This window comes from Aestuariivivens sediminicola (assembly GCF_022662015.1).
GTDB lineage: Bacteria > Bacteroidota > Bacteroidia > Flavobacteriales > Flavobacteriaceae > Aestuariivivens > Aestuariivivens sediminicola.
On record NZ_JAKMCM010000003.1, the window covers coordinates 230,687 to 461,372 of the forward strand.

Consider the following 230,686-nt stretch of genomic DNA (forward strand, 5'->3'; position numbering starts at 1 on the left):
AATATCACCCAGGTAATGCATACCTAAATAGTTGGCCGATTCATAAAAAGGCATATTGAAACCTGCTATCAGGTCATCCGAATTGCTGCAACTGATCATGGCCATCCGCTTTCCTCGAAGTTTCCGGCCGGTTTCCTTGTGAACTCTCAGAAGATCCGATATTCTATCAAAGAACACCTTTAAAATACCGCTCATACTGTACCAGTATACAGGGGTGGCAAATATAATGGTATCATAATTATTGATCATATCGGTTATCAGACCAATGAAATCGTCGTCTTTATTCTTATACTCATAATCGTAATGTCCAATGGTTTTCGTCTGTAGATCAATTTTATCAAATTGATACTTCGAAACCATGTATTCCACGATCCGTCCTGTATCACCATTGCTCCTTGAACTGGCCTGGATTATCACTGTGCCTGTCATAGTTAGGTTGTTATTTACATCAAAAGAACAAAACCTATGGCTAATGTTTTGCTCTTTTACATCGAAACATTCAATGGTATGCTTAGTAAAATCAATCATAATTTATATATTTAAACAGATATACACGAACAGATGGATGAATTCAGGGTTACAAAGGCCATAACTATCAAAGACACCAATACCAAATTGGTTATCGATGATGCCAAGAAACATCTAAAGACACTCAGAAAGCAATTGGGAGATTTGCAGAACACCATGTACGCGCATGACAAGTATGCCGTATTGGTCTGTATACAAGGCATGGATACGGCCGGAAAGGATAGTCTCATACGCGAGGTGTTCAAAGATTTTAATGTTAGGGGGGTTTCGGTACACAGTTTTAAAGTGCCCACCGAGCTCGAATTAGGCCATGATTACTTGTGGCGGCATTATTTGGTGCTTCCCGAGCGTGGTAAATTTGGTATTTTTAACAGGACCCATTATGAAAATGTTTTGGTAACCAGGGTCCACCCCGAATATATCCTGGGCGAAAAGATTCCCAGCGTCAATAGACTTGAGGATATCAATGATGGGTTTTGGGACAAGCGTTTTGAGCAGATCAATAATTTTGAAAAGCACATTGCAGAAAATGGTACGATTATTTTTAAGTTTTTCTTACACCTTTCGGAAGAAGAACAAAAAAACCGTTTGTTGCGCCGTTTAAACAAGCCGAATAAGAATTGGAAGTTTTCTCCGGGCGATTTAAAAGAGCGAAAGCTTTGGGACGACTATCAGGCCTGTTACCAGGATGCGATTAACAGAACATCAAAGCCCCATGCCCCCTGGTTCATTATACCGGCAGACGATAAATCCACGGCTCGTTATTTGGTGGCCAAGGTATTATACGAGACATTAATCGGGTATACCGATATTAAGGAGCCTGAACTCGATCAGGACATAAAGGAAAACCTGGCTCTATACAAAAAACAACTTGAGCAGAACTAATTTTTTTAGGATTTCATTTGGATGAATTCCTTCGAATTAACGCTATATTTACCCGGATGTAAAGATGAGTGTTAACGACAATGTAAAGTTATTTGGATACCTATGATGTATTTTAGAACGATATGTATAAGTATTGGACTGTTATGTGCGATGGCCTCATATGCGCAAACCGATGAAGAGGTGTTTAAAAGCATTTACAAAACCACCTTAACCAATGGCAAGAGCTACGATTGGCTGAATTACCTTTCGAACCAAATTGGAAGTCGGTTGTCTGGGTCCCTTGGCGCCGAAAAAGCGGTTGCATGGACCAAGGAAGAACTCGAAAAACTTGGTTTGGACAAGGTATGGTTACAACCGGTTATGGTTCCAAAATGGGTGAGAGGGGCAAAGGAATACGCCTATATCAAGTCCTCCGAAGGTAAGACCACTACGGTTAATATTTGTGCATTGGGCGGTTCTGTTGCTACTCCGGCATTAGGTTTGAAGGCCCAGGTGGTGGAGGTCCATGATTTTGAGGAACTGGAGGCGCTTGGCAGTGCACATATTGAGGGAAAAATAGTGTTCTATAATCGTCCGATGCAACCTGATCTTATACAAACCTTTGACGCCTATGGCGGATGTGTGAATCAGCGTTATGAAGGAGCGGTTCAGGCCACAAAATACGGGGCTGTCGGGGTCATAGTGCGTTCCATGAATTTACGTTTGGACGATTTACCGCACACGGGAAGCATGACCTATAACGATTTGCCGGTGGAAAAACGCATCCCCTCAGCAGCCATTAGTACGAATGATGCCGAATTGTTGAGTGCGATGCTCAAATTGGACGATGCCCTGGAATTCTTTTTTAGGCAAAATTGCAAACAGTTTAAAGATGTCTTGTCCCATAACGTCATAGGCGAGATTACAGGGAGCCAGTATCCCAATGAATATATAGTGGTTGGAGGCCATCTGGACTCCTGGGATCTGGGAGATGGTTCTCATGATGATGGAGCCGGTGTTGTACAATCGATGGAGGTGTTGCGACTATTGAAAGCAACCGGAATTCGGCCCAAGCGAAGCATAAGGGTGGTCTTGTTTATGAATGAGGAAAACGGGTTGCGCGGCGGTAACAAGTATGCCGAAGAGGCCAAAAGAAAGGGGGAAAATCATGTCTTTGCTCTTGAAAGTGATGCGGGTGGATTCACACCCCGAGGGTTTAGTTTCGATTGTACGGAAACCACATTTCAGCAGGTATTGGGATGGCGAGATTTGTTTAAGCCTTACCTCATACATTTTTTCGAAAAAGGGGGAAGCGGAGCAGATGTTAGTCCATTAAAAACAAACACCAATGTTTTGGCTGGATTGCGTCCTGACTCTCAGCGTTATTTCGACCATCACCATGCAAGTAACGACACCTTTGATGCGGTAAACAAAAGAGAATTGGAACTGGGGGCAGCTACCATGACAGGTTTGGTTTATTTATTCGATAAGTACGGTGTAAATACCATGCCAGGCGGTCTGAAGAATTAACACATGACATGAGCCATAACCTATCTCATTTCCTTATCACCAAACGCTATGGCACATTCTATGGACCTGGCCTAAAAAACAGGTCGCTATGAAGAAAAACAACAAAAATATAACAGATGAAACAGCACTTCTTATTGATGGCAGTCCTATTAACCATGATTACAATGGTACAAACACATGAACAATTACCATATTCCAAAATTCCTGATCCCGCCGAAAGCTACACTGCCGGAACTGTAGCCTCTCGAATGGTAGATGGCCTTGGGTTCAGGTACTATTGGGCCACGGAAGGTCTGAGGCCTGAGGATTTAAATTACAGACCCAGTGCTTCGGGTCGAACAACAGATGAAACCCTCGACCATATTTTGGGACTAACAACCTTTATCGTGAATACGCTTTCACCGCCTAAAGCGGAGGCCGAAAAGAAAGAACTTTCATTTGAAGCCAAGCGAAGACAGACCTTGTTGCTTCTTAAGACTGCCTCGGACATTCTGAAGAAAACAGATAATTTAGAGCAGTTCGATAATGCTAATTTCCCATTTTGGAATCTCATCAATGGACCCATAGCTGATGCCCTATGGCATTGCGGACAGGTGGTCATGTTAAGACGTGCTTCCGGTAATCCATTCAATTCAAAGGTCAGTGTGTTTTGGGGAAAGCTGAGGGAATAAATTAAGAGTAAAAGACGTTTTTGGTCGGACACCAAAAACGCCTTATGAATAACAGATCAATCCCTTCCTAAAACATAGCCAATAATCCCACCGGCTACGGCAAATCGTATTCCAAAAGTAATGGCAGCCATTACAACACCGCCTAATTCAAGTAATTCACTTGTGGCAAAAAGTTCCAAAGTTGAACATGCACCGATAAAGGCTCCAATGAGTAGCCCGGCCTGGGCCCCCGAGGAAAAGGATTTTATCTCCGTCCATTTACTGAAAATCACAGTAAGCAGGGTGGCATATAGGACTTCCATAAGAATGATGAACGGAAGATCTAATTTTGTGAATACGGTCTCGGAGAGTTCCGTATTATGAGCATTAAAACCCAAAACGACGTAAATCAAATAACCGAGACCAAAGAGGGCAACAGTGCCTCCGATAATGGCAAGAAACTTATTTTTCATTGTAAATTAGTTTAGGAAACTTCTGCGCGGGAAGTTTGGTTAGTATTCCATAAATATACTAAAATTCAGGTCTCAGACATAGAATAAGTACATCGCCTGAGTGAATGGAACTCAAGACACTGTGCCATCCGTTTATTGAAGTCCTCTAAATCTGCTGATGGTGCAAAGGTTTGTTCTTTTCACTCAGGGGTTCCTTCAAGAATATTTTACAGATCTGGAAATGTCCGTTTCTGTATCCCGTAATAAGGAGATTGATATCATTCGGAGACCAGGTTGGGAGTATATCTTCAACATCATTGAAGGTAACCCGGGTTTTACGGGTGCCGTCATTTCGCATAATAAATATTTCGGAATGGCTCATATCTTCGACCTTGGCCGAATAGACGACTCTACCGGCTCTGACGTTCGACCAATTAGGGTATTCACTATGATCTTTAAAATAACTTAAGCGGTCGCGGTCTTTGGTAATAATGTTGTATGAGTAGATGATATGACCATCGCTCTGTGTATTCCTATCTGAAAAATAGATGATATTATCTCCACGAGGGGTGAAATGAGGATAGATGTTCATGTGCTTGTTGGAAACGACTTTTTTTAAGCGTTTGCCTTTAACGGAACACCTGTAAATGTCGTAAATCCCCGTTTTGACTTTGTAACTAAAAACCAGTTCAACACCATTGGGGGCATAACGTGCATAGGTTTTCTCACCATCCAGATTAATGGGCAGTTTACTGGTGCTATTGCTTTCGAAGGAATAGGAATAAATCTCCGAAACACCACTTCTGTCCGATTCGAAAAGCACTATATTTTTATAGGGATGCCAGGTGGGACGCCTGTCATTACTGCTACTTCTGAATACCGGTTTTTGATGTCCGCCGTTAATATCCATGGTATAGATCTGCCAGCGTCCGTCGCGATTGGTTTCAAATACGATCTTACTACCATCAAAATTGTAACTGGCATATCTGCTATCCGCATTCGAATGGGTTAATATCTCCTCCCGATAGCCCAAGGTCTCCTGGGCAACGCTGGTCCATGCCAGAGACAAAGCACATAGGATGAAAAGGAATTTTAAATGCACAGTATACGAGTTAAAGCGATATGATCTTACGAAGATAAACATATTCCTAAATATAAAAGGGAAACGTGATAATGGTACAGGATGGGCAGACCCAACTTAATGACCGGTTTTAAAATATTTAATTGCCATAAAAATGAGACTTAAGGCGGCAATGAAAATTAGGGTCCCGATCATTTCGTTCTTCGACAGATGGTAGAGGAAATAAAGAATAATACCCATAGACAACAAAGGGACCAGAAGCCCTCCGGGGATTCTGAATTCAGCGGGATGTCGTTTTTGTTTAAAGCGCAGTCGGATAACCGCTAGAGATACCAGAAAATAAATAATCAACATGGAGCCACTGGCAATCACGGCCAATTGTTTAAAACTTCCGCTCGCGGCTATTATAAAGCATAAGGCCGCATAAACAATAATTGAAATATGGGGTGTCGTGAACGAGAGATGGATCCTTGATAATTTTTTTATTGGGATCACGCGGTCCCGGGACAGGGCATAAAGCACCCGGGGGTTGTTGAGTATCGAGCCGCTCAGGTAGCCGAACATGGAGATCATAGCTCCCAGAAACAACAGCGTAAAACCGAAAGATCCAAAAATAGCCTTTGCGGTTTCGGCGAGGGGCGCTGCAGTAAAATTAGGAAGGTCTTCACCCAAAACACCTTGAGAAACACCCTGGATAAGCATGTAAATACCAACAACCGTCACAATACTAATAAAAATACCCCGAGGCACATTGCGTTTGGGATTTATGATCTCACCACCAACAATGAGTCCGGTTTCCGCTCCCTGAAAAGCAAAGAATAAAATTAGGGAGGTTTCTCCCAGGGTCTTGAGGGAGGGGTAGCTATCGAACTGTAAATTTTCAATGGAGACCCCTTTCCACCCCAGGGTTATCATTAGGAGCAGGGGTATCAGTTTGGCCACAGTGTTAAACTTTACCAACCCGATGCCTTGTTTTAACCCAATCACGTTTAAAAGCGCCAATCCACTTAAAATGACGAATAAAAAGGCCAATCGTATCCCATTGTTTTCAAATATGGGATATGTGGTGGCCAGCATATCAATTAATGCATTGGACACGGCAGCATCAGCGAATAAGGCGCTAACAATAACAAAAACGCCACCCAAAAAGCCGGCGTAATCGCCAAAGGCGGTCTCGATATAGGTGTAGGGCCCTCCTGTATTGTTCACTCTGCTGCCGGCCTCGGCAAAACAAAGCATGACCAAGGCGATGAGCAGACCACAAAACAAATAGGCAAAGATACTGGTGGCCCCCATTTTAGAGGCTATTATTGCAGGTAAGGCAAATATGCCCGCGCCTATAATAATGTTAATGATATTGGCCGATAAGCCTAAGACACCAATACGTCTTTTTAATCCTTCATCTTTCAGGGGCATAACACAGGGATATTAAAGGTAGCTCAGCCACCATTTATGTTTGTTGTTGATTTTATAAATCATGTATTTTCTACACGGAAAATAAAGCAGCGTAACAATAACAATCCATATGACATAGGTCGTAAAAAGGGAATAACCATGCGCAGCAAGTCCGGCAATAGGGTTTCCGGAAATGGACGATACCAATGCCATACCGTTCTCATTAAACAGTATAACGCCGAGTATGGCGCCTACATGAATGACAAAAACATGCAGGAAATAATAGAAAAGGGGTACGCGACCAAATACCAGAAGGATATCCCCGATGTAGTTTTTAACGTATTCCAAATAATGCAGCAACACTAAGGACGGCCCCATCGTAATTAGGAGATAGGCCCAGGAGGGCGGGTATTTCGTAACCTTAAAGAAGGATAAAATGGTCTTCGATAGGGTATCCTGTTCGGACCATGGCACCAGATCGCCATAAACATTTATGCCTCTGAGAATAAAGAATAAAATTATGGAACCAAAACCGAGGCCCAGTAACCACTTTTTTCTCAAGAATCTATCGTAGCCTCTTGTATATAAGGAACCCAGACAGTAGCCAAGCGCAATCAATCCTATCCATGGGATAACAGGGTAAGCGAAGTACACAAATGTGGCGTCTCCTACAGGGATGCCGTTGGCCTGGTGCAGCATGTACCATATGACCGATTCAATAGCATTCCCCTTCATGGTAATAGGGTCTAAAGCATTATGACCGACAACTAAAACAATACCGATCACCGCGATAAGCTTTCGTGGTAAAAATACCAGAAACGACAGGCATAACATACTTACGCCAATAGCCCATATCACCTGTAAAACGACAAAACTATAGCTCAAATCGAAGGTCCAGTTAAGACTGTTTACACCAATTTCCAATAGGATAAGCCACAACCCACGTGTAAACAAAAACCTGAACAATTTGGTTTTCGTTTTGTTGCTTCCATAGAGAAAGGCCGATGTGCCGGCCAGAAAGACAAAAACGGGTGCGCAGTAATGGGTAATAAAGCGTGTAAAAAACAGAATGGGTGTGGTGGTTTCAAGATCTGTGGGATCATGAAGCGACGCATCATAATGAAAATAGTCCCGAACATGGTCTAGGGCCATTAATACCATTACAATGCCTCTTAACAGATCTATGGACTCAATTCGTGTAGATTTAACTAATGCCATTTAGAAAAACGAAGGTTTTAGGTTAACTAACTGCCTATTTGAATTCTGGTTACACTTTGCGTCTGCAGGCATTATTTAGCCATGACATCGGCTATGCCCTTGGTATCGGCAAACTGTTGAAAGGCAATTATTTTACCATCCTTTAAGGTCCATAAATGCGCCATTTGCAGGTTAAGCGAAGCACCATTTTTTTTGTATTTCGCATGATATCTGCCCGTCATCAATACCTGATTATTGGTCATTTCATAAAATTCCATGTCCTTTAAAGTCCAGTTATCCCATTCGTTCATAATCCTGGTAAAAACACCTTCCACAACCGCATTGAATCCATTATAGGGATTGCGGTCGGCGTAAGGAAAGTTCTCCGCCTCGTTCCAAACTAACTGCTCATCCATTACCGCACCCACAGCTTCAATGTCGCCCTTGGCAAAATTTTCATATACAGTTCTAATCGTAATGACATTGCCTGGATTCAAGAGTGGATCAATACCAAGTTGCTGCATAAAAAGAAGGTTATCCATGAAATCCTGCTCCTGAGCTATCTTCCCTTCCTTCATTTTAACAAGGGTAACGCCTTCCAGGTCTACCGTCTTTCCGGTTGCCGGAATACCGAAAAAATTACCGGAATGGGTGCCTTTATAATGCCAATGCTTTACGAGGTCATCACCCTGGCCAAACACATTTTTAATGCTGAAGCTAACATCTGAAAAACCGGTAATGAAGTTGGAGTAGTAGGCTTTAAATGCTTCAATGCCTACAACATTCTCAGGACTGGAAACGAGGGTAATGTCCTCTGTGAAGTTATCCGCATTGATAAGATCCAGATTGGCATCGTTAATGATCTGATCCCAGGTTTCGCTGTACATGGAAATGTTTTTCTCAACTTTTGCATCCTGGCAAGAGCTAAAGAAAATAAAAATGGTCATAATAAAGAGTGTGCTGATTGATTTCATTTTGGTTGGTTTTAGGTGAAATTAATATTGAATACTAAATGATTTATAGGATTCCTACATTTGAGTTTTGTAACATAGGTGCGTCTTAGCGGTGGTTTTATAATAATAAAGAAGGGCATTTGAGAATATACTGTTAAGACCATAAAAGAAACATAAGGGATACAGCATATTGAGCCTTTTTTTTAAAAAATTAAATTAAGATCGCGGGAGATGGTGTACAATGTAGTGAAAAAAATGAAATATACAGGCATGCCATCAGCCATAAAATTTGATTTTAATTTGAGATCAAAAAAGAACCATGTCCGATAAGACATGGTTCTACACTATTAAGACTTAGAAAAAGGTTTATCCCATTTTACCGTTAACAAAACCAACTACTGCACCTACAATTGCCGCCATAACCACCGAAATTGCAACATCCAGGGCGGCGACCTGATAGGACGCATCAGCATGCATTGCTATATGGAAGAAATTGAATAGCAATCCCATGAACAGGCCGATGATGGCTCCAGCTTTGGCTCCGGTGCTTGCCGTAGAAATTTGGGCCCATTGGCCAAAAATATAGGCCAAAAACAAACCAAACGTCAGGCAACCCAAAAATATGAACAGCATGGCTTGAGAATTTTCTTCGGGCTGATCAAAGGAATCCTTAAAGAGTATTCCATAGAATAACCATCCTAAAAGAAAATCAACGATACCACCGGCAATACCGGCAGCTAAAAAATTTTTTGTTTTCATATGAAAAAATTTAATTAGTTAGATGCGACTAAAATTATAAAAAAAATATCAACATCCTAAATATGACGGTATTTTTTTGAGAATATGATATTTTCAAGACAAAAAATTAAAAATAATTTAAATACACAGGCGGTTAAGGACGATAGATCTCTTCAATGAGATGGTGGTATTTTTCTGCAATAACATCGCGTTTCATTTTCAGAGTTGGTGTAAGTTCTCCATGCTCCACAGACCATTCATTCGGAGTAAGTTTAAACATTTTTATTTGTTCCCATTTGCCAAATTTGGTGTTGCAGCGATCCACTTCCTTTTGCATTCTGGTACACACGATCTCCGAGTTGATAAGCCCTTCATTAGTCGTGTTAGAAACCGCATGTTCTTTTCTGGCAATCCAGTCCCTGATGAACACAAAATTAGGTTGAATTAAGGCAGCCGGCATCTTTTCACCTTCTCCGATGACCATAACCTGTTCTATAAAGCGGGATTGCTTTAATTCATTCTCCAGGAGCGTCGGGATAATGTACTTCCCTCCGGAGGTTTTGAACATTTCCTTCTTACGTCCTGTTATCTTCAGAAAGCCATCCTCATCTATTTCTCCCTTGTCACCCGTATGAAAATAGTCGCCCGAAATCACGCTTGCCGTTTTTTCAGGATCCTTATAATAGCCCAGCATCACATTAGGGCCTTTTATAAGAATTTCACCGTCTTCTGCAATCTTAACTTCAATATTTTCAATCGGCTTACCTACTGTTCCAATTTTGAAATGGTTATTGGCATACATGCCGACTGAAATTACCGGCGAGGTTTCGGTTAAGCCATAACCCTCCATTATCTGCATACCGGCAGCACAAAAAATGCGCGATAACCGGGGTTGCAAAGGTGCACTACCGGAGACCATTGTGCTCAGTTCCCCACCCAGTGCTTCACGCCATTTTTTAAATATCAGGGCATTTGCAATTTTTAGTTTGAACTCATACCACCAACCGTTTTTACCATAGGGTTCCCAACGTTCCGCCAGGCCCACGGCCCAAAGAAACAGACCTTTCTTTATACCGCCCAATTCCTGGCCCTTGGCCATTATCTTGTCGAAAACCTTTTCCAGTAACCTTGGGACCACACTCATCATATGCGGTCTTATTTCTTTGGCATTCTCGCCAATCTTATCGAGCGACTCAGCAAAATAAATAGAAGTGCCGGCATGTTGGTATACATATATGAGTACCCGTTCAAAAATGTGACATATGGGCAAAAAACTCAGAACCCGTGTTTTTCCTTGCGGGAGTGGTACTCTTGGGACACTATCGAGTACATTACTGGTGATATTCCAATGCGACAGCATCACGCCTTTGGGTTTGCCTGTGGTTCCGGAGGTGTAGATAATAGTAGCCAGATCGCTTTGTTGCACCTGTGCTTTCCGTTCTTCTACCTCGTTTTGGTTTGACCGGTCCGCACCCAATTCGAGTAATTCCGAGTAGTGCTGCTCCCCATCAATATGATCGAATGTATAGACGCCTTTTAGTTGTGTTCGGGATTTGACCTTATTAATTTTAGCAACGACCTCCTCATCCGATACAAAACAGTAAAGGGACTCACTATGATTTAAGATGTATTCATAATCTTCAGAACTTATAGTGGGGTAAATGGGAACATTCTGGGCCCCAACCTGAAGGACCCCAATATCAACAATATTCCATTCAGTTCTGTTGGTCGACGAGATAACCGCTATCTTATCATTCTTTTTAACGCCTAACCTCAAAAGTGCCCGACTCACGGCATTGGCCTTGTCGATATACTCCTGTGTCGATGTTTCAACCCATTCGCCGTTATATTTCGTTACTAACGATGCCTTTAAAGGACCATGTTCCAACTGGTAATAGGGAAATTCAAAAAGTCTTGTTATTGCCACTAATCGTTTTTTTAAGAAGCTCCACTGCAAAGTATAAAATTATGGAGGATTTTCAAACAGATCTGTTAAAAACCTCATGTGCCTATCGCCATATACTCGAGTATGGAATAAACAAATCATTATATGATTTTTATCATTAAATTACTTCTTATTTAAGGTTAATTTTACCCGTACTTTTAAAAATAAGCAATCATGGAAGTAATTGATAAGGTAAAAACAAGAGTGTATCGATTCGGTAATAAAAAGGCCGATGGCAACAGTAAAATGAAAAATCTATTAGGAGGAAAAGGCGCTAATTTGGCCGAAATGAGTTCGATAGGAATTCCTGTACCGCCGGGATTTACCATAACGACTGAGGTATGTACTGAATATAATGCTTTGGGTCAGGAGGAAGTCGTTGCATTAATTAAGGACGAGGTTGAACAAGCCATAGATAATATTGAAACCTTAATGGGGTCTACATTCGGAGACATTGACAATCCATTATTGGTTTCAGTGCGTTCCGGTGCTCGTGTATCCATGCCCGGTATGATGGATACGGTATTAAATCTAGGTCTGAATGATGAGGTTGTACTGGGTTTGGCAAAAAAAACCAACAACGAGCAGTTTGCCTGGGATTCCTATCGTCGTTTTATTCAGATGTACGGCGGTGTGGTGTTAGGTATGAAGCCGGCCTCCAAGGAAGACATCGATCCGTTTGAAGAGATCATGGAACATTTGAAGCACAAACGCGGTATTACTCTGGACACCGAATTTACGGTTCAAGATCTAAAAGATCTGGTTTACGACTTTAAGGAAGCAGTTAAAAAGCGTACAGGGCATGATTTCCCAACCGATCCCTGGGATCAGCTATGGGGTGCTATTATTGCCGTATTCAATAGCTGGAATGGTGACCGGGCCGTGTATTACAGAACCATGCACGGGTATCCTGCCGACTGGGGAACAGCCGTAAATGTACAGGCCATGGTTTATGGAAACATGGGTGATACTTCAGGTACGGGTGTTTGCTTTACCAGGGATGCCGGTACGGGAGAGAACGTATTTAATGGAGAATACCTCATTAACGCACAGGGAGAGGATGTTGTGGCCGGTGTAAGAACACCACAGCAGATTACCAAACTGGGCTCTCAACGCTGGGCGGAATTGGCTAAAATTGAGGAGGAAGACCGTGCAAAGGATTACCCTTCCCTTGAAGAACTCATGCCATCTATTTTTGAAGAGTTAAACGGCTATCAGGATATTCTTGAGAAGCATTATCGCGACATGCAGGATATGGAGTTTACCATTCAGGATGGAAAATTATGGATTTTACAAACCAGAAATGGCAAGCGCACTGGTGCAGCCATGGTGAAGATTGCAATGGATCTTCTCAAGGAGGGGATGATAAATGAAAAAGAGGCCCTGTTGCTCATCGAGCCTAACAAGTTAGACGAACTATTACACCCTATTTTCGATCCCGCAGCCTTGAAGCGAGCCCATGTTATGGCTCAGGGCTTGCCCGCATCTCCGGGAGCGGCAACAGGAAAAATTGTGTTTTTCGCCGATGAGGCCTCCAAATTTAAAAACAGTATATTGGTGCGTATCGAAACCTCACCTGAGGATCTTGAGGGTATGAACATTGCAAAAGGGATATTGACCGCCCGAGGAGGAATGACCTCCCACGCCGCCGTTGTGGCAAGAGGTATGGGAAAATGCTGTGTGTCAGGTGCAGGCGCCTTAAAGATCAATTATAAAACCAGAACGTTAACCGTAAATGGACATGAATACCACGAAGGTGACTGGATATCATTGAATGGTTCCACAGGTAATATTTTTGAAGGTAAGGTGGCTACTATGGAGCCGGAGTTGAGCGGCGAGTTTGCCGAGCTTATGGAGTTGGCCAGCGTCTATGGTAAAATGAATGTGAGAACAAATGCCGACACACCCAAGGATGCCAAAGTAGCCCGAAGTTTCGGTGCTCAGGGCATTGGTTTAACCAGGACCGAACATATGTTCTTTGAGGTAGACCGCATAAAGGCCATGCGTGAAATGATTTTAGCCGATACGGTTAAAGGACGCAAACAGGCCTTGGAAGAGTTGCTGCCTATGCAGCGCTCTGACTTTGAAGGTATCTTCGAGGCCATGCAGGGCTTACCCGTTACCATTCGTTTATTGGATCCGCCATTGCATGAATTCGTACCGCACCAGTTGACTACCCAAAAGGAACTGGCTGAAGAAATGCATATTTCATTGCAGGCGGTAAAAAATAAAGTAGCCGAACTGGAAGAATTTAATCCGATGTTGGGCCATCGTGGCTGTCGTTTGGGAAATACCTATCCTGAAATTACCGAAATGCAGACCAGGGCCATTATTGAAGCAGCTCTCAATCTCAAGGAAAAAGGGATTAACTGCAGACCCGAGATTATGATTCCATTGGTAGGTACCGTTCGTGAGTTTGAGGCTCAGGAGCACATCATTCGAACTACGGCCAATACCGTTTTTGAAGAAAGAGAGGATACCGTAGACTACTTGGTCGGCACAATGATTGAAGTGCCGCGGGCCGCATTAATGGCGGATGCCATTGCCGAAAGAGCCGAGTTCTTTTCATTTGGTACAAACGATTTAACCCAAATGACCTTTGGTTATTCACGTGACGATGCCGGTAAGTTCCTTCCCGTTTATATCGATAAAGGCATATTAAAAGTCGATCCTTTCGAAGTTTTGGATCAGGAAGGTGTCGGACAACTGGTAAAATTAGGAACCGAACGCGGTAGAAGCACCAAACCGGATTTAAAGGTTGGTATATGTGGTGAACATGGCGGTGAACCCAGTTCTGTAGAATTTTGCTACAATATTGGTATGGATTATGTGAGCTGTTCTCCATACCGGGTACCGATTGCCAGATTAGTTGCTGCTCAGGCCGCAATTAAAGCAGCTCAATGATGTCATTAATATTAGTTTTAAAAGCCCGGGCTTCAAACAGTCCCGGGCTTTTTTTATTTTATTTAACTCAACTTAAAATTTCTATTCTTTATTTTCAATCCACTTTCTGGCATTGATGAAAGCTTCATGCCATGGTGATACTGCATCGTTTCGGCCATCCGGATAGTTGGCCCAGTTCCATTGGAAGATGGAACGTTCAATATGTGGCATGGTGACCAGATGTCGACCGGTTTTATCGCACATCATGGCCGTGTTGAAGTCAGAGCCATTCGGGTTATGGGGATAGGCCTCATAGCTGTATTTGGCTACAATGTTATAGCGGTCCTCCGCATAGGGCAGGCTAAACTTACCCTCGCCATGCGATACCCAGACCCCTAATGTGGCACCCCCTAAGGTGGAGAGCATCACCGAATTGTTTTCCTTGATTTTCACCGAAGTAAAGGCACTTTCATGTTTGTGGGAATCGTTATAAGTTAACTTTCCATGTAGCTCATGGTCCGGATTAATTTCTTCCAGCTCCATAAACAACTGGCACCCATTACAGATACCAACAGAAAGGGTGTCCTCCCGGTTAAAGAAATCCTGAATGGCCTTATTGGCCTTTTCATTGTATTTAATGGCTCCGGCCCAGCCTTTCGCCGATCCGAGAACATCGGAATTGCTGAACCCACCGACAGCACCTAAGAACTGTATGTCCTCTAAGGTTTCCCGACCCGATATCAGGTCGGTCATGTGTACATCTTTAACATCAAATCCTGCCAAATACATGGCATTGGCCATTTCACGCTCGGAATTGCTTCCTTTCTCCCTTAATATGGCGGCTTTAGGCCTTATCTTCTGTCCCGATACATCCGCTAATTTACCCGTAAAATGTTGAGGAAAGCTGAATTGCAAGGGTTGATTCTTATAGTTCTTAAATCGGGCCAGGGCCAGCCCATTAGCCGTTTGTTTTTCATCTAAGAGATAGGAGGTCTTATACCAGACATCCCTTAGTTCTGCTATGGAAAGATCGAATGCATCAGTCCCGTTTACCAGTCTCAAAACCTCATTTGAACTTACCTTGCCAATTTTACAGAAGCTGATGTTAGCTTCAGCCAGGCTGTGTTCAATGGAGGTGTCTTTGGACTGAATAACGATTCCACAGTTTTCGGCAAATAACAATTTCAAGGTATCTGTTTCACCAAGATCGGAAAGATCTAATTCTGCACCCAGATTGTTTTCCGCAAAACATAACTCCAGTAAAGTGGTAATCAAGCCTCCCGAAGCCACATCATGTCCTGCAACGATCTTATCATTCAGTATGAGTTCCTGTACCGTATTGAATACCGTTTTAACATAAGTGGCATTTTTTACAGTGGGCGCTTCATTACCAATTTTATTTAAAATCTGTGCAAACGAACTGCCTCCTAGTTTAAAGTCGTCCTGAGAGATATTGATATAATACACAGGCCCTGCATCCATCTTAAAAACAGGTTCTATTACTTTGTTGATGTCCGTACAATGGGCAGCGGCAGAAATGATGACCGTTCCCGGAGCAATAACCTCATGATCCGGGTATTTTTGTTTCATGGAAAGGGAGTCCTTTCCCGTTGGGACATTGATACCTAAATCGATCGCAAATTTAGAAACCGCCTCAACGGCGTCATATAAGCGGGCATCCTCACCTTCATTTTTGCAGGGCCACATCCAGTTGGCCGAAAGAGATACATTTTTTAAACCCTCCTTCAAGGGGGCCCACATGATATTGGTTAGGGCCTCGGTAATGGAATTCCGACTCCCCGCTACAGGATCTATAAGACCTGATATGGGGGAGTGTCCAATAGATGTTGCGATCCCCTCCATACCTTTGTAATCCAAAGCCATAACGCCAACATTGTTCAAAGGCAATTGCAGTGCACCGACACATTGTTGCTTGGCCACCTTACCACCCACACAACGGTCCACCTTATTCGTTAACCAGTCTTTACAGGCTACAGCCTCCAACTGCAATACCTGTTGCAAATAATGATGAAACTTATTGACGTTATAATCCAGGCTCGCATAATTTCGATGCACCGTATTATCGGCCATAATGGTCTTTGGTGAACTGCCGAACATATCAGACAAGGCCAAATCCATAGGGGTGTTCCCTTTGGTTTTCGATTGAAAGGTGAATCGGTTGTCTCCGGTAACCTTACCTACGGTATACATGGGTGAACGCTCCCGATCGGCAATCCTGTGTAAGGTCTCCAGATGATCTTCAGAAATCACCAGACCCATCCGCTCCTGGGATTCGTTCCCTATGATTTCTTTATCCGAAAGGGTAGGATCGCCAATGGGTAAGGCGTCCAAATCAATTTTTCCTCCGGTGGCTTCAACTAATTCAGACAAACAGTTCAAATGACCACCTGCCCCGTGATCGTGAATGGAAACTATAAAGTTTTCCTCGCTCTCCACCATGCCACGCACCGCATTGGCCGCCCGTTTTTGCATTTCAGGATTTGAGCGCTGAACGGCATTTAATTCAATACCGGATTCGAATTCACCGGTATCAGCCGAGGAAACCGCGGCTCCGCCCATGCCAATACGATAATTATCACCGCCTAAAATCACAATTTTATCTCCTTTTTGAGGTAGGTCCTTAATAGCCTGCTCCTTTTTACCATAACCAATACCACCCGCAAGCATGATGACCTTATCGAAACCAAGCTGGCGCGAGGCAGTTTCAGTGATGGCCGAGGGATCATTATGCTTTTCCTCATGCTCGAAGGTTAACACGGATCCACAGATTAAAGGCTGACCAAACTTGTTACCAAAATCGGAAGCACCATTGGAAGCCTTTATCAATATATTCATTGGGGTCTGGTACAACCAGTCCCGTTCTTTAAACGCCTGTTCCCATGGTCTGTCTTCCTCTAATCTTGAGTAAGAGGTCATGTACACTGCCGTACCGGCCATGGGAATGGATCCCTTTCCACCGGCTAACCGGTCACGAATCTCACCTCCGGAGCCTGTCGCAGCACCGTTAAAAGGCTCAACTGTGGTGGGAAAGTTATGGGTTTCGGCCTTTAAGGAAATTACCGATTCAAAATCCTGGGTGCCGTAGTAATCCGGAATGTCTGCACGTTTTGGGGCGAATTGTTCAACGGTTGGACCTTGTATAAAAGCCACATTGTCCTTATAAGCTGAGACAATGGCATTAGGATGCGTTTCAGAAGTTTTCTTAATAAGCTTGAATAGTGATGTCGGTTTTTCTACACCATCAATGATAAAAGTGCCATTGAAAATTTTATGGCGGCAATGCTCACTGTTCACCTGAGAAAAGCCGAAGACTTCAGAATCGGTTAACGGTCGGCCAATGTTTTGTGAGACACCTTCTAAATAGGCTATTTCCTCATCGCTTAACGACAGGCCTTCTTTAATGTTGTAGGCAGCGATGTCTTCAATATTTAAAATGGGTTCCGGGGTGATATTGATGGTAAAGGTGTCCTGATTCAATCCATTGAATTTCTCGGAAATCATAGGATCATAATTTGAGAAATCCTCGGATACGGCATGAAATTCCTCAATTCTCAGGATGTCCTGAATACCCATATTTTGGGTAATTTCCACGGCGTTGGTACTCCAGGGTGTTATCATAGCGGCACGTGGACCAACAAAAAAATCCGCCAGGGCGGACTGTTCTATCTTAGGTTGATTGCCAAATAGCCAGGTTAATTTCGAAATCGTATCGTGTGATAATTCTTTTGTGGTTTGAACGGCAAACACTTTACTGTTTACGTTTCCAAAGAAATGAATCATTGTAGGGTTATTATGTTGTGTTTTGAAAATCCAAAATTACGTTTTTTTATGCATTTAAATGTGATTTTTTATAAAAAGGGATTGGGGTTATCAACAGGATTTTTAACAAGTTGAAGTCACAGTTCTTGTGGGCTGTCACCTATTTCAAGGGGCCATCTTTATAGTCTTGACGCTCCATTTAAAAGTATTTTCTAAAAATGGAAACCACAGATGCGCGATAGGAGGATCCGAATAGATTTAAATGGACCAATAAATAGTACAGCTGGTAGATGTCGATACGCGAAGCGGTCTGTGTATCCTTCGGATGGACCGCCTGATAGGCTTCATAAAATGACTGGCCAAATCCACCAAACAATCTGGTCATGGCCAAATCGACCTCGTGATGCCCGTAATAGGCTGCAGGATCTATAAGGTAGGGTACCCCTTCTTTGGAGATGATGTAATTCCCGCTCCACAAATCCCCGTGAAGCAAGGATGGTTTCACTGAGGGCATCAGGGATTCTAAGGTGTTGGTCAGGGTTCCTATTGAGGGACATTCCTTGAGATCCAGTAACCCCTGTTGTGTGGCCATATGTATTTGCGGCAGGAGGCGTTCATGTAGGTAAAACTGAATCCATTGCTCATGCGGGGTATTCCTTTGTGCTAAACTACCAATGTAGTTATCAAGTGCTAACCCGAAAGTATCCGCAGTGCAGTGATGCAATTTTGCCAATTGCGACCCCAAACGAGCAAAGTCTTCAGCGGATGCTGATTTACTTTCAATGTACTCTAAAAGCAGGAACGCCGCATTTTCAAAGGTACCATAATGAAGCACCTCGGGTGTTTTTATGGTCTTTGTGTTATTTATGATTTGCAGTCCATTGGCCTCCATTTCAAACATGTGTAAGGCACGGGGGCTGCTATTACATTTTAGAAAATAAGTGTTATCGGCGGTCTCAATGCGGTAGGCCTCAGAAATGTCACCTCCGGAGACGGGAAGAAGGGTTCTTATGGGTTTATCTAAAAGCTGAGACAGGTGGACTTTGAGTTGATCTTTCACAGGTTAAAAATAGGAAAGAGCATCTAATTAATAGTGATCTATTTGGATTTTCGTTCCAAGAGTGCCATATAAAATCCATCAAATCCGGTTTGGTGTGCCAAGATGTTTTTCTCTTGTATGAGTTTAAAGCCTTTACCCTGTTCTGAGGCTAAAAAGGTCTCGACCTGATCCTTATTCTCTGAGGGCAATACCGAACAGGTGGCATAGACCATTTGTCCACCGATCTTAACCATTCTGGAATATTGTTGAAAGAGGTCTTGTTGTGTGTTCCTGATGGTGTCTAAGAATTCAGGTCTCAATTTCCATTTAGCATCCGGATTTCGACGTAACACCCCAAGTCCTGAGCAGGGGGCATCAATTAAAACACGATCGGCTTTGTCATAAAGTTTTTTTATGACTTTAGTCGAATCGATGACTCGGGTTTCAACATTATGAACACCGTTGCGTTTGGCCCTGCGTTTTAATTCATTCAGTTTATTAACATAAAGGTCCAAAGCAATGATTTGACCCTTATTCTCCATCAAAGCCGCCATATGCAGTGTTTTTCCACCTGCACCTGCACAGGCATCAACAACGCGCATTCCGGGTTGCACATTTAGAAGTTCGGCTACCAGCTGCGATGAGGCATCCTGGACTTCGAACCATCCTTTTTTGAAGGTCTCTGTTGCGAATACGTTGGTGCGCTCTTTCAGTTTCAAGGCCTGCGAATAGCCTTTCAGAAATTCGGTTTCAATATCGATATCGAATAACTCCGACTGTAATTTTTCTTTGGTTGTTTTAAGCGTATTGACCCGTAATATAACGTCAGCCTGTTCATTTAATGCAGCCATTTCTTGAGTCCAAATAGCATCGCCCAATTCTGCCTGCCCCAGGTTGTCCAACCAATCTGGAATGGACTCCCTAAATTTTCTGATTTTTGACAATTCATCAAAGCGTCCTTTAATTTTTCTGGTCGGAGTATGTTCAAAATAGTTCCAATTGGGTAGTGCAATGCCTTTTAAAGTAGCCCAAACAGCAAACATACGCCACAGGTTATCCCGATCGAATGGTGTTTTGACTTCGGCTATTGCTGCGTATAACCGTTTCCACCGTACAATATCGTATGTGGTTTCTGCTACAAATGCGCGATCGCGAGCCCCCCAGCGTTTATCCCGTTTCAATAACTGTTGGATCACCTTATCGGCATACTGGTCGTCATTAAAAATCTGAGTGAGCCCATCGATAACGGCAAAGCATAAATTTCTGTGTAAACGCATGAATTTAAAATAAAGGTGCAAAGATAATCATAATGTGATTCAATTGATATTAAATTGATGCCTGAAAATAGTAAAAACAATCACGGGATAACCAAAACTCAGGAGCTCCGTATTCGCATGAGACGAAAGAATTGGATAAGGTGGTAAAAATGTCATCTCGCTTTCCTATTTTTATAAAAAAATTGTCATGCTTCGATTATTACCTTTTGTTTTTGTTTTGATTTGTTTTTCCTGCCATGTAAAATCTAAAAATTCGATTCGCAATATCAAGCATGTCGAGGTAATAAACATTTATGAAGATTCACTTTTAAGTGTTCGGGCCATTGAATTGCTTAATGATAAGAGTCTTGCTTTTGCTGGTAATCGTGGTGTTTTTGGCTTGTATCAACCAACAACAAAGGTATGGCAGACCGGCATTCAGAAACTGGATTCACTTGAGCTGCATTTTCGGTCTGTGGCACATACCAGCACTGATTTTTTTATGTTGACTATTGATACCCCTGCCGTAATATTCAAGACCGGAAATAATGGTGAACTGGATGTGGTTTATTTAGAGGAGGGTGAGGGGGTATTTTACGATGCCATGACCTTTTGGAACGATCTGGAAGGGATAGCTATAGGCGACAGCGTGGATGATTGTCTATCGATAATCATAACGCGGGACGGTGGCGCGACCTGGAACAAAATACCATGCAGTGATTTGCCGCCTGGATTGGAAAATGAGGGTGCATTTGCAGCGAGTAATACCAATATTGCCGTAAAAGGAGACAAGACATGGGTGGCCACTACAAATGGCCGCATTTATTATTCAGGGGATAAGGGCGAAACGTGGGAGGTCTTTGATACACCCATGGTGAAGGCAAAACCTACGGAAGGTATTTATTCCATCGCTTTTTATGATACGTCTCATGGCTTTGGTATTGGTGGCGATTATACCAACCCTGAGGCGAATTCCGCAAATAAAATGAAGACCTCCGATGGAGGCAGGACATGGGAACTCGTCGGAGAAAATGAAGATCCGGGTTATCGAAGCTGTGTGCAATATGTACCAGGTCGGGCAGGGACAGAGCTGGTAGCCGTTGGTTTTAAAGGTATTGATTACAGTAATGACTATGGTGCCTCATGGCAGCATTTGAGCGATGAGAGCTTTTATACCATTCGTTTTTTAAATGATAGCGTCGCTTACGCTGCAGGAGCGGGTCGTATTTCAAAGCTGACCCTTAAAAAATAAAAAAAGAGCGAAATGCGCTTTTATTAATCTTTAGGCCGTTGCTCCCTGCGCTTTCTTTTGTATTGTTCGAAGAGCTTTCTGTTAAAGTCTTCTTCAGCTACCTTTAAAATCAACAGTTTATGAGCGGGAATAATGTCCTTTAATTTTGCATACAGCAATTTATTTTCTTGATGCAGCCTTTCCTGTGCTTCGGCCAATGTGTTCAGCAGGGCCTGAGCCTCCATGTCGGTAAGGGTATTTAATTTTTCTCTTATTTCACGACGAATACCTCTCAACTCCTTATGCTTGATATGCATGGTTTTCTCTTCGTACGCATTATAAACCGGCCAAAATTCCTGGGCTTCTTTTTCTGTTAAGGCCAGTCGCTCGGTTAAAAATGAAATTTTAAGCGCCTTGATCTGTTCGCGTTTTGATTGCGCATAAGCAGTTGCAATAAAGAGAAAAACAAACAAGGCTAAAAAATACCGCTTCATAATTAATTCATGTTTTGTTCAATAAATAAGTTTTCAACATCTGAATTATCCAACAGATAGGCCTCAATAAGGTCTTCATTTAAAGAAGCATCCATAAAATCCGCTTCTTCTATATCCTCATCCAGCAATAAATCAGCTAATTCGTAGGATCCGATATTTTCCTCAATTAAATAGTTTTCAACGGTTTCGGTATCAATACGGTTCCAATTGTCTTTTTTGGGACTAAATATGGAAAATGTGACCAGCAAGGCAATCGCGGCTGCTATACCAGAGGCATAAATCAGCTGATGTTTCTTGAAAATTGAAATGATCTTTGGCGTTTCTTTTTCAAAGACACGTTCCATAATCCGGTCTTCAACACGATTAAAATAGGTGTCTGGTGTTTTAAAATCGGAATCATCCAGTAATATACGGAGTTGCGTTTCACGTGTAAGGGCATCTTCCAGATTATTAAAATAATCCTCCGGAGTTTTAAACCCTGTTTCCTTAATCGTATTTATTTTCCTTTTACCCATTCTTCAATTAAGACTCATTTTTCTATTAAAAGTTTAATTTTGAGTTAAATAGGCTTCTATTTTTTTTACCGCAATATGATAGGATGCTTTTAATGCTCCTTCGCTCGTATCCAAAATCTCCGCCATATCTTTATATTTAATGTTCTCAAAATATTTCATATTGAAAACAAGTTGTTGCTTTTCCGGGAGGGTGGCAATGGCCTGTTGTAATTTTAATTGAATTGCGTCACCTTCAAAATAGACATCGGATGTCAATTGACTGAGAAGCAAATCATTAACTGCTTCTCCTGTGATTTGCAATCGATTCGCCTTTTTATTAATGTACGTAATGGCTTCGTTCGTTGCAATGCGGTACATCCATGAAAACAATTTGCTTTCTCCTTTAAAGTTATGAATATTTTTAAACACTTTAATAAAGGTATTTTGTAACACGTCATCGGCATCATCGTGTAGTTTCACTATATGTCTAATATGCCAATACAGACGCTCTTTGTAGAGCTTGACTAGTGCCCTAAAAGCTTCTTCTTTGTGTTTACTGGATTGCAGTTGTTTTACTAACGCTACCTCGTCGGTCACTAATTTTTTCTTATTTGACTACTAAATATAGTAAAAGTTTAAATGTATGTTTTGTGATTTCATAAGTAGTTGAAAATTAGAAGCATACAACTAACTTAATCGATGAAATGCATATTATTACGATTAAATACACATTTTTCTTGCCTACTTTGATGGTTTATGCTATGTTTGTATCAGAAACCTACTTATGTTGTTAGTTGTCCCCAAATCTAGCAATGAACTAAAAAAAGGATAGATGCCCAAATCTCTATCCTTTTTTGATTTTATAATCGCTTACAAATCTTTTGTCAGCGTCCTCTAGTTTGGTTGTAATCCAATGTTATTAACGGCGTATTTGGGTTATACGATTTAGAACTAGTCGAAGCTCTGCATGTCCACCAGTTTTTTGTAAATGCCCTTTTTACTTATTAATTCATTATGTTTACCCTGCTCTGCGATTTCACCTTTGTTTAGGACGACTATCTTATCTGCATTCTGTATGGTGGAAAGTCTGTGCGCTATCACAATCGAAGTTCTGTTTTTCATCATGTTCTCCAGTGCCACCTGAACAGCGCGTTCACTTTCGGTATCCAATGCCGAGGTCGCTTCATCCAGGACCATGATTGGCGGGCTTTTTAATACAGCTCTTGCGATACTTAATCGCTGCTTTTGACCGCCGGACAAATTAATTCCGGCATCACCGATATTATAATCCAACACACCGTCAAGATCCTTAACGAATTCCCATGCATTGGCTACTTTAAGTGCTTCAATAATCTCTTCGTCAGTGGCTGAATCATTACCAAGTTTGAGATTATTCTTTATACTGTCATTAAATAAAATGGCATCCTGGGTAACAATACCGAGAAGTCCGCGAAGCGACCTGGTGGTCAGATCCCGTATATCAACACCGTCAATTAAGATTTCACCTTTATTCACATCATAAAATCGTGTAATGAGATTGGCAATGGTGGATTTACCACTTCCGGACTGACCAACAAGGGCAACAGTTTGTCCTTTGGGAATGCTTAAGGAGAAGTTTTTCAGTACGTATTCATTATCATACTTGAATGAAATGCCGTTAAATACAATTTCTTTATCAAAACTAAGTTTTTCAATGGCATCTGCTTTATCCTTTAAAGGGTTATCAGTATCAATAATTTCCTGGATACGCTCCGCAGCTGCATTACCCTGTTTAATGTTATAAAGTCCTCTGGATATGGCTTTGGCCGGGACCATAATATTGTAAGCCAGGCCCATATAGGCAATAAAGGAGGCACCATCCAGGGTTTGATCTACAAGGACTAACTGTCCGCCATACCAGAGTAAGATGGAAATGACCAGAATACCCAGAAACTCGCTTGTCGGGGAGGCCAGGTTTTGACGATTTAATAATTTATTCGAAAAATTATAGAAGCGATGAGAGGACGCCTTAAACCCGGAGGTGAACTTTTCCTCGGCGTTGAACCCTTTAATAATTCGGAGTCCCGTTAAGGTCTCCTCCAGTATAGAGAGAATCGTTCCCTGTTCACGTTGTACACGGTCTGATTTTCGCTTTAAACTTTTGCCAATTCGAGAGATGATCAATCCGGACAAAGGAATAAAAATAAAAACGAAAAGGGTGAGCTTAAAACTAATTATCAGCATCATGATAACAGTAAATATAATCATGAGCGGCTCCCTCGCGATCAATTCCAATACGGGTAACATGGAATATTGCAGTGTAAACACATCATTTGTCACCCGGGACATGATATCGCCCTTTCTCTGTTCGGAGAAATACGATAAGGGCAGGGCCATGATTTTTTCATAAACACGATTCCTTAAATCGCGAACGACCCCATTTCTTAAAAAGACCATGAAGTAATTGGCTAAATAGCCAAAAATATTTTTTAAAAGGAAGAGGGAAATAATAAGTCCAACCACTAAAAGTAAGGCTTTCTGAGGGTCGTCTTTCGCATAAATGCTGAGTTGGTAAGCCAAATAATCCTTATAAAAATCCTTGAGATTACTGATACCACTGTAGACCGGTTTGACAAGTTGAAGGGCCTCATCCTTTTTTTCAAATAAAATATCGAGCATGGGGATTAATGCCACAAAGGACAATGCTCCAAATAAAGCAAAAAACACATTAGAGATAATGTGTCCTAAGGCGAAGTATTTATAAGGTTTCGCGTACCTTAATATATTTAAAAAATGGTTCATTAAATAAGTTTCATGTCTTTTAATATGGCTTCAGCCTTGGCATCCAGATCAGCTTCGATCGCTTTAAAATGATCCAGAGCGTCCAATTCAGCATTAACACTCACATAAAATTTGATTTTTGGTTCCGTTCCACTTGGTCTCAATGCCACCTGGCTACCGTCTTCTGTATAATATATCAACACATTGGATTTCGGGATATCGATTGTACTGATTTCCCCACTGCGCATATCTTTCGAGGTTGAAGCATCGTAATCCTCTATTTTAATCACTCTTGAACCATTTATAACACTAAATGGGGTTTCACGCGCATCGATCATCATCTGTTTTATTTCCTGTGCCCCCTCGATGCCTTTCTTGGTCAATGACACTAATTTTTCTTTGTAAAAACCATGTTCCACGTAAAGCTTTAGTAATTCATTAAAGAAGGAACTGCCGCTCGATTTAGCGATAGCCGCTATTTCACAGGCCAACAATGTCGAAGTGACCGCATCTTTGTCGCGAACAAAATCGCCCACCATATAACCGAAACTCTCCTCACCACCTCCAATGAATTCTAATTCCGGATGATCTTTAATCAGTTTTGCAATCCATTTAAAGCCTGTTAAAACAATTTTACTTTGGACACCATATGCGTCGGCGAGTTTCGTTAGCATGGGTGTCGAAACTATGGTCGAGGCTATGAATTCTTTACCTTTTAATTTATCTTCGGCCTTCCATTGTTTTAAGAGAAAATCGGTCATCATTAGCATGGTTTGATTTCCATTCAGTAATTGCAGTTCGTTGTCATTATTCCTTACAGCTACGCCCAATCTATCACAATCAGGATCTGTTCCTATGACGATATCCGCCCCTACCTTGTCGGCCAATTCCAGAGCCATTTTCAAGGCTGCCGGTTCTTCGGGATTGGGTGAGGCCACCGTTGGGAAATCTCCATTTGGAACCTCCTGTTCTGTTACAATATGAACATTCTTGTACCCGGCACCTTTCAGGGTTGCAGGAACGGCAGTGATAGATGTACCGTGTAATGAAGTAAAGACTATGCTTAAGTTGTCTTTTGCTTCCCGTGTTGCACCTACAGATCCATTTTTAATCGAGGCTTTAATAAATTCATCGTCAATTCCTTCGCCAATATAATGGATAAGGTGATCTTGCGCATTGAATTTGATATCCTCATAACGGATATCATTTATCATATTGATTACAGCACTGTCATGTGGCGGAACCAGTTGACCTCCATCCTGCCAATAGACCTTATAACCGTTGTATTCCGGTGGATTGTGGGATGCTGTTAACACAATCCCACAGTGACAGTTGAGGTGCCTTACAGCAAATGAAAGTTCCGGAGTAGGTCTTAAATCTTCAAATAGAAATACTTCAATACCATTGGCAGAGAATACATCGGCCACCACTTTAGCCAAGGTTTTACTGTTGTGTCTGCAATCATAGGCGATTACTGTTTTTGGTGTTTCGCCAGGGAATTGTTGCCGTAAATAACGACTTAAACCCTGGGTACTCTTACCGAGGGTATACTTATTGATTCTATTGGTGCCAACACCCATAATACCGCGCATACCCCCTGTGCCAAATTCCAGATCCTTGTAAAAGCTTTCCTGTATGTCTTTTGGACTGTTGGCTATGCTTTCTTTAATGGTATTCTGGGTGTCTTCATCAAATACAGGGGTTAACCATGTATTTATGCGCTCGAGTATTTTAGGTTCAATGTGTATCATAATATCAATAAGTATTTACAAAATTAATTATTTGTGTGTCATTAGACTTCAATGGCGCCGTTATTTTAGGTTATCTCAAACTATTTGAACACGTTAGATAAGGTTTAATTTATCCTTAATGAGGTAACGTTTTTTATTGTCTTTTGTCCTTAAAATAATTTCACCTAAAAAGCCGGCAACAAAAAACTGTGTACCGATAATCATAGTTGAAAGTGCCAAATAGAATTGCGGTCGTTCTGTGATTAATCTCCCGCCAGGGTTTAAAAACAATTTATCAACGCCTAAATATACAGAAAAAGCAAATCCAATAGAAAACATGAGGACACCCAGAGCGCCAAACAAGTGCATTGGGCGCTTACCAAATCGGGAGAGAAACCAAATGGTTATGAGGTCTAAGAAACCATGAATGAACCGATCCATACCAAATTTGGTAACACCGTACTTTCTGGCCTGGTGGAGAACAACTTTTTCTCCTATTCTTGAGAACCCTGCATTTTTAGAAAGCACAGGTATGTAGCGGTGCATTTCACCATTGACATCTATGTTTTTTATAACATCCTTATTGTAGGCCTTCAAACCACAATTAAAATCGTGTAATTTGACTCCAGACGTTTTTCTCGCAGCCCAATTGAACAACTTTGAGGGTAAATTCTTAGTAAAAAAAGCATCATAGCGTTTTTTCTTCCATCCGGATACCAGATCGTAGCCATCGCTGACGATCATATTGTAGAGTTCAGGTATTTCGTCTGGATTATCCTGTAAATCGGCATCCATTGTAATGACAACATCGCCTTGAGCCTGTTCAAATCCGGCATGTAATGCCTGGGATTTACCATAATTTTTTAAAAAACGAATCCCCTTAATACTTGGATTTTGCTCCGATAGTTCTTTTATAACGCTCCAGGAATTATCCGTGCTACCGTCGTCGATGAATATAATTTCATAGGAAAACTTATGGGTTGTCAGGACCTTTACAATCCAATCGTTTAATTCATGTAAAGACTCGAATTCATTAAGTAGCGGTATAACTACGGATATATTCATATATAGGATTGAAATTTAACATTTCAAAACTACAAAATTTATTGAGAGTCTGGCTTGCTTTTTTTCATAATAGCAGCAACGATTAAACCAATTATCGTGAAAAAAACAAGGCTTTGAGCAATCTGAAATATTTGGGATTTAAATGAAAACAGGTCATTATTTTCCATGGCTTCAACCTGTTTAGCAATTTGGTCCGGAGGAGTATTAAATCCTTCCATCATTGCAATCGTTTTTTCGACGGCAATTTCCTTTATGGTTATGGCGGCCTCAGTATCAATGTAATTAAACAAAATAATACTTACGGCAAAACTGATTCCAATCCCCAAAGCAATCGTAATAAAATAGGAGGTAAAGGCCTCTTTAAAACTTAAGAATCCTCCAAGAATATGTTTGGATTTGGCTGTTGATACCACACCAAAACCAATAATGACAACGGGTAAGACTAATAAATTAAGCCATAAATTTACCATCAGTTCTAAATCTATGACATAGGCGATGACCGTCCACAGGGTAAGAGCCAATCCTAAATACATACCGTAATCTTTTGCTGAGGACTTAAATGATTTTTCCATTAATTCTAATTTTATGGGTTACTAGTGGTTAGTACTCAAATATACTAAATCGTTACGTTGAAAGGGGAAATAAAAAATATTAAAAACCATTGCTGATTAATAAAAAATACTTAAATTTGCAGCTCGAAAATCGAAAAGAAAAAGCATTTAGCGATGAGAAAAGGCATACACCCCGAAAATTACAGATTGGTTGCGTTTAAAGACATGTCTAATGACGACGTTTTCATAACAAAATCTACAGCAAACACAAATGAGACCATAGAGGTTGACGGTGTTGAGTATCCCCTGGTAAAAATGGAGATTTCGAGAACGTCACATCCCTATTATACCGGTAAATCGAAGCTTGTGGATACGGCTGGACGTATTGATAAGTTTAAAAATAAATATGCGAAGTTTAAAAAATAACCTGAACTAAGATATAAAAATTACAAAAAACCTTTCGATACTTTTGAAAGGTTTTTTTTATGATTACTTTTAAGGTTCTGAATTCATTAGAGAAGGATAGCGTTACCACAATTAGAAATTACCGCTTATGAATTACATACTTTTTGATGGACCTTCCCGTAACAATTTGTTACCCTTTACTTTTACCAGACCCGTGGCCGATCTAAGAGTTGGTATATTGACTATACGAGAAAAGTGGGAAATGTATTTAAAGACCACGACAACAACGGTTACCGAGGATTATTTATCCGATAAATATCCCATGGTAGAAATGGATGAGAACATTATGATCAATGCATCCTTTCTGCCTAATCTTGAACTGGTTGAAATGGTCAGGGAACTTTCTGAAAACCAGGCTATTTTTAAAGGTGAAGATATCATAGCATTTTATACAAGTAAGGCTCAGGAGGATATTGATTTCAACAGATTTGAGGCCCTGGAGTACAATGCAGACATTATAAAGATTGAGTACACCTATGATATTTTTTCAAAAAATGAGGAGGCCATCCTGGAAGATTTTGGTTTGCTCACAAAAGACAGGCACTCGTGTCCAATACCATCGAGCAATAACGTTATAGGAGCCGAACATATTTTCATTGAAGATGGGGCCAGTGTCGAATATTCAACTTTGAATGCCAGTACAGGACCCATCTATATTGGTAAGAACGCAGAACTTTTTGAAGGCACGCTTATTAGAGGGCCTTTTGCCATTTGTGAAGGTGCAGGAACAAAACTGGGCACAAAAATCTATGGAGCCACGACCATTGGGCCTTACAGTAAGGTGGGAGGTGAGGTTAAGAACATTGTCATGTTTGCAAATTCCAATAAAGGTCATGAAGGTTACCTGGGGAATTCCGTGATTGGCGAATGGTGCAATTTGGGCGCAGACACCAATAGTTCCAATTTAAAAAATAATTATGCCCAGGTCCGATTGTGGAATTATGAATCGGAGGGTTTTGTGAACACTGGCTTACAATTTTGTGGTTTAATGATGGGTGATCACAGTAAATGTGGCATAAATACCATGTTCAATACCGGGACCGTTGTTGGGGTAAGTGCCAATGTTTTTGGTTCTGGATTCCCGAGGAATTTTATTCCAAGTTTTAGCTGGGGTGGAAGCAGTGGTTTTAGCACCTACCAGACCAAAAGGGCCTTTGAAGTTGTTGAGAGGGTTTTTTCCAGACGTCAATTAGAGTTTACGGAGCAAGAAAAAAAGATATTGGAGCAGGTCTTTGAACTTACGAGACCTTACAGAAGAGCTTAATTTTTTGTGCCTCGACGATTATCCGCTCTCGGTTATCTGTAAAATGTTATATTTAACCTCGATCCAAATCTCACATTCACCATGAAACCTGTTTTTTTATTATTGCTCTTACTTGCAGTGCCCTGCTTGTCACAATCGCCAGAATATAATATCCTCAACTTGGACATGAATAGTGATCATCCGCATTTTGGTTTGATGCCTATACCATCCGGTGAGATCCTATTGACATCATATGCGCTGAACAAAAGAGGGAAGGTTGAAACGGTTGGGGGTAATCCTGTATTAACAGTATATTCAGGGAAAGCAGATAATGGGAATCAACTCCATTCGTTAGCCCCTGTGGTTATTGATCCGAACGTCAATATACCGACCATAACGAGTGCTGCGATTTCTCCTGATGGTAAACACATGATTATTACAACACTGTATACCAATAAAAACAGACCTGACGGGGAGTTTAAAGCAAGCAATTTTCATTTGGAAATAGGCGATTACAAGACCGGTTTAGGGTGGACTAATTTTAGGGTCCTGCCCTTTTGTAAACCCAGATATTCCTACGGACATCCTGCGTTTAGTCGAGATGGAAAAACCTTGTATTTTATTTCTAATTTCAGAGGGGGCAAACATTCGACCAAAGGAGGCTCAGATATTTTTAAGGTTGCCATTTTAGATAACAACACCTATAGTGAACCTGTAAATCTGGGGAGTACAATTAATTCCTACAGTCGCGAAATGTTTCCGGTTGTCGGTCATGACAACAGCTTATATTTTGCTTCAAACCGACCGGGGTATGGTGGATTTGATATCTACAAAAGTGTAATGGATGCTGATGGGAATTTTGAAAAGGCAGAAAAGTTACCTAAACCTTTGAACAGTAACAAGGATGATTTTTCCTTGATTATGAACGCAGATAATCGTTCCGGATTTCTTGTGTCAAAACGTGGCGGAGGAAAAGGGGATGATGATATTTACTATTTTAATGAGTACTAATGTCTTCAGATTCAGGTTGGTTCGAGTTTAAAAACCTTCAAGTCTCAATCAATCCTTTGTGACATATCTCAAATCCAGGAGATTTATAGGATTGTTACCTAACCCCTTAACATTTTTTCGTGTAAATCGAACAACTTCATCATAATACAGCGGAACCATAATGGCATGCGCCATGGCAATAGAATCCATTTTAGTATAAAGTAATTTACGCTTCTCGATATCGGTAATTGTGAAGGCCTTATTGTATAAGCTGTCGAATAACTGGTTTCTAAAATGAAAATAGTTAGAACCGAAAGGTGCAAAATTTTTACTGTAAAAAATAGATAAATAGTTTTCGGCATCCAGATAATCGGCAATCCAGGAGCTTCTGAAGAGATCTATTTTACCATTTGACCGTCCGCTGCGCAATGTGGCTTCGGGCATGACGTCGACATTGATTTTTAGACCCGCTTTTTGCAGTTCTCTTTGGATGAATTCACAAAAGTTTAAGTAATTGCTCGTTGTATTTAGAGTGACTTCAGGATCTCGAATACCGGTTTCCTTCTTAAACTGTTCGATAAGTTGCTTCGCTTTTTCAGGTTTGTAGGTATAACCGATGTCCTTACTATATCCGGGGAGTCCGATGGGTATAAAACCACCATTGGCAGGATTTCCAATACCGTTTCGCATATAGATCATCATTTTTTTTCTGTCGAAACCATAATTAATGGCTTTACGGATCAATTTAGAACGAATTTCAGGGACATCGGAATCTAAATAAAATCCTAGGTATTCCGTATTTAAATAGGGACCGCGAATCATATTGATCTCTTGCGCATAAACAGTCCTTAATTTTCCGTCGGCAGTCAGTAATTCATCCTTATAGGAGGCATCCAAACTGTTTAAAAAGTCAATATTTCCTTGAGCAAATTCTAAAAATTCACTCTGTTTGTCGGGTAAAAAAGTTATGGCCACGGCCTCTAAATAGGGTAATTGCTCTCCCTTTTCGTCTTTCTCAAAATAGAGTTCGTTTTTTCGAAATACCAGTTTGATGTTTTCTTCCCACCGTTTAAATTTAAACGGACCGGTACCAATGGGGTGTGATCTGAATTCATTACCGTAATACTCGACAATCTCTCTTGGGACCACCGAGCAATATTTCATTGTTAACAAGCCTATAAATGCCGGGAAGGGTTGTTTTAACTTAATTTCAAATACACTATCGTTAATGGCTTTAAAATCGTCAACTTTATTCATAACCCAACTTCCCGGAGCAGCTAAGTCTGGGTCTCGTAAGCGGTTGAGGCTGTACGTAAAATCATCTGCTTTGACGGATCGCGTTGCATCTTCTCCAAATAATTTGTGCTTGTGAAAAAATACATCCTTTCGCAGCGTGAACCTGTAATAAAGCCCATCTTCAGAAATGGTCCAGCGTTTGGCTATTGACGGAAGAATATTGAGGTTTTCATCTAATTGAACCAAGCCATTGAACAATTGGTTGCATGCCGAATTGTCCTGTAGGGTCCTTGAAAAAGCAGGATCCAAGGTATTTAGGTTGGCATACTCGTTGAACCTGAAAACCAAATGGTCTCTATTGGAATTGAGATCCCCGGTACATGAAAAAAGGAAAACGAAAACACAACTAATTGATGTATAGAACGTTGATTGTTTTAGGACATGTTTTAACATATAACTTATTAGTTGTAAATTTGCTGACTTTTAAGGGTAAATATAATTTTTATAAACTCCTGAAACAAGTTAGGGAGTAGAAAAGGTAATGAACAAGAAAGTTGCATTTTATACATTGGGTTGCAAACTCAACTTTTCTGAAACTTCTACCATTGCAAGACGTTTTACAAATGAAGGTTTTGATCGGGTGGATTTCTCCGAAAAGGCCGATATCTATGTCATAAATACCTGTTCTGTTACTGAAAATGCCGACAGACGTTTCAAGACAATTGTGAAACAGGCTCAAAAAGCAAATCCGAAGGCCTTCATTGCGGCGGTAGGGTGCTATGCCCAGTTAAAACCCGAGGAATTAGCGGATGTAAATGGTGTAGACTTGGTTCTTGGTGCCACAGAAAAGTTTAAAATAACCGATTATATTAACGACTTAAGTAAAAATGATTTTGGAGAGATTCATTCTTGCGAGATTGGAGAAGCCGATTTTTATGTCGGTTCTTATTCCTTAGGAGATCGTACACGTGCCTTTTTAAAAGTTCAGGATGGATGTGACTACAAATGTACCTATTGTACCATCCCATTGGCCAGAGGTATTTCTCGCAGTGACACCTTGAATAACGTCCTGAAGAACGCAAGGGAGATTTCGCAACAGAACATAAAAGAAATTGTTTTAACCGGTGTCAATATTGGAGATTATGGCAAAGGTGAATTCGGAAACAAGAGGCATGAGCATACCTTTTTAGATTTGGTTACCGAACTTGATAAGGTTCGAGGTATTGAACGTATACGGATATCTTCCATAGAACCCAATCTGTTACAGAATGAGACCATTGATCTGGTGTCCAGATCAAGAACATTCGTACCTCATTTTCATATTCCTTTACAGTCAGGAAGTAATGTCATACTAAGGAAAATGAAGCGGCGTTATGTAAGGGAACTGTATGCTGAACGTGTCGCCAAGATTAGAGAGGTGATGCCGCATGCGTGTATTGGAGTAGATGTTATAGTTGGCTTTCCCGGGGAAACCGATGCTCATTTTTTGGAAACATTTCATTTTTTGAATGCACTTGATATTTCATATTTGCATGTTTTTACCTATTCGGAACGCGACGCTACTGAGGCTGCTGCAATGGACGGTGTTATTCCGAAACAGGTGCGCAGTAAGCGTAGTAAGATGTTGCGAGCGCTATCAGTTAAGAAACGCAGGGCCTTTTATGAGAGTCAATTAGGCACTATTAGAACCGTTTTGTTTGAAAGCGAGAATAAGGAAGGCTTTATTTATGGATTTACGGAGAATTATATTAAGGTGAAAACACCGTGGAATCCGGAATTGGTCAACACCTTACACGACATCGAACTGACAAAAATTGATGATGACGGTGCCGTTAGATTTGAATTTCTAAATGCAGAAATCTACTCAAAATAAGGGTATTATCGTCTTTTAGGATGGTTTTCTTGAAGTTAATCGGATTTATTTGATCTAGTCCAAAGACTAAATTAGGTTTGGAGAGAAATTAGAACTCAGTTCTAAAGAACCCAAATCTATTCGTTATGAGAACCTACCTGAAATTAGTTGTTGGTATTACACTGCTCTTTTTGTTTTCTTCTTGTACCAAGGAGGATATCCATCCGGATCATAATGTACTGGGCGTTTGGGAAACCACAGTTTCCGACAATACCTATATACTGGTTTTCGGAGAAAACAATACCGGATTGCATATCGAGACCAATGTTAATGATTCTGAAGGCGCTTCAAGTGCCGTACCCTTTAATTGGATCCGAAATAATAAGGACGTCGTCACAACCGATGCCAATGCGATGCAACGCAGCTACATTATGAATGCAGACGGACAGTTAGTTTTAAATACTGCTAACCTATCTTATTTGAAAGTTTCTAACGACTACGGGCGCTATTACTAGAAGACAACATTTTAACCGAATACAAAATAAAAACTCCGAAGTTTGCTTCGGAGTTTTTTATAATTTTTCAGAAAGAATTTAAGTTTAAATCCTTACCCCGACAGGAAGCATACGCTTATACTTTCGGTTACTTCTTACGAATCTCGCAATTTCTGGACTCGTGGGGACAATGCTAAGGTTACGCCCTTCAATTTGATCGAAAACAGCCGCTAAAAATTCTTTTTTAAAACTATCATTGTTAATTTCATTGGGAATGACAAGCTTCGTTAAAAAGATTTTACGTTCTTGTAATGAGTATTCAATTTTAGCTAAATGATTATCAATTTTTAATTCGTACTGGCGTAAAAAGTCATTGTCAATTAATTCATCTACATCAACCATGGTAAGTGTTTTTATTAATTTTCTTAGGAGTAATAAATAGTGATAACTATTTGTCTAAATTTGTTTTGCAAAAGTACAAAAAAAAACCACACAATAAAAGAGAAATTAGCTTAAAAGCTTATGAGTCAAGAGTTAATACATGTGTATCTCATGCCAGGAATGGCAGCAAGTCCTGAAATTTTCGAATATATCAATTTACCAAAGGAGCAATTCAGGATGCATTATTTGGAGTGGATATTACCTCTTGAAAATGAATCTCTTCCTGCGTATGCAAAACGAATGAATACCTTTGTGAAACATAAAAATGTCGTGTTACTAGGGGTGTCGTTTGGTGGTGTTCTGGTTCAGGAGATGAGTAAGTATTTGAAGGTGAGAAAATTAATTATCGTTTCGAGTATCAAATCCATGTCCGAATTGCCGCGGCACATGATGATATTAAAAACCACAAAGGCTTATAAATTATTACCAACACAATGGGCGTCCAATATTGAGTTGTTCGCCAAATACGCCATTGGAGAAAACGTTCAGAAACGATTGGACCTCTATAAAAAATATTTATCGGTAAACGATCCAAGGTATTTAAATTGGGCCATTAGGGAAATGGTCTGCTGGGATCAAAAATCAGAAATTCCCCATATTGTTCATATTCATGGCGATAATGATGCCGTTTTTCCGATCAAATATATAAAGGATTGCATCTTGATTAAAGGCGGGACTCATGTTATGATTCTGAATAAATACCGATGGTTCAATGCGAATTTACCTCGTATTATTTTGGAGGATAGTGAATAGTGGTTCAATTATTTTTTATAATTTTAGCAAAAACTTATTAGCAATGAAGACAATACAGAAAGCTTTGGCGCTGGTGGGATTGGTAAGTTTGTGTTTCTTATTTATTCATGCCCTTCAAGATGCTCCTACAGACGAAAATTTCGAAAAGAAAGTCATTAACGATTATAATGTGTATGCCTTACAAATTCCGGACTATCTGGATTTTGCGGGAGAACCCATGCCCCTAAAGAATCCTGATATCCATGAACGTATGGATAGGGAATTGTTGGTGAATACCTATTGGCAGTCCAACGGTTTGCTCATGTTCAAACGCGCCAAAAAGTATTTTCCAACCATCGAGCCTATTTTAGAAAAATATGGAGTACCTGACGATTTTAAATACCTTGCTGTCATTGAAAGCGGGCTCACCAATGCCGTTTCTCCTGTAGGTGCGAGAGGGGTTTGGCAAATTATGAAATCGACAGGACGCGAAAACGGGTTAGAGGTCAATACAAATGTGGATGAGCGATATCATTTGGGAAAGGCCACTGAGGTAGCTTGTAAATACCTTTTAAAATCGAAAGAGCAACTTGGATCATGGACACTGGCTGCAGCCGCTTACAATGCCGGTAATGCCGGTATTTCCCGGCGTTTAAGAGAACAGGGAGTGTCCAATTATTATGATTTGTTATTGGGTGAGGAAACGGGGCGCTATCTTTTCAGAATAGTAGCTTTAAAAGAAATTTTATCCAATCCGAACAAATACGGTTTTAACTTCAGGGATAAAGATTTATACGATAATGTCCCAACCTACACAGTGGAAGTTGACACAGCGGTTACAAATTTTACTAATTTTGCCGAACAGTTTGGGATTAATTACAAGGTCTTAAAACTTCATAATCCCTGGTTGCGAGAACCTCATTTGAACAATAAAAGCAGAAAACTATACCACATTGAAATTCCCAAAGAAGGGTATTATCAATAACAGTTTGCCAGATGAGTTACTTGGACCTGCGTTTTTGAGCTCTTAAAGAACCGCTTGCTCCATAATGCTGATTTGGCATCTGGGCGCGTTTCATATTCTGTTTCATCATTTTTATTTGCTCCGTTAACATGCCCTGTTTGTCTAGTTTTTGCGCCTCTGTAAGTAATTTTTGAGCCTCCTGCTTCCTACGCTTCGAAAACGCGATGCCAGCCAGATTTAACTTTGCCATAGCCAAATCGTGTTTCATATTTAAACCTAAACTAACCGCTTTTTTAAAATATTTTTCGGCCTCGTTCATGTTGTCTTGAGACACCATAATACCATGAAGATAATTGTAATAACCCACCTGTTTTTTTACGAGTGCACTTTCAGGATTTTTTATTTTTCCGAGCCATTTTTTTGCGCCTTCAAAGTCTTGTTTACGCAACCTTAAAAATGCCAACAGGATGAATTCATTTTTAAAGTAAAGAAAAATAAATATGGAGCTTAAAAGAATATACATGATACCGTTACCAATATAGCCTTCGGTAAACTGATATATGGCATAAGCAAATATGCCAATAGCGATGATAAGTTTTATTATTTTATTGTACATGGCGTTCTGTTTGATGCAATTTCACAAAGTTACATATTGAAATTAGAAACTTAAAGCATAAGTTAGACTGCAAATAAACTAAAATTTAATCAAAACAGTAGCATATTATTTCAACAAAAAAACGCTTTACATCAAATAAACAAAGGGATTATGGTATTTGATCTGATAATAAAATAATTGAAAAATATTTTACAGAAATGATTTGCAAAGTAATAAAGGGTTCGTATATTTGCCCTCAGTTTTGGAAAAGCATCATGCGAACGACAAAACCGTAGAAATTTTAGATTTTTAAAGACATAAGATAATGAGTAAAAGAACATTTCAGCCTTCGAAAAGAAAGAGAAGAAATAAGCATGGCTTTAGAGAAAGAATGGCTTCTGCTAATGGTAGAAAAGTCTTAGCCCGTCGAAGAGCTAAGGGAAGAAAAAAATTATCTGTGTCATCTGAAACAAGACATAAGAGATAATGATTAACAATTGTTAATAATATAAAGGTGTTACTTAAGCGTAACGCCTTTTTTTATATCTAGTGATTACTATTTTTGTAGCGAATTTTTACACCATATATAACCTATTAAAATGCCAAAAAACACGAAATTAAAATCTATTCTCATTATTGGTTCGGGGCCTATCATTATTGGTCAGGCATGTGAATTTGATTATTCAGGTTCTCAAGCGCTGAGGTCGTTGAAGGAAGATGGTATCGAAACCATACTTATTAATTCTAACCCTGCAACCATCATGACTGATCCCTCTATGGCGGATCATGTTTATTTATTGCCTCTCAATACAAAATCAATTATTCAGGTTTTAAAGGAACATCCGCAAATCGATGCGGTACTGCCAACAATGGGTGGTCAAACGGCTTTGAATTTATGTATAGAGGCCGATGAAAAAGGTATATGGGAAGATTTTGGAGTGGAATTAATTGGAGTGGATATTAATGCCATTAATATAACCGAAGATCGGGAACAATTTAGGGGATTAATGGAGAAAATAGGTGTTGCCATGGCCCCTCAGGCGACGGCTACATCATTCTTACAAGGTAAGGAAATTGCCCAGGAGTTTGGATATCCCTTATGTATACGATCTTCATTTACCTTAGGGGGTGCGGGTGCTGCTATTGTTCATGATGAAAAGGACTTTGACAAATTGTTACGCAGAGGATTGGAAATCTCTCCAATTCACGAAGTGATGATCGACAAGGCCATGATGGGATGGAAGGAATACGAATTGGAGCTGCTTCGGGACAGGAATGATAATGTCGTTATCATTTGTTCGATCGAAAATATGGATCCAATGGGCATTCATACAGGTGATTCCATTACAGTAGCTCCGGCCATGACGCTGAGCGACAGGACCTATCAAAAGATGCGGGACATGGCCATTAAAATGATGCGCAGTATTGGAGATTTTGAAGGTGGATGTAATGTGCAGTTTGCTGTGAGTCCTGATGAAAAGGAAGATATCATTGCTATTGAAATCAATCCCAGGGTATCCCGTTCATCGGCCTTGGCAAGTAAGGCCACAGGATATCCCATTGCGAAAGTAGCGACTAAATTGGCCATTGGGTATACACTTGATGAATTGGATAATCAAATCACCAAGTCGACATCCGCATTGTTCGAGCCTACCTTAGACTATGTTATTGTTAAAATTCCGCGATGGAATTTTGACAAGTTTGAAGGATCCGACCGAACACTAGGGTTACAGATGAAGGCCGTAGGTGAGGTTATGGGTATTGGACGTTCATTTCAGGAAGCCCTTCATAAAGCAACGCAGTCCTTAGAAATAAAGCGAAATGGTTTGGGTGCAGATGGTAAGGGCTACAAAGACTATAATCAGATTATTGATAAACTGACCCATGCGTCATGGGATCGCGTATTTGTTATTTACGATGCCATAGCCATGGGGATCCCCTTAAGTCAAATTTATGATATCACAAAGATAGATATGTGGTATTTAAAGCAATATGAGGAACTCTTTCAACTGGAAAAGGAAATTTCGAAGTACACGATTGATACCCTGGATAAAGAACTACTATTGGAGGCCAAACAGAAAGGTTATGGTGACAGACAGATTGCCCATATGCTTGGATGTCTGGAAAGTCAGGTGTATAACAAAAGAGATGAATTAAATATTCAGCGCGTCTTTAAACTGGTCGATACCTGTGCGGCAGAATTCAGGGCTCAGACACCATATTATTATTCTACTTTTGAGAGCGATATGGAATTGGCAGATGGTACGCGCTATGCCGATAATGAGAGTAAAGTCTCGGATAAGAAAAAAATTGTCGTATTGGGTTCGGGCCCAAATAGAATAGGACAGGGAATTGAGTTCGATTATTGTTGTGTCCACGGGGTTTTGGCGGCAGCCGAATGCGGTTATGAAACCATTATGATAAATTGTAACCCGGAGACGGTATCGACAGATTTTGATACGGCAGACAAGTTATATTTCGAACCCGTTTTTTGGGAGCATATTTATGATATTATTCGACATGAAAAACCAGAAGGGGTTATCGTTCAATTAGGTGGTCAGACGGCCTTAAAGCTGGCGGAGAAACTGACGAAGTATGGTATTAAAATTATAGGCACCAGTTTTGAATCTCTGGATCTGGCGGAAGATCGGGGTAGTTTTTCCACTTTGCTGAAAGAACACAACATACCCTATCCGGAATTTGGCGTTGCGGAAAATGCAGATGAGGCGCTGGCCCTGGCAGATCAATTGAATTTTCCGATTTTGGTCAGGCCGAGTTATGTACTCGGGGGACAAGGGATGAAGATTGTAATCAATAAGGAGGAACTGGTTGAACATGTGGTTGATTTGCTCCGAAAAATACCCAATAACAAGCTGTTATTGGACCATTATCTTGATGGGGCGATAGAAGCCGAGGCAGATGCCATTTGCGATGCAGATGGAAATGTATACATCATCGGTATTATGGAACATATCGAACCTTGCGGTGTGCATTCGGGAGATTCAAATGCCACATTACCAGCGTTTAATTTAGGGGATCTCGTTATGCAACAGATTATTGATCATACCCATACCATCGCAAGGGCATTGAATACAAAAGGTCTCATAAATATCCAGTTCGCGATCAAGGATGATATTGTTTACATCATTGAGGCGAATCCAAGAGCCTCCAGAACCGTACCGTTTATAGCTAAGGCCTACAAAGAACCTTATGTCAATTATGCTACAAAAGTGATGTTGGGAGTGAATAAGGTTACGGATTTTGATTTCAATCCGCATTTGGAAGGCTATGCGATAAAACAACCGGTGTTCTCATTTAATAAATTCCCTAACGTGGATAAACGATTGGGGCCGGAGATGAAAAGTACAGGTGAGAGTATACTGTTTATAGATAGTTTAAAAGACGATCAGTTTTACGATTTATATTCCAGACGAAAAATGTATTTGAGTAAATAATTCTGTAAAACATTAATCTTAAAAAGAGCACTTATTTAAATAAGTGCTCTTTTTATTTTATTTCATGAGGCGAATGTTCAATATACCATATTTATATTACCAATACTTTTTTTGGAGTTGTAATTGCGATTCCCATTTGTTCATATGATGTATTATTAAAAATTACAATATTTAGGCTGAATTGTCAGCCATTGCGTTTTTGTGCAGAAACTTGGATAGATTTGTGATATTCAATTGAATAATCGCTCTTAGTATATTTCAAACACCTTTTTGTAATAGTTTAATGCACAAAATATAAGATTCTGATATGTACTTTGATTAACAATTAAACAATCGTTAATTTTAAGATACATTATTTCATTTTCAATTCGAAATCAAAAGAAACTTCAACGGTTTCAGCAATTTTATTTCTGACTATTTTTGGGATTTCAATATCGAAATCAGATGCTTGCGCAGTGAATTCACCTATAGTTTTTAACGTATCATTCGTTCTAGATAGGGTAACCTCAACATCTTCAATTTGCTTTGTCTTTCCATGGAAACTCAATTCTCCAGTTAATATAAACTTAGATTTCTGGTCTAATTTCGACAAGTCAAAGTCTTGAATTTTTCCTTTAAATGTTGCCTTTGGGAATTTATGCGATTCTGCATAATTTTCATTAAAATGCTCCTCCATTAAGGCATTTTTAAAACGAAATCCCTTAACTAAAACCAAGGCAGCAAACTCGCCGTTTTCAATATTAAGAATTGCGGTAACGTTATTTGCACTTGCCTTAACTTCTTCGAAAGAGGGTACCGAGGCCTCAAAACCAACCGTTCCAGTTTTTGTTAGGTATTTAGTTTGTGCCATAAGGGTGGCACTTATTAAGAATAAACAATAAGCTAAAGGTTTCATATCTGCTGTTTTTATAAAGGTAAGCAAAAGTCTTACCAAAAATTGAATTTAATTTTCCAATAAGCCATCATCTTTCCATTGCTGAACTAATTCACGCGTTGACTGTGGCATAAGTCCGGAGGGCGGCATAGGATTAGAGGTGTTATTAATGCGACTTATAATGGAATTTACCCGAGTACTTACTTCGGTAAAAGTGGTTAATGAAAAAGGGGCGCTTTGTGTTGGTGGATTACCGTGACATGCCGTACAGTTATTACTCATTATCGTCGAAATATGCATATCATAAGTAATTGGATTTGGATTGGGATCCGGATCCGGTTCCGGATCGTTTGATAGATCGTCACTGCTGCTGCTGGAGCAGGAAAAAGCCAAAAGAACGGAGGCAAACAAGAAGATAAAATTTTTAAAATTCATAGCGTTATTTATTTAAATTAATAAAATTTTCAATTCTAAAAGCGTCTACTGAGATTAAATCCGAAATAAATGTCACCCTCGCCCCAATCCCCTGATGCCTGTCCCAAATAGGTATTGGTATTCATACCTTGTGCATTGGAAAAATGCATCTGGAATACGTGGCCACCGGTTTCTAAATCGAATCCTATCGAAAAAGGATTTTTAAAAGGGGAATTGTCGGCTCTGTTCATATGCCAGCCGTAGTCCGCATTGATAGACCATCGCTTTCCTAATTTATAGCGCCCGCCGAGCCCGAGAGCAAATTGCGAATTATCCTGTTCGTCTAATAAAACAAAATTATCATGGAAGAATGTCGGGGCCAGTTCAAAGGAAAAATTCGGACTCACCTTTCTTGAAATTAAAAGTTGTGCAACATAACTCAACCTGTGTTTGAATTCCAATAGGGGTAGGTCAATCTTATCGAGTGCCGTGTTAATGAGTACTTCGTTAAAACCCACTATTGTAAATGGAAATCCATTTTCTTGTTGTCTTAAGAGTCGATACTTTAAAGAGGCCTCATAGATTTTTTGAAAAGAACTTCTGGAAACACCAATGTTTATGCCGTCTGAAATCCCATACACAAAATTCAGTCGGGTCACCGCTTCATCCAGTCCGAAAAAATTGTCAAATCCATTTTCCAAGCTTCCAAATCGATGCGACACAATGAACGTAAACTCTTTTTTGGCGACTAGCTTGGTGGATTCAAAATTCACAATCTTTAAACCCTTAAAGGCTGCAATGGTATAGCCATTACTCTCGGTATCAATATCAATTTCATTCAACAGATCGTTTTGACTAAAGAGCGATAACGGAATTAAGCATAAAATGTACTTCAAGTATTTCATATCTTATATTGGTTATAGTTTAATAAACGGTATTATGTCATAGTTTTTATCAGTGTTTATACGCAAAAAATACATGCCTTTTAACAGATTAGAGACATCTATGGCAGCATCAATAAGAGCGTAATCAACAATTTGTTTACCCAAAATGTCTGTTACTTGAATGGATTGGATATCCAACATATTCGGGTTTTTAAGACGAATATACTTGGTGGTAGGATTAGGGTATATACCAAATGAAATAATATTTGTTATTCGGGTACTAAGAGTTGTAAGGGCCTCAATATTATCAATTTGTAAAGTGGCCTCAACAGAATCACCGCGCCAAGAAGGTACAGAACTACTCAAAATTCTCATAGCAGTTACGTTTTGAAGGGTATTGTTAATACTGGTTCCTCCTGCTAGAAGTGTAAAATCTGAAGCGCTTATTGGAATAATAAATTCTTCCCAAGAATTTCCGGCCGTTATTAAAATAGCATCCGAAGTACAAATTTGACCACCATCACCATCAAATGCGATTCTTAAATTTAAATTATTGGTTATGGCTTTGGCAAAACATTTTATAGCTACAATTCCTTGGCTATTAAAATTACCGGTCCATTGTGAGGTATTGTACATCACCATTCTACTTCCAGCACCGGTACCTCCACTTGAGACATTTTGTAAATAATTATCATTTATTCCATCAGGACCTCCAGTTGAAATATTTGTTGGAGGATTGGGTGATATTGTGAAGCCACCTTCTTGCCATGATTGTACGGTTCCATTTTCGAAATCATCCACCTGATTTGCAGTAATTTGTGAAGATATTGTGGTGGATACTAGAATAAATAATGATAACAAAACTAACTTTTTCATAAGGTTTGATTGACTTTAGTTCGACATACTGCACTGGTCTAATTTGATTTCTTCTAACAAATCATCATAGCCTATAAAACGACCCTTCACCTTTATTGAATTATCTTTTTGGAGTGCCACTATATCTTCAGAAAATTGACAAAACACTTTGTTGTCCAAAATAATTGTATTCTCATTGATCGCAGTAACAATACCAGAAATTTCCATAGTTTGATTAAGGTATTTCGTTTCAGAACTTACAGGATCTATTTCAAATTGCTCTGCAAGTATTTTGGCATCTATTACAAAGGCTGGTTTTTCTTTTTCTATGTTCCTGTGGTCCTGATAAATATAATTATAACCAATGATGAAAATTATAATACCGATGATTAGAATGAAAGCAAATTTCTTCATATTAATTTTAATTTAAAAAACAGCCTCAGCTCCAACATCGCAGCCGTTCTGAGCTAGTTTCAAATTCATACTTGGGAATTTTGTATTCTAAGATAGAGATTTTTTGTTAATCTATTTTTTCTATATGGAATTTATGAGAGAGAAACAACGAGATTAATAATTTTTATGTCATTAGAGACAATGTTACTGTTCAGACCTTACGACGGTCTTTAGGGTTTACTCCGAACGCGTTTTTACGATATAACTTTTAAACCTTATACTTATAAACAAGGTGTTTTGTTTTAAATGAAAAAGTGAATGTATAAAATGGGCGAATTACAAATCGATTTTAGCATTATGTTTTTTAATTACTGCCAGATGCTCCTCAATTTTAAATTCAGATGATTTAAATTTAGTGGTTCGATGCCTGGCTTGTTCCTGTCTTGCTATGCTTCTCGAGAATCGTCTAATACTCTGTTCGTCTTCCAGTATTAAACCAGGTACAGGTGCATTTCTTCCATTGTCATCCTTTGCTACCATGGTAAAATAGGATGAATTGCAGTGTTTTGTAATTCCAGTCTGAATGTTTTCGGCTTCAACTCTAACGCCAATCACCATGGACGTGCGTCCCGTATAATTTACAGAGGCTTTTAAAGTAACGAGTTCGCCAACATCGATAGGCTCTAAAAAATCGACCCTGTTCACCGATGCGGTAACACAATAGTGTTGTGAATGACGAGATGCACAGGCAAAAGCAATCTGATCCATTAAATTTAAGATGTAGCCACCATGTATTTTGCCACTAAAATTAGAATTGGCCGGCAGCATGAGTTCCGTAATGGACACCTGAGAGTCTTTTACACTTTTAAACATGGAATTTTAGAATTTGAAATTATTAAGTACTGTTTGATTCGGAAATTTAAAAACGATGGAGTGTTTTTTATGTTGTATTCTTTAAACGGTATATGTTTGATTTTCAATCGTCTAATCCAGTAAAGGTACTTCTTAAACACAAGAGGCACCTTACTCTTCTTCATCAGCACGCTTAATAATGGCCTCAGGAAGTGATTTTTTGGCTTTGGCCCCCATTTTTTTGAGTTTTTCAATGCTCACGATTATGTTACCTCTTCCTTCAACTAATTTATTCATAGCAGCTGAATAGTTTGATTTTGCTCGGTCTATATCTTTACCAACACCCGTCAAATCCTTTACCAAACCTTCGAATTTGTCATACAAGGCACCCGCCTGACGCGCAATTTCAATCGCGTTACGCTGTTGTTTTTCATTATTCCACATAGTATCTATGGTGCGTAGTGTAGCCAAGAGCGTAGAAGGTGTAACGATGACAATATTCTTCTCGAATGCTTTATTATAAATGCTGTTGTCCTCGTTTACTACAATAGCAAAGGCAGGTTCAATGGGAATAAACATGAGTACAAAATCGGGTGATTCAATGTCGTATAAATCCTGATAGTTCTTTTCCGAAAGCTGATCCACATGTTTTCGAACCGAGTTAATATGAGCCTTTAAAAATGGTAACTTGTTGTCCTCATCGGCATTTGAAAATCGTTCGTAATCGGTCAAAGATACTTTCGAATCGATAATCATTTTTTTGTTATCCGGAAGATACAGCACCACATCCGGCATAACACGGGAACCATCAGACCGCGTAAAACTTTGTTGTACAAAATATTCTCGGTCTTTCTCCAGGCCTGATTTTTCCAGAACACGTTCGAGAACCAATTCACCCCAGTTACCCTGCATTTTGCTATCGCCTTTCAAAGCGCGTGTCAGGTTTGTAGCTTCTTTGGCCATCTGTTGATTGAGGTCTTTTAATCCCAATAACTGCTCTTTCAATGCAGAATGCATACTTATACTCTCCTTTTGCGATTCATTCACTTTTTTCTCGAAATCTTCAATTCGCTTTTGAAGAGGATTTAAAATATTCTTAATGTTTTCTTTATTCTGTTCGGTAAACTTGCTTGATTTTTCCTCCAGGATTTTACTTGCCAAAAGTTCAAAATCCTTGCGCAGTTGTTCTTGGCGTGCTTCTAATTCTTTTTCTTGTTTTAAAAATTGCTGTTTTAGATTATCGTGTTCAGTACTTTTCTTTACAAATTCAGTATTCAAGAGCTCCTTTTCATCCCTCAGGGTATCCCGTTCAATTTCTGTTTTTGTTAAGTTCTTTTTAAATTCCTCTAAAGTCAATCCCAGCTGATTTTGTCGCTCCTGTAAAGTGCTTTTTTCACTTTTACTTTTTAATTTACCATAAATTAAACCGAGGAAACCTCCAATAAAAGCAGAAACTAAAATGGTTAGAATTAAAATGAGGTTATCGTTCATTTCTTAGAGACAATTATCGTAGCTCATAAAATTACTACTTTAAAAATAAAAAAACGCCTTCAAGGCGTTTTTAAAATCATAAATTGGTGAATGTTTTCTCAGGCTGTTTTAACGATACGTTTCGAGACAAACTCATATCCGTAATACATGACTCCAGCAAAAAATAAATCACCAATCAAAGCATTTCTGAAAAAGGGAATGGCCAGCGTGTAACATTCGATAATACCACTAATGGATTTTGGATATGACAATAGCCAAACTCCAAAATTGGTAATTAAGAAAAATAAAATACTGCTTAGCAGGATGGATTTTAGATTCATTTTCCTGGTGATCATACCTATCACGCCAACTAAAACAAACCCTAAGTATACAAATATGCTAATTGTTGTTAGTCCCAAAAATAAATCCGACAAAAACATAGCCGATAAGGGGACTATAAACGCTAATTTTCTATTGCTGAAATAAACACCGGAAAAAAGGGCCATAGCTGTAATTGGGGTCACATTCGGAATGTGTGGAACCAATCTAAAAAAGGCGGCTACCACGACAAATAAAATAATAATCCACTGTGTTTTATTGCGTAACATATCCATGTTTTTTTATTTATGTTCAAAAATAATATTAATTGTTCTAACAGTAAAATAAAAATGATGATTACATTTGTACTGAAATTTGGTTCGGTAATTCATAAAGAAACTTTAAGGCTTAGGAATTATGCTTACTTAAAGATTTTTGACGTTACCGATTAAAAGGGAATTCGGTGTAAATCCGGAACTGTTCCCGCAACTGTAATTTTCATGCACATCGTATTGCGCATCTCCTTAATGGAGACCTTATTTCTTCAAGACCACTGTTACAATTGGTAATGGGAAGGTTTGATAAGTGTGTTATAAGTCAGGAGACCTGCCATTTTCAAAACAATGAAGTTAAACTTTCGGGATAAAAGTTTGCGTATGAATGCACATGCAATTCTCGAACAATTTGTCGTTTAAAATGAATAAAAGAACAACTGTTTTTGGTGTATTGTATATGTGTATATCCCTAATTGGAATTGCACAGCAGCAAGTCGACTCAACCACAGTGGAGCAACTCAGTGAAATTGTTGTTACTGATTCTCGATTTAACCTAAAAAGGGAAAATTCTGGAAAAACGGTCATTAAAATTTCAAAACAGGACATTGAAAGACATCAGGGTAAGACAGTTTCGGAATTAATTAACACCAAGTCTGGCATTGAAATTAATGGTAGTCGAAGTGTAGAAGGACAAAATTTGGGTTATTTTGTCCGAGGCGGAAACAATAGACAGGTGCTTGTACTTATTGATGGTGTGCAAGTTAACGACCCTTCCCTTGTTGCTAATGAATTCGATTTAAGGCTTATGGATTTAAATTCCGTAGAGTCTATAGAAATAATTAAAGGTGCTGCCAGTACGCTTTATGGGAATGCCGCAGCCACAGCAGTTATTAATATTACGAGTAAAAGGCCTTCGAATGAATCTATTTCGGGTCAATTTTTAACGGTTGTAGGGACCAATCAATCACAGGATAATCTAAATTATAATGTTTCCAGTTTTAGCAATAATGTAACTGTCAGCGGTACTATAAATAAATTTAATTATCTGGCCAGTTTTGGAAATCGGTTTGTTGATGGGTTATCGGCAGCGCAATCAGATACCCCGGAAATTGACCCATTTTCGAGATATCATACCAATGTCCGAATCGGGTATGACTTTAATTCAGGTTTTAGTGTTAAGGGTTTTTTAAGTTATGATGATCTTAAAACTGATATCGATGGATACCCGGCACCTTCTTATACCTTTTCAGATACCGATGATCGTTATTATGCCAAGCAAAAGAGAGTAGGACTATCCCCTCAATATGTATATGAAAAAGGGAGTTTTCACATTAATGCCGCTTTTACTGACATAGATCGGGAAACAGTTTCGGATTTCAGCTCTTACCATAAGGCTAAAAGTTATATCGTGGATGGCTATAACAAATATATCTTTAATAAGACGTTTTATACCATTGTGGGTTTGAATTATGGCCATTATAGCAGTTTGTTTTCTGAAGAGGAAAGTTTTACCAATGCAGATCCCTATTTGAACGTGGTTTATATTTCGGGCCATGGTTTAAATTTTAACATGGGGGGCAGGTTGAATAATCACAGTGAATATGGATCACATTTTGTGTATAGCGTCAATCCTTCTTATTCGGTTACTTTGAATAAGGGCTATATTAAAGCCTTTGGATCCTACGCCACCTCGTTTATCGCGCCTAATTTATCTCAACTTTATGGTTTTTTTGGAGCAAATCCCGATTTGGCCCCGGAAGAAAATGCCACTTTGGAGGGTGGATTGGAATACGATACTAAAAGGGGTTTTAAATTGAATGGGGTATATTTTAACCGAACAGAGAAGAATACGATTATTTATACAACGGGATATGAAAATGCAGATACTGAAGCAGAGGTACACGGCGTTGAAATTGAAGGTCAGTTTGATGTTTGGGAAGGAGTTGACCTCACTGCAAATTACACCTTCACCGAATTAAAAAATGGAATTCGGCTGCGTGTTCCTAAACATAAAATTAATACAGGTATTGGCTATAATTTTTCTGAGAGGACATATGTTTCCCTCCAATATCAATTCGTGGGTGATAGAGTTGATGTTGGGGACGTTAAGTTGAAATCCTTTTCTTTAGTTGATCTCTATGTTAGCCAGAGGATCATTAACAATAAAGTAAAACTCTTTGCGAATGTTACCAATTTGCTGAATGAAGACTATTTTGAAATTTTTGGATTTATGACTAGAGGAAGAAATATTAATTTCGGTTTACAAATTAACCTTTAAATCACATTGCTGAATCCTTAATAGTTTTCATATTAAAATAAGTTTTAATAGTGTTCAAATAAGAATCTATTTATCAATTCAGACGGAATTTTTTTATCTATGTACATCCCATTATCAAACCGAGGTCCATTTTTGATTTTTTTGACTAATGTTAATGGAATAGGGGCTTGAGATTTGATGTTCGAAAGTTTTCCGGTGGCATTTTCAATTTCAGACAATGCCGCCGCTAATAAGGGTTCATCAGGATCGCCTAAAACACCAAGATTCAGATAATCTTCTTCTAGAGTGATGTCCGGTGTAAGACCATTAAAATAATCGGTAAAACCGCTGCTATTTACAGATTTAAAGATGAGAGGTTGCATCGCATAGGAATGACTCGGATTAACCCCTTGCCTCGTGAAATCTTCGGAATCATAAAGTGTAGTTGAAGCTTGATATTTCCCTTCCGTATTTTCGCCTATATGAATCACATCGATATACGGGTCCAGACTATTTATAACCAATTCACTTGCTGAAGCTGAAAAATCGGTTGCCAGAATATAGACCTTATCCAGGTTGAGACTGTTCAGGCCCGCCCCATCATCATTATTGACAAATCTATTGATCAGCAATTCCGGATCTTCATTTTCAAAAGCTTGTTGAAATTCACTGTTCCATTCCTCGGTACTGAATATTTCTCCAGTAAACTGACCAGTAATCATGCTGGCCAGCAAAATTGCGGAATTTACAGAGCCCCCTGGATTATACCTTAAATCCAATACAAGATCAGTAATATTATTGGATTTAAAATTTCCGAATACTGCATTCAATTCCGAATCGAAATCGGCAGTAAATCCATTGTACATGAGATATCCTGCTTTTTTATTTCCAACATCAAAAATAGAAGTGTTGAAGATAGGGTCTTCGCACAATTCAAGCTTGTTAAGCGTAATGGTTTCATTTCTTGGATCTATTGTATCATCCGAAGTTTCTGAAGTTCCCTGATCATTATAAGTGCCAAGTGTTATGGAATAGGAGTTTGTATTGAATAAATTAAAATTGTTATCCGTTTCCGAATTGTAATAGAGCTGAACACCATTAACTTCATAAAACAAATCACCACGCTTAATACCTTTGTTTTCAGCATCACTACCCGCCAAAACCATGCGAACAATACCGAACACATTATTCGTACTATTTGGTGCCATAAAAATGCTAAATTCCATACCATTTATAATGGTACATCCCTCAAAAAAACGTTCTAAGGCAATATAATCATCAACAATCCAGCTATAGCGATCAACAGTTTGTCGCTGATATATCAGGCTTTCAAATAATTCCTCTGGTTTAGAAAAGGAATTTAAGTAATCCGCATATTCGGCATCACTGCTAAACCTGTTATTTGAAAGGGCTGAAACGTTATCCTTATAGAGATAAAATAGGTTCATCCCTTTCCAGATGAAATCATTTATTTCATTGGCGCTGATGGTGTTATCATCATTATCTTCAAAACAACTTTGGGTAATTAAAAATAAACAAAGCAGTAAAAGTGGGGCTTTCAAGCAATTTTTCATAACAATATATTTTGATACAAGTAGTCTATAAAACCCTAAATTTACTTACAATATTGTACAATAAAAATTTTTTTGTAACAAATTAGATCATCGTTCGTCGTAATTTCAAAGAGCAGTAAATAGCTTAATAACCAAACCATAACCAAAGTATGACTCAGCGAGAGTTTTTAAATATTGTAATGCCCTTCAAGGATAAAGTCTTTCGCTTAGCTAAAAGGATATTGATATCTACGGAAGAAGCTGAAGATGCTACGCAAGAGGTTATGTTGAAGTTATGGAACAACAAAGCTAAAATAGCCGAGTATAGAAATGTTGAAGCGTTTTCTATGACCATGACCAAGAATTATTGTTTTGATAAACTGAAATCGAAGCAATCTCAGAACTTGAAAATTGTTCATAGCAATTATGAAGATAAGCATACAACACTTCAAAGGCAGGTTGAATTGAACGATAGTGTGAGTTGGGTAGCAAAAATTATAGAAGAGCTCCCGGAACAACAAAAATTAATTATTCAGCTCAGGGATATTGAAGAATATGATTATGACGAAATAGCGGATATGCTCAATATGAATCAGACTGCAGTCCGTGTGAATTTATCGCGAGCCAGAAAAACAATACGAGAAAAATTAACTAATACTCATAATTATGGTATTAAATAGTATAGAAAAATTATTAGAGAAGTACGAAATGGGTGAAACATCGCTTAAAGAAGAGCAAGTGTTGAAAAACTATTTTACCAGCGACAGCGTTGCCCCGCATTTAGAAATGTATAAACCCATGTTTGCGTATTTTTTAGTAAGTCAACAGGAAGAGTTTACCAAAGCGATTCCGTTAAAATCGAAACGAATATTCGATTACAAGTGGATTTCTGTTGCAGCAGTTGCCATTCTGATGTTAGGGATTTATTTCAATAACCCTAGGGATGTTGGTACTATAAATGACCCCGAGGTTGCTTTTAACGAAGTGTCAAAATCATTAGCTATGATTTCGAACCATATGAACAAAGGAACTTCGACAGTAAGTTATCTAGATGAGGTTAATAAAGGAACTTCAACCTTAGAATATCTTACTGAGATTGAAAATACAACACGTATAATATTTAAACCGAACAAATAAAAATTTAACACAGTAACCTTAAAAACAAATAACATGAAAAATAGATTATTAATATTGATAATGGCAATGATGATTTTGCCTTTAACAGGAGTAGCACAAAATAGTGTTTTCGAAAAGTATAGCGAAAACCCTGATGTGACCTATGTGAACATTAAACCGAAAATGTTTCAAATGATAGCTAAAATAGGTATTGAAACAGATGATGCTGAAGCCAAAGCCTATATGGATATGGTAAAAAGCATTACCAGTTTCAAAACAATTGTAACAGATAATCAATCGATATCTGCTGATATTTCAAAATGGGTAAAATCACGATCCGGTGCCTTAGAAGAACTTATGGAAGTCAAGGACGATGGAAGTGAAGTGAAATTTTATGTGAAAGAAGGTAAGGATTCAGATCACGTCGAAGAACTTTTAATTTTTGTGAATGGTATAGATAAGGTGATGGACGATAAAATTGAAATTAATGGTAAAGAAAGAAAAATTGAAACCGTTGTCGTATCACTTACTGGAAATATAGATTTAAATGAAATTTCTAAGCTCACTCAAAAAATGAACATACCGGGTGGACAGCATTTAGAAAAAGATAAATAATTCATCAATCATGAAACCAGCAGTTAAACATATATTTTTAACGCTAATCGCCGCAGTTTGGATGACAAGCTGCGGCGAAGGTGTAAGCCTTCAACGCTATTTTGTAGATAACCAGGAGGCAGCTCATTTTATCTCACAAGATATTCCCTTATCCATGGTTAAGCTAGACAAGTCTAATTTTAACAACGATCAGTTGGAAGCATATGAATCTGTAAAACGATTAAATTTTTTAGGTTTTAAAGCTACTGAGACCAATATGGATTCGTATAATTTAGAGTTAACCAAAGTGAAATCTATTTTAAACAATAAGAAATACAACGACTTAATTGAATTCAATGACAAGGGGAATAAAATTATTGTGAAATATATAGGTGATGAGGATGAAGCCGACGAGGTAGTTGTTTTTGGTAATTCGAAGGATTTGGGCTTTGCTATAGTTCGTGTACTAGGAAATGATATGAGTCCTGATAAGATGGTGACGCTGGGAAGCGCATTAAAAGATAGTAACTTTGAGGCATCTCAGGTTGGGGATATTATGAGTTTCTTTCAATAATAATCTATATATCTTAAATATTAAAGCTCCTCATAGTTGCTATGAGGAGTTTTTTTGTTCATTCGGTTTGAATGTCTTTCCTAGTTAACTACAGATTTACTTTTGGTATAAATAATATTGCCTAAAATTAGCAAGTACATTACTACTAAAATAGTTATAACAATAAAATGATCTAAAACATCAAATATTCCTGAAAAGAAAATTCCTGATACTAAAATCCCACAAAGAAGTAACGATTGTTTACTATTTATTATTGACCTCAAATTCCAGTGTAATTTTGTGGTGTTATTAATTTTAATTCGTCTTTTATTTTCTTAGATACCTCTAAAGTATCAATAAAGTTAGAAATGGACTTTTGGTTTATTTTTTCATTTGTTCGTGTTAAACCTTTTAAGGCTTCATATGGATTGGGATATCCCTCACGGCGTAAGATGGTTTGTATGGCTTCAGCTACCACAGCCCAGTTATTTTCCAGATCTTCCGCAAATTTAGCCTCATTTAATAATAATTTATTTAATCCTTGCAATGTTGATTTAAAACCGATAAGGGTATGGGCAAAAGGAACACCTATATTCCTCAAAACGGTGCTATCGGTTAAATCACGCTGTAATCGAGAAACAGGTAACTTTGCAGAGAGATGTTCAAAAATGGCGTTTGCTATACCTAGATTCCCTTCGCTATTTTCAAAATCGATGGGATTTACTTTATGGGGCATGGCGCTACTGCCAACTTCACCTTTCTTAATTTTTTGTTTGAAATAATCCATCGAAACATAGGTCCAAATATCACGATCGAGATCAATGATGATAGTATTAATACGTTTTAGCGCATCAAATAAAGCAGCGATATGGTCGTAATGTTCTATCTGGGTGGTTGGAAACGAGTGTTTTAGTCCCAATTTATCGTTCACAAATGCGGTTCCAAATGCTTTCCAGTCAATTTTTGGGTAAGCAACATCATGCGCATTAAAGTTTCCTGTGGCACCTCCAAATTTAGCGGCATGAGGAATACTATTCAACAGGTTAAATTGCTCTTCCATACGTACAACAAACACCTCAATTTCTTTTCCGAGACGGGTAGGTGATGCCGGTTGCCCATGTGTTCTGGCCAACATTGAAACTTGAGACCATTCTTCAGCCAATTCCTTTAATTTACCTAGGAGATTTTTAAATTCAGGAATGTAAACGGCGTCAAGAGCCGCTCTAAGGCTTAAAGGAATAGCAGTGTTATTTATATCTTGGGAAGTTAGACCGAAATGAATGAATTCCTTGAAATCGGATAATCCTAGTGTATCGAACTTCTTTTTTAAAAAATATTCTACGGCCTTTACGTCATGATTGGTGATTTTCTCTATATCCTTTATGACCATAGCGTCACTACCGGAAAAGTTTGTATAAATTCCTCTTAAACCCTCAAGAAGTTCAGCATCAATATGCTTTAGTTGAGGCAATGGTAATTCACATAGTGCAATAAAATATTCAATTTCTACTAAAACGCGATATTTAATAAGAGCCTCTTCAGAAAAGAAGCCTGCTAATTCCTTCACTTTATTTCGATATCGTCCATCAATTGGAGAAATGGCATTTAGAACAGATAATGACATATTATGTGCTATTGTTGAAGTTGCAAAGATAGTTTTTTTGTACTGAAGATATTAGGAATTGAAAGGAAGTTTATTAACCAGGTTCTTACTTTAAATTGTATATTTAGTTTAAATTAAAACAATATGAAACTTATCAGAATTTTATTGCCATTTCTGATTTCTCAAGGTCTAATGGCCCAGTTTTATAAGAAATCAGATCCATTCGTACATACCTATTCTGTAGTGGCTATGGATTCGATAACTGGCGATATGGCCGTGGCGGTCCAGAGTCATTGGTTTAGTGTTGGCAGTGTGGTGACCTATGGGAAGGCGGGGGTTGGTGTTGTGGCAACACAGTCTTTAGTCAATCCGAGTTATGGGCCAAAGGGATTGGCCTTGATGGAACAGGGATTATCCCCGGATCAGGCCTTAAAGTCGCTTTTGGATAACGATCCTGGAGAGATGTACAGGCAGGTTGCATTTTTAAACCATGAAGGTCAAGTCGCAACTCACACGGGAAGTCTATGCATTGATGAGGCAGGGCATTTCCAAGGACCCTATTTTTCTGTTCAGGCTAACATGATGTTGAATCCTACCGTTTGGGATGCTATGGCACGGGCTTTTCAAATTACAGAAGGCGATTTGAGTACTCGGGTTATGGCAGCTTTAAAGGCTGCTGAACTTGAAAAGGGAGATATTAGAGGAAAACAATCCGCTGCTATTTTAATTGTAAAAGGAGAAGCCACGGGCCATATTTGGGAAGATGTGATTATGGACCTTCGTGTTGAAGACCATAACAATCCCTTACAAGAATTAGAACGGCTTATAAAAATGCATTCTGCTTATGATTTTATGAATAAAGGCGATCTCGCTATGGAAGAAGGGGATTCAAAAAAAGCAGAAAACTTGTATATGCAAGCTCAAAATCTTTTTCCGGGAAATATAGAAATGACCTATTGGTATGCTATTAATTTATTGAACAATAAGGATTATAATAGGGCATTTCCCATATTAAAGTCCGTTTTCCAAAAAGATAAAAACTGGAAAACATTGACCGGTAGACTGGTCAAAAGTAAGTTACTTCTCATTGGGGAGAACAAGTTAAAAGAAGTAATGGCCTTATAAGGTGGACTTAATTTTTCTCAAAATACGTTTTGCTCTGGCCTGAAATCCTGCACTTTGAGTTTGGTAATCGCGTACTAATATGTTGACAAGTTCCTTGTGGATCCAGTTACTGTCTTTTCCTAAAAGAAATAAGCTTTCCATGGCATGTACTTTGGTCGCAACTTTCTGCTCATTAATCAACCAATCAAAGCACGATTCAATAATGTATTCCTTATACCTTGGGAGTAATGCTTTTTTCAAGGGATTGGGATCATTTGAATTGTGGGCACGGGCGATTAATGCGCAAATTTTTGATATACTTCTCATGGCAGAATCAAAATGGACCTTATGAAGATTTTGGGTAAATTTTTCTAAGCATGGTATTATTGCATATACATATTTAACACAAACAAATTCTAAAACCCAGGCTGCACGACAAGATATTTTATCATCAACCCAGAACATGATGTCAATCAGTAGGGGTAAAAGAGTTAAATCGTTTAAAATTATTTCGCTATATTTTAAACGGCTTTCACGAGATGCGTTCACATTATGTAATTCTTTATACAGTTCCTCTATTCCCATGCACTAAAATCATTAATTTTATTCATCAAAAGCGATTAAAATTAAATTAAAAGAGCTAAGAATCATAAAAAATATTGGATTGATTTTATTCTTGATATTGCGAGTTGTACAATTTTTTGGAGCTGAAAAAAATCAGAAGGATTTAAGTTAAATAGAGTCTTTTTTAAATAAATCCCAACGACGAAATTTGTGTCACTTTTTTTAAAAGAATCCGAATAAGGACTGTTACGAAGGTTATACCAGATACCCATGGTATAATGAGACAGCAATAGTAAACTATCGGTTGACTGGATATATCGTAAATAGTAAGAAACAGTTTAATATGTTTGTTATGGAAGGGAATTGGAAGAAATGAAAAGTGTGTAATTTTGAGGAACTGTCAGAATTGGTCAAAATAGCCATACCAAAACGTTCATATATAAGGGCACACCTGGAGTCCATGCTCAGAGGTAAGCATATTATAAGTGTGATTAATTGGATTAAATTAGTACGCATAAAATATGCCTTGATTACAGAGTCTGAGTGTACTGTAATGCCTATTAAACCCAAGAATATATTCTAGAAACACATCAAAAATTTATGTACCCATCTCTTTTGTCTAAAAAAATTTTAATCATAGGCTCTGTATGGCCGGAACCTAAAAGTTCTGCTGCTGGTAGCAGGATGTTACAACTCATTGAAACATTTCTCTCCCTAAACTATCGGGTTATTTTTGCAAGTGCAAGCACAAAAACGACCAATTCATTTAACTTAGAGGATCTTGGTGTTACAGAGCAGGCGATAAAATTGAATCATTCCAGCTTTGATACTTTTATCAAACCGTTAAATCCCCATATCGTTATGTTTGATCGTTTCATGACTGAAGAGCAATTTGGTTGGCGCGTTGCGACATGTTGTCCGAATGCCTTACGCATATTAGATACTGAAGATCTGCATGGATTAAGAAAAGGGCGCCAGCAAGCTCATAAAGACGGCAAACCTTTTAGTTTAAAGTATTTATTTAATGACACATCAAAACGAGAAATTGCAAGTATATTAAGGAGCGACTTGAGTTTAATTATTTCGGAGACTGAAATGGAAATTTTAAAAAATCATTTCAATGTCGACGATCAATTATTATGTTATTTGCCATTTATGATGGATCGTATTTCCAATGTCGAAATAAAAAATTTACCTAAATATTCGGAGCGAGACCATTTTATATTCATAGGTAACTTTTTACACGATCCAAATTATCATGCAGCCCTTTATTTAAAAAAATACATATGGCCCTTAATAAAAAGAAAACTGCCAAAATCGGAATTACATATCTACGGTGCTTATATATCTGGGAAAGTTCAGCAATTACATAACGAAAAAGAAGGATTTAGGGTAAAAGGTTTTATTGAAGATGTCAGTCATGTAATGAAGAATACTAGGGTTGCGTTGGTGCCATTAAGCTACGGAGCGGGATTAAAAGGTAAAATTGTGGATGCTATGATCAATGGAACACCAAATATAATGACACCTATAGCGGCTGAAGGCATGTTTGGAGATATGAGACCCTGTGGTTTCATTGAAGATAGTCCCGAGCAATTCGCTCATATAGCAATTCAATTATTTGAAAGTGAAGGCATTTGGAATGATTGTCAAAGTCATGGTTTTGAGGTTATAAATAAGCGATTCTTAAAATCACATCATCAGAAAAAGTTCGCAGAATTGATAAATCAGGCCCTATTGGATATAGACATAAACAGAGAAAATAATTTTATAGGACAACTGTTGCAACATCAGACGATGCAAAGTACCAAGTACATGAGTCTGTGGATTGAAGAGAAGAATAGAAATCAAATAGACTAAAAGCATTTAATTTGTTTCAGGAAGAATTAATTACACACAATTTTGATTTGCCGGATGCTGATATCATACTGTTTGATAATGTATTTGGTATTACCGAGAGTGAAAAACTCTATAGCAGATTATATCAAACCATAAGCTGGCAACAGGATATCATTAGATTTTTTGGTAAAGTATATAATGTACCCAGGTTAACAGCGCTTTATGGTGATGCCGATAAGACCTACACTTATTCAGGTATATCAATGTATCCAAAACCATGGACTAAAGAATTATTAATCATAAAGAACAGAATAGAAGAAATCACAGGAGTTACCTTCACAACGTGTCTATTAAACCTTTATAGAACTGGAAGCGACAGTAATGACTGGCATCAGGATAATGAGAAGGAATTGGGATTAAATCCCATAATAGCTTCTGTCTCCTTTGGAGGATTGAGATTATTTAAGCTCAAACACATTAATAATTCTCAATTAAAAACTGTAGATATCCCATTAAGGTCCGGGAGCCTTTTACTGATGAAGAGGACAACCCAACATTTTTGGAAACATAAAATTCCAAAAACCACTAAAAAAGTAAACCCACGAATTAACCTGACTTTTCGCGTTATTAAAGCGACTTAATAATAATAAGGCATATGTATTGAAATGAATTGAACTATATGGATCCTTGGTATTCATTATGTTTATTTCTTGGAATATTGAAACACATTCAGGAGCATAACAAAGGAAGTTAGGGATTACCCAGTTATAAGGTTAATCGCTCTTTGAATACCCGTGGTAGCCTTTTCCGATATCACCGTTAAATAATTATGGCCACTAATATTAGGATTTGGATCAATAAAATAAATTGGTGTATTTTCAGGTATGTAATGTATTAATCCCGCTGCAGGATAGACCTTCATAGAAGTACCAATAATTATTAATATATCTGCTGTTTGGGATATTTCAATGGCATTTTTCATCATTGGGACATCCTCTCCAAACCATACGACATGTGGTCTTAATTGATAGCCATTTTTACATTTATCACCCAAAAAGAGGTCTGTTTTCCATTCGAGTATATCAGTGTCATCAAAAGTACTTCTCACTTTCAATAATTCCCCATGTAAATGAATAATATTACTGCTTCCCGCACGTTCGTGAAGGTCATCTATATTCTGTGTGATAATTGATATTCGAAAGTCCTGTTCCAGTTGAGCCAGAGTATAGTGGGCACTATTCGGTTCAACAGTAAGAAGTTGTCTTCTTCTCTGGTTGTAAAAGTCCAATACTAATTCAGGATTTGTTTTAAAACCATATGGTGAGGCCACTTGCATGACATCGTGCCCTTCCCAAAGACCATCTGCATCACGAAATGTTTTGAGGCCACTTTCAGCACTCATTCCTGCCCCTGTAAGTACAACGATATGTTTGGTCATCCTCAGGATTTCTTAGTTGTCCAATAAATCTGGTCGGCGTTCTTTTGTACGCAAGTAAGCCTGGTCCTCTCGCCATTTTTCAATTTCAGGAAAATTTCCGCTAAAAAGTACCTCTGGTACTTTCCACCCCTTGTAATCTCTTGGACGTGTATATATCGGAGGAGCTAATAAGTTGTCCTGAAAAGAATCGGTCAGTGCCGATGTCTCATTTCCCAAAACACCGGGAATTAACCTGATAACAGCGTCACACAGCACAGCTGCACCTAACTCACCACCGGACAAAACGTAATCGCCTATAGAAATTTCTCGAGTAACAAAATGATCACGAACGCGTTGATCGACACCTTTGTAATGACCACAAAGAATTATTAAATTCTCTTTAAGGGATAATTGATTTGCTATACCTTGATTTAAAGTTTCTCCATCTGGTGTCATATAAATAACCTCATCGTAGCTTCGTTCTTTTTTCAGTTTAGAAATGCATTTATCTATAGGTTCAATTAACATGACCATACCAGAACCACCTCCAAACTGATAGTCATCTATGCTTTTATAGCGGTCTGATGTATAATCTCTCAAATTGTGAAAGTAGACCTCGACTATATTGGCTTCAATGGCACGATGCAAAATAGAGTCTTGGAAAGGACTTTTTAATAGATCGGGTAATGCCGTAATAATATCTATTCTCATAAAGCAAAGATACTTTCTAGAGACTTAAAGAAAAAAATATAAAGTCCTAGATATAAAAAACGTAAGTTAGTTTTACTAAACCCCTTTTTGTTTATTTATTTCATCTTGAAGTTGCCGCCTTACTTTTTGTTCCCTTTCTAAAGCTGTTTTACGGTGTTCTTCAAATTCATCCTCAATTTCAGATAGGGCGAGTTTTGCCTTTCTTGTAATTGTATTGCTGCTTCTAAATTTGTAAATGAAGAAAATTAGTAGAGCCATCAGCCCTGCAATTATTGACCACATGAGAACATTATAACCAGTTTTACTCATCTGTAAGCCAAAAAGGGCCATACTGTTTTTTTCGGCATTTGTTTTATCTAAATCGTTTTGCGTGGTTAAAAGTCTTTCTTTTAAATTTGAGATTTCCACTGTTTGATTTTGAACTATAGCCTGGGTGTCGGATAATTCTTTATGAAACGTTTTTAGTGAATCTACTGTATGAGCTTTAAGGGTTAGAAGCATACTAAGTTTCACAGCTTCATACATTTGTCCATTCGTTCCTCTAAAATTACCTGATTTTTTCAGAACGTATTCAAATTGGTCATTTATGGTACTGCTGTCCAATGACAATTCAGTTTCTTGAACATCATTGGTATTCTGACCATACGCTAGCAGGGAGAATAAACACAGTAGTATTAAGTTGGGTAAATTTGCGATAGGTTTCATTTAAGATTGGTTTAAATTGAGATGTTAGATATTACGAATTTAAAAAATATTTTAAGATTCAACCATGAATCAATGAAAAGCCTCACTTTTTGTGAGGCTCAACTATATACGTTATAGCAGTAAAAAAGGATGTTTACTTTTTGCAATTGGCATGACCCTAAGTTTGACAATATTTTGCATACTTGTTGACTCAATAACTATAACTGTATTCCTTTCATAACGGACATACCTGAGTAAATTTAGAATTTGATTTGTGGTACTGTCTATTAGTTGATTTCTAAAAAGCACCAATTCTAAGTACTTACTTTACCATAAATAATTTACTCTGATTATATATTGGACTTAGGCTATCACAGGAATTACCAGAAAGGCTAACTCGTTTATACGCGTCTAAAAATGCATTTTTTGGAGGTTTAATAGTTTTGGTAAAAGTACTTTTTACAAATAATTTCCTAAGTTACTATTATCAGTAAAACGTGTATTTTGTTGAAAAATAAATGGTTGGTTAATACTATGGATTTTCTTGGCTTATCGAATCAATATAATGAGCGGACAAAAAAAATCCCATCAATCATTTCTATTTTGATGGGATTTTTAAATGTTAAGCTGCTATTTTATCGAAAAATCACTTCTTTATGTTCACCTCGAAGATTAATGTACTCCAATTTTTCAATGTTATCATCCAGGTTCTCACCATATTTTTGTTTTAATCTAGAGATATCTTCAAGATTCTCGATTTTCACGTCATTAATACCTGTAATAATATAACCATCAGTAATTCCTAAATTAGAATATAACCATTTGTTTTGAGAATTTTTTACCCTGACCCCATAATCAATATTTAATTTATCCTTTACGGTGTCCGGAACATCTTGCAACTCCATATTCATAAAATACACGGAAAACACATCTGGTTTGGTAAGCATAACGGTAAATTTTTTGAATTCATTATCTCGAAGTAATTCCACATTAACCATGTCATTAGGACGTTTTGTCTTGATGTAACCACTCAAGTCTTCAAATTTTGATATTTCAATATTATCCAAACGTTTTATAATATCTCCTTTTATAATCCCAGCTCTTTCTGCGCCGGAATTTCTAATAACCTCGGCCACATATACGCCTTTGGTGTAATCAATCCCAATTTCTTCTGCAGCTTCACTGCTAAATGTACCTCCTTTAATTCCTAAAACTCCGTTTTGAACATTACCATATTCCATGATGTCTTCAACAACCTTACGAGCAATATTACTTGGTACCGCAAATGAATAACCAATGTAAGAACCGGTTTGAGAGGTTATGGCAGTATTAATACCTATTAACTCACCGTTGGTATTCACTAAGGCCCCTCCGGAATTACCTGGGTTTACCGCGGCATCAGTTTGAATAAAGGACTGGGAGGATCTTCCCGTTAAATCTCTCGATTTTGCACTTATGATTCCCGCTGTTACTGTTGATGTTAAATTGAAAGGATTACCAACAGCAAGTACCCATTCACCAACTTTGGCGTTGTCAGAATCCCCAAACGTTACATAAGGTAAATCTTCATCGGCATCTATCTTTAACAAGGCAATGTCCGTTTTCGGATCTGTACCAATAATTTCTGCATCGTAGGTTTCATTATTATTCAAGGTAACAGATAATTTGTGAGCATTATTTATGACATGGTTGTTTGTGATAATATACCCATCTGCATTTATAATAACACCAGAACCGGTACCTAACTGGGCTCTTTGAGGACTTCTGCCAAAAAATAAATCTTCGAAAGTCATTTGTCCGGAGCTAATGGTTACATTTTTAACGTGGACTACTGCGTGAACAGTATTTTCGGCTGCAATTGTAAAATCCGGGGCCTCCAAAATATTGTTAATGGAACTTAAATTGGTTGTTGGAAAAAATGCTGTTGTTTCGGAAGGAGTGACCACCATTTTATTGTCGTCTTCCAAAAAGAGTTTATAGGCTCCCAAGGTCATGATACCACCTAGAGCCGAGACTAAAACAAGTGATAAAATCTTCTTCATGATAATTCTTATTTAAATTTTATTAACAACGATTAAAATTAACTATTTATTGAGCTTACAATTCTCTTTTAACGATTTTTAACGTCTAATTTAACGACTATTTAACACTCGAATAGAGTTTCAATACCTTTCAAATGGGACCCGTTTTAAAATGAAAAATTTCATGTACTTTTGTGCTTTAAAAATGCGACAAACCTTTTACAAATATCAAGGAACAGGAAACGATTTTGTGATGATTGATAATCGTCTACAAACGTTTAACAAAAAGAATACCAAATTGGTCAAGGAGCTCTGTGACAGACGATTTGGCATAGGTGCTGATGGCCTCATTCTTCTTGAAGGTCATGATACATTGGATTTTAAAATGGTCTATTACAATTCTGATGGTAATGAAAGTTCAATGTGTGGTAATGGAGGCAGGTGTATTGTTGCTTTTGCCAAACATTTAGGTGTTATTAGCGATAAAGCGGTATTTGAGGCCACTGATGGCGTGCACCATGCGGAAATCATTGATGACGGGATTGTAAAGTTGCAGATGCAAAATGTGTATGCTATTGAAAAATATCCGAATCATGTATTTCTGAACACTGGATCGCCACATCATGTGCAGTTTGAGGATAAAATAGAGGATTTTGATCTTAAAAAGACCGGATCTAGAATTCGATATGGAACTCCTTACAATGAGACCGGGAGTAATGTTAATTTTGTAAAGAAAATATCGGATTCCCTATTTCGGGTTAGAACCTATGAGCGCGGAGTAGAAGATGAAACTTTGTCATGCGGAACCGGTGTTACTGCTGTGGCAATAGCGATGAATGCCATAGGGGAGACCTCTAAAAATAAGATAACCCTGGAATCTGAAGGGGGTCCATTACAAGTCATGTTTGATGTTAAAGACGGCTCCTATGAGAACGTTTGGCTAATTGGTCCGGCAACATTTGTTTTTAAGGGTGTTATATGATTACTTTAAAAGGCGAACATATTTTTTTACGTGCTTTAGAGCCCGAGGATTTAGAACTTATTTTTAGTATTGAAAACAATGAAACATTTTGGGAAATCAGTAATACCCAAACTCCGTATTCAAGATATATTATCAAACAATATTTAGATCAGGCACATAAGGATATATTTGAGGTTAAACAGCTTCGATTGGTTATTTCAAATTACGACCGTGAGGCCATGGGGTTAATTGATATATTTGACTATGATTTTAAAAATGCCAGGGCTGGAGTTGGTATTTTGATAAAGGACGAAAAGAACAGATCTAGAGGGTATGGTAAAGAAGCCCTTAAAATACTCATGAATTATTGTTTTTCACATTTAAATCTTCATCAGTTATACTGCAATGTTTCGGAAGACAATGAGGCTAGTTTAAAATTGTTTGCGAGTCTTGGTTTTCGTAAGGTTGGTTTAAAAAGAGACTGGAATAGGACAGAAGGTTACTTTAAAAATGAATATATGTTCCAATTTATTAATAGTTAGATGTACATAAAAAAAATACTTTGGACTTTGGCCATATTGGGATTGTTTGTATCTGCAATATTCGCATATTTTGTTTATAATGCTATGTTAAGACCAAATACGGCTTTTAATAACGACAAGGCATACATTTACATACCTACCGGCGCTAACTTTGATGACGTGGCCAACCAATTGGAACCGTTGTTAAATGATTTAGGATCCTTTCATACCTTGGCAAAACAAAAAAAATATATTGATAATGTAAGACCCGGTAAATATGCTATTAAAAAGGGTATGAGCAATAATGATATTATTAATTCCATCCGGATTAACAATTTGCCGGTTAAGGTTTCATTTAACAATCAAGTCTCTCTCGAAAAATTGGCTGGAAGAATTGCCAATCAGATTGAAGCCGATAGTTTGTCTTTAATTGAGGCCATGAAGGATGCTGATTTTTTGAATAAGAATAACTTTAATGAAGCTACAGCTTTAGGAATGTACCTTCCCAATAGTTATGAATTTTTTTGGAATACGTCGGCAAATGGATTTAGAGATAGAATGTTAAAGGAATTTAATCGTTTCTGGAATGAAGACAGAACAAATAAGGCCCATGAGATAGGTTTGTCTCCAAATCAGGTTATTACTTTGGCGTCAATCGTTTATGAAGAATCTAAGCAGGCAAATGAGCAATTGCGAATTGCTGGGGTGTATATGAATAGGTTAAAAATAGGCATGCCATTGCAGGCGGATCCAACCATTAAATTTGCAGCGTATCAATTGCCAAAATATAAAAATACAATCATTAAAAGGGTCCTAAATGTGCATAAGGAAATAGAGTCGCCATACAATACATATAAAAGATTAGGGTTGCCACCCGGACTTATAACGATGCCCGATATATCTGCAATAGATGCTGTTTTAAATTTTGAAAAGCATAAATTCTTGTATTTTGTTGCCGATGCCGAGAGATTAGGATACCATAAATTCGCTAGGACCCTTTCAGAACACAATAAAAACGCCAGAGAATATCATAGATATCTTTCTTCACAAGGAATTATCAGGTAGCATATGACCAAAAAGCTAATATATGGTCTTTACCTGTTTGTTTCCCTCACATATTCTCAATCAAAGGTTAATGGTTTTTTAAAACCTTCTGACACACTTAACACTTCAAGAGTAAAGTCTTTAGTAATTACTGAAGCATCTCTTGCAGCGGTTTCTTTGATTGCATTAGATCAATTGTGGTATGCAGATTACAGACGGTCTAAATTTCATACAGTTAATGATAATAATGAATGGTTGCAAATGGATAAGATGGGACATGTTTTTGCTTCCTATCAAATAGGGAGGGTCGGCGCTGATCTTCTAAATTGGTCTGGAGTATCAAAAAAAGACCAACTAATTTATGGTGCCACATTGGGTTTTGGATTTTTAACTGCAGTAGAAATTTTTGATGGTTATTCTAAGGAATGGGGTTATTCATGGGGTGACGTTATGGCTAATGCAGCAGGTACGGGTCTATTTGTAGGTCAGGAATTACTTTGGAAGGAACAACGTATTCTTTTTAAATATTCTTATCATCAGACGAGGTACCCCTCTTTAAATCCAGATAAACTTGGTCATGGTTTATTAGAACAAATGTTAAAGGATTACAATGGGCAATCCTATTGGCTCAGTATCAATATAAATGATTTTTTTGGGGAGACTGGTTTACCTGAATGGCTAAATTTCGCCTTAGGTTACAGTGCTGATGGGATGTTAAGGGGTTCGGGAGATATTGACAGTAATTTGTTGACAAATACGGTGAGGAAGCGACAGATCTTATTCAGTTTCGATGTAAATTTGAACAAAATTAGAACGGATTCTCGTTTTTTAAGGACTGTTTTTAGTGTTTTAAACGTATTTAAAGTGCCATTTCCTGCTTTTGAAATAAGCAAAAAAGGGAGTGCATTTCATCTATTGTACATCTAAAAATGACACATAATCGAGTAATTTTGAAATTATAAAAAAAATATCTAATTTTGCACGCTCAAATTTTCAGGTGAAATTCCATTGGAAATTCACTGAAGAAATTTAGAAATTATGGTAAAGAATATTGCAAGTTATTCAGCCCTAACGCTTACAATTTCTATATTATTGTACGCATCGTTTTCAGTAAATGAAACGATAGATTTGAGTGAATATTCAACCGAAGGCCTAGAGTTAAATTACAGTGTTGGCCTTGATGAAGATATTGCAGGCAATATCGATGTATCGAAAGAGAACTCCCAAACGTTTTCCCCTTATTTAGGAAAATCATTTGTTGGATTTAAAGAGGCACTGGCCTTTAAAGAATCCAGAGGTAACTATGCGTGTGTGAATACTTTTGGTTATCTGGGTAAATACCAATTTGGTAAGGAAACCTTAAAATTAATTGGAATACATAATCCAAATAATTTTTTAAAGGATGCAAAGTTGCAGGAACGTGCTTTTATAGCAAATGCGCAACGGAATAAATGGATTTTAAGAAAAGATATCAAGAATTTTGTAGGTAAACGTATCAATGGCGTGATAGTTACAGAATCTGGAATTTTGGCAGCGGCCCATTTAGCCGGACCAGGTAGTGTTAAAAAATACCTTCGGAGTTATGGCTTAAATAATTTTGCCGATGGTTATGGTACTACGATATCGTATTATATGAAGAAATTTTCCGGTTATGATACCTCATTTCTGAAACCTGAAAGAAAAGCTAAGGCTATATAATTTAGCGAGTTAGCTTTTATGTATAATAAATATGGTAGGTCTTTTATGAAGATCTACCATATTTTTTTTCCAATAACCTACACTATGCGTCTGAATGAATTCTGTAGGTAAACTTATTTCACAGGCGATGCATAATTGGGTGCTAATAGATAAAACATTGATTAAATCCTTCAATAAATTGTTATTTCTATAAGGTGTTTCAATAAAAATCTGTGATTGGTTGGTGTCGAGGGATAATTTTTCAAGTCGTTTTAATTCTTTTTTACGGGCATCCTTATCAATGGGCAAATAACCATTAAATGCGAAATTTTGCCCGTTCATACCCGAACTCATTAATGCCATAAGTATAGAAGAAGGGCCTACCATCGGAACTACCTTAATACCTTTTTCATGTGCCAGTTTAACTATTTCCGCACCGGGATCAGCTACACCCGGACATCCAGCCTCCGAGAGTAAACCGATATTAATTCCTTTTAAGCAGGGTTCCAAAAATTCGGGAAGTTCAATTGGGTTAGTAAATTTATTTAAATGGAATATTTGAAGAGCCGATTGTTGTTTACCTGCACTAACCTTTTTTATAAATCTTCTCGCAGTTTTTTCGTTTTCGACTATGAATACATTGGTTTCTTCAATAATTTTCTTTACTGAAATGGGTAATACCTCCAATGGGGCCGTCTCCCCTAGAGTTGAGGGTATTAAATATAATTTACCGGGATTAATTTCCATTTCCGTGCTTTGAATAGATATGGAACTAAAATACTAAATTTCAATCAACTGATTGGCTATTGTAGTACAGGCTTCGTCCAGCATTTTATATACATTTTCAAAACCGAGATCTCCACCGTAATAAGGATCGGGTACACTGTAGTTTTGATTAGGGTACACCGCGTTTAGAATAAAGTTAACTTTATTCGTATCATTTTCATTTCTCGCGAGAGAAATAACATTATTATAATTGGATTCATCCATTACAAATATATAATCGAATAAATCAAAATCATGAATACCAAATTGACGTCCTCGGAGACTAGAGATATCTAAACCATATTTTTTTGCAACACGGATTGATCGATTATCCGGGCGATCTCCAACATGATAATTTGCGGTACCTGCCGAATCAACCAAAAAGTTTTCAGATGGCAGTTTTGATCGCAATATGCCTTCAGCAAGGGGTGAACGACAAATGTTACCCAGGCATACCATTAAAACTTTTGTCATTGTTCTTGTTTTTAAACAGATAATTTTTTTGTGATATCTTCAACATACTTTCTGAATTGTTTGTCGGTTGAGGATAAATTGTCAACTGTTTTACAAGCGTGTAGTACGGTAGCATGATCGCGCTTTCCAATTTGAGAACCAATGCTTGCTAAAGAAGCTTTTGTGAATTTTTTGGCAAAAAACATCGCCAATTGTCGCGCCTGTACAATATGACGTTTTCTTGTCTTGGATTGGAGCGTGTCAATATCCATTTGGAAATAATCTGATACGACCTTTTGAATATAATCTATTGAAACTTCCCTTTTGGTATTTTTTACAAACTTTTCTACAATCTGCTTAGCAAGGTCTAGGGTAATTTCTTTTTTGTTGAACGATGATTGTGCAATAAGGGAAATGATAGCGCCTTCCAATTCCCGAACATTCGTTTTTATGTTTTTGGCAACATATTCAATAATATCATCAGGCATTTCAACCCCATCACGATAGAGTTTGTTCTTTAATATGGAAACTCGAGTCTCAAAATCAGGATGCTGCAATTCAGCAGACAATCCCCATTTAAATCGAGACAGTAGTCGTTGTTCAATGTCCTGCATGTCAACAGGGGCCTTATCGCTGGTTAAAACGACTTGTTTTCCATTCTGATGTAAATGATTGAAAATATGAAAGAAAACATCTTGGGTTCCAGACTTGCCTGAAAAGAATTGTACATCGTCAATAATGAGCACATCAATGATTTGATAAAAATGAATAAAATCATTTCTGTTATTCTTCTTTACAGATTCTATATATTGCTGAGTAAATTTCTCTGCTGAAATATACAATACAGTTTTTTCAGGATACTTGTCTTTTATTTCGACACCAATGGCATGTGCCAAATGAGTTTTACCCAATCCAACCCCTCCAAAAATTAATAAAGGATTAAAAGATGTGCCTCCCGGTTTTACTGCTACTGCCAATCCCGCACTTCTAGCTAAACGGTTGGAATCGCCTTCCAAAAAATTTTCAAAGCTGTAATTCGGATTGAGCTGTGATTCAATTTTTACATTCCTGATGCCAGGGATAACAAAGGGATTTCTTAGTTCTGGACTCTTATTATTTAAAGGAATATCGACATCTTGCGACTTTACGGCTGTCCTGTTTGAACTTGGTATTTTTTCTGTGAAAGGTTGTTTGTTGCCATAGGTGTTCTCCATTTTAATAATGTATACTAATTTGGCTGAATCTCCTAGCTCCTTCGTAAGTGAAACTTTTAATATTTTAACGTAATGCTCTTCAAGCCATTCATAGAAGAATTTACTCGGCACCTGAATGCTTAAGGCATTATCTGTAAGTTTAACTGCAACAATGGGTTCAAACCATGTTTTGTAAGCTTGCGGTTGAATATTATCTTTTATAAATTCCAGACAATTATTCCATACCGATTGCGCAGTCTTACCCATTTTTTAGTATTATTTGGTTTTTAGTTAGTTAGAATTCGAATGAAAAATGGCTTTTCGAATTACCCTTTAATAGCAAGGCAAATATGTGAACAAAATTCTTAAAAAAAAAATCATTTACTATTGAATTTCTAGAATTTTTTCTGCATGTTTAAGCACTAGCCGAAGCTACAAAAAATTATTTAAATATTCCCATGAAATTCGATGAAATACAAATTAGAGTGAGATATGGTGAAACTGATCAAATGGGAGTGGTTTATCATGGTAATTATGTGCTATATCTTGAGATGGGACGTATTGAATGGCTCCGAAATTTAGGAATTTCATATAAAAAAATGGAAGAAAATGGCATTATGCTTCCTGTAATTTCTCTTAATATAAATTATAAAAAATCAGCGAGTTACGACGACCTAATTTATGTTAAAACTGAACTTAAAAAAATGCCTACTGCAAAGATCGAATTTGCCTATGAAATTACAAACGAGATAGGTGAAATTTTAAGTACAGCTTCAACGACACTTGTTTTTTTAGATAAAGTAACCAACAAACCTATTCGTGCTCCAAAATATTTGATCGAAGCTATTAAAGTCTAAATTTTTGCTATTTGAATTTTTTGTGAGGTGTTGAATAATCGAAAAACAGTTGCAGCATCCCTCTTTCTTACTGATAGTTTAATTTTGCAATCAATTTGGAGATTCTGATCCAATATTTTAAGACGATTCTCCTTTATAATTCTCATGACTCTGTTTATTTCCTCATAAGGAAAGGAAACAAGAAAGGTAATTTTTAAAGTCCTTGTAACAATTTGACATTGTTCTAATGTTAATCTGGCTGCTGTTTTATACGCTTGGGCTAAACCACCAACCCCTAATTTCACGCCGCCAAAATAGCGCACCACAACCACTAAAACATTCGTAATTCCAAAGGACTGAATTTGACCATATATTGGCAGACCAGCAGAATTATTAGGTTCTCCGTCGTCATTAGTTCTGAAAGTAGTATTTTCAATTCCAATTTGATAGGCGTAGCAAAAATGACTTGCAGTATGGTGTTCTTTTCTTATTTTCTCAAGATGTGTTTTCAAAGTTTCTTCATTCGACAATGGAAAAGCATATCCATAAAACTTACTTTTTTTTTCTTTAAAAAGAGTCATCTCAGAGGCGGTTATTATTGTTTTATACTGGTCCCTAGGGCTCATGAATTCTCGAATAAACTGGATTTTTTTTCTAACATCTGAGTGATATCTTCTGTATGAGGGTCAATGTTCCAGGTGTATAACCCTATATTCTGTGCTGTATTTATGTTATCCTTACTATCATCAATGAAGAAACATTCTGATGGATCCAGATTATTCTCAGACAAAACATATTCAAAAATATCCCGGTTTGGCTTTCTTAAGTGAATTTCATGAGATAGATAAAAGGAATCAAAACAATTTTTAAATTCATTATAAAATGGCACATGTTCTCTAATCCAATTGATATGAAGTTCGTTGGTGTTACTCAATAAAATAAGTTGATATAGATTAGACAATTTTAATCTTTTTAAAAACTCCAGTCGGTATTTTGGAAAATCCTTAAGCATAAAATTCCAAATATTCATTACCTCTATTTTGGTAAGGTTCGGAAAATAATCTAAATAAGCGGCAATGAATTCCTCGGTAGAGATTAATCCCATTTCGTATGAATGATTAATATTTACCAATGAACTGGAATACTTGTCGTAAGGGATTAGGTTCTTTGTTTTTCTTAAGGCCCCTTCTATATCCAAATCTATAAAGACATTTCCAAAATCAAATATAATGGCTTGAATCATTCTTAAAGATTTTAAGAGTGTCTGTAATTATTTTTTTTTCTGTTATTGATGTTCCGGATAATTTTGGTGCTTTAACGCCATTTTCAAAAGAAACATCACCAATGAACAATCTGGCTTCATCCCATAAATTGGCATCGATAAACATTTGTAAGCTTTTGGTTCCACCCTCTATTAGGACAGAATTGATATTATTTTCGAACAACTTGTCACAAATCGCCTGAGCAGTATCTTCTTTCAGAACTAAAGTTTTGGCACTGGTATCAAAAACTTTAAAGTTGTTAGATAAAACGTTCTTTTTGTCTAAAATAATGCGAATTGGTTGCTCTCCGGACCAATCTCTGACTGTAAGGCTTGGATTGTCCTGCAAAACTGTATTTAAACCAACTAAGATAGCGTGTTCTTCTGAACGCCACTTATGTACTAATTGTCTTGAAAATTTATTCGTTATCCAAACCGGACCTTGTCCTTTTCTTAATTTGGGTGCAACAAAGCCATCCTTAGTTTCAGCCCATTTTAAAATAATATAGGGACGTTTATTATTATAAAAGGTCAAAAATCTTTTATGATGATTTTTGCAACTTTCTTCATTGATTCCTACGACTACTTGGCACCCTGCTTCAATTAACTTTTTAACTCCTTTTCCAGATACCTTTGGGTCCTTATCCAAACAACCTATAACTACTTTAGGAATACCGTAATGGATAATCAGGTCGGTGCATGGAGGTGTTTTACCATAGTGAGAACACGGTTCCAAAGTAACATATAGGGTCGAATGTTTTAATAGATCTTTGTTAGCAATTGCATTTATGGCGTTCACTTCAGCATGGTTACCTCCGTAAGCACTCGTGAATCCTTCAGATAATATGGAATTGTCATAAACAATTACACATCCCACCATTGGATTTGGTCGGGTCGAGCCAAGACCATTTTTAGCAATTTCAATACAACGATTTATATATTTTTCATGTATATTCATCCCGGATAAAAGTCATCACAAAATTAAGGCTTTAAAATGAGTAATGACCATATCATAATTCGGAAAATTGAATCCCGAGATAATAAGGCAATTGAAGCTATAATTCGCGGATGTTTCCTTGAGTTTAATATACCACTTGAAGGCACAGCCTATGCAGATGAAGAAACCCCACGTATGTATGAATCCTATCAAAATAACAATGATATCTATTATGTTTTAGATTTCAATGGTGAAATCCTTGGTGGTGGTGGTTTAAAGCCTTTAAAAGGATTCAAAGGTAAGGTGTGTGAAATTCAGAAAATGTATTTCTCTCCTAAAATTAGAGGAAAAGGCTATGGAAGGCGACTTCTGGAGAAGTGTATTAACAAGGCAGCGGAACTTGGTTATAAAAGATGCTATTTAGAATCTGCTTCTCAACTTAAGGCCGCAATCCATATTTATGAACAATTTGGATTTAATCATCTAAAGAGTGCTTTGGGAAATACCGGACATTATGCCTGTGGTGTTTGGATGATAAAGGATTTATGATATTGAAAGAAAGTCTTAAATCATTTCATAAAGTGTTAGATGGGCTTTATGATAAAGTGGAAATCGACAGTTTTTTTTATTTGTTGGTGGCCAAATATTACAAAGTATCTCGTTTGGATTTGGCTGTGCAACCGGATTATCAAGTTAAGGAATATCAGAAACTTTTTGACGCTCTAAACTTGTTGAAAGAGGAGTATCCTATTCAATATATTCTCGGGGAGACCGAATTCTTCGGTTTGACTTTTCAAGTGAATGCCCATACGTTAATTCCAAGACCTGAGACTGAAGAATTGACAGAAATAATAATAGAGAAATTAAAAAGAAGTAAGAAACATTTGAAAATATTGGATATTGGAACGGGTAGTGGCTGTATTGCTATTTCTCTGGCAAAACATTTACCTAATTCAAAAATTTACGCTTTAGACATTTCAAAAGAGGCATTGAAATTAGCACAATCGAATGCCGAACTCAATAATGTTAAAATAACTTTAATTGAAGCTGATATTTTAAATTCCGATACTTGGGATACAGAATTTAAAAAGGAACAATTTGATGTTATCGTATCTAATCCACCATATATCCTTGAAAAAGAAAAACTGTTGATGAAAGCTAATGTTTTAGACCATGAGCCTCATTTAGCACTTTTTGTCAATAGTGAGAATCCATTTTTGTTTTATAAATCCATTTTAGAATATGCTGTGCATAATTTATCAAGTAAGGGTTTACTGTTTTTTGAAATCAATGAGTATCTTGGGAAGGAAATAATGACACTTATGCGAAAATATGATTTCACCCAAACGGAATTAAAACAAGATCTTTTTAAAAAGGATAGAATGATTATAGCATCCATGTAATGAATGAAATTAAACAGAAAATCGAAAAATTACGTCATGAACTACGTCAGCATAATTACAATTATTATGTACTCGATCAAGCAATCATAACCGATTATGAGTTTGATTTAAAATTAAAGGAACTTCAGGATCTCGAGGAAAAACATCCTGAATTTTATGACGAAAATTCGCCGACCCAAAGGGTAGGAGGTCAAATCACCAAAAATTTTGAAACGGTTACACATGAGCACCGTATGTATTCATTGGATAATTCCTATTCTAAAGATGATCTATTGGATTGGGAAAAGCGCATTAATAAAATCATTGAAGGTGAAATACAGTATACTTGCGAATTAAAATATGATGGAGCTTCAATAAGTCTGACTTATGAAGAAGGTAGATTAATTAAAGCGATTACGCGTGGAGACGGGTATCAAGGAGACAATGTTACAGCCAATGTAAAGACCATTAGGTCAGTCCCCTTAAAATTAAAAGGAGATGTTCCATTAAAGTTCGATATCCGTGGGGAAATTATTTTACCATTTGAGGGTTTTCATAAAATGAATGAAGAAAGAATTGAAATTGGTGAGGAACCCTATCGAAACCCTAGAAACACCGCATCAGGCAGTTTAAAATTGCAAGACAGTGCTGAGGTAGCTAAACGACCTTTAGAGTGTTTACTTTATAATATCGTTGGAACCAATTTAGGTATACATACGCAATATGAGTGCTTAGAAAAAGCAAAGCATTGGGGGTTTAAGGTTCCTGAAGCGGCAAAGGTATGCAGATCTATGGAAGAGGTCTTCGACTATATCCACTATTGGAATGAAGAGCGGCATAAACTTCCCTATGAAACTGATGGTGTTGTCGTCAAGGTGAATAGCTTGAGACAGCAGGATGAGTTAGGTTATACTGCAAAATCCCCTCGTTGGGCCATAGCTTATAAGTTTAAGGCTGAGCGTGTTTCAACCAGGCTAAATAGTATTACCTACCAAGTAGGTAGAACAGGTGCAATAACCCCTGTGGCTAACTTAGAACCCGTGGAATTAAGTGGAACTACTGTAAAACGAGCTTCCTTGCATAATGCCGATCAAATTGAAAAGTTAGATATTAGGGTCGGTGATGTGGTGTACGTTGAAAAGGGAGGTGAGATCATTCCAAAAGTTCTTGGAGTTGATTTCACAAAACGACTCGTTGATTCAAAGCCTACAACTTATATTTTACACTGTCCAGAATGTGGAACAGAATTAGTGAGACAGGAAGGTGAGGCACAGCATTATTGTCCCAACTACAACGGGTGCAAACCTCAAATCATTGGTCGTATACAGCATTTCATTTCGAGAAAGGCCATGGATATTGAAGGACTAGGAGGTGAGACTGTCGCACTTTTGGTTAATGAGGGGCTAATTAATAATTATTCAGATTTATATGAATTGACTGTGGAGGAAGTTATTCCCTTAGAAAGAATGGCGGAAAAGAGTGCTAATAATTTAATCGAAGGAATTGCGAATTCGAAAACCATCCCCTTCGAGCGCGTCCTCTATGCTTTAGGTATTCGATATGTTGGAGAAACTGTGGCGAAAAAATTAGCAAGGCATTTTAGAAGTTTAGATGCCTTAGCCAAGGCCTCTCAGGAAGACCTGGTTCATTTAGATGAAATTGGGGAAAAAATAGCCAGGAGCGTGGTGTTATTTTTTTCTTCTTACGAGAATAACTACATAATTGATAGATTGAGAAACTTTGGTGTCCAACTGAAAATTTCAGAAGAAGAACTAGTTGGGTTAACAGATAAATTAAAAGGAGATGTTATCGTTATATCGGGGGTGTTTGAGCACGTATCCAGAAGCGAATTAAAAAAATTAATAGAAGATAATGGAGGTAAAGTAAGTAGCTCAATATCTTCGAAAACAAGCTATATTGTTGCGGGGACAAACATGGGGCCAAGTAAAAAGGAAAAGGCCATGAAATTAAATATTCAATTATTATCTGAAATTGATTTTTTGAAAAAAATCAATTTTCTTAGTGATACCGATTAAATCTATTGAAGAAGCATCACTTTTTGTAAGTATAATAAAAAATATAAAATAAAAATTCCTACAAAAATAAATAAATATTTAAATTTAATCGATAAAAAGTAAAAATAATACGTTTAATTGCATTTTTTTTTATATGTTTGTCACATAACTTTAAACCTACGTTATGTACAAGTCGAAAGTCTTGATGAGTTTTGTGCCAATTATCTACATTTCTTTTATTGTATGTTTGCTATTTAATAAGGCGGATTTGGCATTAAAAATAAGTGCTTTACTTAGTCCAGCCATAACGGTATTATATTTTTCATTTGTTAAAAAGAGAACGATTCCGGTTTCCCTATTTTTAATATTTTTTTCTACATCGGATATAATGGTACTTTTTGCAGATTATATTTCTTATGAGCTAAATTATTTTATAGGGAATGCTTTATATGTTTGTGCCTATTTTTCCTTAATTTTCGAAATATGTAAAAGTACTTGTATCGCTCATATTCTTCAAAATCTTAAGGTACATGTGTTCGTTTTAACGGCACTGAATATTTATATTGTCTACGTGTTACAAGTTATTGTTACACCTCATTTGTCACCATTGTCAGGAGAATATATAATGGAATTAATATACAATGTTGTCATGTTAGTTTTGCTATCACTATCCTTACTTAATTTCTTTCATAGAGATGACAAAAAATCCTTATTGTTATTCATAGGTTCATTGTGTATTGTCTTTGCAGAAGTTCTTGGAGTGGCTTATTTATATGTGACAAATGAAGGGTTGTTAAATTTTATATCAACTACCTTATTTTTATTAGCCTTCTATATTTTGTTTTGGCAGTCAAAGGTCAGAGCAGAGGAGCCAAGAAAATTATTGATTGAAGAATTTTAATAACGGGATATCCTTTCTATGTAAATAAAATATTACACAAGACATTGTAAAGGAAATAACACCTGTATAGAACAACAGTCCAGCATCATTATTTATTTCTACACCCAATACGGTTAAATGTGCAATGATTGCACCGGCTAATACCCCAATACTTAATAATGCCCCAGCCCAGGCAGTTTTTCTAATTATCAGCAACACCCCTGCGATTAGCTCTATTATACCGGTTGCAATTCTACCAATGGGTTCCATACCTAGCGATTCAAAAATAAATACGCTGTCTGGATGTGCTGCAAATTTAAATCGAAGAGTTTGAATTAAAATAATCGCAACAAAAATTCTCAAAAGCAGGGGAAAGTGTCTTTTCATAATTCTGAACTATAATTTTGAGATTAGACGGACAACACGCGCCTACATTTCAAAAAAATTATAAATTAAACACGAATGGATACCCCATTTGCAGATTTATTGTTTTCAGAATCAAAATAAAAGTCTATTCTTCCCAGGTTAATCCCATAACATCCGACTTGATTTACCAATACATTCTCACCATCTTTGTTCTTAACTACAGTTGGTTTTGGGAGAAAAGTATGGGTATGTCCTCCTATGATTAAATCAATACCACTAGTGGCTTCTGCGAGACGCAAATCACTTATCTTTTTCGGATTATTTCTGTAATGGTAGCCTAGGTGCGATAAGCATACAATCAGGTCGCACTGCTCTATTGTTTTTAAAACTCTTACCATTTCTTGACTCGTTTCTACAGGATCTAGGTAAAGGGTTTCTTTGTAAAGTGAAGATTCTACAAGTCCATTTAATTCAATACCAAGTCCAAAAACACCTATTTTAATTCCATCCTTAACGAATACCTTGTATGGTTTGGTATGTGAGTCCATTATCGTATTAGTAAAATCATAATTTGCAGAAATAAACTCAAATTCTGCATGCGGAAGTTGGGCATAAAGTCCGTCAATACCATTATCGAAATCATGATTTCCGATCGTAGCGGCATCATACTGCATTTTACTCATTAATTTAAACTCCAATTCACCACCATAGTAATTGAAATATGGAGTACCTTGAAAAATATCGCCGGCATCCAATAAAAGCGTATTTGGATTCTCATTTTTAATAGATTCTATCAAACTTGCTCTTCTAGACACGCCTCCCTTGTTGGGATTTCTCCCATCTTCTGGTCCAAACGGATCGATATGACTATGGACGTCATTCGTATGAAGAATTGTTATCTTTTTCGTTTTAGACGTACTGCAGGATTGAAAACTAAGTTGCCCTAATGCCGTTGCAGCAGCACCGGCTGATGCGCGCTGTATAAAATCTCTTCGATTCATTATTTTGTATGGATTTGAGTAAACCTATCATCAATGATCGGTTTTAAAGTATCGATTTTTTTCAGGTAGTCAATTAATGCATTACGTATTTTGTAGTTTAAGTCGAACACACTGTCATTTGGTCTAAAGAATCTCATGTTATCACCGCTGTTGTACAGATAATCATTAGTTGCAACAAAATAGGTGTTATTTTTAATTATTGGTTTGCCATTTATCAGGGCTTCAACTGGTTTGAAGTCGTTATCAATTGTTAGTTTAAGGTTGGAGACAGGGTTTGCTCTTCTTGAATTACAAAGATAATCTACCATACTATCCATCTGTTGCCCTTTCAATGCAACTATTACGATTTTGTTTTCAAAAGGCATGAGTTCAAACATATTTCTAACGGTAACATCGCCTTTCGAAATAATTGAACGTATACCACCGTGGTTTAATAAAACCATATCAATATTATTACCGGTTCTGCGATTAAAAATAGGGTTTGCCTGCTTAAAGATTGCATCAGCCATGAAATTCCCTATAGCCGTATTAAGCGTTCCATCTGACTTTGAATAAGTGTCCTTGGCATAAGCAATAACACTATCTAAATCTTTTTCGAGATGAGTTCTGAAAGGTTCTATAAAAGACTCAATGTCATTTTTCTTGGGGATGGAATCATTTATTTCAATTAATTTACCTTCAATTGTTGTAAGTGTGAATGATTGTTTTTTGCAGCTTAAAAAAATTAAAAAATTTAACAAAAAAATCAAATGTGTAATCCTCATATCTAATGCAAAAATGTTGATGGTACTTTTGCTACCTTTGTCCAAAGTATAAATATAGATGATTTTAAAAGGTTTCAAGGAAAAATCTATTAAAAAGTATTTAAACAAAATATTATCTGAGCGTAAAATATATGTTGACGATAGCAAGGTTGAAAGTTTAGGAGTTATTTTGAATATTGATGAGGTTGAGGATTTTGAATTATTCAGAAATCTAGCGACTTTTTTGCGAGTGCGTCCGAATAAGTTTAAGATCATAGCCTATTCCCCTACAAAAAGTGAAAAACCTAACTTTTGGGAGGTCTGTTTCAATTCCAGGGATATTGGTTGGTATGGTTCGATTAAGAAAATAGAATTACAATCGTTTTTAGATAGGCCATTTGATGCTCTAATTAGTTATTACACCAGTGATGAAGTAGAGCTTAGGTTACTCACAGGGTTATCCAAAGCCCAATTTAAGATTGGTATTTTACAGAAAGATGAAAGGTTAAACGATCTCATAATCAAAACCAATAAGGAAGAATTTGAAGTGTTTAAAAAAGAAATTTTTAAATACTTAACCATTTTAAACAAATTAAATAATGAATAGAAAGTTTGTAGGAACTGGAGTGGCTTTAGTAACGCCATTTAATTCAGATTTGAGCATTGACCACGAAGCTCTAAAAAACATTGTGGAATTTAATATTGAAAATGGTACAGATTACCTGGTAATTTCAGGTACTACCGGAGAAAGTGTAACGATATCGCGGCAAGAAAAAAAAGATATCATTAAGACCATTTCAGATGCCAACAATGGAAGAGTACCTATGGTTTTGGGTATTGGGGGAAATAATACAGCTTCGATAATTGAAGAAATTAAAACTACGGATTTAAGTGAAATGGACGCTATTTTGTCGGTCGCACCCTATTATAGTAAGCCAACCCAGGAAGGGCTCTACCAGCATTTTAAAGCCATTTCAGAAGTATGTCCCATTGATGTTATCCTTTATAATGTTCCTGGTCGAACCTCCAAAAATATGGAACCTTCAACTACCGTGCGATTGGCAAAAGACTTCAAAAACATCATCGCAGTAAAAGAGGCTGGGAACAATGTGGCCCAGTATTTACAGCTTATAAAGGACAAACCCGAAGATTTTTTAGTTATATCTGGAGACGACGATTTGGCCCTTGGGGTTGTGTTAGCAGGAGGAGCAGGTGTTATTTCAGTTATTGGTCAGGCATTTCCGAAACCATTTTCTGATATGATTCGATTGGGTCTTCAAGGTAAAGCTAAAGAAGCTTATGCCTTACATTACAAGCTTATGGATGTCATAGGTTATATTTTTGAAGAGAATAATCCCGCAGGAATTAAAGCCGTTTTTGAAGCCTTAAGTTTATGCAGTGACAAGGTAAGATTACCTTTAGTTCCGGCATCCTTGCAATTAAAAGCAAAGATTGAACGTTTTGTTAAGGAGTTCTAATAGTGTTAAATATAACTTAATCCTTACAATTCCTATATTACAGGGATTAATTTAGCACTTAAAATATATTTTTAAAATCCATATTATTACATTAATTTTGCATCCTGTTTTTTAGTTATGAGGACTCTTGCTTACATATTATTGGTATTCATATCCTTAAGCTCTTGTAGCGAATATCAAAAGGTGTTGAAAAATGAGGATATTGCCCCTAAATTCAAAATGGGTGAAGCCTTATATGATGAAGGTAAATTTGACAAGGCTAATCGTCTTTTTGCTCAGATTGTTCCCAATTACAGAGGGAAACCTCAAGCAGAAAAATTGATGTATCTGTATTCTAATTCCTTTTACAAAATGAAGGATTTTTATGTGGCAGGGTATCAGTTTGAGCGATTTGCAACCAGCTACCCTAATAGTGAAAAAGTGGAGGAAGCCTCCTTTTTAAGTGCTAAGAGCTATTATATGCTATCACCAGTTTATACTAAGGATCAGACAGAAACCAAAGAAGCGATTGAAAAACTTCAAAATTTCATTAATTTATTTCCTGAATCTCAGTATTTGGAGGAGGCAAATAAATTGGTTAAGGAATTGGAATTTAAGCTAGAACAAAAGGCTTTCAGCATAGCCAAACAGTATAATCATATATCGGATTATCCTGCATCCATAAAATCTTTTGAAAATTTTATTTTTGAATTTCCCGGATCTTCTTTGCGTGAAGATGCTATGTTTTATAAATTGGATTCTTCATATAAACTGGCCATTAATAGTATAGAATATAAAAAAGAAGAGCGCTTGAAAGAGGCTAAAGCCAGTTCGGATGCTTTCAAAAAGTCTTTTGTAAATTCAAAATACCTCGAGGAAGTGAATAAAATGGTAGAAGAAATTGATAATCAATTAAAGTATTATACTGCGAATAGTTAATTTGAAAACAATAGAGAGTACCTAATAGAATAATTAAGAAATAAAAATAGTAAAGGCTATCAGCCAAAATTAATTAAAAGATAAAATGGATTTAAAAAAAACTAAGGCTCCGGTAAATACAATGACCTATGATAGAAATCAAATAGATGAACAAACTGGAAACATCTACGAAGCTATATCCATAATTTCTAGAAGAGCTGAGCAAATTAATACGGAAATTAAAAAGGAGCTTATTGATAAATTGGAGGAGTTTGCTACCTACAATGACAGCCTTGAAGAAATTTTTGAAAACAAAGAACAAATTGAAGTTTCTAAGTTCTATGAGAAACTTCCTAAGCCGCATGCCTTAGCTATTCAAGAATGGTTAAAAGAGAAAGTTTACTTTAGAAATACTGAGGAAGATTCTCAGGAATAGAACCATCATGTCAATATTAAGTGGCAAAAATATACTGTTAGGCATAACTGCTGGTATTGCCGCTTATAAAAGTGCTTTTTTAGTTCGGTTGTTTGTTAAGTCCGGTGCTCACGTGAAGGTAGTGATGACTCCTGCCGCCAAAGACTTTGTAACGCCTTTAACACTTTCTACCCTTTCAAAAAATACGGTCTACTCTTCGTTCATTAATGACGACGAAGGTGATGCCGTTTGGAATAATCATGTTGACCTTGGATTGTGGGCCGACCTTTTTGTCATCGCCCCCGCAACAGCTAATACCTTGTCAAAAATGGCAAATGGCGTTTGCGATAATTTGCTGCTGGCAACATATTTATCGGCCAAGTGTCCAGTTTATTTTGCTCCAGCAATGGACTTAGATATGTATAAACATCAGAGCACTTTAAAATCTTTGGAAGTATTAGAAGGATATGGAAATATTATGATTCCTGCTACACGCGGAGAATTAGCCAGTGGTTTATTTGGAGAAGGACGAATGGCAGAACCAGAGGACATAGTGGCCTTTATTGAAGATAATATTTTGAGAGACCTTCCGTTAAGAGGAAAAAAAGTACTTGTTACGGCAGGGCCAACATATGAAGCTATAGATCCTGTGAGATTTATCGGGAATTATTCCAGCGGTAAAATGGGCTTTGAAATTGCAAAAGTGGCTGCAAATTTAGGTGCCGAGGTCACACTGATTTCAGGTCCTACATTCGAAAAGGCTGAACACAGCTTAATCAAAATTATTCCTGTTGTCAGTGCCCAGGAAATGTATGATAATGTCCATAAGTTTTACGAGGACACAGACATTGCCATTCTATCTGCGGCAGTAGCAGATTTCAGACCTAAACACCCCTCCAGTAAAAAAATAAAAAAGAACGATGCTGGGTTAACCATAGAATTGGAAAAAACTAAAGATATTTTGGAATCTTTGGGCAGATTAAAAAGACATCAGTATTTGGTCGGTTTTGCCTTAGAAACTGATAATGAAATAGAAAATGCAAAACAGAAACTAAAAAGAAAGAATTTAAATTTAATTGTTTTAAATTCGTTAAATGATCAGGGAGCTGGTTTTCAAAGTGATACAAACAAAGTTACCTTTATAGATAATAAAGAACGTAAAACAGTGTTTGAATTAAAGGATAAAACAGAAGTAGCCAAAGATTTATGTAATGAAATTATAAAACAGATCCATGCGTAACATATTTTTTAGTCTCTTTTTTTATATTGGTTTTGTAGGTTTTGCCCAGGAGTTAAATTGCAACTTAGTGGTCAATGCAAGGCAAACTGGAAACGATAATCAAACGATTTTTAAAACTTTGGAAAAGCAATTGACCGAGTTTGTCAACAATACGAAATGGACCAATAGAACTGTTGCACCTCAGGAACGCATTGATTGCAGTATGATCATTACCATAACCGAGTACAGTGGAGAATCCTTTCAGGGGACGATTCAGGTGCAATCATCAAGACCTGTATTTGGCTCCTCATTTACAACGCCGGTTTATAATTTTAATGACAGGGATTTTTCATTCCGATATTTAGAATTTCAAAATTTAATATTTAACCCATCTCAGTACGAATCCAATCTTATTTCTGTTTTGACTTTCCATATTTACATAATGTTGGGATTAGATGCCGAGACCTTCGCGACCAAAGGTGGTGAAACCCTTTTTAAGCAGGCTCAAACTATTTTAAATTATTCTCAACAGGAAAATTATAAAGGTTGGAAACTTGAAGATGGCCTTCAAAGTAGATTTGCCTTAATTGATAATTTGTTATCACCGACATTTTCGGCTTACCGAGAAGTTATGTACAGATACCATCGTTTAGGATTGGACATTATGAGTGAAAACCCCAAAAAAGGAAAAGAAGAAATAGCCTCCTCGCTTAAATTATTTGATGCAATGAATAGTCGAAGACCCAATTCGTTTTTATTGCGAACCTTTTTTGATGCAAAGTCGGATGAGATCGAACAAATATTTACAGATGGCCCCAATGTAAATATTGCTAGTGTAAAGGAAACTCTGCAAAATGTCGCGCCAATGCATTCCAGCAAATGGGCTAATATTAAGTTTTAGGGTCTATTATTTATTGAATTCATTTACTATATTTATTTCCTAACAATAACGTTTTTGGCAATTTGTTAAAATCACTTTCCATAAAAAACTATGCGCTGATTGAAAATCTGCATGTCAGTTTTGATAATGGTTTATCAATAATTACCGGTGAAACCGGAGGCGGGAAATCCATTTTACTTCAAGGACTGTCTTTAATTTTGGGAAAACGAGCTGATTTCAGCAGTTTAAAAGACAATTCTATTAAATGTATTATTGAAGCGGTCTTTGATATTACTAATTACGATCTGAAATCTTTTTTTAAGGATGAAATTCTCGATTTTGATGATCAGACGATTATTAGACGTGAAATACTGCCCTCTGGTAAATCACGTGCATTCGTAAACGATTCACCTGTTCAATTAAAGAGTTTACAGCTTCTAGGGGAGCGATTAATAGACATTCATTCACAACATGAAACTTTGCAGATAGTAGATGATAATTATCAATTTAAAGTAATTGATGCTTTAGCTGGTAATGCTTCTTTGTTAAAGCGTTACAGAGAGGAATTGAATCAGTTTAGAGTAGCACGGAAAGAACTGGATAAATTAATGAAATTAAAGTCTGAGGTCATTAAGGAGCAGGATTATAATACATTTCTTTTAAATGAGCTGCTTGAGGCGAATTTGGTTGAAGATGAGTTGGTGGAACTTGAAGAAGAATACGAAACACTCAATAATGTAGAGGACATCAAGGAAAAACTGGCGACCTCTTCTCAGATTTTGAATGACGAAGAACAAGGTGTTATGTCTCGTTTATCAGAACTAAAGACTAATTTCACCAAACTCGCCAATCTGTCATCGAATTATAATGATTTGTTTGAGCGCATCCGAAGCAGCTTTATTGAATTGGATGATATTCATATAGAGATTGATCGCTTGTTAGAGCATTTAGAAGCAAATCCAGAACGTCTGGAGCAGGTAAATGTGCGTTTGGGAATATTAAATAATTTGTTATTGAAACATGGAGCAATGGATCTTAGAGAGCTCATTTCAATTCGCGATCAGCTTCTGGAAAAATGTTCAGTTACAGAAAATTTAGATGATACTATTTTAAAAAAGGAAGCCGAGTTATTAGAAAAACAAAAAACTCTCGACCATTTATCAAAGGATATCCATGAAAAAAGAAGATTAGCGATTCCAAATCTTAAACAACAATTGGAGACCATATTAAAAGATTTGGGTATGCCTAATGCAAAGTTTTCTATACAATTAAATTACACCACTAATTTGTTCTCGAATGGAAAGGATGAATTATTATTTCTATTCTCAGCTAATAAGGGCGGGAACTTTTTAGAATTGAAAAAGGCAGCATCAGGAGGGGAGTTGTCAAGAATCATGTTGGCCATAAAATGGGTTTTATCCAATTATATCAAGTTGCCAACCATTATGTTTGACGAAATCGATACAGGGGTTTCCGGTGAAATTTCTAATAAAATGGGTGAAATAATGTTAGATATGAGCAGGAGCATGCAGGTATTTACCATAACCCATTTACCGCAAATAGCGGCAAAAGGGCATTATCATTTCAAAGTATATAAAGAGGATATTAATAATATTACACAAACCAAGTTAATTAGACTTAACCATGATGAGCGGATTGTTGAAATAGCCCAGATGTTAGGAGGAATAGAAATGTCATCGTCAGCGATTGCCCATGCCAAGGAATTACTCAATTAAAAATATTAGCTATTGAAGTTTAAAGTTTATTACTTTTGCCACAATATGTTTGTTATTATTTAACAAATGCTTTATTAAAATTATTTTTTAAAAAATACTGTAATGTTCTAATGTTATCGAAGGGTTATAATACAAAGAATAATTAATGAAGTAGATCTTTGCGATAATTTTAACGTACACAAATTAATTAAATCTTAACTAATGTATAATTTATTAAAAGGAAAAAAGGGGATCATATTTGGAGCTTTGGATTCAAATTCAATTGCTTGGAAAACAGCTGAACGCGTACATGAAGAAGGGGGGCAATTTGTTCTGACAAACGCACCAGTAGCGATGCGAATGGGACAAATCAATGACTTGGCAAGTAAAACAGGTTCTAAGATTATTCCGGCTGATGCGACATCAGTCGAGGATTTACAAAATCTCATAGACCAATCAATGGAAATTTTAGGAGGAAAATTAGATTTTATTTTACACTCCATCGGTATGTCTATAAATGTTAGAAAGGGAAGACATTATACCGATCAAAATTATGATTGGACACAAAAAGGAACGGATGTTTCTGCAATTTCCTTCCACAAACTCATGCAAACTTTATACAAATCAGATGCTATGAATGAGTGGGGTAGCATTGTTGCATTAACTTATATGGCAGCTCAAAGGGTATTTCCAGATTATAATGATATGGCTGATAATAAGGCCTACTTAGAAAGTATAGCACGTAGTTTTGGTTATTTCTTTGGTCGCGATAAGAAAGTTCGAGTTAATACCATTTCACAATCTCCAACACCAACGACAGCAGGCAGTGGTGTAAAGGGATTTGACGGTTTTATTGCCTATGCAGAAAAAATGTCTCCTTTAGGCAATGCCACCGCTCTGGATTGTGCTAATTATACCGTTACATTATTTAGTGATTTAACAAAAAGGGTAACTTTACAGAACCTATACAATGATGGTGGATTTAGTAATATGGGTGTTAGTGATGCGGTCATGTCTACATTTATTGGCGAAGAATAGAAAAATTGTAAATAGTGAAATGAAATGAGATCATTTCATTATTGATTTTCAAACCAGAAATACCATTATGCCACCTTTTTAAGGTGGCTTTTTTATTTGTATTGGTTACATTTGTGTGATGCATATTAACTATTCTTTTATTATTCCTGTTTATAACCGTCCTGAGGAAATTCAGGAGCTATTGGAAAGTTTTGTTCGTTTGAAGACCGATATAAAGTTTGAAGTGGTTATAGTGGAGGATGGCTCTACCGTATCCTCAAAAGCTATAGTAGATAATTTTATGGATACGTTAGAGATTTCTTATTTCTATAAGAAGAATTCAGGTCCCGGTGACTCAAGAAACTATGGGATGAAACGGGCAAAGGGAAATTATTTTATAATTCTGGATTCGGACTGCATTTTGCCAGATAATTATCTTACAGAAGTTGATGCAGAGTTAAAAATGGAATATGTTGACTGTTTTGGGGGGCCTGATGAAGCCCTGGATTCATTTTCAAATCTGCAGAAGGCGATTAATTTTACCATGACGTCTTTTATTACAACCGGAGGTATCAGGGGAAAAAAGAAGAGTATTAAAAAGTTTCAACCCCGGAGCTTTAATATGGGTCTTTCGAAAAAAGCGTTTAAAGAATCAAATGGGTTTGGTTCCATTCATCCCGGGGAAGATCCCGATCTATCGATCAGATTATGGAATTTAGGTTATAAAACCAGGCTAATACCAAATGCTTTTGTATATCATAAGAGACGAATCTCATGGAATGGATTTTATAAACAGGTCAAAAAGTTCGGCATGGTACGACCCATATTAACACAGTGGCATCCAAATACAAGAAGTTTGACCTATTGGTTTCCTTTGGTCTTTAGTCTGGGGTTTGTGGTTTCAATATTTTTGCTTCTTTTAGGATATTATTGGTTTATTCTAGTTTATGCATTGTATTTTTTAATTGCGTTCCTTAAGGCTTTGGCATCAACGAAAAACTTTATAGTATCTATTTATTCATTAATCGCCATTGGAATTCAATTTTTCGGGTATGGTTTTGGATTTTTGAATTCAACTATTGCCCTGATACTATTAGGAAGAGACCCCCGAACACATTTTCCAGAACTTTTTTATAAATAATTATGATTAACACATTGAGAGCTAAATTTCTGGGTGCCATACAGAATAAAAAAATCAACATTTTTTTATTGTTCTTGATTTTATCTTTCATCATATTAATTTTCACCAAGCTTTCTAAGACCTATACGAATACAATAGCATTTAAAATCAAACGCGTTAATGTGCCGGAAGAAAGAGTAGTTTTGAATACTTCTGATTCGACTTTAAATATGACATTAAGTACGCATGGATTTAAATGGTTGAGCTATTATTTTAACAGACCAGAGATAATCATAGATTTTTCAAAAGATGTCATCGAAAGTAGTTCAAAATATATTTGGACCAGGAATAAGGCGCGCTTATTTAACACTAGTACATTCACAAATCAAGTTAAAATCATTGCGGTTTACCCGGATACCTTATATTTTACATTTGATGTGAATTCCATCAGAAAAATACCGGTAGAGTTAAGACAAAATATTTCGTTTAGTCCAGGATATGATAGTTTTAGTGGGTTTTTGATTAGCCCGGATTCCATTAAAGTTGTAGGGCCAGAGCATGTTATAGATACAATTAACGCAATAGAAACTGAAATGGTTTCATTAAAAGATGTCAAATCCAATATTGACATCACCGTAAAATTAGATTTGCCCAAATCATTAAAAGAGGTACGCTATACAAATTCAGATGTAAATTTGAATGCCGAGGTAGAACGGTTTACTGAAGGGAATTTAAAAATTCCAATAACTGTTATTAACACTCCGGATGATTTGAAATTAAATTATTTTCCAAAAGAGGTTACAATATCTTTTTATACCAGTTTAAATCAATTTAATTTGGTTAAACCGAATGATTTTAGAGTAATCTGTGATTATAGTAAGTTAAATAGTGAGGGCTCTTTTTTTATTCCCGAGATTGTGAAAACTTCTGAGCATGTGAAAAGTGTAAAAATTAATAATCAACGCGTTGAAATTATTATTTTAGAATGATTATTGTCGGACTAACAGGTGGAATAGGAAGTGGTAAATCTACTGTCGCAAATGCCTTTAATGCTTTGGGTATTCCTGTTTATATCGCAGATGAGGAGGCAAAAAGACTCATGAATAAATCCCAAGTCATAAAACGGCAGCTCATTGGTTTGTTTGGGGAGGAAGTTTATACAAAGGAAGGTTTAAACAGGTCTTTTATTGCCAATATTATATTTAAGAATAAATCCTTATTAAATAAAATTAATGACATAGTACACCCGGAAGTAGCCAAACATTTTAAAAAATGGGTTAAAGCTCAAAATGGGCCGTATGTTGTAAAGGAAGCAGCCATTTTGTTTGAAAATAATGGGTATAAGGCATGCGATTACGTCATTACCGTAACTGCTCCAAAAGATGTAAAAATGCAGCGCCTGTTGTCTCGAGATAAGACTTCTATCGAGAGAATTGAAGCCATAATGCAAAATCAATGGCACGATGAAGATCGAATACCTTTGTCTGATTTTGTGATTGAAAATACAGATTTGGAAAATACAAAAAAGCAAGTTTTAAATATTCATCATAAAATTCTTGAAAGAATTAGGTGACAGCCAAATTTTAACATTTTTGTTAACATTAGGTTAAATGGTAACTTTTCTAAATGTTAAAATGTTAAATTTGACTAATGAGCAGGAGAATATTTAGCCTATTGGTTCTATTAATGAGTTTGTCTCTTATAGGAATTATATTTGTTCAGGCTTACTATATTAAAGGGTCCGTAAAAAATGAAGAAAACAGGTTTAAATTTAAAGTGCAAACCGTTTTGGCCAATGTATCTAACCAAATTCAAGATGATGAATTGGCTACCTATTTTGAGAAATATCAGAATTTGATAAGTGAAAAAAAAGAGGCCGATTCTGTATCTGTATCACAATTATTCATTTATCAACAAAACAACAATACCAAACAAGCACTTATTTACAAAAGTGGTGTTTTGGAAGATAATTACAAGTTATCTTCATCGCTCTTTGACATTGGTTTAGATAGTATTAACATCCAAAGCATTTTTGGAAGTTCAAATGCTGAGATATATGAAAACATCGAATTTTCTGAGTCTAACACTAATCAGGCACCTATTTTAAGTATCATAAATAGTGGGAGTTTAAATGAGGCACAAAAATTAAGTTTTGAGAAAAATTTTAAGGCAATTTCAAAACGAACACCCATTCACAAGCGTGTTTCGAAGGAGAAAATAGCCGATTTGCTCTCAAAAAAATTAAAAGAGAATGATATAGACATAGATTACGAATTTGCCATATATAGTAACGATTTGGCAACTAAAGTACAAAGTGACAATTTTGAATTTGATAAAACTTCTGCATATAACATTCCTATGTTTTATGATGAAAATAATGTGAGTAATTATAAGCTCTATGTAAACTTTCCTGATGATAAAAAGTTTATTTTATCTTCAGTAATTGGAATGATCTTATTGTCCGTTGTATTCACATCGGTGATAATTATTGCTTATTCAAGTGCCCTATTTCAATTGGTAAAGCAACGTAAGATTTCCCAGATTAAAACGGACTTTATTAATAATATGACACATGAGTTTAAAACTCCAATTGCCACTATAAACTTAGCTTTGGATGCAATTAAGAATCCGAAAATAATCGTCGACAGGGAAAAAGTATTACGTTATCTCAACATGATCAAGGATGAAAATAAGCGTATGCATGCACAGGTTGAAAATGTACTTAGAATATCTAAACTTGAGAAAAACGAACTCAACATTAGTAAGGACAGGGTTAATTTACACGACTTAGTTGTAGATGCTATAACTCATGTCGAGCTTATAATAGAAAACAGGAAAGGTTATATCAAGACTTTTCTGGAGGCTGATGAGTCCTCGATATTAGCTAATGAGACACATTTTACCAATGTGATAGTTAATATTTTAGACAATGCGATTAAATATTCGCCTGATTCTCCGGAAATAGAGGTATACACCGAGAATGTGGGAACAAATATTTTATTAAAAATAAAAGATCATGGCAGTGGAATGAGCAAAGCTGCCGCCAAACGTGTATTTGAGAAATTTTATCGAGAACACACGGGAAATATACATAATGTTAAGGGACATGGCTTGGGTTTAGCTTATGTTAAGCGTATTGTCGAAGACCATCAAGGTCATGTTTCTGTCGAAACAGAGAAAGATAAAGGAAGTACATTTATTATTAAACTTCCTATAATAACATAATTATGGAAGAAGTAAACAAGAAAATTTTATTAGTTGAAGACGATCCCAACTTTGGTACGGTACTGAAGGATTATTTAATGATGAACGATTATGATGTGGTTCATGCCAAAAATGGTATGGAAGGATTTGAAAAATTTAAAAAGGACGATTATGACTTATGTATATTAGATGTAATGATGCCTTATAAAGATGGCTTCACCCTCGCCAAAGAAATTCGTGAAAAGAATTCTGATGTACCAATCGTATTCCTAACGGCCAAAGCAATGAAGGAAGATGTGCTTAAAGGGTATAAGGTGGGAGCCGATGATTATTTAAATAAACCATTTGATAGTGAGGTTTTATTAATGAAAATAAAAGCCATCATGCAGCGAAAAGCTACGGAGACTATTTCTGATAGCAAACAGTTTGAATTTAAGATTGGTCGATTTGATTTAAACTCAAAACTCCGTTTTCTTCGTTTCGATGGAGGTGAACCGATTAAATTGTCACCAAAGGAAAATGAACTCTTACGATTGTTGGCATTGCATGAAAATGATTTAATGCCTCGTGAATTAGCACTTACTAAAATATGGCGCGATGATAATTATTTTACATCGCGAAGTATGGACGTCTATATTGCTAAACTTCGCAAATATTTAAAACCCGATGAAAAGGTAGAAATCCTTAATATTCATGGTGAAGGATTTAGATTGGTAATTAATGATTGAGTAATACGTTATTACTAAAATTAAATCCATATTTAAAAAGGAATTCAATAGCATTTCTATAAATAACAAAACAGCAAGCTAAAGAGTTTGCTGTTTTGGTTATTGAAAGTTCTAAAAGAATAACTTCTTAATAAGCTATACTGCTACATCGTGTTCGCGCAGTGCCTCGTTTAAAGAGGTCTTTTTATTTGTACTCTCTTTCCGTATACCAATAATAAGGGCGCAGGGTACGTTATAGTTTCCAGCCGGGAAGGATTTCGTGTAGCTTCCGGGAATAACTACGGAACGAGCAGGAACACGACCCTTTAATTCAACAGGAGTGTTGCCTGTCACATCAATTATCTTTGTAGATGCCGTTAATACCACATTGGCGCCTAATACAGCCTCAGTTTCTACGCGAACCCCTTCAACTACGATACAGCGGGAGCCAATAAATGCATTATCTTCAATAATTACGGGAGCAGCCTGTAATGGTTCCAATACACCACCAAGGCCAACACCACCAGAAAGGTGTACATTCTTGCCAACTTGAGCACAGCTGCCAACGGTAGCCCAGGTATCTACCATAGTACCTTCATCTACATATGCACCAATATTCACATAACTAGGCATTAAAATAGTACCCTTGGAGATATAGGAACCATGTCTGGCTACGGCATGAGGAACCACTCGAATCCCTTTTTGGGCATAACCTTTCTTCAATGGAATTTTATCGTGAAATTCTAATGGCCCGGCTTCAATAGTTTCCATTTTCTGTATTGGAAAATATAAAACAACAGCTTTTTTCACCCATTCATTGACTTGCCAACCATCTGCCGTGGGCTCGGCAACACGTAATTCTCCCTTATCAAGTAAGTCGATAACACGTTTAATGGCACCTGTTGTCTTTACATCATGTAAAAGCGATCGGTCTTCCCAGGCCTGTTCTATAATTTGTTGTAAATCTGTCATTAGTCATTAAATTTTGACAAATATAACTTCTAAGTATTTAAAAATAGAATTTTGAACGTACTATATGGGTTTAAAAGTTGACAAAAATTTAAGGGATAAAATGGGGATTTCGCAATACTAATTCTTCGTTTTTTCCTTTGAGTGGAATTACTTTTAAGATGAAGTGCAATTTACCTGTCAGTTGGTCGGTAAATTGGTGTTATTCATCAGTTAATCGGTAGAAATCATCACATTTTCTAATAATCGAAAATACTAAATACTACAACTAATTTTTTACACTTTTGGTGAATACCCGCCCTATATTTGAATCAGAAATCAAAACCCAAATCTGATGAAAACTTTATTTATAACTTTAACTTTAGTACTTTCTTTTACGTTATCAAACGCTCAGAGTAATGTAGAGACTACAACTGAAGCAGCTCAAGAAGTTGTAACGCCTTCAACAGATAATACAGTAGAAATTGATACTACAAAATTAAATGAAGCTATTTCTAAAACCAGTGATATCAAAAATTACTTAAATATGGAGCGTAAGGTTGACAACATTAAACTGGTTTTTCCTAAAATACACAGACGTAAAATCGCATAAGCTATAATTCATATTCAAATATTAATAAGGTTAACTATTGATTAAAGACCATCTCCTAAAGATGGTCTTTTTTACTTTTATCATTATTTTTGAATTTTAAAATCCAATGGGACGCATATTAGCTTTAGATTATGGCTTAAAAAGAACCGGTATCGCGGTTACTGATGAATTGCAGATTATTGCATCCGGATTAACGACCGTTAATACCACGGACTTGATTTCTTTTTTAACGAAGTATTTGGAAAATGAGACTGTTGATTTGTTTCTGATCGGAGAGCCCAGGCAAATGAATTACACGGTTTCTCAAAGTGAAATCCATATTCTGCAATTTATAAAACAATTAACTACAGAATTTCCGAATATCCCCATTAAGCGCATTGATGAACGATTTACCTCAAAATTGGCCTTTCAGACAATGATTGACGGTGGACTAAAGAAGAATCAACGTAAAAACAAAGCACTAATAGATAAAATTAGTGCTACAATTATTTTACAAAGTTATTTGTATTCAAAAAATACGGAATAAAATTAGATAGATGTAAAATTTTGTTTAATTTTAATCGTCGAACTTTATTTACCAACCTATGAAACACTTTTACCTACTACTTATTTTTTTTGGAATTAATTTAATTTCTGGACAGGTTTGCCCCGATAAGGGATTCGCTTCTGGAAATTTAGTTTATTTTATTGATGACGACAATATGTTCAACTGTGGTGATTGGCCTATAAACATTACTGTTGATGGTATTAATTATGTACGTACACAGTGCACAACAGATTTGTTGACGTACGAAACTAGTGACACTCCAATTCCTGATAATGCGGCCTTCACTGCAGATTTTGGTGGAACCATTGGTACTTGTGACTTCGAAGCTGATGGAACTTTACCAATAGAAGAATTTATTTTAAATAAGGTACTTCAGGTTTATCCCAATCCTTTACGATATGGAAATGATATAACCTTATCCTTTGGATCACCTACTAATGCTGAGATTAGTTTGTATAACGTTACCGGCAGAAAGGCATTAGAGTTGACAATTGAAGATAGTGCAAGTAAGAATATTGACCTTTCAAGTTTATCAAACGGTGTTTACATGCTTAAAATAGCAAAAGGAGACGCCATGGTAACGAGGAAAATAGTTATCATGAAGTAATACTTTTACCCTAAAAAAAGAAACTCCTTTTAAATAAAGGAGTTTTTTTTTGCTTATTTATTTCTATCCGTTGGAAGAGTTGTATTTTTGCTTCATTAAATGTATATCAATAAAAATGATTTTACCAATTGTAGCCTATGGTGATCCTGTATTGAAGAAAAAGGCAATCGACATAACCAAAGATTACCCGAACTTAGATGTTCTTATAGCGAATATGTTCGAAACGATGTATAACGCTTATGGCGTCGGTTTGGCCGCACCTCAGATCGGCTTGCCCATTCGATTATTTTTGGTGGATACAGCTCCATTTGCAGAGGATGAGGCCTTTTCTGCGGAGGAGGCAAATGCTTTAAAGGATTTCAAACGTGTTTTTATCAATGCGAAAATAACCGACGAAGCGGGGGAGGAATGGGCCTTTAATGAAGGCTGTTTAAGTATTCCGGATATTAGGGAAGACGTCTCAAGACATCCTGCTATTACTGTGGAGTACTTTGATGAGAACTTTAATTTACATCGAGAATCATTTGATGGTTTGATAGCTCGTGTAATTCAACATGAATACGATCATATTGAAGGGATATTATTTACAGATAAGTTGTCCGGTTTCAAGAAAAGATTGTTAAAGGGTAAACTCGCCAATATTTCAAAAGGTAAAATAAAGGTGGATTATAAGATGAAGTTCCCTAATGAAAAAAAGAAAAGATAACATTTGTTTTGGATTGATAAACAAATATATTTGTGCCCTTTCAACACGAAATTATGAGTTTAGAAAAAATATTATCAATTTCTGGAAGACCTGGTTTATACAGGTTAATAACACAAACAAGGGGAGGTTTTGTGGCGGAGTCTTTAATCGACAGAAAGAGGCTTTCCGTAAGAATTCAACAAAATGTCAGTTTACTCAGTGAAATAGCCATTTATACTTTATCAGAAGAGATTCCCCTTCTGGACGTTTTTAATAAAATAAAAACTAAGGAAAATGGAGAACAGGCTAGTGTCAGGGCGAGTGATTCCCGGGATAAATTGGAGGCATATTTCTTTGATATATTACCGGATTATGATGAAGACCGGGTGTATCCCAGCGATATTAAAAAGGTTATTCAGTGGTATAATTTATTGCAAGAGCAAAATTTGCTGGATGATTTAGATGCTAAGAATAGTGATAAACCAGATTCGTCTGAAGAAGAAGAATAGTTAAATAAAGACCTCCTTTGGAGGTTTTTTTATGGGCTGATGTAAGTTAGGATAGAACCTATCGACCAAAATGCTGATTAACCCGTGCACTCCGTTCGCCATGAATTCAATTTGGTTTTTTGATGACGTCAATCTTTTTAAAGTATTGTGTCCGCATAAGTTTAAAGCTTATAAAGCCTCCCATAAATTCGATTCCTATAAAAAGAAAGATTATATCTATTTTGAGGAAGATTATGCAAATAAAGTGTATCTCATTGAAAAGGGTAAGGTAAAAATTGGATACTACAATGAAGATGGAACCGAGGTGATTAAGGCCATTTTAACTCGGGGAGATTTGTTTGGTGAAACCGCTATCTTCGGAGAATCGAGGCGAGAAGAATTTGCCCAATCCATTGACAATGCTACAAGTATTTGCCCGATAGGGGTTGACACGATGCACAACTTAATGAGAAATAATCAAACGTTTAGTTTTAAAATATATAAACTTATAGGGTTCAAGTTAAAACGTCTGGAAAGGCGCTTACAGTTATTATTGTTTAAGGATGCTAAAACAAGATTAATGGAGTTTCTCGAAGAACTTTGTGCCGATTATGGATACGATTGCGAGAAAACCGGTGATAAGGTGATACACCATCCCTATACTCAAAAAGATATAGCTTCCTTAATAGGGACATCGAGACCAACCTTAAATGTATTGCTTAATGAACTTAAGGATGAAAAAATTATTGAATTCCACAGGAAAGAAATAAGAATCCGAAAAAAGATAGCTTAATGTTACCAACCCATTGTAAATTTATAGGTATTATGTAATTTGTCACTTTAGGATTAAGTTGCTAAAAACACCTTTAATTCTTTGATTTTAAGTTAAATTTGATTCTAAACCTGTGTTATTCAACATTAGTAAATGCATTTGCCTCAGCTAAAATTAAAGGATATCTTATTTATTCTTCTGTTAGTCGTTCTGATAGTTCCTCAAACACGACAACCCGTTCAAATTTTTTTAAATAAAGGGATAGCCATTTTCAGTCCATCAGTTTTAAATCTTGAAGATCAATATAGATTAACAACTTATAATTGGGATCTCATAGATAAAGAGGGTCATGTTCTGAATTTTAAAGAATTTAAGGGCAAGGTGGTATTGGTTAATTTCTGGGCCACCTGGTGCCCTCCGTGTATTGCCGAGATGCCGAATCTTCAGAGGTTATATGATGATTATCACAGCAGAGTTGAATTTCTTTTTGTCACGAATGACGAGTTCAGTACCATAAATCAATTTTTACAGAAAAATGGCTATAGTTTTCCAGTTTACAGATCCCTTTCCAATGATAGGGATATGTTTAATGTAAAAAGTATTCCGAGAACATTCCTAATAGATAAAACAGGAGGAATTATTATTGATAAATCAGGAGCTTCCAATTGGAACAGTCAAAAAGTTAGACAAATAATTGATGATTTAATTTCTGGTAATGCCGGATGATTTTGAAATACCAATAATCTTTTGTTAGTTTACCTGAATTAATATCAAGAACTCGTATTTTGAAAATTGTAGTATTGGATGGTTATACTTTGAATCCGGGAGATTTGTCGTGGGAAGGTCTCAAGGAATTTGGAGAGGTCATTATTTATGATAGAACGGCCTATAATACGGAGGCAATTCTTAAAAATATTGATGATGCCACATGTGTTTTTACCAATAAGACACCATTGGAAAAGGCTGTTCTTAGAAAAGTAAAACATGTAAAATACATTGGTGTCCTAGCCACGGGCTATAATGTGGTAGATGTAAGGGAGGCTCATAACCTTGGCATAACAGTGACTAATGTACCTGCTTATAGCACTTCTGCCGTGGCCCAATTTACAATGGCTTTGCTATTGGAAATTTGCCATCATGTTGGAGCACATAATAGGGCCGTAAAAAATGGGGATTGGTCTAATGCATTGGATTTTTCTTTTTGGAATTTCCCATTGATGGAATTGGAAGGAAAAACCTTAGGCATTATTGGTTTTGGTCGAATTGGACAAGCTACGGCAAAATTGGCTAACGCTTTTGGTTTGAACGTATTATTTAATAGCAGAAGCCGAAAAAATGAATTAGAAACCGAGAATTGTGTCTACGCCGATCTTGATAAACTTTTAACCCATTCCGATATTATAAGTCTTCATTGCCCGCTTTTGGAGGGTACTGAGGGCATCATCAATTCAAAGAATATTGATAAAATGAAGGATGAGGTTATCATTATAAATACTTCCAGGGGCGGTCTTATTAAAGAAAAAGAATTGGCGGAGGCTTTAAATTCCGGTAAAGTATATGCTGCAGCGGTCGATGTTGTTTCTTCAGAGCCCATAGATAAGAATAATCCTTTGTTAAAGGCTAAAAACTGTATCATAACCCCGCACATTGCCTGGGCTTCTTTTGAAGCTAGAAAGCGTTTAATGCAATTGGCAGTACAGAATTTTGAACACTATTTAAACGATGACCCTATTAATGTTGTAAGTTCTTAAGAACTTTTTATTCGATTAAAATTCATTACAAATAATGTTAAAAGAATAAGTGTAAAGGCATAAACCGTATCTTCTACAGGTATGGTAAACAATCTCATGTTTAGGTTTTCAGAATTGTTGTACCAAACCACTTCATTTTTTATAAAACTGCCTGTTAATAGGCCATTTACAATAAAAAATGGGATGAGCATTATTACAAAGGTGAGATAATAGGTGCGAAGAAGTTCTAAGTTTTTTATCATAACCAATATTAACACCATCAATGCTACAGTAAAATTGATAACGGTGTACCATTTATCGTAATTAAAAACTGAGATGACCGCAAATATTATAGAAAGAATAGTACCGAGGGCTTTAGTTGTACTTTTGGACAGCCTTCGATTAGGAAAATAATGAATCAGTGCATAATGTGTAAAAACACATGCATACGGAATACAAACAAAGAACAACCATTCTTCAATGGGTAAATTAAACAGCCTTAAACCCAAAAAATAATCACTATTAAATCCCCAAATACCGTGATTTGTAAATACGATATCCCATGGGATAAAAACAAGCATGCTAATTAAAATCCCCGTAAAAAGAGATTTCCAATTTTTGTAAAATCTTAACTTTGGATGAAAACTAAAAATAAAAGGAATAGATAATGAACCTAGATTCAAGAACAAATACAAAGAAGTCATTAACTATTTTTTAAAATATTTAAATGGTACGAACAGCATTCCGAAGCACTCTCCATCCTTCTTACCCAGGTGTTTATGATGTATTTTGTGTGCGCGTCTAACACCTCTCGCATACCAGTTATTTACATTTCTAAATAGTTTGAATCGCTGATGTATAAAGATATCATGAACTAAAAAATAGGATACACCATAAGAGAAAATACCCAAACCAATGGGCAAACCTGGCCAAAAGTCTTTAAATTCCCATAGCAAAATAAAACTTATACTCACTACTGCATAGAACAGGAAAAATGCGTCATTTCGTTCAAACCAGCTATCATGATCTTTATGGTGATGGTCCTTGTGTAAATGCCAGAGAAAACCGTGCATAATGTACTTATGGGTAAACCAAGCCATGAACTCCATTATGCAATAAGCCGTCAAAAAAATCAATATCCAATATACTGTTTGCATGTTTTATTTTTACAGTAAATTTAATTGATATTTTACATAACTGCGCATCAGAAGTTCAACTTTTTTATGATTCGATACTCTTATGCGTGAATTTTTAATTTTCATAGCTGGAGTGTTCTTCAATTTTTTCAATAATTGACGATAATATCTGTACGCCATGAACACACCGAACCTTGATTCGATTGGTAACTTTTTTATACCCATAAGACCCCGTTCAAAATCGCTTTCAATATCATTAATAATATCTTGTTTCGCATCTTCATCCAAATTATTTAGATCGGTATTTGGAAAATAGGTCCTGTTTAATCCTTCAAAATCAGCTTTTAAATCTCTCAAAAAATTTACCTTTTGAAAGGCAGATCCTAATGACATCGCACTATCCTTAAGTTCATCGTATTTCTCTTGATCTCCTTTTACAAAAACTTTAAGGCACATAAGACCAACAACGTCAGCAGAACCATAAATATAATTTTTATATTCCTCTTCAGTCAAATATTCAGATTTGTGCAAATCCAATCTCATACTGTTCATGAAGGCGTCAACCAGATGTCGTTCTATGTTACACTTATGATAAGTATACTGAAAGGCGTTAAGAATAGGGTTTAAGCTGATTCGGTCTTCCAAGGCACGGTTTAAGTCATCAGAAAACTTGGAAAATAATGCTTCTTTGTTGTAATTATGAAAGGAATCAACGATTTCATCAGCTAATCTGACAAAACCATAAATATTATAGATGTCTGATCTGATAGATCGGTATAGCATTTTTGTGGCTAAAGAAAAGGATGTGCTATAGGTTTTGGTTACCAACCTACTGGAATCATACGATACGGAGTCAAATAGTGCTTTCATTTTTTCGGACTAAAGTGTTTTATTACTAATTCAGCAACAAGTTTACCTGAAATGAGCGATGGAGGCACTCCAGGTCCTGGTACTGTTAATTGTCCAGTAAAAAAGAGGTTTTTTACTTTTTTACTTTTTAACTTGGGTCTTAGAAACGCCGTTTGCATTAACGTATTGGCCATGCCATAGGCATTACCCTTATATGAATTATAATCATTAATAAAATCATTAATGCAAAAGGATGTTTTAAATATAATATGATTTTTGACATTCTGGGAGGTTAAATCTTCAAAACGTTCTATTATTTTGTTAAAATACACAGATCTCAGTTCATCAGTGTCCTCTAGTCCCGGGGCTAGAGGTATTAAAAAAATGCCTGCCTCCTTACCTTTTGGTGCGGCATGAGCATCGGTTATACTCGGGAAACTAGCATAAAACAAAGGATTGTCGGGCCATTTTGGCCGGTCATATATGGCTTCTGCATGACGGTCGAAATCAGTATCAAAGAAAAGGGTGTGGTGATCGACATTTTTTAACTTCTTATCAAAGCCTACGTAGAATAATAAACTTGAAGGAGCGAATGTTTTCTTCATCCAAAATTTCTCTGAGTATTGTCTGTACGATTTGTCGAGCAATAGCTCTGTATGATGATAATCGGCTCCACTGACAATAATATCTGAATCATAGGCCTTCCCTTTTGAAATCAAGGATTTGGCTTGTCCATTTTCGATAACAATTTTTTCTACCGGATGCTCAGTTTTAATAGTTACACCGAGTTCTTTTGCCAGACTTTCCAATGCCAAAATGACTTGATACATGCCTTTAACCGGATGAAACGTTCCCAATCCAAAATCGGCGTAATTCATAAAATTGTAAAACGAAGGGGTATCGCCTGGTTTGGCACCTAAAAACAACACTGGAAATTCGAGTATTTTCACCAATTTGTCATTGTGAAATGCTTTTCTCACATCTCTTTTAATGGTGCTGAAAAATTGATTTAATCTTAAGATGGTAGAAGGGGTAATCAATTCTAAAGGAGATACGCCCGGCTTGTAAACAAGATCCTTGATTGCAATCTCATAATTTGATTTTGCGGTTTCAATGAATTTCTTTAGTGCAACAGAACTCCCTGGTTCTTCTTTTTCAAAGGCAATACATATCTTCTCTAAGCTATCTTCAATTGTTATACTATCATTTCGCCCAAAATATACCGAATAAGCAGGGTTTAATTTTTCTAAAGTGTAATAGTCTGAAACTGATTTATTGAAGTCAGTAAAAAACCGCTCAAAAACATCGGGCATCCAATACCAGGTGGGGCCAATATCGAATGTAAACCCATCCTTTTTTATTTGTCTCGCTCTACCACCTATGTCTTTGTTCTTTTCAAATACGGTGACATCAAAACCTGCTTGAGCCAAGTAACAAGAAGCGGCTAAAGATGAAAAACCAGAACCAATAATGGAAATACTTTGTTTCATGTGTTTAACAAATATAAAACAAAGTTAAACAAAAATAAAATTTAATTTAAAATTCTTTTACTAATTGTTCAATAGAGTTAAAAGTTGATACTTTCTGAGGCAGTTCATCGGGAGCAATGCCAGCTAATCGCGGTCCCAAAACCATAAGTTTGGTATTGTCTTTTAGCAGAAGCATGTCACTAAATTCATTGAGATAATCTACAACATGCTCCGGTTCAGGATATACGGTAAAATACGTTATAAAAGTCAGCTCATCAAAAAATTCATGTAAGTCTGTTAAACTATCCATGGGAACACTTTCACCCAGAAAAATAGTGTGGTTACCTTTACTACGCAACTGGTAGTTAATAAATAACAATCCGATATCATGAATTTCATTATCCGGTAAAAATAAAATATAGGTTTTGTTTGTCGGTCTCGGCTCCAAACTCTGAAGCCTTTCAATATTCAAAAGAATTTTTTGTTTAATATGTACCGATAGGAAATGTTCATGTGCTGGAGTAATGGTATTGGTTTGCCATAATAACCCGATATCATTCAAAATGGGGAGAAATACAGAATAAAAAATTTCACTGAAGGATTTTGTTTGAATTAACGTGTTGTAGGTGTTGTAAAACAAAACCTGATCAAAATTAATCATTGCTATTTTCAGCGCATTTATTGCGTGGTCTTCCTCTTTGGCTCTTGAGGCAATCTCTCGGACAGCAGCGGGAATTTCCTCTTCCTTTAACTTAGCGATTTTAGATATTTTGAATCCGTTATTGTTGAGATACGATACATTTAAGAGCTTCTGAAGGCTCTCCAAACTGTAGTTTCTAATATTAGTTTCAGACCTATTCGGACTTAACAAACTATATCGCTTTTCCCAAATTCTTATGGTGTGAGCTTTTATACCCGTAAGATTTTCTAAATCTTTAATACTGAAATTAACCTGGATATTGTTCATTATTTTATTCTAATTATTAAACAAAAATACATAATTTTAATAACACAACAACAAAATCTTCTATTTTTTGCTAAATTTTAACTTAAGCCTTCTTAGAAAAGATGAAAATGCAAATTTAGAAATAGAACCAAAAGACACTAATTTTGACTATTTTAGAGGTCTAAAAGCGTTACACATATAAAAGATGAAGGTAGCGTTTAATAAATTAAATTAATCCTTTCTTTTCAAAAGAAATATATTGAATACTAAAATTTTACACTCTCTAACAATGCAGTATTATTATTATGCTGTATTTTTTTTGATCCTTTCTTCATGTATAAAGAAAAAACCAGATTATGTTGGGCTTACTGAGGTTGAGAAAGATATTTTCGTTTCAACGATTCAAATACCCGATAGTGATTTCCTGGGAGACAAAGCCTGTGTTGAATGTCATTCAAAGGCCTTCGAAGAATGGCAAGGTTCTCATCATGATAAAGCTATGGACAAAGCAACGGATACCACTGTACTCGGAGATTTTGAAGATGCTAAGTTCAGCAGTCAGGGCATAACCTCCCATTTTTTTAAAAGGGACAATGCCTATTATGTCAATACAGAAGGTCCTGATGGTAACTATCATGATTACAGGATTGAATATACGTTTGGTGTCGAGCCACTTCAACAATATATCGTTAAGTTCCCGAATGGCCACTATCAGTGCCTACGAACGGCATGGGATACAAAAAAAAATAAATGGTTCGACTTATATCCGGATTTTAAGATTGTACATACCGAATGGTTACACTGGTCCCGTGGCGGATTGAATTGGAATAACATGTGCGCCGATTGTCATTCAACAAACGTACGGAAGAACTTTAATATAAAAGAGCAACGGTATGATACGAAATATGCACTTATTAATGTAAGTTGCGAGGCTTGTCATGGACCCGGAAAGACACATGTGGAACGTGTATCTGAGTTTGGTGAGGCCTATGAAGTTTCGGGGGATTTAAAGATGACTTCAAGTCTGAGCTCGATGGAATTAGTCGACGAATGTGCGCGTTGTCATATGCGAAGAGAACAAATTTCAGAATTTTATAATTTTGAAGGCAGCATGTTGGATCATTATTTTCCACAATTAATTGCAGAACCCATTTATTATCCAGATGGTCAAATTTTGGATGAGGACTATGTATATGGTTCTTTTATTCAAAGTAAAATGTATCACAACGGTGTATCTTGTAATAATTGTCATGATCCCCACTCCCTTAAACTAAGATTTGAGGGGAATACGCTTTGTGCACAGTGTCATGCCCCCAATATTTATGATACCCCCGCTCATCATTTTCATCCAGTAGATACGGAAAGTTCAAAATGTATAAATTGTCATATGACTGGAAAATACTATATGGGTAACGATTTTCGACGTGACCACAGTTTCAGGATTCCACGACCCGATCAAAGTATGACCTACGGGACACCGAATGCTTGTGTGGAATGCCATACAGATAAGGATAACGAATGGGCATGGCGTGTTTACGTCGACCAGTATGGTAATCCAAAAACTAAACATTTTTCAGATCTGCTCATACCCGGGTTGCGTGGTGAAAATGACGGTTTAAATAAATTAATAGAATTGGCAAAAGACACTATATATCCGGATATAGCAAGAGCATCAGCGGTAAGGGGAATGGTGCATTATCCAGCGAATAATGTTATAGACGAGATGTTGACTTTCCTCAAAGATGAGTCCCCTTTGGTGAAGGGAGCCACCTTGGATGCACTAGGAGAAATTAATGCTTCTGATTACTTAAATTATTTCTTACCTCTGTTAGAAGACGAAAAGCGGTCCGTTAGGGTTAAAGCTTTTTTTGCACTGGCACCTCTGGATGAGGATTTAGTGCCGGAGCAATACAGGATCGTTTATGATAAGGTAAAGAAGGAATTTGAAACGTATTTAAATGTGACGTCCGATTTTGTTGGTGGTCAGGTAAAAAAAGCAGATCACCTGCTTAAAAAGGGCGATTTAACCGGAGCAATTAAAGGTTACGAGGAAGCCTTAAAAATAGATAACATGAATAATATAGTAAGAACAAACCTGGCTAATCTTTACTATAGGAACGGTGATTTTGTTGATGCTGAAACCGCTTTTAAAACGATTATCGGTCAAGAACCTCAATATGGTCCAACGTATTATTCTTATGGCCTTTTATTAGCGGAGTTAAATAGAATAGAGGAGGCCATATATCAAATGGACCAAGCCATTACTTTGATGCCTGAGAACTTGAGAGTATATTACAATTTAAGTTTGTTGTACGATAAGATGAATGATTTAGACAATGCAGAAGCCATAGCTGTTAAGGGACTTAAAAAGAATCCTCAGGAGGAAAGTTTACTCTATATTCTGGCCTATATTTATTCAAAAGGAAATCAGCCTGATAAGGCTAAAAATATTGCTCAAAGATTGGTTGAATTGTACCCTGGTAATTCAAATTACAGGGCCTTGTACAATCAGTTAAATGCTCCTAATTGATATCAATTTGTGCGCACGAGAAGATTCGAACTTCCACATCCTAAACGGATACTGGCCCCTCAAGCCAGCGCGTCTACCAATTCCGCCACGTGCGCATACTGTGAAGTCAGCAAAAATATAAAAAGTTAAGCAATAAAGCTTAACTTTTTTCCAGTATCGTCGGTGTAATATGTCTTTCAATACATATTGCATATAAGTTCCATTAGATTCATAAGATCATATATGCCATATGAAAAGCTGTCCCTATATAAAATGAAGAAAACAGTGCATAAGAAAACAGCTTTAAATGGGCCAAAAAGAGGTTTCTTAATCGTATAAACAGAATAAAACTAACCTAATTGATTAGCGCAACTTCAAGCGGTGAATTTATTTTCATGGAATAGTGGTTCAGATAGCTTTGCCATTCTTCTTTGCTATTGAATTGCCCACTCTCTTTCCATCCAAAACCAGCATAGTAGACCACTTTATTGTTTTCAACCTTGAGTAGCACATAGGAATTACTTAGATCCTTCTTTTCCGTTACATAGTTTTCAACGCCAATAAAATGATCAACCGGTGCGAGAATGGCCATGCCAAGTTCAGAATCACCATGGGGTTTCCAATAACTTAACCATCCGTTTTTCTGGTTTGCAGTTACTTCACCATCGTTTTCATGTAGAGTTAATCCCGCGGCAATCTCTTCAACACCATCTATTGAAATCTCAAATTTGGATAAATTCGAGCCATAATCCAAACTTATAATTTTCGATTCCTTTATAATTTGTCCTGCAGCATTCCAGTTTTCATACTCCAAATAAAAACTGGTTCGTAAAGGCCCGGTTGTAATTGTACGGTAATTAATGAAGTTTTTGGAAAAATAAAATGCCGAGTCCACCTTCACAGCTAAACCTCCAACACCGCGACTAATGCCGACATGAAAATTATCCAAACCTTCACCGGTATCTTCATGATAGGAGCCATCGGTTTCTAACTCTTTTTTGTACCATTTATTAATGATAGGATAATTAACTTTTTTTAACCAGGCATCAACACCACTGGTAAGTGTGCCACCTTTTATGCTGTCTTCCACCATTTTTTGAGCTTTCGGCCCAAAAACACGAAATGCAACTCTGTCATTTTCCCATGCATAATCATCAGTGCGTTCAGGTACAAATCTTGAATAACAATAGGTCTCTATATCCGATGCTCCTATTTGCGATGCTGGAACTATGGTATAGGTATTTTTTGAATTGGCTTTTATTTTGGGTTGAAATATAAGTTTATCATAGATACTATCGCCATCCAGATCAACTGTTTGCGAGATTACAGGTTCCTTGGTAACAGGATCCATAATTCTGACTTCCGAAAGGTTTTCAATGTTGAGAAAATCTTTGGTAAGCTCTACCGTTTCAAAAGCTCTGTCAATATTAAGTGTGTTGGTGACTACAATCTGAGGAAATTTCTCTTTAGGAGCACATGAAGCTAAAAGAATACCAAATCCAATTAAACGAAATGACCTGAAGGAATACATATTGATATATTTCACTTTAATTTAATATTTAAAACCCATGAATTTTACCTAGTGAAAAGTAAAATAAAACGGTGCTTAGTTATTAGGATTCATTACTTGGTTTGCCTATTGTTGCCAAAATACCACCATCAACATAAACAATTTGACCATTGACAAAGTCACTAGCCTGTGAACTCAGAAAAATGACAGCACCTCTCAAATCATCAGGATCACCCCAACGACCTGCTGGTGTTCTGCTTACGATAAATTCATTGAATGGATGACCATCAACTCGTATGGGAGCGGTCTGACTCGTGGCAAAATACCCCGGTCCAATACCATTGGTCTGAATATTGTATTTGGCCCATTCGGTCGCCATATTCCGTGTAAGCATTTTAAGTCCACCTTTCGCTGCCGCATAGGCACCCACAGAATTACGACCTAATTCACTCATCATAGAACAAATATTTATTATTTTTCCACCACCACGTGCTATCATCCCTTTTACCACCTGTTTGGATACGATAAAAGGACTGACCAAATCAACATCAATCACTTCTTTAAAATCAGAAACCGCCATTTCAACTAATGGCATACGCTTTATGATACCCGCATTATTCACCAGAATATCGATAGGCCCTACCTCTTCTTCAATCCTGGAAATGGCCGCCTTGACTTCAGTTTCATCGGTCACATTAAATCGATATCCGACGGCATCAATGCCATCATTTTTGTATTCGATGATGGCCTTATCAATTTTTTCCTGTGATGAATTTCCATTGACAATAATCCTAGCACCTGCCATGCCTAAACCTTTCGCCATGGACATCCCCAGCCCATGCGTACTTCCCGTTATTAGCGCATTTTTACCTTTTAGACTAAATAGTGATGTACTCATGGTTTATTTTAATTCGGTTATCTTGCAATGATCCATGTCGCCATAATCTAAATTCTCACCGGCCATACCCCAGATAAAGGTATAATTGCTTGTACCAGAACCCGCATGAATAGACCAAGCCGGTGAAATGACAGCTTGGTTATTAGACATCCAGATATGTCTTGTTTCCTGTGGTTGCCCCATAAAATGACAAACAGCCTGATCTTCCGGAACTTCAAAATAAAAATATACCTCCATTCTTCTGTCATGAACATGCGCAGGCATGGTATTCCATACACTTCCTGTTTTTAATTCTGTCATACCCATCTGTAACTGACAGGTATCGACAAGACTATTTACAATAAGTTTTCTTATGGTTCTGGCATTTGCAGTTTCCAGTGAACCGAGTTCGACCACTTCCGCTTCTTCTCTGCTTATTTTTTTTATGGGATATACTTTGTGAGCAGGGGTTGAGTTTAAGTAAAATAGTGCGGGGTGGGATGGGTCATCACTTCGAAATTCAATGTCCTTGTTCCCTTTGCCAACATATAAAGCCTCCTTGTAGTCAAGAGGATAGTTCTGGCCATCTACAGATATGCTGCCCGGACCACCAACATTAATTACACCGAGTTCTCTGCGTTCAAGAAAATAATCGGCCTTTAACGGATCAATTGGATTCAGTATAACAGGATTATCTTTAGGTAATGCACCTCCTGTAATGAATCTATCATAATGAGAATAGAACAGGTTTATGTCATTCTCTGAAAATAATTTACCAATTAAAAACTCATTTCTTAATCTTTCGGTATCATATGATTTAACATCTCTCGGGGATCCTGCGTATCGAACTTCATAGTGGGTAGCCATAATTTTATATCTAATTTTTTATAACATTTAGTGCAATTATTTGCATCTTCACGTGTACAAAATTAATAAAATTCTTCAGAAATACAATCGATTGTATTTAATTTATTAAATTTGAATTTTAAAACCTAATTGACGATATAATTAAGAAAATGGTGTTCTGGAATCCCATGGAATACGATTTACTCATAGAGTTTTGAATGGAACATAAAAAAGCCACTATTCACGATATTGCAAAAGCCTTAAACATTGATAGTTCTACTGTTTCAAGGGCTCTAAATAACAGTCCGAGGGTAACACAAAAAACCAAGGACAAAATTTTGATGAAGGCCAATGAACTGGGTTATCAAAGAAATCACCTGGCTTCAAACCTTCGCAAAAGTAAAACCTTTACCATTGGTGTTATTGTTCCCAGGATATCTCGGCATTTTTTTTCTTCTGCGATCTCAGGAATAGAAGAAACGGCCTATAATGCCGGTTATAATGTGATCATATGTCAGTCATTGGAAGATTTAGAAAGAGAAAAGACAATAGCAGAGACCTTATTGGCCAACCGGGTCGATGGCGTTCTGATCTCCATATCAATGGAAACCAATAATTATGATCATCTGGAGGGATTAAAACAGCGAAATATTCCTGTCGTCTTTTTTGACAGACATTGCAATATAACCAATAACAGCAATGTCATCATTGATGATTTTCAGGCAGGTTTTGATGCCACCGAACATCTCATATCTCATGGATGTCGTAACATTGTTCATTTTGCAGGAACCCCAAATTTAGAAATATATAAAAATAGATTTCAAGGCTATAAGGCGGCCTTGTCCAGGCATGACATAAAATTTCGAGAAACGTTTGTATTAAGTTCTCGGCTTATGCATGAGGATGGAATTAAAAATGCAAAGAAAGTTTTAGCACTTCCCAACAACATAGATGGTATCTTTTCTGCCAATGATGTGGCTGCCATAAGTGCAATGCAGTATTTAAAGGCCCAGGGCATAAGCATCCCGGAAGATATCGCTATCGTTGGATTTAGCAATGAAACTATTTCATCTGTTATCGAGCCGCCGCTGTCTACAATAAATCAGTCAGGGTTCGAAATTGGCAAAACGGCAACGAATCTCTTATTGTCTAAAATTGACAGAACATCAACAAGGCCGGTTTACGAGACCATAATTTTAAAGGCCAACCTGATTGAACGAAAATCATCTTTAAGATAAATGAGAATGACACGAATGCTGAATGGATTTTTTAAAATATTTTTCTTGGAATATCGTCGATTAATTAAGTACAAAATTTTAAATTGTCAAACCTTATAAACACGTTTACTAAATGAAACAAATTTCTAATTATTCCTTAATCGTAAAATTACTTCTAGTGTTTTGTGTAATTTATGGTTGTCAAGATAACAAACAGGAAGTGCCCTGGCATAATTTAATTCAAGAGGATTTATCGAACTGGACCATATTGGGAGGAGCGGCAACCTACCAGAACAGTGATGGCGTCATTACAGGTACAACAGCTGCAAATACGCCTAACACCTTTTTAACGACCAATGAAATGTATAGTGATTTTATCCTTGAATTGGAATTGAAAGTAGATTCTATCATGAATTCGGGTATTCAGATACGAAGTAATAGTTTTCCTTACTATCAGAACGGACGAGTGCATGGCTATCAGGTAGAAATAGATCCTTCCAAACGTGCCTGGAGTGGGGGTATTTATGATGAAGGCAGACGCAAATGGTTAAACACTCTGGAAAACAATCCTGAAGCCCAAAAAGCCTTTAAGCAAAACCAATGGAACCAGTATCGCATTGAGGCCATCGGCGATACGATTAAAACATGGGTCAATGGCGTTCCGGCGGCCCATCTGATCGATGATAAAACCGCTACAGGTTTTATTGGATTACAGGTACATTCCATCGGGAAGAGCACTGAGAAACTAGGTAAGCAGGTCCAATGGAAAAACCTGAAAATTTTAACGGACAACCTTTCTAATTACAGTAGAGAGACCCCGCTGGAGCCTGTTATTACGAAAAACAATTTGACCATAGACGAAAAGAAGACTGGCTGGACAATGCTTTGGGATGGAAAGACGAGTGAAGGCTGGAGAGGTGCAAAATTGGATTCGTTTCCCGAAATAGGATGGGAAATATCAGATGGAGTGCTTACGGTTTTAGCCTCCGATGGAAGCGAATCTACAAATGGAGGTGATATTGTCACCAAGGAGTTGTTTGGTGATTTCGAGTTGAAAGTGGATTTTAAATTGACGGAAGGGGCAAATAGTGGGATAAAATACTATGTTGATACAGATCTGAACAAAGAAGAGGGGTCTGCCATTGGATTGGAATACCAGCTTTTAGATGATGCTAAACATCCAGATGCTAAATTGGGTAATCACGATGGAAGTAGGACGGTTTGCTCCCTTTACGACTTAATTCAGGCCGATCCCAACAAACCCATAAAGCCAATCGGACAATGGAATACGGCCCATATAAAATCAATTAACAACCATGTTGAGCATTGGTTAAATGGTGTCAAAGTTTTGGAGTATCAGCGCGGAGGTCCTGAATTCAGGAAACTGGTATCGGAGAGTAAATATAAAGTATGGGAAAATTTTGGAGAGGCCGACAGGGGTCCCATATTGCTTCAGGATCATGGTGACCGGGTTTCATTCAGAAACATAAAAATTAAATCAATACAGAATGGGAACAAATAGAAGAAAGTTCATAAAACAATTGGCCACCGGGGCATCTGGAATTATAGTGGGTTCGAAACTCAATGCAAGTACGCTATCAGCAAAAAGCTATTCAAGAATACTTGGGGCCAATGATAGGATTGGTGTGGCCATACAGGGCCTTGGAAGGCGCTATGGCGGTTTTTTAGAGGCTATACTTACAAAGAAGAACAATATCGATTTGATCTACCTGTGTGATGTTCTTAAAAGTCAACGCGATAAGGCAGGAGCCAAAGTTCATAAATTATCGGGTAAAACACCATCATTGGAAAATGATATCAGGCAGATTTTTGATGATGCTGATGTGGATGCCATATTTATGGCCACCCCGGATCATTGGCATACCCCGGGCGCTTGTATGGCCATGCAAGCAGGGAAGCATGTGTATTTGGAAAAACCCTGTAGTCACAATCCACTTGAGAACGAATTGGTAGTTGCCTTTCAACAGAAATATAACAAGGTCGTACAGATGGGAAACCAGCAGCGGTCTTCTCTTCAGAGTATTGAGATCATTGAAGAGATCCATAATGGTATTATTGGTGTACCTTACAAGGCCATTGCCTTTTACACCAATAATAGAGGTGAGGTTCCCCATCAGGTTGAGACCGCACCACCAGAGGGCTTGGACTGGGACTTATTTCAAGGACCGGCACCCCGCAGGGCCTATACCCATGATACATGGAATTACAATTGGCATTGGTATGGATGGGATTATGGTACTGCGGAAATGGGCAACAATGCCACGCATGAACTGGACATTGCCCGTTGGGCATTGGACGTCAATTATCCTGAATATGTTGACGTTATTGCCGGAAAGCATCAGTTTATTGACGATGGATGGGAGATGTATGATACGATGGAGGCGACCTACAGGTTCAGCAATAACCGTGTGATACAATGGGATGGCAGTAGTAGAAATGGCTATTCAAAATATGGACGAGGTAGGGGCACACTTATATATGGGTCCAAAGGCTCTGTTATGATCGATAGAGGCGGTTATGAGCTATATGATCTGAATGGAAAATTAATAAAAGAACATAAATCTGAGGGTAAGGAAGCCGGCACAGCCCTTGGTGGGGGAGGCGATCTGACTACCATGCATACCATAAACTTTTTCGATGCGATAAGGGGTAAGGCCGAATTGACATCACCTATTGATGTCGGGGCCATATCTCAGATGTTGACCCATTATGCCAATGTGGCCTATCGCATAGGTAAAGGGTTTGAGGTGGATGAAAAATCGGGTAGGATCTACGACAGAGAAGCCATGGGGCTTTGGTCGAGAGAATATGAACCGGGATGGGAACCAAAATTATAACACATTGAAACGACGATCATTTATAAAAAAGACAGGGCTGGCTTCGGCTGGTATAGTATCCGCGGCCCCGATGTATTCGAAAGTCCTTTCAGGACACAATGCGAATAATACGATTAATTTAGGGATCATCGGAACAGGGGATAGAGGCAAGGGCCTGGCATCTTTAATCAATAGTATTGAAAATATAAACGTTATCGGACTTTGTGATGTGTTACCGTTTCGATTGGAGGAAGGATTATCCAAGATCCAAACAAAGGCTAAAGGTTATGAAGATTACCGCAGGCTTTTGGATCATAAGGCTATTGATGCCGTTATAGTGGCTACGCCTTTTAACACCCATTCCCAGATCGCCATCGACGCTTTGGATGCCGGTAAACATGTGTATTGTGAAAAAACTTTAGCTAAGGGTTACGAAGAAATACAAAACTTGGTGAACAAGGCCAAAGCTACTGAGTCCATATTCCAAACCGGTCATCAATATCATAGTTCACGTTTGTATAACCATGTTCTTGAATTAATTAAAGGGGGACAGGTGGGGCAAATCACGGCCATAGAATGCCAATGGAATCGCAATGGTAATTGGCGACGTCCGGTACCTGATCCAAAACTTGAAAGAGCAATTAATTGGCGCATGTATCGTGAATTTTCTGGAGGATTAACAGCGGAATTGTGCTCACATCAAATAGACTTTGCCAATTGGGTATTAGGAGAAACACCTGATCAAGTCATGGGTACCGGTGGTATAAATTATTGGAAGGATGGCAGAGAGACTTTTGATCATGTTCATATGGTGTTCTCATATCCAGGTGGTGTAAAAGGTATCTTTACCTCTATCATAAGTAATGCAAAAGACGGCTATCAAATTAAAGTTATGGGAGACAAAGGAACACTAATGATTGACTATACAAAAGCCTGGTTTTATCCTGAGGGTAAATTACGGAAGACTCTTGGAGAGGTAGATGGTGTGAGTGGAGCAACAGTATCCTGGGACGAAAATAAAGGCTATCCCATAAGCAAGGAACACTTAGAGCCCACTAAACAGGCTTTAATCGATTTTAGAGACGCTATACTTAACAATAAGCAACCTTTATCCAATATTTATACCGGGGCCCAAACCGCGATATGCGTTCAAATGGCCCTGGATGCCATGTATAATAATGAAGTTGTTAAATGGAAGAAGGATTTTCAGTTTTAAAAACGGTATCTCCTTTGCATTAGTGTTGGGGAGCTTTTTATTGATGAATAAGAAATACTATTTCAGTGACATATGGCACTACAATTTGACACGAGATATCCGTCCATAGACGATCTTCGGATCAGGGCAAAAAAGAAGATTCCCAAGTTTGCATTTGAATATTTGGATGGCGGCTGTAATGAAGATGTGAACATCAAAAGGAATACGTCGGAGTTAAGAGAAGTTCAGTTAAAACCGACCTACCTTAAAACACATCATGAGTCCTCTTTAAAGACCACATTGTTTGGTATGACCTATGATGCACCCTTTGGAATCGCACCTGTGGGGCTTCAGGGATTGATGTGGCCGAATTCGGCTGAAATATTGGCCAAAGCTGCCTTCGAGCACAATATACCTTTTATTCTAAGCACCGTCACCACCACCAGTATTGAAAGAGCTGCCGAATTGACGGAGGGTAAGGCCTGGTTTCAGTTATACCATCCCGCCGAGGACCGGTTACGGGATGATATCATTAAACGGGCAGAGGTAGCAGGATGTCCGGTTCTGGTGATCCTGTGTGATGTGCCCACCTTTGGATTTCGTCCCAGGGATATTAGAAATGGTTTGGCCATGCCTCCAAAAATGACCTTAAGCAATATCCTTCAGGTATTCGGGCGTCCGCATTGGGCGCTACAAACACTAAAGTATGGACAACCGAGTTTTGAAACCTTAAAGCCCTATATGCCCAAGGGCTTGGATCTGAAGCAGCTGGGTAAGTTTATGGACGCCACCTTTAGCGGTCGCTTGTATGAGGAAAAGATAAAACCCATACGCGATATGTGGAAGGGTAAGCTGGTACTCAAGGGTGTGGCTTCGGAGTACGACACGGAAGAGGCCATACGACTGGGCATAGATGGGATTATCGTTTCGAATCATGGCGGGCGTCAGTTGGATGCGGGAGAGTCGACCATAAAGCCATTAACTACCATTGCCAGGACCTATGGAGATAAAATCGAGGTGATGATGGACAGTGGCCTTCGATCCGGTCCGGATGTGGCCAGGGCCATGGCCAGTGGTGCCAAATTCACATTCATGGGCCGTTCGTTCATGTATGGGGTATCGGCCCTTGGAAAACAAGGAGGCGATCATACGATTTCCCTGTTGAAGGCAGAACTGCAGCAAATCATGGAGCAATTGTGTTGTGAAAGGACGACCGATTTCCCGAACCATTTAATAAGATAGCTAAAAGGAAAATAATAATACTATAGCTACCGGATGCATTAGAGCAGAAATCCTAAATCAGTTAAAAGTCAGGATGCAAAAACATAAAAAAAACCTTGCTAAACAATTTTAGCAAGGTTTTTTATAGGCCGTATATTCGTTGTAGTGACCGGGCTGGGGCTCGAACCCAGGACCCTCTCCTTAAAAGGGAGATGCTCTACCAACTGAGCTACCCGGTCTCATGCAGAGACGCTCTGCAATGCGGGTGCAAATATATAATGTTTAATTAACAAAACAATGCTTTTTTAGAATAAATTTTCGTTTTTTTGTACCACTTTAAACGCTACTTTTAATGTACAAATTACGCTGTTGAAATGATTGTTATTTTAATTGGATATATGGCATCTGGGAAGTCAACCTTAGGAAAAATATTGGCTGAAAAACTAAAATATGATTTTATTGATTTAGATGACTATATAGAGGGGCAGGAGAAGCTGTCGGTTAAGGATATTTTTAAGAAAAAAGGTGAACTTTATTTCAGAAAGTCGGAGACACTATACCTGAGCAATATACTGAAAACAAAAAATAACATTGTTCTGGCATTAGGGGGAGGTACCCCGTGTTACGGAAATAATATGGATTTAATTTCTGCTACAAGCGGTGTAAAAAGTTTCTATTTGAAGGCCACATTACCCCATTTGGTCAATAAGTTGTTTAAGAAGAAGAACAAACGTCCTTTGATTGCCCATCTCGAATCTAAAGAGGAGTTAAGAGATTTTATCGGAAAGCATTTATTTGAACGTGCCCCGTATTACGAGCAGGCAGATTTTAGTATTTCAGTTGATCATAAAACGAAAAAGGAGATTGTAAAATCCATACGGTCATTATTAGTCTAGGTAGGCACCAAAACGTTCTCCTTCCAGAATAACTTGAACGCTCTCATGCAATGATGTCGATAAAGAGATCCCTTTAAAATCAGCCTTTACAGGATATTTCTTATGATTTCTATCAACTAAAACTGCAGTCTTGAATTGTTTCAGGGGAACCTGTAAAAAATGTTTTACGCCATAGATTAAGGTCGCACCTGAATTTAGAACGTCATCTACAAGAATTAATGATTTATTTATATATTCAGACGGAGGGAGAGAGGTCCTGATTTCAGCTTGTGGTTCCTTTTTATTTACATGTACTTCACAAAGTGTCGGTTTTATCTCGGAGATCTTTTCCAAAGTCGCTTTTAACTTTTTAGCTAACACAAAACCATTTTTGGCAATACCGGCTATGATGATTTCATTTTCTTCAATATTGCTTTCATATATTTGATAGGCTATACGTCTAATTTTGTTATTAATATCCTCATGGGTTAAAAATAAATTATTATCAATGTTCATACGGGTAACTTTAATTTAAAGCATAAAATTACTCATTTTCTAAAGTAAAATCATCAATATCGCGTCTATCTTTTTTAGTGGGACGTCCAATGCCTTTTTTCCGGTAGTAAGTTTTGGCATAATGCAACAACTCCTGAGCTTCAAACGCTTCCTTAGGCGTGGTGTCGGTTCTGTAAATAGCCACTAACTTGGCAGCAACACGACTTGTTGGAATAGCATTAATGGTGAAGGTGTAATTAATTTGGTCCTTTCTGATTTCGATACTGTCCTGCGGATAAACCTCTCTACTCGGTTTTACGACATCGTTATTTACACGCACATGACCTTTTTTACAGGCTGTTGTCGCCAGGGACCGGGTCTTGTAATATCTAACGCACCATAAATACTTGTCTATTCGCATAACATTTAGTCTAAAAACTACGTTAAGGTTGTTGTGCAAAATTATATTTAAATTGTATCTTGCGCCCCAAAAATAACAATAATGACATTAGAAAGAATAGGTTTATGTGTTTTAGGTTTATTTCTTGCTGTTTATTCTTGTAAAAAAGATGATGGTGGTGGTGATATAACGCCTGTTGAGCTGAGGGATAGGACGGAGCAACAACAAGCAGATAATGACTCACTTCAAAAATACTTAAACGGGCATTATTATAATTCTGAACTGTTGGCAGGACTTACTGATCCAGGCATTGCGGATATTGTTATTTCTAAATTGGAAGAAGGCCAGACCCTACCGGATGGCCACACCTTACTCATTGATGATGTTGAGATGAAGGATCTCGAATATGCAGATACAGAATACAGATTGTATATTTTAAGATTAAATCAAGGAGGAGGTATGGCGTCGCCAACTTTTGCTGATGGTGTCCGGCTTTCTTACGAAGGATTTTTGTTTGATGGTAGTATTTTTGACAGTGCAATTAATCCTATAGATTTTGATTTGACCGCACTTATTCCCGGCTGGAGAAAGGTGCTTCCAGATTTTAATGTGGCGGAGTCATTTATCGAAATTGGAGATGGTACCGTCGACTATGTGAATACGGGACTGGGTGTCATGTTTTTGCCTTCCGGACTGGCCTATTTTGCGAATGCAACATCTGGTATACCTGCATATACACCAATTAACTTTAAGTTTGAATTGTTTCAGAAATTTGAGAATGATCACGATGGCGATGGTATACCATCCTATTTGGAGGACTTAAATGGGGACGGTGAATTTACGGTTAATTTTCAGGATCTGACGGATGATACCGACGATGATACCGATGGTAACTCAGTGCCGGATTATTTTGATAATGATGACGATGGTGATGGCATTTTAACGAGAGATGAAGATGCCAACGAGGATGGTAACCTCTTTAATGACGACACCAATAATAACGGAATTCCAAACTATTTGGACCCCGAAGATTAACCATCAGGTAATACCTTAAGCTTAGTTTTTGTCTTTTATCTAATCAAGACATCAATTGTATCTTTTTAAATAGACTGGCTTTAAACCCAATTAGAATTTACTATTTTAGTATCTCATATGGTTAGTTAGTTAATCGATAGAATGGATATTCAAAAAGCCCAACCCCTGCTGGATTACATAAACAAGCATGTATCTCTTACTAAAGAGGAAGAGTCCACCCTGTTATCTCATATTACGTTTAGGAAGTATTTAAAAGGCCAATACATATTGCAACAAGGCGATATTTGCAGGTATGAATGCTATGTCATTTCCGGATGTACGAAGACTTTTTATTTGGATGATGATGGTCAGGAACACATTATCATGTTTTCCATTGAAGATTGGTGGGCGGCAGATATGGGGAGTTTTATCGATCAAACACCGGCCGATTTTAATATTCAGTGCTTGGAAAATACAGAACTGGTCATGTTTTCTTATGATACCATTGAAGACCTTTATATTAAAGTCCCAAAATTAGAACGCTTTTTCAGACGTATCATTGAAAAGGCATTTATTGCTTCCCAAAAGAGAATTGTAAGAAATTTTAGTTTGACGGCTAAAGAACAATATTTGCATTTCAGACAGCAATATCCTGAAATTGAACAACGTATACCGCAATATATGATTGCATCCTACCTCGGAATCACCAAGGAATTTTTGAGTAAAATCAAGAGTCAACTTGCTCTGGAATGAAAAAGTTAAACTAGATTAACTTTTTTTTATAAACTACTTCATTTTTTTTTAGGCTGTTTCATCCGAAATTTGTACCAGAAATTAATTATTAACTAAAAAAAATAAAATGAGAAAGTCAGTTGGAATTACATTAGCATTAATCGCATTTATTGCGTTTTCCTTTACGGGAATTGATAGAGTGAAAAAAATGGTCAAAACAAATGACAGTGAGGTCATTTGGAAAGGGTATAAAGTAACCGGATCGCATGAAGGTACAATAGCATTGGAAACAGGTGAATTAATTATGGAAGAGGATGAACTTGTTGGAGGACGTTTTGTTATCGATATGACATCTATCACCGTTACGGATTTAGAAGGTGAATACAAAGGTAAATTGGAAGGACACTTAAAGTCAGATGATTTTTTCGGTGTACAGGATCATCCGAAAGCCAGTTTAGTGTTTACCAATGTGGAAGCATCCAGTAAGAATGCCTACAATGTTACAGGCGATCTAACCATAAAAGGAATTACAAACCCGATCTCATTCACAATGTCTATCTACGGTAACAAAGCCACTGCTGCCTTGAAGATTGACAGATCAAAATACAATGTCAGATATGGCTCTACAAGTTTCTTTGACAACTTAAAGGATAAGGCCATTTATGATGAATTCGATTTAATAACTGAAATTCAGTTCTAAGCTGGAAAAAGAAAAGTTTTAAAGCGTTCAGATATTGAACGCTTTTTTTATTTATACTGAGTTTACTTGTTAAACCCTTCTTAAAAACGATAACTTATACAAAGAGATATGTATTTTTAGGGTCACTAATTCAACGTTGTAATGAAAGGACTTCATCTATTTTTATATACTTTAATTTGTACAAATTCAATGCTTTTAGCTCAGGACCTGAGCTTTGAAGAATACAATCCCAAATCAACCTTAGTGGTTCCTGGAAAGGTAATCCATAAGGCAAAATTTCCCTTCATTGATATACATGGACATCAATATCGAATGGCAACACAGGATTTAGGACCGGTGGTCGAAGCCATGGATACGCTGAATATGGAAATTATGGTGAATCTAAGCGGGCGATCAGGAGCGATTTTAAAACAGGCCGTACAGAATATTCAGGATAATTACCCAAATAGATTTGTAGTTTTTGCTAATATCGATTTTAATGGTGCTGGTGCTGCCGGCTGGATTGATAAGACGGTAAACCAATTAAAGGAAGATGTCAAACAGGGTGCCAGAGGACTTAAGGTGTACAAGAGTTTAGGCATGTATAATAAAGACGTTGATGGGAAACGCCTGGCTATAGATGATCCGCGATTGGATCCGATCTGGGAAACCTGTGGGAAGCTGGGGATCCCGGTCTTAATTCATGCAGCCGATCCCAAACCATTTTGGGAAGCATTTGATGCGGATAATGAACGGTGGCTGGAATTGAAAACCCATCCAAGACGAAAACGTAGTGATGATAATCCGGCGCCATGGGAACAAATTATAGCCGAGCAACACCGTATGTTTAAAAAGCACCCTGAAACGACCTTCATCAATGCGCATATGGGTTGGTTTGCCAACGACCTTGGAAGACTTGGACAGTTAATGGATGAGATCCCCAATATGAATGTCGGTATTGCGGCTATAATTGCTGAACTGGGCAGACAGCCAAAGTTTGCCAGAGCATTTTTTATAAAGTATCAGGACAGGATCTTATTTGGAAAAGATAGCTGGAAGCCGGACGAATTTCCCACCTATTTCAGAGTATTGGAAAGTGATGATGAATATTTTCCATACCACAAAAAATACCATGCCTTTTGGGCCATGTATGGAATGGATTTACCGGATGAGGTACTGAAGAAAGTATATTATAAGAATGCACTTCGTATTGTTCCGGGATTGGATAAAAGCAAATTTCCCAAATAAGCTTTAAATGGTAATCGCAGATGCATTAGGAATATTGGTTTACAATAAAGCGCTACACCTAAAAAGGCAGAATATCTGGTTCTAAGTAGTGCCTTTTAGCCTCCTCAGAGTTGAATATATCCATGGTGTAGTGGCGTGCAATACGTTTTTTGAAGTCAGATTTCAACTTGGGGAACTCTAAGATAAAATCCCTGAAGGTCTTTGAAGTCGATTTACACATAAAATGATACACCATTTTTACCGCAGCAATGGTCAGGGTTGCATTGTATTTATCTTTCTGGCCGAAGAATGCCACATAGCGTTTTAATTGGTCCGTAATATTTTTCTCGGCCTGTTCCGGGCCATAACGCTTTAAATGTATCCATGCCAGTCTCAAATGAGCTGTATGTGAAAACAAACTGGGGTCCAGATCGCATTGCGCGAATTGCTTCTCAAATTCCCGGTCTGAAAGTGCATAGTGTTTTTCCATTTTCTCGTGAAGCAACATTAAATTTAGAGGAACATGACATAAATATAGAACACGGCAAAGCCTGTTAAAAAAACAATACCCAGGTAACTTATAAAGGTCATTAATTTACCAGGAATAAAGGATTTGGCGATATATTTATTACTTACCAGTTTAAAATTGGCTATGGCGACGAGTGGCGCAATTAAAAAGGAAATCGTTGTTGCCAGGTCGATGAGTGTTTTAAATTGTCCCGAAAAGAAGGCATTGATGCTAAACGAACCCAAGGCAAGTAGGACTAAAGACCAAATATAAACCGTTCTGGAATTCTTAATAGGTTGACTCTTTTTTGCAAAGATGAGGGTTGTAGTGCGTTCCAGGGTTCGGGCATAACCATCAAAAAGCCCAATGCAGGTACCGAACATTATGGAAAAAGCCGCCGTTCCAATAATAATATAACTCCAGTTGCCCATGGTGGTGGTGTACAGTTTTATGACACTATCCGCAAAACCGACACTGCCGGTTGGCAATGACCTTCCTGTCCCATAAATGAGATAGGCGCCCAAAGTGACAAAACACACAGAAAGAAACGCAGAGATCCAATACCCTAAATTAAAATCAATTAAGGATTCTTTAAGGCTCGGGTGATAATTGGTTGATCTCATTTTTTCAACAGCCCAAAGGCTCACCCAGGTCGACATATCCAGGGCCGTTGGCATCCAACCCATCAGGGCGATGATAAACAATAAGCTCGATTCCTCGAAGATGGCCGGAGGGGTGAAGTCGGGGACATGTGTCGCAGGTCCTTTCAATAAGGTCATAATAAAAACGACTAATGTGGAAACCAGGAGTGTCGTTCCTATGATCTTTATCAGATGGTCCAAAAAATTAAATTTCCCGGAGAGGAGAAGTCCCACAGTAACAACAAATACCAGAGCCACAGGAAACAACTGAAAATGACTCCAAAGTTCAGAGAGTCCAAAAAGGTTATCCATAAATCCCGCAGTGACCAAAACAACGGCAGCACTTACAAAGAACATTGAACAAATCGTAATTATAAAATAGAGCCAGATTGCAAATTTCCCAAGTTTTTTATACCCGTCAATTAAGGTCTCACCGGTGGCACTGGCGTAACGCGCTGCAAATTCAAAAAAAGGAAATTTCAAGACATTGGCGGCAATGATAAATATCAGTAAAGCGAAACCGTAATTTGCCCCGGCTCGGGTGCTTTGCACCAAATGGGACACCCCAATTGCGGTACTGGCAAATAAAATTCCAGGCCCAAGTGTTTTTTTTATTTTTTCCCAATTCATCGAAACATGAGGTTATGTATTAATTACAGGATACCGGCATTAACAAGTCATCTTTATATTACAAGGGGATGTTACCATGTTTGCGGCACGGTTGGTTTTCTTTTTTCGTCTCAAGAACTGCAAAGGCCTTTAAAACTTTTCGTCTTGTTTCTTCCGGAAGAATGACCTCATCTATGAAACCGCGCTTCGCGGCTTCATAGGGATTGGCAAATTTATCGGCATATTCCTTTTCTTTTTCTAAGATCTTATCCTCCGGATGGTCTGATTCGGCAATTTCGTTTTTAAATATTATCTCACTGGCCCCTTTAGCACCCATAACAGCGATTTCTGCTCCCGGCCAGGCAAAATTGAAATCGGCGCCTATATGTTTTGAGTTCATAACGTCATAGGCCCCTCCGTAGGCTTTTCGCGTAATCACTGTAACCCTGGGCACAGTGGCGTCACTTAGCGCATATAGAAGTTTGGCGCCATGAACAATAATACCATTCCACTCCTGATCTGTTCCCGGCAGAAATCCAGGAACATCCACCAAAACCAGAAGAGGGATATTAAAGCAGTCACAAAAACGCGTGAAACGCGCCGCTTTTTTCGAACTCTTAACACCCAGAACTCCGGCGAATGCCATGGGTTGATTGGCAATTATTCCTATACTTCGTCCCCCTAATCGGGCAAAACCAACGATGATACTTTCACCATAACGCTTATGGATTTCAAAAAAGGAATCCTGATCTATTATCCCCGTTATAACCTTATGCATATCGTATGGTTTATTCGGATTGTCCGGAACAATATGGGACAGTTCTGTTCTTATTTCATCCTTCAGGTCAAAATCCAGGATTTTGGTCGTTTCGGTGTTATTCTGTGGTACATAACCTAATAATGTCTTAATATCTTCAAGACAGGCCACATCATTTGGCGATGTCACATGGGCCACTCCGGATTTGATGGCATGGGTTTCAGCACCACCCAGAGTTTCACTTGTAACGTCTTCTTTGGTAACTGTCTTTACGACATTGGGACCTGTAACAAACATATAACTGGTGTTTTCAACCATGAGAATAAAGTCCGTTATAGCTGGAGAATACACCGCACCTCCTGCACAAGGACCCATTATGGCAGAAATTTGAGGGACAACCCCTGACGCTTTGACATTTCTGTAGAATATATCGGCGTAACCACCTAAGGACCGGACACCTTCCTGGATGCGGGCACCGCCTGAATCATTCAAACCGATAACAGGAGCACCAACTTTGACCGCCATGTCCATAATTTTGCAAATTTTTTCGGCATGGGTTTCTGACAAGGATCCTCCAAAAACAGTGAAATCCTGTGCGTAAACATACACCAGGCGTCCATTAATGGTGCCGTAACCGGTAATAACGCCATCACCGTAATAAATTTGGTCCTGCATGCCAAAATCGGTCGTTCTGTGCGTCACCAGAAGACCAATTTCTTCAAAGGAATTTTCATCCATTAAATAATCAATACGCTCTCTTGCCGTTAGTTTATTTTTGGCGTGTTGTTTGTCTATGCGTTTCTGACCGCCTCCCTGTTTCGCTAAGGCCTCCAGGGCCTTGAGTTTTGCTATTTTTTTGTCTTTCGAATTCATAGTTATTAACGGGGTAAACGCAGTTTATTTTGAGCTTCCATATAGTGTTTTGCCACTATGAGTGCTGCCATCTCAGCATCATTCTTTTTATGCTGTTCTATAGATTCCGGTGTATAGTACTTCGGAACAAAATGTGTGTCGAAACGACCGGATTTAAAGGCGTGATGTTCAAAAACGAATTTGCCAAAATCAAGGGTGGTTTCCACACCTTCGATGCGATACTTTGATATGGCATCAATCATGGTTTGTATGGCTTCTTCACGATTCTTACCATATGTGATTAACTTTGAAATCATGGGATCGTAATATATTGGAATATCCATACCCTGTTCAAACCCGTTATCTACTCGAATACCCGGCCCTGAGGGGAGCTTATACGTTTTTAAATGTCCTACACTGGGCAGAAAATCATTTAAGGGATCTTCAGCGTAAACGCGCAATTCCAAAGCATGTCCGCTAATGTTTAAATCGTCTTGTGCCATGGGTAATTTTTCCCCTCGGGCTATTCTGATCTGAAGTTCTACAAGATCCACACCAGTAATGAGTTCTGTCACCGGGTGCTCGACCTGCAAGCGGGTATTCATCTCCAAAAAATAAAAATTATGATGTGAATCAAGCAGGAATTCAACTGTTCCCGCTCCCAGATAATCACAGGAACGCGCTACTTTCACGGCTGCCTCTCCCATCTTTTTTCTCAGTTCCGGATTTAAAATTGAAGAAGGTGCTTCTTCTATAACCTTTTGATGTCGTCGCTGTATGCTGCATTCTCTTTCAAAGAAATGCAAAATGTTGCCATGGCCGTCAGCCATAATTTGAATTTCTATGTGTCTGGGTGAACTCACATATTTTTCAATAAAAACAGAGCCATCTCCGAAGGCAGAATGCGCTTCACTTATCGCTCTTTTCATCTGAGCCTCCAATTCATTTTCTTTTTCAACAATACGCATGCCTTTTCCGCCGCCGCCAGCCGAGGCCTTGATAAGTACAGGAAAGCCTATGGATTTGGCTATTTCCTTCGCTTTTTTGGTATCTGTGATGGCTTCATCAATGCCCGGAACCAAAGGGATATTATATTGACTGACCGCTTCTTTGGCCGCGAGCTTACTTCCCATTATTTTAATGGCTTTGGATTTCGGTCCGATAAAGGTAATTCCATGCGTCTCGCATAACTCGGCGAATGCGGCATTTTCACTAAGAAAACCATAGCCGGGGTGAATGGCATCGGCCTGCAAGGTTTTGGCCATCTCTATGATCCTGTTTGCATTCAGGTAGGAGGAAATCGATGGTGCTTCACCTATGCATACTGCCTCATCTGCAAACTTCACATGAGGTGCGTTCCTATCGATAGTCGAATAAACTGCAACTGTTTTAATGCCCATTTTTTGGGCAGTTCTCATAATTCTTATCGCAATTTCACCTCGATTGGCTACTAGTATCTTATTCATTTAGGTGCATTAATGTTAATACGTTCATTTTATATTGGAGTAGGGGTCATTCGAATTCAATGAGCAATTGATCCTTATCTACAGTATCGCCCTTACATGCCGGAATAGATTTGATCACACCGTCAAAACTCGCGGTCAGGCTATTTTCCATTTTCATGGCTTCCAAAATTAACAGTGTATCCCCCTCTTTTACTTGCTGTCCGGCTGTAACCGCAATGTCTAAAATTAACCCCGGCATCGGGGCGGTAATGTTGCGGATTTGATGCTTCAATCCGGAATTGAAACCCATTTCACCAATGAGTTGGTCCAATTCATCTTTTAACTCAACCTCGTATGTGGCATTGTTAATAACGATGGTATAGCTCTTGGAATTGAAGTCAGATTTTACAATTTCAACATGGAAGGACCGGTGATCGTGTATGACATGGAGTTTGTTTTCAGACAGGTAGATGGCATCCACATTAGCGATAGCCTCCGGTGACACTTCAAATTCAAATGAATTATTAACTTTTGCTGTTAAACCCATGGGTTGGAACCTTATTGTGATATAAATATAAGATTAAAATGCAATTCTCCTTTCCATCAGCGTCTAAAAGGATTTAAAATGACTGTTATTTTGATGGCTTTTAATGGCCTTTCTTGATAAAACGATACCTAAAATTAAAGAAACCAAAGCGCCTAACCATATCCCCGGAACAAAATCTAGAAATAAAAAGAAATCATATGCGCCATGAAAAAAAATGGCTACCATTAAACCGATTAAATTTAGGATGAACTTATTTTTGGAAAATTTAGCCTTACCCATAAAGTAACCCATTAAAATACCATATGACAGTCTTGTCTATGGCTACAATAAATTGTCAATAACAGTATTATTAGGCGATCAGATTATATGGAAAAAGGCCTTTCTATTTTATTGTACGACACAAATATTTTGTACTTTTAGTAAGTACTTTCCTAAGATCTTCAAAATGAAAAATTAATTGGTTATGAAAAATCCATTCTTAAAAGTACCTATTTTGTGGAATGTTGTTATTATAATCATTGCAGCGGTTGCCTGTCCAATTCCCCTCATTTTTGGTTTTGCGCACTTAGTTGAAGGAATCACACAAATTATAGAAGGAACTACTCCAGATCATCCAGCATCAGTTGCCATTCAAGGTTGGCTATTTGTTATTTTCTTATGTCTTGTTGGCGTAGCTCTTTTAGCTATAGCTATAGGCGCACTCATTGCCATACTAAAAAGGTTTTTTAAATAGCTGTTTTTAGTTACCCCTACATTAATTATATTCACAGATGTGACTGCTTTAAATCGGTGTGAATAAAGGGCCTTTGTTTCAACCATTTTTCTTTGAACACGTTGTAAAAGTGATGTTCTGTTCAGGTCAGAATCATTCTCTTGGTCTGTGAACCTCTGTAATCAAAAGTTTGATGGTCGTGTTACCAACATTTTTAGCAGCATCCTTTAATGGTCCGGAGACTTGACCCATTCCTGGCTTGAGGTCAAGCTCAACTGCTTCAGTACCGTTGACGTAAAGCATCATGTTCCCTCCTTCTAAAACATAAAACGTATGGTCATAATGTTCGTGTAATCCGATGGAATCTCCTGGTTTCATAGTGAATTCCATAAGTTGTATGCCTAATGTGTCTGACAGTACATTGGTATATTCCTTACCAATTGCTAATACATCTAATTCAGGATCTATATATGCCATTGGTTCCGTTTTTGTTTCTTCCTGTACTTCAGTCAGTTCTTCGCTATGTTCTTTGTTTACTTCGGTCTGTTTTTGTTTACAAGAATACACAAAGCAAAGACAAGTGAATAGCATCACGGTCAGTTGAGTTTTCATAAGGTAAAGTTTTAAAAATTAGACACTTAAAGTTAGTAATTTTAATTGAGAAAACAAGTTGGAGTCTTTTAATAGACACCTATATCATATTATACAGATGTTGGGCTCGATTTCGGATGATTTTTCAAAATCAACCATTTTGATGAAATCACCAATAGGGCTATTCGGTTTGATAATTCAAATGCTCCAGCAGGGAAAGTTGACAGATGTCGTTTGTTTTTTTGGATGCATTTAGTTATGCACATATTAAAGCTTCACAAATGAGAAAACATTGAGATGTCAAATGCAAAATAGAGTATTGATGTAATCAGAATGCTTAAAATGGCACCATTACCAAAATGATAAATGATGAGATGCTTTGGTTCTTTCTCATATCGATCCTGGTAATAGATATATAGGATAATGATCAGAGCAGGAGCTATGGCGGCAAATAATAAATACACTTTTAGGTCAGGTGGTTTTTAATGGCATTCAGAACTACGTTATAATAGCTTTTGTTAGAGGCTATAAAATGATTGTTAAACCTACTGTTCTCGAGAAGGTTTTCAAATTCTGAGAAACTCACCATTTTTATCGCTTCAACTTCATCGGGTTGGGGCCTAAGTCGGACCAGGGGGACCTGTAATTCACAAATGAATGTATTGTGCAGTTCGTAATCCTTTATACCGTTCGGGTAGTCTTGAAAACATTCGAATACACCAATTTTTTTTAGGTGGGATGTTGTGATATGCAGTCCAATTTCTTCCCTGGTTTCACGAATGGCCGCATGCTCTATGGTCTCGCCGGCATCCACATGGCCTGCAACCGATACATCCCAAAGCAAGGGACAAATGGTTTTTTTGGCTGAACGCTGTGATAATAAAATTTGACTATCCTTATTGTAAAGCCATATATGAGCGGTATTATGGTAAAAGCCCTTTTGGTGTATGATTGACTTCAATGCAGTTTGCCCGGTGGGCAAACCCGCTTTGTTCACTATATCGATGTACTCGTCCATACAGGGTCAGATCGCGTCAAACAGGAATGAACTTAAGACTATTCAAAATAACTAAAGGTTTCACCTTCTTTTATGTTAAGTAAGGTTTCATAAATTAGGCGAATCACATTCTCAACATCATCACGATGTACCATTTCCACTGTGGTATGCATATAACGCAGGGGAAGCGATATTAATGCAGAGGCCACACCACCGTTACTGTAGGCAAAGGCATCAGTGTCCGTTCCGGTAGCCCTGGATAACGCTGATCGCTGAAAAGGGATGCCTTTGGATTCGGCTGTGTCGGTAATTAAGTCTCTTAGCTTTTGCTGTACTGCCGGTGCATAGGCTACCACGGGCCCTTTACCAAGTTCTAAATAGCCCTCTTTTTTCTGTTCTATCATGGGTGTGGTAGTGTCATGGGTAACATCGGTGACTATAGCGACATTGGGTTTAATGGTCTGCGTAATCATTTCAGCACCGCGTAAACCAATTTCCTCCTGAACGGCATTGGTAATATAAAGTCCGAATGGTAAGGCTATCTTGTTTTCCTTGAGCAACCTCGCCACCTGGGCAATCATAAATCCTCCCATGCGATTGTCCAGGGCGCGACAAACAAATTTGTCCTTGTTAAGAATATGGAATTCATCCGGATAGGTAATGACACAACCCACATGGACTCCCAAACCTTCTACTTCTTCCTTGTTTTTGCAGCCGCAATCAATAAAAATATTATCCGGCTTCGGAGCTTCCTCTTTACTTTTATCTCTGGTATGTATTGCCGGCCAACCAAAAACACCTTTTACAATACCTTTCCTGGTATGGATGTTTACCACTTTGCTCGGGGCAATTTGGTGATCGCTACCGCCGTTTCTAATCACGTAAATGAGTCCGTTATCAGATATATAGTTGACATACCAGGAGATTTCATCGGCATGGCCTTCTATAACGACTTTATATTTCGCTTTTGGATTAATAACCCCAACCGCTGTACCATAGGTATCTGTTATAAATTCATCCACATAGGGTTTAAGGTAATCCATCCAAATTTTTTGACCCGTCCATTCGTAACCCGTGGGAGCTGCATTATTTAAATAGTTTTCTAGAAATTCCAATGATTTTTTATCAAGAATACGCGTCTTTGCCATGTTTTAAAGTTTTGTACTAAAATAAGAATATTAACGACATACCGCAGATTAGATTTTAGTTTTTCACGGCCTTTTCCGGAAAAGCGAATGGAAATACTTAAACTTTAAAATCAGGTTTTAAAACAAGTACCTGGAATGGGTAATAATGGACACCCCGGTTTTTCTGAAAAGCTATTAATAAACCGTTAAAAACGTGGTTTGCATGAGGTAAATTATTAATTTTGGAGAAGTAATTGCTCCAAATGGTTTTATGAAGAATGTAGTTTTTTATATACTTATACTTTTCCCCCTAATTTCGCTTTCTCAAATTAGAAATGAATTTGATGAGACCTCCGATTACGAGTATATTATTATTGAAGGCGATTCCATTCCTAGGACAGCAATTGATTTGGAGGAGGTAATGCTCCTGCACAAGTTAAAATTCAATAGCAGGAAGGATCGCATTAGATATTTAATTCTGCGTAAAAAAACCGTCAAAGTATATCCTTATGCTAAAATGGCTGCCGATCGCCTGGATTCGCTTAACACCCGCTTGGCATCGTTGACAAAACGGCGCGAGAAAAAGAGATATACCAAGATAATACAAAAATATATTGAGGGTGAATTCTCAGATGAATTAAAGAAATTAACACGTACGGAAGGACAGATTCTGGTAAAACTGATACATAGGCAAACGGGTATGACGACTTTCGATCTGGTTAAGGAACTGCGCAATGGTTGGCGTGCCTTTTGGTACAACACAACAGCCAGTATGTTTGATATTTCACTTAAGAAGCGGTTCGATCCTTACAACAACAAGGAAGACTATCTCATTGAAGATATTTTACAGCGCAATTTTCAAAGTGGTGTATTGGAGCGCCAAAAGTCTGCCATTGAGTATGATTTTTACGAACTCACCGATAAATGGCTTAATTCCGATGACCGTGCTGATAAATAACAGATTATGATCAGGTTTAAGCAGGCAGATTCAATTGAAGATTGCGAGGTAATCGAACAGCTCGCACATACCATATGGCGAGAACACTACATTCCAATTATTGGAAAGGCACAGGTAGACTATATGTTGGATAAATTCCAGTCGACATCCGCCATACAGGAACAGATTGACACTGGTTTTGAATATTTTTGGATAGAATTTGAAAGCATGCCTGTTGGTTATATGGCCTACAAATTAGAAAAGGACAGTTTGTTTTTAAGTAAAATATATGTGTTAGCCTCCTATCGCGGACGAAAAATTGGAGCCGCAGCAATGCATTTTGTTGAGGAACAGGCAAAGCGTTATGGTTTAAAAACGATCACATTAACGGTCAATAAGAATAACCATAAGGCCATAAATGCCTATCTGAGTCTGGAGTTTGTCAATTTGGGGTCTGTAGTTGCCGAAATAGGGAATGGCTTTGTGATGGACGACTTCAAAATGGTTAAAACACTCTGAGCTGTCTGGTTAGTTCATAAAGGGCGATGGTACAGGCCTGGACGACATTCATACTGCTGTTTACACCAAACATGTCGATGTGTATCAGGGCATCGGATAATTTTAAGATGGCATCGGAAACCCCGAAATTCTCATCACCCAACACCAGAACTATGGGTTTGCCTTTTAAGAATTTGAAGGAGTGAATGGGTAGACTTGTATCTGTTATTTCCAGGGATAGAATTACAGCACCCTCTTCTTTTAACTGTTTTACCACAGCTAATGCAGATGCTGCCGTTTGGTAAGGAACGCTTTTCTCTGAGGCTCGGGCCGTTCGAGACATTTTTTTACCCAGGGGAATGCGATCCCCGCAAAGAAACAGTTGCGCAACCCCAAATGCATCAGCCGCTCTAAATAAACTCCCGATATTGGCTGCGTCAGACACATTATCAGTCACCAATGTAACAGGGAAGTCCTGTGGTTCAAATTTCGAGTTGTAATGATTGAGTTGCATGCCGACGCTAAAGGGTGAGTTATCAATACGAGCTTATCTACATCTCAATTCTCAAATGCATATTTCACAATATTGGCCCCCATCTGAAGGGCTTTTTCTCTGACATCCTCAGGATCATTATGAACCACCTGATCTTCCCAGCCATCTCCTAGATCGCATTCATAAGTGAACAACAGTACCAGTCGCCCTTCATAAAACAGACCAAAGGCCTGGGGTCGTTTACCATCGTGTTCATGTATTTTAGGCAAACCATTTTTAAACGAAAAGGCACTGTTAAAGATAGGATGATCTTTGGGGAGTTCGATGAGATCAAGATCCGGAAAGACCTTCTTAAGCTCTTTGGTAATAAAGGGCTCCATTCCATAATTATCATCAATATGCAAAAAACCGCCGGAGATCAAATAGTTGCGAAGGTTCTCCGCATCTTCATCACTAAAAAAAACATTACCATGTCCTGTCATATGAATGAATGGATACTGAAAAATGTCATTACTGCCTACTTCTACCGTTTCAGGTTTGGCCTTGATTTTGGTGTTGATCCGTTCATTACAGAATGAAATTAAATTTGGTAATGCCGTAGGATTGCTGTACCAATCTCCACCACCTTTATATTTTAAAACAGCAATATCCTGAGCACTTATATGGACACATATAAGGGAAATAATTAAAAATTGTACTCTTTTCATTTACTCATTTATAAAAGCGACGGCATGGCATGCGACGATGGCAGCTGTTTCTGTCCGTAATCTCGATGCACCCAAATTTACGGGAATATAATTGTTTTCCAGAGCCATTTTAATTTCTTTAACACTAAAATCCCCTTCCGGTCCAATTAAAATAGTCGTGTTGCCATTCCGTGTAAGGTGCTGCTTAATGTGGTTTTTTTGGTTTGTTTCACAATGGGCAATAAACAAATCACCATCCCTGTTTTCTGAAATGAAATCGTTAAAGGGCGTTAGGTCATTCAGTTTTGGCAAATAGCAATTGAGAGATTGTTTCAATGCCGTTTGCAGTATTTTTTCATAGCGTTCTTTTTTAATGACTTTTCGTTCGCTATGATCACAGACAAGAGGGGTTATCGTATCTACACCTATTTCAGTAGCCTTTTCGAGAAACCATTCATAACGCTCATTCATTTTCGTTGGAGCCACTGCCATGTGTAACCTGTAGGGTCTTATGGCCTGCCTGGATCTGTCAGTGACCTGAGCGACACAATGCCTCGGGTCAGGGTGCATCACTTCGACAGTATATAACCATCCTTTCCCATCGGTGATGTGCAACAGATCTCCTGACTGCTTTCTTAAGACCTTAGTAATATGGCGACTCTCCTCTTTATTGAAGCCAAACTCAATGGTGTCTTCATTTATTTCGGAATGGTAAAAGAGTTGCATACAATTAAAACACAATTAAATTTTTAATCTGGCTGAAGCCGCAATGTTCGGTTGGGTGAATTCACCTTCCAAATATTTTAAATACCCGACAATGGCAATCATCGCAGCGTTGTCGGTAGTAAATTCAAATTTAGGGATATACGTGGTCCATCCATATTTTTTTTCACCTTCTTTTAAAGCCTGGCGAATGCCTGTATTGGCTGAAACACCCCCACCAATTGCAATATGTTTGATGCCGGTTTGATGGGATGCTATTTTTAATTTATCCATTAAGATTCGAATGATGGTATATTGTATTGAGGCACAAATATCATCCAGGTTTTCCGTTATGAAATTTGGATTGGCTTGGGTTTCCCGCTGCACAAAATATAGGATTGCCGTCTTTAGACCTGAAAAACTGAAATTCAAACCATCGACTTTTGGTTTGGTGAATTTAAAGGCTTTGGGATTGCCATTCCTGGCCCGTTTATCAATTTCCGGTCCGGCGGGATAGCCTAACCCCAGGATCTTACCACTTTTATCAAAAGCTTCACCTACAGCATCATCGATGGTCTCACCAATTACGGTCATATCAAAATAGTGATCTACTCTAACAATTTGTGTATGGCCTCCGGAAATAGTCATGGCTAAAAAGGGGAACGGTGGTTTAGCATAGCCTGTTTCATCAATGTAATGAGCAAGGATATGCGCCTGCATGTGGTTGACATCTATTAGCGGAATGCCCAGACCAATGGACAGAGACTTGGCGAATGAGGTTCCTACAAGCAGCGAGCCCATTAGACCCGGGCCACGAGTAAATGCTATGGCATTGAGATCATCTTTTGAAATCCGGGCCTGTTTTAGTGCCTGATCCACCACAGGGACAATGTTTTGCTGATGTGCCCGAGAGGCTAACTCCGGTACGACACCGCCGTAGGCTTCATGTATTTTTTGTCCTGCAATGACGTTGCTTAATATTTTCCCGTTGTGCATTATGGACGCTGCCGTATCATCGCATGATGATTCAATTCCCAAGATGTAAATATTTTGTTCCTTCATTACTGAATTTTAGGCACAATAATTGTTAATTTTGAAAACAATGAAACAGGGTTTGTTCTTGTTTTACAAAACACAAAACTAGTCTTTTTTTTATTTTATAGGAATAGCTGTGTAACAGGTGTGAAATAATCAGAGGGTGTTATATGTTAAAGTAATATACTGAATAATTTAAGTTAGTTGAATATCAAAAGAGTATTTAAAATAGTATCAAAGCTTGCGGTCGTCCTATTACTGCTCTTTATTATTTTGGTATTGTTTCTATCCATTCCTTCTGTCCAAACCAAACTTGGAAATTATGTTACCAATCGATTGAATGAAGATTTTAAAACCAATATCAATGTCAATCGTGTCAGTTTACAATTTAATGGCGATATAGAACTCAAGGAAATATATATTGAAGATTACAGGCAGGATACCTTAATCAGTATATCGGAACTCAACACCTCTATCTTAAGTTTACCAAATCTTTATAAAGGCAATTTAACATTTGGCGATATCGATATAGAAGGATTAATATTCCACATCAAAAAGTATAAAGGTGAGTCGGACACCAATCTGGACATTTTTGTAAAGAAACTCGAAAGTGATAATCCGAGAGCGGATAAAAAAGGGTTTTTGCTGTCTTCAAGTGATGTATCAGTGTATGACGGGGTCTTTAAAATAACCAATGAAAATAAAGACCGAGCTGAAATCTTCAATTTTAGTAACTTAAATATTAATGCCACAAATTTTTTAATTAATGGAAGTGATGTTAGTGCACGCATTAATACATTGGCACTTAAGGATAGTCGGGGGGTAACCATTAAAAACATGATGACCAATTTTAAATATACCCTAACAGATATGACCTTCGATGATTTAGAAATAAAAACTGAGCAATCTGTTTTAAAGGGCGATTTAAAGTTTGACTATAACCGGGAGGATCTTCAATTTTTTACGGATAAGGTTAATATTACGGCCGCTTTTAAAGATTCCAATGTGTATTTGGATGAACTTAATACCATCTACAATGAGTTCGGTTCCAATCAGAGAGCTCGATTTGATGTGGAACTCTCGGGAACACTGAATAATTTGTTCGCTCGAAACCTGATCATGTACTCCAGCAGGCGAACCAAAGTGTTTGGTAATTTTAATTTTAAAAACTTATTTAACAAGGAACCCAATAATTTTTATATGAATGGCAGGTTCAATAACTTATCATCGACATATGCCGATTTAACGAATATGTTACCGAACGTCCTGGGTGCTGCCATTCCGAGTTCTTTTGAGAGATTGGGTTATTTTACGCTTACCGGAACTTCGGAGGTAACCGCCTCCAATGTTAAGGCTGACGTGACTATTGAGACCGAGTTAGGAGTTATTAAATCGAATCTGGACATTTCGAAGGTGAAAACTATCGACGATGCGAAGTACAAGGGTAACATTGTGCTTGAGGCATTCGATATGGGCACCTTTGTACAGCTGCCTAAAATAGGGGTTGTTTCATTGAATTTTGATGTCAATGGTAAAGGATTTTTAAGTGAAACTGTAAACACTGAGGTTAAAGGAGATATTTCGAGTGCCGTATATAACAATTACGATTATAAAAACACAAAGGTCGCAGGAACGGTAAGAAATAAGATATTTGATGGAAATCTTGTAACCAGTGACAGGAATCTCGTTTTTAATTTTAATGGTTTGGTAGATTTTTCGGAAGATGTCAGAAAATATGATTTTCAGGCAAAGGTCGACTATGCCAATTTAAAGGCGCTCAATTTTGTTAAAAACGACAGTATCTCCCTCTTTGAAAGCGCTGTAAAAATGAATATGAATGGCAGTAGCCTTGACGATGCCTACGGAACCATTGTGTTTACCAACACAACCTATAAAAATGAATATAATACCTATTATTTTGAACGTTTTGAAACCAGTTCAAGATTTAATGAAGGTGTACGATATATCAGCATAAACTCTCCCGATATTATTAGTGGCAGCATGGTGGGGAAATTTCAGTTCAACGACCTGAAAAAGCTTTTTGAGAATTCTTTGGGCAACATCTATACCAACTACATTCCGAATGAAGTGGGTAATAATCAATATTTCGATTTTAATTTTACCATATACAACAAGATACTTGAAGTTTTTATACCGGAAATTCAGGTTGGAAAGAACACGTTCATAAAAGGCACTGTTGAAAGCGATGCCCGGGAATTTAAGTTGTTGTTCAAATCGCCGGAAATTAAATTAGCGGAAAATTTAGTGCGCAACATAGAGCTGCAGGTGGACAATGAAAATCCATTATTCAATACTTACGTGGAGCTCGACAGTATAAGTACCAAATATTACAATGTATCGGATTTTCGTTTAATCAACGCCACCCTTAACGACACGCTTTTTATGCGATCTGAATTTACAGGAGGTAAGCGCAATAAAGACATCTATAATTTAAATTTTTACCATACCATAAACGAAGAAAATGAGTCTGTAATTGGGTTTAAGAAATCGGATATTACCATTAAGGACAATAAGTGGTTTATCAATGAGGCTAAGGACCAATTCAATAAAATAGCCTTTAATAAGGCCCTGACCAAGTTTCATATGGATCAGCTTAAAGTGAATCACAATGCCGAGGTGATCCAGTTGTCGGGTTTCATTCAGGACTCTACTCAAAAGGATATCAGGCTGAATTTTAAGGATGTGGACTTGGCCAAAATAACGCCCGACCTTGATAGTCTCTCGCTCGCAGGAAATGTTAATGGCAAATTGGATATTCTCCAGAAGAATGGAAGTTATTTACCCAATTCAACTATCATTATTGATAATTTTAAAGTCAATGATTTTTTATTTGGGTCCTTCGATGCCAGTATTAAGGGAAATGAGACCTTAACCAATTATAATATTGATGCCACAATTAAAAATAATACCCTGGAATCGTTCAGGGCCAGTGGCGATATTGATGTGGTAGGGAAACAAACCTTGATTGATTTGAATATCGATTTTAATGGATTCAGTTTAGTGCCGCTAAATCCGCTTTTATATGATGTGTTAACCGATATAAGAGGAACGATTTCGGGGGATGCTAACATTCGGGGGAATCTTAAGAGACCCGATATCGATGGCAGGCTTTCCCTCAATAATGGAGGACTGGGAATTCCTTACCTGAATGTGGATTACAAGTTTAATAACAATGTTGAGGTGCTTTTAAAAAACCAAACCTTTAATTTCAAAAATTTAAAAATTACGGATACGAAATATAACTCGGTGGGTGAACTCAGTGGGGCGCTGAGTCATGTGAATCTATCGGATTGGCACCTGGATTTAAATATTACCACACCCCGCTTGTTGGTGTTGGATACCGAGGAGTCTGATGAATCCTTATATTTTGGAACGGGATTCATTGGTGGGTCGGCAAGCCTCTATGGTCCAGCGGATCAGTTAACCATTGATGTCATTGGGGAAACAAAAAATGGTACCGTATTTAAGATACCCATCAAGGATACCGAATCCTTTGGGGACAATACCTATATTCGATTTGTAACAAAAGAGGAAAAAGAGGCCAGACAGAAAGGAGAAGCCGTCACCTTTAAAGAAATTAAAGGCCTGGAGTTAGATTTCGATCTGGACGTCACCGAAGATGCCGAGGTTGAAATTATCATAGATAAGAACACGGGACATTCCTTAAGGGGAAGCGGTGTTGGAGGATTATTGGTAGAAATAAACACGAATGGAAAATTCAATATGTGGGGTGATTTTTCTGTATTCAGAGGCGTTTATAATTTTGCCTATGGGGGTTTGGTCCAAAAGGAGTTTATCGTACAACCCGGCGGAACCATAGCCTGGGAGGGGGAACCTTTGGATGCCATTATTAATATGGAAGCTGTATATAAAACGCAGGCCAATCCGTCGCCGTTATTGGATAATCCGATAAACAGGAGTATTCCCGTTGAATTGTTCATTAAGCTCGATGGGGATTTAACCCAACCGGATCCTGATTTTACCTTCGATTTTCCAAATGTGAATTCCACCATAAAATCAGAATTGCAATACCGATTGGAATCGCAGGACGACAGGCAGAATCAAGCCTTATATCTGCTTTCAACAGGATCTTTTTCAAGAGGACTCAACCAATTGAATTTTTCAGGTACCATTGCCGAACGACTCAATGGAATTATTAATGGCATTTTTTCGAGTGGGGACAGTAAGTTTAACTTAGGATTGAATTATGAAGCAGGTCAGAACAGACCCGATTATCGAACCAATGACCGCGTGGGTGTCACCTTACAAACCCAAATTAGTGATCGTGTTTTGATCAATGGAAAAGTGGGGGTGCCCATCGGTGGGGCCAGTGCTACAGAAACCGTGATTGCCGGAGATGTAGAAATAGACTTTTTACTGAATGAGGAGGGCACACTAACCGCAAAAGTGTTTAACAGGGAGAACAGCATCCAAAATTTTGGCGAGGCTATAGGGTATACTCAAGGTGTGGGAATTTCATATAATGTAGATTTTAATACCTTTAAAGAGCTCATTCAAAATTTATTTAAGACATCAAAATCAAGAAAAAAAGATGACGTTATCGAAGAACCTTCCAACGATAATGATACGTCCTCCTTTCCCGATTTTATTGATATCAAAACGAACGTAAAGGCCCAGAAATAGATTGTTGTTGCGCTTGCCCATACCATGTTGTCCCTAAGAAATGAGGGTAAAAAGAACTAAAACGTTATAGTATAGTAATGTATTAAAATACTGTAAATGCTATCGATATATTATATTTGTTTATTAATTTTACGTTCCGAAAATTTAGAAATAGTTTAATGCCGAATAAAATAAAGAAACTGGCTGTCTTAACTTCGGGTGGCGACTCGCCGGGCATGAATGCCGCTATTCGCTCTGTGGTTAGAACCTGTGCGTACCATGACGTTGAATGCGTCGGGGTATATCGTGGCTATGAAGGTTTGATTGAAGGTGATTTCAAACTCATGGGTGCAAGAAGTGTAAGGGGCATCATCAATAAGGGAGGTACCATACTGAAATCGGCCCGATCGAAAGAATTCCGAACAGTCGAAGGTCGTCAAAAAGCCTATCAGCATTTAGTGGATCACAATATTGACGGACTTGTTGTCATAGGTGGAGACGGTTCGTTTACCGGAGCACTTATTTTTAATCAGGAATTCGATTTTCCGGTCATGGGTATTCCAGGTACAATAGACAATGACATCTTCGGAACATCACACACCCTGGGTTTTGATACCGCTTTAAATACCGTAGTTGATGCCATAGATAAAATAAGGGATACTGCAAGCTCACATAACCGATTGTTTTTTATTGAGGTCATGGGACGCGATGTGGGACATATCGCCCTTAATACTGGCATAGCCGGTGGTGCTGAGGAAATATTGATACCTGAAGAAGATCTGGGCTTAGATCGTCTGGTCGATTCCTTAAATAAAAGTAGGAAGTCTGGCAAGACCTCGAGTATTGTTATCGTGGCAGAAGGAGACAAAATTGGAAAGAATATTTTCGAACTCAAGGAGTTTGTCGATGAAAATATGGAGGGATATGACGTCAGGGTTTCGGTTCTTGGTCATATGCAAAGAGGAGGCGCCCCATCGTGCTTCGATCGTGTTTTGGCCAGTAGGATGGGCGTAAAGGCTGTGGAGACGCTTTTAGAAGGCAAAACCAATTACATGGTTGGACTGCTGTCCAACAAAATGGAACTGACCCATCTGGATCAAGCCATAAAAGGAAAAACAAAAATAAATTTAGAATTACTTCGTGTCTCTGATATCATGAGCACATAAAATTTAATATATAAGAACATGTCAAAATTAAAAATTGGAATTAACGGATTTGGTAGAATTGGTAGAATCGCTTTTCGAGTGGCGGCTTCGAGACCAGATATTGAAGTGGTAGGAATAAATGATTTACTCGATGTTGACCATCTTGCATACCTACTAAAATATGACTCTGTACATGGCAGATTTAGTGGTACAGTCGATATCAATAATGGAAATTTAGTAGTGAATGGTAATGAAATCAGAATTACAGCAGAGCGCAATCCTGAAGATTTAAAATGGGATGCTGTTGGTGCCGAGGTTGTTTTGGATTGTACCGGTATATTTACAACTTTAGACAAGGCCCAGGCCCATATCAAGGCCGGTGCTAAAAAAGTAGCGATATCAGCGCCATCTGCAGATGCACCTATGTTTGTGATGGGTGTAAATCACGATAAGATTACGTCGGAACATACCATCGTATCCAATGCGTCATGTACCACCAACTGTTTGGCCCCATTGGCTAAAGTAATCAACGATAATTTTGGTATCGTGGAAGGATTAATGACTACAGTCCACGCAACTACGGCTACACAAATGACTGTCGACGGTCCCTCAAAAAAGGATTGGAGAGGTGGCAGAAGCGCCTTGGCGAACATCATACCATCTTCTACGGGAGCGGCAAAAGCGGTGGGGAAAGTGATTCCTGAGTTGAACGGAAAATTAACCGGAATGGCGTTTAGAGTGCCTACACCCGATGTCTCTGTTGTCGATCTCACCGTAAGAACTGAAAAATCTGCTTCCTGGGATGAGGTTAAGGCCGCTTTGAAGAAGGCTTCTGAAAATGAATTAAATGGTGTTTTAGGGTATACCGAAGAATCTGTGGTATCCCAGGATTTTGTTTCAGAAACACAGACCAGTGTCTTTGATGCCGGTGCGAGTATTGCGCTAAACGATAATTTCTTTAAATTAGTGTCCTGGTACGATAATGAATTCGGGTATTCAACGAAATTGGTTGATCTGGCCCAACACATAGCTTCTATTTAAGTTAGACGGAGATCATTTGTAGTTACACCTTATTAGTGGAATACAAATGAATGTTGATTAAATGGACGTCATTCCCCAAATGATTGCGTATCATTGAGACTAAAAATGGGAATTGAAAACGAATAATACGACAACTCCACAGCACTTTTGTGTGAATCACACAGTATGCTGTGGAGTTTTTTTAACTTTAGATTTATGATTTTAATTGTTGATAGTGGTTCTACAAAATCAGATTGGATTGCAGTAGATAATAATGGTAACAAATTACTTGAGAAGATACGTACAAAAGGCCTTAATCCAGCTATTTTGCCGGAAAAGAAGCTAAAGAAAATAATTAAGGGCAGTGAAGATCTAAAGAACAACAGGGAAATTGTCTCTCATGTTTTTTTCTACGGGGCAGGATGTGGTACCGAAAAACCGGTACAGACCCTGAGAGAGGTACTTCAGAGCATTTTTATAAATGCCCAGATTGAGGTGAATGAGGATACCATGGCGGCAGTGTATGCCTGTATCAACAATCCTCAGGAAGCTGCAGTGGTATGTATTTTGGGAACCGGATCGAATTGCAGTTATTACGATGGCGAAAACTTGCATCAGAAGGTCATTTCTTTAGGTTACACCCTAATGGATGATGCCTCTGGCAATTATTATGGGAAACAACTCATCAGGGATTACTATTTTAATAAGATGCCGGAAAATGTTCGGGTTGCATTTGGAAGCAAATACAATATGGACGCCGATTATATAAAATACAACCTGTATAAACAACCTAACCCGAATGCCTATTTGGCCAATTTCGCAGAATTTATGTTTTTGCATAAAGATTCGGAATATACAATAGAATTAATAAAAAAAGGGATTCGGCTTTTTGCGGAAAACATGATTCTGCAGTTTAAGGATCATTTGAAAACAGTTCCCGTCCATTTTGCCGGTTCAATAGCCTTTTTTGCGCAGAATGAAATCAAGGAAGTAGCAGAAGAAATGGGCTTTACAACAGGAAATTTTATACGAAGACCTATCGACCGGTTAATTCCGTTCCACACCAAAGACTTATAATGTAAAAAACGATCAAGTATTTTAATGAGGTTTAACGAAATGGTTAAACCTCTTTTTTTATGCATCATGACAGGATCATGGATGCTTTTCTTAAAGGAACGTTAATTAACACTACCCAAGTTTCCTTTAACATATTCCTAACACCTGTACGTACCTTTTTGGTCTACTTTTAAACAACTAATTCAAATCAATCAACATGAAAACGAACAACATTTCCAAACTAATTTTAGGTCTATTATGTGCATTGAGTATTAATTCCTTTGCCCAGTTAAATTTTCCCCGTGGAAGCCAGCAGGCTAAAGTATCCCAGCGCGTAGGCATAACCGATGTCACTATCATGTATTCCCGACCCAGTGTAAAGGGTCGCGAAGTTTACGGAAAGTTAGTGCCCTACGGTATGAATAACCTGGGTTTTGGTACGGCGGAATTATCGCCATGGCGGGCTGGAGCAGATGAGAATACGATCATTAAATTTTCCGATGATGTTAAGATTGAGGGGCAACCACTTCAAGCCGGAAAATATGGATTTCACATCATTGTCAACCCGGATGATACCGCCACACTTATTTTCTCCAACAACCATTCGTCATGGGGCAGTTACTTCTACAAGCCTGAGGAAGATGCCTTAAGGGTCGATATTAAAACCAAAACCATTCCGCATACCGAATTGTTAACCTTTGCTTTCGATGAGGTTGAGGCCAATGCCGCCACAGCGTCCTTAAAATGGGAGCGCAAAGCCTTCCCTTTTAAGATAGAAGTCGATGTTCCAACGATTGTTTTAAACGACATTAGATCCAAATTTAGTGGACAGGCCGGATTTCAACGTCAAAACTGGGAGCGTGCTGCAAATTATGCTTTGAACAATGGTGGCGATTTAGAGGAGGCCTTAGTGTGGATCGATAATGCCATATCCGGTCAGTTCTACAGTCAGAAAACCTTTAATAACATAGCCATTAAAGCGCAGATTTTGAATAAAATGGGAAAAGCTGAGGCCTATGCTCAACTCATGGATGAAGCTGCGGGTATGGCCAATAAAAGGCAACTCAATACCCTGGGCTATCAGATGCTGGGAGCGAAGGACTATGAGCGTGCTTTAAAATACTTTAAACTGAATGTAGCTAACCATCCTACCGACGCCAACGCCTATGATAGTTTGGGTGAATGTTATAAGACCATGGGCGACAAAAAGAACGCCATAAAGAATTTAAAAAAATCACTATCGCTTAACCCACCGGCAAATGTGAAGGCAAACTCAGAAAAACTTTTAGCCGAATTAGAGGCCATATAGGAACTGTCATCAATCAAACTACAGCAGTTTTCCAAAACGCCCGGCACACTCGTGTTGGGCGTTTAACTTATATAATTCCAGATATTCTTGTATTTGCCCATAGATCGGTAGGTGCTTAATATTACAGCATGATCCGATTTTGAAAGAGAAGGGTCATCCCTTAGGACTTTCTTGGCATAGTAGCGTGCGGTCTGCAGAATGTCCCTATCTTTTACAATATCTGCAATTCTAAGATTTAAAACACCACTCTGTTGTGTGCCCATTAAATCTCCAGGTCCCCGAAGTTTTAAATCGACCTCCGCAATTTCAAATCCGTCATTGGTGCTCACCATGGTCTGAAGACGGGTTCGGCTATCATTGCTCAATTTATGTCCGGTCATTAAAATGCAATAACTCTGGTCTGCACCACGTCCTACGCGACCTCGTAATTGATGCAATTGCGATAAACCGAAACGCTCGGCGCTTTCAACTACCATGACAGTAGCATTGGGTACGTTTACACCCACTTCAATGACAGTGGTAGATACCATGATTTGCGTTTCGCCTTTCGTGAAGCGTTGCATTTCATAATCTTTATCGGCCGGTTTCATTTTTCCGTGTACAATGGAAATCTGATACTCCGGTGGCGGAAAATCCCTCGCAATACTCTCATATCCATCCATGAGATCTTTATAATCGAGAGCCTCACTTTCCTGAATTAACGGATAGACGATATAAATTTGTCGGCCTTTGGCAATTTCATCTTTAATGAATCGGAATACCTTAAGGCGGTTCTTGTCATAACGATGTACTGTTTTTACCGGCTTTCTTCCCGGAGGGAGTTCGTCGATAATCGAAATATCTAAATCGCCATAAACCGACATCGCCAGGGTACGTGGAATAGGAGTGGCCGACATCACCAGAATATGAGGCGGAATAGAAGGGCCATCTACCTGCTTGGCCTCCTCCATTTGGGTAGCATGAGAAGGGCTTACAGGTCCCTTTTTCCATAATTTACTGCGTTGTGCAACACCAAAACGGTGTTGTTCGTCTATTACCGCAAGTCCTAAGTTCTTGAACTTCACTTTTTCTTCAAGTAGGGCATGGGTGCCGATTAGAATTTGCAGGTCACCATTTTCCAGTGTTTCCTGAATGTCTTTTCTTTCTGAAGCCGATGTTGAACCCGTTAACAACTTTATACGGATGTTCAAGGTATTACAATAGGACACTAAATTCGTATAATGTTGAATGGACAAAATTTCAGTGGGGGCCATCATACAGGCTTGAAAACCATTATCAAGGGCAATTAGCATGGCCATCAAGGCCACAACCGTCTTACCCGATCCGACATCGCCCTGTAGAAGGCGATTCATCTGTGCCCGGCTGCCCAGATCAGACCGTATTTCCTTTAAAACCCGCTTTTGTGCACGGGTCAGTTCGAATGGTAAATGCTTATTATAGAAGGTGTTGAAATAGTGTCCTACATGGTTAAATGAAAGCCCTTTAATCTTCGATTTGTGCATTAAGTTCTTCAGGATTAACTGCAATTGAATATAGAATAATTCTTCAAATTTTAGCCTGTATTGTGCCTTAGACAATTCGTTTTGACTCTTTGGAAAATGGATATTGAACAGGGCGTCGCTTTTAGGAATGAGCTTTAGTTCGGAGAGGAGGAATTCCGGTAAGGTTTCAACAAATTTACCCTTGGTCTCCATAAACAAGGTCTGCATTATTTTATTGATTACCTTATTGGTGATCCCTTTAGTGCTTAATTTTTCGGTCGACGGGTAAATAGGCTGCATAGCAGAACGCAAACTCTTTTCGTGATCTTCCAGGAGTTCCAGTTCAGGGTGAGGCATATTGAATGTTCCATTGAACCAATTGACCCTTCCAAAGGCTACATAAGGGGTATTGAGCTTTAACTGCTCTCGAATCCATTTATGGCCTCGAAACCAGACCAAATCCATCGTACCTGTAGCGTCCTGAAAGGTGGCTACCAGACGTTTACCACGATGGGTGCCCACCTCCTTAAATGCAGTGATACTTCCAATAATCTGTAATTCAGAACTGTTCTGCTGTAACTGGTTAATCTTATAGTATGTGGTGCGATCTAAGTACCTGTTGGGGAATAAATTGATTAAATCCTGGTAGGTGTGAATACCAAGTTCCTTACTCAGTAAATCGGCTCGGTTCGGGCCAACACCTTTCAAGTAGTTGATAGGGGTTTGGAGGTTGGTGATATTCATATAACTAAATTAATTCTTTTGAATGTATTATCAAGTGGCATTTTGGATTAAAGTTTGCTATATTCGAAGTATGAAGGCCCTGCTCCATTATTTTTTTTACTTCTCCGCTATGCTGTGTTGGGCACAGCAAACTGAATGGGTTGATTTTAGGTCCGTTAAGGCCAGGATTCAAATCTATCCTGAGAGCAAAAAGGTGGAGGGTCAAATGACAGTGGCTTTCGACATTCTAAAATCTACCGATTCTATCTTTCTGGATGCCGTGGAAATGGAATTGGATGAGGTCAATCTAACCATGTCAGGACAAGATTTAAATTCCAGACCTGAAGCTGTAAAATTTAAAAACAACAAAAAACAGCTCATAATTTTTAATGCGTTTAAAAAAGACAGACATTACGAATTAAGGCTGCATTATGTTGCCTATCCTGCCAAGGCCATGTATTTTATTGATTGGGATACCGATCTGACAGATAAACAGAATCCATTCAATTTGAAAGAACACGTTATCAGAAAGCAGGTATGGACACAAGGTCAGGGAAAATATACCAGCAATTGGTTGCCGAGTATTGATGATATGAACGATAAAATAGAATTTGATCTTACCATTAGATTTAACAAAGGCTATGAGGTAATCGCCAATGGTCATCTGAATTCCAAACACAGCAGTGATTCGACAGTTACCTGGCATTACGATATGCAGCAACCCATGTCCAGTTATCTGGTGGCCCTGGCGATAGGGAAGTACGATAAAAAAGTTGTGCATTCTAAATCCGGGGTCCCTTTGGAGATGTATTATTATCCTGAGGATTCTTTCAAGGTTGAACCTACCTACCGTTATACCAAACAGATTTTTGATTTTTTAGAGGATGAGATCGGCCTGCCGTACCCTTGGCAGAACTATAAACAGGTACCCGTTAAGGACTTTTTATATGCAGGTATGGAAAATACGGGAACTACCATTTTTACCGACAGCTATATAACCGATTCCCTAGGGTTTATGGATAAGAACTATGTTAATGTGAACGCCCATGAATTGGCGCATCAGTGGTTTGGTAATTTAGTGACAGAAACCTCCGGAACCCACCATTGGTTGCAAGAAGGGTTTGCCACCTATTATGCACTTTTAGCCGAAAAGGATATTTTTGGCGAGAATTATTATTACTGGCAATTGTATGAGTATGCCCTGGAACTAGTGGCACAGGAGCGCATGGGACAAAGCACCTCGCTTTTAGACCCGAGATCTTCCAGTACCACATTTTACAAAAAGGGAGCCTGGGTACTGCATCTCTTAGCGGAAAAAGTTGGACCCACTGCGTTTAAAGAGGCAATAAGGAATTATTTGATCAACCATCGCTTCAAGAATGTATCCACCGAAAATTTCATTGATGAACTTGAAACAGCCAGTGGCAAAGCCCTGGATGGTTTTGTTGCCCAATGGTTGAAGGATAGCGTCTTTTACTACGACCAGGCCATGGAAAGTCTTGAAAAATCGACATTTATTCAGGAATATCTTATGGTCGATTGCGAATTGGCCTCCTCGAAATGCAGTTCCTATTTGTCTTCAGGGATTTCAGATGAGGCCAAATTAAAGGTTATCAGACAAAATAAAACGCTTCTGAAACGGGAAGATTTTAAAAATAGTCTAAGGGTACGTCAGGCCATTGCCCAGTCCTTATCTCAAATTCCTCTGGAACTAAAGACCCAGTACGAATCGCTGTTAGATGATGCATCGTACCTGACTATCGAAGCGGCTCTCTATAATCTATGGGTTAATTTTCCGGAAGACAGAGTCAGATATCTAAAGCAAACTGATGGAATCCTTGGATTTAGCAATAAAAATATCAGAATGCTGTGGTTGACCCTGGCTCTGGTGACTCCGGAGTTTGAACAGGATAACAAAGAACAATTTTTAAGAGAATTGAGAGGCTATACGGATCCAAGGTTTCATTTCGAGGTAAGACAGAATGCATTTCAATATCTTAATTCTATACAGGCCTGCGATGCGGTTTGTAAAAATAATTTAAAGCAGGCGGAGCAACATCACGTCTGGCAGTTCTCAAAATTTGCGAAACAGTTGTTAAAAGAAATGAAGGAATGAAAGCACTGGTAATTTCAGGAGGTGGAAGTAAGGGCGCCTACGCGGGAGGTGTGGCGCAATACCTCATTCAAGAGATGGGGTACGAATATGATCTATTTTTAGGGACATCGACAGGCAGTTTGCTCGTACCCCATTTGGCTGCGGGAAAAATTGAGAAGTTATATCATATCTACACCAATGTTCAGCAGCATAATATTTTTAGCGTAAATCCCTTTATAATACGGAAGAAGGGTAAACGGGAGTTTGTTTCCATAGATTTTATCAATACGCTCTGGCAGTTCATTAAAATGAAACGCACTTTTGGTGAAAGCAAATCCTTAAGGAGACATATTAGAAAGAACTTCACACCCGAGGAATACCATGTTGTGAAAGACACCAAAGATGATGTCGTGGTCACGGTCTCAAATTTATCCAGAAATAGGGTCGAATATAAGTCCATAAAGGAATTTACCTATGATGAATTCTGCGATTGGATCTGGATATCTTGCAATTATATCCCGTTCATGTCTCTGGTGAAAAAGAACGGTTTTGAGTATGCCGATGGTGGATTGGGCTGTGTGGTTCCCATTCGGGAGGCCATATTAAGAGGCGCGACTGAAGTTGATGCCATCGTTTTAGAATCGGAATCCATGGAATACAACAAGATTCTGGGTAAAAATCCCTTTTCGCTTCTGATCAATCTTTTCGGTCACCTTTCCGATCAAATAGAGCGCAATGATATCACCATAGGAAAATTGGCCGCTAAGAATAACAATGTAAGACTGAACCTGTATTATACGCCATCTAAACTTACCGAGAACTCCCTGATTTTTAACAAAAAATTGATGACCTCATGGTGGCAGCAGGGATTTGATTATGCCAAAGACAAGCTGTCTCAGGCAAAGCACAATGAGTTACGAATCGATTAGAATAAGTCGCGTATTTCCTCCTTGATAAAAGATAAAGCAGCATCACTTGGTGCACGACGCTCCATCATTTCAGTTAAGATAACCTCCCGAAGTTTATCTGCATTTTCCGTTTTTTTCAATAAGCTCGCCTTTCTAATCAACTGAATGGTAGCATTCTTTGCCGCTGAGATAATACTCCAGCATTTCTCACTGATATAGATTTGCTGGGCCAGATTGTGTTCAAACTCTTGTTCGATGGCCTGAATGAGTAAAGCCTCGTATTCCTCTTTATTTGAGGATGCAGGCACTACCCGGATGAGCAGTTTATTTGGTGAAATACGTTCCAGGTACAAGGCCATTCTTTCATAGGCTTGCAAGCGCAGAGGAAGTGCCGTCACTTCTAAATCCTTTTTGAGTAAATAGCGTCTTCGGCCATCTTCATTTTTGGTGTGTTCCTTAAAAAAATAATAAGCTAAAATTCCAACCACCAGTGATGGAATCATAAACATAAATAAATCAACTACGCGATCGGCATCCATAGGCCTTTAATTTTTTAATTCATTAATTTTATTAATGCAAGAGCTCAATGTGCTCTTCTGTATGTTTCGCTTCTGTTCGGCATCTCAATTACCATCCAGAACAATCCTGTTGAGGTCCCTTTGGTAGTTACCTCCCAAATATACACAATCTTTTAGGTTTTGCATCCCATCGAAGGGGACCGGACTTTTGTCGTAAATATAGGTCTTATTCAGGGGTTTGGCTAAATTTTGATCGTCGACGTTCATTTCAATATCGGACATTCTAAACTGACAGGGATGCTCATAGCCTGCGGCATGCGTAATTTCTATCAACTCTTTTCTAAAGGTTTTAAAATACTGTGCCAGCCGAATGGATTTTAAGTTAGGATCTATGCCATTTTGAAGCCATTTGCTTTGTGTCGCCACACCGCTGGGACAGCGATTGGTATGGCATACCTGGGCCTGAATGCATCCTATACTCATCATGGCTTCGCGGGCCACATTGATGCAATCTGCACCCATGGCGAAGGCCATGGCTGCCTTAGCGGGGAATCCGAGTTTTCCACTGCCAATGAAAACGATTCGATCGGTAAGCCCTCTGTTCAAGAATACTCGGTATAAGTCGCTAAACCCATATACCCAGGGCAGTGACACATGATCGGCAAAACTCGGAGGTGCCGCACCCGTGCCACCTTCACCACCGTCTATACTGATAAAATCTGGACCCTTCCCGGTGTGCTTCATGATATCTGCAAGCGCTTCCCATTCATCTAATTTTCCGATAGCCGCCTTTATGCCCACCGGCAATCCGGTTTCAGAGGCAATGGCCTCAATAAAATCGACCATCTCCTGTACATTGGAAAAGGCCCTGTGATAAGGCGGCGATATCACATCTTTACCCACCTCAACACCCCTTATTTTGGCAATTTGTTTCGTTATTTTGGCCCCCGGCAGAACACCGCCCTTACCCGGTTTGGCCCCCTGGGACAATTTAATCTCTATGGCGCGAATAAAGGAATTGCCTTGCACAAGTTCTTTGAGCTTGTCCATTGAAAAATCACCCGCCTCATTACGCACCCCAAAGTATCCCGTTCCAAACTGGAAGATAACATCTGAACCATAGCTATGATAAGGCGACAGGCCGCCTTCACCGGTATTGTGAAAGGCGTGCGCCATTTTAACGCCTTTGTTAAGAGACGCAATGGCCCTGGCTGAAAGCGAACCGAAACTCATGGCAGACACATTAATGACAGAGGCCGGACGATAGGGTCTTTTGCGCTTGTTGAACGCCCCCATTATTTTAGCACAGGGTAAAAAGGTTTTATCGATACTGTTAGGGTGATCGGCCTCTAATTTGAAGGGCATCATGGCATTGTTGATAAAAATATGGTGATGGGCATAGATGTCCTGATCCGTTCCAAACCCCTCATAGTTATTTTCTTTTTTGGCAGAAGCATAGATCCATCCTCGTTCAATGCGGTTAAAGGGCAACTCCTCTCTGTTATTAGCCACCAGATACTGACGCAGTTCGGGGCCAATTTTTTCAAGTAAGTACCGCAAATGACCTACAACAGGATAATTATGGATTATGGTGTGTTTGCGTTGTAAAAAAATATCCCTGATCCCGATGAGCACTAAAATGATGATGACCCAGACCCACCAGGGCATATTTAAAAGATCTGCAAGCATGAGGCGTTAATTTTAATGATTCAAATAGTCCATCGTAATCTGGGTAAAGGCTTTAACACCGAGTAATAATCCGCTTTCATCAATGTAAAAGTCCGGCGTATGATGAGGAAAGGCCTGTGTACTTCCCTTCGCCATTCCACCTAAATAAAAATAAAAACCGGGAACCAGTTCTTGAAAATAAGAAAAGTCCTCTCCAATAGTTTCTGCTTTAATTTGTTGCACATGGGCATCACCTGCTACTTTTTTTAATGAAGGCAACATAGCGGCGACCAACTGGTGATCGTTGTAGGTAATTGCCGTTTCGTTGGAAAATGAAATACTCGCCGTACCTCCATAGGCCTTGGCAATGGTTTCCGTCATTTCGGTCATACGCCTTATGATATGCGACTTCATTTTGGGATCCAAAGTCCTCACCGTACCAATGAGTTCGGCTGATTCCGGAATGATATTAAATCGAACACCACTGGTTATTTTACCTACTGAAATGACGGCAGCTTCGTTAATTAATTCGCTTTCACGACTCACTATGGTTTGAAGCCCGTCTATGATCTTTGCAGAAATAAGGATGGGATCGATACCGTTCCAGGGTTCCGAACCGTGGGTCTGTTTGCCGTTTACCTCTATTACGAAGCGTTCTACAGCTGCCATGGCACCCCCCGGTTTATAATGGATTTCACCAACAGGAACACCCGAGCGTATGTGCAAACCGAAAATAGCGTCTACTTTTGGATTGTCCAGCACACCTTCTTTAATCATAAGCCTGGAACCGCCTTCTTCACCCGGTGGGGCCGTTTCTTCTGCAGGTTGAAAAATGAATTTTACCGTACCTTTAATCTTGTCCTTGTTTTTCGATAATACTTCAGCAACACCCATTAATATCGCCGTATGGGCATCGTGTCCACAAGCGTGCATAACACCGGTTTCCGTACCTAAAAATGTTGCTGTAACTGTCGATTTAAATGGGAGATCGTTGCGCTCCGATACAGGCAGGGCATCCATATCGGCACGGAGGGCAATGACTTTACCGGGCATGTCTCCATGCAACAGACCAACCACCCCGGTGTGGGCGACACCCGTCTGTACATCGAGGCCTAAAGCCCTGAGATGTGCTGCGACTTTCGCTGCTGTTTTGAACTCTCTGTTGGATAACTCCGGATTTTCATGAAAATGACGACGCCATTCGATAACCTTTGGTTCTATGTCCTTGTATGCTTCCTCTGTGAGGGTTTGTCCATAAATACTAATCGTTCCAATAAGAATAAAAAAGGGCAAAATGTGTTTCATAATTCGTGATCTCTTACAATATATTTCGCTTAAAGATATTCAAAATTTATCGGTAGTCTCGAAAAGATTCTAAAGATTGACAGGACCTCCCATGATATGGGTAAATTTTTCTTCCTTTTGGAATGGATCTCTCCGATCTCGGGTAGAAGGACCGTATGAAGACCGGGACTGCAACCGCCGTTATATGTCGTACGGCAAGAAATGCGGTCAGGTATGAGCAACTGTATCAAAGAACCTTAAAGAGTTGTTCCAGCGTCAACATGTTTTGATGAGGTTGTAACTACCAATTTTCAGAAATATAAGCAGGCTATTCTAAAATTGTCCTGTGAATTTTCAAAATTCACAGGACAATTTTGAAAATTCACAGGACAATTTCAACGATTCATGCTTACAAAATTTTAAAGTTTTAGGTACAAAACACATGGTTTATAACCGGACGTTTTATGGCTTATGGCTACGCGATGCTTATGTGATATCTCTGCGTGGTTACCCGGGCTTTTACAATTCGTTCATGTAACGCTTTGATTAAAAGTTTTACGCTTGTGAGGACCATAGCGTGGGAGGTAAAAAATATGAGGTCCTATATAGGGACTTTACATAGATTTGGATTATGATAAGTAACAGGCCAAGTTGCACAGGCATTCTAAATCGGTACATTTTTTTAAATACAGATCACCCTTCAAGATTGTTTATAATTATTCATAAATAGACTTATTTAAAAGCGGAACATTAGTTATTTTCACTTCTTAAAATGAAAACGATTTGAAGGAGTTTTTAGATCAGTTAAATGAAGCGCAGTTGGCACCCACCATGCAGATTGATGGGCCCATGATTGTAATTGCAGGTGCCGGCTCAGGAAAAACACGCGTATTAACGTTTCGAATAGCCTACTTGATGAGTAAGGGGATAGATCCTTTTAATATTTTGGCATTAACCTTTACGAACAAGGCAGCTCGTGAGATGAAGGAACGCATTGCGGGTATAGTGGGTTCCAGTGAGGCAAAGAATCTATGGATGGGGACATTCCATTCTGTCTTTGCCAAGATATTACGAATTGAAGCCGATAAGTTAGGATACCCGAGTAATTTTACCATTTATGATACACAGGATTCCGATCGTTTAATTGCATCCATTATCAAAGAAATGCGACTTGACAAGGATATTTACAAGTACAAGCAGATCCGTTCTCGCATTTCATCCTATAAAAACAGTTTGATTACCGTTCGTGCTTATTTTCAAAATCCCGAACTCATTGAGGCCGATACTATGGCACGACGGCCCAGGATGGGAGATATATATAAAGCCTATGTTGAGCGGTGTTTTAAGGCTGGTGCCATGGATTTCGATGATTTATTGTTAAAAACAAATGAATTGCTAACCCGTTTTCCTGAAGTCCTGGCGAAATATCAGAATCGGTTTAAATATATTCTGGTCGATGAGTACCAGGACACCAACCATTCGCAATATTTAATTGTGAGAGCATTATCCGATAAATTCCAGAACATTTGCGTTGTGGGCGACGATGCACAGAGCATCTATGCTTTCCGTGGTGCCAATATCAATAACATTCTCAATTTTCAAAAAGATTATGACGATGTCAGTGTTTACCGGCTTGAACAAAATTACCGATCTACCAAAAATATCGTTAACGCAGCCAATTCCATTATTGATAAGAACCAGACGAAGCTGGACAAGATTGTTTGGACGGCCAATGAAGAGGGTTCAAAAATAAAGGTAAACCGCTCATTAACTGATAGTGACGAAGGACGCTATGTAGCCAGTACAATTTTCGAGAATAAGATGCAGCATCAGCTTAAGAATAGCGATTTTGCTGTTTTATACCGTACAAATGCGCAATCACGCGCCATAGAGGATGCCTTGCGAAAACGTGATATAAAATATCGTATTTACGGCGGTCTTTCCTTTTACCAAAGAAAAGAAATAAAGGATGTCTTGTGTTATCTGCGTCTTGTTTTGAATCCGGCAGACGAAGAAGCCCTGAAACGGGTCATTAATTTTCCGGCACGTGGTATCGGACAGACCACGATCGATAAACTGATCGTTGCCGCGAATGGTTATGATAAGTCTATTTTTGAGATCATGGAGAACATCGACAGCCTGGATTTGAAAATTAACAGTGGTACAAAAACGAAATTACAGGATTTTGTGACGCTTATTAAAAGTTACCAGGTGATGAATCAGTCCGCCGACGTATTTGAGTTGGCCGAACATGTCACCAAAACCAGTGGGTTGATAAGGGAGTACAATAAGGACGGTACACCTGAAGGTGTTACCAGGATGGAAAATATTGAGGAACTCCTGAATGGAATGAAGGATTTTGTTGAGGGACAGAAGGAGTTGGTAGACTCTACGGGATCTCTGGCCGAATTTCTGGAAGATGTGGCCCTGGCCACGGATTTAGATAATGACAAGGACACAGGAGATAGTGTTGCTTTAATGACCATTCATTTGGCGAAGGGTTTGGAATTCCCCTATGTTTATATCGTCGGTCTGGAGGAGGATTTATTCCCCAGCGCCATGAGCATGAACACTCGAAGTGAGTTGGAGGAGGAACGACGCCTATTTTATGTCGCATTAACACGAGCTGAAAAGCAGGCCTATTTAACCTATGCGCTGTCGAGATACCGTTGGGGAAAATTGATTGATTCGGAACCGAGTCGTTTTATAGAGGAGATTGATGAAACCTATCTGGACGTTGTAACACCCATTGAAGAGCGTCGATTTAATCCTATGTTGGATGCCGATATTTTTGGAGATGTGCTTCCTGATAAAGGGCGAAGTTCAACAGCTCATACCTTCAGATATAAACCTGCGAAAAGCCGTAACATAAAAAGTGGGGACTCTAAGAAGACATCCGGGGAATTTAAGCTGCGTACACCTAAACATTTAAAGCCGGTTTCCAAAGTAAGTGGACATTCAAATGTAGTCGCTACTGATCTGGCCATTGGGAATCGGGTAGAGCACCTGCGTTTTGGAACGGGCGAGGTGCTGAAAATTGAAGGGACGGGTCCCGATACGAAAGCCGAAATTAAGTTCAGTCATGGTGGCGTAAAAAAGTTGTTATTACGCTTTGCCAAACTCAAGGTCATTGGTTAACGTACCATATAGACTGAATTGATATGCCCGTCACCATCATATTCCTTCACCGGATTTTCCGGATCGACCAGCCATTCACCGTCAACTATAAATTTATAATGGTGTTTCCCTCCGGAAAGTCGTATGGTGTAGCGCCAGCCTTCCTCGGTTTTTTCCATTTTGAGTTCGTCTTCAGACCAATTATTAAATGACCCGGCCAATATGACCCGGCTCGCGTTATCGTGGTTGGGCAGAAAAAAGGTGATCGCTTTTTTGATATCAATTACAGAATTGTACTCATCAAATTCATTTTTAACCTTGTTGTCGTTATGTGGATCCTCCATCCAGTGTCCATCAACAATGAATCTGTAGGTATAGACTCCCGGTTTCATGTTTAAGGTGAGTTCCCAGCCATCTGCCACCTTATTCATTTTAAATAAAGAGGGATGCCATTTATTAAAGCTCCCCGCCACAATTACCGCTTCGGCGCTCGTATGGCCTTTTAGCTTAAAATCCGCATTACCGTTGATGTCCGGGTAGGCCATGTACATTTTCAAGTTATAAATACCTCCGAGTGGTAATCCGTATTTCGTAGCCTTGGCAATGTTAGGGTCATGCCGCGACGGTTCAGCCCAATAGGCATTATTGATAACGTATTTGAATTCCCAGGAAAAAGCATCCGAAAAGGCGCTTATGTTTTTCCGCAGTTCATAGATAGTGTCATTAATCTTGGTCATGCGCCATGCCTTCATGGACCAATCATTGAACTCGCCCGACACCACTACATTCTCAATATCTAAATCGTTAAAATCCATTTTCAGTCTGGAAGCGTCCTTGGTCACTTTATCATAGTCCCGACGGTCGAAAGTGAACACCACCTCATCACCTTCAAGGCGGTAACCTTTGAACGGGCTGTCCTGTGAAAGCACCATTAGGGGTACGGTCAAAAGGATGAATATTAGGGTATGTAATCTCAAGCTATTCAAAATCGTTTTACGGGATAATTTATAAAATATAATTTTTCTTTTTTATAGTTTATGATGGTTCTTTTCTGAATGAAGAACTCATAACCAAGAACACCATCCAATGGCGTTCCAAATGCTGCATTCAATTGTTCCAAATTCGTCAATACCGTATCCATTGGTCCGAAATAAAGGGTATGGCTCAGTTTAACACGATGTAATTTTCCCGCCAGCACTTCAATTTCCTTTTGGCCGGCACCCAGAAGGTTCAGGCGTTTGGTCGGAATAAAATATTTCAGTGCCTTGCGGCTGATGTTTTTATTGATTTGGTTGAATTCTGCAGCGGTATCGAGGCCTAATTTTACACTCTGGTTATTTATACGCGCCTGAAGCACAATAGTATGGTTTTTTAAGGTAAAATCAATGCTGTCGGTTATTTTTTCCAGATAGACCTTATCGGTGCGTTTTATGCCCAGGTGATCTGTTTTTGTAAGGGTGATCTGGTTGAGGTACAAATCGATAAAAACTTCATAATCCTTTAAAATAGTGTATCCGATGACACCCAATAACTTTATCTTTTTTGCCTCTTCGATATGTGATAAATCGATGACATCCGAGGTGGTGTCTTCAAGTTTAAAATGGCTTAAAAAAAATGCCTTAATTTGCTTTTCGTAGGGATTGTCGATCGTATTTATGACTCCGGATGTTGCATTCTTCTTTTTTTGATGCTCATAAAGTTTTGGAAAGTGAACCCTATTGAGTATCATACGCTCTGAACCGGTATCGATTATAAAATTGCCCTTCTTGTCTAACAATTGCCCCTCAATGACCATAAGGTGATCTACCACTTTAAACGGAATTCTGGTGGTGTATTCGTTTATTATTTCTGCGTTGGTAAGTTGAATGGGGAAATGCGTATCATCTTTGGCAATGGCCAGATGAAAACTGAAAAATAGAAGGATTAGGATAAATAGGTACCTATTCATATCATTAAGACTGCATTTAAACGTAATTGTTACAACTTATGGCGCGAGAAATCTTATTCATGCAAACCTTAAGTTGTTAAAAATTAGTGCGTAATTTTGCAGGTATACTGATATGGCAAAATTTTTTAGAATATTTGAAGAGAACCCTAATCCGAGAGAAATAACCAAGGTGGTTAACATTCTTAAGGAGGGGGGATTGATTATTTATCCCACCGATACGGTCTATGGTTTGGGTTGTGATATTACAAATGTAAAGGCTTTGGAACGGATCGCACGGATTAAGGGTATAAAATTAGAGAAAGCTAATTTTTCTTTTGTGTGTCACGATTTAAGTAATTTAAGTGATTATGTAAAGCAAATAGACACGGGAACATTTAAAATATTGAAACGGGCTTTACCGGGCCCTTATACCTTTGTGTTGCCAGGTTCCCGAACCCTGCCAAATCCATTCAAAAAGAAAAAGACGGTGGGGATCCGTATCCCTAAAAATGCCATTGCACTGGAAATTGTCAGACAATTGGGGAATCCCATTGTTTCGACTTCCATTCGTGATGAAGATGAAGTCCTGGAATACACCACCGACCCCGAACTTATTCTTGAAAAATGGGGCGATAAGGTAGATTGCGTCATCGATGGGGGCTATGGGGACAATGAACCCTCCACAATTATAGATTTATCAGGTGATGAACCAATGGTCTTGCGAGAGGGTAAAGGGAGTTTAGAAATATTCTAGATTTAAAACACCTTAGTACCACTGGCTCATCGTTCATCCTGTGTTCAGATGGCAGTTAATGTCATGTTGCCTGGAATTAGTCCTCGTGATAGATGCCTGTACCAATAAAATAATCGGTCCCCGGAATTTTCATGGCGAATGCGGTTTTCGGTTCTATCTTGTCTTTTGAAGGGTTCCACCAGTAGTAGCTGTAATACCCGCCATCTGTGTTAGAGTTGACGACATCAATGATGTCCCGCAACACATAGTTGTCTTTTACATCTTTTAAATCCCATTGATTTTCACCTTCCTGTTCTTTTTGTGTGCCATGGGCAATGCACAGACCTTCCGTATTATAAATAAAAAAATATCCGGACCTGTCATCGAAAAAGCGAATGCGGTCGATAAAAGAACGGCAAAATGCAGTGGCATCGGTTTCGGAGCTGAGGTAAGCATTGATAACACTGCCTATGCCACCGGCCATAGTTCGGGTTAGATCCTTGATCAACAGGCTCTTGGATTCCTTTTCCGTATAATAGGGTGCAGAATGGTGTCCATAATAGCCAGAACCGATAAACCAAGGCACATCTCTGATCCCGGAAACAAAGCTCGTTTTGGCTTCAATAAGGCCTGTCGCCGGGTTTTCCAGATAATATTGTGAAAAACCAAAACCAGACGTATTGATAATTTCAAGGAGTTCCTGAACGTGATATTTGCCATTGGCGTCCTGAGCATGTATTCTTGAAGTGCCTATCCAATCTTCTTTTATATGGGCGATAACATAGGCCTCATCAAGTGTCTCAATGAAAAGATATCCGGAATTATCATCGAAAAAACGAGCCCCTTTTATAAAATGTCGGCTTATATCCTCTAGTGCAGACCCCGTGTTAAATGATGACTGATAGATAGCGTGCAGGCCGGTCGCAACATTGATGACATTGGTCTTTACGATAGCTTTATTCAATTCGGTTTGAGAAACAAGGGTATGTTGGTCGTCGTCAGAGCAATCACAGGATGCTAGTGCGATTAGTATAAAGGACAAGAATAGTTGGCGGAAATATGGGATGCGTTTCATTTGTGTCGTTTTTATTTAAAAAATATGCTGCGAAGATAGCTGCACAAGAATTGTGAACCCTGCATAGGTATTGGGAATATGTTTGAATTCACAAATCAGAACTATTTTTTAATAAAAATCAGGTTTTACAGTGGATTAACCGTGTTATAGGTTGCAAGGGGTAACGGTGGGTTATCAGATCTGTACGGTTTTGGTCGTGTCAGATTATTAATGATTTGCTTAGCAAGTTTCGTGGTATTTGTGCTGCGCCTTGGCCTGCAGTACAAAGGTGTATATAAAGGCAATAAAAAAACCCAACTTTATGAAGTTGGGTTTTAAACTGTATGATACCTTTAATTAATTACCACCGGCGGCTAAATTTTTCATTTCTTTCTCGATCATATCGTAGAACTGATCGATTTTTGGAAGAATGACGATGCGGGTACGTCTGTTTTTAGCTCTGTTTTCGGCTGTGTCATTTTCAACCAATGGCACATAGAAACTACGTCCTGCAGCAATTAACTGGCTGGATTTAACACCCAGTTCCTCTAAAACTCTTATGATTGAGGTAGATCGTTTTACACTTAAATCCCAGTTGTCCAATAATGGTTCTTTTCGATAAGGGACATTATCCGTATGACCCTCCACCATGCATTCGAAATCAGGCTTACTATTCACCACTTTGGCGACTTTGGCCAGGACATCTTTGGCTTGAGAGGTTACGATATAGCTGCCACTTTTAAATAGTAACTTGTCTGCTATGGAAATGAACACCACGCCTTTTTCAACATTTACCTCGATATCAGGATCGTTGATTCCTACTTCCCGTTTCAGACTGGTCACCAATGCCAATGTCACACTGTCCTTTTTAGTTATCGCATCCTGCAAGCGCGAAATCTTTAAGTCTTTTTCCCGGATGCTCTCTAATGTTTTTTCAACATTGCTGGCTCCCTTGGCAGACAGAACTTGTAAATTATCGTTGCTCTTTCTTAAATCGGCAACTTGTTCTTCAAGCGTAGTTGCTCGTGCAGTTGCTGCTGCTCTCTCTTCCAAACACGCATTTAACTTAACTGTTGCTGAGTTAAGTAAATCTTGTGTTTCTTGTTGTTTTTCTTGAAGGGCTTTAAATTCTTTTTGTGATACACATGAACTCAGAAATATAGCTGATAATAAACTGAGTAATACAACTTTCTTCATAATTGTCTTTAGGATTAATTTTAAAAATAAGGTTTGAACAAAAGTATATAAAATTCAGCTGTTTTAAACATTTTAACAGAACTTTTACGAATATTTCATAAACTTTCGTAATGTTTTTTCCCATTTACGAAATAGCGAATCACTATGGATCTTATTTTGAAGTAGACGATTCTGTTTTTTGAGGATTTTCTCTGCTTTAAAAGCGTGTTTAAGCGGCCGTAAAACGACAGGTGGGCGTAGATGATGGCCATGCAGTGTCGCAGTTTTAGCGCCAACAGGAATTTGAGTCCGGCTAAACCATCCATAAGGAGTCTTGGGAGTAAAATTGCAATTAAGTTTCCCTTGGCATTTTTTACGAGTGTTGATAGACTATTCCGAAAATTCAGATAGGTCTTTTTAGGATTCTGATGATCTAATGTCGCTCCACCCACATGATAGACCAATGAATCAGAGCAAAATTTTACTTTAAATCCGGTATTCTGAATGCGCCAGCATAAATCTATTTCCTCCATATGAGCAAAGAAAGATTCATCAAAACCTCCAAGGCTATGAAAATTGGCACTTCTGATAAAAAGGCAGGCACCAGAGGCCCAGAAAATAGAAGCATGGTCATCATATTGACCCTGATCTTCTTCGATGGTATTGAAAATTCTTCCCCGGCAATAGGGATAACCAAGTTGGTCTATAAATCCACCGGCGGCTCCTGCATATTCAAAATAGGTCTTGTTATTATAATCGCGTATTTTTGGTTGAACCACGGCAGTCCCGGGTTCGGAATCGAATAATGTCATTACCGGATCCAACCAGCCCTGTGTTACTTCAACATCACTGTTAATCAGACAAAATACATCCGCTTTTATCTGTTTTAATGCCACGTTATAGCCTCCCGCATAACCATAATTCTTGTTGTTATGAATAAGCGTAACCTCGGGAAATTGCTGTTGGATAAAGCTTACGGAATCATCTGTGGAGGCATTATCAACGACATAAATGTCCGCTGCCTTGGAATGCGCTACAATTATTGGAACAAACTGTTGTAACAGAGGCCTTCCATTCCAGTTTAATATGACAACCGCTATTTTCATCGTTGATAGTTTGGAATCGCTTTCAAAAAGTTATAGCATTTCCGATTGAAATCGATAGTGCAATAATAATGATTAATTCCATTTGTTACCATTAAATAGGTGGCCTTTAATGCGAGGTTATACTGGGCTATTTGATCAAAAACACTTTGGTTTATGGTAACTTCAGGTGCTTTGCATTCAACAATTAAATGGATACTGCCATCTGGATTAAAAACAACAATATCATAACGTTTCCGAATGTTGTTTACCTTTAACTCCTTTTCCACATTTATTAATGACTTGGGAAATCCCTTATCATAAATCAGAAAGTGAAGACAATGTTGCCGCACCCATTCTTCCGGCTGTAAAACCACATATTTTTTGCGAATGATATCAAAAATAGAACGTTTATTTTCGCTATTTTTGAAACGGAAGTTGTATCGGGGAAAATGGAGTGCTTGCAAGATGTGGTTATCGTATTTTTTCAAAGTTAGTTTACTGAATCCTAAATTACAATTATCACATCATTAATTGTCATATCCGGAGGCGCTGCGCTCTCGGTGTTTCTACCTTGATTTTTTATTTGTAAATGCGTACGATTTGGACGAAGTAAAGCAGTTGGTTTTAGATATTAAGAATGGGAATTTAAAACCCATCTATTTTTTGATGGGAGAGGAACCCTATTATATCGACAAGATATCAGATTTTATAGAGGATAATGTCTTATCTGAGGAGGAGCGTGGGTTTAACCAGGTGGTGCTTTACGGTCGGGACGTCACCATTGAAGATATTGTGAGCAATGCCAAGCGCTACCCAATGATGGCAGAATATCAGGTTGTGATCGTTAAGGAGGCTCAGGACTTATCACGTACCATCGAAAAATTAGTCTCCTATGTACAACATCCGCAGCCAACCACTATTCTGGTTATCAATTATAAATACAAGAAAATAGACAAGCGAAAGGGACTTTATAAAGCCATTAACAAGGCTGGTGTGGTTTTCGAAAGCAAAAAGCTCTATGAAAATCAGGTTGCCGATTGGATTCGACGTGTACTGTCCAACAAGAAATACACGATTACGCCCAAGGCGGCCCAAATGCTTGTCGAGTTTTTGGGCACGGACCTGGGTAAAATCAACAATGAACTGGAAAAGCTGCAGATTGTATTACCTGAGGGCAGTCAAATCACTCCGGAAGCTATTGAAGAAAATATAGGAATTAGTAAGGACTTTAACAATTTTGAGCTCAGAAAGGCCATTGGTCAAAAGGATGTCATTAAGGCATATCAAATCGTAAAGTACTTTTCCGAAAACCCTAAGGACAACCCCATAGTGGTAACCATTTCCTTGTTATTCAGTTTTTTTTCCCAGTTATTGCATTTTCACGGACTGCATGATAAATCCCCGCGCAGTGTGTCTTCGGCCTTAAAAATAAACCCCTACTTTGTGAATGAGTATATAACAGCGGCTAGAAATTATCCGATGAAAAAAGCCAGTGCCATTGTAGCCACCCTCAGAGAATTTGATGTTAAAAGTAAAGGGGTGGGCTCTAATGCGGTTTCTCAAGGTGACTTACTCAAAGAGTTATTGGTTAAAATCTTGTAAACCAAAAATGATCGGATACAGGGCTATTTTCACATAAAAACCAATACTGTCATCATTAGCATTGTAAACAGCGTAAGCACAATGAGGAGTGGTGTAACAAATTTAAGCCATCTGTTAAAGCCAACCTTGACGATGGCCAGGGAGGGAAGTATCAACCCGGTGGGATTAATGAAGGCAAAGAGGCCCATACCATATTGGTACGCATTCACAACAACCTCACGGCTTACACCAATGCCATCCGACAATGGGGCCATTATTGGCATGGTTAGGACGGCCATTCCGGATGACGAGGGTATAAAAAAGGATAGGCCGCTATACACGAAGATCATCGCATTGGCAAATATCCCTTTGTTCATGTTGTCCGTCAATTGACTGCCATAGTAGAGCATCGTGTCGCTTATCAGACCATTATCCATGAGTACCGAAATGCCACGGGCGATACCTATAATTAATGCCACACCAAGCAAATCGCCAGCTCCCCGAACAAAGACATCAACAAATTCAGATTCTTTAATATGGGAAATCAGGCCAATTAATACAGCGCCAACAAAAAAGACACTGGTCATTTCAATAAACCACCAGCCCAATCTGGAAACCCCATAGATCATAACAATAAAACAGGATATGAAAATAAGGAGTATGAATCGCATCCGATGATTCAGTTTTGCATTTGAATGCACTACAGTTCCAAAAAGCTGTTCAATTTCAGTTTTCTGATTGTAAATGATAGATACTGAAGGATTTTGTTTGACACGTCTGGCATATCGCAGAATATAAATTAAACAGATCGCCGTACATAAGACGAACATGACAAGTCTGAAATTTAAACCCGCAGTCCAATTGATCCCGGCAGCATCTGAAGCAATAATGGAACTAAAAGGGTTAACCGTGGAGCACATGGTGCCGACACTGGATCCCAGGTAAATCGATGCCAAAGGGACCATGGCATCGTATTTTGCGGCTAGAAAAACGGGAATAAGAATCGGGTAGAAGGCAATGGTCTCTTCGGCTAAACCAAAGGACGTTCCTCCAAGCGCGATTAAAAAGGTAACTGAAATAATAAGCCAGTATTCTCTTCCCCTTAATGTCACAGATAACCAGGAAATTCCCGCTTCAAAGGCACCTGTATGGTTAATGATGCCAATTAAACCACCAATGATGAGAACAAGAAAAATAATATCAGAGGCCTCAATAATACCCTGTATGGGCGATTTTATCAGTGCTATCAGTCCCTGAGGTCTGGATTCAAGTCTTTTATAAGTATTCGGAATGCCAATGGGTTTCCAGAGATCGCCACTGGTAAATTTTTCCAAGGGAATCTTAATTTGTAAACTGTCTAACGTGTTTTGTGTAGCCGGAAGCACAACTGTTGTCGAGGCAGCTGTTTTGAGAAATGTGTTTTCAGTTTTATTGTAGGATAGGGTATCATATTGTCCTGCCGGGACCATATAGGTCAGTAAGGCAACACATCCGGCAATAATTAACAAAATACTCTGGGCAGTAGGAAATTTTAAATTTTTCAAAGGAATACATTTTTGCAGAACTAAATATAAGATTATTTTAGTCTGATATAAGAAATTATGTATGAATGTTGCTATAGAAACGAGCTGGAAAATATACCTGGAGGAGGAATTTAGCAGACCTTATTTTGGTCAGTTGGCTGAGTTTGTTAGAAACGAATATCGAAATTATACTTGTTACCCTCCCGGCGGACTCATTTTTAATGCCTTTAACCAGTGTCCCTTTAGTGATACCAAGGTCGTTATTATTGGTCAGGATCCTTATCATGGGAATGGTCAGGCAAATGGGCTTTGCTTTTCGGTGAATGAAGGTGTGACGCACCCGCCTTCCCTGATTAATATTTTTAAAGAAATTGAATCTGATTTGGGACTTCCATACCCCAAAAGCGGTAATCTCTTGCGATGGGCCAATCAAGGTGTACTTTTATTGAATGCTACCTTGACAGTCAGGGCCAACCAGGCCGGAAGTCATCACAACAAAGGGTGGGAAACCTTTACCGATACTGTGATTAAAACAATCAGTGAACAAAAACAGGAACCTGTCGTGTTTTTACTGTGGGGCGGCTATGCGAAGAAAAAACAATCCTTAATCAATACGGCAAAACATCATGTTTTAACAGCCGGGCATCCTTCACCTTTAAGTGCAAACCGAGGCTATTGGTTCGGTAACCGGCATTTTAGTAAGACTAACTCCCTGTTGGAGCAAGCGTCTCTTCCGACAATACTTTGGTGAGTGTAGGTCGAATAACAACAGGTTTTTTACTTTCGGATGTAGTGACTTTCGTTGTTTTGGAACAACTGAAAAAGAGCAATAAAAAATTCAGCGCAACTAAGGCCAGAAGACAAATGGTAATAGTTAGAAACATAGGTAGTTGGGTTTAATTTGGTCGACAAAATACATAAAAATCAGATAAAATGCAAAAATTAAATGATTGATGTAACTTTATTACAATAATAATGAATAATTATTACATAATATGGGTCTGCATTAAGAAAATCATTAACAAACTTTTAACAGATAACGAGGTTAATCGGATGCTCAGAACATAGGTAAATGGTATCACCGTGTTGTGCTCCGTTCGAACTGTTAACAGGGGTAAAGTACTGCAGCGCCATGATCTGTTAAAAATTAGGGTCTGAACGTTTCGTGATTCCGATAAAGGAACAATTACAAAGCTGATATTGTAAAGTAAAATCAATAATTTATTTTAGCATCGGAAGGACGTTATTTATGAAATAAGAATTATTTTTGGTTAAAATAACACATATGAAAGAAGCGCATTGGGTTACCGCAAAAGAATACGAAGATATTACTTATAAAAAAAGTAATGGCGTTGCTAGAATAGCATTTAATAGACCAAATGTGCGCAACGCATTTAGACCGAAAACAACGAGCGAACTATACGATGCCTTTTATGATGCCAACGAAGATGTCAACATTGGAGTGGTGCTCTTATCGGCCGAAGGCCCGTCAACTAAGGACGGGGTATATTCGTTTTGTAGTGGAGGAGATCAAAAAGCAAGAGGGCATCAGGGCTATGTAGGCGAAGATGGCTACCATCGTCTCAATATTCTCGAGGTTCAAAGGCTGATTCGATTCATGCCAAAAGTAGTCATTGCCGTTGTACCGGGATGGGCCGTTGGTGGAGGACATAGTCTTCATGTGGTATGTGATTTGACTCTGGCAAGCAAGGAGCATGCGGTATTTAAACAAACTGATGCTGATGTAACCAGTTTTGATGGCGGTTATGGATCTGCGTATCTGGCGAAAATGGTAGGTCAAAAAAAGGCACGGGAAATATTTTTTTTAGGACGTAATTATTCTGCTCAGGATGCCTTTGAAATGGGGATGGTAAATGCTGTGGTACCTCATGATGAATTAGAATCGACAGCCTATGAATGGGCCCAGGAAATATTGGCAAAATCCCCTACTTCAATAAAAATGCTGAAGTTTGCAATGAATTTAACGGATGATGGTATGGTTGGTCAGCAGGTCTTTGCCGGGGAGGCCACACGTTTGGCCTATATGACCGATGAAGCGGTTGAAGGTAGAAATGCCTTCCTGGAGAAACGAAAACCTAACTTCGAAAAAAAATGGATTCCTTAATATGAAAAAGTCATTATTGTGGATATCCGCCATGCGTTTAAGGACGCTGCCCTTGTCGGTTTCAGGTATCCTATTGGCCTCGTGTTTGGCAGCCTATAACGGATATTTTGAATGGCCCATTTTTATACTTGCCATACTTACCACCTTGAGCTTTCAGATATTATCGAATATTGCCAATGATTACGGCGACGGCATTAAAGGTACCGATAACGAGGACAGGGTAGGTCCGGAGCGGGCTATTCAAAGTGGTAGAATAACACCCGATGAAATGTTTAATGCCATAAAGATAAATATACTCATCGCTATCGGACTTTCATTTTTACTGATTTTTACCGCTTTTGGTGTGAAGCATTTTTTTCTTACCCTATTATTTTTTCTTTTGGGAATCGCCTCCATTGCCGCAGCATTGCGCTACACCATCGGTACTAGTGCCTACGGATACAGAGCATTAGGCGATTTATTTGTTTTTATATTTTTTGGTCTTATCAGTGTTGCTGGTTGCTATGTGCTCTATGCCAAAACCATCGATCATGTGGTCTTTCTGCCAGCCTGTACCATAGGACTTTTGAGTGTGGCCGTATTGAACCTGAATAATATGCGGGATATGAAGTCCGATGAACTGTCAGGGAAGATTACCATGGCGGTTAAATTAGGACCGAAACAGGTAAGATTTTATCATTATGCCCTGGTCGTTATGGCTATTGTGCTTTCGGCATTGTTTGGTATTCTATATTACACCAATATTTTAAATTTTATTTTTATTGTGGCTTATATACCCCTGATTAGCCACCTTGTTAAGGTCAGTAAAACTGAAGCGTTACAGTTGTTGGATCCGGAATTAAAAAAAATTGCACTTTCCACCTTTTTATTGGCCATACTTATGGGTATAGGTCATTTATTATAATGAGACTTTCCGTATTGGATAGAGTGAAAGATTTTCCAAAAGGGCAATTTTTAATTTTAAACTAAAATCAGTATTTTTCTAAATAAAACTGTATCACAATGAAAATCACATATCTTGGACACGCGAGTTTGGGAATAGAAGTAAATCAGGTTTCTATTTTAGTGGATCCCTTTATTACAGGAAACCCAAAGGCTTCACATATCGATATTAACACCCTTAAAGCAGATTATATTCTGATTACGCATGCGCATCAGGATCATATTTTGGATGTTGAAGCTATAGCCAAACGTACCGACGCCGTGCTCATTTCCAACTTTGAAATTATTTCACATTTTGAAAAACTGGGATTGGAAGGCCATCCGATGAACCATGGGGGACAATGGGATTTTGAGTTCGGTAATGTAAAATATGTCAACGCCATTCATACCTCATCTTTTCCGGATGGAAGTTATGGCGGACAACCTGGAGGATTTGTAATTGAAGGGGAACACAAAAATATTTATATCGCCGGGGATACTGCTCTGACTTATGACATGAAATTAATCCCGTTACAAACTACATTGGATTTGGCGATCTTCCCCATTGGGGACAATTTTACCATGGGGATTGATGATGCCATTATGGCCAGTGATTTTGTGGGTTGTGATAAGGTATTAGGTTCCCATTATGATACCTTCGGTTATATAGAAATAGATCATGAAGAGGCCAAGCGTAAATTTTTTGATAAAAATAAGGATTTGATGTTACTGGACATAGGTTCCAGCATCGAATTGTAAATTGCGTTTCTTCAACCCGCCTTTTTCTTTAAAACCTGCGCATGTTTCTGTTGATAATAGGCCGACATCGCGCGGGATTAAATAAATAAAACCAGCTGTCTTATAGCGTTTTCTTTCCTGTACGACGAATTTTGGGCTTCACATTATAAATCGGATGTGTACCACAAGGCATGTCGGGAAATGGGGTCAGGTTTAATTGCGTTTATGGTTCTAAATTGCAAAATTAATTGAGTATTTTTGGAACCGTTATGACCGCCAGTTATAGAAAATACACCTTAGAATTCAAGCAACCCAGCGGTACTTCCAGGGGCATTTTAAGGACGAAGGATACGTTTTATCTCGTGCTGTTCGAGGACGATAAATTTGGTATCGGGGAATGTGGCCTGTTTAGAGGCCTTTCGATTGATGACAGATCAGATTATGAGGAAAAGCTTCAGTGGGTTTGTGATAATATAAATCTAGGCCGCGATAGTTTGACGATGGCGCTGGATGCGTTTCCCAGTATTCAAATAGGCCTCGAAATGGCCTTTAATTCGTTTCACGCTGAAAATCCCTACCTGTTATATCCGTCTGCCTTTACAGATGGACAGGATCATATCCCAATAAACGGCTTGATCTGGATGGGGAGCGAGGCATTTATGAAGCAACAGATAAAAAGTAAAATCGAAGCGGGCTTTTCCTGTTTAAAAATGAAAATTGGAGCTATCGACTTTCAAACTGAAGTTAATCTTTTAAAATCCATACGTAAGGAATATACCTCAGGAGATATCGAATTAAGGGTAGATGCCAATGGTGCATTCTCACCGGAAGAGGCACTGGAAAAATTAAAAATATTATCGGAGTATCAAATACATTCCATTGAGCAACCTATACAACAGGGGCAGAGGTATGAAATGGCCCGTTTATGTGAGTATAGTCCGTTACCCATTGCTTTGGATGAAGAATTAATTGGGGTTTTTTCTGTAACGGAACAACACAAATTGTTACAAACAATAAGTCCGGATTATATTATTTTAAAACCGAGCCTCATTGGTGGGTTTTTGGGAAGCGATATGTGGATACAATTGGCGGAGCAACAGGGTATAGGTTGGTGGATTACAAGTGCTCTGGAGAGCAATATAGGCTTAAATGCCATTGCGCAGTATACCTATACCAAATCAATTAAAAGACCTCAGGGCTTAGGTACTGGAGGGCTTTTTACAAATAATATTGAGTGTCCGTTACAAGTAAAAAATGGTACCTTGCAATATAATATTAAAAAGGACTGGATTTTCAATCTTAAAATGTTAAACTTAGATCTCTGAACTTAAAACTTATAATATGTACATAGGACAAGCATTTAAAGTATTACACGACTGGTGGCGCTATTTAATAGGTATTTTTATTGTGATTGGCGCTGTTTTAATTGGTCAATTGCCGTTTACAGCAGCAGTATTGTTTCAGGCCTTTAAGAATGGTGAAGGGTTAAGTGATTTGAATGAAACGCGTATGATGCAGTTGTTGGAGCCAAATTTAAATCTGTTTTTAATGTTGATTCCCTTTGCGGTTGGTCTGGTTGCGGTGCTTTTGGTGAGTAAATACCTGCACAAGCAATCTATAACCAATTTGTCAACCACGAGACCAAAAATCGATTGGAGTAGGTTTTGGTTCGTTTTCGTTCTTTGGGGTGTGACGTCTAGTAGTTTGGTGCTTTTGGACTATGGTTTTAATCCTGATCATTATGAACTTAATTTTAAACTGGTTCCATTTATTATTCTTTGTTTCATTGCAATTTTGTTGGTGCCCTTGCAAACGAGTTTTGAGGAGTATTTGTTCAGGGGCTATCTAATGCAGGGTATAGGCGTACTCGTCAAAAACAAATGGATACCCCTTGTGATAACCTCTCTTATATTTGGTTTATTGCATATTGCAAACCCGGAAGTGGATAAGCTCGGTCATGTCATTATGGTGTATTACATAGGGACAGGCCTGTTTTTGGGTATTATGACCCTGATGGATGAAGGTCTTGAGTTAGCACTTGGTTTTCACGCCGCCAATAATTTATTCACTGCGCTTTTGGTAACCGCAGATTGGACCGCATTTCAAACGCACTCCATTTTAAAGGATATGAACGATCCGGAAACGATGGGAATGGGTGAAATTTTTGTCCCTGTTTTTGTGATATTTCCTATTTTATTATTCATATTATCCAAAAAGTATAAATGGTCCAATTGGAAGGAGAAACTTTTCGGAAAAGTCGAAGTGATTCAAAATTCACGGGATGACATTGTGGAATGACGTCATCCTGAACCTGTGATATATGTATTCGGGATTGGTGATGTTTAAGGGATGATCTAATTTAAGTTTTACTTTTATGAGGCTTATAATCACGCTTTTTACAATTCTAATCGTACTGCTTGGCTGTAAAAAAGATGTTCACCAGGTAAGGTTCAAAGTTATGGCCTGGAACATTTTACATGGGGCCAATGATATCCCGAATGGCATTGCGCATGCTATCGATATCATAGAGGCCATCAATCCAGATGTCATATTGATGGTTGAAACCTATGGCTCAGGTAAAAAAATAGCTGATGCCTTAGGTTACAATTTTCATTTGATTGCGCCGGAAGGCACCGCATTGAACGACAAGCATGTGAATCTGTCCATCATGTCAAAATTTCCCTTTGGCAGAAGAATTGACACAGATTTTCCGTTTTATCTGGGTGGAAGAGAGGTTGTAATTGACCATCAAACGATTCGCTTTTTCTCAAATTGGTTTCATTATTTACCCTGGAATGATGCGCCTGAAACTATGGGCATGACCACTGAAGAACTATTAGTTTGGGAAAGGACATCGGGTACCCGATACGAAATGATTCAGAAGGTTTTACCAGAACTAAAGGCATATGCCGCTGAAACGGACTCTATTCCAATGGTCTTAGGTGGCGATATGAACTCTCCATCGCATTTGGATTGGTCCGAAAATACGGCCTCTATGCACAATAATTTAGTCGTACCATGGTATGCAACAAAAATATTAGAGGACATCGGATTAACTGATAGTTATCGGTTATTACATCCAAATCCAACAACCCATCCCGGGATAACCTGGGATACGAAAGGTAAAAGAGACGAACATAGAATTGATTACATCTATTTCAAGGGGCCCAAAATTAAAGCTCTGAAATCGGAATCATATAAAGCATTTTTAGGAGATACCTTAAGCATTAAAAATCAAGGCATACCTTTTCCTTCAGATCATGGTATTGTAGTAACCTCCTTTGAACTTACAAAATAGGAGCTACGACCTTATTATATGGGTTAGATTTGCCCTATTATTTTTTATAATTCTGAATCTTGAGGTAACGATGGCTTAAAACAGCTCCATAATTTTATTCTCCTTTTAAAATTCCTTAATTTCGAAGCACAAACACGTTTAAAGCCCATCTTTAGGTCTACGGAATGAACTGTTTTAAATTGATAAGCTTAAAATTACCATGACACCAGAATATAATAAAGTTCACAACAGGTTTAAACTCAATAATCATCACTATAATTTTAATGATTTAATGGAAGTGGCCTACAGTTTTGTAAAGGAAGGGGAACCATTCGAACGGGCCCTGGGTAATTTTTTACTGGACTGGCTTGACAACAACGATTTTCTTATCACCCAGACCTCGGGTTCAACAGGGTCACCCAAGAAATTGAAAATTAAAAAACAACACATGGTCAATTCGGCTATAATGACAGGTGATTTCTTTGGTCTGGAGCCGGGTAATACGGTATTGAGCTGTTTGCCATCCAATTTTATTGCGGGTAAAATGATGATCATCAGAGCTATTATCTTAGGAATGGAATTAGATTTAATCCGACCTTCTGCCTTTCCTTTGATAGATTATGAAAAGAAATATGATTTCTGTGCGATGACACCCATGCAGCTTAAAAACTTTTTGAAGTACAGTGATAATTTGAAAATTATAATTGTTGGGGGTTCGAAAGTGCCGCAATCCTTGATTGATGACATGCAACATGTGAAGGCCAATGTTTATGAAACCTTCGGGATGACTGAAACCATAACGCATATCGCAGTAAAAAAGTTAAATAATTTTAAAGACGGCGATATATCGAACGCTCACTTTAAGGTTTTACCGGATATAAAAATAAGTCAGGATAAAAGAGGCTGCCTGGTTATTGATGCACCTAAACTTTCGGATGATATTATTGTGACCAATGATATCATCAAACTTCATGACGATCGTTCTTTTGAATGGATGGGACGATATGATAACGTGATCAATTCAGGAGGTGTGAAGTTGCACCCTGAGAGGATAGAGTCTAAATTAAGGAGTAGGATAGAAGAACAATTTTTTATAGCCTCAGAGGATGATGATACACTCGGATCACGATTAATTTTAGTTTTGGAGAGTGACGCGAATACCTTGGATGAATCGGTATTCGAAGGTCTTGGAAAATATGAGGTACCCAAAAAGATATATACCCTGAATAAATTCATTCTAACCAAGTCTGGTAAAATACATCGAAAGAAGACTTTAGCATTGCTGTAATCATTGAAAAATAATTTAGAACAATGACCTTAATCTGAACGACGGAATTAAGGTAAAAAAACAGCAAAGCGATTACCATAAGAGCTTGGTGTTCTTTTATGCAAATAATCTTATTTCCTGTTGTCTTCTTAGTCTTACCGGTTTAATAATGGCTCAGTATTCCGTAAAGTTGGGATACTATTGCTGCATCTTAAGATAATAATCAGCAGAGTGTCTTCCCGAACCGTAAAAAATAAAAAAGATGGAAACCAAAAGTGTAATACTTGCCATGATCAAATTATTTACAATCATCTCACCGGCAAAATTAATAACTACGGCACCGATTAAAATAGGTATTTGAGCAAGAATAGCCCATCTCGTTAAAAGACCAAATGCAATTAATGTACCTCCAACAAAATGAGCTGGAGCAACATAATGCACAATGAGCATAACCCCCGTCATACTATTGAAAGGTTTGAAGAGATTCATAAGTATTTCAGAATCGGACATAAAATTAACCCCTTTGATAAATAAAAATACACCCAGGGCAATTCGCAGCAAATCAAGTGGCAAATAGGTGTGTGCATTTGCCCATTTGTTTAAAGATTTAATTGTTCCCATGACTAAAGTTGTTGATTTATACTTTAAAAGGTACGAAAAATCAATGGGAAACTAAAATCAAACTTGCAGGACACCCATGTTAAAGGATCGTTCAATTGGAGCATGATTAGCAGCTTCAATGCCCAAACTGAGCCATTTTCGCGTCTCTAAGGGATCTATTATGGCATCTGTCCATATGCGCGCCGCTGCATAATAAGGAGAAACCTGGTTGTCATAGCGGGCTTTTATTTTATTGAAAAGCTCCTCTTCCTTATCCGGTGTGATTTTTTCACCTCTTTTTTCCAATGTCGCTTTTTCAATTTGCAGCAATACTTTAGCCGCACTGTTACCACTCATCACCGCTAATTCTGCACTAGGCCATGACACAATAAGTCTCGGATCATAAGCCTTGCCACACATGGCGTAGTTTCCAGCGCCATAACTATTACCGACGATTACTGTAAATTTTGGTATAACCGAGTTGCTCACGGCATTTACCATTTTAGCGCCGTCTTTAATAATACCGCTGTGTTCACTCTTACTTCCAACCATAAATCCGGTAACATCTTGGAGAAAAACCAAGGGTATCTTTTTTTGATTGCAATTGGCAATAAATCGTGTGGCTTTATCCGCACTATCGTTATAAATCACGCCGCCAAATTGCAGTTCACCCTTTTTCGTTTTTACCATTTTACGTTGATTTGCGACGAAACCAACGGCCCATCCATCTATTCTGGCATAGCCGGTTATCAAGGTTTGTCCATACCCCGCTTTGTACTCCTCAAAATCTGAATTATCGACTAAGCGTTTAATAACCTCATACATGTCGTATTGGTCGGCTCTGGATTTTGGGATAATCCCGTAGATTTCTTCAGGATTCTCTTTGGGTTTCATAGGAAGGGCGCGATTAAATCCTGCAGGATTATAATCACCAATCTTATCTACAATATTTTTGATGGTATCTAAGGCATGTTTATCGTTTTTTGCTTTGTAATCCGTTACTCCGGAAATTTCACAGTGCGTCGTGGCACCTCCTAAGGTTTCATTATCAATAGTTTCACCAATAGCTGCCTTGACCAGATAACTTCCCGCAAGGAATATGCTTCCTGTTTTGTCTACAATCAGAGCTTCATCGCTCATAATGGGTAAGTAGGCACCACCGGCAACACAGCTTCCCATTACCGCTGAAATTTGGGTAATACCCTTGCTACTCATAACGGCATTATTCCTGAAAATACGTCCGAAATGCTCTTTATCCGGAAATATTTCGTCCTGTAAGGGTAAATATACCCCCGCTGAATCGACTAAATATATTATAGGTAATTTGTTTTCGATGGCTATTTCCTGGGCTCTTAAATTTTTTTTACCTGTAATGGGAAACCATGCACCCGCTTTAACCGTAGCATCATTAGCAACTACGATACACATTTTCTTCTTGATATAGCCTATTTTTACAACGACACCACCAGAAGGACACCCGCCATGATCGCTATACATATCATCTCCTGCGAAAGCCGCAATTTCAATAGAGGGGGTACCCTCATCGAATAGATAGGCAATGCGCTCTCTTGCAGTCATTTTTCCTTTAGCGTGATGTTTTTCAATTCGCGATTTTCCACCACCCAATTGTAACTTATTAAATTTCGATTTTAAATCGGAAAGTAATAACTTATTATGGTCTTCATTTTTGTTGAAGTTTATATCCATGCGGTAATTAGTTTGTTGCTAATGTACAAAAGTTTCAAATTTTTAATTCGATTATGTTAACTAAATCATAAAATAATTAACATGGTATTATTTACCTTGGTAAATAAAATTATTTATACTATCTTTGCGTAATAAAATAATAGCACAAATGAATAGAATTATAGCTTTTGCAGGGAGTAACAGTCAAAACTCCATCAATAAACAGTTGGCAACATATGCTGCGAGTTTAGTAGAACAATCTGAAGTTGAGGTTTTAGATTTGAACGATTATGAGTTACCTATTTTCGGTGTTGATCTGGAAAGGAAACTCGGTGGTCAGCCTGAGAACGCCCACAGATTCCTGGATCAACTAAGAAAGGCCGACGGTCTTATTATTTCTTTGGCCGAGCACAACGGTGCTTATGCAGCAGTTTTTAAAAATTTGTTGGACTGGATGTCGCGGATTGAGGGTAAAACTTTTTTAGGGAAACCTATGTTGCTCATGGCAACATCGACCGGTGGTCGAGGAGGTAAGTCTGTATTGGAAATTGCTGAAAGCAGATTTCCGAGACATGGTGCGCATATCATTGAGACCTTTTCACTGCCTTCCTTTAAGGATAAGTTTGAAGATGGAAAAATAACAGATGTCGATTTAAATAATGCGCTAATCGGCAAAATAAAAAAGTTTCAGGCATCCTTGGAGGCAGTTATTGAATCCTAATACCATTTTTAGATTGTAAAGTTTAATCGTATGGGGAATATTTCAGAAGATATAAAATCAACCTTTCAAAATAATAGGACGAAGGCCTTATTGAATATCATATACACTGCGAATTGGATTAATACGAAACGCAATGCATTTTTTAAGCCCTATGGAATATCACCGCAACAGTACAATATCTTAAGGATTCTGAGAGGTGCAAAGAAACCACTGAAAGTACAGACTGTCAAAGATCGTATGTTAGAACGATCACCAAATACGACGCGGCTCATGGATAAACTTTGTGACAAACAGTTGATCAAACGAATACCCTGTCCAACCGACAGACGTGTTGTACACGTTAAAATTAGTGACTCGGGTTTAAGTCTCTTAGAAGAGATTGACGCGCACTTGAGTCATGATTACATTGACAAGTTAACAGAAGAAGAAGCATCTCAGTTAAGTGATCTTCTTGATAAAATGAGATAAACATTTAAGACAAAGGAAACATTAAAATGAAAACGGTAGTTCATAAATCAGATAGCAGGGGTTACGCAAACCACGGGTGGTTACAGGCCAATCACTCTTTTAGCTTTGCCAATTTTTATAACCCAGAGAAAATTCATTTTGGGGCACTTCGAGTCCTTAATGACGATGTGATAGCACCAAAAATGGGCTTTGGTACCCATCCGCATGATAATATGGAAATAATAACCATTCCATTAAAAGGAGTCCTGAAGCATAGAGATAACATGCACAATACCTGGCAGCCTATACTGCCCGGAGAAGTACAGGTTATGAGTGCAGGCACCGGTGTTCAGCATTCAGAAATCAATGGTTCTAACGATGAGCATTTAAGTTTGTTCCAGATTTGGATCATCCCGAATAAGCAACACGTGGCACCGCGATATGATCAAAAACAATTTAACGCATCAGATCGAAAAAATAAGCTCCAAATATTGGTAACTTCTATGGATCAAGATCATGAGGGGAGTTTGAAAATTCATCAGGATGCAGTGATTTCAAGAATAGATTTAGATAAGGGCAAGTCATTTGAATATGAAATAAAACATCCGAATTCCGGTGTTTATGTGATGAATATTCATGGTCTTGTTCGTATTGATGAGCATTTGTTAGAAACACGCGATGCGGTCGGAATTACAGAAACAGATAGGTTCACTTTAAATGCGGAAGACGATTCTGGTCTACTGTTCATTGAAGTTCCTATGCATTTTTAAGATGTGATACCATTTATTACCATTAAACATCCGATATCCGGATGTTTTTTTTATTTAAAAATGCGATATTTGCTTTTAGGTAACTAAGGAAAAACGAATATATTATGGCGATGAATAAAAATACAGTGTTGGCCTGGGCCACGTGGATAATGATTTTTGTAGGTCTGGCATTAATTGCTTTAGGGGCATTTCGATACGATGAAATTGCAGGTTGGGGATTTGCTTCTGTTGGCATAGGTTTTCTGGCGAATGCATGGGTGTTTAATGCATTAAAAGGCAGGGTATAATGAGCGATGATAAAAAGGTAATTTTCTCGATGTCCGGAGTTACCAAAACATTTCAAAATGCCAACACTCCTATACTTAAGAACATTTACCTCAGCTTTTTTTACGGTGCTAAAATTGGCATATTAGGGCTCAATGGATCCGGTAAGTCAACACTTTTGAAAATAATAGCCGGGATTGATAAAAATCATCAAGGAAACGTTGTCTTCTCACCGGGATATTCTGTCGGATATTTGGAACAGGATCCTCAATTAGATGATGATAAAACAGTTTTGGAAGTGGTAAAGGAAGGGGCTGCCGAAACTGTAGCGATACTGGAGGAGTACAATAAAATAAATGAAATGTTCGGGCTTGAAGAAGTCTATTCCGATCCGGATAGAATGGAAAAGTTAATGAATCGTCAAGCCGAACTTCAGGACCAAATAGATGCTACAGATGCCTGGGAATTAGAGACTAAACTTGAAATAGCTATGGATGCGCTTCGCACTCCGGAAGGCGATAAAAAAATTCAGGTTTTATCGGGTGGTGAGCGTCGTCGCGTAGCGCTTTGCAGATTACTGCTTCAAGAACCGGATGTCTTGCTGTTGGATGAACCTACTAATCATTTGGATGCCGAATCCGTGCATTGGCTGGAACATCATTTAGCTCAATATAAAGGAACTGTTATCGCTGTGACGCACGATAGGTATTTTTTGGATAATGTAGCCGGGTGGATTTTAGAATTGGATAGAGGTGAGGGTATTCCATGGAAAGGCAATTATTCATCCTGGTTAGAGCAAAAGTCACAGCGTTTAGCCTCAGAACAAAAACAGGCCAGTAAACGCCAGAAAACTCTTGAGAGGGAATTAGAATGGGTGCGTATGGCGCCTAAAGGTAGGCAAACAAAGCAAAAGGCCCGATTAAGTAATTATGATAAGTTACTCAATCAGGACCAAAAGCAACTGGATGATAAACTGGAAATTTATATTCCTAATGGACCCCGATTAGGAACCAATGTTATAGAAGCTCGAAATGTTTCTAAAGGTTATGGTGATAAATTATTATACGAGAATTTAAATTTTAAATTACCTCAGGCGGGAATAGTAGGTATTATTGGACCTAACGGGGCCGGTAAAACGACGATATTCAGAATGATTATGGGAGAGGAGAGCCCGGATAGAGGTGAGTTTATCGTTGGGGATACCGTCAAAATAGCCTATGTCGATCAAAGCCATTCCAATATCGATCCCGAAAAGACCATTTGGCAAAATTTCAGTGAGGAGCAAGAATTGATCATGATGGGAGGCAGGCAGGTCAATTCGCGTGCCTATCTCAGTCGATTCAATTTTTCGGGAAGTGAACAAAATAAAAAGGTCAAATTGCTTTCCGGTGGTGAGCGTAACCGCTTGCATTTGGCAATTACCTTGAAGGAAGAGGGCAATGTACTGCTCTTGGATGAACCTACAAACGACCTTGATGTTAATACCTTACGTGCTCTCGAGGAAGGGTTAGAGAATTTCGCAGGATGTGCTGTAGTAATTAGTCATGATCGTTGGTTTTTAGACAGGATTTGTACCCATATCCTCGCTTTTGAAGGAGATAGTCAGGTGTATTTCTTTGAAGGCAGTTTCAGTGATTATGAAGAAAACAAAAAGAAGAGACTTGGAGGAGATTTGATTCCAAAACGGATAAAATATAAGAAATTGGTAAGGTAATTTTAGCACATTAATGACATGCTATTCCTTATTTTTAGGACTGTGGTCTTGGTACATGTGACCTTCTGTGAAATCTTGATAGGGTTTATTCTCATCAATTTCTAAATCCTTTACCTCATTGAGGCGATCGTTTTCCTTTTTTAGCTTATAAGACTTTCTTACCCCCAGGAATAATAGAATTCCAAAGAAAATCAAAACCACTGTTAAAATGGTAACAATATCACTTTGGTTAATGAGAAAAATAATTTGAAAACAATACATTGTAATTATTTAAAAGTGGTTGAAAGTTAAAACAAATATAGATTATTATTAAGGCTTAAACAACATAAAAATTTAGAGATGAAAAGCACAAGAATTAAGAACATGAAAATTGAACTTCTATCAAAAAAGGCATATACCCTTAATAATATTACCTTCGATTATAAACTGAGTAAAGGAAAATGGGTAACGCAGTCCAGAGAATGCTATGACAGAGGAGATGGAGCAGCGATATTATTATATAATAAAAGCAAAGAAACAATTATTCTTGTGAGACAGTTTCGAATGCCAACATTATTAAATGGCAATGAGGATGGATTTTTGGTTGAAGTGTGTGCGGGACTTTTGGACAATCAAGACCCGATAGCATGTATTACAAGAGAAACAGAGGAAGAAACAGGATATAGGGTTTCTCATGTTAAAAAAGTATATGAGGCCTATTCATCTCCCGGAGTGATGACCGAAAAGATGCATTTTTTTATCGGAGAATATACCAGTGATATGAAAGTTAATGAGGGAGGAGGGCTGGAAGCCGAGCATGAAGACATTGAGGTCTTGGAATTTTCATTTAAAGAGGCTGTATCCATGTTGCATAAAGGGGAAATAAAAGATTCCAGGACTATAGTCTTGTTGCAATATGCGATCATTCACGAACTGTTATAAATACAATTCCATTTTAATGTTACTCCTTTTATAAGGACTTTCGGGCTCGAGAAAAACCTCTTTAAAACCGTATTTCTTATAAATGTATATCGCATTCTTTAACCGGGTATTGGAATATAGAACAAGCTTATCAATTCCTTTATTTCGAGAGAATTCAATACAATATTGCATCAGCCTCTGGCCAATTTTTTGGCCTCTGTATTGCGTTGAAACCGCCATTTTTGTAAGTTCATATGTGCCGTTTCTATCAAAAGCCATTAATGCAACTGTTCCTACGACCTTGCTGTTTTGAAGTGCGAAAAAAATGATTCCACCTTTATCTATAATGAAATCTTCAGGGTTTTTAAGAACAATTTCGTCATAGGGTTCAAGATAAAAATAGCTTTTAAGCCATTCTATATTTAAATCATAAAATGATTTTGCATACTTTTTATCATAAGGAACAATATCAATTGTCATGAGCCCTAATAAAATCTGTTATGAAATAAGAAATGAGTTTACCGATTTGAGTATTGGTTCTTTTAGTCGGAGCGGCCTCACAAATATGAAGATAAGATGCGTTAACATGTTGAGCAAAATAGGTTAAAAATGTGCGTGTCTTATTCACACTAAAACCACTAGGTGTCGCGGCGCTACTGGGAATATTCTGTATGGCATCACAGTCAATTTCGATACCAAAAGAATTTTCAGATACAAAATTTAACGCGCGATTCATTTCTGCTTTAAATTTCAGTTCTTTTCTTATTTCAATGGATTCAAAAGTGTTGAATCGAATAAACTTAAACTTTTTTAACGATTCAAATAATTTGGCTGAGGTATAATTTTCATGTAGTCCAAAAACAAAATATTTCTCTAAAAATCCTTCAGCATAGGCATAACTGAATCCATTTCCACTATGTCTGCCTTCCTCGGGTCTGAAATCAGAATGGGCATCAAAATTAATCGCGTTAATGGCTTTATTCAGACCGAGGGAAGTGCCTTTGATGTTTCCATAGGCATTATTATGACCTCCACCAATAATAATCGGTATTTTACCTGCTCGAACAATTTGATACACCAAATTCGAAACATGATTGTCGATATTTTCGACAATGGATCTAGCTATTTTAATGTGTTTTTTTTTAGATGGGTTCAATTGGGAAACACGCTCTAATTCTTCACTAAAGTCTAAATGGCCCAATAATAAAACGGATTTTGGGTTGGTATAAGCATTACTCTGGATGTTCAACAAAGCGTTTAGGGTGGCATCCCATGCTTTTGAAGAGCCACTTTTTCCATGGTTGCCGAACACACCAATATCTTCGGGGATACCAAAAATGACATACTTAACATCTAAATTTTTAAGTTGTTCGTATATAGGGGTAATGTTAGGTAGTATTTGAACATGTTCACCAAACTTGGATTCACCGATACGCTTATTAATGAGTTTATTTTTAAACTGTTTGTTAATTAAAATGAGTTTATCCACAGGTAATGGTTAATTAAATTATTGATAAAATAAAAATACATCAATTATTACGTTTACATTAAAATTTAGAAAACATTTATCAATTTAAAGATTAAAACAAAAGAATTATGGAAAGTAACAAAAGTAGCATGGGGTTAAAAGTAGCTTTGGGAATAGCCCTGGTATTGTTTTTAGGCACAGCCTTTTACACAATGAATCTGTATAAGGAAAGTAACGATACCAGAAAACAATTAACTGAGGAAAAACAATTGGTTATGAACGATTTAAACGCCATGGCCAAGCAATATGATGAAGCAATTAGTGAAAATGAAATAGCCAATGCCGACTTGGTCGAGGCCAGAGCCCGTATACAGGGATTAATTGATTCTTTAAAGATTTCTGAAACGAACGTTAAAAGTTTGTGGCGATATAAGAGTAAATATCTGGCCCTGCAGAAAGAAATGGATGTTCTTCTAGCCCAGAACGATTCTTTGCGAGTTGAGAACTCATACCTTGCAACATCACTTGACAGCACACGTGTACGATTGGAGGAGCGTACGGTATTCACAGATTCCTTATTGGTTCAAAATACGGCCCTGGCTGAAGTCATGGAGAATGCAGCTGTTTTGTCGACCGTTGGTTTAAAAGGCTTTGGTGTTATTGAGAGAACAACAGGAAAATTAATCCCTACAGAAAGAGCAAGACGCACAGATAAGATAAGAGTTTGCTTTACAGTAGCCAAAAATAAACTGGTTCAGGCTGGTGATCAGGAATTATACGTACAGGTTATTGATCCTAAAAATAACACGCTTGGTTTAAATGAGCAGGTTCAGTTTGGTGAAAAGACACTTAACTATAGCATTGTTAGTAAATTTAATTACGAAAATAGTAATCTGAATATTTGTGAATTTGTGACTTCGAAAAGTGAATTTGAAAAAGGACGTTATGTTGTGAATGTGTTTAACGAGAAAGATTTAGTTTCTTCAACAGAGTTCACACTTAAATAGAGAAATAAAAAATTTGATTATAATTCTTAAGAAAAGACCTCAGACTTTGAGTTTGGGGTCTTTTTAATTTATTAATTGACCATTAATGATAACCTTTTCAATATGGTTATCTCCAAATGCATAGGGTAAATAATTATAACTTGGTATGTCTTTGGTAATTATGAGATTGGCCTTTTTACCAATACTTATACTGCCATATTCATTAGAGCATCCCATGGCATAGGCACCATTAATTGTGGCTGCGTTGATCGCCTCTTCAGGTGTCATCTTCATTTTAATACAAGCCGTACTGACCACAAAGTTCATGTTTCCACTTGGAGTAGAACCCGGATTATAATCGGTCGCCAAAGCAAGGGGCAAACCGGCATCAATAATTTGCCTGGCCGGTGTATAGGGGATGCCCAAAAAATAAGAACATGTGGGCAAGGCCACAGGCATTGTTTTCGAACCTGTCAGGGCCAAAATATCATCATCTATTAGTTCTTCAAGGTGATCCACAGATAGCGCACCATGTTTAACGGCAAGAGCAACACCTCCAAAGGCATTAAATTGATTTACATGTATTTTAGGGGTCAGTCCAAATTGTTTTCCCGCAACCAACAATCGCTCGGTATCTTCCAAGGAAAAGTAGCCTTTTTCACAAAAGACATCAATGTAATCGGCTAAATTCTCCTTACATATAACAGGAAGCATATCGTTTATAATATGATCAACATAGGCCCTTTTAGTATTCTTGAATTTCAATGGAAGCGCATGTGCACCCAAAAATGTAGCCTTAATCTTAATGGGTACAGTGTTTTTTATTCTTTTTATGACGCGTAACATTTTTAGTTCAGATTCGAGTGTAAGCCCGTAACCGGATTTTATTTCTAAAATGCCTGTTCCCATTTTCATCACCTCATGGACTCTTTTAAGGGACTGGTTAAACAAATCATCCTCATCGGTGCGTCCAAGTATTTTTGCTGAATTCAAAATTCCTCCGCCACGATTGGCGATTTCTTCATAGCTCAAGCCATTTATTCTATCGACAAATTCCTGTTCTCTATTTCCGGCAAAAACGATATGACTGTGTGAATCACACCAGGTTGGTAAAACGATTTTTCCACGAGCATCAATAGTTTGATCAAATTTTTTGATTACACAATTTTCCATTGCTCCAAAATCGGCAATCCGATCATTCTCAATTAAAAGATATGCATCTTTTATTGTTGGTAGTTCCTTCATGGATTTACCTGCAATCAGAGACACATTTTCCTCCCTAACCTGCAGTAACTCTTTAATGTTGGTTATTAGAATAGTCACAACTTTTAATTTAAAAACATTCGCGTCTAATAATTAATCGAAGCAATAAAATCACTAAATTTAACTATTGTAGTGACAAAGGTCTTATTTGGCTCTTAAAATACAACTCTAAAGTCACATGAAGAATAGAAATTTTCAATATTTAAACTCTATCGCTGACATCTCTGAGGACGTTTTTGACTTGCTTAAAGATATTTCCGAGCTAAAAATTATGACAGAAGGCACTCAACTTGTTAAGTTTAATGAAGTTCCAACAAAAGTCTATATGTTGGTTTCCGGATTGGTGAGATGTTATTTAACTACAGAAGAAGGCCGGGAGTACAATAAAAGTTTTTATCTGCCCTTAAGTTTTGTTGCTTCTCTTACAGCATTGATGAATAAGAAGCCATCAAAATTTGTTTTTGAGTGTCTGTCCGATTGTGAATTATTTGAGATCGACTACTGTCGACTCATGGAATTGTGTAAGCAAAGCAGCCAAGTCAATAGACTTTATACGAAAGTATTGGAAATGTTATATACCAAATATGAAAGGCGTTTGGTAGAACTTATATCCCTCAATGCAAGAGATCGCTATCTGGCTTTAAGGGCACAAATACCAGAATTGGATGTCATAATTCCGCAGTACCATATTGCCTCATACTTAGGTATAACAGCGGTTCAATTAAGTAGAATCAGGAAGAAAATGGGTGGACATTAACAAATGTTAACGAATTTCTAGTTTATAAACTATAATTTTATCTTGATTTCTTTTTAGATTAAAAAAGATTGATAGCTAACCAACCAAAAAAAACAGGCACTATATGAATACTGCCTGTTTTTGTTTGTTAGGATACCTTATTTCAAACTGCCAACCATATCCTCAGGTTTCACCCATGCATCGTATTCTTCTTCAGAAACATAACCTAAATTAATAGCTTCCTCTTTTAGCGTTGTGCCATTTTTATGTGCAGTGTTAGCAATTTCTGCTGCTTTGTAATACCCAATTTTAGTATTAAGTGCCGTAACAAGCATTAAAGAATTATTCAGTAATTTCCTGATAACCTCATGATTAGGTTCTATACCAATCGCACAATTAATATCGAAACTAACACAAGCGTCTCCCAATAACTGGGCTGATTGTAAAACATTAGCAGCCATTACGGGTTTAAATACGTTGAGCTCATAATGGCCTTGTAAACCGCCAACTGAAACTGCCATATCATTACCGATAACTTGGGCACAGACCATTGTTAAGGCCTCGCATTGCGTAGGATTAACTTTACCAGGCATTATGGAACTTCCAGGTTCGTTGGCCGGAATCGTTATTTCACCAATTCCAGAACGCGGTCCCGATGCCATTAGGCGTATGTCATTTGCGATTTTATTTAAAGAAACTGCCAGCTGCTTTAAAGCCCCATGTGTTTCCACGAGAGCATCATGTGCTGCCAGAGCCTCAAATTTGTTCGGAGCTGTTATAAAGGGCAGATCTGTAAATTTAGCGATATACTCGGCAACTCTTTTTGCGTACCCTTTTGGAGTATTCAAGCCTGTCCCAACTGCTGTTCCTCCAAGCGCCAGTTCACTTAAATGAGGCAAGGTGTTTTCGAGTGCCTTTAATCCGTGATCCAATTGAGCTACATATCCGGACAATTCCTGACCCAAGGTTAGGGGGGTTGCGTCCATGAGGTGTGTTCGACCAATCTTCACTACATTTTTAAACGCTTCAGCCTTTGCATGTAGGGTAGTTCTTAATTGCTTTATACCGGGAATAGTCGTTTCTACAACTTTTTTGTAAACGGCAATGTGCATACCTGTTGGAAAGGTGTCGTTTGAGGATTGTGATTTGTTAACATCATCATTGGGCAATACAAATTTTTCACCTTCTCCAATCACATGCCCAGCCAATTGGTGGGCTCTGTTAGCAATAACTTCATTGACATTCATATTGCTTTGGGTACCAGATCCCGTTTGCCATATTACCAATGGGAACTGGTCATCATGCATACCTTCTAATATCTCATCGCATACTTTCGAAATTAAATCACGTTTTTCAATCGGTAAAACGCCTAACTCGCAATTCGTAAAAGCTGCGGCTTTTTTTAAATAGGCGAAGCCATATATAATTTCCAGCGGCATGGATGCCGGCTGTCCTATTTTAAAGTTGTTCCTGGAACGCTCTGTCTGAGCACCCCATAATTTATCGGCAGGTACTTTTACCTCGCCCATAGTATCCTTTTCTATTCTATATTTCATTTTGTAAATGCTTAAAGTCAATATACAAAGTTAAAGTTTTGAAATGTTTTGATTGCTGATTTAGTCTAGTTTTTTAATGAAAGTTTAACAGAGATTAGACCCTTCATTCTTTTGTTAAACCAATTAAATATACTAATTTAGTAGGATTAAAAAAATTATATTATGGCAGCAATTAGATTGGGAGATGTAGCTCCAAATTTTACAGCAAATTCTACAGAAGGCGAGATTAATTTTCACGAGTGGCTAGGAGATAGTTGGGGCGTTTTATTTTCGCATCCGGCAGACTATACCCCGGTATGTACCACAGAGTTGGGGACGGTGGCAAAATACAAGGCTGAATTTGATAAAAGGAATGTTAAAGTTGTCGCTTTAAGTGTTGATGGAATTGCATCCCATAATGGATGGATCAAGGATATTAACGAAACTCAGGGCACAATTGTCAATTTTCCGATTATTGCTGATGAGGACCGTAAGGTGTCCGTATTGTATGATATGATTCATCCGAATGCGGATAGCCAGTTAACGGTACGATCTGTATTTGTTATCGCTCCGGACAAAACAGTTAAGCTTATCATCACCTATCCTGCCTCAACAGGCCGAAATTTTGATGAGTTATTGCGCGTTATTGACTCTCTGCAGTTAACCGCATACCATAAGGTGGCCACTCCTGCCAATTGGAATAATGGTGATGACTGTGTTGTTGTTCCTGCAGTGGCTACTGAAGACATACCTAATTTTTTTCCAAAGGGGTATAAGGAGGTAAAACCGTATTTGCGATTGACACCACAACCAAATTTGAATTAGTTAAAAATACTGTTGATAAAATTTGAATTGATATTGTGAAAGCCATAGCTTTGCATTATCTTTGCAAAATATCTTTAAAGACAGTACCTATTATGTTTGAATTTGATCAATACTTAGGCTTTTTAGCATTTTTAACCATATTAACTATAGGTTTTTGGTTAATGATCTTTTTAATCACTTTTGTTATTCCTTATTGGATCGGTGGTTCGTTAATGGAACGATTGAAGGAAATAAAGGAGGCAAAAAAAGCTAAGAAATAAGTTTGATATAAAATAAATATAAAAAAAGGAAACCCGAAGGTTTCCTTTTTTTATAGGTATATTACATTTCCATATCACCTCCATCGAAGTTTCTCTGAAAGGTTCTCTTTTTCTTCTGATTAAATCTGTAAGTAAAGGATAAATTATAGGTACGCACGCCTCTGTATCTTATTTCTCTATCATTGATAAAATCTTCAGTTTCAACCTGTCCAGTGTATGCCCGTGAATTAAATAAATCACTAATATTAAATGCGAGAGAGGCCTTTTCTTTAAATAAATCTTTGCTGAACGCAAGATTGGCTGAAAACACCCCATCTCTTCTGTTTTGGGCATCTTCACTGGGACCCCTGTAATTTATATTGGTCTGCCAATCAATCATTCCGGGTAAAGTGAGCTTATTATTAAGTCGTATGTTCCAGGTTAAGTTTTCAGAATCGAAATTCGTGTCTTCAAAATTGCCTTCTATAATTGAATTGTAAATATTGAAGTCGGTATTCACACGCCACTTTCTATTCGGACTGTAAGACAGATTAAATTCCAAACCATAGCGATCCTCTGTCGCTATATTAGCCGGTCCTCTCAGTATAACAGGTATGGGCTGTCCATCAATATTTACAGTTTCACCGGTTTCCCTGCTTATAAACTTTATAACATTTATGGAATGCTGGTAATATATCGATGACGTCAATACAAAATTATTGAATCGATTTAAGTAGCCCAGATCAAATGACCCGGTATAAGTCGGTATTAACCCGGGATTTCCTTGAAATATATTGGTTAAACTGCTTCTGTTTGGATACGGATTTAAGAAAAAAGAATATGGTCTTCTTAACCGTCTGTTATATCCAAAAGTCAAACTTTCATTTTCGTCGAATTCGTAGGTCAAGTTAATGGATGGAAATAATCCGGTAAAATTTCTTTTCTCAAAATCACCCGAAGTGGGTTGGTCCAATGTTAATTGTGTGTTTTCCATGCGAAGCCCTAGTAAATAAGAAAACTTATTTTTTTTGCTACCAAATTGCATGTAAGCCGCATGAATGTAATTTCGAAAATTAAATACGTTGGTTAAACCTCTGTCTATTTCGAATTCCCCTGTATTTTCATTCAATAACTCAACTTTGTAATCTGTTACGCTATCGTCATAATCACCGCGGTATCCCATTTCAAACTGACTGTTTTCACCAATGGGTAAAACGTAATCCGTTCTCAAGAATATTTTGGAATTGTCCACGAGCTGGGTAAGAATATCCGTATCAATGCCATCCACATTTATTAATGAAAATTCATCATTATTATTATCTTCAAACTGGAAATCGAATGTCAATCTATGACCATCATTTTTGAAATCCTTGGTATAATTGAAGGAATACTGTATGTTTTTGGAGTCATTTAACTGTGGATCCAATCTTAGATTTTCACTTAGGAGATTGCCATTGGAGTCGTATTGCAGCAATCTGTTTGTAGAATTTCGATCGCCACTATTATCACTATATACCATGGCCGTCGTAATGGAAGAGGTCTCGTTAATATACCACTCAATCCCCAAGTTGTTGGTAATACCTTTAGAGGTGTCAATCCAATCTCTTTTTTCGTCATTTACATTGCCACTGTTTTTAAAGGTTGTGTAGGTGTACCATAGACCGGGAGATTCGTTATATCTGTAGGACAAGGTGTTAAATAAATTCACCTGACCCGTCCGGAAGTTAATATTTCCTGATACTCCTGCGCGATCCGGATGTCCGACATTGGCCGTGACAGCGCCATTAAGGCCTAACAACTTGCTTCTTCTTAAGATAATGTTGAGTATACCCGCTGTTCCTTCTGCCTCATATCGCGCGGAGGGTGAGGTTATAACCTCTACCTTTTCAATGGCCTCAGCCGGTAACTGCTTCAAAGCATCACTGGAATCCAATCCAACCAAACCAGAGGGTTTCCCATTGATTAAAATCCTGACATTCTCGTTTCCACGCAATGCAATATTTCCTTCGGCATCAACCGAAACAGAGGGCACATTATCCAAAACATCGCTCACATTACCGCCTCTCACAGTCAGGTCCTTACCCACATTATAAATTTTCTTATCCAATCTAATTTCGACTGTAGTTCGTTCGGCAATGACTTCTACTTCATCTAAAGATTCGAGGTTGATCGACAGTTCAATCGTTCCCAGATCTATATCGGAATCAATCTTTCTATTCTTAAATTCGATTGGGGAGTAGGAGATGTATTCAATTTTTATATTATAGATATCTTCTGATACTTTGATTTCAAAATTACCATTGATGTCTGTAATCGTTCCATCCACCATTTTCTGTTTGGTTATACTATAAAATGAAATCGTGGCATATTCGAGAGGCAACTTGTTATCCTTATCTATAACGGTCCCTTTTACGGTACGGTTTTTATAATTTTCCGGGTCCGCATGAACGGAACTCAAAATAAAGAGAGAAAGGGCAAGGGAGCAGAATATCTTCATATGTGAGATTAAATTTTCGGAACAAAATTATGAATAAGGCCTATGTGGTACGGTTAAAGAAAAGTTAAATAAAAACTGTGAACATTTACGTAAATAGAAGAGGGCATAGCTTCTTCGCCATTTCGTATTACCCCTCGAAGTCCATATCATCATTTCCGCCTCCATTGTTATAATTCGACCGTCCATTACGTTTTTTTTGTTGATTAAATCGAATTAATAAAGACAAGTTGACCTGACGCTGTCTCCATTGGGATTCACTGTAGCGTTCAAAAAATTCCGTATTGGTTAGGGATTTTCTCTTTCTTGAATTAAAAACATCTCTAATATTCAAGGAGAGCGTCGCATCATCCTTAAATATTTCTTTACTAACAGCCAGGTCCATGGAAAAAATACCTTCTCTTCGGGTTTGGGCATTTTCGTATACGCCATTATAATAGGCATTCGTTTGCCAATCTATATCCGACGGTAAGGTTATTTTACTGCTTAACCTGGCAAACCAACTCGTATTGCTCGCTCCGTAGTCCACACCATTGAATTCCCCTTCAGTTTTAAACTGGAAAATATTAAAACTCGAATTCAGCCTGAGCCAGTCATTCGGATTGTATAGAATACCTAATTCACCTCCAGATCTTTCATTAGTCGATAAATTCACAGGAATGGTTCTTATAATATCAATGCCATCTGTCGTTTGTTGTCCTGTATTTTCTTGTATACGTTCAAAAGAATCGGTTTCGTACTGATAATATACTGAAGTGGACAAGGTTAATTTTTCCCAACGTTTCAAATAGCCGATATCAAAAGCACTTGAAAACGCCGGATTCAAATTCGGGTTTCCCTGAAAAACAGTGGTTCTACTGGATCGTGTTGGAAATGGATTAATGTACCAGCCTCTGGGTCTGTTTATCCTTCGATTATAACCCAGTGTAACACTTTCTTCCGAACCCGCATCCGATTCAGCCAAATTATAAATAAGATTCAGGGTAGGGAAGAGGCCCAAATAATTATTGTCAAATTCAGTATCTATCGGAAAACCAAAAGCCTCAATGAGCTCTGATTCTGTTAATCGCGAATCGATTTTTCCCTTGAGCTGTGTATTTTCCAGTCGCAGTCCCAATAGAAAAGAGAATTTTCCAATTTTCGTACCGTATTGCGAATAGAGGGCATTGACATTCTCAGAGTAATCAAAACGATTGGATATGGTATCATTTATGAAAAAACTACCATCATTAAGATCTTCCTGCTCTAACACATAATCCGTCACGTCATTTTCAAAATCACCTCTATATCCGGCTTCAAACCGGGCGTCTTCTCCTATTGGAAGCACGTAATCGATTTGAAACAAGGATTCTTTTTCATCTTCCGTTTCTGCTACGAGTTCCTGTTGAAATGGTTCCGGGCTGTTTTGACTGGTTACCGTATAGTCTTCATTGATGAATGTGGATTTGTCTTCAGCGCCTTCCCCAAATTGAATATCGGCAGTGAGCTGATGGCCTACTTCATTGAATTTGGTGATATAATTTAAGGCGAATTGATAATTGTTACCCGCTTCATCCTGTTTTTCCTTTCTCAAGGTGCGTTCTTCGATACTGCCATTATTAAAGCGTTCACTATTGTTTCTTATCTCGTCAGCATCTTCACCGTATCGATAGAAGAAATTCCCTGTTATGGACGTTTTCTTAGATAGAAAGTATTCCAATCCTAAACTGGCATTATAATTCCTGTTCAACCGTGTAACTTTCTGGTCTTCCCTTATTCTTTCAAATTCCGGTGAAATGAGTGTGCCATTATCGTTGATATCAAAATATCGTGCATCACTGAAACTATTCCTGGGCGCATCGAAATAGCGGTAACCCAAATTTGAAAAAAGATTGAATTTATCGGTACGATAATTAAGACTTGTGGCAATACCTGCGTTGTCAGGGTTTCCCACTGTTAGATTCAAGGATCCATTGAAGCCCAGGGTCTCTTTTTGCCTCAAAATGATATTCAGTATGCCTGCAGTACCTTCTGCATCATATCTGGCGGAAGGGGAGGTAATGACTTCAACCCGTTCAATGGCTTCGGCCGGCAACTGACTTAAAACCCTGGTATCTCCGAACCCTGCCATGGCCGAAGGCTTTCCATTAATCAGTATTCTTACATTTTCATTTCCCCTGAGACTTATAGCGCCTTCGATATCAACCGATACGGATGGAACATTGTTTAAGGCGTCACTTACAGTACCACCGGCAGTGGTCAGGTCTTTACCTATATTGTATATTTTTTTATCCAGTTTAATTTCAACCGTGGTACGTTCTGCTATGACCTCGACGGCATCTAAAGCCGCAATATTAAGCTCAAGTGCAACGCTGCCCAAACTCAGGTCTGATTCAATGTTTTGATTTAGGAGTATATAAGGTTTGTATGAAATATATTCTACTTTTATATCATACACACCCGCCGTTGTAATTAATTCGAAGGCCCCATTGATGTCGGTTATCGTACCATCTACAATTTTTTCTTTCTTGTGACTGTAAATGGAGACTGTGGCGTATTCAAGCGGCTGTTGTGTTTCCTTATCAAGAACGATACCCGAGATGCTTACTTTTTTAACATTGGATGAGCTGGTCACTGGATTACTTGGTTGGGCACAGACATTGCCGAAGGAAAATAGAAGTAAAAGTATACCGTAAAAATGTTGATGCATGGTCAGTTTCTCTGTTAGACCACAAAAATAGGATTTAGTTTAATCACTTCCAGTTAATACTTTGTTAAAAGAATTAGGAATAAGGTTAAACAAAATAAAAACATCATAATTAAGGCTCGTATCGCTAAGGCTACTGGATATCCCCTAGAAAAGAGACTTTATACGTTCAGGGGGCCTTCCAATGACTCCTTTATCATTATGAATAACAATCGGACGTTCGATTAGCTTTGGAAATGCAACCATCGCCTCTATAATTTGATCATCACTGAGCGCCTTTCCCTTGAAGTTAGCTTTCCAGATAGCCTCATTTTTTCTTACCAGTTCCAAAGGTAGGATCCCCAGGGTGTCAATTATTTTTTCTAATGCTTCAAACGACAAAGGGTCATCCAGGTATTTAACAATTTGAAATGGTTCATTTGAATCTTCGAGTATTTGCAAACCTTCACGAGATTTTCTGCATCTTGGGTTGTGGTAAATTGTTATCATGACACTTCAATATTAAATTTTTTCAACTCCTGTTTTAACTGTCCTGGATTATCAAACTTAATTCCCTTAATGTTCATTTGTCTTGCTGCTTCAACGTTTCTTAGATTATCATCAATAAAAATGGTATGTTCAGGAGTAAGGTCAAATCGGTTCAAGGTGATGTCGTATATGTCCTTAAATGGTTTTCTGGTTTGTTCTTCTCCTGAAACCACTATGCCTTCAAACCATTGCAGAAACTCAAATCTATCTAAAGCAATGGGAAAGGTTTCTGCACTCCAATTGGTCAGCGCTACAACCTTGTGTCGCTTCAGATTAATTAATTCCTTTAAAATGGTTACCGATTCCTCTATGGCGCCTCCCAACATGTCCACCCAGCGTCCGTAGAACATTCTAATCTCATTCTCAAATTCAGGAAACATTGCGACACGATCCTCAGTGGCTTTTGCCAATGGATAGCCGGCATCTTGATTCTCGTTCCAGTCGTGTGTACAAATGGTGTCAAAAAACCATTGCATTTTTTTTCGGTCATGATCAAAGACATCAAGAAAGACATATTCCGGATTCCAATCTATGAGCACCCCGCCCAAATCGAATATAACAGCGTCTATCTTGGTCGTCATAAGGTATTGTGATCTTCTTGTTTTTGTCCCATCATCATAAGATATGCCTTCAGGAAAGCATGTATATCGCCATCCATGACGGCATCGACATTTCCTGTTTCGTAATTGGTGCGAACGTCCTTCACCAGTTTATAGGGATGCATGACGTAATTCCTAATTTGACTGCCCCATTCTATTTTCATTTTACTGGCCTCAATATCGTCGCGTTGTTCCAGTTGTTTTTGTAATTCAATCTCGTAGAGTTGTGATTTTAGCATTTGTAAAGCACGAGCCCTGTTGTCATGTTGGGATCGCGTTTCGGAACACGATATCTGTATGCCCGTTGGTTTATGGGTTAACTGCACCTTTGTCTCTACTTTGTTAACGTTTTGGCCACCGGCACCACTCGAACGTGCCGTGGTAATTTCAATATCGGCAGGGTTAATTTCTATTTCTATGGTATCATCCACCAAGGGATACACATAAACAGAGGCAAAGCTCGTGTGCCTTTTGGCATTACTGTCGAACGGCGATATACGCACCAATCTGTGCACACCGTTTTCACCCTTTAACCAACCAAATGCAAAATCACCTTCAATTTCAAGGGTCACTGTTTTAATACCGGCTACATCACCTTCCTGAAAGTTCAATTCTTTCACCTTGAATCCACTTTTCTCAGCATACATAAGATACATGCGCATGAGCATGCTGGCCCAATCACAACTTTCGGTTCCACCGGCACCAGCGGTGATCTGTAGTACAGCACTTAAGCTATCCCCATCGCCTGACAACATGTTCTTAAACTCAATATTTTCCAAAAAAGTAGAAGCCTTCTCAAATTGTTGCTCAACTTCTTCAAGCGACGATTCATCCTCTTTATAAAACTCGTAAAGGACCTCTAAATCTTCTACAAGTGTTTTGACCGTTTCGTAGTCTTCTACCCATTTTTTCTTTACCCTAAGCGACTTCATAATAGCTTCTGCCTCTTTCGAGTCATTCCAGAAATCGGGATCGAAGGTCTGTTCTTCTTCGTTTTGAATTTCTATGAGCTTCGCATCTATGTCAAAGATAGTGCCTTAGTTTGTCAAGGCGGGTATTAAGGGTCTTTATCTGATCTGAAGTTATCATTGGCCAGTTTATTTTGAGCAAAAATAGGATTTATCGAAGGAGGAGAAAATAAATTTAGGTATAATTTTATAGCTTTACATTCAAAACTAAAAAAATGACCATCGACCTTCGAAGTGATACGGTAACAAAGCCATCGACCGAAATGCTTAATGCCATGATGGCGGCAAAAGTAGGAGATGATGTGTTTAGAGAAGACCCCACGGTCAGGGAATTAGAAGAGCGCGTAGCTGCGCTGTTTGGCATGGACAGGGCGCTGTTTTTTCCAAGTGGAACCATGGCAAATCAGACTGCCATTAAATTGCACACCCAGCCGGGCGAGCAACTGATTTGCGATAAATACGCACATGTATATAATTACGAATCCGGAGGCCTTTCGTTCAACAGTGGCGTGTCCTGCAAATTGATTGATGGAGAGAAGGGGATGTTTACTGCGCAACAGGTTTCTGACGCCATCAATCCGTCTGAATACTGGTACGCCAAAACAAGCATGGTTGAAATTGAAAACACCACAAACAAAGGAGGAGGGGCTTGCTGGGATTTTCAGGAAATTTTGAATATCAAGGAAGTTTGCATCAGGCATGACCTTCGATTTCACCTTGATGGCGCACGAATATGGAATGCTTTGGTGGCCAAAAATGAATCGGCAAGACAATACGGCGACATTTTTGATAGTATTTCGGTTTGTTTTAGCAAGGGATTGGGTTGTCCTGTCGGTTCTATTTTGTTGGGTGATGAAGTGAAGATGCAACAGGCGCTTAGGATACGAAAGGTTTTCGGTGGTAACATGCGACAAGCAGGTTATTTGGCCGCGGCAGCACTGTATGCTTTGGACAACAATATGGAACGACTGGCAGAAGACCATCGTAAAGCGAAAGAAATCGGAGCGGCTCTGGGGCGTCTTCCGGTGGTTAAAACCATTGATCCCATAGAGACCAATATTGTGATTTTTGAATTAAAAGATACTATTGATGAATTGGAATTTATAAAACTATTAGACAGTCAGAAGGTTCAAATTATCGCTATGGGAGGAGGAAAGCTAAGAATGGTTACCCATTTAGATTACACCCAGACCATGCATGAGCGCTTATTGGCCATCCTAAGCACCATTACTTTTGATACCTAGCAGGATCATTTAAATAGGTCCATACCCGGGATGTCCGGCATGCCCTCCTTAGCAACAGATGCGAGCTCGGTTTCATTTATCTTTGTGGCCTTTTCAATGGCCTTATTCAAAGTAATAATTAAATAGTCCTCCAATTGTTCCTTATCTTGTAATAGTGCATCACTTATGTCGATGCTTTTTAGCGTTCTGTTCGCGGTCAATGTAACTTTTAGTTTACCATCGGTAGTCATTTCATCAATTAAAACCGTTTCCAGGCGCTTTCTGGTTTCGTCTACTTTTTGTTGGGTTTCTTTGAGCTTACCCATCATTTTCATCATTTCTCCAAACATAATTGTTCTTTTATTATTAAATTCACAAATTTACCATAATCAGCCGAAATGATTTGTGTTTTACAATTAAAATATCAAAATGTACTATGTATTATATGCCTAAATTTTATTTTTGCAGTTTCCTGCAAAGGAGATCATTCTATGAATCATATGAAAAATGATATTACAGCTCCGATGGCTAAAATGATTCCAAAGGAACTTGAAATCCATGGAGACAAAAGGACTGATAACTACTACTGGTTGAACGACAGGGACAATCCGGATGTTTTGACCTATTTAACTGCGGAGAACGACTACACAAAGCGATTAATGCAACATACCGAAACCTTTCAGAAAACGCTTTTTGAAGAAATGAAAGGAAGGATTAAAGAGGACGATACCACTGTTCCCTATAAATTAAACGGTTATTGGTATTCAACACGATATGAAACTGGAAAGGATTATCCTGTTTTTGTTCGCAAAAAAGAATCTTTGGAGGCACCGGAGGAGATACTTTTCGATTGTAATGTCATGGCCAGGGAGCATGCCTATTTTAATCTTGGTGCAATTGCCATCAGTCCCGATAATACCTTAGCGGCTTTTTCAACGGATATTGTGAGCAGGAGGCAATATACCATTCAAATAAAGAATTTAAGGACCGGAGAAATTTATGCCGACAAGATTTTAAATACCACAGGAAGTGCGACATGGGCAAATGACAACAAGACCTTGTTTTATGCGCGTAAGGACGAACAGACACTGCGCTCACACAAAATCTTTAAACATCAATTAAACGCTCCTGAAACCGAGGACGTTGAGGTGTATCATGAAAAGGACGAAACCTTCAATACCTTTGTTTATAAATCAAAATCCAAAAAATTCATTGTCATTGGTTCATCAAGCACCTTAACGACGGAATATCGCTTTCTTGATGCCGATACACCTGATGCCGAGTTTAATTTATTTCAAAAACGGATAAGGGAACTGGATTACAGCATATCGCATTACGGAGATCACTTTTATATTATTGCCAATAGCGACGGGGCCACTAATTTTAAACTTTTAAAGACCAAACTAAATGCAACTGAAAAGGAGCATTGGGAGGAAGTGCTTCCGCATCGTGATGATGTGCTGATTGAGGATATTGAAATTTTTAAAAGCCATTTGGTCATCAATGAGCGTGAAAATGGGTTGAATCGATTACGAATTAGGAGTTGGAATGGTAAAGAGGACTATTATTTGCCATTTAATAGTGAAACTTATACCGTTTTTATAGGGAATAACCCCGATTTTGAAAGTGATTCCCTGCGTTATGGATTTAATTCCTTAACCTCTCCAAGTGCCATCATAGATTATAATCTAAAGACCAAAAAAAGTGAAGTAAAAAAGGAGCAAATCGTATTAGGCGGTACCTTTAAAAAGGAGAATTATGTGTCCGAACGGATTTGGGCAACGGCTCGTGACGGTACAAGAATTCCGATGTCGCTGGTTTATAAAAAAGGGATGAAGCGCAATGGTAAAAATCCATTATTACAATATGGGTATGGATCTTACGGTTCGACCATAGATCCGTCTTTTTCGAGTATTCGTTTGAGTCTGCTAGATCGTGGATTTATTTATGTCATTGCTCACATCAGAGGAGGAGAGTATTTAGGGCGGCAGTGGTATGAGAATGGAAAACTTCTAAAAAAGCGAAACACGTTTACCGATTTCATAGATTGTTCCAGGCATTTAATTGAGCAGTCCTACACCTCGAAAGAACATCTGTATGCCTATGGCGGATCGGCGGGAGGATTGCTCATGGGGGCTGTAATTAATATGAATCCGGAATTATACCATGGGGTGTTGGCCGCTGTGCCATTCGTGGATGTCGTAACGACCATGTTGGACGATAGCATTCCCTTAACCACAGGGGAGTACGATGAATGGGGAGATCCGAATAGGCCGGTATATTACAATTATATGAAATCGTATTCGCCTTATGATAATGTTGAAGCAAAGGCCTATCCGAATCTACTGGTAACAGCGGGACTGCACGATTCGCAAGTGCAATATTGGGAACCGGCCAAATGGGTGGCTAAACTGAGAGCCTTAAAGACAGATGCGAATAGACTCCTGTTACACACTGACATGGATTCAGGGCATAGTGGGGCCTCAGGCCGTTTTGAAAGTTTAAAAGAAGTGGCTTTGGAATATGCTTTTTTATTAGATTTGGAAGGAATCGGTAACTAATAAAAAAAAATGTACTATTTTTGCAAGGTTTTAGAGTATCTTTATTTTTAGAAAGAAATTGGCTCTGTAAAAGCTTTTTTGAAATTACCATAATTATTGAATTCGTTTTGAATTGATAATTGCGAATACTTCAATTTGCTTTTAGAAACAATAAAGCGAACTAATGAAACATAGCAACCAAGTTTATGATAGCGTCCTAGATTTAGTTGGTCAGACACCTTTAGTAAGACTTAATAAATTTACGGCGGACTTCAAAGGGAGTTACTTTGCGAAAGTAGAATCTTTTAACCCGGGCAACTCATCAAAAGATAGAATAGCACTTTACATTATTGAACAAGCTGAAAGGCAGGGTATTTTAAAGCCTGGAGATACGATTATAGAAACAACCTCTGGCAATACCGGTTTTAGCATTGCCATGGTGAGTATCATAAAGGGATACAATTGTGTTTTGGCAGTAAGTTCTAAATCCTCAGCCGACAAGATCGATATGCTTAAAACCATGGGGGCGAAGGTCTATGTTTGCCCCGCTCATGTAAGTGCAGACGATTCGCGCTCCTATTATCAGGTTGCCAAAAGATTGCACGATGAAATAAAAGGTTCGGTCTATATCAATCAGTACTTTAACGAATTGAATATTGATGCGCATTACCACAGTACAGGCCCTGAAATATGGAAACAAACTCAGGGAAAAATCACGCATCTGGTAGCTTGCAGTGGCACAGGGGGAACCATTTCCGGTACGGCCCGCTATCTTAAGGAACAAAATCCGAACGTGAAGGTCATTGGCGTAGACGCTTTTGGATCGGTGATAAAAAAATATCACGAAACCAAAGAGTTTGATGAAAAGGAAATTTACCCTTATCGCATTGAAGGATTAGGGAAAAATTTAATTCCTTCAGCTACAGATTTTGATGCCATTGATGCGTTCATAAAAGTTACGGATGAAGATAGTGCGCACACGGCTCGGACAATTGCAAAAACTGAAGGGTTATTCGTAGGGTATACCTCCGGAGCTGTAATGCAAGCCGTAAAACAATTAAATGATCAGGGCGAATTTAAAAAGGGAGATCAAGTTGTTGTCATTTTTCCAGATCATGGCTCGCGGTACATGAGTAAAATTTACAGCGATAAATGGATGAGTGAACAAGGTTTCTTCGATAGTTCTAACGAGGTTCCTGAAAAGATTCAATATATCAAATAAGAAATGCTATTTTCAACGCAAGAATGACCCGTATCTCTTGTGCGTCAAGCATTTTATTGCATTGTGATACATCTTCATGATTTGTCTTTTAAAAAATTATGCATAGTTCATTTAAATACTTAATTTTGCAAATTGAAACAATGTGTGTTAAGCCGATTTCTGATTTTTGTCACGTAGCGACAATTAGTGACTTTACCTGGTATTAACCGCATTAACATTATATATAGATGAAGGATTTATTCGATAAAATTTATAAAGATAAAGGACCTTTAGGTAAATGGGCTTCGCAGGCTGAGGGATATTATGTTTTTCCGAAATTGGAAGGAGAAATTTCAAACCGGATGAAATTCCAGGGGAAGGATGTGATCACATGGAGTATAAATGATTATCTGGGATTGGCAAATCACCCTGAAGTACGCAAAGTCGATGCAGAGGCTGCAGCGCAATATGGTTCGGCATATCCGATGGGCGCCAGAATGATGTCCGGTCACACGGATCTTCATGAGAAACTTCAGGATGAACTGGCTGCCTTTGTTAAGAAAGAGGCGGCATATTTGCTGAATTTTGGCTATCAGGGGATGGTTTCTACTATTGATGCCTTAGTGGCCAAGGACGACATTATTGTTTACGACGTTGATGCACATGCCTGTATTATAGATGGCGTGCGCCTGCATATGGGAAAAAGATTTACCTACAAGCACAATGATGTTCAAAGTCTTGAAAAAAATCTTGAACGCGCTACGAAAATGGCAGAGCAAACCGGAGGTGGTATTTTGGTGATCTCTGAGGGTGTTTTTGGAATGCGGGGTGAGCAGGGACGGTTAAAAGAAATTGCAGCACTCAAAAAGAAATATAATTTCAGACTTTTTGTTGATGATGCTCATGGCTTTGGAACCTTGGGTGCGACCGGCGCAGGTGCCGGTGAGGAGCAGGGTGTACAGGACGATATCGATGTGTATTTTGCAACTTTCGCGAAATCTATGGCAAGTACCGGAGCATTCATTGCCGGAGACCAGGAGATTATCGATTATTTGAAATACAATTTAAGATCTCAGATGTTCGCTAAGTCACTACAGATGCAACTGGTGGTTGGGGCTTTAAAAAGATTGGAGATGTTAAGAACAATGCCGGAGCTAAAACAAAATCTCTGGAAAATTGTTAATGCACTTCAATCCGGATTGAAGGCCAGAGGATTCGATATCGGAACCACACAAAGCTGTGTTACCCCAGTGTATCTAAAAGGAAGTATTCCTGAAGCTATGGCGCTAGTCAAGGACTTAAGAGAAAATTACGGAATATTCTGTTCTATAGTAGTTTACCCTGTAATACCTAGAGGATTAATTTTACTTAGAATGATTCCAACTGCCACACATACACTCCAGGATGTTGAGGAAACTTTAGATGCTTTCGACGCCATAAGAGATCGACTTGATAATGGTACTTACAAGCGTTTGTCCGCGGCAGTGATGGCAGCTATGGGGGAATAACATTGAAAGCACATACAGATGATATTGCAACCGATTGGTCTTTCAATCGGTTTTTTTATTTTAAATTTTTCCTAAAGGTCTTACGACGTCTGAATACAACCGGAGAAAAGTGTTTCCAAATCTGATGTATGGCTATATTATCCTCAAGTTCCGGTGTCCTGTAACAGGTTACAATTCCTTTTGCCTTAAACACTTTGTAATATTCATTAAAAATGACCGCATGTACCCCTTTATGCTGATAATCCGGACGGATACCTATAAGATAGAAGACTGCATCTTTGCTGTGTTTTTTAGCCTTTAGAATCTGCAGAAAACCAAAAGGATACAGCTTTCCCTTAATTTTTTGAATGGCTTTTGAAAAACCGGGCATAACAATGGCAAATCCAATAAGGTTGTCTTCGTTATCTACAATAAATTTAATGTATTCAGGATTTACAAAACTTATAAATTTCTTTTTAAAATAGGCCTTTTGAATATCGTTTATGGCTACAAATGAGGATAATGAGGCATAGGTTTCATTAAATAGATCGAACATTTTATCCACATAAGGTATAACTTCTTTTGTTTTTGTAAAATTCAAGGCCTTAATTTGGTAACGGCGCTTTATAATCTCATTGGCCTTTGAAAATGTGTCAGGGTTTACATTTTTAAAATCGAATTTACTTTCGATATAGCCCTTTTCTATTTTATAATTTGCTGCCTCATAGTGCTTTACATAATAGGGATGGTTGTACCAGGTAATCATCGGGCCGATAGAATCAAATCCTTCCGTAAGGACGCCGACCTTGTCTAAATTTGAAAATCCGACAGGGCCTTCAACGTAATCCAACTGGTTGGCAGTTCCAATTTCTTCTACTTTTTCAAGCAAGGTCTTCGATACTTCAAAATCATCAATAAAATCAAACCAACCAAAACGCATCTTTCGAACCTGCTGCTCATTAATTTCAATAAAGTTGGTTATGGCGGCAATTCTCCCTACAATGACCTCATCGCGGTAAGCCAGAAACAATCGGGCTTCTGCATCGTTAAAAACCGGATTTTCGCTTTTGTCAAAGGTTTTCATCTCCTGACTAATAATTGGTGGGACCCAATATTTCGAATCCTTGTACAACGAAAAAGGAAACATTACAAATGCCTTCAAATCCTTCCTGCTGTCTACTTCTTTAAGTGTAACCATATCCAGTATTTAATCGAAATCTATAGAATCGCGTCTCTGTTTTTTTATCGTCGACCCCGATGTTTTATTCCCTTTATTACGCCTCGATTTACGTCTGCCCCCGTCCATAACAGAAGCACCATTATCTATCTCCTCTTCTTCTTTGTCCTGATGAAAATCGAAACGATACGAGGCCCCAAAGTTGACACTAAACACCGATGGCGTATCTTTGGTATTAAAGGTGAGCGCCGTATCCAACTGAAAATTCGCATTCCATAGATAAGCCCCGCCAACCCGGAACAGGTTATCTGCATAAAAATCGCTTTTAATACCTTGGGTTTCTCCAAAAATAACCCATTGCGGATCGAAAGAATGGGTAAGGGTCAGAATATATTGAAAATCAGATTGATCTGTACCTATCCTATCTTTTATGAGGTTCAATACGAACACCCATCCACCGGAAAAATTATTTTGTGTTGCCAACATGACCTTTGGACTGAATCCTTCAATGCCCGATGCGGTATATGGATTGTATTTTGTATCGTAGTTTGCTCCGACATATACTGAAACAGCAGGAATTAAAGAACGCCACTTAAATCGATGGTTGGCTTTCCAACTATACAGATTGGGCTTGTCATCCGCATTTTTATACGGATCATAAATTAAGTATTTTGCCCCCAGAGCAACATATTTAAAATTAGAACGATCTTCCTCAAAAGGAATGCTCGAAAAATAGGTCTTCGTATCATTCTGGTAGGTCCCCTCCACGTTAAGTTCCAATTGTTCAAAAAATAACCCGTAGCGGGCGGCAAAGTCGACCCCAAAACCTGAAACTTCATTGCGTAATGGCGGCGTACGTTTTTCCTTTAGGATAAAAGGACCAACCTCGAATTGCAGAACATTGGTTCCAACGGAAAAAGCACTCCTGGAAACTCCCGGTCTGTTCGAGTTTATAACATCCGTGTATTGGGCCTGCAACAGGTTAAAAATGAATAACAAGATTAAGGTTGGTGTAGATTGGATAGGCTTCATAAAATTACATTTAGTGGTGTCTTTGATGCATATTTAAATTAATAATAGTCATACTACCGTTGTTAATGCGTTCTCAAATATAGATATTTTATACTTTTTTTATCATTTATAAACGGTTTTTAAGGCCGCAGAATTGTATTTTTACACAAAATATAGAGTTATGCTACAAGAGGCTTCTGTGACGGGTTTTGTAAGAACGCTGCTTATTATTCTGCTTATCTATTTCGGTATAAAAATAATCGGGCGCCTGCTTACACCGTTTTTAATGAAATATGTTTCCAAAAAAGCAGAACAAAGATTTGGTGATCAATTTGGTCAATTTCAAAATAGAGGACAACGCGAAAAACCTGCAAAAGAAGGCGAAGTGACCATAGATAAAATGCCAAAGACAAAAGCATCCAATAAAGATGTTGGGGACTATGTGGATTACGAAGAAATTGATTAATTTGTCCACCGCGTAGTTTTAAAATAGTTGTATGTCGTTTACATTAAAAAAGATACTACCCCACGTAGTGGTTGTTCTGGGGTTTATATTACTTTCCTTAACGTATTTTAATCCGGTTTTAAAAGGACAGTCTATTTTCCAAAGCGATATCATGCAGTATATAGGTATGTCTAAGCAGCAATCCGACTTCAGGGAAGCTACAGGAGACGAAACCTATTGGACCAATAGTGCCTTCGGAGGCATGCCTACGTATCAATTAGGAGCGAAATACCCTCATAATTATATTAAAAAGCTCGATTTAGCGCTTCGCTTTTTACCGCGCCCGGCCGATTATTTGTTTTTATACCTCTTAGGGTTTTATATTTTTCTGCTCGTTCTTAAAGTGGATTACAGGCTCTCTGTTCTGGGAGCCATAGCTTTTGGTTTTTCTACGTATCTGATCATCATATTGGGTGTTGGCCATAACAGTAAGGCACATGCAATTGCTTACATGCCCTTAGTGTTGAGTGGTATTGTGTTGACCTTTCGAAGAAACTATGTTGCAGGATTTTTGTTAACTGCATTGGCAATGGCTCTGGAGTTGGTGGCCAATCATTTCCAAATGACCTATTATTTATTACTCCTGGTCCTGGTTTTAGGTATTGCTTATTTGGTCGATGCCTACAAAAAGGGCCTGTTAAAGCATTATTTTAAATCTCTGGGGGTATTAACCCTGGCTGTAGTTCTGGCCCTGGCCTTGAACGCCTCCGGAATTCTGGCCACCCAGGAATATGTCAAGGAAAGCTCTCGTGGAACAAGCGAACTCACCATAAACCCGGACGGCACCACGAAGGAAATCTCCAGTGGCTTGGATAAAGCATATATCACGCAGTACAGTTATGGTTTTTTTGAGTCCTTAAACTTGTTCATTCCCAGATTGACTGGTGGCGGCAACGGGGAAGAAATGGGCAAGGGATCCCATACCTATGAGGCCTTTAGAAAACTAGGTGCTTCACCGAGTCAGGCCTTAGAGGCATCCAGACATGCACCACTGTATTGGGGCGATCAACCCATAGTGGAGGCACCGGCCTATGTTGGCGCGGTTGTTATTTTCCTGTTTGTTATTGGATTATTTCTTGTTAGAGGCCGATTGAAATGGTGGTTGGTTGGCGGTACACTTTTATCCTTATTACTGTCCTATGGTAAGAATCTGGAATTTTTAACCGACTTCTTCATTTATAATGTGCCACTGTATAATAAGTTTAGGGCCGTAACTTCAATTCAGGTTATTTTGGAGTTATGTTTGCCCGTAATGGCTGTTTTCGCCCTGGCCCGCCTGTTTAATGGAGAATTAAAGAAGGACGAAAAATTAAAAGCCCTGAAGTATGCGGTTTTCATTACCGGCGGCATTGCAGTTTTATTGCTGTTGTTTAAATCTTCCTTCGACTTTGCCGGTGTGAACGATGCCTTTTATCGTCAAAACTATGGTCAGGATTTTGTGGATGCCCTCAAGGCCGACAGAAGGGCCGTATTTTCATCTGATACCTTGCGAACCTTACTATTGGTACTGGTTTCGGCTGGGCTTATATTCGCTTATATAACAAACAAATTAAAAGAGCATTGGGTAATAGTGGCCTTTGCTATACTTATTGGCATCGATTTAATTGGTGTCGACAGACGTTATGTTAACAATGATGATTTTGTGGCTTCCAAACAGGTAAAGCACCCCTATCAGATGCATGCGGCCGATAAAGAAATTGCTCGGGACACCACACATTTCAGAGTGCTAGATCTTACCTCGTCCGGTGCCAGAGCCTCCTATTTCCACAATTCTTTAAACGGTTATCACGCCGCCAAGCTCAGACGGTATGAAGATGTATACGATTTTTACATTACCAAAAATCACATGGACGTTTTAAACCTGTTGAATACCAAATACATTATAGCTCAGGATGAAAATGGAAACCCGGTGCGTTATCTCAATGAGGAGGCGAACGGAAATGCGTGGTTCATCAGGGAATTTAAAACAGTGAATTCGGTCAATGAGGAAATTAAAACTTTAGACAGCCTGGACAATAAGAATATTGCGATTTTAAATAGTGAGGAATTCGGGGATCGTTTTGCGAACAATGGATATCCAAAGTATGTGGTCGATTCATTGGCGACTATAGAACTGATCGATCATCAGCCGAATTATCTGAAGTACCGATCTCATAATAATCATGACGGATTTGCCGTGTTTTCAGAAATATTCTATCCAAAAGGTTGGAAAACCTATATTGACGGACAGAAAGCAGATCATATTCGCGTCAATTATACCTTAAGAGGAATGGAAATACCAAAGGGAAAACATGTCATCGAATTCAAATTCGACCCGGAGGTTGTAAAAACCGGAAGTAAAATTACCTTAGCCAGTTCGGTTTTATTTGTCGTTCTGTTTTTTGTTGGGGTTTTATATAAATTTAAAAGGCAATAATTGTTTCATGCGTTGTGCCTGAATGGTATTGCGATTTTAAATAACGTATTATAGAATGACCTGTGAGGTGGGGTGCAATGTCCTGTTTTGAGTTCTTTATAGAATGCCTCCAGGTAACATTACTGTTGGGATGAGTAAAAAAAAAGTGTTAATTGTTACGTATTACTGGCCTCCGGCAGGGGGTCCCGGGGTACAACGCTGGCTTAAGTTTGTAAAATACCTTCCTGATTTTAATATAGAACCGATTGTCTATGCGCCGGACAACCCAAATTACCCCATAGTGGACAATAGTTTACTGCATGGCGTGTCCGAAAACATCACCATTCTGAAGCGGCCGATTCGGGAACCTTATAAATTGGCCGGTTTGATTTCCAAAAAAACATCAATGGCAATGCGCAAGGGATTCATACCGGATCCTGAAAACCAGAATTTAATCGAGCGACTAATGCTTTTTATTCGCGGCAATTTTTTTATCCCTGATGCGAGGGTAGGTTGGGTAGGGCCCTCTGTTCAATATCTCTCCGGTTACATACAGAAAAACAATATTGGAACCCTGATTACCACCGGACCTCCCCATAGTTTACATTTAATAGGATTAGAACTGAAAAAAACCTTAGGTTTGAGGTGGATAGCAGATTTTAGAGATCCCTGGACAAGCATAGGATATCAAAAACATCTGAAATTAACGAAGCGATCGAAGCGAAAGCATAAAGCATTAGAGCGTGAGGTATTGCAGACTGCGGATCAAATCATCGTGACCAGTAATATCACCAAATTAGATTTTGAAAACCTTACAAATGTGCCCGTAGAAGTCATTACCAATGGCTATGATTATGAACCTCTGCCCAATATAACTTTAGATGAGAAGTTTAGCCTATCACATATCGGATCCTTGCTTTCGGAGCGTAATCCCATAATTTTGTGGCAGGTTTTAAGGGAACTCATTGATGAAAACGACGTATTCGCCAGCAGCTTTCAATTGAATCTCGTTGGCGCAGTGAGTGAAGCGGTGGTGAGGTCAATACATCAGTATGGTTTAGAGCACTACATGAATAGTACTGGCTATATCCCACATGCGGATTCCTTGCGGTATCAAAGGCAATCGCAATTATTGCTATTGATTGAAATTGATTCTAAGGAGACCACATGTATTGTGCCTGGAAAACTGTTTGAATATATGGTTTCAAACAGACCCATAGTGGCATTGGGGCCAGAGGGTTCGGAAGTGGAGCGTATCATTAAGGACACCAATACAGGAAAATACCTGCTATATTCGGATCGCGACAGGTTAAAAGCCGTCCTGTTGCACTATTTCACGGCCTACAAAAAGGGCGAGCTGGAGTCACATGGTATTGGACTTCAAAAATATGCCAGGAAGTCGTTAACCGGTGCATTATCTAAATTAATCTAATGGGGTTAGTTGTAACACAATCGATAAAAAACACCATCACCACCTATATCGGATTTGTAATAGGAGGTGTGAATGTATTGTTTTTATTTACTAATTTTCTAAGTGATGCCTATTTTGGGCTCGTCCAATATATCTTTTCAACAGCAGCCATAATGATGCCGCTAATGGCTTTTGGTGTGCACAATACTTTAGTAAAGTTTTATTCGTCTTTTAAAACACGGCAGTCTCAGAATAGTTTTTTAACGATAATGCTTGTTTTACCACTTTGTGTTGCCCTGCCGGTGGGGCTTATTGGTTATCTGTGCTTCGAAGGGATCAGTGTTTGGATGAGCTCAAAAAATGACATTATAAGAGATTATATATGGTTGATTTATGTCTCTGCCATTTTTTTGGCCTATTTCGAGGTGTTTTATGCCTGGAGTAAGGTGCAGATGAGAAGTGTTTTCGGGAATTTCATGAAAGAGATTTTTCACAGGCTGTGCACCACGGTCTTATTGTTTACTTTATATTTTGATATCATTTCGGTCAACCAATTCATATATGCGTTGGTTATCGTGCATGCTTTACGTATGCTTACCATGGCTTTGTATGCATTCAGTTTAAGACTGCCTGTAATTTGTTTTTCCCGGTTACTTAATATGAATTCGATTTTGAGCTATTCCGCCCTGATCATATTGGCTGGTTCTGTGGCCAATATAATTCTAGAGTTGGATAAGTTTATGATCGGACTTTACATTGAAATTGAAAATGTGGCCTATTACGCGGTGGCCATTTATATAGCAAGCGTCATTGCGGTGCCCTCACGGGCCATGCACCAGATTACAAATCCCCTTACCGCGAAATTATTAAATGAAAGAAATACACGAGAGTTGAGGCTTTTATACCGGAAAAGCTCTTTAACCCTTCTTATAGTGGGTGGATTGATTTTTCTATTGATCGTGCTGAATATTAATGAGCTCTATTACCTGATTCCTGAGAAATATCAGGGTGGCATCCGTGTGGTCATCCTCATCGGTTTGGCCAAGCTCTTCGATAATTTTATGGGAAACAATAATGCCATATTATTTAACAGCGATTATTATAGAGTGGTTTTGGCTCTGGGACTCGGGCTGGTGTTACTCACCATAGTATTAAATACCTATTTCATTCCTCATTTCGGTACCATTGGTGCGGCATATGCCACATTTATTTCAATAGTAACTTATAATTCAGCAAAACTGGTTTTTGTGAAGTTGAGGTTTGAAATTACGCCGTTTTGCTTGAACACCTTAAAGGTATGTCTCATTTTAGCAGTGTTCTTCGGCCTGTTTTATTATTGGGATTTTCCATTTCATCCGGTACTGAACATCGCATTGAAATCGGTAGTCATCATTGTATTGTATCTGGTACTGATATTCCGTTTTAAGTTATCGAATGATATTAACCGGGTACTCATTCGATTTTTCAATAGTTTAAAATAAGAAAAGAGAAAACCCCACGATGTTGCTTTGAGGCAAACTTATCGCAGGGCTTTCCAACTAACCAACCAAAGAGGTTAAGATCTTCTTCTATTCGATCTTGTATTGTTATTCGAGTTACTTCTGTTCTGAGTCACTCGAGTCTTAGTGTTGCGCTTTGAGCCGGTAAATTCTCTTTTTACTTCTCTCGGCTTGCTTTGCACCGTCCTTTTTGATGTCATGGATGGCGCAGTTCTGGTGTTATCTCTTTTGTAAGTACGAGAATTTACGCTTTTTGGTTGTCGAACGGTAGCATTATTTCTAGTGCGATCAACCGAATTCATTCTTGAATTATTTCGCGTCCGATCAACCGAGTTCATTCTTGTATTCCTTGAACCGGATTCATTTGTTCTTCTAACGTTATTATTAGCCCGTTTAGTATCCACAGCATGCGAATTCGTACTTCTTCTTGGGGCTACATTGTCTCTGGTGTTTGAGTCATAAGCCCTATCATTGGAACGACGATTTGAAACAGCAATTCTATCCGTTCCATTGGTCCTTTCTGTATGAGTGGCATACTGTCGTCTTGATGAAGCCACATTTGCACTTCTATTAATCCGCGTTACATTGTTTCTGCTTCTGTTAACGGTCGCATAACTTCTGTTACGTGTCACGGTATGGCCTCTTCTGCTCGCAACAGAGGTGCGCGGCCTGTAATTGTTATAGAAGGGTCTGCTGTAAACATATCTTACTGGCATGTAAAAACGTCTGTAAGGTCTGTTGTAAACAACACAATAATCGTATGCAGGGATGCTATAGAAGCGATGCCAAGGTCTGTAAACATAGTGCCTGTTGTAAATATTTATAAATCCTGTGTAGTGACTGAACCTATTGTACCTGTTATAGTGCACAAATAAGCCACCAACACGAGACACATAGCCAAAATTATTGTAAAATATATTCACATTACCCGCCTGAATTATACGGCCATAATGATCGTAATAAATTGGAACATTTTCTATTTGAATTACGGCGCCAAATTCATCGTATTGTACATAGGCGTTGTAATTGAAGCCGGAATTAAAACTAAGGTTGAGATGAGGAGAGCCAATGGAGACATGCAGTTGCGAGTTATTGCGCAACATATTGAAATCGAACTGACCATCGGGAAATACAGAAAATTCTATCCCACCCTCTACAAATATGAAAGAATTACCATAACCTCTTGAAAAGATGGAGGACGTTTGACTACTTGTGCCAGTCGTTGCTATGGCATTAAGGGGGAATCCCATTAAGAGTAGACCTGCTAATACTAATGCTAATTTTTTCATAATAATAAGGGTTTAAAATAATTACATTTTAAAGAATACAAACAGCGTGCCAAAACGAAAATATTAATTTAACACACTGATAATCAAGGTTGAAGATTTGTTTTTTAAAAACACCAGTTTATTATGTGGTGGTGATAGGATAGAGGTGTGTTCGGAATATGATGCCATTCCATTTGGTGATTACTTCGGAATGACAAGCAAAAAATCGTAGCGCTCTGCTTATCTTTTCGAAAAAACATAAGTACGATGATTCAAAATTGTCCTGTGAATTTTCAAAATTGTCCTGTGAATTTGTTTTTCCCTTGCATACAAAATTTAAAAGGCTTAAGCACATACCATAACTATCGTGCTTAAGCCATTTGTAAAAACCGGCAATTCAAGGTTTAGAATGTTCGCTTTTTTTGCTTTTTGATTTTACCATTCCTTTTGTAATAGTAGTACCTATCGTCATGCGGCTCATCGAACCAGGGTGATTCATTCTGATTATGATTGCCGAATAAATGAGATCCATGACATGATGTGTCACTGCATAAATTGCACGGGGTATTGTGATTTACCTGTCCGCGAAGGGATACAATTTCGCCCCAGCGATTATAATTCACCTGTAGTCCACCAACTTGTCTTAACGTTCCGTTTCTACCTCTGCCATAGGTCATAAAAACCGATCCAATACGGCTTACCTTTCCTTTGCGATCATAATTGATATATACGTTGCCGATACGTCTAATTTTTCCACTTCGATCTCTTGAAATATATACGCCATAGTTTTTATGAGAGGTGTAGCCCAGGCTTAAATGGGGACCGCTTTGCCTGGCACTGATCCTGCTCCGTTTTGTATTTGATCTATAATAGGTATCTCTGTAGATATCATTATAGTTATGGGCATCAAAATCGAAGCTCCCATCTGGAAAAATCAGGAACTCAATACCGCGTTCCATGAAAATTATGGGTTCCGCATATCTGTTCATGTTTTTTGTCACAGATTGCCCATGGTCATGGTTGTCAATTGTTGCCGATACCGTTGTTAATCCCGCTAACAACATTGTAAAAAAAAGTAATACCTGCTTCATAATTCGTCATTTTTAAAGTTAACCTACTCTTAAAGCTTTTCGGATTCCGCTGTGTTCAAGGATTTTCAATAGGCATGCCAAATAAAAATTGCAGTGTACTGATTAACGAAACATTAACGTTTAAAAACGATATAACTTGTTGAATATCTTGTAGTTGAAATTTAATGGTGTAATATGTATACCTTGCAGTTTGGTCTTCATTTTTATTCAATGAAGCAATAATTTTATTACATTTATCCTTTCTAATACGAAACATGGAAGAGCAGCAAACGTCTTGCAAAAATTGTGAAAAGGTTTTTGACCCCGCCTATAAATTCTGTCCGTATTGTGGGCAACAGGCCAGGGAAGATCTGACCGTAGGCGTCTTATTTTATAACACCATCAGTAATTACTTTTCATTTGATGCTCGATTTTTCAAGAGTTTTTTCCCACTTATTTTTAAGCCCGGATTGGTGCCCAAACTTTTTGTTGAAGGAAAACGACTCAAATATTTGCATCCCGCTCAATATTATTTATTTATTTCGGTGGTCTTCTTTTTTATATTTTCATTTAAGGTCCGAGAAATGAACAGTAGCGTTGATAAGGTTTTAAAGTCGAGTTTTGAGTCTGTTGATACCGTGGTGGACTCATTGGATATAAAACGCATAGATTCTACCGCAGCGGCCATAACTGCTGCACCTATTTTAAATAACCCGGATATAAAAACCGGCTTATCGGAAGAAGATTTAAAAATAATAGACTCGACCATAAAAACGAGTACCAGCGCTTCAAATACAAAGATCTTTAATTGGAATCTCAACCTTAAAGCACTGGATTCTCTGAATGCCTCAGGTGCCACGGAAGAAGAGCAGTTGAAATTCATTGGAGTCGATGAAAATACCGGATTTTTTGAGCGTACATTTTTAAAGCAGGGATTAAAGTTTCACAGACAGAAAGGGGGTGGTATTGTACAGGCCTTTTTTGACAGTATACCGGTAGCCCTATTCTTTTTACTGCCATTGTTTGCCTCTATTCTTAAACTGTTCTATTGGAGAAGAGGCCAATTTGCCCACCATCTGGTATTCAGTTTTTATTATTTTTCATTTTTATTCATTGTACTGGGCGTTATAATAACGGTGAACCAATGGCTAATAGACATTCCGGATGGCATAGATTGGCTTATCATGCTATCTACTTTTGTATATCTGTGGTTGGGATTGAAACGATTTTATCAGCAAGGGTATTTTATTTCACTTTTTAAAGCGGGAATGACGACCTTTTTATACCTGTGCTTCATTGTTCCGGCCGCCTTAATCGTCCTTGTACTAACGGCCATTTTGTTTTACTGATAGAAAGTCAAAGGAAGGACAGACTAGGTATTCAGTTTGTCCTTTAAGTAGATTCCGGTTTGTGAAGCCGGTACCTTAATAAGCTCTTCAGGTGTACCTTGGGCAACAACTTTACCACCCTTTTCACCGCCATAAGGTCCCAGATCGATGATGTAATCCGCACATTTTATCAATTCCAGGTTATGTTCAATAACCATAACCGAATGTCCGTTATCGATGAGGGCGTTGATCGATTTCAAAAGTTTTTTAATGTCGTGAAAATGGAGACCCGTAGTGGGTTCATCAAAAATAAAAAGGGTCTTATCCGATCGATTACCTTTACTTAAAAACGAGGCGAGTTTGATACGCTGTGCCTCACCCCCGGAAAGGGTTGAGGAGCTTTGTCCTAAGGTCACATAGCCCAGGCCGACGTCTTGCAGGGGTTGAAGTTTGTTTTTGATTTTGGATTGTTCATGGGCATCAAAAAAGGCAATGGCCTCGTCGATGGTGAAATTTAAGATGTCATCTATATTTTTACCAGCGAAGGTCACTTCGAGAACGTCTTTCTTAAAGCGTTTCCCGTTACAGGTGTCGCACTCGAGATGCACATCGGCCATAAATTGCATTTCTATGGTCACTTCGCCTTCGCCGTTGCAGGTTTCACACCGCCCGCCATCGACGTTAAACGAAAAATGTTTTGCCTGATAATTTCTAATCTTACTCAGCTTTTGACTTGCAAAAAGCGCTCTTATATCATCGTAAGCTTTAATATAGGTTACCGGGTTGGATCTGGACGATCTCCCAATGGGATTTTGATCTACGAACTCGATCTGTTTAATATTGTCGAAATGGCCCTCCAATCCGGAAAACTGTCCCGGCTTGTCACTAAAATCGGTGAGTTTTTTTTGCAATGCCGGGTAGAGAATCTTTTTGATCAGGGTACTTTTTCCACTTCCCGAAACCCCGGTAATGACGGTCAGACACCCCAGAGGTAAGCGCACATCTATATTTTTTAAATTGTGTTCGCGGGCCCCGAGAATATCAACGTAATATTTGGAAACCCTTCTTGTTTTAGGAATTTCAATCTTCAAAGTGGCATTTAAATATTGGGCCGTCAAGGATTTCGACCCCAAGATACCATCATAATCCCCGTAGGCCACCACATGCCCCCCAAAGGTTCCCGCTTCAGGGCCAATGTCAATAATGGTATCGGCCGTTTTCATGATATCTTCATCGTGTTCGACCACAATAACGGTATTACCCAGATTGCGCAATGATTTTAAAACTGAAATTAACCTCTCCGTGTCCTTGGGGTGCAGGCCAATGCTAGGTTCATCTAAAATATACATCGACCCTACCAGACTGCTCCCTAATGATGTGGCTAAATTAATGCGTTGGCTTTCACCTCCAGAAAGGGTATTCGATTTTCTGTTCAATGTTAAATATTCAAGACCAACATCGATCAGAAATCGCAATCGGTTATGTATTTCTTTTAGTAATCTGCTGGCTATTTTTTCATCATAATCACTGAGCTCTAGTTGCTTAAAGAAATTAGAGAGCCTATCCAAAGGCATTTCTACTAAATCGGTGATGCAGGCACCCCCAATTTTCACATAGTTGGCCTCCGGCCGTAACCGTTTCCCCCGGCAGGTCTTACATCGTGTTTTGCCACGATAGCGCGAAAGCATGACCCGATTCTGTATTTTATATGCTTTCGCCTCTAACTCGGCGAAAAAGGAATGCAGACCTTCAAAATAGGCGTTACCGTCCCATATTAATTGTTTTTGAGCATCACTAAGTTCAAAATAGGGCTTGTGTACTGGGAAATCAAACTTATGAGAATTATTAACCAACTGATCCTTATACCAGCTCATGCTTTCGCCTCGCCACGGAAAAATGGCCTCTTCGTAAACAGATAATCCGGTATTGGGTATGACCAGGTCTTCATCAATTCCAATAATATCACCATAGCCTTCACACTTTGGACAGGCTCCGTAGGGATTGTTAAAACTGAACAAATGGACGTTTGGTTCCAAAAAAGTGAGTCCGTCCAATTCGAATCGGTTACTAAAATGGCGTTCTGAGCCATCGTTCAGGCGTTCGATGATACATTCGCCTTTACCTTCAAAAAACGCGGATTCTACGGCATCGGCCAATCGGTTGTAGAAGTCTTCCTCGTCTTTGATAATAATGCGATCAACAACCAAACGAATGGCATCCTGAGTGTCTGTTTCTGATATTTCATCAATTCGAACAACCTTGTCATTCATCTTAATTCTTGAATATCCTTGCTGTTGCAGTGCTTTAAGTTTGTCATTCATAGCCCTGCCTTCCTCCAAATGAACAGGTGCGAGCAATAATAACCTTTCACCCTCGGCGCAGGTCTTAATGACATCAAGGACATCTGAAACCGTGTCCTTTTTTACCTCATGTCCAGAAATTGGCGAGAAGGTTTTACCAATTCTTGCGAATAGCAACTTTAAATAATCATAGATTTCGGTTGTCGTGCCTACCGTCGAGCGAGGATTTGTTGAATTTACTTTTTGCTCTATGGCAATGGCAGGAGCAATCCCCTTAATAAAGTCAACCTTTGGTTTATTTAAACGACCCAGAAATTGTCGCGCGTAACTCGAAAGACTTTCGACATACCGTCTTTGGCCTTCAGCATACAGTGTATCGAACGCTAAACTTGACTTACCGGAGCCAGAAACACCAGTAATGACCACCAATTTGTTTCTGGGGATAACGACATCTACATTCTTTAGGTTATGCAGCTTTGCACCCTTAATGATGATATTATGTTTAGGATCAACAGCAGAAATATTGGTATTCATGGGTCACTTCAGAAAATAATCTTGCAAAGATAACATAAGTATTTCATACACTTAAGCTTTAGTTAAAACATAAATAAATCATGCTCGACATTTTTGTATACGACACAGTAAGGAATAGGTCAAACCGTATCATTATAAGCATTACATTGTGCCTATTACAGTAAATTGAAATCCTGACGTTGATCGAAAAAAATGCTGAATTAATCAAAAAAAGTCAAAAAATCGGCTAAATTTTTGTTTTTTAGAATGGAATCTTACTATATTTGAGATATCTATTAATCTTTATAAACACGACTTGCCTATCGCATAGCATTACTTTTAAACAGTTAACCCCAAGCTAAGAAGAAGACTTCTTGGATTTAAAGTAATAGTTATGCAACACGAGATTATTCCAGATGCGACCCTTGTTGTCAATTATATTAACGGTAGTGAAAATGCCTTAGAAACCTTAATTACGCGACACAAGCAAAAGGTGTACAGTTTTATCTTTTCCAAGGTGTACGACCGCGATGTGGCCGAAGATATTTTTCAAGACACGTTTATAAAAGTTATCCGAACCCTTAAGCGAAATGCCTATAATGAGGAAGGTAAATTCCTGCCCTGGGTGATGCGTATTGCCCATAATCTGGTCATCGATTATTTCAGGAAGAATAACAGAATGCCTAAGTTTGATAACAGTAATGATTTTAGCATTTTTTCTGTGTTGAGTGATGGTGATTTGAATGCGGAAAAGCGCATCATTAAAGAGCAGGTTGAAAATGATGTTCGACGATTGGTCGATGAGTTACCAGAGGATCAAAGGGAGGTGCTCTTAATGCGTATTTACAAGGATATGAGCTTTAAGGAAATATCGGAGGTGACAGGTGTTAGCATAAATACGGCCTTAGGGCGTATGCGCTATGCGCTCATTAATTTGAGAAAGGTAATAGACAAACATAATATTGTTTTAACAGATTGATACAATAAAGTAAATGTTGTTGCGTTAATAGATTTAGTAACCCTAAAATTATATTAATGGCAAAAATTTACTCTAAAGATTTTATTGAAAGTACCAACGATTTGAAACCGAAAGAAGAAACGGTTAATTTTCTTCTAAATTATTCCAAGGCTTTAAGTGTTATAAATTGTAATAAGTTAAAGTTTGAGACATTTCTTAATTGAACTTTAGGAAGTCCTGATTTAAAGCATCAGGACTTTTTTTTTGAATTCAGGTAGTCTTTAATTACCGACTTTCTTCCAACAGTTTTTGTGATGATATCTTTGTCCAAATCCCAGCCTCGTGCCGGAGAATATTCCCTTCCGTACCAAATAATCTGTAAATGAAGTTCGTTCCATAAAGCCTTAGGGAAGAGTCTTTTGGCATCTTTTTCGGTTTGTACAACACTTTTCCCATTACTTAAATTCCACCTGTACATTAAGCGATGTATATGGGTGTCTACCGGAAATGCGGGAACACCGAAAGCCTGGGACATGACCACGCTGGCTGTTTTATGTCCGACAGCCGGCAGTGCCTCCAAGGCCTCAAAACTTTTAGGAACCTGTCCACCATGTTTATCGATTAGAATTTTTGATAAGCCATGGATCCCTTTACTCTTCATGGGTGATAGTCCCACCGGTCTAATGATGTCTTTAATTTCATCAACAGATAGCTTAGCCATATCATAAGGATTGTCTGCTTTTCGGAACAGTATGGGTGTAATCTGATTTACCCGCACATCTGTGCTTTGTGCAGATAGTAGCACTGCAATTAGCAAGGTATAGGGGTCCTTGTGGTCCAGAGGAATAGGAACGTTCGGATAAAGGTCATTTAAGGTCTTAATAATAAAGTCTACGCTTTCTTGTTTCGTCATACAATTGTATTTTTGTTGTAAGAAGGATATACCATGACATCAAAGGCAAAAAATCAGTCAAAAATAGTAAGTTTATCGGGGTATATCATAATGAAAAACATTTTTAAAATATGAATACATTAAAAGTAGGAGACAAGGCTCCGGATTTTGAAGTGAATGACGACCAGGGAAATAGCGTAAAACTATCAGATTACAAAGGAAAGAAACTGGTCCTGTTTTTTTATCCAAAAGCAAATACACCGGGGTGTACCCTCGAAGCATGTAATTTAAGGGATAACTACAGTAAACTGAAGGAGCAGGGATATGAAATTCTTGGTGTAAGTGCCGATACCGAGCAAAAACAATCTAATTTCAAGAAAAAATTCGATTTTCCTTATCCGTTATTAGCCGATACCGACAAAGTGCTTATTAATGCGTTCGGGGTTTGGGGACCGAAAAAATTTATGGGAAGGGAATACGACGGTATTCACCGCGTGACTTTCCTTATAGATGAAAAGGGGACCATAGAACGAGTTATTGATAAGGTAAAGACCAAACACCATGCCGATCAAATATTAGAAGGCCTATAAGACATTGGTACGACATAGATGGCGTTCATCGTTGTATTGAACGCCTGCATAGGTCAGGATAACATCCAAACAGGTTCGGTTCTAAAGGAATACTAAATTAATGTTTTACCCGTTTCTTTATGGAGTGCGGTTTTAATGGCTTTCTGGTATATCCAAACAAGCGGTAATCCTTGATAAGGTCTGCTGTTCCTTCAGGAAGTTTGTCTTCCCACCCGAGTTCTCCATTGTCAATCATATCGAGAATTTCCCTGGAGAATATATTCATAATGCTCTTGTCATAATCTTCTATATCAACAACCTTACCGTTATATTTAAAGAATTTATACAATTCCTTCATTCTTGGATACACCTTTAAATTATCACTATTTAAAAGTTCCCCTGTATCCGGATCTAACATGGGGTAGAGGTAGACCTTGAGATCTTTAAAGAATAATTTTCCAAAAGCTTCCAAAATACCACCACTAAGATGGCGATAGTATTTTTCATCAAAGATATCCACCAAATTACTCACACCCATTGACAATCCCATTCTGGCTTTGGTGTATTTCGAAAAGTATTCAACCACCTTGTAATATTCCTGGAAATTGGAGATCATAACCGATTGGCCCAAGGCACAGAGTAAATCAGCTCTATCCATAAAATCCTGCTCGTCAATTTCGCCTTCTGATCTGAGGTTTGAGAGTGTGATTTCAAAAACGACTACAGTCTGGTCTTTATTCACCTTATTTTCCTGAATAAACATTTCATATGATTTCTCATACATCGCCATGTTCACCTTGGTTACCGGTCTGAAACTACCGCGCAATGCCAATATATTTTTCTTGTAAAACACTTTTGCAGGCAACACATTCGTTCCATCCGGACCAAACATCACCGCATCTGTCATTCCATTCTTTACCAACTGTAAACTCATTAGCCTATTGTCTACATTTTTAAAGACCGGACCTGAAAAGTTGATGGTGTCTATTTCTAATTGATCCTTATCTAAATGATCGTATAAATACCGCAGTAATTTTTTTGGTTCATTGTATTTATAAAACGCCCCATAGATGAGATTGGTGCCCAAAATACCCAGAGTCTCCTGTTGCAGCCTTGCATCGGTCTCTTTAAAGCGTATGTGCAAAATGATCTCATTGTATTCGCTTTTCGCCTCAATCTGATATTTTATACCCACCCAACCATGGCCTTTGTACTGCTTCGCAAAATCGATCGTGGCGACAGTATTGGCATAAGTGAAAAATATCTTGTTTGGATTTTTTTCACGGGTTAACCGTGTTTCAATGAGGTTCATTTCATGCGACAGCATTTTTCGCAATCGCGCCTCTGTTACATAACGTCCATCATCCTCAGCACCATAAATGGCGTCACTAAAATCCTTGTCATAGGCCGACATCGCCTTGGCAATGGTCCCGGAGGCGCCACCGGCTCGAAAAAAATGTCGGCAGGTTTCCTGGCCCGCTCCGATTTCTGCAAAAGTCCCGTAAATATTTTCGTTTAAATTAATGCGAAGTGCTTTGGATTTTAATGAAGGAACATCATCGAATTCCTTATCTCCTTTTATGGTTATTTCCATGCTTAAATAGGTTATGAACTAACCATACAAAGGTATTAAATAACTACACCAAACAAAAAAATAAACTTATTTTTGTTCGTAAAGCGATTGTTCTGTGAGAATAACTTTTTTAGGCACCGGTACCTCCCAAGGTATACCTATTATTGGTAGTACCCATCCTGTTTGTTTGAGTGAAGACCCTAAAGATCGTCGGCTTAGGGTATCAGTATTAATCGAATGGGACGATTATAAGTACGTCATAGATTGCGGTCCCGATTTCAGAGAACAAATGCTGAGAGAAAATTGCTCAAAAATTGATGGTATCATTTTTACTCACGAACATTCCGATCACGTTGCGGGTTTAGATGATATCAGACCTTTGTGCTATAGGAATGGTAGCATGCCTATTTACGCCCAGCAAAGGGTAGTGGACTCTTTAAAAAGAAGGTTCGATTATATCTTTGATGCGCATAATAAGTACCCCGGTGCACCTGAAATTATTGTGAACGTCATAAAAAATAAGCCATTTGCCTTGCCTGAAATGAAGGTCATTCCCATTCGCGCAAACCATTATTTTGTCGACGTATTTGGTTATCGATTTGGGGATTTTATATATTTGACCGATGTTAAATCTGTCCCGGCGGAGGAAATGCATAAGTTTAAAAACACAAAGGTTCTAGTGGTTAATGCCCTGAGAATTACCCCTCATTTATCGCATTTTAATCTGGAGGAAGCCTTAAATTTTATAGAAGAAGTCAACCCTGAAAGGGCATATTTAACGCATATTAGCCATCTTCTGGGTTTTCATAATGAGGTGGAAAAAATGTTGCCGAAACATGTATATTTAGCTTATGATGGCCTTAAGATAACCGTTTAAACAATCCATTTATGAAACAGAGACTATTTATGTATTTATTCGTTTTCACTTTACTTTTAGTAGTGTTTCAGTATGTAAATTCGAAACGGATATTTGAGGATTTAAATACGAAACTGGAAAAACATAAAGCGCTTAACATTACCTATAAGGACTCGATTGCCGACCTGCAGAACGTGTTGGCCAATCGATCTCACTTTGGTATAGAAGGCAATGAAGATGCTTTGACCTATTTTGAAAACGATGGTCATAATGTCACCGAACTCATCCCTTACATTAAAGATGAACTGTACAGGCTTAATGAAACAGATGGCGAACATCCACTGATACCTTACGCCTCATCAGGTGGTAGAAGAATGCTGATGAATACCGTTAAAATATTGAATCACAAATGGATTATCGCTGATTTTTCGGATGGCGATTATTGGGGTGAGGTTTTCTTAACCTATGAGGTGAGCACCGATGGTACGGTTGTGTTTAATCTGGCTGAATCGTTTCTGTATCCTTTCGATTAATCCATTGTAAAGGCTATTCCCTTTTGTTTTTTGGTTTCGCCAACATAGGCGTACTCAAAGGTATAAGAAGTGTCTGTTGTGGCTAAAATCTTTAAGTGAATATCCTTTCGCTCCGCCATATTTTTTGGATTGATGGTTTTAAAGACCACCTCGCAGTCGTTGATCCACCTCAAGCGTGAGGAGTCGATACGATTATTGTACGTTTCTATCTGAAGATCATCAAGGCGTTTAAATTCAGATCTATAAATACTGCCATCTATAACTACTTCACTGTAAAAGTGCCCTGTTCTGAACGCTTTGCAATTTCGTTCGACCTGATAACATCCCATAAAACAAAACACAGTGAAAAACAATAAGAGTCTCATGAGTTAACAATTTCAACAAAGGTACTAATCATTCGTGTAGTTTTTATAACTGCCATCATTATAAAATATTACGATACGCTCGATAGACTTTGGAGATTGCCTGAGTTTTTGATGTGGTGTTTCCTTTTCCGGAACTGTTGGTTCGGGAGATACTTCAGGAGCATCGGTAACGGAATCCTTCTTTTGGGGAAATTCTCCCTTTCCGTTCAATAGCCAATACAGACCTACCTCGGGGTAGTGGGAAATGATCTTAAGTACAAACTCTAAACTGGGTTTATTCCGTCCTGAAAGTATATGGGAAATACTAGACCGTTGTACGCCAATTTTTTCAGCAAATGAGGAGGCCGATTCACTGTAATAATCCATGACACGCTGCAACCTCTTGGCAAATGCCTCGCTGTTTATCATTGTAAACAATTTAAATCACACTATTAAAATACAAATGTAAACATTTTAAATTATATCAGTTTAATCGATGGATCGCAGGATTACAATAATAAATTGTTACTTTACTTATTGTATTATAAAATACTGATATTAAAGTTTTTATGCTATAAAATATAAAATCCCGCTGCCACTCTTAGGATGAGTCGTAACATCGCGTTTTTTTGTTTATGGTTGTAACCAGAAAAGGGTTGAAAAGTTGTTTACAATTGTAAATATCTAAATGTTTACATTTGTGGCTAACCTAAAAGTTAAATGGAATTAAATACAATTGCAGCTTTTTTTGAGTCGTATAAAGAACAGGGCTTATCTCATCGCTATGTTACCAATTCACACATATTTCCATTATTGAAAAGATTAGAAAAAGACCTTCAGGTGGAGACTATCGGTCAATCTGTACTTGGCGCTCCGATATATGCCCTGAAAATTGGAGATGGCAAAAAAAGAATATTGATGTGGTCTCAAATGCACGGTAACGAATCCACCACAACCAAGGCTCTCTTTGATGTATTGAATGCCTTATTGTCTGATAATGACCTCCTGTCTTCAATACGTTCTTCCTGTAGCCTATACATCATCCCCATATTAAATCCGGACGGTGCTGAAAGGTACACGAGGGTCAATGCCAATGACATCGATCTCAATAGGGATGCTCAGCTACTTACACAGCCTGAGAGTAAAGTGTTAAGAGATGTCTTCGACACCTTTAAGCCGGATTTTTGTTGTAACCTCCATGGTCAGCGTACCATTTTTAGCGCAGGAGCGTTCAACAAACCCGCTACCATCTCATTTTTGGCGCCTGCTCAGGATGCAGCATGCAGTGTTACACCGAACCGCAAGATGGCCATGGAGGTTATTGCTGCGATGAATAGAGTTTTGCAGCAGGTCATACCGGGGCAGATTGGCGTTTACGACGATGCATTTAATTTAAATTGCGTCGGAGACACGTTTCAAAGCGAACAGGTACCGACCATGCTTTTTGAAGCGGGTCATTTTCAGGGAGACTATGAACGTGAGAACACCCGGAAATATATGTTTATGGCACTTCTAAGCGCATTGCTATATATTTCGCAACATGATGTTACGGGCGATAATCACGAAGGCTATTTTGAAATTCCCGAAAACCAGAAGTTGTTCTTTGATATTATTATCAGGAATGCCAGAATAAAAGCCGATGGTGATCTGTTGGATATCGGGATCATGTATCAGGAAAAGTTGATCGATAATGAAGTTAGATTCATTCCGAAAATTGAAAAAATGGAAGGCTTATCTCGGTACTACGCCCACAAGGAATACGATGCCAATAAACATGTAGTCTTATCCGAAGACCACAAGACCTTACACCTGGGCGACGAAAACGTTTTCGTAATGATAAAAAATGAGAAAATCGCATTAAAATTAAAATAAATTGCAGTAATTATGCATAATTATTAATAAAAATATGTTAATTTTGGTTTTTATTTAACAATAATTGATATGGGGAAAATTAAATTAGACGAAATCGACCACCAGATTCTTGATATGCTTATCGATAATACGAGAATTCCATTTACGGATATTGCAAAAAAATTACTGATTTCTGCAGGAACTGTTCATGTAAGGGTGAAGAAAATGGAAGAGGCTGGTATTATTAGAGGTTCCTCGTTAACTTTAGATTACAAAAAGCTTGGATATTCATTTATCGCCTATGTTGGTGTTTTTTTAAATAACACCTCCCAAACCAAGTTTGTACTTGAACGCATTAATGAAATTCCATTTGTAACGGTTGCGCATATCACCACAGGTAAGTTCAACATCTTTTGCAAGATTAGGGCGCGTAGCACCGAACATGCCAAAGAGGTTATTTTTAGACTGGATGATATAGAAGGGGTATACAGAACCGAAACTATGATTTCTCTCGAAGAAAGTATTAACGATAAGAAGCGTCTAATGCATTCTATATTTAATGATATGTGATGCGCACTTTCTTTTAACAATAAACAGGCTCTTTTTTAAGAGCCTTTTTTATTCCTCTTCATCCTGTATGATAGGATTATCTGGATCTGGATCTACTACAACATGACCCATGTCGTCCACTTCGAAGTTGTCGTTATCAAAATTGGTCATCGTGTAATGTAATTTACTATGTACCTTCACCAGAAAGATGGTATCCTCAGTTCTAATCTCAACAGCTTCAATGGTTTGGTTATGATGATCATCAAAAGTAATGATATCATCATCTCCATATCCATCGGGAAATTTATCCGTTAAAGCTTTTAAAACCTCGGGTTTCAATTTTTTATAGTCCACAATGATTCGTTTCATAATGCCTCCTAAAAACCGCCGTTAATGTGAGTGCCTTTCTCAACAAAGGCCTGCCACCATAAAAATACGCATCTAAACAGCTATAGTTTAAAGTTACAAAAAATCATCATGAAATTCTAGGCAGCGTAATATTTAAAGGCCTCTAGGATGATCTCATCAGGGACAATACAGTCTATTTTCGGACTTCCAATGGCCTCCAGCAATACGAAGTTAATATTGCCATGAACATTTTTCTTGTCGTACTTGAGTAAGTCCATAATGGCCTTGTACTCATTTTCAGCAATAGGGATGTGACCATAGAATGATTTTAGGACGGATTTAATTTCATGGGTGTCTTTTTCGGGAAGTCCAGCTAATTGTGTGGAAATATAAGATGCCATTACAGTACCTATTGCAACAGCTTCTCCGTGTAGCAGTGAGGTCCTGTCTGCATTGCTCAAAAAATAGGATTCAATGGCGTGACCTAAGGTGTGGCCATAATTAAGTGTTTTTCTTAAGTTCTGTTCGTCAGGATCCTTGTCGACAACACACTTTTTAATCAATACCGATTCGTAAATCAAACCATCCAGATCCTCAATCGTTAAACGACTCAAATCACTCAATTTTTTCCAATAATTACTATCGCTTATCAAACCATGCTTGAACATTTCCGCCATTCCGGATTTCATCTGATGTTTCGGAAGCGTATTTAAATATGAGGTATCGATAATGATGATATCGGGTGAACTAATGACACCAATCTGATTTTTTAAATGTCCCAGATCAACACCGGTTTTACCACCAACGGAGGCATCTACCATTGCCAATAAGGTGGTTGGAATATTGATATATTTTATGCCCCGTTTAAATGTGCAGGCAACAAAACCTCCCAGATCCGTAATAACGCCTCCCCCTAAATTAATCAATAGACTTTTTCTGTCAGCATCTAACTCAGAAAGACTGTTCCAAACCCCAGAGCACGTTTCGATTGTTTTATGTATTTCACCAGCTTCAATTTCCAGGATTTCAATGCTGGTATTGGTATTCAAATGTGCGAGAAAGCTGGGTAAACAATGCACATGTGTATTATCGTCGACCAATATAAATATTTTAGAGAATTTCCCTTTTTCGATATAGTCATTAAGCGACGTATATCCCGCACTGTCGAAATATATAATAGAATTATTTGCTCGAATAGGATCCATAAAAAATGTTCTTTTTTAGAGGCAGTGAAATTAAGGAGATTTTGAATAAAATTATAAATAACTCACATATATTTGTATAAAATTTCACAATGATTACCGAACCCATTTTTGAAAATACTAAAATTGCTTTTGCGCTTAAAAGTGATGTGGAACTTGAACGTGCCTTTTTTCTGTTCAAAATGATATCCATTCAGCCACTGGTAAAAATTGGAACAGCTGCTACAAATTTGGCAATTAAGGCAAATTTACCTGTAGAAGGGTTAATTAGAGTTACTGTTTTTAACCATTTTTGTGGTGGTGTGAATGAAGAAGATTGTCTTCCTGTTATTGACAAGATGTATGAAAAGGGTGTTAGTTCCGTTTTGGATTATTCGGTAGAAGGTAAAGAAAATGAAGCCGAATTTGATTCAGCTTTAACGACAGTTCTTCGTATTATGGATTTTGCAAAGGAGCGAAAGGCCATGCCTATTGCCGTATTTAAACCAACGGGATTTGGCAGATTCAAATTGTTTGAAAAGTTAGGCAGGGGAGATGATTTGTCCAAAGAGGAACGTGAGGAGTGGCATCGGGTTGAATCGCGATTTGACACCGTTTGTAAGAAAGCTAAGGACAATGGACTGGCACTTTTAATCGATGCGGAGGAAAGCTGGATGCAAGATGCTGCCGATGAACTGGTTACTAAAATGATGCAAAAGTATAATACGGAAAAAGCAGTCGTTTTTAATACCTTACAACTCTACCGACATGACCGGCTGGATTATTTGAAAAAGCAACATGAACTAGCGCGTCAAAATGGATATTATTTGGGTTATAAAATTGTTCGAGGCGCCTATATGGAAAAGGAAAATGAACGGGCGGAAGAGTTCAAATACGAATCTCCGATTTGTAAGAATAAATTTGCTACCGACACGAATTTTGACCAGACAGCGCAATACATATTGGACCATTTGGAGGATATCTGTTTATTCGCCGGCACCCATAATGAGGATAGCACCTATTTGATTATGGAGCAGATGAAGATGAAAGGCATTCCAAATGACGATCCCAGGATATGGTTTGGACAATTGTATGGAATGAGTGATCATATTAGTTTTAATTTAGCAGATAAAGGGTATAACGTAGCAAAGTATGTTCCATTTGGTCCGGTTAAGGATGTGATGCCCTATTTAATCAGAAGGGCAGAAGAAAACACCTCGGTTGCGGGTCAGACGGGACGGGAATTAAGTTTATTGTCAAAGGAAAAGAAGCGCAGGAAGCTCGAAGAATAGGCTGATTTATTTTTTCAGAGATTCGATAACCACAATACTATCACAGTTTTTTAAGGTTACTGACCTGGACTGACCTTCCTGAATCGCCTCTACAACATAGTGCCCACAGGGTTCTTTTCTTGGACTGCTTTTAGAAAAATTTATATGACCATTCTGCAATACCTGCTGAACTATAGCAGAGTCGCCTAAACGTATTCCTTCACTGTACTTTATGTTTTTGGAATTTATATTTTTTAACACTCTCGCCTGAGGACCATAGCTGCAAGATGTTCTTTTGGCATTAAAGAAAAAGGCCAAAATGATCAGCCCAATTGAAAGTCCACCCAAATAGTATCCAATTCTTTGAATTAATCGCATTAAAGTAGTATTGAATTAATAAAGATCTGTTTCTTAAAAGATTAACAAATTAATATCACTGTATTTTAAATCAAACCACTCTGCAACGGGTTTGTTTGTTAAAATTCCGTGATAAAAGTACAATCCATTTTTTAAACCGCGATCAAAACGAAGGGAATTTTCAATTCCACCCTCCTCGGCGATCTTTAATAAATAAGGCGTGAAGATATTGCTTATGGAAACCGATGAAGTTCTGGGATATCGCGCAGGAATATTGGGAACACAATAGTGGATAACACCATGTTTAATAAAGGTTGGCTGTTTGTGGGAGGTGACTTCACTTGTTTCAAAACAACCGCCCATATCAATACTCACATCGATGATTACGGCCCTTTTTTTCATGGTTTCAACCATGGCTTCCGAAACCACCACAGGAGCTCTGTTTGTGCCGCGAAGCGCCCCGATAACCACGTCGCATCTTTTGAGTGCCTTCGTCAGGTTTTTGGGTTGCAATGTTGAGGTATGCAGGGGTTTACCAAGATGATTCTGTATGCGTCGGAGCTTGGTTATAGAATTGTCAAAAACTTTGACGTTTGCTCCAAGTCCCATACAACTCCGAGCGGCATACTGTCCAACTGTTCCAGCCCCAAGAATGACAACCTCAATGGGAGGAACCCCACTTATATTGCCAAACATTAAACCATTTCCGTCCTTGCGATCAGACAGTAATTCGGCTGCAATTAAGACGGAAGCCGTTCCGGCAATCTCGCTTAACGAGCGTACCGCAGGATAGGTGCCATCATCGTCCCGGATAAATTCAAAAGCTAAAGCCGTAATGCGCTTGGATGCCAAAGCCTCAAAATATTTCTTGTTTTGTGTTTTTAGCTGTAGGGCAGAAATTAAAATGGTTTGCGGATTGATAAGTTCAATTTGATCGAGGGTAGGAGGTTCTACCTTCAAGATCATCGGACATGAGAACACTTTTGCTTTGTCTTTTGTTATTTCCGCACCAGCCTCGCTGTAGTCTTTGTCACTAAAACTCGCATTATCACCCGCACCGGATTCCAAAAGCACTCTATGGCCATTACTCACTAGGGCCGACACCGCATCCGGGGTTAAACACACCCGACTTTCCTGATAAGCGGTTTCTTTAGGGATTCCGATAAACAACTCTCCCTTTCCTTTTAAAATTTCAAGTTTTTCTTCCTGGGGTAAAAGCTGCTGCTTTGTAAAGGGAGACAACGATTTTGACATATCCAATAAGGTTCAGAAAATGAAATTACAAATAAATTTTTAATGTCAAGCCGGAGGGTGTAAAGAATTTCACAATTCTCCCTTGCTCAAGGTCATATGTAAGAAATTAATTCTAGAGCACTTGTGGGAATTCCATAAAGGGAATTAAATTAATTATTTTATGTTTGTATATACAAAAGAGTTTATGCGCTTAAAGTTAATATTGGTCCTCTTCCTATTAGGTTTCTTTTTTGGCTTTTCACAAGAGTTCTACATAAAGGGCGATATTAAGGATGTAAACAATCAACCCATAGCCTTTGCCAATATTATTCTAAAAACACAGGATGGATCACAGCCTACTATAGGTACAACTAGCGATGACCTAGGGGCGTTCAGCTTTATGGACCTCAGCCCGGACAACTATACTATTGAAATAAGTTTTTTGGGATTTAAAACAAAACGTATCGAATTGGATATCCAATCCAGTGTTACCTTAGAACCTATAATACTAATAGAGGATGCGCAACAATTGGAAGGTGTTACGGTTATCGCTAAAAGACCAACGATTAAGAGGTTAGTGGACCGTTTGGTTTTTAATGTGGAAAATTCAACCCTTTCAAATAACAACGTCCTGGATGTATTAAAAAACACACCTGGTGTTTTTGTTAATGACGGTAAAATTACGGTAAAACAATCTATACCAACGATATATATAAATGATCGCAGGGTGTATCTGTCCATTGAAGAAATACAGCAACTCTTGGAGGGTACAACAGCTACCAATTTGAAATCCGTAGAAGTGATAACCAATCCGCCGGCCAAATATGAGGCGGAAGGAGGGGCGGTCATAAATATTGTGATGCGAAAAAATCTTATCACCGGATATAATGGAAGTGTTTTCGGCAATTACAAGCAGGGGAGTGAGTTTCCTAAATATGCATATGGAACAAGCCATTATTTTAAGACCAAAAAAATAAGTACCTACTTAAATTTTAGTGATAGCCCGAAAAGAGAGTTTAGAAACAATAAAGAAAACATTAATTTTTTTGCGAGTGACGAGACCTTAGCCACAAGTTGGCAGACGGATTACAGAAGAACACGAAGAACATCAAATAAAAATATTAATGCAAACATCGATTACGACATCGATGACCGTAATAGTTTGGGATTGGCCACAACAATGTTAATTGCCCCCAGGAAGAGCACAAAAACATTTGTGAATTCGGATACAGAAGTATTTGATCGGGATATGGTTCTGGATTCAACATTCATAACAGATAACAGGTTGGTCGATGAAACCTTTAATTTAGCATTTACACTAGATTATGTCCATAAGTTAAAAAAGGAAGGTGAGAAGTTATCGGTCAGTGCACATCATACCAATTATGATTTCTCAAGTTTTCAAAATGTCGATACCGATTATGTGTTTCCCGATAACACTTTAATACGAAATAACAGGTTTCAGACCTTTTCAAGCCAGGTCATAAAATTGAATACAGGGCAGATTGATTACGTATTGCCGGGTTCTTCCTGGCAATTTGAAACGGGTGCCAAGGTGTCCGGTATCAACTCCGAAAGTATTCTTACGCAATATATATTTGATAATGGTGAGCGGGCGATCGACGCGGACAATTCCGATACCTTTTTATATGATGAAACCAACTATGCCGCATATATGAGCTACAGTAAAGATTGGGAAGCCTGGAGTTTGAAAACCGGACTCAGGGCAGAATATACAACCATAAATGGGAATTCTGTTGCTACTGGTCAGAATAATGATACGGATTATTTAAAGCTGTTTCCATCCTTGTATCTATTAAATAAAATCGATGAGAACCATCAGATCTATTTAAATTATAACAAGCGCATCTATCGTCCCAGATACAGTCAGTTAAATCCCTTTAAATACTTTTTGAATGATAATGCCTATGTAACAGGGGACCCTAACTTAAAACCCCAGATAGACGATGTCTTTACCTTAGGCTATACCTTTAAAAATGCCTATACTTTTGAACTTTATTATCGCTATGAAAATGATCCAACTTTAGAAATTGTGTTCCAGGATAATGATGAAAATATATTAAAATATAGCGGGACTAATATTGACAGGAGTATTTCTTATGGTTTGGATTTCACCACATTTTCACAATTAACGGACAGATGGAGTTTTTACGTACTGTCGTCTTTGTTTTTTTATGAAAATCAGTTTTACGCATTAGAAAGCGGGAATCAACTATTTACAAACGAAAAATGGACCTTTTATGGCAATGTGGTTAACTACTTTTCTTTGTTGAAGGACAGGAGTTTGAATTTGGAGCTTTCCTATTTATACATTTCTCAAATATATGACGGGCCAAAGGAATTATCTGCTGTTTCAGGATTAAACTTCAATTTGAGAAAATCACTATGGAATAACCGGGCGTCTTTTAATATTGGTGTTCAAGATGTTTTTAATGGTCAGTTTGTAACATCGACGACACAATATTTAAATCAGGATATGATCTACAGGTCGCGTAAAGAAAACAGGTTGTTTACTTTTGGTTTCAATTACAAGTTTGGAAATTATAAGTTAAAGTCCTCTAAAAGGGTTATTGATTTAGAGGAAAGAGAACGGTTGGATTAATTCAGATATTCAAAAAAAGAAAATAAAAAAACCCGAAATAAAAAGTATTTCGGGAATGAACTTTTAAAAGTTAAACTATCATTTAAGCGATCATCTGTCTTGTAACTCTCGCCTTTTCGATTTTAGCAGCAATCATCTGTTTTGTGACCCTTGCCTTTTCAATTTTCGAGGCGATCATTTGTTTTGTGATCCTTGCCTTTTCAATTTTAGCTTCATCTTTAGATTGTGCCATAAACAGGACACCACCTAAAATTGCCGCTACAATTAAATACTTTTTAGTTTTCATAATAATAGGGATTAATTAATTAATTAACCCAAATGTAACGACAAAGCATGCTTAGGATTTTGCTTAAATGTTAAAATAATGTTAAAAACAAAGAATTTGAAAAATACTGCTGTGGTTTTACCGTAAAATGCGATTTATTGCAAGGAAACTAAGTATCCAAAAGCCAAATTATATTAAAATTTAAGTACTTAATTTATTAAATTCCACAGTGTTTTTATCAACTACTTGGCAAGCCACTCTTGCTGAGAAAACGGGATTCCTTAGCGCCGATTCGGTGGCGATGGTTATGCGTCTAAAAATATTGTGAAATCTTATCCCAGAAGTTTTTAGGAGAAATTTTGAATTCTTCCTCGAGTTCCTCCATAGATTTATTGGCTTCGTTTATTTTGTTGAAGATTCGTGCCCTTATCAAATATATCGAAGGAATTATGATTGCCATTATTGGGATTAAATAAATGAGCTGATTAGCATCAACAAAAGCGGCATCCTTATTAATGACATCGAAGGTTTGATAGGCGTACATTGAAATTGGAACTAACAAGGTATGATACCACCAGTGCTTGCAAGTGAAAAACCAAAGAAACAAAATGTAAAGCGGAATCAATTTACCGGCCAAGAACCACATGGCAACATAGGCGCTTTCATAATGATTCGCACTGTATTCAAATAAAAGGGTTTTCCAAACCTTAGAATCAGGAACACTTTCGTACAAATAGAACAAATATGGGGTAATGGCCACTAGAGTTGCAATTAAACTCCCTAGAATTAAATTCTTTCTACTGGTTCCCGGTTTTATTAATTTTCGATAATTTTCTTTCATCTTAGTTCTGGTGATTCTGAGGCTTGAT

General features: G+C 38.2%; 221 protein-coding genes, 2 tRNA genes and 1 riboswitch (1 of these 224 only partly in view). Of the genes, 112 read left to right on the forward strand and 111 right to left on the reverse strand.

Annotation, left to right across the window (positions count from 1 at the left end):
• Positions 1-528, reverse strand: partial view of a flavodoxin family protein gene (locus tag MR041_RS08540; protein ID WP_242093193.1) — the 5' portion only. It extends 105 nt beyond the left edge of the window; only the first 528 of its 633 coding nucleotides appear in the window; the start codon lies at positions 526-528; its stop codon lies beyond the left edge, outside the window.
• A 33-nt stretch (positions 529-561) separates the two neighbouring features.
• Between MR041_RS08540 and MR041_RS08545 the strand changes: the two genes are divergently transcribed.
• From MR041_RS08545 to MR041_RS08555, 3 genes are all read left to right on the forward strand, one after another.
• Positions 562-1,413 (forward strand): PPK2 family polyphosphate kinase, encoded by an 852-nt coding sequence (locus tag MR041_RS08545; RefSeq protein WP_242093194.1) that lies wholly within the window; start codon positions 562-564, stop codon positions 1,411-1,413.
• A 150-nt stretch (positions 1,414-1,563) separates the two neighbouring features.
• Positions 1,564-2,922, forward strand: a complete 1,359-nt coding sequence (locus MR041_RS08550) for a M20/M25/M40 family metallo-hydrolase (RefSeq protein ID WP_242093455.1) — start codon at positions 1,564-1,566, stop codon at positions 2,920-2,922.
• Positions 2,923-3,038: 116 nt separating this feature from the next.
• Positions 3,039-3,593, forward strand: coding sequence for a hypothetical protein (locus MR041_RS08555; RefSeq protein ID WP_242093195.1), 555 nt, complete (start codon positions 3,039-3,041; stop codon positions 3,591-3,593).
• Between the two features lie 56 nt (positions 3,594-3,649).
• Here the strand turns inward: MR041_RS08555 and MR041_RS08560 are convergent, their stop codons facing one another.
• From MR041_RS08560 to MR041_RS08590, 7 genes are all read right to left on the reverse strand, one after another.
• Positions 3,650-4,045: a hypothetical protein gene (locus MR041_RS08560; RefSeq protein ID WP_242093196.1), complete on the reverse strand. Its 396-nt coding sequence runs from the start codon at positions 4,043-4,045 to the stop codon at positions 3,650-3,652.
• 145 nt (positions 4,046-4,190) lie between these two features.
• The gene (locus MR041_RS08565) at positions 4,191-5,126 is read right to left on the reverse strand and encodes a TolB-like translocation protein (protein ID WP_242093197.1); all 936 of its coding nucleotides are present in this window, start codon (positions 5,124-5,126) and stop codon (positions 4,191-4,193) included.
• Between the two features lie 96 nt (positions 5,127-5,222).
• On the reverse strand, positions 5,223-6,521 hold the full coding sequence (locus MR041_RS08570) for an APC family permease (RefSeq protein WP_242093198.1): 1,299 nt from the start codon (positions 6,519-6,521) through the stop codon (positions 5,223-5,225).
• 12 nt (positions 6,522-6,533) lie between these two features.
• Positions 6,534-7,718, reverse strand: a complete 1,185-nt coding sequence (locus MR041_RS08575) for an acetyltransferase domain-containing protein (protein WP_242093199.1) — start codon at positions 7,716-7,718, stop codon at positions 6,534-6,536.
• A 71-nt stretch (positions 7,719-7,789) separates the two neighbouring features.
• Positions 7,790-8,671 carry an ester cyclase gene (locus tag MR041_RS08580; protein ID WP_242093200.1) on the reverse strand — a complete coding sequence of 294 codons (882 nt, stop codon included), beginning with the start codon at positions 8,669-8,671 and terminating at the stop codon, positions 7,790-7,792.
• A 345-nt stretch (positions 8,672-9,016) separates the two neighbouring features.
• Positions 9,017-9,409: a DUF1761 family protein gene (locus MR041_RS08585; RefSeq protein WP_242093201.1), complete on the reverse strand. Its 393-nt coding sequence runs from the start codon at positions 9,407-9,409 to the stop codon at positions 9,017-9,019.
• Between the two features lie 133 nt (positions 9,410-9,542).
• The gene (locus MR041_RS08590) at positions 9,543-11,315 is read right to left on the reverse strand and encodes an AMP-dependent synthetase/ligase (protein ID WP_242093202.1); all 1,773 of its coding nucleotides are present in this window, start codon (positions 11,313-11,315) and stop codon (positions 9,543-9,545) included.
• Positions 11,316-11,507: 192 nt separating this feature from the next.
• On the opposite strand from MR041_RS08590, the gene ppdK reads away from it, so the two are divergent.
• On the forward strand, positions 11,508-14,237 hold the full coding sequence (gene ppdK / locus MR041_RS08595; protein ID WP_242093203.1) for a pyruvate, phosphate dikinase: 2,730 nt from the start codon (positions 11,508-11,510) through the stop codon (positions 14,235-14,237).
• A gap of 81 nt (positions 14,238-14,318) precedes the next feature.
• On the opposite strand, the gene purL is transcribed toward ppdK, so the two are convergent.
• From purL to MR041_RS08610, 3 genes are all read right to left on the reverse strand, one after another.
• Positions 14,319-18,017: a phosphoribosylformylglycinamidine synthase gene (gene purL / locus MR041_RS08600; RefSeq protein ID WP_242093204.1), complete on the reverse strand. Its 3,699-nt coding sequence runs from the start codon at positions 18,015-18,017 to the stop codon at positions 14,319-14,321.
• 178 nt (positions 18,018-18,195) lie between these two features.
• Positions 18,196-19,056, reverse strand: a complete 861-nt coding sequence (locus MR041_RS08605; RefSeq protein WP_242093205.1) for a fructosamine kinase family protein — start codon at positions 19,054-19,056, stop codon at positions 18,196-18,198.
• A gap of 38 nt (positions 19,057-19,094) precedes the next feature.
• Positions 19,095-20,312, reverse strand: coding sequence for an RsmB/NOP family class I SAM-dependent RNA methyltransferase (locus MR041_RS08610; RefSeq protein WP_242093206.1), 1,218 nt, complete (start codon positions 20,310-20,312; stop codon positions 19,095-19,097).
• A 187-nt stretch (positions 20,313-20,499) separates the two neighbouring features.
• Here MR041_RS08610 and MR041_RS08615 point away from each other — a divergent pair, with 187 nt between their 5' ends.
• On the forward strand, positions 20,500-21,543 hold the full coding sequence (locus MR041_RS08615) for a WD40/YVTN/BNR-like repeat-containing protein (protein WP_242093207.1): 1,044 nt from the start codon (positions 20,500-20,502) through the stop codon (positions 21,541-21,543).
• Positions 21,544-21,566: 23 nt separating this feature from the next.
• Here the strand turns inward: MR041_RS08615 and MR041_RS08620 are convergent, their stop codons facing one another.
• From MR041_RS08620 to MR041_RS08650, 7 genes are all read right to left on the reverse strand, one after another.
• Positions 21,567-22,016 carry a sensor of ECF-type sigma factor gene (locus MR041_RS08620; protein ID WP_242093208.1) on the reverse strand — a complete coding sequence of 150 codons (450 nt, stop codon included), beginning with the start codon at positions 22,014-22,016 and terminating at the stop codon, positions 21,567-21,569.
• A 2-nt stretch (positions 22,017-22,018) separates the two neighbouring features.
• Positions 22,019-22,531, reverse strand: a complete 513-nt coding sequence (locus MR041_RS08625) for a hypothetical protein (protein ID WP_242093209.1) — start codon at positions 22,529-22,531, stop codon at positions 22,019-22,021.
• Between the two features lie 33 nt (positions 22,532-22,564).
• Complete coding sequence (locus MR041_RS08630; RefSeq protein WP_242093210.1) at positions 22,565-23,107, reverse strand: RNA polymerase sigma factor; 543 nt, start codon at positions 23,105-23,107, stop codon at positions 22,565-22,567.
• A 354-nt stretch (positions 23,108-23,461) separates the two neighbouring features.
• Positions 23,462-25,291: an ABC transporter ATP-binding protein gene (locus MR041_RS08635; RefSeq protein WP_242093211.1), complete on the reverse strand. Its 1,830-nt coding sequence runs from the start codon at positions 25,289-25,291 to the stop codon at positions 23,462-23,464.
• Complete coding sequence (locus MR041_RS08640; protein WP_242093212.1) at positions 25,291-27,021, reverse strand: phospho-sugar mutase; 1,731 nt, start codon at positions 27,019-27,021, stop codon at positions 25,291-25,293. Before MR041_RS08640 ends, MR041_RS08635 begins: the two co-directional genes overlap by 1 nt.
• Positions 27,022-27,114: 93 nt before the next feature.
• Positions 27,115-28,065 (reverse strand): glycosyltransferase family 2 protein, encoded by a 951-nt coding sequence (locus tag MR041_RS08645; protein WP_242093213.1) that lies wholly within the window; start codon positions 28,063-28,065, stop codon positions 27,115-27,117.
• A gap of 38 nt (positions 28,066-28,103) precedes the next feature.
• The gene (locus tag MR041_RS08650) at positions 28,104-28,637 is read right to left on the reverse strand and encodes a DUF4199 domain-containing protein (protein ID WP_242093214.1); all 534 of its coding nucleotides are present in this window, start codon (positions 28,635-28,637) and stop codon (positions 28,104-28,106) included.
• A gap of 153 nt (positions 28,638-28,790) precedes the next feature.
• Between MR041_RS08650 and MR041_RS08655 the strand changes: the two genes are divergently transcribed.
• The 3 genes from MR041_RS08655 (at position 28,791) to MR041_RS08665 (ending at position 31,335) form a co-directional block, all read left to right on the forward strand.
• Entirely contained in the window at positions 28,791-29,042 is a 252-nt protein-coding gene (locus MR041_RS08655) for a type B 50S ribosomal protein L31 (protein WP_242093215.1), read from the forward strand.
• Positions 29,043-29,169: 127 nt separating this feature from the next.
• Positions 29,170-30,345: a GlmU family protein gene (locus MR041_RS08660; protein ID WP_242093216.1), complete on the forward strand. Its 1,176-nt coding sequence runs from the start codon at positions 29,170-29,172 to the stop codon at positions 30,343-30,345.
• 81 nt (positions 30,346-30,426) lie between these two features.
• Positions 30,427-31,335 (forward strand): TolB family protein, encoded by a 909-nt coding sequence (locus MR041_RS08665; RefSeq protein WP_242093217.1) that lies wholly within the window; start codon positions 30,427-30,429, stop codon positions 31,333-31,335.
• Positions 31,336-31,383: 48 nt separating this feature from the next.
• Here MR041_RS08665 and MR041_RS08670 read toward each other — a convergent pair whose 3' ends face one another.
• Entirely contained in the window at positions 31,384-33,003 is a 1,620-nt protein-coding gene (locus MR041_RS08670) for an ABC transporter substrate-binding protein (protein WP_242093218.1), read from the reverse strand.
• A gap of 88 nt (positions 33,004-33,091) precedes the next feature.
• On the opposite strand from MR041_RS08670, the gene mtaB reads away from it, so the two are divergent.
• Complete coding sequence (gene mtaB / locus MR041_RS08675) at positions 33,092-34,423, forward strand: tRNA (N(6)-L-threonylcarbamoyladenosine(37)-C(2))-methylthiotransferase MtaB (RefSeq protein WP_242093219.1); 1,332 nt, start codon at positions 33,092-33,094, stop codon at positions 34,421-34,423.
• A 125-nt stretch (positions 34,424-34,548) separates the two neighbouring features.
• Positions 34,549-34,917, forward strand: coding sequence for a hypothetical protein (locus MR041_RS08680; RefSeq protein WP_242093220.1), 369 nt, complete (start codon positions 34,549-34,551; stop codon positions 34,915-34,917).
• Positions 34,918-35,001: 84 nt separating this feature from the next.
• On the opposite strand, the gene MR041_RS08685 is transcribed toward MR041_RS08680, so the two are convergent.
• Positions 35,002-35,298, reverse strand: coding sequence for an N-acetyltransferase (locus MR041_RS08685; RefSeq protein WP_242093221.1), 297 nt, complete (start codon positions 35,296-35,298; stop codon positions 35,002-35,004).
• Positions 35,299-35,418: 120 nt separating this feature from the next.
• On the opposite strand from MR041_RS08685, the gene MR041_RS08690 reads away from it, so the two are divergent.
• Together MR041_RS08690 and MR041_RS08695 are read left to right on the forward strand one after the other, a co-directional pair.
• The gene (locus MR041_RS08690) at positions 35,419-36,090 is read left to right on the forward strand and encodes an alpha/beta fold hydrolase (protein WP_242093222.1); all 672 of its coding nucleotides are present in this window, start codon (positions 35,419-35,421) and stop codon (positions 36,088-36,090) included.
• Positions 36,091-36,133: 43 nt separating this feature from the next.
• Positions 36,134-37,054, forward strand: coding sequence for a lytic transglycosylase domain-containing protein (locus tag MR041_RS08695; RefSeq protein WP_242093223.1), 921 nt, complete (start codon positions 36,134-36,136; stop codon positions 37,052-37,054).
• 16 nt (positions 37,055-37,070) lie between these two features.
• Here the strand turns inward: MR041_RS08695 and MR041_RS08700 are convergent, their stop codons facing one another.
• Positions 37,071-37,649, reverse strand: coding sequence for a DUF2892 domain-containing protein (locus MR041_RS08700; RefSeq protein ID WP_242093224.1), 579 nt, complete (start codon positions 37,647-37,649; stop codon positions 37,071-37,073).
• A gap of 304 nt (positions 37,650-37,953) precedes the next feature.
• On the opposite strand from MR041_RS08700, the gene rpmH reads away from it, so the two are divergent.
• Positions 37,954-38,115: a 50S ribosomal protein L34 gene (rpmH, locus tag MR041_RS08705; protein WP_242093225.1), complete on the forward strand. Its 162-nt coding sequence runs from the start codon at positions 37,954-37,956 to the stop codon at positions 38,113-38,115.
• Positions 38,116-38,227: 112 nt separating this feature from the next.
• Complete coding sequence (carB, locus tag MR041_RS08710; protein WP_242093226.1) at positions 38,228-41,083, forward strand: carbamoyl-phosphate synthase large subunit; 2,856 nt, start codon at positions 38,228-38,230, stop codon at positions 41,081-41,083.
• Between the two features lie 352 nt (positions 41,084-41,435).
• On the opposite strand, the gene MR041_RS08715 is transcribed toward carB, so the two are convergent.
• The 8 genes from MR041_RS08715 to MR041_RS08750 form a co-directional block, all read right to left on the reverse strand.
• Positions 41,436-41,978, reverse strand: coding sequence for a YceI family protein (locus MR041_RS08715; protein ID WP_242093227.1), 543 nt, complete (start codon positions 41,976-41,978; stop codon positions 41,436-41,438).
• A gap of 48 nt (positions 41,979-42,026) precedes the next feature.
• Entirely contained in the window at positions 42,027-42,392 is a 366-nt protein-coding gene (locus tag MR041_RS08720) for an ADP-ribosylation factor GTPase-activating family protein (RefSeq protein ID WP_242093228.1), read from the reverse strand.
• Between the two features lie 35 nt (positions 42,393-42,427).
• Positions 42,428-43,276 carry a DUF5777 family beta-barrel protein gene (locus MR041_RS08725; protein WP_242093229.1) on the reverse strand — a complete coding sequence of 283 codons (849 nt, stop codon included), beginning with the start codon at positions 43,274-43,276 and terminating at the stop codon, positions 42,428-42,430.
• 12 nt (positions 43,277-43,288) lie between these two features.
• Positions 43,289-44,131: a T9SS type A sorting domain-containing protein gene (locus MR041_RS08730; protein WP_242093230.1), complete on the reverse strand. Its 843-nt coding sequence runs from the start codon at positions 44,129-44,131 to the stop codon at positions 43,289-43,291.
• 15 nt (positions 44,132-44,146) lie between these two features.
• Positions 44,147-44,524: an OB-fold protein gene (locus MR041_RS08735; RefSeq protein ID WP_242093231.1), complete on the reverse strand. Its 378-nt coding sequence runs from the start codon at positions 44,522-44,524 to the stop codon at positions 44,147-44,149.
• 315 nt (positions 44,525-44,839) lie between these two features.
• Complete coding sequence (locus MR041_RS08740) at positions 44,840-45,376, reverse strand: acyl-CoA thioesterase (protein WP_242093232.1); 537 nt, start codon at positions 45,374-45,376, stop codon at positions 44,840-44,842.
• 150 nt (positions 45,377-45,526) lie between these two features.
• Positions 45,527-46,846 carry a DNA recombination protein RmuC gene (locus tag MR041_RS08745; protein ID WP_242093233.1) on the reverse strand — a complete coding sequence of 440 codons (1,320 nt, stop codon included), beginning with the start codon at positions 46,844-46,846 and terminating at the stop codon, positions 45,527-45,529.
• A gap of 98 nt (positions 46,847-46,944) precedes the next feature.
• On the reverse strand, positions 46,945-47,433 hold the full coding sequence (locus tag MR041_RS08750) for a DUF6580 family putative transport protein (RefSeq protein WP_242093234.1): 489 nt from the start codon (positions 47,431-47,433) through the stop codon (positions 46,945-46,947).
• A gap of 122 nt (positions 47,434-47,555) precedes the next feature.
• Positions 47,556-47,771: riboswitch (cobalamin riboswitch) on the forward strand.
• A gap of 68 nt (positions 47,772-47,839) precedes the next feature.
• Between MR041_RS08750 and MR041_RS08755 the strand changes: the two genes are divergently transcribed.
• Positions 47,840-49,696 (forward strand): TonB-dependent receptor plug domain-containing protein, encoded by a 1,857-nt coding sequence (locus tag MR041_RS08755; RefSeq protein ID WP_242093235.1) that lies wholly within the window; start codon positions 47,840-47,842, stop codon positions 49,694-49,696.
• A 44-nt stretch (positions 49,697-49,740) separates the two neighbouring features.
• Here the strand turns inward: MR041_RS08755 and MR041_RS08760 are convergent, their stop codons facing one another.
• Positions 49,741-51,249 carry a S41 family peptidase gene (locus tag MR041_RS08760; RefSeq protein ID WP_242093236.1) on the reverse strand — a complete coding sequence of 503 codons (1,509 nt, stop codon included), beginning with the start codon at positions 51,247-51,249 and terminating at the stop codon, positions 49,741-49,743.
• Between the two features lie 149 nt (positions 51,250-51,398).
• On the opposite strand from MR041_RS08760, the gene MR041_RS08765 reads away from it, so the two are divergent.
• The 4 genes from MR041_RS08765 to MR041_RS08780 are packed head-to-tail and all read left to right on the forward strand — an operon-like array spanning position 51,399 to position 53,512.
• A complete protein-coding gene (locus tag MR041_RS08765; RefSeq protein ID WP_242093237.1) occupies positions 51,399-51,908 on the forward strand; it encodes an RNA polymerase sigma factor in 510 nt (169 codons plus the stop codon).
• Positions 51,895-52,365: a hypothetical protein gene (locus MR041_RS08770; protein ID WP_242093238.1), complete on the forward strand. Its 471-nt coding sequence runs from the start codon at positions 51,895-51,897 to the stop codon at positions 52,363-52,365. The genes MR041_RS08765 and MR041_RS08770 overlap by 14 nt, the downstream gene beginning before the upstream one ends.
• 33 nt (positions 52,366-52,398) lie before the next feature.
• Positions 52,399-52,959, forward strand: coding sequence for a DUF4252 domain-containing protein (locus MR041_RS08775; protein WP_242093239.1), 561 nt, complete (start codon positions 52,399-52,401; stop codon positions 52,957-52,959).
• 10 nt (positions 52,960-52,969) lie between these two features.
• Entirely contained in the window at positions 52,970-53,512 is a 543-nt protein-coding gene (locus MR041_RS08780; protein WP_242093240.1) for a DUF4252 domain-containing protein, read from the forward strand.
• A gap of 259 nt (positions 53,513-53,771) precedes the next feature.
• Here the strand turns inward: MR041_RS08780 and purB are convergent, their stop codons facing one another.
• Positions 53,772-55,115 (reverse strand): adenylosuccinate lyase, encoded by a 1,344-nt coding sequence (purB, locus tag MR041_RS08785; RefSeq protein ID WP_242093241.1) that lies wholly within the window; start codon positions 55,113-55,115, stop codon positions 53,772-53,774.
• Between the two features lie 123 nt (positions 55,116-55,238).
• Here purB and MR041_RS08790 point away from each other — a divergent pair, with 123 nt between their 5' ends.
• A complete protein-coding gene (locus MR041_RS08790; RefSeq protein WP_242093242.1) occupies positions 55,239-56,219 on the forward strand; it encodes a DUF1028 domain-containing protein in 981 nt (326 codons plus the stop codon).
• Here MR041_RS08790 and MR041_RS08795 read toward each other — a convergent pair.
• Positions 56,214-56,783 (reverse strand): adenylosuccinate lyase, encoded by a 570-nt coding sequence (locus tag MR041_RS08795; RefSeq protein ID WP_242093243.1) that lies wholly within the window; start codon positions 56,781-56,783, stop codon positions 56,214-56,216. The two genes, MR041_RS08790 and MR041_RS08795, sit on opposite strands and share 6 nt — an antisense overlap.
• A gap of 579 nt (positions 56,784-57,362) precedes the next feature.
• On the opposite strand from MR041_RS08795, the gene MR041_RS08800 reads away from it, so the two are divergent.
• Positions 57,363-58,622: a glycosyltransferase family 4 protein gene (locus MR041_RS08800; protein WP_242093244.1), complete on the forward strand. Its 1,260-nt coding sequence runs from the start codon at positions 57,363-57,365 to the stop codon at positions 58,620-58,622.
• Positions 58,623-58,633: 11 nt separating this feature from the next.
• Positions 58,634-59,242, forward strand: a complete 609-nt coding sequence (locus tag MR041_RS08805; RefSeq protein WP_242093245.1) for an alpha-ketoglutarate-dependent dioxygenase AlkB family protein — start codon at positions 58,634-58,636, stop codon at positions 59,240-59,242.
• Positions 59,243-59,358: 116 nt separating this feature from the next.
• Here MR041_RS08805 and MR041_RS08810 read toward each other — a convergent pair whose 3' ends face one another.
• From MR041_RS08810 to MR041_RS08825, 4 genes are all read right to left on the reverse strand, one after another.
• A complete protein-coding gene (locus MR041_RS08810) occupies positions 59,359-60,039 on the reverse strand; it encodes an SIR2 family NAD-dependent protein deacylase (RefSeq protein WP_242093246.1) in 681 nt (226 codons plus the stop codon).
• A 12-nt stretch (positions 60,040-60,051) separates the two neighbouring features.
• Entirely contained in the window at positions 60,052-60,729 is a 678-nt protein-coding gene (gene trmD / locus MR041_RS08815) for a tRNA (guanosine(37)-N1)-methyltransferase TrmD (RefSeq protein WP_242093247.1), read from the reverse strand.
• Positions 60,730-60,804: 75 nt separating this feature from the next.
• Positions 60,805-61,434: a tRNA (guanine-N1)-methyltransferase gene (locus MR041_RS08820; RefSeq protein ID WP_242093248.1), complete on the reverse strand. Its 630-nt coding sequence runs from the start codon at positions 61,432-61,434 to the stop codon at positions 60,805-60,807.
• Positions 61,435-62,048: 614 nt separating this feature from the next.
• Positions 62,049-63,455 (reverse strand): trypsin-like peptidase domain-containing protein, encoded by a 1,407-nt coding sequence (locus tag MR041_RS08825; protein ID WP_242093249.1) that lies wholly within the window; start codon positions 63,453-63,455, stop codon positions 62,049-62,051.
• A 184-nt stretch (positions 63,456-63,639) separates the two neighbouring features.
• Here MR041_RS08825 and dapF point away from each other — a divergent pair, with 184 nt between their 5' ends.
• The 5 genes from dapF (at position 63,640) to MR041_RS08850 (ending at position 67,658) form a co-directional block, all read left to right on the forward strand.
• Positions 63,640-64,416 carry a diaminopimelate epimerase gene (gene dapF / locus MR041_RS08830; protein WP_242093250.1) on the forward strand — a complete coding sequence of 259 codons (777 nt, stop codon included), beginning with the start codon at positions 63,640-63,642 and terminating at the stop codon, positions 64,414-64,416.
• A complete protein-coding gene (locus MR041_RS08835; protein ID WP_242093251.1) occupies positions 64,413-64,937 on the forward strand; it encodes a GNAT family N-acetyltransferase in 525 nt (174 codons plus the stop codon). The genes dapF and MR041_RS08835 overlap by 4 nt, the downstream gene beginning before the upstream one ends.
• Positions 64,938-65,981 carry an endolytic transglycosylase MltG gene (gene mltG / locus MR041_RS08840; RefSeq protein WP_242093252.1) on the forward strand — a complete coding sequence of 348 codons (1,044 nt, stop codon included), beginning with the start codon at positions 64,938-64,940 and terminating at the stop codon, positions 65,979-65,981.
• Between the two features lie 3 nt (positions 65,982-65,984).
• Positions 65,985-66,887: a DUF2279 domain-containing protein gene (locus tag MR041_RS08845; protein ID WP_242093253.1), complete on the forward strand. Its 903-nt coding sequence runs from the start codon at positions 65,985-65,987 to the stop codon at positions 66,885-66,887.
• Between the two features lie 111 nt (positions 66,888-66,998).
• Positions 66,999-67,658: a peptidoglycan-binding protein LysM gene (locus MR041_RS08850; protein WP_242093254.1), complete on the forward strand. Its 660-nt coding sequence runs from the start codon at positions 66,999-67,001 to the stop codon at positions 67,656-67,658.
• A gap of 9 nt (positions 67,659-67,667) precedes the next feature.
• Here the strand turns inward: MR041_RS08850 and MR041_RS08855 are convergent, their stop codons facing one another.
• The 3 genes from MR041_RS08855 to dnaA are packed head-to-tail and all read right to left on the reverse strand — an operon-like array spanning position 67,668 to position 70,315.
• Positions 67,668-68,384, reverse strand: a complete 717-nt coding sequence (locus tag MR041_RS08855) for an SAM-dependent methyltransferase (RefSeq protein ID WP_242093255.1) — start codon at positions 68,382-68,384, stop codon at positions 67,668-67,670.
• Between the two features lie 33 nt (positions 68,385-68,417).
• A complete protein-coding gene (locus tag MR041_RS08860) occupies positions 68,418-68,876 on the reverse strand; it encodes a low molecular weight protein-tyrosine-phosphatase (protein ID WP_242093256.1) in 459 nt (152 codons plus the stop codon).
• Positions 68,877-68,887: 11 nt separating this feature from the next.
• A complete protein-coding gene (gene dnaA / locus MR041_RS08865) occupies positions 68,888-70,315 on the reverse strand; it encodes a chromosomal replication initiator protein DnaA (RefSeq protein WP_242093257.1) in 1,428 nt (475 codons plus the stop codon).
• A 191-nt stretch (positions 70,316-70,506) separates the two neighbouring features.
• On the opposite strand from dnaA, the gene MR041_RS08870 reads away from it, so the two are divergent.
• Positions 70,507-70,905: an acyl-CoA thioesterase gene (locus MR041_RS08870; protein ID WP_242093258.1), complete on the forward strand. Its 399-nt coding sequence runs from the start codon at positions 70,507-70,509 to the stop codon at positions 70,903-70,905.
• Here MR041_RS08870 and MR041_RS08875 read toward each other — a convergent pair.
• From MR041_RS08875 to ribD, 3 genes are read right to left on the reverse strand one after another with little or no spacing between them, the layout of a single operon-like run.
• Positions 70,902-71,465, reverse strand: coding sequence for an IMPACT family protein (locus MR041_RS08875; RefSeq protein ID WP_242093259.1), 564 nt, complete (start codon positions 71,463-71,465; stop codon positions 70,902-70,904). The genes MR041_RS08870 and MR041_RS08875 overlap by 4 nt on opposite strands.
• A 41-nt stretch (positions 71,466-71,506) precedes the next feature.
• A complete protein-coding gene (locus MR041_RS08880) occupies positions 71,507-72,127 on the reverse strand; it encodes an HAD family hydrolase (protein ID WP_242093260.1) in 621 nt (206 codons plus the stop codon).
• Complete coding sequence (gene ribD, locus MR041_RS08885) at positions 72,105-73,103, reverse strand: bifunctional diaminohydroxyphosphoribosylaminopyrimidine deaminase/5-amino-6-(5-phosphoribosylamino)uracil reductase RibD (protein WP_242093261.1); 999 nt, start codon at positions 73,101-73,103, stop codon at positions 72,105-72,107. Before ribD ends, MR041_RS08880 begins: the two co-directional genes overlap by 23 nt.
• Before the next feature lie 36 nt (positions 73,104-73,139).
• Here ribD and MR041_RS08890 point away from each other — a divergent pair, with 36 nt between their 5' ends.
• The 4 genes from MR041_RS08890 to MR041_RS08905 all read left to right on the forward strand — a co-directional run bounded on the left by MR041_RS08890 (position 73,140) and on the right by MR041_RS08905 (position 77,380).
• Positions 73,140-73,631 carry a GNAT family N-acetyltransferase gene (locus MR041_RS08890; RefSeq protein ID WP_242093262.1) on the forward strand — a complete coding sequence of 164 codons (492 nt, stop codon included), beginning with the start codon at positions 73,140-73,142 and terminating at the stop codon, positions 73,629-73,631.
• On the forward strand, positions 73,628-74,485 hold the full coding sequence (gene prmC, locus MR041_RS08895) for a peptide chain release factor N(5)-glutamine methyltransferase (RefSeq protein WP_242093456.1): 858 nt from the start codon (positions 73,628-73,630) through the stop codon (positions 74,483-74,485). The genes MR041_RS08890 and prmC overlap by 4 nt, the downstream gene beginning before the upstream one ends.
• Entirely contained in the window at positions 74,485-76,500 is a 2,016-nt protein-coding gene (gene ligA, locus MR041_RS08900) for an NAD-dependent DNA ligase LigA (RefSeq protein ID WP_242093263.1), read from the forward strand. The genes prmC and ligA overlap by 1 nt, the downstream gene beginning before the upstream one ends.
• Positions 76,501-76,663: 163 nt before the next feature.
• A complete protein-coding gene (locus MR041_RS08905; protein ID WP_242093264.1) occupies positions 76,664-77,380 on the forward strand; it encodes a hypothetical protein in 717 nt (238 codons plus the stop codon).
• Here the strand turns inward: MR041_RS08905 and MR041_RS08910 are convergent.
• The 3 genes from MR041_RS08910 to MR041_RS08920 all read right to left on the reverse strand — a co-directional run bounded on the left by MR041_RS08910 (position 77,360) and on the right by MR041_RS08920 (position 79,568).
• Positions 77,360-77,746 carry a DoxX family membrane protein gene (locus tag MR041_RS08910; RefSeq protein ID WP_242093265.1) on the reverse strand — a complete coding sequence of 129 codons (387 nt, stop codon included), beginning with the start codon at positions 77,744-77,746 and terminating at the stop codon, positions 77,360-77,362. The two genes, MR041_RS08905 and MR041_RS08910, sit on opposite strands and share 21 nt — an antisense overlap.
• 65 nt (positions 77,747-77,811) lie before the next feature.
• On the reverse strand, positions 77,812-78,726 hold the full coding sequence (locus tag MR041_RS08915) for a bifunctional metallophosphatase/5'-nucleotidase (RefSeq protein WP_242093266.1): 915 nt from the start codon (positions 78,724-78,726) through the stop codon (positions 77,812-77,814).
• The gene (locus MR041_RS08920; protein ID WP_242093267.1) at positions 78,726-79,568 is read right to left on the reverse strand and encodes a 5'-nucleotidase C-terminal domain-containing protein; all 843 of its coding nucleotides are present in this window, start codon (positions 79,566-79,568) and stop codon (positions 78,726-78,728) included. Before MR041_RS08920 ends, MR041_RS08915 begins: the two co-directional genes overlap by 1 nt.
• On the opposite strand from MR041_RS08920, the gene MR041_RS08925 reads away from it, so the two are divergent.
• The 13 genes from MR041_RS08925 to MR041_RS08985 all read left to right on the forward strand — a co-directional run bounded on the left by MR041_RS08925 (position 79,549) and on the right by MR041_RS08985 (position 92,142).
• Entirely contained in the window at positions 79,549-80,076 is a 528-nt protein-coding gene (locus MR041_RS08925; RefSeq protein WP_242093268.1) for a DUF6913 domain-containing protein, read from the forward strand. The two genes, MR041_RS08920 and MR041_RS08925, sit on opposite strands and share 20 nt — an antisense overlap.
• Positions 80,069-80,947, forward strand: coding sequence for a 4-hydroxy-tetrahydrodipicolinate synthase (gene dapA / locus MR041_RS08930; protein WP_242093269.1), 879 nt, complete (start codon positions 80,069-80,071; stop codon positions 80,945-80,947). The genes MR041_RS08925 and dapA overlap by 8 nt, the downstream gene beginning before the upstream one ends.
• Before the next feature lie 117 nt (positions 80,948-81,064).
• On the forward strand, positions 81,065-81,865 hold the full coding sequence (locus MR041_RS08935; RefSeq protein ID WP_242093270.1) for an outer membrane protein assembly factor BamD: 801 nt from the start codon (positions 81,065-81,067) through the stop codon (positions 81,863-81,865).
• An 85-nt stretch (positions 81,866-81,950) separates the two neighbouring features.
• Positions 81,951-82,280, forward strand: a complete 330-nt coding sequence (locus tag MR041_RS08940; protein ID WP_242093271.1) for a DNA-directed RNA polymerase subunit omega — start codon at positions 81,951-81,953, stop codon at positions 82,278-82,280.
• 7 nt (positions 82,281-82,287) lie between these two features.
• On the forward strand, positions 82,288-83,499 hold the full coding sequence (gene coaBC / locus MR041_RS08945) for a bifunctional phosphopantothenoylcysteine decarboxylase/phosphopantothenate--cysteine ligase CoaBC (protein WP_242093272.1): 1,212 nt from the start codon (positions 82,288-82,290) through the stop codon (positions 83,497-83,499).
• On the forward strand, positions 83,492-84,379 hold the full coding sequence (gene porD, locus MR041_RS08950) for a type IX secretion system protein PorD (RefSeq protein ID WP_242093273.1): 888 nt from the start codon (positions 83,492-83,494) through the stop codon (positions 84,377-84,379). Before coaBC ends, porD begins: the two co-directional genes overlap by 8 nt.
• A 62-nt stretch (positions 84,380-84,441) precedes the next feature.
• Positions 84,442-86,094: a DNA repair protein RecN gene (recN, locus tag MR041_RS08955; RefSeq protein ID WP_242093274.1), complete on the forward strand. Its 1,653-nt coding sequence runs from the start codon at positions 84,442-84,444 to the stop codon at positions 86,092-86,094.
• 201 nt (positions 86,095-86,295) lie between these two features.
• Positions 86,296-87,111 carry an enoyl-ACP reductase FabI gene (locus tag MR041_RS08960; RefSeq protein WP_242093275.1) on the forward strand — a complete coding sequence of 272 codons (816 nt, stop codon included), beginning with the start codon at positions 86,296-86,298 and terminating at the stop codon, positions 87,109-87,111.
• A gap of 118 nt (positions 87,112-87,229) precedes the next feature.
• Positions 87,230-88,231, forward strand: a complete 1,002-nt coding sequence (locus MR041_RS08965) for a glycosyltransferase family 2 protein (protein WP_242093276.1) — start codon at positions 87,230-87,232, stop codon at positions 88,229-88,231.
• Positions 88,232-88,233: 2 nt separating this feature from the next.
• A complete protein-coding gene (locus tag MR041_RS08970; protein WP_242093277.1) occupies positions 88,234-89,199 on the forward strand; it encodes a CdaR family protein in 966 nt (321 codons plus the stop codon).
• Positions 89,196-89,783 (forward strand): dephospho-CoA kinase, encoded by a 588-nt coding sequence (gene coaE, locus MR041_RS08975; RefSeq protein ID WP_242093278.1) that lies wholly within the window; start codon positions 89,196-89,198, stop codon positions 89,781-89,783. Before MR041_RS08970 ends, coaE begins: the two co-directional genes overlap by 4 nt.
• A gap of 77 nt (positions 89,784-89,860) precedes the next feature.
• Complete coding sequence (locus tag MR041_RS08980) at positions 89,861-91,435, forward strand: sensor histidine kinase (RefSeq protein WP_242093279.1); 1,575 nt, start codon at positions 89,861-89,863, stop codon at positions 91,433-91,435.
• 2 nt (positions 91,436-91,437) lie between these two features.
• Positions 91,438-92,142, forward strand: coding sequence for a response regulator transcription factor (locus MR041_RS08985; protein WP_242093280.1), 705 nt, complete (start codon positions 91,438-91,440; stop codon positions 92,140-92,142).
• 135 nt (positions 92,143-92,277) lie between these two features.
• Here MR041_RS08985 and MR041_RS08990 read toward each other — a convergent pair whose 3' ends face one another.
• Positions 92,278-93,093: a 2,3,4,5-tetrahydropyridine-2,6-dicarboxylate N-succinyltransferase gene (locus MR041_RS08990; protein WP_242093281.1), complete on the reverse strand. Its 816-nt coding sequence runs from the start codon at positions 93,091-93,093 to the stop codon at positions 92,278-92,280.
• A 331-nt stretch (positions 93,094-93,424) separates the two neighbouring features.
• Here MR041_RS08990 and MR041_RS08995 point away from each other — a divergent pair, with 331 nt between their 5' ends.
• The 8 genes from MR041_RS08995 (at position 93,425) to MR041_RS09030 (ending at position 98,532) form a co-directional block, all read left to right on the forward strand.
• A complete protein-coding gene (locus MR041_RS08995; protein ID WP_242093282.1) occupies positions 93,425-93,682 on the forward strand; it encodes a hypothetical protein in 258 nt (85 codons plus the stop codon).
• Between the two features lie 106 nt (positions 93,683-93,788).
• Positions 93,789-94,208 carry a Holliday junction resolvase RuvX gene (ruvX, locus tag MR041_RS09000; RefSeq protein WP_242093283.1) on the forward strand — a complete coding sequence of 140 codons (420 nt, stop codon included), beginning with the start codon at positions 93,789-93,791 and terminating at the stop codon, positions 94,206-94,208.
• A gap of 58 nt (positions 94,209-94,266) precedes the next feature.
• Entirely contained in the window at positions 94,267-94,836 is a 570-nt protein-coding gene (locus MR041_RS09005; protein ID WP_242093284.1) for a T9SS type A sorting domain-containing protein, read from the forward strand.
• 115 nt (positions 94,837-94,951) lie between these two features.
• Complete coding sequence (def, locus tag MR041_RS09010; RefSeq protein ID WP_242093285.1) at positions 94,952-95,542, forward strand: peptide deformylase; 591 nt, start codon at positions 94,952-94,954, stop codon at positions 95,540-95,542.
• A 53-nt stretch (positions 95,543-95,595) separates the two neighbouring features.
• Complete coding sequence (locus tag MR041_RS09015; protein WP_242093286.1) at positions 95,596-96,030, forward strand: DUF5606 family protein; 435 nt, start codon at positions 95,596-95,598, stop codon at positions 96,028-96,030.
• 100 nt (positions 96,031-96,130) lie between these two features.
• On the forward strand, positions 96,131-96,802 hold the full coding sequence (locus tag MR041_RS09020; protein ID WP_242093287.1) for a Crp/Fnr family transcriptional regulator: 672 nt from the start codon (positions 96,131-96,133) through the stop codon (positions 96,800-96,802).
• A 132-nt stretch (positions 96,803-96,934) separates the two neighbouring features.
• Entirely contained in the window at positions 96,935-97,507 is a 573-nt protein-coding gene (locus tag MR041_RS09025) for a TlpA family protein disulfide reductase (protein ID WP_242093288.1), read from the forward strand.
• Positions 97,508-97,566: 59 nt separating this feature from the next.
• Positions 97,567-98,532 (forward strand): D-2-hydroxyacid dehydrogenase, encoded by a 966-nt coding sequence (locus tag MR041_RS09030; RefSeq protein WP_242093289.1) that lies wholly within the window; start codon positions 97,567-97,569, stop codon positions 98,530-98,532.
• On the opposite strand, the gene MR041_RS09035 is transcribed toward MR041_RS09030, so the two are convergent.
• Genes MR041_RS09035 through MR041_RS09055 form a run of 5 tightly spaced genes read right to left on the reverse strand, consistent with a single transcriptional unit; the run spans position 98,529 to position 102,932 of the window.
• On the reverse strand, positions 98,529-99,215 hold the full coding sequence (locus tag MR041_RS09035; protein ID WP_242093290.1) for a lycopene cyclase domain-containing protein: 687 nt from the start codon (positions 99,213-99,215) through the stop codon (positions 98,529-98,531). The two genes, MR041_RS09030 and MR041_RS09035, sit on opposite strands and share 4 nt — an antisense overlap.
• 3 nt (positions 99,216-99,218) lie before the next feature.
• Positions 99,219-99,668, reverse strand: a complete 450-nt coding sequence (locus tag MR041_RS09040) for a sterol desaturase family protein (protein WP_242093291.1) — start codon at positions 99,666-99,668, stop codon at positions 99,219-99,221.
• Between the two features lie 9 nt (positions 99,669-99,677).
• Positions 99,678-100,517 (reverse strand): phytoene/squalene synthase family protein, encoded by an 840-nt coding sequence (locus MR041_RS09045; RefSeq protein ID WP_242093292.1) that lies wholly within the window; start codon positions 100,515-100,517, stop codon positions 99,678-99,680.
• Positions 100,514-101,986 (reverse strand): phytoene desaturase family protein, encoded by a 1,473-nt coding sequence (locus MR041_RS09050; protein ID WP_242093293.1) that lies wholly within the window; start codon positions 101,984-101,986, stop codon positions 100,514-100,516. The genes MR041_RS09045 and MR041_RS09050 overlap by 4 nt, the downstream gene beginning before the upstream one ends.
• Before the next feature lie 46 nt (positions 101,987-102,032).
• The gene (locus MR041_RS09055) at positions 102,033-102,932 is read right to left on the reverse strand and encodes a MerR family transcriptional regulator (protein WP_242093294.1); all 900 of its coding nucleotides are present in this window, start codon (positions 102,930-102,932) and stop codon (positions 102,033-102,035) included.
• 268 nt (positions 102,933-103,200) lie between these two features.
• Between MR041_RS09055 and MR041_RS09060 the strand changes: the two genes are divergently transcribed.
• Entirely contained in the window at positions 103,201-105,441 is a 2,241-nt protein-coding gene (locus tag MR041_RS09060) for a tetratricopeptide repeat protein (protein ID WP_242093295.1), read from the forward strand.
• Between the two features lie 10 nt (positions 105,442-105,451).
• Here the strand turns inward: MR041_RS09060 and MR041_RS09065 are convergent.
• The 4 genes from MR041_RS09065 to kduI form a co-directional block, all read right to left on the reverse strand.
• Positions 105,452-105,536: transfer RNA gene (locus MR041_RS09065), tRNA-Leu, on the reverse strand.
• A 239-nt stretch (positions 105,537-105,775) separates the two neighbouring features.
• Entirely contained in the window at positions 105,776-106,966 is a 1,191-nt protein-coding gene (locus tag MR041_RS09070; RefSeq protein WP_242093296.1) for a DUF4861 family protein, read from the reverse strand.
• A gap of 67 nt (positions 106,967-107,033) precedes the next feature.
• On the reverse strand, positions 107,034-107,828 hold the full coding sequence (locus tag MR041_RS09075; RefSeq protein ID WP_242093297.1) for a gluconate 5-dehydrogenase: 795 nt from the start codon (positions 107,826-107,828) through the stop codon (positions 107,034-107,036).
• A 3-nt stretch (positions 107,829-107,831) separates the two neighbouring features.
• Positions 107,832-108,674 carry a 5-dehydro-4-deoxy-D-glucuronate isomerase gene (gene kduI / locus MR041_RS09080; RefSeq protein WP_242093298.1) on the reverse strand — a complete coding sequence of 281 codons (843 nt, stop codon included), beginning with the start codon at positions 108,672-108,674 and terminating at the stop codon, positions 107,832-107,834.
• Between the two features lie 197 nt (positions 108,675-108,871).
• Between kduI and MR041_RS09085 the strand changes: the two genes are divergently transcribed.
• The 5 genes from MR041_RS09085 (at position 108,872) to MR041_RS09105 (ending at position 115,144) form a co-directional block, all read left to right on the forward strand.
• Entirely contained in the window at positions 108,872-109,891 is a 1,020-nt protein-coding gene (locus MR041_RS09085; protein WP_242093299.1) for a LacI family DNA-binding transcriptional regulator, read from the forward strand.
• Positions 109,892-110,003: 112 nt separating this feature from the next.
• Complete coding sequence (locus MR041_RS09090) at positions 110,004-111,392, forward strand: 3-keto-disaccharide hydrolase (protein ID WP_242093300.1); 1,389 nt, start codon at positions 110,004-110,006, stop codon at positions 111,390-111,392.
• A complete protein-coding gene (locus tag MR041_RS09095) occupies positions 111,379-112,728 on the forward strand; it encodes a Gfo/Idh/MocA family protein (protein WP_242093301.1) in 1,350 nt (449 codons plus the stop codon). The genes MR041_RS09090 and MR041_RS09095 overlap by 14 nt, the downstream gene beginning before the upstream one ends.
• A 4-nt stretch (positions 112,729-112,732) precedes the next feature.
• Positions 112,733-113,923, forward strand: coding sequence for a Gfo/Idh/MocA family protein (locus MR041_RS09100; protein ID WP_242093302.1), 1,191 nt, complete (start codon positions 112,733-112,735; stop codon positions 113,921-113,923).
• A 72-nt stretch (positions 113,924-113,995) separates the two neighbouring features.
• The gene (locus MR041_RS09105; RefSeq protein WP_242093303.1) at positions 113,996-115,144 is read left to right on the forward strand and encodes an alpha-hydroxy acid oxidase; all 1,149 of its coding nucleotides are present in this window, start codon (positions 113,996-113,998) and stop codon (positions 115,142-115,144) included.
• Positions 115,145-115,289: 145 nt separating this feature from the next.
• Here the strand turns inward: MR041_RS09105 and MR041_RS09110 are convergent.
• A tRNA-Lys gene (locus tag MR041_RS09110) sits at positions 115,290-115,362 on the reverse strand.
• 135 nt (positions 115,363-115,497) lie between these two features.
• On the opposite strand from MR041_RS09110, the gene MR041_RS09115 reads away from it, so the two are divergent.
• Complete coding sequence (locus tag MR041_RS09115) at positions 115,498-116,019, forward strand: shikimate kinase (protein ID WP_242093304.1); 522 nt, start codon at positions 115,498-115,500, stop codon at positions 116,017-116,019.
• Here the strand turns inward: MR041_RS09115 and MR041_RS09120 are convergent.
• Together MR041_RS09120 and MR041_RS09125 are read right to left on the reverse strand one after the other, a co-directional pair.
• Entirely contained in the window at positions 116,011-116,514 is a 504-nt protein-coding gene (locus MR041_RS09120) for a phosphoribosyltransferase family protein (RefSeq protein ID WP_242093305.1), read from the reverse strand. The genes MR041_RS09115 and MR041_RS09120 overlap by 9 nt on opposite strands.
• A gap of 28 nt (positions 116,515-116,542) precedes the next feature.
• Positions 116,543-116,914 (reverse strand): RNA-binding S4 domain-containing protein, encoded by a 372-nt coding sequence (locus MR041_RS09125; protein ID WP_242093306.1) that lies wholly within the window; start codon positions 116,912-116,914, stop codon positions 116,543-116,545.
• Between the two features lie 81 nt (positions 116,915-116,995).
• On the opposite strand from MR041_RS09125, the gene MR041_RS09130 reads away from it, so the two are divergent.
• The 4 genes from MR041_RS09130 to MR041_RS09145 all read left to right on the forward strand — a co-directional run bounded on the left by MR041_RS09130 (position 116,996) and on the right by MR041_RS09145 (position 120,566).
• Positions 116,996-117,928 (forward strand): FKBP-type peptidyl-prolyl cis-trans isomerase, encoded by a 933-nt coding sequence (locus tag MR041_RS09130; RefSeq protein ID WP_242093307.1) that lies wholly within the window; start codon positions 116,996-116,998, stop codon positions 117,926-117,928.
• Between the two features lie 141 nt (positions 117,929-118,069).
• Positions 118,070-118,660 (forward strand): Crp/Fnr family transcriptional regulator, encoded by a 591-nt coding sequence (locus MR041_RS09135; protein ID WP_242093308.1) that lies wholly within the window; start codon positions 118,070-118,072, stop codon positions 118,658-118,660.
• Between the two features lie 106 nt (positions 118,661-118,766).
• A complete protein-coding gene (locus tag MR041_RS09140; protein WP_242093309.1) occupies positions 118,767-119,339 on the forward strand; it encodes a YceI family protein in 573 nt (190 codons plus the stop codon).
• Positions 119,340-119,528: 189 nt separating this feature from the next.
• The gene (locus tag MR041_RS09145; RefSeq protein ID WP_242093310.1) at positions 119,529-120,566 is read left to right on the forward strand and encodes an amidohydrolase family protein; all 1,038 of its coding nucleotides are present in this window, start codon (positions 119,529-119,531) and stop codon (positions 120,564-120,566) included.
• A gap of 58 nt (positions 120,567-120,624) precedes the next feature.
• On the opposite strand, the gene MR041_RS09150 is transcribed toward MR041_RS09145, so the two are convergent.
• The 6 genes from MR041_RS09150 to MR041_RS09175 form a co-directional block, all read right to left on the reverse strand.
• Positions 120,625-121,053, reverse strand: a complete 429-nt coding sequence (locus MR041_RS09150; RefSeq protein WP_242093311.1) for a hypothetical protein — start codon at positions 121,051-121,053, stop codon at positions 120,625-120,627.
• Between the two features lie 5 nt (positions 121,054-121,058).
• On the reverse strand, positions 121,059-122,324 hold the full coding sequence (locus tag MR041_RS09155; RefSeq protein ID WP_242093312.1) for an NRAMP family divalent metal transporter: 1,266 nt from the start codon (positions 122,322-122,324) through the stop codon (positions 121,059-121,061).
• Between the two features lie 58 nt (positions 122,325-122,382).
• Entirely contained in the window at positions 122,383-123,933 is a 1,551-nt protein-coding gene (locus tag MR041_RS09160) for an acyl-CoA carboxylase subunit beta (protein WP_242093313.1), read from the reverse strand.
• Between the two features lie 5 nt (positions 123,934-123,938).
• Entirely contained in the window at positions 123,939-125,378 is a 1,440-nt protein-coding gene (gene accC / locus MR041_RS09165) for an acetyl-CoA carboxylase biotin carboxylase subunit (protein ID WP_242093314.1), read from the reverse strand.
• Between the two features lie 46 nt (positions 125,379-125,424).
• A complete protein-coding gene (locus MR041_RS09170) occupies positions 125,425-125,904 on the reverse strand; it encodes an acyl-CoA carboxylase biotin carboxyl carrier protein subunit (protein ID WP_242093315.1) in 480 nt (159 codons plus the stop codon).
• 63 nt (positions 125,905-125,967) lie between these two features.
• Positions 125,968-126,213, reverse strand: coding sequence for a PrsW family glutamic-type intramembrane protease (locus MR041_RS09175; protein ID WP_339328753.1), 246 nt, complete (start codon positions 126,211-126,213; stop codon positions 125,968-125,970).
• 154 nt (positions 126,214-126,367) lie between these two features.
• Between MR041_RS09175 and MR041_RS09180 the strand changes: the two genes are divergently transcribed.
• Positions 126,368-126,637, forward strand: a complete 270-nt coding sequence (locus MR041_RS09180) for a hypothetical protein (RefSeq protein ID WP_242093317.1) — start codon at positions 126,368-126,370, stop codon at positions 126,635-126,637.
• A gap of 132 nt (positions 126,638-126,769) precedes the next feature.
• Here MR041_RS09180 and MR041_RS09185 read toward each other — a convergent pair whose 3' ends face one another.
• The 4 genes from MR041_RS09185 to MR041_RS09200 all read right to left on the reverse strand — a co-directional run bounded on the left by MR041_RS09185 (position 126,770) and on the right by MR041_RS09200 (position 129,352).
• Positions 126,770-127,093, reverse strand: coding sequence for a cupin domain-containing protein (locus MR041_RS09185; RefSeq protein ID WP_242093318.1), 324 nt, complete (start codon positions 127,091-127,093; stop codon positions 126,770-126,772).
• 389 nt (positions 127,094-127,482) lie between these two features.
• Positions 127,483-127,671: a hypothetical protein gene (locus tag MR041_RS09190; RefSeq protein WP_242093319.1), complete on the reverse strand. Its 189-nt coding sequence runs from the start codon at positions 127,669-127,671 to the stop codon at positions 127,483-127,485.
• Between the two features lie 2 nt (positions 127,672-127,673).
• Complete coding sequence (locus tag MR041_RS09195) at positions 127,674-128,225, reverse strand: NUDIX hydrolase (protein ID WP_242093320.1); 552 nt, start codon at positions 128,223-128,225, stop codon at positions 127,674-127,676.
• A 38-nt stretch (positions 128,226-128,263) separates the two neighbouring features.
• Entirely contained in the window at positions 128,264-129,352 is a 1,089-nt protein-coding gene (locus tag MR041_RS09200) for a M42 family metallopeptidase (protein ID WP_242093321.1), read from the reverse strand.
• 250 nt (positions 129,353-129,602) lie between these two features.
• Between MR041_RS09200 and MR041_RS09205 the strand changes: the two genes are divergently transcribed.
• Both MR041_RS09205 and MR041_RS09210 read left to right on the forward strand, forming a co-directional pair.
• Complete coding sequence (locus MR041_RS09205) at positions 129,603-130,289, forward strand: DUF4294 domain-containing protein (protein WP_242093322.1); 687 nt, start codon at positions 129,603-129,605, stop codon at positions 130,287-130,289.
• 6 nt (positions 130,290-130,295) lie between these two features.
• Positions 130,296-130,787 (forward strand): GNAT family N-acetyltransferase, encoded by a 492-nt coding sequence (locus MR041_RS09210; protein ID WP_242093323.1) that lies wholly within the window; start codon positions 130,296-130,298, stop codon positions 130,785-130,787.
• Here MR041_RS09210 and MR041_RS09215 read toward each other — a convergent pair.
• From MR041_RS09215 to tsaD, 4 genes are read right to left on the reverse strand one after another with little or no spacing between them, the layout of a single operon-like run.
• Positions 130,774-131,280 carry a TrmH family RNA methyltransferase gene (locus tag MR041_RS09215; RefSeq protein ID WP_242093324.1) on the reverse strand — a complete coding sequence of 169 codons (507 nt, stop codon included), beginning with the start codon at positions 131,278-131,280 and terminating at the stop codon, positions 130,774-130,776. The genes MR041_RS09210 and MR041_RS09215 overlap by 14 nt on opposite strands.
• Positions 131,281-131,324: 44 nt before the next feature.
• Positions 131,325-131,966 (reverse strand): DUF4159 domain-containing protein, encoded by a 642-nt coding sequence (locus MR041_RS09220; RefSeq protein ID WP_242093325.1) that lies wholly within the window; start codon positions 131,964-131,966, stop codon positions 131,325-131,327.
• Positions 131,967-132,671 (reverse strand): 16S rRNA (uracil(1498)-N(3))-methyltransferase, encoded by a 705-nt coding sequence (locus MR041_RS09225; RefSeq protein ID WP_242093326.1) that lies wholly within the window; start codon positions 132,669-132,671, stop codon positions 131,967-131,969.
• Between the two features lie 15 nt (positions 132,672-132,686).
• A complete protein-coding gene (gene tsaD / locus MR041_RS09230) occupies positions 132,687-133,709 on the reverse strand; it encodes a tRNA (adenosine(37)-N6)-threonylcarbamoyltransferase complex transferase subunit TsaD (RefSeq protein ID WP_242093327.1) in 1,023 nt (340 codons plus the stop codon).
• A gap of 177 nt (positions 133,710-133,886) precedes the next feature.
• On the opposite strand from tsaD, the gene MR041_RS09235 reads away from it, so the two are divergent.
• The 5 genes from MR041_RS09235 to MR041_RS09255 all read left to right on the forward strand — a co-directional run bounded on the left by MR041_RS09235 (position 133,887) and on the right by MR041_RS09255 (position 142,856).
• Positions 133,887-138,347, forward strand: a complete 4,461-nt coding sequence (locus tag MR041_RS09235; protein WP_242093328.1) for a translocation/assembly module TamB domain-containing protein — start codon at positions 133,887-133,889, stop codon at positions 138,345-138,347.
• Positions 138,348-138,505: 158 nt separating this feature from the next.
• Positions 138,506-139,492, forward strand: a complete 987-nt coding sequence (gene pfkA / locus MR041_RS09240) for a 6-phosphofructokinase (protein ID WP_242093329.1) — start codon at positions 138,506-138,508, stop codon at positions 139,490-139,492.
• 18 nt (positions 139,493-139,510) lie between these two features.
• Complete coding sequence (gene gap / locus MR041_RS09245) at positions 139,511-140,512, forward strand: type I glyceraldehyde-3-phosphate dehydrogenase (RefSeq protein WP_242093330.1); 1,002 nt, start codon at positions 139,511-139,513, stop codon at positions 140,510-140,512.
• A gap of 195 nt (positions 140,513-140,707) precedes the next feature.
• A complete protein-coding gene (locus MR041_RS09250; protein ID WP_242093331.1) occupies positions 140,708-141,568 on the forward strand; it encodes an N-acetylglucosamine kinase in 861 nt (286 codons plus the stop codon).
• A 196-nt stretch (positions 141,569-141,764) separates the two neighbouring features.
• Positions 141,765-142,856 carry a DUF2911 domain-containing protein gene (locus tag MR041_RS09255; protein WP_242093332.1) on the forward strand — a complete coding sequence of 364 codons (1,092 nt, stop codon included), beginning with the start codon at positions 141,765-141,767 and terminating at the stop codon, positions 142,854-142,856.
• 62 nt (positions 142,857-142,918) lie between these two features.
• On the opposite strand, the gene recG is transcribed toward MR041_RS09255, so the two are convergent.
• Entirely contained in the window at positions 142,919-145,081 is a 2,163-nt protein-coding gene (gene recG / locus MR041_RS09260) for an ATP-dependent DNA helicase RecG (protein WP_242093333.1), read from the reverse strand.
• Between the two features lie 22 nt (positions 145,082-145,103).
• Between recG and MR041_RS09265 the strand changes: the two genes are divergently transcribed.
• Both MR041_RS09265 and MR041_RS09270 read left to right on the forward strand, forming a co-directional pair.
• Positions 145,104-147,176: a M1 family metallopeptidase gene (locus MR041_RS09265; RefSeq protein ID WP_242093334.1), complete on the forward strand. Its 2,073-nt coding sequence runs from the start codon at positions 145,104-145,106 to the stop codon at positions 147,174-147,176.
• Complete coding sequence (locus tag MR041_RS09270; RefSeq protein WP_242093335.1) at positions 147,173-148,084, forward strand: patatin-like phospholipase family protein; 912 nt, start codon at positions 147,173-147,175, stop codon at positions 148,082-148,084. Before MR041_RS09265 ends, MR041_RS09270 begins: the two co-directional genes overlap by 4 nt.
• Here MR041_RS09270 and MR041_RS09275 read toward each other — a convergent pair.
• The 3 genes from MR041_RS09275 to MR041_RS09285 form a co-directional block, all read right to left on the reverse strand.
• Complete coding sequence (locus MR041_RS09275) at positions 148,081-148,602, reverse strand: DUF7935 family protein (RefSeq protein ID WP_242093336.1); 522 nt, start codon at positions 148,600-148,602, stop codon at positions 148,081-148,083. The genes MR041_RS09270 and MR041_RS09275 overlap by 4 nt on opposite strands.
• Before the next feature lie 84 nt (positions 148,603-148,686).
• Positions 148,687-150,270, reverse strand: coding sequence for an FMN-binding glutamate synthase family protein (locus MR041_RS09280; protein ID WP_242093337.1), 1,584 nt, complete (start codon positions 150,268-150,270; stop codon positions 148,687-148,689).
• Between the two features lie 12 nt (positions 150,271-150,282).
• Positions 150,283-151,554: an amidohydrolase gene (locus tag MR041_RS09285; RefSeq protein WP_242093338.1), complete on the reverse strand. Its 1,272-nt coding sequence runs from the start codon at positions 151,552-151,554 to the stop codon at positions 150,283-150,285.
• 810 nt (positions 151,555-152,364) lie between these two features.
• On the opposite strand from MR041_RS09285, the gene MR041_RS09290 reads away from it, so the two are divergent.
• Positions 152,365-154,671, forward strand: a complete 2,307-nt coding sequence (locus MR041_RS09290; protein WP_422613574.1) for an ATP-dependent helicase — start codon at positions 152,365-152,367, stop codon at positions 154,669-154,671.
• Here the strand turns inward: MR041_RS09290 and MR041_RS09295 are convergent.
• A complete protein-coding gene (locus MR041_RS09295) occupies positions 154,668-155,597 on the reverse strand; it encodes an early set domain-containing protein (RefSeq protein WP_242093340.1) in 930 nt (309 codons plus the stop codon). The genes MR041_RS09290 and MR041_RS09295 overlap by 4 nt on opposite strands.
• 35 nt (positions 155,598-155,632) lie before the next feature.
• Entirely contained in the window at positions 155,633-156,598 is a 966-nt protein-coding gene (locus MR041_RS09300) for a pepsin/retropepsin-like aspartic protease family protein (protein WP_242093341.1), read from the reverse strand.
• Between the two features lie 112 nt (positions 156,599-156,710).
• Between MR041_RS09300 and MR041_RS09305 the strand changes: the two genes are divergently transcribed.
• Entirely contained in the window at positions 156,711-157,331 is a 621-nt protein-coding gene (locus MR041_RS09305; protein ID WP_242093342.1) for an L-threonylcarbamoyladenylate synthase, read from the forward strand.
• Between the two features lie 76 nt (positions 157,332-157,407).
• Here the strand turns inward: MR041_RS09305 and MR041_RS09310 are convergent, their stop codons facing one another.
• The 4 genes from MR041_RS09310 to MR041_RS09325 all read right to left on the reverse strand — a co-directional run bounded on the left by MR041_RS09310 (position 157,408) and on the right by MR041_RS09325 (position 161,089).
• Positions 157,408-158,385 carry a cache domain-containing protein gene (locus MR041_RS09310; protein WP_242093343.1) on the reverse strand — a complete coding sequence of 326 codons (978 nt, stop codon included), beginning with the start codon at positions 158,383-158,385 and terminating at the stop codon, positions 157,408-157,410.
• Positions 158,386-158,721: 336 nt separating this feature from the next.
• Entirely contained in the window at positions 158,722-159,561 is an 840-nt protein-coding gene (locus MR041_RS09315) for an OmpA/MotB family protein (protein WP_242093344.1), read from the reverse strand.
• A gap of 95 nt (positions 159,562-159,656) precedes the next feature.
• On the reverse strand, positions 159,657-160,646 hold the full coding sequence (locus MR041_RS09320; RefSeq protein WP_242093345.1) for a glycosyltransferase family 2 protein: 990 nt from the start codon (positions 160,644-160,646) through the stop codon (positions 159,657-159,659).
• Positions 160,643-161,089, reverse strand: a complete 447-nt coding sequence (locus tag MR041_RS09325; RefSeq protein ID WP_242093457.1) for a type I restriction enzyme HsdR N-terminal domain-containing protein — start codon at positions 161,087-161,089, stop codon at positions 160,643-160,645. The genes MR041_RS09320 and MR041_RS09325 overlap by 4 nt, the downstream gene beginning before the upstream one ends.
• 136 nt (positions 161,090-161,225) lie before the next feature.
• Here MR041_RS09325 and holA point away from each other — a divergent pair, with 136 nt between their 5' ends.
• Positions 161,226-162,227, forward strand: coding sequence for a DNA polymerase III subunit delta (holA, locus tag MR041_RS09330; protein ID WP_242093346.1), 1,002 nt, complete (start codon positions 161,226-161,228; stop codon positions 162,225-162,227).
• Between the two features lie 29 nt (positions 162,228-162,256).
• On the opposite strand, the gene MR041_RS09335 is transcribed toward holA, so the two are convergent.
• The gene (locus tag MR041_RS09335) at positions 162,257-163,750 is read right to left on the reverse strand and encodes a YfcC family protein (RefSeq protein WP_242093347.1); all 1,494 of its coding nucleotides are present in this window, start codon (positions 163,748-163,750) and stop codon (positions 162,257-162,259) included.
• Between the two features lie 61 nt (positions 163,751-163,811).
• On the opposite strand from MR041_RS09335, the gene ung reads away from it, so the two are divergent.
• The 8 genes from ung (at position 163,812) to MR041_RS09375 (ending at position 172,078) form a co-directional block, all read left to right on the forward strand.
• Entirely contained in the window at positions 163,812-164,480 is a 669-nt protein-coding gene (gene ung, locus MR041_RS09340; protein WP_242093348.1) for a uracil-DNA glycosylase, read from the forward strand.
• 534 nt (positions 164,481-165,014) lie between these two features.
• A complete protein-coding gene (locus MR041_RS09345; RefSeq protein ID WP_242093349.1) occupies positions 165,015-165,854 on the forward strand; it encodes a 1,4-dihydroxy-2-naphthoyl-CoA synthase in 840 nt (279 codons plus the stop codon).
• Position 165,855: 1 nt separating this feature from the next.
• Positions 165,856-166,758, forward strand: coding sequence for a 1,4-dihydroxy-2-naphthoate octaprenyltransferase (gene menA, locus MR041_RS09350; protein WP_242093350.1), 903 nt, complete (start codon positions 165,856-165,858; stop codon positions 166,756-166,758).
• Between the two features lie 98 nt (positions 166,759-166,856).
• The gene (locus MR041_RS09355) at positions 166,857-167,534 is read left to right on the forward strand and encodes a metal-dependent hydrolase (RefSeq protein ID WP_242093351.1); all 678 of its coding nucleotides are present in this window, start codon (positions 166,857-166,859) and stop codon (positions 167,532-167,534) included.
• Between the two features lie 248 nt (positions 167,535-167,782).
• Positions 167,783-168,838 carry an o-succinylbenzoate synthase gene (locus MR041_RS09360; RefSeq protein WP_242093458.1) on the forward strand — a complete coding sequence of 352 codons (1,056 nt, stop codon included), beginning with the start codon at positions 167,783-167,785 and terminating at the stop codon, positions 168,836-168,838.
• 16 nt (positions 168,839-168,854) lie between these two features.
• A complete protein-coding gene (locus MR041_RS09365; protein ID WP_242093352.1) occupies positions 168,855-169,811 on the forward strand; it encodes a CPBP family intramembrane glutamic endopeptidase in 957 nt (318 codons plus the stop codon).
• 76 nt (positions 169,812-169,887) lie between these two features.
• Positions 169,888-170,811, forward strand: coding sequence for an endonuclease/exonuclease/phosphatase family protein (locus tag MR041_RS09370; RefSeq protein WP_242093353.1), 924 nt, complete (start codon positions 169,888-169,890; stop codon positions 170,809-170,811).
• 199 nt (positions 170,812-171,010) lie between these two features.
• On the forward strand, positions 171,011-172,078 hold the full coding sequence (locus MR041_RS09375) for an AMP-binding protein (RefSeq protein WP_242093354.1): 1,068 nt from the start codon (positions 171,011-171,013) through the stop codon (positions 172,076-172,078).
• A 177-nt stretch (positions 172,079-172,255) separates the two neighbouring features.
• Here the strand turns inward: MR041_RS09375 and MR041_RS09380 are convergent, their stop codons facing one another.
• Positions 172,256-172,678 (reverse strand): DoxX family protein, encoded by a 423-nt coding sequence (locus tag MR041_RS09380; protein ID WP_242093355.1) that lies wholly within the window; start codon positions 172,676-172,678, stop codon positions 172,256-172,258.
• 57 nt (positions 172,679-172,735) lie between these two features.
• A complete protein-coding gene (locus tag MR041_RS09385; RefSeq protein ID WP_242093356.1) occupies positions 172,736-174,364 on the reverse strand; it encodes an acyl-CoA carboxylase subunit beta in 1,629 nt (542 codons plus the stop codon).
• Positions 174,365-174,512: 148 nt separating this feature from the next.
• Between MR041_RS09385 and MR041_RS09390 the strand changes: the two genes are divergently transcribed.
• The 5 genes from MR041_RS09390 to ettA all read left to right on the forward strand — a co-directional run bounded on the left by MR041_RS09390 (position 174,513) and on the right by ettA (position 178,259).
• Entirely contained in the window at positions 174,513-175,064 is a 552-nt protein-coding gene (locus MR041_RS09390) for an NADPH-dependent FMN reductase (RefSeq protein ID WP_242093357.1), read from the forward strand.
• A 30-nt stretch (positions 175,065-175,094) separates the two neighbouring features.
• Positions 175,095-175,532: a MarR family winged helix-turn-helix transcriptional regulator gene (locus MR041_RS09395; protein WP_242093358.1), complete on the forward strand. Its 438-nt coding sequence runs from the start codon at positions 175,095-175,097 to the stop codon at positions 175,530-175,532.
• A gap of 26 nt (positions 175,533-175,558) precedes the next feature.
• Positions 175,559-176,281, forward strand: coding sequence for a pirin family protein (locus tag MR041_RS09400; protein ID WP_242093359.1), 723 nt, complete (start codon positions 175,559-175,561; stop codon positions 176,279-176,281).
• Between the two features lie 104 nt (positions 176,282-176,385).
• Entirely contained in the window at positions 176,386-176,568 is a 183-nt protein-coding gene (locus MR041_RS09405; protein ID WP_223548118.1) for a CAL67264 family membrane protein, read from the forward strand.
• Positions 176,568-178,259, forward strand: coding sequence for an energy-dependent translational throttle protein EttA (ettA, locus tag MR041_RS09410; protein WP_242093360.1), 1,692 nt, complete (start codon positions 176,568-176,570; stop codon positions 178,257-178,259). Before MR041_RS09405 ends, ettA begins: the two co-directional genes overlap by 1 nt.
• A gap of 21 nt (positions 178,260-178,280) precedes the next feature.
• Here the strand turns inward: ettA and MR041_RS09415 are convergent, their stop codons facing one another.
• On the reverse strand, positions 178,281-178,520 hold the full coding sequence (locus MR041_RS09415; protein WP_242093361.1) for a hypothetical protein: 240 nt from the start codon (positions 178,518-178,520) through the stop codon (positions 178,281-178,283).
• A 78-nt stretch (positions 178,521-178,598) separates the two neighbouring features.
• Here MR041_RS09415 and MR041_RS09420 point away from each other — a divergent pair, with 78 nt between their 5' ends.
• Complete coding sequence (locus MR041_RS09420; protein WP_242093362.1) at positions 178,599-179,180, forward strand: NUDIX domain-containing protein; 582 nt, start codon at positions 178,599-178,601, stop codon at positions 179,178-179,180.
• Here MR041_RS09420 and MR041_RS09425 read toward each other — a convergent pair.
• The gene (locus MR041_RS09425) at positions 179,175-179,639 is read right to left on the reverse strand and encodes a GNAT family N-acetyltransferase (RefSeq protein ID WP_242093363.1); all 465 of its coding nucleotides are present in this window, start codon (positions 179,637-179,639) and stop codon (positions 179,175-179,177) included. The genes MR041_RS09420 and MR041_RS09425 overlap by 6 nt on opposite strands.
• Positions 179,629-180,648 carry a formimidoylglutamase gene (locus tag MR041_RS09430; protein WP_242093364.1) on the reverse strand — a complete coding sequence of 340 codons (1,020 nt, stop codon included), beginning with the start codon at positions 180,646-180,648 and terminating at the stop codon, positions 179,629-179,631. Before MR041_RS09430 ends, MR041_RS09425 begins: the two co-directional genes overlap by 11 nt.
• Before the next feature lie 107 nt (positions 180,649-180,755).
• Here MR041_RS09430 and MR041_RS09435 point away from each other — a divergent pair, with 107 nt between their 5' ends.
• Positions 180,756-181,634 carry a chromosome partitioning protein ParA gene (locus tag MR041_RS09435; protein ID WP_242093365.1) on the forward strand — a complete coding sequence of 293 codons (879 nt, stop codon included), beginning with the start codon at positions 180,756-180,758 and terminating at the stop codon, positions 181,632-181,634.
• 63 nt (positions 181,635-181,697) lie between these two features.
• Here the strand turns inward: MR041_RS09435 and hutI are convergent, their stop codons facing one another.
• Entirely contained in the window at positions 181,698-182,936 is a 1,239-nt protein-coding gene (gene hutI / locus MR041_RS09440) for an imidazolonepropionase (protein ID WP_242093366.1), read from the reverse strand.
• Positions 182,937-183,054: 118 nt separating this feature from the next.
• Between hutI and MR041_RS09445 the strand changes: the two genes are divergently transcribed.
• Complete coding sequence (locus MR041_RS09445) at positions 183,055-183,633, forward strand: Crp/Fnr family transcriptional regulator (RefSeq protein WP_242093367.1); 579 nt, start codon at positions 183,055-183,057, stop codon at positions 183,631-183,633.
• Positions 183,634-183,770: 137 nt separating this feature from the next.
• Here the strand turns inward: MR041_RS09445 and fumC are convergent, their stop codons facing one another.
• Positions 183,771-185,168: a class II fumarate hydratase gene (gene fumC, locus MR041_RS09450; RefSeq protein WP_242093368.1), complete on the reverse strand. Its 1,398-nt coding sequence runs from the start codon at positions 185,166-185,168 to the stop codon at positions 183,771-183,773.
• A 162-nt stretch (positions 185,169-185,330) separates the two neighbouring features.
• On the opposite strand from fumC, the gene MR041_RS09455 reads away from it, so the two are divergent.
• The gene (locus tag MR041_RS09455) at positions 185,331-185,972 is read left to right on the forward strand and encodes a peroxiredoxin (protein ID WP_242093369.1); all 642 of its coding nucleotides are present in this window, start codon (positions 185,331-185,333) and stop codon (positions 185,970-185,972) included.
• A 35-nt stretch (positions 185,973-186,007) separates the two neighbouring features.
• Entirely contained in the window at positions 186,008-186,232 is a 225-nt protein-coding gene (locus tag MR041_RS09460) for a hypothetical protein (RefSeq protein ID WP_242093462.1), read from the forward strand.
• A gap of 61 nt (positions 186,233-186,293) precedes the next feature.
• Here the strand turns inward: MR041_RS09460 and MR041_RS09465 are convergent, their stop codons facing one another.
• The 5 genes from MR041_RS09465 to prfB all read right to left on the reverse strand — a co-directional run bounded on the left by MR041_RS09465 (position 186,294) and on the right by prfB (position 193,607).
• Positions 186,294-188,708, reverse strand: a complete 2,415-nt coding sequence (locus MR041_RS09465; protein WP_242093370.1) for a TonB-dependent receptor — start codon at positions 188,706-188,708, stop codon at positions 186,294-186,296.
• A gap of 127 nt (positions 188,709-188,835) precedes the next feature.
• Positions 188,836-191,394 (reverse strand): TonB-dependent receptor, encoded by a 2,559-nt coding sequence (locus MR041_RS09470; RefSeq protein ID WP_242093371.1) that lies wholly within the window; start codon positions 191,392-191,394, stop codon positions 188,836-188,838.
• Between the two features lie 144 nt (positions 191,395-191,538).
• Positions 191,539-191,880, reverse strand: coding sequence for an arsenate reductase (glutaredoxin) (gene arsC / locus MR041_RS09475; RefSeq protein ID WP_242093372.1), 342 nt, complete (start codon positions 191,878-191,880; stop codon positions 191,539-191,541).
• On the reverse strand, positions 191,877-192,500 hold the full coding sequence (locus tag MR041_RS09480) for an HAD family hydrolase (protein WP_242093373.1): 624 nt from the start codon (positions 192,498-192,500) through the stop codon (positions 191,877-191,879). The genes arsC and MR041_RS09480 overlap by 4 nt, the downstream gene beginning before the upstream one ends.
• Positions 192,497-193,607 (reverse strand): peptide chain release factor 2 gene (gene prfB / locus MR041_RS09485; RefSeq protein ID WP_242093374.1). Its coding sequence is split into 2 segments (ribosomal slippage): positions 192,497-193,543 and positions 193,545-193,607, totalling 1,110 coding nucleotides; the frame shifts between segments, so codons are not numbered across the junction. Before prfB ends, MR041_RS09480 begins: the two co-directional genes overlap by 4 nt.
• Before the next feature lie 94 nt (positions 193,608-193,701).
• Here prfB and MR041_RS09490 point away from each other — a divergent pair.
• Positions 193,702-194,730: a threonine aldolase family protein gene (locus MR041_RS09490; RefSeq protein ID WP_242093375.1), complete on the forward strand. Its 1,029-nt coding sequence runs from the start codon at positions 193,702-193,704 to the stop codon at positions 194,728-194,730.
• A 5-nt stretch (positions 194,731-194,735) separates the two neighbouring features.
• Here MR041_RS09490 and MR041_RS09495 read toward each other — a convergent pair whose 3' ends face one another.
• Complete coding sequence (locus MR041_RS09495) at positions 194,736-195,059, reverse strand: YbaB/EbfC family nucleoid-associated protein (RefSeq protein WP_242093376.1); 324 nt, start codon at positions 195,057-195,059, stop codon at positions 194,736-194,738.
• Between the two features lie 150 nt (positions 195,060-195,209).
• On the opposite strand from MR041_RS09495, the gene MR041_RS09500 reads away from it, so the two are divergent.
• The 3 genes from MR041_RS09500 to capB all read left to right on the forward strand — a co-directional run bounded on the left by MR041_RS09500 (position 195,210) and on the right by capB (position 199,958).
• Entirely contained in the window at positions 195,210-197,270 is a 2,061-nt protein-coding gene (locus tag MR041_RS09500; protein WP_242093459.1) for a S9 family peptidase, read from the forward strand.
• A gap of 163 nt (positions 197,271-197,433) precedes the next feature.
• A complete protein-coding gene (capA, locus tag MR041_RS09505) occupies positions 197,434-198,471 on the forward strand; it encodes a cysteate synthase (RefSeq protein ID WP_242093377.1) in 1,038 nt (345 codons plus the stop codon).
• 227 nt (positions 198,472-198,698) lie between these two features.
• Positions 198,699-199,958: a cysteate-C-fatty acyltransferase gene (gene capB / locus MR041_RS09510; RefSeq protein WP_242093378.1), complete on the forward strand. Its 1,260-nt coding sequence runs from the start codon at positions 198,699-198,701 to the stop codon at positions 199,956-199,958.
• A gap of 55 nt (positions 199,959-200,013) precedes the next feature.
• Here capB and MR041_RS09515 read toward each other — a convergent pair whose 3' ends face one another.
• Positions 200,014-201,135, reverse strand: coding sequence for a GTP cyclohydrolase (locus tag MR041_RS09515; RefSeq protein WP_242093379.1), 1,122 nt, complete (start codon positions 201,133-201,135; stop codon positions 200,014-200,016).
• A 9-nt stretch (positions 201,136-201,144) separates the two neighbouring features.
• Positions 201,145-202,146, reverse strand: a complete 1,002-nt coding sequence (locus tag MR041_RS09520) for a transporter (protein WP_242093380.1) — start codon at positions 202,144-202,146, stop codon at positions 201,145-201,147.
• Positions 202,147-202,306: 160 nt separating this feature from the next.
• Between MR041_RS09520 and MR041_RS09525 the strand changes: the two genes are divergently transcribed.
• The 4 genes from MR041_RS09525 to MR041_RS09540 all read left to right on the forward strand — a co-directional run bounded on the left by MR041_RS09525 (position 202,307) and on the right by MR041_RS09540 (position 207,917).
• Positions 202,307-202,591, forward strand: coding sequence for a DUF4834 family protein (locus tag MR041_RS09525; RefSeq protein ID WP_242093381.1), 285 nt, complete (start codon positions 202,307-202,309; stop codon positions 202,589-202,591).
• A 31-nt stretch (positions 202,592-202,622) separates the two neighbouring features.
• A complete protein-coding gene (locus MR041_RS09530; protein WP_242093382.1) occupies positions 202,623-205,046 on the forward strand; it encodes a YfhO family protein in 2,424 nt (807 codons plus the stop codon).
• A gap of 130 nt (positions 205,047-205,176) precedes the next feature.
• Positions 205,177-206,457: a glycosyltransferase family protein gene (locus MR041_RS09535; RefSeq protein WP_242093383.1), complete on the forward strand. Its 1,281-nt coding sequence runs from the start codon at positions 205,177-205,179 to the stop codon at positions 206,455-206,457.
• Positions 206,457-207,917 (forward strand): lipopolysaccharide biosynthesis protein, encoded by a 1,461-nt coding sequence (locus MR041_RS09540; RefSeq protein ID WP_242093384.1) that lies wholly within the window; start codon positions 206,457-206,459, stop codon positions 207,915-207,917. Before MR041_RS09535 ends, MR041_RS09540 begins: the two co-directional genes overlap by 1 nt.
• 74 nt (positions 207,918-207,991) lie before the next feature.
• On the opposite strand, the gene MR041_RS09545 is transcribed toward MR041_RS09540, so the two are convergent.
• Complete coding sequence (locus MR041_RS09545) at positions 207,992-209,224, reverse strand: hypothetical protein (RefSeq protein WP_242093385.1); 1,233 nt, start codon at positions 209,222-209,224, stop codon at positions 207,992-207,994.
• Between the two features lie 383 nt (positions 209,225-209,607).
• The gene (locus MR041_RS09550) at positions 209,608-210,294 is read right to left on the reverse strand and encodes a hypothetical protein (protein ID WP_242093386.1); all 687 of its coding nucleotides are present in this window, start codon (positions 210,292-210,294) and stop codon (positions 209,608-209,610) included.
• A gap of 254 nt (positions 210,295-210,548) precedes the next feature.
• Here MR041_RS09550 and MR041_RS09555 point away from each other — a divergent pair, with 254 nt between their 5' ends.
• Positions 210,549-211,622 (forward strand): DUF3667 domain-containing protein, encoded by a 1,074-nt coding sequence (locus tag MR041_RS09555; protein ID WP_242093387.1) that lies wholly within the window; start codon positions 210,549-210,551, stop codon positions 211,620-211,622.
• A gap of 23 nt (positions 211,623-211,645) precedes the next feature.
• On the opposite strand, the gene uvrA is transcribed toward MR041_RS09555, so the two are convergent.
• On the reverse strand, positions 211,646-214,435 hold the full coding sequence (gene uvrA / locus MR041_RS09560; RefSeq protein ID WP_242093388.1) for an excinuclease ABC subunit UvrA: 2,790 nt from the start codon (positions 214,433-214,435) through the stop codon (positions 211,646-211,648).
• 373 nt (positions 214,436-214,808) lie between these two features.
• Between uvrA and MR041_RS09565 the strand changes: the two genes are divergently transcribed.
• A complete protein-coding gene (locus MR041_RS09565) occupies positions 214,809-215,393 on the forward strand; it encodes an RNA polymerase sigma factor (protein ID WP_242093389.1) in 585 nt (194 codons plus the stop codon).
• A 229-nt stretch (positions 215,394-215,622) separates the two neighbouring features.
• Here the strand turns inward: MR041_RS09565 and MR041_RS09570 are convergent, their stop codons facing one another.
• A complete protein-coding gene (locus MR041_RS09570; protein ID WP_242093390.1) occupies positions 215,623-216,285 on the reverse strand; it encodes an endonuclease III domain-containing protein in 663 nt (220 codons plus the stop codon).
• 110 nt (positions 216,286-216,395) lie between these two features.
• On the opposite strand from MR041_RS09570, the gene bcp reads away from it, so the two are divergent.
• A complete protein-coding gene (gene bcp, locus MR041_RS09575) occupies positions 216,396-216,854 on the forward strand; it encodes a thioredoxin-dependent thiol peroxidase (RefSeq protein ID WP_242093391.1) in 459 nt (152 codons plus the stop codon).
• Positions 216,855-216,951: 97 nt separating this feature from the next.
• Here bcp and MR041_RS09580 read toward each other — a convergent pair whose 3' ends face one another.
• On the reverse strand, positions 216,952-218,427 hold the full coding sequence (locus MR041_RS09580; RefSeq protein ID WP_242093392.1) for a TonB-dependent receptor: 1,476 nt from the start codon (positions 218,425-218,427) through the stop codon (positions 216,952-216,954).
• A 94-nt stretch (positions 218,428-218,521) separates the two neighbouring features.
• Here MR041_RS09580 and MR041_RS09585 point away from each other — a divergent pair, with 94 nt between their 5' ends.
• Positions 218,522-219,283: an MBL fold metallo-hydrolase gene (locus MR041_RS09585; protein ID WP_242093393.1), complete on the forward strand. Its 762-nt coding sequence runs from the start codon at positions 218,522-218,524 to the stop codon at positions 219,281-219,283.
• Positions 219,284-219,294: 11 nt separating this feature from the next.
• A complete protein-coding gene (locus MR041_RS09590; protein ID WP_242093394.1) occupies positions 219,295-219,795 on the forward strand; it encodes a hydrolase in 501 nt (166 codons plus the stop codon).
• On the opposite strand, the gene MR041_RS09595 is transcribed toward MR041_RS09590, so the two are convergent.
• Together MR041_RS09595 and MR041_RS09600 are read right to left on the reverse strand one after the other, a co-directional pair.
• A complete protein-coding gene (locus MR041_RS09595) occupies positions 219,792-220,160 on the reverse strand; it encodes a DNA topoisomerase IV (RefSeq protein WP_242093395.1) in 369 nt (122 codons plus the stop codon). The genes MR041_RS09590 and MR041_RS09595 overlap by 4 nt on opposite strands.
• A gap of 24 nt (positions 220,161-220,184) precedes the next feature.
• Positions 220,185-220,568, reverse strand: a complete 384-nt coding sequence (locus MR041_RS09600) for a helix-turn-helix domain-containing protein (protein ID WP_242093396.1) — start codon at positions 220,566-220,568, stop codon at positions 220,185-220,187.
• 291 nt (positions 220,569-220,859) lie between these two features.
• On the opposite strand from MR041_RS09600, the gene MR041_RS09605 reads away from it, so the two are divergent.
• On the forward strand, positions 220,860-222,011 hold the full coding sequence (locus MR041_RS09605) for a M14 family zinc carboxypeptidase (protein WP_242093397.1): 1,152 nt from the start codon (positions 220,860-220,862) through the stop codon (positions 222,009-222,011).
• A 69-nt stretch (positions 222,012-222,080) separates the two neighbouring features.
• Complete coding sequence (locus tag MR041_RS09610) at positions 222,081-222,560, forward strand: Lrp/AsnC family transcriptional regulator (protein WP_242087142.1); 480 nt, start codon at positions 222,081-222,083, stop codon at positions 222,558-222,560.
• 48 nt (positions 222,561-222,608) lie between these two features.
• On the opposite strand, the gene MR041_RS09615 is transcribed toward MR041_RS09610, so the two are convergent.
• Both MR041_RS09615 and aroB read right to left on the reverse strand, forming a co-directional pair.
• Entirely contained in the window at positions 222,609-222,908 is a 300-nt protein-coding gene (locus MR041_RS09615; RefSeq protein WP_242093398.1) for a hypothetical protein, read from the reverse strand.
• A gap of 116 nt (positions 222,909-223,024) precedes the next feature.
• Positions 223,025-224,092: a 3-dehydroquinate synthase gene (gene aroB / locus MR041_RS09620; protein ID WP_242093399.1), complete on the reverse strand. Its 1,068-nt coding sequence runs from the start codon at positions 224,090-224,092 to the stop codon at positions 223,025-223,027.
• Between the two features lie 89 nt (positions 224,093-224,181).
• On the opposite strand from aroB, the gene MR041_RS09625 reads away from it, so the two are divergent.
• The gene (locus MR041_RS09625; protein WP_242093400.1) at positions 224,182-225,360 is read left to right on the forward strand and encodes a proline dehydrogenase family protein; all 1,179 of its coding nucleotides are present in this window, start codon (positions 224,182-224,184) and stop codon (positions 225,358-225,360) included.
• Between the two features lie 6 nt (positions 225,361-225,366).
• Here the strand turns inward: MR041_RS09625 and MR041_RS09630 are convergent, their stop codons facing one another.
• Both MR041_RS09630 and MR041_RS09635 read right to left on the reverse strand, forming a co-directional pair.
• A complete protein-coding gene (locus MR041_RS09630; RefSeq protein ID WP_242093401.1) occupies positions 225,367-225,717 on the reverse strand; it encodes a hypothetical protein in 351 nt (116 codons plus the stop codon).
• 33 nt (positions 225,718-225,750) lie between these two features.
• Complete coding sequence (locus MR041_RS09635) at positions 225,751-226,950, reverse strand: alanine dehydrogenase (RefSeq protein ID WP_242093402.1); 1,200 nt, start codon at positions 226,948-226,950, stop codon at positions 225,751-225,753.
• 160 nt (positions 226,951-227,110) lie between these two features.
• Between MR041_RS09635 and MR041_RS09640 the strand changes: the two genes are divergently transcribed.
• Positions 227,111-229,552, forward strand: coding sequence for an outer membrane beta-barrel protein (locus tag MR041_RS09640; protein ID WP_242093403.1), 2,442 nt, complete (start codon positions 227,111-227,113; stop codon positions 229,550-229,552).
• Between the two features lie 82 nt (positions 229,553-229,634).
• Here the strand turns inward: MR041_RS09640 and MR041_RS09645 are convergent, their stop codons facing one another.
• Together MR041_RS09645 and MR041_RS09650 are read right to left on the reverse strand one after the other, a co-directional pair.
• On the reverse strand, positions 229,635-229,838 hold the full coding sequence (locus MR041_RS09645) for a hypothetical protein (protein WP_242093404.1): 204 nt from the start codon (positions 229,836-229,838) through the stop codon (positions 229,635-229,637).
• Between the two features lie 292 nt (positions 229,839-230,130).
• Positions 230,131-230,658, reverse strand: a complete 528-nt coding sequence (locus tag MR041_RS09650; RefSeq protein WP_242093405.1) for a hypothetical protein — start codon at positions 230,656-230,658, stop codon at positions 230,131-230,133.
• Positions 230,659-230,686: the final 28 nt, after the last annotated feature.

Bases quoted from the DNA above. Each gene is read 5' to 3' on its own strand.
- MR041_RS09540 (WP_242093384.1), top strand. From the start codon at position 206,457: ATGGGGTTAGTTGTAACACAATCGATAAAAAACACCATCACCACCTAT.
- MR041_RS09280 (WP_242093337.1), bottom strand. From the start codon at position 150,270: ATGCTTGCAGATCTTTTAAATATGCCCTGGTGGGTCTGGGTCATCATC.
- MR041_RS09170 (WP_242093315.1), bottom strand. From the start codon at position 125,904: ATGGGTTTAACAGCAAAAGTTAATAATTCATTTGAATTTGAAGTGTCA.
- MR041_RS09320 (WP_242093345.1), bottom strand. From the start codon at position 160,646: ATGAAAATAGCGGTTGTCATATTAAACTGGAATGGAAGGCCTCTGTTA.
- MR041_RS08615 (WP_242093207.1), top strand. From the start codon at position 20,500: ATGCTTCGATTATTACCTTTTGTTTTTGTTTTGATTTGTTTTTCCTGC.
- MR041_RS08585 (WP_242093201.1), bottom strand. From the start codon at position 9,409: ATGAAAACAAAAAATTTTTTAGCTGCCGGTATTGCCGGTGGTATCGTT.
- MR041_RS08845 (WP_242093253.1), top strand. From the start codon at position 65,985: ATGACCAAAAAGCTAATATATGGTCTTTACCTGTTTGTTTCCCTCACA.
- MR041_RS08715 (WP_242093227.1), bottom strand. From the start codon at position 41,978: ATGAAACCTTTAGCTTATTGTTTATTCTTAATAAGTGCCACCCTTATG.
- recG (WP_242093333.1), bottom strand. From the start codon at position 145,081: ATGAATATCACCAACCTCCAAACCCCTATCAACTACTTGAAAGGTGTT.
- dapA (WP_242093269.1), top strand. From the start codon at position 80,069: ATGAATAGAAAGTTTGTAGGAACTGGAGTGGCTTTAGTAACGCCATTT.
- MR041_RS09570 (WP_242093390.1), bottom strand. From the start codon at position 216,285: ATGACGAAACAAGAAAGCGTAGACTTTATTATTAAGACCTTAAATGAC.
- MR041_RS08755 (WP_242093235.1), top strand. From the start codon at position 47,840: ATGAATAAAAGAACAACTGTTTTTGGTGTATTGTATATGTGTATATCC.
- MR041_RS08770 (WP_242093238.1), top strand. From the start codon at position 51,895: ATGGTATTAAATAGTATAGAAAAATTATTAGAGAAGTACGAAATGGGT.
- bcp (WP_242093391.1), top strand. From the start codon at position 216,396: ATGAATACATTAAAAGTAGGAGACAAGGCTCCGGATTTTGAAGTGAAT.
- MR041_RS08570 (WP_242093198.1), bottom strand. From the start codon at position 6,521: ATGCCCCTGAAAGATGAAGGATTAAAAAGACGTATTGGTGTCTTAGGC.
- MR041_RS09470 (WP_242093371.1), bottom strand. From the start codon at position 191,394: ATGCATCAACATTTTTACGGTATACTTTTACTTCTATTTTCCTTCGGC.
- MR041_RS09545 (WP_242093385.1), bottom strand. From the start codon at position 209,224: ATGAAAAAATTAGCATTAGTATTAGCAGGTCTACTCTTAATGGGATTC.
- MR041_RS08750 (WP_242093234.1), bottom strand. From the start codon at position 47,433: ATGTTACGCAATAAAACACAGTGGATTATTATTTTATTTGTCGTGGTA.
- MR041_RS08800 (WP_242093244.1), top strand. From the start codon at position 57,363: ATGTACCCATCTCTTTTGTCTAAAAAAATTTTAATCATAGGCTCTGTA.
- mtaB (WP_242093219.1), top strand. From the start codon at position 33,092: ATGAACAAGAAAGTTGCATTTTATACATTGGGTTGCAAACTCAACTTT.
- capA (WP_242093377.1), top strand. From the start codon at position 197,434: ATGAAACATAGCAACCAAGTTTATGATAGCGTCCTAGATTTAGTTGGT.
- MR041_RS09580 (WP_242093392.1), bottom strand. From the start codon at position 218,427: ATGGAAATAACCATAAAAGGAGATAAGGAATTCGATGATGTTCCTTCA.
- MR041_RS09210 (WP_242093323.1), top strand. From the start codon at position 130,296: ATGATCAGGTTTAAGCAGGCAGATTCAATTGAAGATTGCGAGGTAATC.
- MR041_RS09075 (WP_242093297.1), bottom strand. From the start codon at position 107,828: ATGAGTACATCACTATTTAGTCTAAAAGGTAAAAATGCGCTAATAACG.
- MR041_RS09270 (WP_242093335.1), top strand. From the start codon at position 147,173: ATGAAAGCACTGGTAATTTCAGGAGGTGGAAGTAAGGGCGCCTACGCG.
- MR041_RS09435 (WP_242093365.1), top strand. From the start codon at position 180,756: ATGGAAAGTAACAAAAGTAGCATGGGGTTAAAAGTAGCTTTGGGAATA.
- MR041_RS08870 (WP_242093258.1), top strand. From the start codon at position 70,507: ATGAAATTCGATGAAATACAAATTAGAGTGAGATATGGTGAAACTGAT.
- MR041_RS08825 (WP_242093249.1), bottom strand. From the start codon at position 63,455: ATGAAGAAGATTTTATCACTTGTTTTAGTCTCGGCTCTAGGTGGTATC.
- MR041_RS09290 (WP_422613574.1), top strand. From the start codon at position 152,365: ATGCAGATTGATGGGCCCATGATTGTAATTGCAGGTGCCGGCTCAGGA.
- MR041_RS08685 (WP_242093221.1), bottom strand. From the start codon at position 35,298: ATGGTTGATGTAGATGAATTAATTGACAATGACTTTTTACGCCAGTAC.
- MR041_RS09115 (WP_242093304.1), top strand. From the start codon at position 115,498: ATGATTGTTATTTTAATTGGATATATGGCATCTGGGAAGTCAACCTTA.
- MR041_RS09025 (WP_242093288.1), top strand. From the start codon at position 96,935: ATGCATTTGCCTCAGCTAAAATTAAAGGATATCTTATTTATTCTTCTG.
- MR041_RS09015 (WP_242093286.1), top strand. From the start codon at position 95,596: ATGAGTTTAGAAAAAATATTATCAATTTCTGGAAGACCTGGTTTATAC.
- MR041_RS09150 (WP_242093311.1), bottom strand. From the start codon at position 121,053: ATGTTGCTTCACGAGAAAATGGAAAAACACTATGCACTTTCAGACCGG.
- MR041_RS08550 (WP_242093455.1), top strand. From the start codon at position 1,564: ATGGCCTCATATGCGCAAACCGATGAAGAGGTGTTTAAAAGCATTTAC.
- MR041_RS09525 (WP_242093381.1), top strand. From the start codon at position 202,307: ATGCTACAAGAGGCTTCTGTGACGGGTTTTGTAAGAACGCTGCTTATT.
- def (WP_242093285.1), top strand. From the start codon at position 94,952: ATGATTTTACCAATTGTAGCCTATGGTGATCCTGTATTGAAGAAAAAG.
- MR041_RS09590 (WP_242093394.1), top strand. From the start codon at position 219,295: ATGAAACAGAGACTATTTATGTATTTATTCGTTTTCACTTTACTTTTA.
- MR041_RS09415 (WP_242093361.1), bottom strand. From the start codon at position 178,520: ATGTATTGTTTTCAAATTATTTTTCTCATTAACCAAAGTGATATTGTT.
- MR041_RS09155 (WP_242093312.1), bottom strand. From the start codon at position 122,324: ATGAATTGGGAAAAAATAAAAAAAACACTTGGGCCTGGAATTTTATTT.
- MR041_RS09630 (WP_242093401.1), bottom strand. From the start codon at position 225,717: ATGCGATTAATTCAAAGAATTGGATACTATTTGGGTGGACTTTCAATT.
- MR041_RS08640 (WP_242093212.1), bottom strand. From the start codon at position 27,021: ATGATACACATTGAACCTAAAATACTCGAGCGCATAAATACATGGTTA.
- MR041_RS08985 (WP_242093280.1), top strand. From the start codon at position 91,438: ATGGAAGAAGTAAACAAGAAAATTTTATTAGTTGAAGACGATCCCAAC.
- MR041_RS08725 (WP_242093229.1), bottom strand. From the start codon at position 43,276: ATGAAATACTTGAAGTACATTTTATGCTTAATTCCGTTATCGCTCTTT.
- MR041_RS09090 (WP_242093300.1), top strand. From the start codon at position 110,004: ATGAAACAAATTTCTAATTATTCCTTAATCGTAAAATTACTTCTAGTG.
- MR041_RS08625 (WP_242093209.1), bottom strand. From the start codon at position 22,531: ATGGGTAAAAGGAAAATAAATACGATTAAGGAAACAGGGTTTAAAACT.
- uvrA (WP_242093388.1), bottom strand. From the start codon at position 214,435: ATGAATACCAATATTTCTGCTGTTGATCCTAAACATAATATCATCATT.
- MR041_RS09500 (WP_242093459.1), top strand. From the start codon at position 195,210: ATGAAAAATGATATTACAGCTCCGATGGCTAAAATGATTCCAAAGGAA.
- MR041_RS09195 (WP_242093320.1), bottom strand. From the start codon at position 128,225: ATGGACGAGTACATCGATATAGTGAACAAAGCGGGTTTGCCCACCGGG.
- ung (WP_242093348.1), top strand. From the start codon at position 163,812: ATGAATGTTGCTATAGAAACGAGCTGGAAAATATACCTGGAGGAGGAA.
- MR041_RS08850 (WP_242093254.1), top strand. From the start codon at position 66,999: ATGGTAAAGAATATTGCAAGTTATTCAGCCCTAACGCTTACAATTTCT.
- MR041_RS09645 (WP_242093404.1), bottom strand. From the start codon at position 229,838: ATGAAAACTAAAAAGTATTTAATTGTAGCGGCAATTTTAGGTGGTGTC.
- MR041_RS09135 (WP_242093308.1), top strand. From the start codon at position 118,070: ATGGATATTCAAAAAGCCCAACCCCTGCTGGATTACATAAACAAGCAT.
- MR041_RS09020 (WP_242093287.1), top strand. From the start codon at position 96,131: ATGAATTCAATTTGGTTTTTTGATGACGTCAATCTTTTTAAAGTATTG.
- MR041_RS08620 (WP_242093208.1), bottom strand. From the start codon at position 22,016: ATGAAGCGGTATTTTTTAGCCTTGTTTGTTTTTCTCTTTATTGCAACT.
- MR041_RS09395 (WP_242093358.1), top strand. From the start codon at position 175,095: ATGGGGAATATTTCAGAAGATATAAAATCAACCTTTCAAAATAATAGG.
- MR041_RS08690 (WP_242093222.1), top strand. From the start codon at position 35,419: ATGAGTCAAGAGTTAATACATGTGTATCTCATGCCAGGAATGGCAGCA.
- ribD (WP_242093261.1), bottom strand. From the start codon at position 73,103: ATGAATATACATGAAAAATATATAAATCGTTGTATTGAAATTGCTAAA.
- MR041_RS08810 (WP_242093246.1), bottom strand. From the start codon at position 60,039: ATGACCAAACATATCGTTGTACTTACAGGGGCAGGAATGAGTGCTGAA.
- accC (WP_242093314.1), bottom strand. From the start codon at position 125,378: ATGAATAAGATACTAGTAGCCAATCGAGGTGAAATTGCGATAAGAATT.
- MR041_RS09490 (WP_242093375.1), top strand. From the start codon at position 193,702: ATGACCATCGACCTTCGAAGTGATACGGTAACAAAGCCATCGACCGAA.
- MR041_RS09385 (WP_242093356.1), bottom strand. From the start codon at position 174,364: ATGGATATAAACTTCAACAAAAATGAAGACCATAATAAGTTATTACTT.
- MR041_RS09650 (WP_242093405.1), bottom strand. From the start codon at position 230,658: ATGAAAGAAAATTATCGAAAATTAATAAAACCGGGAACCAGTAGAAAG.
- MR041_RS09360 (WP_242093458.1), top strand. From the start codon at position 167,783: ATGACCGCCAGTTATAGAAAATACACCTTAGAATTCAAGCAACCCAGC.
- MR041_RS09180 (WP_242093317.1), top strand. From the start codon at position 126,368: ATGAAAAATCCATTCTTAAAAGTACCTATTTTGTGGAATGTTGTTATT.
- MR041_RS08925 (WP_242093268.1), top strand. From the start codon at position 79,549: ATGATTTTAAAAGGTTTCAAGGAAAAATCTATTAAAAAGTATTTAAAC.
- MR041_RS09370 (WP_242093353.1), top strand. From the start codon at position 169,888: ATGAGGCTTATAATCACGCTTTTTACAATTCTAATCGTACTGCTTGGC.
- MR041_RS08835 (WP_242093251.1), top strand. From the start codon at position 64,413: ATGATTACTTTAAAAGGCGAACATATTTTTTTACGTGCTTTAGAGCCC.
- porD (WP_242093273.1), top strand. From the start codon at position 83,492: ATGCGTAACATATTTTTTAGTCTCTTTTTTTATATTGGTTTTGTAGGT.
- MR041_RS09105 (WP_242093303.1), top strand. From the start codon at position 113,996: ATGGCACTACAATTTGACACGAGATATCCGTCCATAGACGATCTTCGG.
- MR041_RS09345 (WP_242093349.1), top strand. From the start codon at position 165,015: ATGAAAGAAGCGCATTGGGTTACCGCAAAAGAATACGAAGATATTACT.
- ettA (WP_242093360.1), top strand. From the start codon at position 176,568: ATGAGCGATGATAAAAAGGTAATTTTCTCGATGTCCGGAGTTACCAAA.
- MR041_RS09185 (WP_242093318.1), bottom strand. From the start codon at position 127,093: ATGGCATATATAGATCCTGAATTAGATGTATTAGCAATTGGTAAGGAA.
- arsC (WP_242093372.1), bottom strand. From the start codon at position 191,880: ATGATAACAATTTACCACAACCCAAGATGCAGAAAATCTCGTGAAGGT.
- MR041_RS08560 (WP_242093196.1), bottom strand. From the start codon at position 4,045: ATGAAAAATAAGTTTCTTGCCATTATCGGAGGCACTGTTGCCCTCTTT.
- MR041_RS09595 (WP_242093395.1), bottom strand. From the start codon at position 220,160: ATGAGACTCTTATTGTTTTTCACTGTGTTTTGTTTTATGGGATGTTAT.
- MR041_RS09555 (WP_242093387.1), top strand. From the start codon at position 210,549: ATGGAAGAGCAGCAAACGTCTTGCAAAAATTGTGAAAAGGTTTTTGAC.
- MR041_RS09055 (WP_242093294.1), bottom strand. From the start codon at position 102,932: ATGAACAATATCCAGGTTAATTTCAGTATTAAAGATTTAGAAAATCTT.
- MR041_RS08910 (WP_242093265.1), bottom strand. From the start codon at position 77,746: ATGAAAAGACACTTTCCCCTGCTTTTGAGAATTTTTGTTGCGATTATT.
- coaE (WP_242093278.1), top strand. From the start codon at position 89,196: ATGATTATTGTCGGACTAACAGGTGGAATAGGAAGTGGTAAATCTACT.
- MR041_RS09300 (WP_242093341.1), bottom strand. From the start codon at position 156,598: ATGAATAGGTACCTATTTATCCTAATCCTTCTATTTTTCAGTTTTCAT.
- MR041_RS09265 (WP_242093334.1), top strand. From the start codon at position 145,104: ATGTATTATCAAGTGGCATTTTGGATTAAAGTTTGCTATATTCGAAGT.
- MR041_RS08915 (WP_242093266.1), bottom strand. From the start codon at position 78,726: ATGAATCGAAGAGATTTTATACAGCGCGCATCAGCCGGTGCTGCTGCA.
- MR041_RS09285 (WP_242093338.1), bottom strand. From the start codon at position 151,554: ATGAAACACATTTTGCCCTTTTTTATTCTTATTGGAACGATTAGTATT.
- MR041_RS09220 (WP_242093325.1), bottom strand. From the start codon at position 131,966: ATGAAAAGAGTACAATTTTTAATTATTTCCCTTATATGTGTCCATATA.
- MR041_RS08700 (WP_242093224.1), bottom strand. From the start codon at position 37,649: ATGTACAATAAAATAATAAAACTTATCATCGCTATTGGCATATTTGCT.
- MR041_RS09400 (WP_242093359.1), top strand. From the start codon at position 175,559: ATGAAAACGGTAGTTCATAAATCAGATAGCAGGGGTTACGCAAACCAC.
- MR041_RS08580 (WP_242093200.1), bottom strand. From the start codon at position 8,671: ATGAAATCAATCAGCACACTCTTTATTATGACCATTTTTATTTTCTTT.
- MR041_RS08980 (WP_242093279.1), top strand. From the start codon at position 89,861: ATGAGCAGGAGAATATTTAGCCTATTGGTTCTATTAATGAGTTTGTCT.
- MR041_RS08670 (WP_242093218.1), bottom strand. From the start codon at position 33,003: ATGTTAAAACATGTCCTAAAACAATCAACGTTCTATACATCAATTAGT.
- MR041_RS09445 (WP_242093367.1), top strand. From the start codon at position 183,055: ATGAAGAATAGAAATTTTCAATATTTAAACTCTATCGCTGACATCTCT.
- MR041_RS09205 (WP_242093322.1), top strand. From the start codon at position 129,603: ATGAAGAATGTAGTTTTTTATATACTTATACTTTTCCCCCTAATTTCG.
- carB (WP_242093226.1), top strand. From the start codon at position 38,228: ATGCCAAAAAACACGAAATTAAAATCTATTCTCATTATTGGTTCGGGG.
- MR041_RS09040 (WP_242093291.1), bottom strand. From the start codon at position 99,668: ATGCAAACAGTATATTGGATATTGATTTTTTTGACGGCTTATTGCATA.
- MR041_RS09380 (WP_242093355.1), bottom strand. From the start codon at position 172,678: ATGGGAACAATTAAATCTTTAAACAAATGGGCAAATGCACACACCTAT.
- MR041_RS08760 (WP_242093236.1), bottom strand. From the start codon at position 51,249: ATGAAAAATTGCTTGAAAGCCCCACTTTTACTGCTTTGTTTATTTTTA.
- MR041_RS09635 (WP_242093402.1), bottom strand. From the start codon at position 226,950: ATGTCAAAATCGTTGTCTCCCTTTACAAAGCAGCAGCTTTTACCCCAG.
- MR041_RS09035 (WP_242093290.1), bottom strand. From the start codon at position 99,215: ATGACTTCTTTGTATTTGTTCTTGAATCTAGGTTCATTATCTATTCCT.
- MR041_RS08635 (WP_242093211.1), bottom strand. From the start codon at position 25,291: ATGAACCATTTTTTAAATATATTAAGGTACGCGAAACCTTATAAATAC.
- purB (WP_242093241.1), bottom strand. From the start codon at position 55,115: ATGTCATTATCTGTTCTAAATGCCATTTCTCCAATTGATGGACGATAT.
- coaBC (WP_242093272.1), top strand. From the start codon at position 82,288: ATGTCAATATTAAGTGGCAAAAATATACTGTTAGGCATAACTGCTGGT.
- MR041_RS08745 (WP_242093233.1), bottom strand. From the start codon at position 46,846: ATGAACGATAACCTCATTTTAATTCTAACCATTTTAGTTTCTGCTTTT.
- aroB (WP_242093399.1), bottom strand. From the start codon at position 224,092: ATGGATCCTATTCGAGCAAATAATTCTATTATATATTTCGACAGTGCG.
- MR041_RS08960 (WP_242093275.1), top strand. From the start codon at position 86,296: ATGTATAATTTATTAAAAGGAAAAAAGGGGATCATATTTGGAGCTTTG.
- MR041_RS09085 (WP_242093299.1), top strand. From the start codon at position 108,872: ATGGAACATAAAAAAGCCACTATTCACGATATTGCAAAAGCCTTAAAC.
- MR041_RS08765 (WP_242093237.1), top strand. From the start codon at position 51,399: ATGACTCAGCGAGAGTTTTTAAATATTGTAATGCCCTTCAAGGATAAA.
- ligA (WP_242093263.1), top strand. From the start codon at position 74,485: ATGAATGAAATTAAACAGAAAATCGAAAAATTACGTCATGAACTACGT.
- mltG (WP_242093252.1), top strand. From the start codon at position 64,938: ATGTACATAAAAAAAATACTTTGGACTTTGGCCATATTGGGATTGTTT.
- MR041_RS09625 (WP_242093400.1), top strand. From the start codon at position 224,182: ATGATTACCGAACCCATTTTTGAAAATACTAAAATTGCTTTTGCGCTT.
- MR041_RS08795 (WP_242093243.1), bottom strand. From the start codon at position 56,783: ATGGGAATAGAGGAACTGTATAAAGAATTACATAATGTGAACGCATCT.
- MR041_RS08740 (WP_242093232.1), bottom strand. From the start codon at position 45,376: ATGTTTAAAAGTGTAAAAGACTCTCAGGTGTCCATTACGGAACTCATG.
- MR041_RS09520 (WP_242093380.1), bottom strand. From the start codon at position 202,146: ATGAAGCCTATCCAATCTACACCAACCTTAATCTTGTTATTCATTTTT.
- kduI (WP_242093298.1), bottom strand. From the start codon at position 108,674: ATGGCTACCCACTATGAAGTTCGATACGCAGGATCCCCGAGAGATGTT.
- MR041_RS09375 (WP_242093354.1), top strand. From the start codon at position 171,011: ATGACACCAGAATATAATAAAGTTCACAACAGGTTTAAACTCAATAAT.
- MR041_RS08545 (WP_242093194.1), top strand. From the start codon at position 562: ATGGATGAATTCAGGGTTACAAAGGCCATAACTATCAAAGACACCAAT.
- MR041_RS09225 (WP_242093326.1), bottom strand. From the start codon at position 132,671: ATGCAACTCTTTTACCATTCCGAAATAAATGAAGACACCATTGAGTTT.
- MR041_RS09565 (WP_242093389.1), top strand. From the start codon at position 214,809: ATGCAACACGAGATTATTCCAGATGCGACCCTTGTTGTCAATTATATT.
- MR041_RS09455 (WP_242093369.1), top strand. From the start codon at position 185,331: ATGGCAGCAATTAGATTGGGAGATGTAGCTCCAAATTTTACAGCAAAT.
- MR041_RS08965 (WP_242093276.1), top strand. From the start codon at position 87,230: ATGCATATTAACTATTCTTTTATTATTCCTGTTTATAACCGTCCTGAG.
- MR041_RS08990 (WP_242093281.1), bottom strand. From the start codon at position 93,093: ATGACAGATTTACAACAAATTATAGAACAGGCCTGGGAAGACCGATCG.
- MR041_RS09605 (WP_242093397.1), top strand. From the start codon at position 220,860: ATGGAATTAAATACAATTGCAGCTTTTTTTGAGTCGTATAAAGAACAG.
- MR041_RS09145 (WP_242093310.1), top strand. From the start codon at position 119,529: ATGCTTTTAGCTCAGGACCTGAGCTTTGAAGAATACAATCCCAAATCA.
- MR041_RS08610 (WP_242093206.1), bottom strand. From the start codon at position 20,312: ATGCGTTTACACAGAAATTTATGCTTTGCCGTTATCGATGGGCTCACT.
- MR041_RS08875 (WP_242093259.1), bottom strand. From the start codon at position 71,465: ATGACTCTTTTTAAAGAAAAAAAAAGTAAGTTTTATGGATATGCTTTT.
- MR041_RS08575 (WP_242093199.1), bottom strand. From the start codon at position 7,718: ATGGCATTAGTTAAATCTACACGAATTGAGTCCATAGATCTGTTAAGA.
- MR041_RS09050 (WP_242093293.1), bottom strand. From the start codon at position 101,986: ATGAAACAAAGTATTTCCATTATTGGTTCTGGTTTTTCATCTTTAGCC.
- MR041_RS09095 (WP_242093301.1), top strand. From the start codon at position 111,379: ATGGGAACAAATAGAAGAAAGTTCATAAAACAATTGGCCACCGGGGCA.
- MR041_RS08860 (WP_242093256.1), bottom strand. From the start codon at position 68,876: ATGACAAAAGTTTTAATGGTATGCCTGGGTAACATTTGTCGTTCACCC.
- MR041_RS08790 (WP_242093242.1), top strand. From the start codon at position 55,239: ATGAAACTTATCAGAATTTTATTGCCATTTCTGATTTCTCAAGGTCTA.
- MR041_RS09425 (WP_242093363.1), bottom strand. From the start codon at position 179,639: ATGACAATTGATATTGTTCCTTATGATAAAAAGTATGCAAAATCATTT.
- MR041_RS09305 (WP_242093342.1), top strand. From the start codon at position 156,711: ATGGCAAAATTTTTTAGAATATTTGAAGAGAACCCTAATCCGAGAGAA.
- MR041_RS09275 (WP_242093336.1), bottom strand. From the start codon at position 148,602: ATGGATGCCGATCGCGTAGTTGATTTATTTATGTTTATGATTCCATCA.
- MR041_RS09255 (WP_242093332.1), top strand. From the start codon at position 141,765: ATGAAAACGAACAACATTTCCAAACTAATTTTAGGTCTATTATGTGCA.
- MR041_RS08995 (WP_242093282.1), top strand. From the start codon at position 93,425: ATGAAAACTTTATTTATAACTTTAACTTTAGTACTTTCTTTTACGTTA.
- MR041_RS08695 (WP_242093223.1), top strand. From the start codon at position 36,134: ATGAAGACAATACAGAAAGCTTTGGCGCTGGTGGGATTGGTAAGTTTG.
- MR041_RS08780 (WP_242093240.1), top strand. From the start codon at position 52,970: ATGAAACCAGCAGTTAAACATATATTTTTAACGCTAATCGCCGCAGTT.
- pfkA (WP_242093329.1), top strand. From the start codon at position 138,506: ATGCCGAATAAAATAAAGAAACTGGCTGTCTTAACTTCGGGTGGCGAC.
- MR041_RS09610 (WP_242087142.1), top strand. From the start codon at position 222,081: ATGGGGAAAATTAAATTAGACGAAATCGACCACCAGATTCTTGATATG.
- MR041_RS08660 (WP_242093216.1), top strand. From the start codon at position 29,170: ATGAATTACATACTTTTTGATGGACCTTCCCGTAACAATTTGTTACCC.
- MR041_RS09365 (WP_242093352.1), top strand. From the start codon at position 168,855: ATGTACATAGGACAAGCATTTAAAGTATTACACGACTGGTGGCGCTAT.
- MR041_RS08935 (WP_242093270.1), top strand. From the start codon at position 81,065: ATGAGGACTCTTGCTTACATATTATTGGTATTCATATCCTTAAGCTCT.
- MR041_RS08730 (WP_242093230.1), bottom strand. From the start codon at position 44,131: ATGAAAAAGTTAGTTTTGTTATCATTATTTATTCTAGTATCCACCACA.
- MR041_RS08890 (WP_242093262.1), top strand. From the start codon at position 73,140: ATGAGTAATGACCATATCATAATTCGGAAAATTGAATCCCGAGATAAT.
- MR041_RS08970 (WP_242093277.1), top strand. From the start codon at position 88,234: ATGATTAACACATTGAGAGCTAAATTTCTGGGTGCCATACAGAATAAA.
- MR041_RS09355 (WP_242093351.1), top strand. From the start codon at position 166,857: ATGAAAATCACATATCTTGGACACGCGAGTTTGGGAATAGAAGTAAAT.
- fumC (WP_242093368.1), bottom strand. From the start codon at position 185,168: ATGAAATATAGAATAGAAAAGGATACTATGGGCGAGGTAAAAGTACCT.
- MR041_RS09515 (WP_242093379.1), bottom strand. From the start codon at position 201,135: ATGGTTACACTTAAAGAAGTAGACAGCAGGAAGGATTTGAAGGCATTT.
- tsaD (WP_242093327.1), bottom strand. From the start codon at position 133,709: ATGAAGGAACAAAATATTTACATCTTGGGAATTGAATCATCATGCGAT.
- MR041_RS09045 (WP_242093292.1), bottom strand. From the start codon at position 100,517: ATGAAAGCACTATTTGACTCCGTATCGTATGATTCCAGTAGGTTGGTA.
- prmC (WP_242093456.1), top strand. From the start codon at position 73,628: ATGATATTGAAAGAAAGTCTTAAATCATTTCATAAAGTGTTAGATGGG.
- MR041_RS09615 (WP_242093398.1), bottom strand. From the start codon at position 222,908: ATGAAACGAATCATTGTGGACTATAAAAAATTGAAACCCGAGGTTTTA.
- MR041_RS08820 (WP_242093248.1), bottom strand. From the start codon at position 61,434: ATGAAACCTATCGCAAATTTACCCAACTTAATACTACTGTGTTTATTC.
- MR041_RS09550 (WP_242093386.1), bottom strand. From the start codon at position 210,294: ATGAAGCAGGTATTACTTTTTTTTACAATGTTGTTAGCGGGATTAACA.
- MR041_RS09250 (WP_242093331.1), top strand. From the start codon at position 140,708: ATGATTTTAATTGTTGATAGTGGTTCTACAAAATCAGATTGGATTGCA.
- MR041_RS09495 (WP_242093376.1), bottom strand. From the start codon at position 195,059: ATGTTTGGAGAAATGATGAAAATGATGGGTAAGCTCAAAGAAACCCAA.
- capB (WP_242093378.1), top strand. From the start codon at position 198,699: ATGAAGGATTTATTCGATAAAATTTATAAAGATAAAGGACCTTTAGGT.
- MR041_RS08655 (WP_242093215.1), top strand. From the start codon at position 28,791: ATGAGAAAAGGCATACACCCCGAAAATTACAGATTGGTTGCGTTTAAA.
- MR041_RS08855 (WP_242093255.1), bottom strand. From the start codon at position 68,384: ATGGAAATTAATCCCGGTAAATTATATTTAATACCCTCAACTCTAGGG.
- MR041_RS09125 (WP_242093306.1), bottom strand. From the start codon at position 116,914: ATGCGAATAGACAAGTATTTATGGTGCGTTAGATATTACAAGACCCGG.
- MR041_RS09465 (WP_242093370.1), bottom strand. From the start codon at position 188,708: ATGAAGATATTCTGCTCCCTTGCCCTTTCTCTCTTTATTTTGAGTTCC.
- dnaA (WP_242093257.1), bottom strand. From the start codon at position 70,315: ATGGGTAAGACTGCGCAATCGGTATGGAATAATTGTCTGGAATTTATA.
- MR041_RS08665 (WP_242093217.1), top strand. From the start codon at position 30,427: ATGAAACCTGTTTTTTTATTATTGCTCTTACTTGCAGTGCCCTGCTTG.
- MR041_RS09420 (WP_242093362.1), top strand. From the start codon at position 178,599: ATGAAAAGCACAAGAATTAAGAACATGAAAATTGAACTTCTATCAAAA.
- MR041_RS09310 (WP_242093343.1), bottom strand. From the start codon at position 158,385: ATGAAACGCATCCCATATTTCCGCCAACTATTCTTGTCCTTTATACTA.
- MR041_RS08940 (WP_242093271.1), top strand. From the start codon at position 81,951: ATGGATTTAAAAAAAACTAAGGCTCCGGTAAATACAATGACCTATGAT.
- MR041_RS08680 (WP_242093220.1), top strand. From the start codon at position 34,549: ATGAGAACCTACCTGAAATTAGTTGTTGGTATTACACTGCTCTTTTTG.
- MR041_RS09480 (WP_242093373.1), bottom strand. From the start codon at position 192,500: ATGACGACCAAGATAGACGCTGTTATATTCGATTTGGGCGGGGTGCTC.
- gap (WP_242093330.1), top strand. From the start codon at position 139,511: ATGTCAAAATTAAAAATTGGAATTAACGGATTTGGTAGAATTGGTAGA.
- rpmH (WP_242093225.1), top strand. From the start codon at position 37,954: ATGAGTAAAAGAACATTTCAGCCTTCGAAAAGAAAGAGAAGAAATAAG.
- purL (WP_242093204.1), bottom strand. From the start codon at position 18,017: ATGATTCATTTCTTTGGAAACGTAAACAGTAAAGTGTTTGCCGTTCAA.
- MR041_RS09315 (WP_242093344.1), bottom strand. From the start codon at position 159,561: ATGAAGAAAGTTGTATTACTCAGTTTATTATCAGCTATATTTCTGAGT.
- MR041_RS09390 (WP_242093357.1), top strand. From the start codon at position 174,513: ATGAATAGAATTATAGCTTTTGCAGGGAGTAACAGTCAAAACTCCATC.
- MR041_RS09640 (WP_242093403.1), top strand. From the start codon at position 227,111: ATGTTTGTATATACAAAAGAGTTTATGCGCTTAAAGTTAATATTGGTC.
- MR041_RS08720 (WP_242093228.1), bottom strand. From the start codon at position 42,392: ATGAATTTTAAAAATTTTATCTTCTTGTTTGCCTCCGTTCTTTTGGCT.
- MR041_RS08645 (WP_242093213.1), bottom strand. From the start codon at position 28,065: ATGAATATATCCGTAGTTATACCGCTACTTAATGAATTCGAGTCTTTA.
- MR041_RS09600 (WP_242093396.1), bottom strand. From the start codon at position 220,568: ATGATAAACAGCGAGGCATTTGCCAAGAGGTTGCAGCGTGTCATGGAT.
- MR041_RS08880 (WP_242093260.1), bottom strand. From the start codon at position 72,127: ATGATTCAAGCCATTATATTTGATTTTGGAAATGTCTTTATAGATTTG.
- MR041_RS09535 (WP_242093383.1), top strand. From the start codon at position 205,177: ATGAGTAAAAAAAAAGTGTTAATTGTTACGTATTACTGGCCTCCGGCA.
- MR041_RS09530 (WP_242093382.1), top strand. From the start codon at position 202,623: ATGTCGTTTACATTAAAAAAGATACTACCCCACGTAGTGGTTGTTCTG.
- MR041_RS09215 (WP_242093324.1), bottom strand. From the start codon at position 131,280: ATGCAACTCAATCATTACAACTCGAAATTTGAACCACAGGACTTCCCT.
- MR041_RS08775 (WP_242093239.1), top strand. From the start codon at position 52,399: ATGAAAAATAGATTATTAATATTGATAATGGCAATGATGATTTTGCCT.
- MR041_RS08735 (WP_242093231.1), bottom strand. From the start codon at position 44,524: ATGAAGAAATTTGCTTTCATTCTAATCATCGGTATTATAATTTTCATC.
- ruvX (WP_242093283.1), top strand. From the start codon at position 93,789: ATGGGACGCATATTAGCTTTAGATTATGGCTTAAAAAGAACCGGTATC.
- MR041_RS08555 (WP_242093195.1), top strand. From the start codon at position 3,039: ATGAAACAGCACTTCTTATTGATGGCAGTCCTATTAACCATGATTACA.
- MR041_RS09130 (WP_242093307.1), top strand. From the start codon at position 116,996: ATGACATTAGAAAGAATAGGTTTATGTGTTTTAGGTTTATTTCTTGCT.
- MR041_RS09200 (WP_242093321.1), bottom strand. From the start codon at position 129,352: ATGGCAAAGACGCGTATTCTTGATAAAAAATCATTGGAATTTCTAGAA.
- MR041_RS09405 (WP_223548118.1), top strand. From the start codon at position 176,386: ATGGCGATGAATAAAAATACAGTGTTGGCCTGGGCCACGTGGATAATG.
- ppdK (WP_242093203.1), top strand. From the start codon at position 11,508: ATGGAAGTAATTGATAAGGTAAAAACAAGAGTGTATCGATTCGGTAAT.
- menA (WP_242093350.1), top strand. From the start codon at position 165,856: ATGAAAAAGTCATTATTGTGGATATCCGCCATGCGTTTAAGGACGCTG.
- MR041_RS09120 (WP_242093305.1), bottom strand. From the start codon at position 116,514: ATGAACATTGATAATAATTTATTTTTAACCCATGAGGATATTAATAAC.
- MR041_RS09160 (WP_242093313.1), bottom strand. From the start codon at position 123,933: ATGAATTCGAAAGACAAAAAAATAGCAAAACTCAAGGCCCTGGAGGCC.
- MR041_RS09140 (WP_242093309.1), top strand. From the start codon at position 118,767: ATGAGAAAGTCAGTTGGAATTACATTAGCATTAATCGCATTTATTGCG.
- MR041_RS08905 (WP_242093264.1), top strand. From the start codon at position 76,664: ATGTACAAGTCGAAAGTCTTGATGAGTTTTGTGCCAATTATCTACATT.
- dapF (WP_242093250.1), top strand. From the start codon at position 63,640: ATGCGACAAACCTTTTACAAATATCAAGGAACAGGAAACGATTTTGTG.
- trmD (WP_242093247.1), bottom strand. From the start codon at position 60,729: ATGAGAATAGATATTATTACGGCATTACCCGATCTATTAAAAAGTCCT.
- MR041_RS08650 (WP_242093214.1), bottom strand. From the start codon at position 28,637: ATGGAAAAATCATTTAAGTCCTCAGCAAAAGATTACGGTATGTATTTA.
- MR041_RS09005 (WP_242093284.1), top strand. From the start codon at position 94,267: ATGAAACACTTTTACCTACTACTTATTTTTTTTGGAATTAATTTAATT.
- MR041_RS09060 (WP_242093295.1), top strand. From the start codon at position 103,201: ATGCAGTATTATTATTATGCTGTATTTTTTTTGATCCTTTCTTCATGT.